Below are 226012 nucleotides of genomic sequence, written 5' to 3'. Positions count from 1 at the left end.
GGCCGCCAACGCCGCGGCCATGTCGGATGCGCGCATTGCCGCGCTGAAGGCCGGGCTGAAGCTCACCCCGGATCAGGAGAAGCTGTGGCCGGCGCTGGAGACCGCGCTGGGCGACTATTCCAAGGAGCGCATCGAGGTGCGGAAGGAATGGCGCGAAAAGCGTGAAGCGCAGCGCGACCAGCGCCGTGCCGGCCCGCCGCCCGGCGCCCCCGCGCCGCAGGCGGATGCCGGCTCCGCCGCCCCGCCGCCGCCTCCCGGCGGTCCCGCTCCACAAGCGGATGCCGGCCCGGCCGGGCCGGATCGCGACCTCGTCGCCCGGCTGGAGCAGCGGGCGGACCGCATGGTGGCGCGCGGCACCGCGCTCAAGCAGCTCGCCGAGGCGGCCGCCCCGCTCTACCAGAGCCTCGACGAGGCGCAGAAGCACCGCTTCAACGTGCTGTTCCGCGAGGCGCAGGGCGAGCGGCTGGCCGAATGGCGCCGCGACCGGCATCACGGGCCGCAGCGTGGTCATGGCTGGGAGCATGGCGACCGCCGCGAGTTCGGCCGTCCGCCGCATGGCGGTCCCGGCATGCCGCCTCCCGGCGGGCCGGATGCCGGCCCTCAGCGGCTGTAGCCCCGTCGCGTCCCGATCAGGCGCTGCCTGATCGGGTTGGGTTCCCCGACCGTCTCACTTGCCGCCGGCCGCGTGCCGGCGGCTTTTTATGGTTCCGAGTGCTTCGCCACGCCGGCGAGTTCCCGCAGCGCGGGGCCGGAGAGAGACTGGAGGGTCCATTCCGATTTCGGCCGGGCGCCGAGCGCGCGATAGACGCGGATCGCCGGCTCGTTCCAGTCGAGCACCGACCATTCGAAGCGGCCGAGCCCTTCCTCGACGCAGCGGCGGGCGAGACGGCGCATCAGCCCCTTGGCGACGCCACGGCCGCGAAAGGCCGGCCGCACGAACAGGTCTTCGAGATAGATGCCGTGCCGGCCGGCGAAGCTGGAGAAATTGTAGAACCACAGCGCGAGGCCGGCCGGTTTGCCGTTCCAGTCGGCGATGTCGCAGAACGCCCTGGGATGTTCGCCGAACAGCGCAGCCGCGATATCGGCCTCGCTCGCCTCGACTTCGTGCAGCAGCTGCTCATATTCGGCGAGTTCGCGGATGAGCGAGTAGATCAGCGCGGCGTCTTCCGGCCGCGCCGGGCGAAGGGTGAGGCTCATCTCCGGCGGCTCCCGCGGCGAAAACGTCAGATCGCCACCGGCGCCTTGATGGCCGGATGCGGATCATAGCCCTCTATGGCGATGTCCTCGAAGCGAAAGGCGAACAGATCGGTGATCGCCGGATTCAGCTTCAGCGTCGGCAGCGGGCGCGGCGCGCGCGACAGCTGCTCATGTGCCTGCTCGACATGGTTGGAATACAGGTGCAGGTCGCCGAAGGAATGCACGAAATCGCCCGGCTTCAGCCCGGTCACCTGCGCCACCATGTGGGTGAGCAGCGCATAGCTGGCGATGTTGAACGGCACACCGAGGAACGAGTCGGCCGAGCGTTGGTAGAGCTGGCAGGACAGCCTGCCGTCCAGCACATAGAACTGGAACAGGCAGTGGCAGGGCGGCAGCGCCATGTGCGGCACGTCGGCCGGATTCCAGGCCGAGACGATCAGCCGGCGCGAATCCGGATTGCGGCGGATGTCGGCGACCACCTGGGCGATCTGGTCGATCACCCCGCCATGGCCGTCCGGCCAGGAGCGCCACTGATGGCCATAGACCGGCCCGAGATCGCCGTTCGCGTCGGCCCATTCATCCCAGATCGAAACGCCGTTCGCCTTCAGATAGGCGATGTTGGTGTCGCCGGCGAGGAACCACAACAGCTCGTGGACGATCGATTTCAGGTGCAGCTTCTTGGTGGTGACGAGCGGAAAGCCTTCGGCCAGGTCGAAGCGCATCTGGTGGCCGAACACTGAGAGTGTGCCGGTGCCGGTGCGGTCGTCCTTGCGCGTTCCCTCGGCGAGGAGGCGTTCCAGAAGCTCGTGATATTGCCGCATGTCGCGCCACCATAGGCTATCGATATCGAGTGCCTACTAGATATAGCGCATGAAAGCGGGCGGCGCATGTGCCGCCCGCTGTTGTGGTGTGGAAAGCTGTGCGTGGCGCCGGCGCGTGCGGGCCTAGCGGCAATAGGTGTAGCTGCGCAGCAGGCCGACATTGTTGGTCTTTTCGACCGTGTAGCAGGGCTGGCCGTTGAAGCCGCCGCGCGTCAGGCTCGGCATCACCCGCATCGGCTTGTTGCCGTAGCCGTGCACGATCTCGGCCCCGTAGGGATCCACCGGCTCGACGACGAGATAGCGCTGGGCGGTGGTCACGTAGCGGGGATCGGTGCGGACGATCACGCGCTCCCCGGAGGTGACGTAGCCGGGCTCGTAATAGGTCGGGCCCGGCAGCGGGTCATAGGCCGAGCCATAATTGCGAAGATAGGTCTGGGCGGCGGCGGGGCTGGCCAGGGCCGCGATGCCGATCGAGGTGGCGAGCGCGCCGGCGGCGAGGTGGGTGAATTTCATCGTATCACTCCTTGTCTGTCCCCCAACGATGTCCCCGAGACTGCGAAACAAACGGGCGAGCGTGCCGGTCGTTCCCTCGGTCGGATGTTTTTGCCTCCGCCCGGCATCGGCGCCACCGCCGGGCGGGCGGGTGCGGCGGTATTCCGGGGAACCCCGAGCCCCCGCAGCGGTTGTTGTGGAAAGCGCGCGCCTGCGGTGCCGGTCCGGCGACCGGCCGCCACGACATGAGGGGAGAAGACCGATGACCATCCACAGCCCGGAAGACCTGAAGATCGCGCTTTATCGGGCGCGCGTGCATCTGAGCCTGCTCGAGACCGATCCGACGCATCCGCTCGATCTGTCGGTGGTCGGCGCCCGTTCCACCCCGATGCTGATCCTGCGCAGCGACGAGGAATTGCGCAGCGCCCATTCCGACGCCGCGCTCAGCTATGATCTGATGCGCGACCTGATGATGGCGGCTTTGCAGGCGCGTATCGACGAACTGGCGGAGAAGCTTGGTGTCGGCGTGGCCGATATCCCGCTCGACAAGCTGCAATATGGCGACCAGACCGAAGCATGATCCGGGGATGACAGCGTGTCAGCCGGGGCAATGCGCGCATGCCCCCTTCCAACCGGACGCGCGCCCGCCTATATTCAACCTGCCGGCGCAAGCCGGATATGGCGATAAACGGCCATCGGAATAAACCCTTCGGACCCGGGGGCAGTACCCGGCGCCTCCACCCGAGCCCAGATGCGCGCAGCGCTTGCGCGGTGCTGGGCTCGGGCGGGGGCGAAACAGGATCGACGAGGGCGTAAAGGGTGGGCTTTTGCTCGGCATGGTACCGCCGTCATCGGACCGAACATATAGTTGCCAACGACAACTATGCTCCGGTTGCTCAGGCCGCGTGAGCGGTTTGATCTCTGGGAAATAAGTCCTTGCGGGTAGCACTGTAAGGCGGGGTTCGGAGGCACCTGGCAACAGAAGCCTCCACTTAACCTCTCGCCCATCAAATTTATCGCCTCCGTGGCGGCACAGGCTGGCAACGACGGCCGGAATCGGGTTCATTGCCCTCATGAGTGTCGACCTTATCCGCTACGATCTCCTGGTTCAGGAAGCCCTGCGCGCCGTGGTCCGCCGCGTGCTGACCGATGTCGCGCGCGACGGGCTGCCGGGCGATCATCATCTTTACGTCTCCTTCGATACTTGCGCGCCCGGCGTGCGGCTGTCCCCGCGGCTCAAGGACAAGTATCCGGAGGAGATGACCATCGTCCTCCAGCACCAGTTCTGGGACCTTGTGGTCACCGAGCTCTTCTTCGAGGTCGGCCTGTCCTTCAACGGCATTCCCGAGCGGCTGCACGTCCCCTTCGACGCGCTCAAGGGCTTCTTCGATCCGTCGGTTAAGTTCGGGCTGCAATTCGAGCCGCCGCCGTCCGAAGAGGGCGATTCCGAGACCGGGACGCCCGGCGCCACCACAGGCGGCGCCGAGGTGGCGAGCCTGGCCGATGCGCGTCCGGCGGCGCGCGAGCCGGCAAAGGGACCGGTTCCGGTGGCGGCGCGGCCGCAGCCGCGTCCGGCACCCGCTGCGGCGAGCGATACGGCGAAGGACAAGCCGGCTGCTGCGGCGGCACCGAAAGCGGTGACCGGCTCCGGCGTGCCCAAATCCGGCGTTGCCAAATCCGATGCGGCCAAATCTGGCGACGGTAAGAGCAGCGAAGGCAAAGGCGGCGCCAAATCGGAGCCGGCCAAGGCGGGTGCGGGCAAGTCCGAGGCAGGCAAGTCCGAGGCAGGCAAGCCTGACGAGGCCAAGGAAGGCGGCGCGCAGGTGGTCCGGCTCGACGCTTTCCGCAAGAAGTGACGGGCGGCGGCCTGCCGGCGGAGCTTCCGCCGCATTTTACCCGGCCGGGAGCGGCGGTTTCATGAGTGAACAATACGACGTCGTGGTGGTCGGCGCCGGCGCCGCCGGCCTCGCGGCCGGTGCCCGGCTACACCGGGCCGGGATCAAGGTGCGGGTGATCGAGGCGGCGGCCCGCACCGGCGGACGCGCCTTCACCGATACCGCCAGCTTCGGCGTCGCCTGGGACCGTGGCTGCCACTGGCTGCATTCGGCCTCCGTAAATCCGCTGCGCGCCGCCGCCGACGAACTCGGGCTCGGCTATCTGGCGCGCGGTACGCGGCAGGCACGGGCGACCCATCTCGGCGACCGCTGGGCCGACGAGGCCGAGCGCCACGCCATCTGGGCCGCGATCGACGGCACTTTCGCCGCCGTACACGAGGCCGGCGAGGCGGGGCGCGACATTGCCGCCAGCGATTGCCTCGACCTGGCGAGCCCTTGGCTGCGGCTGTCCCGCCATTGGCTGACGCTGATGACCGCCGCCGAGGCCGAGCAGGTCTCCACGCTCGATTATGCCGCCTATTCCGATACGGCGGAGAATTATCCGGTCGAGCGCGGCTATGGCGCGCTGGTGCAGGCGGTGGCCGCGCAGGCGGCTCCCGCGCTCGATATCGTCACCTCCTGCCCGGTGGAGGCGGTGGACTGGTCCGGGGCCGGCGTGGCGCTGGCGACGCCGCGCGGCACGCTCAAGGCCCGCTACGCCATTCTCGCCGTGCCGACCAGCGTCGTGGCGAAGGGGGCGATCCGCTTCACTCCCGGCCTGCCGGTGGCGCTGGAGGAGGCGTTTGCGGCGTTGCCGCTGGGCGCGGCGGAGAAGGTGGCGCTGCTGTTCGACCGCGACGTGTTCGGCCAGCCGCCCACCACCTATGTCGACACGCTCGATCTGCGCGATCCGGCCCGCAAGCCGATCAACTTCACGCTGAACCCGTTCGGCGCGCCGATGGCGATCGGCCAGCTGGGTGGCGCCAACGCCGCCGGTCTCGTCGCCGCCGGTGCCGAGGCGATGGTGGATTTCGCCCTGGCGGCGCTGGTGGATGCCTTCGGCGCCGATATTCGCGCGCGGGTAAAGGCCACCGCCACCACCGACTGGGTTGCGGATCCGCTGATCGGCGGCGCCTATAGCTGCGCGCTGCCGGGGCTTGCGCCGCTGCGCGCGCGGCTGTCGCCGGGTTCTGTGGCGCAGGCCATGGGCGGGCGGGTGCTGTTCGCCGGCGAGGCGGTTTCCGCCCATGCCTATTCGACGGCGCATGGCGCGCATCTCACCGGACTTGCCGCCGCCGATGCGGTGCTGGCCGCGCTGCAGGGAGCGGCGGCGTGAGCGTCGCGCTGGTGCTGGTCGCCGCCGTGGCCGCCAATGGGGTGATCGGGCGCGGTCCGGCCTTGCCCTGGCGCATCTCCGGCGATCTGAAGCGCTTCCGCGCCATCACCTGGGGCAAGCCGATCCTGATGGGCCGGCGCACCTTCGATTCCATCGGCAAGCCGCTGCCCGGCCGCACCAGCATCGTCATCAGCCGCGACACCGCCTTTCTGCCGGCTTCGGAAACGGTGCGGGTGGTGCCGTCGCTGGAGGCGGCGCTCGACATGGGCGCGCGCGAAGCGGAACGGATGGATGTCGATGAGATGGCGGTGATCGGCGGTGCGCAGATCTATGCGCAGGCGCTGCCGCTCGCTGCAAAGCTGCGGCTCACCGAGGTGCATGGCGAACCGGAGGGCGACGTGCTCTTCCCGGATTTCGACCGCGCCGCCTGGCGGGAGACCGGCCGCGAGGGCCCGTTCCAGACCGAGAAGGACGAATACGCCTTCAGCTTCGTGGATTACGTGCGGGCCTGAGCCGTTGCCCCGGATCAGCCAAATCCGTTCCGCGAAAGACCAGATAGGCAAGAATCAGATGGGCCTGCCCTCGACCGAGAGGGAGAGCGTCTCCTCCATGTTCTCGGCCTGCTCGAACTGCGGATAGATGTCGCGCGCCTTGCGTATCGCTTCCAGCGCGCGCTTCTCGTCGCCGAGGTCCTTGGCGATCAGGGCGATGCCCATCCAGGCGGCATAATGGCGCGGCTCGCGGGCCACCACCTGCCGGAGGTCGGCGAGCGCATCGGCATAGTCCTGCTGCAGATAGAACACCGTCGCCCGCCGATTCCAGGCGTCGAGGTGGTTGGGATCGACCACGAGGATGCCGTCGAGCAGCTGGACGGCGAGGTCGTAATCCTTGGCCTGGGTGGCGATCGCCGCCCGGCTCATTAGCAGATCCACCGTCTCGCTGCCGGAAGGGGTCAGCGCGATGTCGATGCGGTCGGCAATGCTCTTCGCCGATTCCTGCGTCGGCGCCACCTTGAGGGCGGCGAACAGCGCGTCGAGGCGCTTGGCGCGATCGGGCTCGCCGGCGGTTGCCGCGGCGTCGGGAGATTTAGGCTGGGGAGACGTGGCCTGAGGAGAGGTGGCCTGCGGATCGGCCGGCTTCGCCTGCGGCACCGGTTCCGTCCTGGCGGCCGGCGGCGTCTCGGCCGGCGGCGCGGTCTGCGCCAGAGCGGCGAGCGGGGAGACGGTCAGAAGCAGGACAGCAAAAAAGGCGCGCATGCCCCGAGTTTCGGGAAACATGGCGCCTTCGTCAATTGCCGGAAGTGCCGCACCGCGAAAACGTGATCGCGGCGGTCGCGGGAGCGTCTGGCTGCGGCCGGGCGATCGCGCCGGCCGGAGGCGCTCGCGCGAAAAGCCTCAGCCCTGGCGGGCCTTGAAGCGCTTCTGGGTCTTGTTGATGATGTAGACGCGGCCCTTGCGGCGCACCAGACGGTTGTCGCGGTGACGGCCGAGCAGCGACTTGAGCGAGTTACGGATCTTCATAATACTTCACCTTCGGATCGAGTGCGCCTGCGCATGAGACGGCGCCTCCATGGCCGCGCCCCGTCCGCCAGCTTGAATTCGAGGCCCGGCTGATAGCGGAGCCATGGGGGCTTTGTCAATCGGGTGAACGCTTTTGATCCCCATCCCGCGGTGCTTTGCCGATCCGGCCGAGATGGGTCAGCCGGAAACCGCGCGGATATTTCAATCCGTAGCCCAGCGCGCGGTCGATGCCGATATGGGCGACCCAGATCAGCGCCACCGCCGCCGGCCAATGCCGGCCGAGTGCCAGGCCGATGCCGGCGAGCAGCGCCGGCAGAAGGTAGGAATGCGCGGCATTATACAGGGCGGCACCGACGCCCGGCCCGGCGAGATAGGACAGCAGGCTGAGGTCTGGCGCGAGGATGAGCAGGGCGAAGGTGCCCCAGCCGGCATCGAGGTGGCGATAGGCGAGGATCGCCGCCACGGCGACGGCAAGGCCTTCGAGCCGCAGCAGGGCGCAGGGCGTGCCGGTGACCGCTCCGGCAGGGTCGACATCATCGGGTGCCGGCACTGGCTCGATCCGCCGCTCAGCTGCGCCCGGTCTTATAGGGCGCCATGCCGGCACGGGCCAGTTCGTCGGCGCGCTCGTTCATCACGTCGCCGGCATGGCCCTTCACCCAGTGCCAACGGATCTCATGGGTGCCAAGCGCGGCCTCCAGCCGCTCCCACAGGTCGACATTCTTCACCGGCTTCTTGTCGGCGGTGCGCCAGCCATTGCGCTTCCAGCCGGCGATCCATTTGGTGATGCCGTTGCGCATATATTCGCTGTCGGTGTGCAGATCGACGATGCAGGGGCGCTTGAGCGCTTCCAGTGCCGAGATCGCCGCCATCAGCTCCATGCGGTTGTTGGTGGTCGGCGATTCACCTCCGGACAGCTCGCGCTCGTGATCGCCATAGCGCAGGATCGCGCCCCAGCCGCCGGGGCCGGGATTGCCGGAACAGGCGCCGTCGGTCCACACCGCGACACTGCCGGACGGCTTGGTGGCTTCCTTGGTCTCGTCATCCGCGAAGATGCGGGCGGTGCCGGGCGCGGTCTTCACGCGTCCACCCCATAGTCGCGCACGCTCTCCACCGAGCGATGGAAGCGCAGCTTGCGCAGATATTCCCTCGGGTCGTGCGGGCGCACCAGCGCGCCGGGCGGCACGTTCAGCCAGTCGACGAGGCGGGTGAGCAGGAAGCGCAGCGCCGCGCCGCGGCACAGCATCGGCAGCGCGGCGATCTCGGCCGGGGACAAGGGGCGTACCGCCTGATAGCCGGCGAGCAGCGCTCGGCCCTTGGTCTGGTTGTAGGCGCCGTCCGCCTCGAAGCACCAGGCATTGAGGCAGATGGCGACGTCATAGGCGAGGGTGTCGTTGCAGGCGAAGTAGAAGTCGATCAGGCCGGAAAGCCTGTCATCGGTGAAGAACACATTGTCGGGGAACAGGTCGGCATGGATCACCCCGGCCGGGAGGCCCACCGGCCAGCCCGGCTCCAGCACCGAAAGCTCATCGGCGATAAGCGCGGCCAGCCCCGGCGCCACCGTATCGGCGCGCGACTCTGCCTGCTCGTAGAGCGGGCGCCAGCCGACGACCGACAGCGCGTTGACGCGGGAGAAGGCGGTGAAGTCGGCTCCCGCCTGGTGCAGGCCGGCGAGCGCGGTGCCGAGCGCGGCGCAGTTGGCGACGCTGGGCCGCCGCACCGAGGTGCCGAGGAGGAAGGTGGCGATCAGCGCCGGCCGCCCGGCGAGGCGACCGAGCGCGACGCCGTCGCGGTTCCTCACCGGCTGCGGGCAATCGATGCCCCGGTTGGCGAGATGTTGCATCAGGCCAATGAAGAAGGGCAGGTCGTCCGGGTTCACCCGCTTCTCGTAGAGCGTGAGGATGAAGCTGCCGGCCTCGGTCTGCAGAAGGAAGTTGGAGTTTTCCACCCCTTCGGCGATGCCCTTGAAGGCCCGCAGCCGGCCGAGCTCATAGGTGGAGAGGAAGGCTTCGAGCTCTTCCGGCGGGACATCGGTATAGACGGCCATGAACGGGCGGACCTTGAGGACGGAAGGGGAGGAATGGCCGGCGGCTATTCGGCGGCGGCGTCCGGGATGTCGGGCCGCAACTGCCGGGGCAGCGGGAAGAACACGTCCTCCTCGACGGTGTGCACCGTCTCGACCTTGACGGCGAAACGCGCGGCGAAGGCGTCGATGATCTCCTCGACGAGGATTTCCGGCGCCGAGGCGCCCGCCGTCACCGCCAGCGAGGTGATGCCGTCGAACAGCTCCCAGTCGATCTCGCTCGCCCGCTGCACCAAGACCGCGACGCGGCAGCCGGCGCGTTCGCCGGCCTCGCGCAGGCGCTGCGAGTTGGAGGAATTCGGCGCCCCGACCACGATCATCGCGTCGACATGCGGCGCCACCTTCTTCACCGCTTCCTGGCGGTTGGTGGTGGCGTAGCAGATGTCTTCCTTGTGTGGGGCGGTCATCGCCGGGAAGCGGGCGCGCAATATGTCGACGATCGCGGCGGTATCGTCGATGGAGAGGGTGGTCTGCGTCGTATAGGCGAGATTGGCCGGATCGCGCGGGGTGAAGGTCCGCGCCTGCTCGGCGGTCTCGATCAGCGTCACCGCGCCCTCGGGCAACTGGCCCATGGTGCCGATCACCTCCGGATGGCCGGCATGGCCGATCAGCACCACCTCGCGGCCCTTCTTGTAGTGCACGGTGGCCTCGCGATGCACCTTGGTCACCAGCGGACAGGTGGCGTCGATGGCGTAGAAATTGCGCGCCGCCGCCTCCAGCGGCACCGATTTCGCGACGCCATGGGCGGAGAAGATCACCGGAGCGGTGGTGTCGGCGGGAATCTCGTCGAGTTCCTCGACGAAGATGGCGCCCTTCGCCTTCAGCCCCTCGACGACATATTTGTTATGGACGATCTCGTGGCGCACATAGACCGGCGGCCCATAGAGCGCCAGCGCGCGCTCCACCGCGTCGATGGCCCGCACCACCCCGGCGCAGAAGCCGCGCGGGGCGCAGAGCAGGACGCGGAGAGCCGGCTTCTCGGCAGCTGTGTCGATGGCGCTCATCGCGGGTTCCGTCGCGGAGCCACCGCACCGGGGCGCGGCGGCGGCGAATGTCTGAACGGATGCCGGAAAAATCCAGCTTCCGCTCCCTCATGGGTGGAGCGACCCGCAGTGTCAAGCGCGCCGCCCCGGGGCGTGCCGGCGCAGCCGCCGGCGAGGCGCGGCGAGAATGGGCGGGGACAGTGGCTCGCGATCACGGCCGGCTGCCCATTCTTCGCCGTCTTTGGATTTGCACGCGCGGGCCGGCGGGCTTATATTCGCGCCATCCCGGTCATCGCGAGACGGTCCGAGGCTCCGCCCCCGAGGGGGTGGCGGAGCGAACGGATCCGCGTATGCGACGTTTACTGGCCGCAGAGTTTACTGGCCGAAAGCCATTTACAGGAGACGCGCCCCATGGCGAACGCCCCTCTTATGCCGAAGGCCACCGCCGTGTGGCTGGTGGAAAACACCGCGCTGACGTTCGATCAGATCGCCGACTTCTGCAAGCTGCATGTCCTCGAAGTGAAGGGCATCGCCGACGGCGAAGTCGCGCAGGGCATCAAGGGCCTCGACCCGGTCTCTTCCGGCCAGCTGTCGCGCGAAGAGATCGAGCGCGCCGAGAAGAACCCGAACTACCGGCTGAAGCTGCTCGAATCCAAGGTGCGCCTGCCGGAGCCCAAGCGTCGCCGCGGCCCGCGCTACACCCCGGTGTCGAAGCGCCAGGACCGGCCGAACGCCATTCTCTGGCTGCTGCGCAATCACCCGGAGTTGAAGGACAGCCAGGTGATGCGGCTGGTCGGCACCACCAAGACCACCATCGAGTCGATCAAGGAGCGCACCCACTGGAACGCGCAGAACCTGACGCCGATGGACCCGGTGACGCTCGGCCTGTGCTCGCAGATCGACCTCGACATCGAAGTGCAGCGTTCGTCCAAGGACCGCCCGGCCACCCTCGCCGAGGGCGCCGGCGCCACGCTGCTGCCGGCCGAGGTCACCACCTCGCACACGCCGCATGACGAGGGCTTCACCGCCCCGCGCAAGCCGAAGGAAGATTCGCTCGACCTCGAAACCGTGTTCGCCAAGCTCGGCGGCTCGCGCAAGAGCGAGGCTGGCGAGGACGAATGATCCCCGCGCCGCGCTGACGGGAGCCGGCCGTTGACGCCCTTCGACGATCCGCACTCGGTGGCGCGTTACGCCGAAGGTCCGCCGCGGCTGGTGCCCGGCTTTGCCGATATGCAGCGCATGGCGCTGCTGCTGCTGGCCGAGCACGCGCCGGACGATGCGCGCATCCTCGTTCTCGGTGCCGGGGGCGGGCTGGAGTTGCGCACCTTCGCCGCGGCACGGCCGGGCTGGAGCTTTGACGGCGTCGATCCGTCGGAGGAGATGCTGAAGCTGGCGGCCGCTACCCTCGGCCCGCTGGCGCCGAGGGCACGGCTGTATCGCGGCCTCATCGACGTCGCGCCCGAAGGGCCGTTCGATGGCGCCACCTGCCTGCTCACCTTGCATTTCCTGCCGGAGGCCGAGCGCCTCGCCACGCTGGAGGCGGTGCGCTGCCGGCTGAAGCCGGGCGCGCCCTTCGTCGTCGTCCATCACAGCATCGCCGGGGATGAAGACGACCGCGCGCGCTGGCTGTCGCGCTATGCCGCCTTCGCCGTCGCCTCGGGCGTACCGCCCGAACAGGCTGAAAGCGCCCGCATCGCGATTCCTGCCCGCCTGCCCATCCTCGCGCCGGAAGAGGATGCGGCGCTGCTGCGGCGGGCCGGCTTCGCCGCGGTCGAGCTGTTCTACGCCGCCTTTACCTTTCGCGGCTGGGTCGCCCGCGCCTGAGCGCGGGAGACCCGTCGCGCCGCCTCATGCGGCGCTCGGCTTCGTAGCGGGCTTCACATTGCTCGGCTTCACATGGCCGCGCTGCTTGAGCACGGTGGCGATCTCGTCCAGCACCGCCGGATCGTCGATGGTGGCCGGCATGTTCCACGGCGCGGCATCGGCGATCTTCTTCATGGTGCCGCGCAGAATCTTGCCGGAGCGGGTCTTGGGCAGCCGCGCCACGGTGATGGCGATGCGGAACGCCGCCACCGGGCCGATGCGCTCGCGCACCAGTGCGACGATCTCGGCCTCGATCGCCGCCGGCGAGCGCTCGACGCCGGATTTCAGCACCACGAAGCCGCAGGGCACCTCGCCCTTCAGCTCGTCATGCATGCCGATCACCGCGCATTCGGCGACGTCGGGATGGCCGGCCAGCACCTCCTCCATGCCGCCGGTGGACAGGCGGTGGCCGGCGACATTGATGATGTCGTCGGTGCGGCCCATGATGAACAGGTAGCCGTCGGCGTCGCGGAAGCCGGCATCGGCGGTCTTGTAATAGCCGGGGAACTCCGTGAGGTAGCTTTCGACGAAGCGCTCCTCCTGCCGCCACAGCGTCGGCAGGCAGCCGGGCGGCAAGGGCAGCTTGATGGCGATCGAGCCCATCTTGCCGTCGGCGACCGGATGGCCACCCTCGTCGAGGATGTCGATCTGGTAGCCGGGCATCGGCACGCCGGTCGAGCCCGGCTTTACCGGCATCAGGCCGAGGCCGACCGGGTTGCCGGCGATCGCCCAGCCGGTCTCGGTCTGCCACCAATGGTCGATCACCGGCACGCCGAGCTTGTCGCCCGCCCACAGCACCGTGTCGGGGTCGGCGCGCTCGCCGGCGAGGAACAGGGTGCGCAGGCTGGAGAGGTCGTAGCCGCCGATCAGCCTGCCGTTGGGGTCTTCCTTCTTGATGGCGCGCAGCGCGGTCGGGGCAGTGAACAGCGCCGACACCTTGTAGTCCTCGATCACCCGCCAGAACGCGCCGGCATCCGGCGTGCCGACCGGCTTGCCCTCATAGAGCACGCTGGTGCAGCCGGTGATCAGCGGCGCATAGACGATGTAGGAATGGCCGACCACCCAGCCGATATCGGAGGCCGACCAGAACACCTCGCCCGGCTTCACCCCGTAGAGGCCTTCCATCGACCAGCGCAGCGCCACCATGTAGCCGCCGGTGTCGCGCACCACGCCCTTCGGCTTGCCGGTGGTGCCGGAGGTATAGAGGATGTAGAGCGGATCGGTGGCGCCCATCGGCGCGCAATCGACGCCGCGCCCGCCGGCCGCCGCCTTCTCGCGCAGCGTCGCCCAGTCATGGTCGCGCCCGGCGACCAGCTGCGCCTCCATTTGCGGGCGCTGCAGGATGACGCAGGCATCCGGCTTGTGGCGCGCCATGGCGAGCGCGCGGTCGAGCAGCGGCTTGTAGGGCACGAAGCGGCTCGGCTCGACGCCGCAGGAGGCGGCGAGCACCACCTTGGGCCGGGCGTCGTCGATGCGGCTGGCCAGCTCCGCCGCCGCAAAGCCGCCGAACACCACCGAATGCACGGCGCCGATGCGGGCGCAGGCCAGCATGGCGATCACCGCCTCCGGCACCATCGGCATATAGATGACGACGCGGTCGCCCTTCTCGACGCCGAGGTCGCGCAGCATGGCGCCGAGCGTGCGGGTCTCCGCCAGCATCTCGGCATAGGTGACGGTGCGCTGGCTGCCGGTGACCGGGCTGTCATAAAGGATCGCCGGCTGCGGCCCGCGCCCGGCATCGACATGCCGGTCCACCGCATTGTGGCAGACATTGGTGAGGCCGCCGACGAACCAGCGCCCATAGGCGCCGAGGCCGGGATCGAACACCTGACGCGGCGGGGCGATCCAGTCGATCGCCTTGGCCGCCTGGCTCCAGAACCGCTCGGGGTCGTCGATCGCGGCGGCCTGGACGGCACCGTAGCCGGAGGCCGGTGCCGCGGCGGTGGCGGAGGTGGTCATGGTCGGCGTCTCCCTGAAACCGATGGTATTATTTTCGAGGGTGTTTTTCTTCAAGGAAACCGATGGCGGGTTTCGCCTGCAAGAACGCTGAAATGCTTACGACCTTGGTCGACCCCGCGAGCTGCCGACGCGAAAACCGCGAAACGCGAACCGCCGGCCCTGGGGCCGGCGGCAAAAGACGCTGTACCTTCCACGCATTGATCCACAGCGCTTGGCCTGAGGTATGTGGGCTGGCGGTTCACGAACCCGCGATACGTCGGCCTGCCGTGCTCGAACCCGCTAATGCACCGTCTTCAACCGGGTGATTTCGTCCTTGAGGTGCAGCTTGCGCCGCTTAAGTTCCGCTATTCTCGATTCGCTGGATGCCGGATGGGCCATTTCGGCCTTCAGTTCCCTGTCGAGCGCTTGGTGGCGCCTTTCGAGTTCCGCAACATGCGCCTGCATGGACATGGACTGTGATCTCCCTGTCTGGATTAGGAACGTCATCAGTCTGTCACCGAAGAACGGCGCTGTCGACGAAACGATGCGCTGCGCCGCAGCATGTCCGTGCGGTGCAAAAAGCGCCACTTGTGCGGAGGACAGGCACCGGGCGGCGTATTGCGGCCAGCGGCAACCACGGTGATAATCGTGCCGCGCGCCATGGCGCGATGAAAAACGAATCGGGTTGCGGGTCGGCGTTTTGGCACAGATGACGGCGGATGAGGAACGCGAGCTGCAGGCGCTCCTCGAGCGCCTGCGACAGGAACATCGCGATCTCGACAGTGCGATCGAGGCGTTGCAGTCGATTCCCGGCTGTGACCAGCTGCAGCTCGCCCGGCTGAAGAAGCGCAAGCTGTCGCTCAAGGACCGCATCGGCTTCTTCGAGGACCAGATCCTGCCCGACATCATCGCCTGAGGCGGGTCCCCCGGCTGCATTGCCGCCGGGGGGAGGGCACGGGGCCGGATCAGAACTGCGTCAGCAGGACGTCGGCATTGGTGGTGTCGGCCTTGCTGGGCACCGGCTCGACATTGAGGATCAGCACCTCGCCGTCATCGACCAGCATCGAGTAGCGCTTGGAGCGCAGGCCGAGCCCGGCGGCGGAGGCGTCGAAATCGAGGCCCAGCGCCTTGGCGAATTCGCCATTGCCGTCGGAGAGGAACAGGATCTTGCCGCCGGCATTGGAGGCCTTTTCCCAGGCTTCCAGCACGAAGGGGTCGTTGACCGCGGTCACCGCGATGGTGCTGACGCCCTTGGCGAAGATCTCGTCGGCGCGGGCGATGAAGCTCGGCAGGTGGTTCTTGTGGCAGGTCGGGGTGAAGGCGCCCGGCACCGCGAACAGCACGACCTTCTTGTTCTTGAAGATTTCCTCGGTGGATTTCGGCACCGGGCCGTCCGCGGTGGCGACGCGGAAGGTGGCGCTCGGCAGGCTGTCGCCGACCTTGATCGTCATGGGGAATTCCTTTCAACGGACGTCATATGACATAGCTGCGCCGCCCGGAGCGGTTCTTGCGGAGCGGTTCTGGCGCCGCCCCGGCGCGGCGCCGGTAGCATAATCGGTTCCCGTCGCACGGAAAGCGTTTTCAGGGGGTGGAAAGTCGCGCCGTCGCCTCCACCGCCCGCACCGCGCCGGCGTCCTTGCCGTCGACGAGGGTGAAGCGCAGCGGGCTGTCGGCGAGGCTCGCCCCCTTCGGCACGCCCTCGACCGGCAGCACGAAGACGGTGCGGCCATCGGCGCCCGGTTGGCGCTCGGGCAGCGGCAGGGCCCAGTCCTCGTTCGGCCCCTCGACGAACAGGTCGCCGGCGGCAGAATCGGCGAGACGGGCGGTCACCCGGATGCGGGCCTTGTCGCCCGTGCCTTCCAGCCTGGCCTCTTCGATGGCGGGCGCGCCGGAAGCCCCCATTCCGACCGGCCGCGGCACCTGGGCGGTGGCGTTCTCCAGCGCCGGCGAGGTCGGGGCGGCGCCGGCGGCGGGAATGTCGAGCGCGACGCTGGCGCTGGCCGGCTGGCAGATGGTCGAGCACACCGCGAAATCGAGCGCGAGATCGAGCCGCACCGGCTGGCCGGGGTCCTTCGGCACAACCCGCAACGGCAGGATCACGTCGTGCTTGTAGCCGATCGAGGTGGCGCCGCCTTCGTCGAAGCGGATCGGTGCCGGCCAGTCGATCTCCACCCGTTCGACATTGTCGGAATCGCCCCAGTTGAACTGCGGCGGGATGCCGGCATCGCCGGGATAGCGCCAATAGGTCTTCCAGCCCGATGCCAGCCGGATCTCGACGCCGGCGTGATGAACCACCCCTTCGCGGGCGCCGGCGACCAGCCGCACCGCGGTGCCTTCCGGCGCCGACCATGGCGATTCGACCTCCGCCCGCGCCGGCGGCAAGGACAGCGCGACCACGAGGGGAGCGGCGAGAAGCGGGGCGGCGAGGCGGGAATGCGTGATCATATCCAGCCGATAGCCCGTCGCGCGACCGGCGGAAAGCCGGCACGCCCGCAATTTCATGTGAGGCCCGGCGGGCAGGTGCCGCCGGATGCCGCAGCGGACTTGAAAAACCGCGGGTCGGGACTAGGCTTCCTTGCATGTGGATCGGCCAGAAGGACAATGGCGGCGACGACCGTCCCCCGGACACCAGCTTCCTCGACGGACAGCTGCTGGTGGCCATGCCCGGCATGCGCGACGAGCGTTTCGCCCGCGCGGTGATCTATATGTGCGCCCATTCGCCCGAGGGGGCGATGGGCATCATCGTCAACCAGCCGGCCAGCCATATCAGTTTCCGCGACCTGCTGGTGCAGCTCGACGTGGTGCCGGAGGAGGAGCGTATACACTTGCCGCGCGCCGCCGGCGAGGTGACGGTGCTGAAGGGCGGGCCGGTGGAGACCGGGCGCGGCTTCGTGCTGCATTCCTCGGATTTCTTCATCCAGGATTCGACGCTGCCGATCGACAGCGGCATCTGCCTCACCGCCACCCTCGACATCCTGAAGGCGATCGCCGGCGGCGGCGGGCCGCACAGCGCGGTGCTGGCGCTCGGCTATGCCGGCTGGGCGCCGGGGCAGCTGGAAAACGAGATCCAGCAGAATGGCTGGCTCAACTGCCCGGCGGATGCGTCGCTGGTGTTCGGCACCGATGCGGCCGGCAAATATGAGCGGGCGCTGCGCAAGCTCGGCATCGATCCCGGCATGCTCTCCACCGAGGCCGGCCACGCCTGAGGCGGCGGGGCCGCCTTCTTCCCTGCGCGATCAGAGACGGCCATGGCGCCGGCCATCGTCCCGGTGGTCGCGCCGCTCTGTCTTGTGCCGGAAGGCGGCGATCAGGACGCCTTGGCGGGCGCCTCGCCGGAAGAATCGGCCGGGCGCGCCGGCGTGGCGGCGGGAGTTGCCGCCGGGCGGGCGGGTGTCGGGCGCGGCAACGGTCCGGCAGCCGGCCGGATGGCAGCGTCGCCGTTGCCGGTGGCTTGGCCCGTGTTTGGGGCAGTCGATTGGCCGGTCGTCGGGCCAGCCGGCTTGGCGTCCAGCTTGGCGTCCGGCTTGCCGCCGCGGCGCAGCAGCCGGCCGCGCTCGAGCAGCGAGGCCGGCGAGGCCTCGGGCTGCAGCAGCCGGCGCGCTTCCTCCGCCGACATGACCTCGCCGAACAGCGGTCCCTGGCCGTAGCGGCAGCCGAGCTTGGCCAGCGCGGTGGCCGAGGCCTCCGATTCCACCCCCTCGGCGACGATCTCCATGCCGAGATCATGCGCCATGGTGACGATGGTGCGCAGGATCACCGGCCGCTGCGCCTTGTTGCCGTTGCGCCCCAGCGCTTTGACGAAGGTGCGGTCGACCTTGATGGTGTCGAACGGAAAGCGCTGGAGATAGGCCAGCGAGGAATAGCCGGTGCCGAAATCGTCCAGCGTCAGCCCGGCGCCGAGCTCGCGCATGCGCAGCAGGATCTGTGCCGCATATTCCGGGTTCTCCATCGCCAGCGATTCGGAAAGCTCCAGCTTCAGCGTGCCGGGCGCCACCACATTGCGGGCGAGGATGGCCTTGAGGTCCTGCAGAAGATCGTGCCGCAGCATCTGCCGCGAGGAGATGTCGACGGTGATGAAGATCGGGTCGCCGCGCATCGACCGCTGCCAGGCGCCGAGCTGGCGGGCGCTGGCGTCGAGCACGAACAGGCCGATGTCGACGATCAGGCCGGAATCCTCGGCCAGCGTCATGAAGTCGTCCGGGGCGAGCGTGCCGAGCGTCGGGTGCTGCCAGCGCGTCGACACCTCGAAGCCGGCGATGGTGCGCGTCGTCAGGTCCATGATCGGCCGGTAGACCACGCCGATCTCGCCCTTCTCCAGCGCCGAGCGCAGGTCGCTCTCCAGCGTCATCCGGTCGAGCTTCTGGGTGCGCATCGAGGGGCGGAACACCTCGATGCGGTCGCCGCCGACCCGCTTGGCGAAATACATCGCCAGCTCGGCATCCTTCAGCATCTCCTGCGGCGTGCGCTTCTGGCCGTCGGCGAGCAGCAGGCCGATCGAGGCGGTGATGAAGATCTCGCGATCGCCGAAGGTGATCGGTGCCCGCAGCGTCCGGCGCAGCGTGTCGGCGAAGGCGGTGACCCGCTCGGGGTCGCGCTCGGACATCAGGATCAGCGCGAAATGGTCGCCGCCGAGGCGGGCGAGGGTATCCTGCTGCTTGGTGAGCCGCATCAGCCGGCGCGCCACGGTGAGCAGGATGGAATCGCCGGCGGGCATGCCGAGGCTGGCGTTCACCTGTTTGAAGCGGTCGAGGTCGACCAGCATGATGGTCGGCTTCAGCGTCTCGTCCGAGCGCGCAAAACCGCTCGCCGAGGCGAGCCGGTCGAGGAACAATTCGCGGTTCGGCAGCCCGGTGAGGTTGTCGTGCACCGCGTCGTGCAGCATGCGCTCTTCGGCGGTGCGGCTGTCGGTGACGTCGGAGAGCGTGCCGATGCAGCGCACCACCTCGCCGTCGGTGCCCACCACCGGCCGGGCGCGCAGGTTGAACCACAGATAGTGGCCGTCCTTGGAGCGCAGGCGGAAATCCTGGTCGATGCGTCCGCGCCGCTGGTCGAGCAGCCCGTCGAGGGTGGCACGGAAGCGGTCGCGGTCGCCGGGATGGATGGTCTCCAGCCAGCCGGTGGCCTCGGTGTCGAGCGCGCCGGCCTTCAGGCCGAGCAGCTGCTCGGCTTCCGGGCTGACATGGATGCGGTCGGCATCGACGTCCCAGTCCCAGACGATGTCGCCGGAGCCGGCCACCGCCAGCGCCCGGCGCTCCAGCTCCTGCGCGCTGCCGGCCACCGAGCCGATGCCGGCGAAGGCGTGCTGCATCACCGTGAAGCCGATGAGCATGACGATCAGCACCAGCCCGCCGAGCAGGGCGGGGGCGACGAGGTCGTTGCCGATGCGCCCGGACACGGCCATGCCGGCGGTGATCACCCACACCATCAACAGGAACAGCGTCGGGATGATCAGCACCGCTCGGTCGTAGCGGTGCAGCGACAGCCACATCACCACGGCGAAGCCCATCACCGAGACCACCAGCAGCGAGGGGCGGGCGATGCCGGCCGCCGCGGAAGGGTCGAGCAGCGCCAGGCCGACCAGGGCGACCAGGAACACCAGCCAGCCGGCGGTGATGTGCATGTAGCGCACATGCCAGCGGTTGAGGTTGAGATAGGCGAACAGGAACACCACCAGCGTGGCGGCGAGGATCGCCTCGCCGGCGGCGCGCCAGAATTGCTGGGCGAGCGGCGAGATGCCGAACACCTTGCTCCAGAAGCCGAAATCGAGGCCGATATAGCCGAGCACCGCCCAGGCCAGCAGCGCGGCGGCCGGGAACATCGCGCTGCCCTTCACCACGAACAGGATGGTGAGGAACAAAGCGAGCAGGCCGGCAATGCCGATCACGATGCCGTTATACAGGGTGAAGGAGTTCACCTTGTCCTTGAAGGTCTCCGGCTCCCAGAGGTGCAGCTGCGGCAGGTTGCCGTCGGCGAGCTCGGCGACCAGTGTCACCGTGGTGCCGGGGTCGAGGGTGACGAGATAGACGTCGGCGTCCGAGGCGCTCTGCAATTCCGGGCGGAAGCCCTGGCTGGGGGTCAGGTTGAGGATGCGGCGATTGCCGAGGTCGGGCCAGAACACGCCGGAGCCGACCATGCGGTAATGCGGAGCGACGATCAGCCGGTCGACCTGCTCGTCGGTGTTGTTGGCGAGCGCGAACACCGCCCATTTGCTGCCATTGGGCGTCGGGGCGACGGCGCGCACCTCGAAGCGGCGCACGATGCCGTCGGCGCCCGGCACGGTGGAGACCGGGATGCTGTTGCCCTCGGTGTCGTGCCGCTCGATCGCCGGCGCGAGGTCGATCACCGGCGCATCGAGCCGGATCGCCACCGCATCGAGCGCGCGCGCCGCGCCCGGCGCCAGCGTCATCGCCGGCACCAGCGCCAGCAGGAACGCGACGAGCGAGTGGATGAGGGCGCGGGGCACCAGTCGACGGGCAATGGCCAAAAACGGGGTCTCCTGAGGCTGCGCGGCGCGCCTTGCGAGCGCGATGCGCCACGATGAGTAGCGGCGTGTGACGGCCGGGGCAAGGCAGCCCGGTCCGGCACGCAGGGGAAGCCGGGCCGGCTCCGCGGGCGGATCAGCCCGAGGTGCCGCCCGCCCATTTGCGCAGGATCGCCTCCGCCTTGCCCCGCTCCTCGGGCGTCAGCGTGGTGATCATCTTGTCGAGCTCGGCATCCTTGGTCCCGCCCTGCGACTGCGCGACCTTGTACCAGGCGGCGGCGAGCGGCTTGTCCTGATTGGTGCCGCGCCCGGCGGCGAGCATGCGGGCATAGCGGTTCTGGGCGATGGCGTTGCCGGCCAGCGCCGCCTTGCGGAACAGCTCGGCGGCGCGCTCCTCGTCCTTGGGCATGCCGAAGCCGTTGAACACCGCAATGGCGTATTCGGTGGTGGCGACGACATGGCCGATCTCGTCGGCGCGCTGCAGCAGCCGCGCCGACTCGATGGCGTCGCGCGGCACGCCGCGGCCCTCGCGATAGAGAATGGCGAGGGCATAGAGCGCATCCGGCTCGTCCTGGTCGGCGGCCTTGCGGAACCAGTCGGCCGCCAGGCTCGGCTCCTTCGGCGCCGCCTCGCCCTCGAGATAGAGCAGGCCGAGATTGTAGCAGGCGAGCGAGTTGCCCTTCTCGGCGGCGGCGCGCAGCAGCGGCACCGCCTCGCTCTTGATCTGGGCGTTGTTGCCGGCTTCCTTGAGCTTCAGCGAGGCGAGGGCGAACAGGGCGTCGGCACTGCCCTTGGCGGCGGCGGCCTCGTACCACTGGCGGGCGGCGGCCCGGTCCTCGACCACCCCATAGCCCTGCGACAGGATCTCCGCCGCCAGTACCATGGCCACCGGGTCCTGGGCACCGTTCGCCCGCTCGACCGCCAGTTTCAGCGCCGCGGCATAGTCGCCGCGCTGGAAGGCGCCATAGGCGGCGTCGAGCGGCGGGCCATTCTGGTCCGGCGGGTTCCCGGCCTGCGGCGCGGCCTGCTGAGGCACGGTCCCGGGAGACAGGGACGCCGGAGGCGTGCCGCCCTGAGATGGAGCCCCCTGCGGCGCGGCCCCCTCAGGCGCGGCCTGCGGCGGTGCGGCCTCGTGAGACGTCTGGGCGCGCACGAAGCCGCCCGCGGCGGCGGCGAGAACCAGGACGGCCGCGGCGGCGCCGGCGACGTGCCGCGCCCGCATCAGCCGGCTCCCGCCGGCACGAGCCGGCCGGCGAGGGCGCGGGCGGCGTCCGCCGTATCGTCGAGAAGCAGGGTGTCCACGGCGATGAAGTCGGCACCGGCGGCGACCAGCGCGTCGACTTCCTCCAGGGTGCGGGCATAGGCGACGCAGGGGGTCTGGAAGATCTCCGCCCACCACTGCACGCGCTCGCACGTGGTGTCGAAGGGCGGGCGGCGTCCCTGGGCGTCGGCTTCGCCGAACATCACGTAGTCGGCGCCGCTCTCGCCGGCGCTCATGGCGTCGTGCTTGTTCTTCAGATCGCTGACGCCGGCAATGCCGTCCGGCCGCACGGCGGCGAGGGCGCCCTTCAGCGCCGTGAGGCCGGTGGCGTGCACGCCGTCGGCGCCGGTGGCGGCGGCGAGCGCGGCATTGCCGTCGATCAGGCAGGCGGCGCCGGCTTCCTGGGCGGCGGCGACGAGGCCGCGCAACTCGCCGGCGCCGGCCTCGCCGGGACGGATCAGCACGGCGGCGAGATCGGTCGCCGCCGCGACATCGCGCAGCAATGCGGCAAGGCGCTCCGCCTCGGCTTCGGCATGGCCGGCGAGGGGAGGCAGCAGGAGATAGAGGCGCGGGGCCAGCGGGGCGGTTTTGTTTTCGGATCGGGCCATGATCGAGCCATGTCGCAGGATGGCGGCGAAAGCACGGCCGAAACGCGCGCAATCGGCCGGCGCCGAGTCCTAGAACAACTTCCGGGGAAATTGAAACGATTTCGCCGGCGGCGTCGTCCCGGCGGCGGCCCGCCCGCCCTCGGCATCGCCGGCGGCGTGCCGGTGCGACGGGCAATTCACCAGCGCCTACACGGGTTTGTCATGTTTGCGCTTTTCCGTCGCGGGCGTGCGCGGGCGATGCTAAGCAAGGGCAGCCGCAGCTCGCCGCCCGGTGCAGGCCCGCTTTTGGGAGCGCCCGTGGTCACGGCCCAATGACGGTGGAGGAAACATGCCCGCCCGTTCGTCCCGTGCCTTTCGCGTCCGTCCGGCCGCGCTGCTGGCGCTTGCCGGCAGCCTGGCCACGCTTGCGCCCGCCGCCTGGGCGCAAACCGCCCCGTCGAGCGCCCAGGCGCCATCTGCCGCCACCGCCGCCGGGCTTTCCTGGCCGCGCAGCGTGACGATCGGCGACAAGGCGCTGGAGATCTACCAGCCGCTGGTCGAGAGCTGGAACGGCGACGCCATTTCCGGCCGCGCCGCGGTCGCCTTCGGCGCCGCCGCCGGCACGCCGACCTATGGCATCGCCCATTTCACCGCCCGCGTCGCCATCGACAAGCCGGCGCGGCTCGCCAAGCTCACCAGCATCGCCATCACCAAGGTGGACGTGCCGACCCAGCCGGGCCTCGACACCCAGGTGCTGAGCGCCCTGCAGGCGCATATCCCGGCCGAGGGGCTGACGGTGGCGCTCGACCATCTGCTCACCAGCTATGCCGCCAACAAGCAGCTGACCAAGGACATGGAGCAGCCGGTCGACAACACCCCGCCGAAGCTCCTGTTCGTCGATGCGCCGACCCTGCTGGTGCAGGTCGCCGGCCAACCGGTGCTGCGGGCGGTCGCGGGTGCGCAGGGCTTCCAGCGCGTCATCAACACCCACCCGCTGCTGCTCGCCGACGGTTCCGGCGATTTCTATGTCCAGGCGGCGAGCTACTGGTACCAGGCCAAGGCGATAGAGGGCCCGTGGACGGTGCTGGCGCAGCCTTCCGATGCGCTGCAGGCCGCCGGCTCGATGGCCAATTACGCGCAGCAGGCCGAGACGCTGCTGCCGGCCGACGGCAAGAAGCCGCCGCAGGCGCCGGCGCTCATCGTCTCCACCGTGCCGGCCGAGCTCGTGGTCACCGCCGGCGCCCCGACCATGGAGCCGGTCGGCGGCACCTCGCTGCTGCGCATGGGCAATGCCGACCATGCGGTGATCATGGACCCGGACAGCAATAATTATTACGTGCTGGTCTCCGGCCGCTGGTTCCGCGCCGCCGGCCTCAATGGCCCGTGGAGCTATGTGGCCGGCGACCGGCTGCCGGCGCAGTTCAAGAGCATCTCGACCACCGATCCGGTGGCCAACGCCCTGGTGGCGGTGCCCGGCACGCCGCAGGCCAAGGAAGCGGTGATCTCCACTTTGGTGCCGCAGACGGCGAGCGTGGCGCGTTCCACCCAGCTCACCATCCAGTATGATGGCGGCACCCCGAAATTCGTGCCGATCCGTGGCACCCAGCTGAGCTATGCCGAGAACACCCGCACGCCGGTGATCGAGCTCGACGCCACCCGCTACTACGCGCTGTTCCAGGGCGCCTGGTTCATGGCGGCGACGCCGTCCGGCCCGTGGGTGATCGCCGATGTGGTGCCGGCGGCGATCTACACCATCCCGGCCTCCTCGCCGCTGCACTACGTCACCTATGTCTATGTCTACGCCTCGACCGCCGATGCGGTGACGGTCGGCTACACGCCCGGCTATCTCGGCGTGGTGGTCGGCCCGGGCGGCACGGTGCTCTACGGCACCGGCTATAGCTGCGTCGGCTATGTCGGCAGTTACTGGTATGGCTGCCCGGACACCTATGGCTACAATGCCGCCTTCGGCTGGACCAGCGGCTTCGCCTTCGGCTTTGCCGCCGGCTATGCTTGGGGCGCGATGTCGCCCTGGTGGGGGCCGTATTGGGGCGTCGGCCCGTGGGGCGGGCCGTGGGCCGGCGTCAACGTCAACCAGACCAACATCTATGGCCGCTGGGGCGGCGCGGCGACCATCGACCATGCCTGGGGCTATAATCCCTGGACCGGCAATGAATGGCGCGCCAATTCTATCAATGGCGTCACCGCGCGCGGCACCGAATTCGCCGGCCGCTCCGGCGCCGCCTTCAATCCGTGGAACGGCAATTTCGCTGCCGGCCGCGAGGGCGGCTACTACAATCCGTCGACCGGCGCCTTTGGCGGTGCCCGCGCCGGCGCGGTGGGCAATGCCAATACCGGCAATTTCGCCGCCGGCCGCCAGTCGGCGGGCTACAACCCGTCGACCGGCTTCGGCCATGCCTCCGAGACCGGGGTCACCCGCGACGACGGCCATGTCGATGTCGACAGCCGCGGCATCGCCGGCAATGTCCATTCCGGCAACGCGGTCGGCTGGAACAATGGCAACATCTATACCGACCATGACGGCTCGATCCACCAGTACACGCCGGACGGAAACTGGCAGCACCAGGCGTCGGACGGCGGCTGGCAGCGCGACAGCGACGCCGGCCAGGTCGATCGCCTGAACACCCAGCGCCAGTTCCAGGGCTGGGGCGACCAGCGCGTCGACGACTTCGCCCGTTCCGGCGGCTGGGGCGGCGGTGGCGGCGGCTTCGATCGCGGCGGCTGGGGTGGCGGCGGTGGTGGTTTCGACCGTGGCGGTTTCGGTGGCGGCGGTTTCGGCGGCTTCCACGGCGGCGGCGGCTTCCGCCGCTGAAGCATCCGACAGATCAGGCAAGGGCGTCGCCGCAGGGCGGCGCCTTTTTACTGGCGGCCCTTACGCGGTTTGATCCGGCACCGGCCCGGTCAGGCCGGGAGCGGGGCGCGGTCGGTTCCGCCGCCTTGTCCGTTTGGTTTCGGCTAGGTTCCACAATGCCGGAAGCCGGGCATGTCATCCGCAATTGTACCGGACGCGGACGGCCGGCCGGTCGAGGAGACGGGAACGATGGATGCTTTTCACTGGATTGTCGTTCCGATATCGACGGTTCTCGGGCTTGCGATCGCCCGGATCCTGACGGCGTATGTCCACGCCTTCAAAGCTCGCGGCCGCCTGCGCTTCGACTGGCTTCCGCTCGCCGTCGCCGGCGCCGTTCTCGGCGAAGGACTTCAGTTCTGGTGGGCGCTGCTCGAACTCTCCGTCCTGAAGAGCTGGTCGCTGGCGGCGTTCACCCTGCTGATCGGTATGGTGATGACGCTGTTCACCGCGGCGGCTCTCATCGTGCCGGCGGAGAGCGATCACGACATGCGCGCGGCCTTCGAGCGGGATGGGCGCTGGGCGCTGCTGGCGCTGGCCGGTTTCCACCTCTCGGCGATACTGGCCAATGCCTGGCTCTGGCACGCACCGCTTCTGTCGACGACCCAAATGCTGATCGCGGTGCTGGTCGTGCTGTGCGTAGTCGGCAGCGTGACCCGGCGGCGTCGCTGGCAGGAGGGTGCGCTGGCGCTCTACCTGCTGCTGACCGTCATCGACACCTTCGTGGCGTCGCTCGCGGCCTATTAGGGCGCGCTGGTCAGGGGGGCGGCTCCTACACCCGTCAATACAAGAACGCCGCCCGAAAGGGCGGCGTTCTCATTCGATCAAGCCGGAAAGCAGCCGATCACGCCGCCTTCTTCTCTTCGTCGGCAGCCCACTTACCCAGCGCGGCGAGGTAGTTCATCTTGGCGCGGTGGGTGAAGGCGGCCTGGCCGGCGCCCCAGTTCTCCGGCTTGCCGGACCACGCCTTCTGCGGTGCCGCCTGCAGCGCGCGGCCATAGGAGAAGGTGAGGTTCCACGGCAGGTTGCCGATCTTGATCATCGCATCGAGATGGCCGGTCGCCGCCTCGTCCGACTGGCCGCCGGAGAGGAAGGCGATGCCCGGCACCGCCGACGGCACGCAGTTCTTCAGCACGCGCACGGTCTTCTCGGCGACCTGCTCATAGGAGACCTGCTTGGGCGACTTCATGCCCGGCACGATCATGTTCGGCTTCAGCACCATGCCCTCGAGGCGGATGCGGGCATAGAACAGCTGCTGGAAGACTTCCTTCAGCACCCATTCGGTGACGTCGTAGCAGCGGTCGATGTCGTGGTCGCCGTCCATCAGCACTTCCGGCTCGACGATCGGCACGATGTTGGCTTCCTGGCACAGCGCCGCATAGCGGGCCAGCGCCTGGGCATTGGCGATCAGCGAGGTGTAGCTGGGGATGCCGGCGCCGATATCGATCACCGCGCGCCACTTCGCGAAGCGGGCGCCGAGGTCGTAATATTCCTTCAGCCGGCCGCCGAGGCCGTCGAGGCCTTCGGTGATGGTCTCGCCCGGGGCGCCCGGCTGCGGCTTGGCGCCGGCGTCGACCTTGATGCCGGGAATGGAGTCGGCCTTCTGGATCAGCTCGACCAGCGGCGTGCCGTCTTTGGCCTTCTGCCGGATGGTCTCGTCGAACAGGATGACGCCGGAGATGTACTTGGTCATCGCCTCGTCGGAGCGGAACAGCATCTCGCGATAGTCGCGGCGGTTGTCGAAGGTGGATTCGACCCCGATGGCGTCGAAACGCTTCTTGATGGTGCTGGAGCTTTCGTCCGCGGCCAGGATGCCCTTGCCGCCCGCACACATTTTATACGCTACCTCGTCGAGGCTGGTCGTCATTCGTCTGTCTCCCGCAAAACGAACCGATGAAAATAATCGCCGACCGAAACCCGCGCGGCCGATCGGCGACGGTTATAGCATCGGCATCCGGCCTGTCCGCGCCATGTCGCGCGCGACCGACTGCCGATGCGGCAGTTGGAGCAGGTTCCGCAAGGTTGAATGCTCCTTGCGACGCGAACCCGCTCCAGCATTCTGAAACCAGGCCACCTTCTTGTCGATCAACGGCGTCGACGGGGCGGCTCTGGCCAAGCGTCGGGCCGGATGATGCCATCCGGCCTGAAAAATACGATCAAACAATGCGTTGGCACAGCCGGCGCCAACGAGATTCCGCATCAGCGGCGCAGGGCCTCGACGCCCGGCAGCGGCTTGCCTTCCAGCCATTCCAGAAAGGCGCCGCCAGCCGTCGAGACATAGGTGAAGCCGTCGGCGGCGCCGGCATGGTTGAGCGCCGCCACGGTGTCGCCGCCGCCGGCGACCGAGAGCAGCTTGCCCTCGCCGGTCAGCTCCGCCGCCGCCTTGGCCACCGCCACCGTCGCGGCGTCGAAGGGCGGCAGCTCGAAGGCGCCGAACGGGCCGTTCCACACCACCGTCTTCGCCGTCTTCAGCTTGGCGACGACATGGGCGATCGAGGCCGGGCCGGCATCGAGGATCATCTCGTCGGCGCCGACGCCGTCCACCGCGACGGTGCGGTTGTCGGCATGCGCCTTGAATTCCTTCGCCACCACCGCATCGACCGGCAGCACGATCTCGCAGCCGGCGGCGGCCGCCTTCTCGACGATCTCGCGGGCGGTGCCGGCCAGATCGTGCTCGCACAGTGATTTGCCGACATCCTTGCCCTGCGCCGCCAGGAAGGTGTTGGCCATGCCGCCGCCGATCACCAGAAGGTCGACCTTGGCGACGAGATTGCCCAGCAGCTCCAGCTTCGACGACACCTTGGCGCCGCCGACCACCGCCATCACCGGGCGCTCGGGGGCTTCCAGCGCCTTGGCCAGCGCCTCGATCTCCACCTGCATGCAGCGCCCGGCATAGGCGGGCAAATGATGGGCGAGGCCTTCGGTGGAGGCGTGGGCGCGGTGGGCGGTGGCGAAGGCGTCATTGACATAGAGATCGCCGAGCGCGGCCAGCGCCGCCACGAAATCCGGGTCGTTCTTTTCCTCGCGCGGGTCGAAGCGGGTGTTCTCCAAGAGCAGCACCTCGCCGGGCTGCAGCTTGGCGACCGCTTCCTCGGCCACCGCGCCGATGGTGGCGGGTGCGAAGGCCACCGGCTTGCCGAGGCGGGACGCCACCTCGCCGGCGATCGGCGCCAGCGACAGCTTGGGGTCGACGCCCTTCGGCCGGCCGAAATGGGCGAGCAGGATCACCTTGCCGCCCTTGTCGGCGATCTCGCTTATGGTCGGCAGCACCGCCTGGATGCGGGTGTCGTCGGTGACACGGCCGGCATCCATCGGCACGTTGAGGTCGACACGCACCAGCACGCGCTTGCCCGCCACATCGGCGTCGTCGAGGGTGCGGAAGGCGGAGGGAGTGGCGCTGGAAACAGCGGTCATTGGCGTTGCCTCTCGGCTCTGGCGCTTCGGCCGGTTATCGTTTCCCGGCATGGCCGGGGATGTGCTGCCGCGGGAACCTGTCGGGTCCAGGCAGCCGGCAGGCGCAATCCGCCCGCCAAAACGAAACGGCCGGGCGTCTCGCGAGGCCCGGCCGTTTGGGATCAGATCAGCTTGCCGAGGGCGACCGCCGTGTCGGACATGCGGTTCGAGAAGCCCCACTCATTGTCGTACCAGGACAGCACCCGCACGAAATTGCCTTCCAGCACCTTGGTCTGGTCGAGGTGGAAGATCGAGGAGTGTGGGTCGTGGTTGAAGTCGGAGGAGACGTTGGGCTGGTCGGTGTAGCCGAGGATGCCCTTGAGCGGACCGTCGGCGGCGGCCTTGATCGCCGCGTTGATCTCGTCCTTGGTCACGCTCTTCTTGGCGACGAACTTGAAGTCGACCACCGAGACGTTCGGCGTCGGCACGCGGATCGAGGTGCCGTCGAGCTTGCCGGCGAGGTCGGGCAGCACCAGGCCCACCGCCTTGGCGGCGCCGGTGGTGGTCGGGATCATCGACAGCGCCGCGGCGCGGGCGCGGTAGAGATCCTTGTGCATGGTGTCGAGCGTCGGCTGGTCGCCGGTATAGGAATGGATGGTGGTCATGAAGCCGTGGTCGATGCCCACCGCGTCGTTGAGCACCTTGGCGACCGGCGCCAGGCAGTTGGTGGTGCAGGAGGCGTTGGAGATGACCAGGTGGTCCTTGGTCAGCTTGTCGTGGTTGACGCCATAGACCACGGTGAGGTCGGCGCCATCGGCCGGGGCCGAGACCACCACGCGCTTGGCGCCGGCGGTCAGATGCGCGGCGGCCTTGTCGCGGGCGGTGAAGATGCCGGTGCATTCCAGCGCCACCTCGACGCCGAGCGCGGCGTGCGGCAGCTCGGCCGGGTTGCGCACGGCGGTGACCTTGATCGGCTTGCCGCCGCCCACCGTGATGGTGTCGCCGTCGACCTTCACCTCGGCGGGGAAGCGGCCATGGATGCTGTCGAAACGCAGAAGGTGGGCATTGGTCTCGACCGGGCCGAGATCGTTGATGGCGACCACTTCGATATCGGTGCGACCCGATTCGATGATGGCGCGCAGCACGTTGCGGCCGATCCGTCCGAAGCCGTTAATGGCAACCTTGAGCGTCATGCGTCTTCCCCCGAGTGATTACTTCCTGTCCGGTACAAGCACCAAGGCTCATAGCGCGCCCAACCTTACGACACCAGCCGCCTGTTCGGTCGATATGGCGTCAGCGCAGGGCTCGGAGCCACAGCATGCGTCAAAGTCATGACTTCACTCATGACTTTGACGTGCGGCGAATCGTCGATCCGAAAGTTCAGCTCTTCTTCAGTCGGCTTTTGGCGGTGGCGGCGACGTTCTCGGCGGTGATGCCGAAATGCGCGAACACCTTGCCGGCGGGGCCGGAGGCGCCGAAGCCGGTCATGCCGACAAAGGCGGCGTCGGAGCCGACCACCGCGTCCCAGCCCTGGCGGATCGCCGCCTCGACCGCCACCTTCACCGGCGCGGTGCCCACCACCTGGCGGCGGCTTTCTTCCGGCTGGTTGGCGAACAGTTCGAAGCTCGGCACCGAGACCACGCGGGTCGGGATGCCCTCGGCCTCGAGGATGTCGCGGGCGGCAGCGCAGAGCGAGACCTCGGAGCCGGAGGCGAACAGCGACACCTGTGCATTGTCGGACGCCGGCACGATCTCGTAGGCCCCCTTCGCGGTCAGGCAGCGCGTGTTGGGATCGGTGCGCATCAGCGGCAGGTTCTGGCGGGTGAGCGCCAGCACGGTCGGCCCGGTCTTGTGCTCGAGGGCGAGCTTCCAGGCTTCCGCCGTCTCCACCGTGTCGCAGGGGCGGAACACGGTGAGGTTGGGGATGGCGCGCAGCGCGGCGATCTGCTCGACCGGCTGGTGGGTCGGGCCGTCCTCGCCGACGCCGATCGAATCGTGGGTGAACACGTAGACGACGCGGATGCCCATCAGCGCCGCGAGGCGGATCGAGGGGCGGCAATAGTCGGAGAACACCAGGAAGGTGCCGGCATAGGGAATGAAGCCGCCATGCAGGGCGATGCCGTTCATCGCCGCCGCCATGCCGTGCTCGCGGATGCCGTAATTGATGTAGCGGCCGTCATATTTCGGCGGCTCGACATAGACCGAGGTGGCCTTGGTCTTGGTGTTGTTGGAGTGGGTGAGGTCGGCCGAGCCGCCCACCATTTCCGGCAGCGCCGCGGTCAGCGCCTCCAGCACGGTCTCGGAGGACTTGCGGGTGGCGACCGGGTTCTTGTCGGCATGCGCCCTGGTGACGATGGCCGCATTCACCTCGGCGAACTTGGACGGCAGCTCGCCGCGCACGCGGCGCTCGAACTCGCCGCGCAGCTCGTGGTCGGCGGCCTTCAGCCGCTCGCTCCAGCTCTTGTGCGCCTGGCGCGAGCGCAGGCCGGCAAGGCGCCAGGCGTCGAGCACGTCGGTCGGCACTTCGAAGGCCGGGTATTCCCAGCCCAGCGCCGTGCGGGCGGCGGCGAGTTCGTCGGCGCCCAGCGGCGCGCCATGCACGCCATTGGTGCCCTGCTTGGTGGGCGCGCCGAAGCCGATGGTGGTGCGACAGGCGATCAGGGTCGGCTTGTCGGAGGTCTTGGCGCGCTCCAGCGCGGCGAGGATGGCGTCCGGGTCATGGCCGTCGACGCGGGTGGCGTTCCAGCCGGAGGCCTCGAAGCGGGCGAGCTGGTCGGTGGCGACCGACAGCGCGGTCGAGCCGTCGATGGTGATGTGGTTGTCGTCCCACAGCACGATCAGCTTGTTGAGCTTCTGGCGGCCGGCGAGCTCAATGGCTTCTTCCGAGATGCCTTCCATCAGGCAGCCGTCGCCGGCGATGACATAGGTGTGGTGGTCGACGAGATCGCCGCCGAACTGCGCCGCCAGCATGCGCTCGGCGAGCGCGAAGCCGACCGAGTTGGCGAGGCCCTGGCCGAGCGGGCCGGTGGTGGTCTCGACGCCGACCGTGTGGCCGTATTCCGGGTGGCCGGGGGTCTTGGAGCCGAGCTGGCGGAAGTTCTTGATGTCGTCGAGGCTCATGCCCTCATAGCCGGTGAGGTAGAGCAGCGAATAGATGAGCATCGAGCCGTGGCCGGCCGAAAGGATGAAGCGGTCGCGGTCCGGCCAGTGCGGGTCGGTGGGATCGAACTTCAGCACCTTGCCGAACAGCACGGTCGCGACATCGGCCATGCCCATGGGCATGCCGGGATGGCCGGAATTGGCGGCCTGGACGGCGTCCGCGGCGAGGAACCGGATGGCATTGGCCATGCGGTCGTGCTTTTCACGGTTCGGCATGAGGTCTGGTGACTCCCAAAGGGGGCGCGCATGCGCGCGTGCGTATCGGGTGCAGGGCGGCTGTTATGGCATGCCGCGCGGGGGCGGTCGCCGGCTTTCCGCATGCGGCCGCCCCGGTGGCGCCGGGGCCTGCCGCAGTGCGGCATGGACGGGCGCGAGTGATAGCATTACGGGTCATCCTGTCAAAGGGCGGAGCGGGCAAAGGATCGGCTTTCCCCGCCGGTTGACGCCTGGCGCGGGGCGGGACCAATCTAATCGAATCAAACCCTTTCCTTCCATGGAGCGAGCCAGAATGACCGACCCGGCCCCGGTGGACGCTGCTGCGCGGCGCTTCAACGCCGCCATGGAGGCGCTGGAGGCGGCGGTGGAGCGGCGGCTCGAGGTCGAGCGCCAGGAGGCGGCGCTCGCCGAGCAGGTCCATGTGCTCGGCGCCGACCGCTCCCGCCTCGCCGCCCAGCTCGACGGCGCGCAGGCGCAGGCCGAGCGGCTGATGGGGGCGAGCGACGATGTCGCCCGCCGGCTCGGCAGCGCCATGGAAACCATCCGCGCGGTGCTTGCCGCGCATGAGCGCTGAGGGCGTCCGCCATGGCCCATGTCACCGTCACCATTGCCGGGCGCGCCTATCGCATGGCCTGCGACGATGGCCAGGAGGAACACCTCTCCCGCCTCGGCCAGGAGGTGGATGCCCGCATCGACGACCTGCGCAAGGCGTTCGGCGAGATCGGCGACCAGCGGCTCAGCGTGATGGCGGCGATCACGCTGGCTGACGAACTCAGCGAGATGCGCCGCCGCCACCGCGCGCTGGAGCAGGAGTTGCAGGCTGAGCGGGTGCGCCTCGCCGTGGCGACGGAGCGGTCCGAGCTCGCCGAGCGCACGGTGTCGGACGCCTTCACCAAGGCCTCCGAGCGCATGGAGCGCCTTGCCCGCGAGCTCGGCACCAGCCCGTCTTCGGATGTCGGCATGGGGTGAGGGCCGTCGGCTTGTCCGCGGTCCTTGCCGCCGGGCGCGGGGGCCCTGCCCGGACAATGGCGGCGCGGCGCGTGCGGCCCGCCGCACTTGACGTTGCCGCCCGCGACGGGCACAGGAACGGAATATTCGCGTCACGCCCGCCCAAATCTGCCGCGCGAAGGCGCCCGTCGCCCGCCGCGCGCCTCGTCTCCAGCCGGAACCGTCCGATGATCCGCTCCCCGCTCATGACCGTCATGGTCGCTGCCGTGCGCAAGGCCGGCCGCTCCCTCGTCCGCGATTTCGGCGAGGTCGAGAACCTGCAGGTCTCGCTGAAGGGGCCGGCCAATTTCGTCTCCAACGCCGACCGCAAGGCCGAGCGCATCCTGCACGAGGAGCTCTCCAAGGCCCGCCCGAGCTTCGGCTTCGTCATGGAGGAGAGCGGCGAGCGCGAGGGCACTGACGAATCGCACCGCTGGATCGTCGATCCGCTCGACGGCACCACCAATTTCCTGCACGGAATCCCGCTGTTCTGCGTGTCGCTGGCGCTGGTGCGCGACGGCGTGCCGGTGGCGGGCGTCATCTTCAACCCGATCACCGACGAGCTGTTCATCGCCGAGAAGGGCGCCGGCGCCTTCATGAACGACCGGCGTATCCGCATCGCCGCCCGCCGGGCGCTGGCCGACAGCGTCATCTGCTGCGGCATGCCGCATATGGGCCGCGGCGACCTCGCCGGCTTCGGGCGCGAATATGCCGCGCTGGCCCCGCGGGTCGCCGGCCTGCGCCGCACCGGCACCGCGGCGCTCGATCTCGCCTGGGTGGCGGCCGGGCGCTTCGACGGCTTCTGGGAGCGCAACCTCTCGGCCTGGGACATGGCGGCCGGCATCATCCTGGTGCGCGAGGCCGGCGGCTACGTCTCCGATCTCGATGACGGCGACAAGATGCTGACCAAGGGCGACATCATCGCCGGCAATGACGGCATCCGCCGCGATCTTCTCGCCGTGCTGCGCAAGGCCTGAGAAATCCGCGCATATTCCTCGGAATTCCTTTGGGGCGCGTTCCATTTCGAACGCGCTGTGGCATAGTCCGGCCTTGATTTCGGCGGCCGCCTTGCCCTGCGTGCCGCCGCGCGCAGGAGACGGCCACCGGCAATGGACGCGAACGACCCCTTTCTCAAGCTGTCTTCGCCCCGCATCTTCCTGGTGCGGATGTTCGTGTTCCTTCTGCTCTGCGCGGCGCTGGCCTCGGTGCTGCACGAGCCGATCTGGCGCGCCTTCCTGTACAATCCGGGGCTGAACGGCGTCATCTTCGGCGTGCTCGCCATCGGCATTCTCTTCGCCTTCCGCCAGGTGTTCCGGCTGCTGCCCGAAGTCGACTGGGTGAACTCGTTCCGGCTGGTCGATCCCGGGCTCGAGGTGCGGCGCAATCCGGTGCTGCTGGCGCCGATGGCGGCACTGCTGGGCGACCGCGTCGGCCGCATGGCGATCTCGCAGATGACCATGCGCAGCATCATGGAATCGATCGGCACCCGCCTCGACGAGGGCCGCGACCTGTTGCGCTACCTCACCGGGCTGCTGGTTTTCCTCGGCCTGCTCGGCACCTTCTGGGGCCTGATCGAGACGGTGAGCTCGATCGGCGGGGTGATCTCCTCGCTCGATGTCGGGCCGAATTCCGGCTCGGTGTTCGATGCGATGAAGACCGGGCTCGCCGCGCCGCTCTCCGGCATGGGCATTTCGTTCTCGTCCTCGCTGTTCGGCCTCGCCGGCTCGCTGGTGCTCGGCTTTCTCGATCTGCAGGCCGGGCAGGCGCAGAACCGCTTCTACACCGACCTCGAGGACTGGCTCGCCACCACGGTGGACGATCTCGGCATCGAGAAGGTGAAGCCGGTCCCGGCGCCGATCCCCGCCGTGGTGCCGCTGGCCGGCCCGGTCGGCTCCGTCGGCCCGGTGCCGCTGCCGCCGCCTTCGGCCTTCCTGCCGCAGGGCAATCTTACCCAGCTCGACCTCACCCAGCTGACCGATGCGATCGGCCGTCTCGACCGCACCATGACCGAGGCCGGCTCGCAGCGCGTCACCACCGCCATGGCGCATCTCGCCGAGAGCCTTCAGGGCCTGGTGCAGCATATGCGCTCGGAACAGCAGATGGTGCGCGACTGGGTGGAGGCGCAGGCCGAGCAACAGAAGGATATCAAGAAGCTGCTCGAACGTATCGCCCGCGAGAGCGACCGCGAGCGGGCTTAAGGGGAGCGGGCAGATGGCGCTGGGACGCTCCCGCGGTCGCGAACGGACGATCGATTACTGGCCCGGCTTCGTCGACGCGCTGTCGACGCTGCTCATGGTGTTCATCTTCCTGCTCTCGGTCTTCGTGCTGGCGCAGTTCTTCCTCACCCAGGAAATCTCCGGCCGCGACGACGCACTCTCGCGGCTGCAGGCGCAGATCCGCGCGCTCACCGACCAACTGGCGCTGGAGCGCGCCGGCCAGGATGAATCCTCCACCGAGATCGGCAATCTGCGCGCCAGCCTGTCGGCGCTCGAAAAGGAGCGCTCGGACCTGCTCGACGCCGTCGATGCGGCGGCCACCGCGCCCGCCGACCTCTCCGCCGCGCAGGGCCAGAATGCCGAGCTCAGTCGCCAGCTCTCCCAGCAGAAGGACGCGACCGCCGACGCCGCCCAGCAGATCGCGCTGCTCAACCAGCAGATCGCCGCGCTGCGCCGGCAGGTGGGCGCGATGGAGGAAGCGCTGAGCATCGCCGAGAAGAAGGACAGCGAGAGCCAGACGCGCCTCTCGGATCTCGGCCGCCGGCTGAACCTCGCCCTCGCCCAGCGGGTGCAGGAGCTCACCCGCTACCGCTCGGAATTCTTCGGTCGGCTGAACGCCATCCTCGGCAGCCGGCCGGGCATCCGCGTGGTCGGCGACCGCTTCGTGTTCCAGTCGGAAATCTTCTTCGACCGCGCCGCCTCGTCGCTGCGCCCGGAATCGATGCCGGCGCTGGACCAGATCGCCGCGGCGCTGATCCAGCTGGAGAAGGAGATTCCCTCCGATATCGCCTGGGTGCTGCGCGTCGACGGCCATACCGACGACCGGCCGATCCAGACGCCGCAATTTCCTTCCAACTGGGAATTGTCGGCGGCGCGCGCCATCGCGGTGGTGCAGTATCTGGCCGGCAAGGGCGTGGCGCCGGTGCATCTGGTCGCCGCCGGCTTCGGCGAATACCAGCCGATCGACACCGCCGACAGCGACGAGGCCCGCAACCGCAACCGCCGCATCGAGCTTAAGCTCACCGAGCGATGAGGAGCGGGCGCCGACATGTGGGCTCCGAGATGCCGGCAATGAAACCCGAGTGCTGAGATGATCCCTCCCGGCGCGCCGCTGTTGCGTTCTTTCGGCTGGGAGCAGATGCCGGCGATCGCCAATCTCTGGGTCGAGAGCTGGCAGGAGGCGATGCCGGAGATCGATTTCGAGGCGCGGCGCGGCTGGCTGTGCCACCGCATCGGCCAATTGGTGGAGGGCGGCGTGCGGGTGGAGACGGCGGTGGACGCCGCCGGCCGGGTGCTGGGCTTCGTCACCATCGATCCGTCGAGCGGCTATGTCGACCAGCTGGTGGTGCATCCCGATCATTGGGGGCGCGGCATTGCGCGGACGCTGATCGATGCCGCCGCGGCGGTCTCGCCGGCCAGCCTCACCCTGGACGTGAACGAGGAAAACGACCGGGCGGTACGTTTCTACACCGCCGCCGGTTTCACCGTGACCGCGCGCGGCACCAACCCGACCTCCGGCCGGCCGACGCTGCGGATGCAGCGCAGATGAGGCTGCGGTCGACGGTGGTGGGCGTCGTCGTCACTCCGCCCATTCGAGGTCGGCGGTGAAGATGATGGTGAGCCAGCGGTCGGGATTGTCGGGGCCGATGGCGTTGCCGATCTCGTCGCGCAGGGCGTCCCATTCGCCGATGCGGCGCGCCGGTCCGTCGGCCGGCACGATGAAATAGAGCTCGATCTGCTGCGCCCGCCCGACTTTCGCGACATAGGCGCGAAAGGAGAGGAAGCCGTGCGTGCGCACGGCGTCATGGGCCACCGCATCGACATGCGCCTTCAGCTCCGGCGGCGTGACCAGCAGGATGTCGGCGAGAGCCTGCTTTACGGTGCGCACCGGCAGCGGAATGATGATCAGGCACACCAGCGCCAGCACCGCCGGATCGACATAAGGCGCTACCCAGCCATAGGCGGTGCCTTCGATCGCGGCGCCGATGCAGAAGGCCAACAGCAGCGCCAGGGTGATGCTGGCCGACATGATCCAGGCGCGCGCGTCGAGGGCGATGAAGTCCGAGCGGATGCGGCGATTGGCACGCATCTCCAGAGCCGCCGCAATGGTGCAGGCGCTCAGGGTGATCACCGCATAGAGGATGGCGAGATCGAATGCGAGCGGGCGTCCGCCGTCCAGGATCAGGCTTACCGCGTTGAAGAACGCATAGGCCGATACGCCGATGAGCAGCACGCCGTTGAGCCCGAGCGCCATCGGTTCGAGATGCCAGAAGCCGAACGTGAACCGCTCGCGCAGCCGCCGCGTGGCGGAGGTGATGTGGGTGTAGCTGTGGATCAGCCGCACCACGGCCAGCGCCAGCAGGCTCATGCCGGCGTCGATCAGCGAATAGGCGCCGTCGAACAGGATGGAGAACGAGCCGGAGAGCAGCCCGAAGCCGATACCGAAGGCGGCGATCAGCATGGTGATGGCGATCGAGGTGCGCAGCACGCCGCTTTCGTCGCCGAGATGGAAGATCGTCCCCAGAGATCGCATGCTCGCTCCCGTCCGGTGGTATCCTCCTCAGATCGGCGAGGCCTCGGCCATTTGCGGGGCCGCCGGCCCGTTGTCGCCGAATTGCAGCGCCGCCAGCCGCGCATAGAGGCCGCCCTTGGCCACCAGTTCGGCGTGCCGGCCTTCCTCGACGATCCGGCCGTGCTCCATCACCAGGATGCGGTCGGCCGAGAGCACGGTCGCCAGCCGATGCGCGATCACCAGCGTGGTCCGCCCCTGCATCGAGCGGTCGAGCGCCTGCTGCACCAGGGTCTCGCTTTCGGCGTCCAGCGCCGAGGTGGCCTCGTCGAGCAGCAGGATCGGCGCCTTGCGCAGGATGGCGCGGGCGATGGCGATGCGCTGGCGTTGGCCGCCGGACAGCGTCACCCCGCGCTCGCCGACCATGGCCTCCCAGCGCTCCGGCAGCCGCTCGACGAATTCGTCGGCGGCGGCAAGCCGCCCGGCTTCCTCCACCTCGGCGTCGCTGGCCTCCGGCCGGCCGAGGCGGATATTGTCGCGGATCGAGGCGGCGAAGATGGCGACGTCCTGCGGCACCAGCGCGAGGCGGGCGCGCACCGCGCGCGGGTCGGCGGCGGCGATGTCGATGCCGTCCACCTCGATGCGGCCGATCGAGGGATCGTAGAAGCGCAGCAGCAGCTGGAACAGCGTGCTCTTGCCGCCGCCGGAGGGGCCGACGAACGCTATCCGCTCGCCCGGCTTCACCGTGAAGGAGACGCCGCACAGCGCCGGGATGTCCGGTCGCGTCGGATAGGCGAAGCCGACGCCGTCGAAGCGCACCGCGCCGGCCGGCGGCGACGGCAGGGCGAGCGGCGCGGCCGGCGTGGCGACCTTCGGTTCCTCGGCGATGAGCTCGGCGATGCGCTCGGTGGCGCCGGCGGCCTGCGAGACCTCGCCCCACACCTCGCCGAGCTGGCCGAGCCCGCTCGCCGCCAGCACCGCATAGAGCACGAACTGGCCGAGCGTGCCGGCGCTCATCGAGCCGGAGAGCACCGCATTGGCGCCGGCCCAGAGAATGCCGACGATGGAGGCGAAGATCAGGAAGATGGCGACGCCGGTGAGCAGAGCGCGGGCGCGGATGGCGTCGCGCGCGGCGCCGAAGGCGTGCTCGACGGCGCCGTCGAAGCGGCCCTTGGCGGCGTCCTCGGCGGTGTTGGCCTGCAAAGTGCGCATGGCGCCGACCGCCTCGGTGGCATAGGCGGAGGCGCCGGCGAGCGTGTCCTGTGCCTCGCGCGAACGCTTGCGCACCCCGCGCCCGGAGCCGATCAGCACCACCACGATCGCCGGGATCAAGACCAGCAGGATCACCGACAGCCACGGGCTGGTGATCACCATCATGATCGCCGCGCCGATGAACAGCACGATGTTGCGCAGCGCGACGGAGGCCGAGGCGCCGACGGCGGATTTGATCTGGGTGGTGTCGGCGGTCAGCCGCGAGACGATCTCGCCGGCGCGGGCGTGGTCGTAGAAGGCGCCGTCGAGCTTCAGCAGATGCGCGAACACCTCGGCGCGCAGGTCGGCGACGATGCGCTCGCCGAGCGTCATGACCAGGTAGTAGCGAAACGCCGAGGCTGCCGCGAGCACGCCGACGACGCCGATCATGACGAGGAAATACTGGCGGATATAGCCGGCATGGTCGGCGTCGAAGCCGAAGTCGATCATCCGCCGCACCGCGATCGGCACCACCAGCGTCGCCAGCGCGGCGACGACGAGGGCGACGAGGGCGGCGCCCGCCCGCCCCTTGTAGCGCCTCACATGCGGCCACAGCGCCCTGAGCGGGGAGAGGTCGGCGCGTCCGCGGCGGGAAGCGGGGGGGACGCTCGTGTGATCGACTTGTGTCACGCTCAGGTCTCGGTTATAGACCCGCACGGATTTCCGGCAGGATCGTTTTGAAGATCGCCGCGTGGCTCCCGAAAAGGGGCCGCCCCGCGGTGGCGAGGATGCAACCCATGAAGAGCAACATCCATCCCGACTACCACTTCGTCAAAGTGGTGATGACGGACGGCACCGAGTACACGACCCGGACGACCTGGGGCAAGGAGGGTGACACCCTCCAGCTCGACATCGACCCCAAGGTTCACCCGGCCTGGACCGGCGGTTCGCAGCAGCTGCTCGATCGCGGCGGCCGCGTGTCGAAGTTCCAGAAGAAGTTCGCCGGCTTCCTCAAGGCCTGATTTGGCCCCGGCAGCCGTCGCGCTTCGCGACTGTTGATAAGCAAAACCCCCGTGCCGCGCACGGGGGTTTTCTTTTGCCGTCATGGCTTTAGGCAATCGGGCGTCCGCCGGGCGGGCGGCATGTCCCGCGCGGCAAGGCTTTGCCGGGGCAGTGGCGAGGCGCGTCACGGGCGTTCGAAGGCGGAACGCAGCCGGCCGATCTGGCCGGCCACCGCATTGATCGGGCGTTCGGCCGGCCGGCGCGCCCGCAGCGCCGCGTCGAGCTGCCGCACCCGCCGCTCGAGGTCGAGGCTGCGGAGGATCAGCGCCGCCAGCGGCGCCGGTAGCCGGTCCTCCGTCTCGGGCGCCGGCGCGTCGGCGCCGAGCTCGACCTTGTCGGCCTCGCGGCGCGCCGTTTCGGCGCTCATGTCGCCCTCGGCCACCGCCTTTTGCAGCAGCAGCCAGGAGGTGAGGTTCATCAGCCGCGTCGTCAGCCTGCGGCTCGCCTCGGCATAGGCGGCGCGCGCGCGGCGCTCCAGCGCGGCGGCATCGGCGCGGCCGGGACCGTCGAGATAGTCGGCGCTCTCGTCGATCAGCGCGATGCCCTCGGCGAACAGCGCCGCGAAGGCGGGGGAGGCGACCCGCCGCTCGGCAAGGCTCACCAGCCGGTCATCGGCCAGGGCAGGGGGAGGGGAGGCGCTCGCCGGCAGCGCGGGCGCCGGGCCGTCCAGACGCGCCGGGCCACCGAGACGTGCCGGGCCGTCGAGACATGCCGGGCCGTCGAGGGGCATGTCGGTATCCGACCCGCCGAAACCCCGTCCGTTTGGCGTCCGCTTCGCCATGTGCACCACTCCGCGCGGTGCGACGGCTCCGCCGCACCCGATTCGCCCGCCCCGCCCGGCATCCCCGAGCATGATGTCGCGCGCGCCGGGCCGGCTGTCCAGTCGCGTGCGATGGACGGCGCCGATGTCCCCGCAACCCACCGCCGGCGGGAAGGGACAAAAAAGAGCCGCCCATGGGCGGCTCGATAGGTGAAGACAGGGAGGCGTCAAACAGAGTGACAGGTGCCACTCGCGTCCAGAAGCTGGACTATCCCCGATAATGCTTTGGAAAGCTTAACGCCTCGTTAACCGATGCACCCCGGGCAGGCCGCTGCCGCCCCGGGCGCTCAGCGCTCAGCGCTTGAAGAACGCATCCGCTGCCGCCCGCGACGAGCGCTTGCGCTCGAGCGCCTCGCGCAACCGGGCAATTTCCGCCTCCAGCAGCGCGATGCGCTCCTCGATCTCGACCTCCGACAGGGTGGAAAGGTCGCCGCCGATCTCGTGCGCGGTCGGCTTTATCGCCGGGCGGCTGCTGAAGGGATCGTCCTCGATCATGTCGGGTCTCCTCGCTGGCGATGGCCGGGCCATCTCTCATCAGGCTATCTATTGCGCGCCGGGGTCGGTTGCCAGTGCGGGCGGCATGACTTAACCAGACGGTTCAACAAGTTGCCTGCCCAACAAGAACGCCGCCCTTCCGGCGCTTGCAACCGCGAGGACATCTCCGTGACCGATCTGCCCGCCACCATGACCGCCATCGGCCTGCCGACGCCCGGCGGCCCTGAAGCCCTGGTGCCGGAGACGCGGCCGCTGCCGACGCCGCGCGCCGGCGAGATCCTGGTCAAGGTGGCCGCCGCCGGGGTGAACCGTCCCGATGTCATGCAGCGCAAGGGCCTGTATCCGCCGCCGCCCGGCGCCCCGGACATTCCGGGCCTGGAGATCGCCGGCGAGGTGGTGGCGCTCGGTGAGGGCGTCACCGGCTGGAAGCTGGGCGACAAGGTGTGCGCCCTGGTCTCCGGCGGCGGCTATGCGCAATATTGCCTCGCCGATGCCGGCTCGGCGCTGCCGGTTCCCGCCGGCCTGTCGATGATCGAGGCGGCGGCGCTGCCCGAGACCTTCTTCACCGTCTGGACCAACGTGTTCGATCTCGCCGGGCTGAAGGCGGGCGAGAACTTCCTGGTGCATGGCGGCACCTCGGGCATCGGCACCACGGCGATCCAGCTGGCCAAGGCCTATGGCGCCACCGTGTTCGCCACCGCCGGCAGCGCCGAGAAGTGCGAGGTCTGCCGCCAGCTCGGCGCCGATGTCGCCATCGACTACAAGACCGAGGACTTCGTCGCGGTGATCAAGGAAAAGACCGGCGGCAAGGGCGTCGACGTCATCCTCGACATGGTCGGCGGCTCCTACATCGCCCGCAATTACGAGGCGGCGGCGCCGCGCGCGCGCATCGTGCAGATCGCCTTCATGGAAGGCTCCAAGGTGCAGATCGACTTCATGCGGCTGATGCTGAAGCGGTTGTCGCATATGGGCTCGACGCTGCGCTCGCGCCCCAATGCCGAGAAGGCCGCCATCGCCGCCTCGCTGCGCGAGAAGGTGTGGCCGCTGATCGAGGCCGGCAAGGTGAAGCCGGTGCTCGACCAGGTCTTCCCGCTGGCGCAGGCCAGCGCCGCCCATGCCCGCATGGAGACCAGCCTGCACATCGGCAAGATCATGCTGGAAGTGTGAGGGCCTCGTTCCCGTCAGAGCGCCCGGCTCCCTCTCCCCGAGGGGGAGAGGGGTGGGGTGAGGGGGCTCCACGACTCCGCAATGTTGTCTCCCCTCACCGACCCGCCGCGCGGGCCATCTCTCCACCGGGGAGAGACGCGAGAGAGAAAGCGCGCCGCCGCACCTGCCGCTTTCTCCGCCTCGTTTCCCGGAGCAGGGGAGGTGAAGCCGGGCGCCGGTCCGGGATTCAGGGGGAGACTCTTGGGCAGAATCCCCTGTGTCTCGCACCCGCATCCCCACCCATCCCCGGATAACCTCGTCATCCCTCTTTAAATCCGGCTCCCGCCGTCCTAGATTTGTCATGCGGGGCTGCGAGGTGCGTCAGGAGAACATAATCCCCGGGGCCTTATCGATCTCAAAGGGAGCTGTCCCTGATCGGACCCCTGGGTCCGGACACACGGCGCCCACCTACGCTGTAGGTTCCCGGGATCGATTTCCAACGGCCATCGCGGCTCCGCGCTGATCATCATGACCGTACCCTCGCCATATCTCGACAAGCCGTCCCTGCGCGCAGCGGCGCTCGCCCGCCGTGCGGGGCTGGATCCGCTCGGCCGTGCCGCGGCGTCGGCCCGTGCGGCGTCGCATGCGCTTGCCTGGCTCGGCCCGGTCGAGGGCGAGGTGGTGGCGCTGTTCGCGTCCATCGGCACCGAAATCGATACCGCCCCGCTCGCTGCCGGCCTGCGCGCCGGCGGGGCGCGGCTGGCCCTGCCGGTGGTGGCCGATCCGAAGGCGCCGCTGGTGTTCCGGCTGTGGAGCGCCGAGGTGCCGCTCGTCGAGGTGCCCGGTCCCGGCCGGCTGGTCATCCCGGTGCCGCCGGAAGAGGCGCCGGTGGTGGTGCCGGACGTGCTGGTGGTGCCGCTCGCCGCCTATGACCCGAGCGGTCATCGGCTCGGCTATGGCGGCGGCTATTACGACCGCACGCTCGCGGCGCTGCGGCGGGCGAGGCGGGTCGAGGCGCTGGGCTATGCCTTCGCAGTGCAGGAGCTTCCCTGCCTTCCCGCCGAGCCGCATGATGAGCGACTCGACGCCGTCGTCACCGACGCCGGCATCATCACGGTGACGGCGGAGGACTAAGGCGTGCGCATTCTCTTTCTCGGCGACGTGGTCGGCCGGGTCGGGCGACAGGTCGTGCTCGACGAACTGCCCCGCCTGCGCGCGCAATGGGCGCTCGACTGCGTGGTGGTGAACGGCGAGAACGCCGCCGGCGGCTTCGGCATCACCGAGGCAATCTATGAGGAGTTCCTCGCCGCCGGGGCGGATGCCGTCACCCTCGGCAACCATGCCTTCGACCAGCGCGAGGCATTGGTGTTCATCGAGCGCGCCCCGCGCCTGGTGCGGCCGACCAACTATCCCGCTGGCACGCCGGGGCGCGGCGCGGCGCTGGTGGAGACCCAGTCGGGGGCCCGCGTGCTGGTGGTCAATGTCATGGGCCGCACCTTCATGGACCCGATGGACGATCCCTTCGCCGCCATCGACCGCGAGCTCGACGCCGCGCCGCTCGGCCTGGTCTGCGACGCCGCCATCGTCGACTTCCACGCCGAGACCACCAGCGAAAAGCAGGCCTTCGGCCACTGGTGCGACGGCCGCGCCAGCCTGGTCATCGGCACCCACACCCATGTGCCGACCGCCGATCACCGCGTCCTGCCCGGCGGCACCGCCTATATGACCGATGTCGGCATGTGCGGCGCCTATGACGGGGTGATCGGCATGGACAAGGAAGAGCCGCTGCGCCGCTTCACCCGCAAGATCGGCTCCTCGCGCTTCGAGCCGGCGACCGGGCCGGGCACGCTCTCCGGCCTCGCGGTGGAGACCGATGCCAATGGCCGGGCGCTGAAGGTGGCGCCGGTGCGCCTCGGCGGCCTGCTGGAGCCGGTGGCGCCGTCGTTCTGGTAGCGCCGACGTCGATATGGACCCGCTTTACGGGTGGCCATGCTCTCGCCTATAAGCCGGCCACACGATTTCTCTTGGAATTTCTGACGCAGGGCCGCTCCAACTGGCCCGCGAAGTGGAGGCGGCCATGGCCGGGCATTCGCAGTTCAAGAACATCATGCACCGCAAGGGCAAGCAGGACGCGGTGCGCTCCAAGCTGTTCTCCAAGCTGGCGCGCGAAATCACCGTCTCCGCCAAGCTCGGCCTGCCCGATCCGAACATGAACCCGCGCCTGCGCGCCGCCATCCTCGCGGCCCGCGCCGAGAACATGCCCAAGGACAATATCGACCGCGCCATCAAGAAGGCGGCGGGCGGCGATGCCGAGAATTATGACGAGATCCGCTATGAGGGCTACGGCCCCGGCGGCGTCGCCGTCATCGTCGAGGCGCTGACCGACAACCGCAACCGCACCGCCTCGGAAGTGCGCTCCTACTTCACCAAGTCCGGCGGCTCGCTGGCCGAGACCGGCGCGGTGTCGTTCATGTTCGACCGCGTCGGCGTGGTCGAGTTCGACGCCGCCAAGGCCTCCGAGGACGCGATGATGGAAGCCGCCATCGAGGCCGGCGCCGACGACGTGTCCTCGTCCGAGGATGGCCACGAGGTGGTGTGCTCGATCGAGAATCTGCACGAGGTCGCCCGCGTCCTGGAAGCCAAGTTCGGCGAGCCGCGCAAGTCGGGCCTGGTCTGGCGGCCGCAGAACACGGTGGCGGTGGACGACGAGGTGGCGGAGAAGCTGATCCGTCTGGTCGATAGCCTCAACGACAATGACGACGTGCAGAACGTCTACGCCAATTTCGAGGTCTCCGAGGCGATGATCGCCAAGATGAGCGCCTGAGCGCTCATCATTATGAAGGGTGCATGAGCGCCTGAGCGCTCTTCTTCAGGAAGGGCATATGAGCGCCTGAGCGCTCATCTTCAGGAAGGGCGCATGAGCGCCTGAGCGCTCATCCTCACTGGAGCCTTCCTGAGCGCGCAGGCGCTCATCTTGCCGCGAGATGGCCGGGCCTTGCTTTTCCTCTCCCCATTGGGGAGAGGTGGCCCGCGAAGCGGGTCGGTGAGGGGCTCTAGCGATTGGGAAGCGTTGAAGACCCCTCTCCCCCACGGGGCGAAGGAGCCGCCGGCTCTGCCTTCCCTATGGCCGCAGCAGCGGGTCGAGCAGCGGCACGCTGGCGATCGCCGCCAGCGCGATGATGGCATAGGCGATCAGCCGGAACTGGCGGTCGCTCGCCAGCCTGAAGCCGCGGGCGCCGGCGACCAGACCCAGCGCATAGGTCGGCCCGAGCACCAGCGACAGTTTCATCACCTCGGCGTCGACCAGCCCGCGGCCGAGATAGGCGGTGCCGGAGGCGAGCGTCACCAGCGCGAAGAAGGCGAACAGGTTCGCCCGCACCAGCGCGGCGTTCTGGCCGGTGCCGAGCCAGTAGACCACCACCGGCGGCCCCGAGAGCTGCGCCGCTCCGCCCAGCAGGCCGGACACGGCGCCGATGCCCAGTTTCGCCGCCAGCGACTGCGGCGCCTTGAGGCCCTGTCCGAAGATCAGCAGCATCAGCAGTACCACCGCCAGCGCGGCGATCGCCCAGCGCAGCGCCACCGGGTCGACCTGTTCCAGCACCAGCACGCCGAACGGCACCGCCAGCACCGCGCCGATGGCGAGCGGCGCCACCTGCCGCCAGATGCAGGCGCGCATCGCCCGCAGCACCATCGGCAGCGTGAGCAGGGTGTCGATGATCAGCAGGGTCGGCGCCGCCAGCTTGGGCCCGAACACCGCGCCGACCAGCGGCATGAAGATCAGCGCGCCGCCGAAGCCGGAAAAGCCGCGGGTGGCGCCGGCGAGGAGGGCGGTGGCGATGGCCCAGACGAGGGCCGCGTCGAAGGACATGAACGCACCTGCGCCGAGTGGCACCGCGGCGGGCGCCGCCGGCCGAAAGCGAAACGGCGCCCACGGCGCCATCATCGGCTTGCTAGCGCCGCGCTGCGGGTGGGTCAATCGCCGTTTTTTATAGTTTCGCACGTTCTATCACTTTTGGTGAATGAGCATATCGGCAAAACTCATTTGCCGCCCGGCCGTGCTGCCCCCAGATTGGCAACGAAACATGGCGCGCCGGGTGAGATGGACCGCGCGCCCAACCAGGACTTCTCATGAGCGTTTCCGAACCCTGCGTGCCGGCGGAGGCCGTAGCTGCCGCCCGTGCCGCTTCCGAGCGTAGCGACCGGCTGGTCGGCACCGCTCTCGCCTTGTTCGCGGTCGCCATCTGGGGCGGCTGGATCGTTTCCACCCGCCATGCGGTGGCCGGCCATCTCACGCCCTCGGCGGTCGGCTGGCTGCGTTTCGTGGTGCCGGCGCTGGTGCTGGCGCCATGGTGGCTGAAGATCGGCCTCTGGCCGCGCGGCCGGGTGGTGCCGTTCCTGTTCTGCTTCATGGGCTCGGGCGCGATCTTCTTCCTGGTGGTCGCCAATGCGATGCGCTTCGTGCCGGCCGCCGATGTCGGGCCGCTGCTGCCCGGCACCATGCCGCTGATCGTGGCGGTGATCTCGGTGCTGGCGCTGAAGGAGCGGCTGGGCTGGGTGCGCGCCGCGGGCTTCGTCTGCATCGCGCTCGGCGTCGTCACGCTGGGCGGGCGCGGGCTGCTCAATTCGGCGGATGGCGCCTGGCGCGGCCATCTGCTGTTGCTCACCGGTGCCAGCCTGTGGGCCGGCTACACGCTGGCCTTCCGCCGTACCGGCTTGGACGCCAAGGAACTGGTGGGGCTGATCGGCCTGTGGTCGGCGATCATTCTCACTCCGGTCGGCCTGCCGGGGGTGTTCACGGCGCTGCGCGAGGGCTATGGCGCCGAGGTGCTGCAACTCCTGCTGGTGCAGGGCATCGGTTCCGGCGTGGTGGCGCTGGTGGCCTTCGGCATGGCGATCGAGAAGCTCGGTTCCTCGCGGGCGGCAGCTTTCACCGGTCTGGTCCCGGCACTGGCGGCGGGGCTCGCCGTGCCGCTGCTCGACGAGCATCCGGATATGGCGGCGGTGATCGGCATCGTCGCCACCGGCTTCGGTGTGGTGCTGGCCAGCGGGGCGCTGGTGCCGGCGCGCCGCGGCTGAGAGGGACATACCCTTCCGCGCCATGGCCGGACGTGCCGCGGCCATGGCGTTGTTCACAACAAGGGGCCGGCCGCTCCGGGGACAGTCCAGCCGGCTACTGCTTGATCACGTGCCAGACGCCGTTGCGCCCGTCGCCGGTCGCGTCGCCGGCTTTCCTGTCGCCGGCGAAATAATAGAGCGGCTTGCCGTCATAGGCCCATTGCATGGCGCCGTCCTTGCGCGGCACCAGCGTCCAGCCGGTCTTCATCGCGTCGCCGGACTTGCCGACAAAGGGCGGCCAGTTGGCGGCGCAGGCGTCGTAGCAGCTCGGCATGCCGCCCGTGTCCTTGTCGAACACATACAGCGTCTTGCCGCCGGTGCCGGTGAGCATGCCGGCGGCAGGTGCGGCGCTGGCAAGCAGCGTGGCACCGAGCGCAAGGCCGGCGATGCGGGTGAATGCGGTGATCATGGCGTTTCTCCGGGTGTGGGGCTTGTGGCACTCCCCTTAATCCCGCGTTAACCATGCGCCTGGGCTGTGGCGAAATCGCGAGCTTTCCGGCGGGCCGGACTCTGGCCGTTCGTCGTTTGTTCGGCTACTCCCTAAGATATGGCTCCCACTCCGATTCGCATTCTCGGCCTCGATCCCGGCCTCCGTCGCACCGGTTGGGGGGTGATCGAGGCTGCCGGCACGCGGCTTTCCTTCATCGCCTGCGGCACGGTGCTGCCGCCGGAGGAGGGCACGCTGGCCGAGCGCCTCGCGGTTCTGCATCGCGAGCTCTGCAGCGTCCTCGCCGCCTTCTCGCCCGACGAGGCGGCGGTGGAGGAAACCTTCGTGAACGTGAACCCGGCCTCGACGCTGAAGCTCGGGCAGGCGCGCGGGGTGGTGCTGCTGACGCCGGCCCTGGCCGGAGTGCCGGTCGCCGAATATGCGGCGCTGCTGGTCAAGAAGACGGTGGTCGGCGCCGGGCGGGCAGAGAAGGCGCAGATCCGCATGATGATGAAGGTGCTGCTGCCGCAGGCGGATTTCGAGACCGACGACGCGGCGGATGCGCTTGCGGTCGCCGTCACCCACGCCCAGCATAGGGGCGCGGCGGCATTGCGCGCGCGGTTCGAGGCCAAGGTGGCGGCACGATGACGGGGACGCCATGATCGGCAAGCTCAAGGGTCTGGTCGACAGCACCGGCGAGGACCATGCCATCCTCGACGTGCAGGGCGTCGGCTATCTGGTCCACTGCTCCGGGCGCACGCTGCAGGCGCTGCCCTCGCCGGGCGAGGCGGCGACGCTGTTCATTGAGACCTTCGTGCGCGAGGACATGATCCGGCTCTACGGCTTCACCTCGCCGGCGGAGAAGGCGTGGTTCCTGCTGCTGCAGAACGTGCAGGGTGTGGGTGCCAAGGTGGCGCTCAACGTGCTTTCCGTGCTGTCGCCCTCCGAGCTCGCCAATGCGGTGGCGCTCGGCGACAAGGCGATGGTGGCGCGGGCGAACGGGGTGGGGCCGAAGGTCGCCGCCCGCATCGTCGCCGAGCTGAAGGACAAGGCGCCGGGTTTCGCCGATGTCGATCCGGCGGCCGTCAGCCTCGCCGGCCAGCTCGAGGCCCGCTCCGCCCCCGCCCCGATGGCGGACGCCGTCTCGGCACTGGTCAATCTCGGCTATGCGCAGGTGCAGGCCAGCGCCGCGGTGGCGGCGGCCGTCCGCGAGGCGGGGGAGGCGGCGGATACCGCAAAGCTCATCCGGCTCGGATTGAAGGAGCTGGCCCGATGAGGCGGCAATCCTGCACTCACTGCACAGCCGGGCCGGCGGATCGGCCGCATCGTACACCTCACTGCACTGAGGCGAGGCGGGCCGGCCGATGAGCACGAAGCGGCTGATCGCCCCCGACAAGCGCGAGGAAGACCTTGCGGAGGCCACCCTGCGCCCGCAAATGCTGGCGGAGTTCGTCGGTCAGGAGCAGGCCCGCGCCAATCTCGACATCTTCATCAAAGCGGCCAAGACCCGTGGTGAGGCGCTCGACCACGTCTTGTTCGTCGGCCCGCCCGGTTTGGGAAAAACCACGCTTGCTCAAATAGTTGCGCGCGAACTGGGTGTCGGCTTCCGCTCGACGTCGGGTCCGGTGATCGCGAAGGCCGGCGATCTCGCCGCTCTGCTGACCAATCTCGAGGAGCGGGATGTCCTGTTCATCGACGAAATTCATCGCCTCAACCCGGCGGTTGAGGAGATCCTCTACCCGGCGATGGAAGATTATGAGCTCGATCTGATCATCGGTGAAGGCCCCGCCGCGCGTTCAGTGAAGATATCGCTGTCGAAATTTACTCTGGTCGGTGCTACGACGCGCTCGGGTTTGCTGACTACGCCTTTGCGGGATCGCTTTGGAATACCTATCCGTCTCAATTTTTACACGATAGATGAACTCGAATTGGTGGTGTCGCGCGGCGCCCGCGTGCTGGGCATTCCGATTTCAAAGGATGGAGCGCGCGAGATCGCCCGCCGCGCCCGCGGCACGCCGCGCATTGCCGGGCGGCTGCTGCGCCGGGTGCGGGATTTCGCGCTGGTGGCCGGCAAGGAAATCATCGACCGTGCTGGAGCCGACCACGCGCTCGGTCATCTGGAGGTCGACGCGCTCGGCCTCGACCAGATGGACCGGCGTTATCTTACTGTAATCGCAATGAATTATGGCGGTGGTCCGGTTGGCGTCGAGACCATTGCCGCGGCGCTGTCGGAGCCGCGCGACGCCATCGAGGAGATCATCGAGCCCTATCTGGTGCAGCAGGGCTTCGTGCAGCGCACCCCGCGCGGCCGGGTGCTGACCGCCCATGCCTTCAAGCATATGGGCCTTGCGGTGCCGACGACGGTGAACCAGATGCCGCTGTTCGATGAGGGCGAGTAGGCGAATAAGATCGACGCCGCTGCCCCGCTAATGTAATTCACATTCACATGAACTGGTCCCGAAACGGCGAAACGCGCTCCTACCATCATGGCAACCTGCGGGAAGCCCTGATGCAGGGGACGCTCGACCTCATCGCCGAGAAGGGCATCGCCGGCGTCACCTTCGCCGAAGCGGCGCGGCGGGCAGGGGTGAGTGCGGCCGCGCCCTACCGGCATTTCCGCGACCGCGACGAGCTGATAGCCGCCGTCGCCACCACCGGCTTCGACCGCTTCGCCGAAGCGCTGAAAGCGGCGTGGCAGGAGGGTCGCCCATCACCGGCCGCCGCCTATGAGCGCATGGGGCGCGCCTATCTCGATTTCGCCCGCCACCAGCCGTCCTATTACATCGCCATGTTCGAATCCGGCGTGCCGCTGGAAGCGCATGAGGGATTGCAGGCGGCCGGCGCCGCCGCCTTTGCGGTGCTGCGCGAGGCGGCCGAAGTATTGGTCTCTCACATGCCGGGCCGGCCGCCGGCGTTGATGGTGGCGCTGCATACCTGGTCGCTGGCGCATGGCGTCGCCTCGCTGTTCGCCCGCGCCGACGGCGCCCGCCGCAAGCTGCCGATGACCCCGGACGAACTGCTGGAGGCCGGCTTTCTCGTCTATCTGAAAGGGCTGGGCGGGCCTTCCGACTGATCGGGCAACGCTACGGCATTGACAAAACCTACGGCCGCCTCCATATATGTAAATGTATTTAACATTAACCGGGACGGCAGCCATGGAGCTCGCTTACAAGCTCGACAGTTACGGCAAACCGGCCTGGATCGCGCTGACGGTGCTGGGCTTTATGGCCTGGTGGCCGCTCGGGCTGGCGATCCTGGCCTTTACCATCGGGAGTGGACGTATGGGTTGTGGTGGACGGCGCGGTTTCGCGCGTTGGCAGGAAGAGGGCGGCGAGGCGTTCCGCAACGCTTTCGGGCGCTGGGGACGCGGTATGCCATCGAGCGGCAACCGTGCCTTCGACGAGTACCGTGAAGAGACGCTGCGGCGCCTCGAAGACGAGCAGAAGGACTTCCGCGGCTTCCTCGATCGCCTGCGTCAGGCCAAGGACAAGGCGGAATTCGACCAGTTCATGGCCGACCGCCGTCGCCCGGCGCCGCAGAACCCCGAGCCGCCGGTGGACGGCGCTACGGGGAACTGACCCCGGTCGTCTTCGCATCTGCGTAAAATCTGGCCGCGCCCTTTGTTCACAAGGGGCGCGGTCTCGTTTATGAGGGCGGCATGAATGGACATGAACCTCGCGGGCAAGATCCTCGTGCGCCCAATCTGGATCCCCGCGAGCTCGCGGCGGATCCGTTTCTCCATCTTGCCGGGCGTCTGGTGCCGGGTGGCCATGTGCTGCCGGTGCGCGTCTATTACGAAGACACGGACTTCTCCGGCATCGTCTATCACGCCAACTACCTGAAATTCATGGAACGGGCGCGTTCCGACCATCTGCGCCTCATCGGCGTGGTGCAGGGCGATCTTTTCGGCGAGGCGCTGGCGGAAGCGCCCGGCTTCGCCTTCGTGGTGCGGGCGATGCAACTCGATTTCCTGCGCCCGGCCCGCATCGACGACGTGCTGGAGATCCATACCAGCCCGGTCGAGGTCGCCGGTGCGTCCATCACCCTGCTGCAAAAAGTGATGCGCCGCGGCGAATTGTTGATCGAGGGACGGGTGAAGGTGGCCTTCGTCTCGCAGGGGCGTGCCCGGCGCATCCCGGATTCCTTGCGCGCCGCCATGCGCGCGGCACAGGGCGAGGCGCCGTCGATCTGACCCGCCGGTGTTGCGGTGCCGCAACGCTAACGCGGCATTAACCCTAGCAAGTGCTTAATCAGCGTGGCGTGGGACGTTGGGCGCCCAAGTTTCGTCGGATTCACCGTCGAACAGGGGTAAGGCAAGTGGACGAAAGCCCTCGGCTCCCGTCGGGGCGTGTCCGTTCTTGTCGAATAAGCCGCCGTGGCGTCTGCGCGTGATGCGTGCCGTCCGTCCGAGTGGGCGGGCGGGCTCTGGTGCTTGAGGTTGAGATCATATGAACCCTGCCGATGTAGCGCAAACGGCCATGGCCGCCCCGAGCGCTGATCTTTCGCTGATCGGGCTGTTCCTTCAGGCGCATTTTATCGTCAAGCTGGTGATGGCCGGCCTCGTGCTCGCCTCGATCTGGGTTTGGGCGATCATTATCGACAAGACCATCCTGTTCGCCCGCATGAAGCGGCAGATGGATCGTTTCGAGCAGACCTTCTGGTCCGGCCAGAGCCTCGAGGAATTGTATCGCTCGCTGTCGTCGCGGCCGAACCACGCGATGGCGGCGATCTTCGTGGCGGCTATGCGGGAGTGGAAGCGCTCCTATGAGGGGGGCGCTCGTTCCTTCGCCGGCCTGACCCAGCGGCTCGACAAGGTGATGGACGTTACCGTCGCCCGTGAGGTCGAGCGGCTGGAGGCGCGGCTTCTAGTGCTGGCGACGGTCGGCTCGGCTGGCCCCTTCATCGGCCTGTTCGGTACGGTCTGGGGCATCATGACCGCCTTCCAGTCGATCGCCGCGTCGAAGAACACCAGCCTCGCTGTGGTGGCGCCCGGTATTGCCGAAGCCCTTTTCGCAACGGCAATCGGCCTTATCGCCGCCATCCCGGCGACGATTTTCTACAACAAGTTCGTGTCACAGGTGAACCGGCTGGCGCTGCGGCTGGAGGGCTTCGCTGACGAGTTCTCCGCCATCCTGTCGCGCCAAATCGACGAACGGGGCTGACGCGCATGGGTATGTCGGGAGGCGGAGGCGGGGGCTGGCAGTCGCGACGTTCGCGTCGTCGCGGCGGCGGCGGTGCCGTCATGTCCGAGATCAACGTTACGCCGATGGTCGACGTGATGCTGGTGCTGCTCATCATATTCATGGTAGCGGCGCCGATGCTCACCGTCGGCGTGCCGCTAGATTTGCCGCAGACGCAAGCGCAGGCGGTCTCGCAGGATCGCGAGCCGCTGGTCGTCTCCATAGATAATCAGGGCAAGGTCTTCCTGCAGGACAGCCAAATCTCGGTCGAGGAACTCGTGCCGAAGCTGCAGGCGATCGCCAAGGCCGGCTATGACGAACGTATCTTCGTGCGCGGCGACAAGACGGTCGACTATGGCGCGGTGATGAAGGTCATGGGCCGTCTGTCGGGTGCCGGCTTCAAGCGCGTCGCGCTGGTTTCCGAAGTCGAGCAGGGGAGCTGAGCGGCATGCGCGCGGGTCTCGTCTCTTCGGCCGCCCTTCACATCGGCATCATCGGCTTCATGGCCATCTCCTTCGCGTCTCCTAGCCCCTATGAGATCGTGCAGGAATCCATGCCGATCGACATCGTCTCCGATTCGGAGCTGTCGAAGATGATGGCCGGCAAGAAGGATGCTCCGAAGGCCGAGGCGCCCAAACCGGTGGTGGAGAAGATCGACGCCCCCAAGCAGGCGGAAAATCTCGACGCCAAGGTCTCGGAAAAGCCCGAGATCAAGGCGGCGAAGGAAGCCGCGGCACCTCCTCCTCCCCCGCCGCCACCGCCTGACGCGAAACCCGAGCCGACGCCGCCTCAGCAGCAAGCGGAGGCCAAGCCACCGGAGCCGAAGCCGGCGCCGCAGCAGCCGCAGGCGAAGCCCGAACCGGCGCCGCCTAAGGACGCCGAATCGATGGCAGCCAAACCGCCGGAGCCGAAGAAGGACGAGCCGAAGCCGGCGCAGACGGCCCAGGCCGCGCCGCCTCCGCCGCCGGCTCCACCGAAAAAGCCGAAGGACATTCCTCCCAAGGTGGTGCAGGCGCCGCCGAAGGAGCAGCGCGACTTCAATCCCAACCAGATCGCGGCGCTGCTGAACAAGCAGGATCCCCGGCGCCAGGCCGCGCTTGGCGACACGATGAACTCGATGGCGTCCTTGGGGGCGACCCGTGGTGATGCGAACTCGCTCTCGCAAACCGAGATCGACGCGCTCCGCGCCTATATCCGCCAGTTCTGGTCGCTGCCGGCAGGCGGCGTGGATGTCGAGCGGATCACGGTGTCGATCCGCTTCATTCTGGGCCCCGACCGTCGGCTCCAGGGCGCTCCGCAACTGGTGGAAGTCCAGAGCGCGGGGAACCCCTATGCCAAGGTCGTCCAGGAGACGGCGATGCGCGCCGTCAATCTGGCCGCCCATCAGGACAACCCGTTTCCGATGCTGCGGCCGGAAAAATATGAAACTTGGCGGGATCTGACGGTCGATTTCAATCCTTCCATGCTGAATTACTGATAGGACCGCTCGTCCGAGGTCGAGATCTAATGATGACGTACAAGAATCCGGAAGGTTGCGACCTCATCGGTCGGAGGTCGGTGGTGGCCGGGATGGCCGCTCTCGGAGGGGGCCTGCTCATCCCCAGTCGCAGCCAGGCGGCTCTGCGTCTCGACGTCACCTCCGGCTCGGTCCAGCCGCTCCCCATTGCCATCACGGAATTCGTCGGCGGTGGCAGTGCGCAGGATGCCGAGGCCGGCAAGGGCGTGACCCAGATCATCACCGCCGATCTGCGCCGTTCCGGTCTGTTCGCGCCGATCGACCCTGCGGCCTTCGTCGAGAAGATCACCAATCCGGACGCTTCGCCGCGGTTCCAGGACTGGCGGGTGATCAACTCGCAGGCGCTGGTGACCGGTCGCATGACCCGCCAGCCCGATGGGCGCGTCAAGGCGGAGTTCCGCCTGTGGGACGTGTTCGCCGGCCAGCAGCTGATCGGCCAGCAATACTTCACCCAGCCAGAGAACTGGCGCCGCGTCGCCCATATCATCGCCGACGCGATCTATGAACGCCTGACCGGCGAGAAGGGTTATTTCGACACTCGCATCGTCTTTGTCGACGAGAGCGGCGCGAAGGAAAAGCGGATCAAGCGGCTCGCCATCATGGACCAGGATGGCGCCAACGTGACTTACCTGACCCGCGGTGACGACCTCGTGCTGACGCCGCGCTTCTCGCCGACCAGCCAGGAAATCACCTATATGAGCTATGGCCGCGCCGAGCCGCGCGTCTATCTGCTCAATATCGAGAACGGCCAGCGCGAGGTGGTCGGAAACTTCCCGAATATGAGTTTCTCGCCGCGCTTCGCGCCGGACGGGCAGCGGGTGATCCTGTCGTTGCAGCAGGGCGGCAACTCCAACATCTTCGTCATGGACCTGCGTTCCAAGGCGACGACGCGGCTCACCGACACCTCGGCGATCGACACCGCACCCTGCTATTCGCCGGACGCCTCGCAGATCTGCTTCGAGAGCGATCGTGGCGGCACGTCGCAGATCTACATCATGAACCCGGACGGCTCGAACCAGCATCGCATCTCCTTCGGGGAGGGGCGCTATTCGACGCCAGTGTGGTCGCCGCGCGGCGACGTGATCGCCTTCACCAAGCAGGGAGGCGGTCATTTCGCCATCGGTGTCATGCGTCCCGATGGGTCGGGCGAGCGCATTCTGACCGAGGGGTATCACAATGAGGGGCCCACCTTCGCGCCCAATGGCCGGGTAATCATGTTCTTCCGCGACCCCTCCGGGGCGGCGGGGCCGCAACTCTATTCGGTCGACATCACCGGCTATAACGAGCAGCGCATCCCGACCCCGAGCTATGCGTCCGATCCGGCGTGGTCGCCGCTGCGCTCGTGACCGGCGCGCTACGCCGGGCCGCAGCGTTAGGACTTGATTAACCATAATGGGCGGTTTCGACGATCCGCCCGATTTTGGCGTTTCCAGCAAGGTTTCGTAAAGGTTGACGGAACCTTCGATTAACCAGATGAGTGCTAGATCGGGTTCGCCCCGGTCGTGGGGATTGAGGAGTTGAGCGGAATGATCCGTATGTTGCGCCATATCGGCGGGGCACGTGTCGCCCTTGTTGTCGGTCTTGCTATGCTTGCGGCCGCCTGCGCCAAAAATCCGATGGACGGGCAGGGTGCCGGCATGGGCCAGCTTGGCTCCGCGCCTGCGGGTAGTCCGCAGGAGTTCATCGTGTCGGTCGGCGACCGCGTGTTCTTCGAGAGCGACCAGTCCGATGTGTCGCCTCAGGGGCGGGCGACGCTGGACAAGCAGGCGCAGTGGCTCGCACAGTATAATCGCTATACCTTCACCATCGAAGGTCATGCCGACGAGCGCGGCACGCGCGAGTACAACATCGCGCTCGGCGCCCGCCGCGCCCAGAGCGTGCGTGATTACCTCGCCAGCCGCGGCATCGATGGCAACCGCATGCGTACCATCTCCTACGGCAAGGAGCGCCCGGTGGCGGTGTGCAACGACATTTCCTGCTGGTCGCAGAACCGTCGCGCGGTCACGGTGCTGAACGCCACGGGTTCTTGATCCGGGCGGCTCGCCGCCATTCCCAAGCCCGGTCGGCGCTCTGCTCCGGCCGGGTTTTCTTTTGTGCGCCAGGCTGACGGCAGGTCAAATTTTGGACGCGATCGAGCCGGTATGTTCAAATGGTTCGGCGCTGTGCTTCCGGCCGGCGCCGCTTGTCATCGAGGCCAGTACCCTTCGCCATGATTCCGTTCACCGCGCGTCTGTCCACCGTTTTCGCCTGTGTCGCCCTGATCATGGCGGCACCGGCCGTCGATACCGCCTTCGCCCAGGCGGATAATAATTTCTTCGGCAATATCTTCCGGCCGCCGGGCCAGGTGCGTCCCAACAACCAGCCGGCCCAGCCGGTGGAGATACCCGACGAGGGAATCTCGGTGCGCATCGACCGCATCGAGAACCAGCTGCGGCAGATGACCGGCATGATCGAGCAGCTGCAGTATCGGAACCAGCAGCTCGAGACGCAGGTCAAGCATCTGCAGGAGCAGCTCGACATGCGCATGAGCGGCGGTGCAGCTCCGCGGGCGCCGTTGACCGAACCGGGCGCGGCGCCGACCCAGCCGGGCCGCCGTTCCGATGCCTTCGATCCCTCGCAGCAGCCGGCGGCGCCGGGTGCGCCGCGTCCGCTCGGCACCACGCCGTCCTCGGCGCCGGGCGGCGGTAACGCGCCGATGGATCTCGGCAGCCTGTCGGGTGCAGTGGCGGGCGGCGGCCAAGTGGCGACGCTGCCGCCATCCGGCAGTTCCAAGGATCTGTATGATCTCGGCGTCGGCTATCTGCAGCGGCAGGATTACGCTCTGGCATCGCAGACCTTCAAGGGCTTCGTGCAGAAATATCCGAATGACCGGCTGCTGCCGGACGTTTATTACGGGCTCGGCGAGGCGGATTATTCGCGACAGTCCTACAAGGAAGCGGCGCAGAGCTTCCTGAAAGTGTCGGCCGACTATCCCAATGCGGTGAAGGCACCCGACGCGCTTCTGCGCCTCGGTCAGTCGCTGGCGGCGATCGGCGAGAAGGATGCCGCCTGCGCGACGCTCAATGCCGTCAACAACAAGTACCCGCGCGCCTCCGCCTCCATCAAGCAGGGAGTGGAGCGGGAGCAGAAGCGTGCCGGCTGCTGATAGCAGATCGGCCGGCGATTTCTCGCCCGGCGCGGAGTGGAGCGTCGAACGATTGGCGTCTTTATTCGCCTGCTTTCTCCCGCATAGTACGGTGCTGCTGGCCGTTTCGGGTGGCCCGGATTCCACTGCGCTGATGCTGCTGGCGGGGCAATGGCGTAGCGCCATTGCCCGTGGTCCAATTTTGCACGTGGCCAGCGTGGATCACGGCTTGCGCCCCGAAGCCGCGGATGAAGCAGTGGCTGTAGGCCGCCTGGCGGCCTGCGTCGGACTGCCGCATGATGTTTTACATCTGGATGCGCCGCTTGCCGGCGGCGGCTTGCAGGAAGCGGCACGCACCGGCCGTTATGCCGTGCTGGCCGCCCACGCGCGCGCCATCGGTGCGACGGCGATCGCCACCGCCCACACGCTCGACGATCAGGCGGAAACAGTGCTGTTCCGCTTGATGCGCGGTTCCGGTCTTTCCGGCCTTGCCGGCATGCCGGCCGAGCGTCCGATGCACGACGTTGCCCTGCTGCGCCCGCTGCTCGGGCTGCGCAAGGACGACCTGATCGCCGCTTGCCGTCGCGCCGGGGTCGACTTCGTCGAGGATCCTTCCAACCGGGACCCGCGCTTCGCCCGCGCCCGGCTGCGGCTACTGCTGCCGTTGCTGGAAAAGGAAGGACTTGGCGCCGACCGGCTGGCGCGTTTCGCCGCCCGGGTCGCCCGCGCCGATGCGGCACTGGAGGTTGCGGTGGACGAGGCCGCGGGACGGTTGCTGGCAACAACGTCGCCCGCCACGTTCCGCCTGTCGCGTCCCGCCTATCTGGATCTTCCCGACGAGATCGGCCTGCGCCTGCTGGGACGGGCAATCCGCGCCACCGGCACCGAAGGGGCGCCGGAGCTCGGCAAGCTAGAAGCGCTGCACGGATGGATTCGCGCCGGTGGCACCGGAGCGCGTACGCTGGCCGGCGTGCTGCTGCGCGTCACCTCCAAGGCGATAGTTGTCACCCTGGCGCCGGCCCGCCGGCCTGCCGGCAAGGCTTCTGACGTTAATTTGCATGGAGGGGCAAAGATGGTTTCGGTGGTGCATCTTGGCAAGGATCGAGGCCGGACCTAAATTACGATACGATAAAGGGAGGGCCGCCAGCGCCGGCGGCACCCAGCGCCGGGCGTAATCCGGCGCCGAAAGGACCATGATGAACGCCAATATTCGGAATTTCGCCCTCTGGGTGATCATCGTTCTCCTGCTGCTGGCGCTCTTCTCGCTGTTCCAGAATCCGGCGCAGCGTCAGGCCGCAAACGACATCAGCTTCTCCCAGCTCCTCAACGAGGTGGATCAGGGCCGTGTGCGCGACGTCGTCATCCAGGGGCCGGAGATTACCGGTGCCTTCACCGACGGACGCACCTTCCAGACCTATTCGCCCAACGATCCCTCGCTGGTGCAGCGCCTCTACGGCAAGGGCGTGTCGATCACCGCCAAGCCGCTGACCGACAATGTCCCGTGGTTCGTGAGCCTGCTGATCTCCTGGCTGCCGTTCATCGCGCTGATCGGCGTGTGGATCTTCCTGTCCCGGCAGATGCAGGGCGGCGCCGGCAAGGCGATGGGCTTCGGCAAGAGCCGCGCCAAGCTGCTGACCGAGGCGCATGGCCGTGTCACCTTCGAGGACGTCGCCGGCATCGACGAGGCCAAGAGCGACCTTACCGAGATCGTCGAGTTCCTGCGTGATCCGCAGAAATTCCAGCGGCTCGGCGGGCGCATCCCGCGCGGCGTGCTGCTGGTCGGCCCTCCCGGCACCGGTAAGACGCTGCTCGCCCGCGCCATCGCTGGCGAGGCCAATGTGCCGTTCTTCACTATTTCGGGCTCCGACTTCGTCGAGATGTTCGTCGGCGTCGGCGCCAGCCGCGTGCGCGACATGTTCGAGCAAGCGAAGAAGAACGCGCCGTGCATCATCTTCATCGACGAAATCGACGCGGTCGGCCGTCATCGCGGCGCCGGTCTCGGCGGTGGCAATGACGAGCGCGAGCAGACGCTGAACCAGTTGCTGGTCGAGATGGACGGCTTCGAGGCCAATGAGGGCATCATCCTGATTGCCGCGACCAACCGTCCCGACGTGCTCGACCCGGCGCTGCTGCGTCCCGGCCGCTTCGACCGTCAGGTCATCGTGCCGAACCCGGACGTGGTCGGCCGCGAGCAGATCCTGAAGGTGCATGCCCGCAAGATTCCGGTTGCCCCGGACGTGAACCTCAAGGTGATCGCCCGCGGCACCCCCGGCTTCTCCGGTGCCGATCTCGCCAACCTCTGCAACGAGGCCGCTCTTATGGCTGCCCGGCGCAACAAGCGCATGGTGACGATGAGCGACTTCGAGGACGCCAAGGACAAGGTGATGATGGGAGCGGAGCGTCGCTCGCTGGTCATGACCGAGGACGAGAAGATGCTGACCGCTTATCACGAAGGTGGTCATGCCATCGTCGCGCTGAAGGTGCCGGCGACCGATCCGGTGCACAAGGCGACCATCATCCCGCGCGGTCGCGCGCTCGGCATGGTCATGCAGCTGCCGGAGCGCGACAAGCTGTCGATGTCCTACGAGCAGATGACCTCGCGCCTCGCCATCATGATGGGCGGGCGCGTGGCGGAAGAGCTGATCTTCGGCCATGACAAGGTCACCTCCGGCGCCGCTTCCGACATCGAGCAGGCCACCCGCCTCGCCCGCATGATGGTCACGCGCTGGGGCTTCTCCGACAAGCTCGGCCAGGTTGCCTATGGCGAGAACAATGACGAGGTGTTCCTCGGCATGTCGATGCAGCGTCAGCAGAACGTTTCCGAAGCCACGGCGCAGACCATCGACAGCGAAGTGCGGCGCTTGGTCGATGAAGGCTATGTCGAGGCAACACGCATCCTGACCGAGAGCAAGGACCAACTCGAGGCGCTGGCGCGTGGGCTTCTCGAATACGAGACGCTGTCGGGTGACGAGATCATCAACCTGCTCGATGGCCATCCGCCGGTGCGTGATACCACGGTGGAGCCGGCCAATGTGCGCGGATCGGTGGTGCCGAGCGCCGGCAAGAACCGGCCACCCCGTCCCGATGCCGGCATGGAGCCGCAGCCGCAGGCGTGACAGGTATCGTTTGCATGCCACGAAACCCCGGCCTCGTGCCGGGGTTTTTGTTTGCGCCGCGGCGAGGGGCATCCTGGAAGGCGCCGCAACGCGGGTATTCGTTGGCGAAAGAAACGCTTACACTTTGTGAAGCCTCTTCGGCCATGTTGAATGCTACATGGGCACAATGGAGGAAGCGCGTGAGCGAATCCTTCTACGTTATTTAACGGATACGCGCTGGGCCAGCGTGCAGCCTGACAGGCCGGAGACCTTTGATGACGCGCAAATATTTTGGGACGGACGGCATTCGCGGCCGGGCGAACGGCGTCATTACTCCGGAACTTGCCCTGCATGTGGGTATGGCGGCGGGCCTGGTGTTCCAACGAGGCGAGCACCGCCATCGCGTCGTCATCGGCAAGGACACCCGCCTGTCCGGCTATATGATCGAAAACGCTCTGGTGGCCGGCTTCACCTCGGTAGGCATGGACGTGCTTCTGCTCGGCCCGATGCCGACACCGGCCGTCGCCATGCTGACCCATTCCATGCGCGCCGATCTCGGCGTCATGATCTCCGCGTCGCACAATCCGTTCGACGATAACGGCATCAAGCTTTTCGGCCCCGACGGCTACAAGCTGTCCGATGCCATCGAGGCGGAGATCGAGGAACTGCTCGGCGCCGACATGTCGGCCAAGCTCGCAGCACCGATCAAGATCGGCCGCGCCAAGCGGGTCGAGAGCGTGCATGCCCGCTATATCGAGTTCGCCAAGCGCACACTGCCGCGCAATCAGTCTTTCGACGGCATTCGCGTGGTGGTCGACTGTGCCAATGGCGCCGCCTATCGCGTGGCACCGGAGGCGCTGTGGGAACTGGGCTGCGACGTCGTGACCATCGGCGACAAGCCGGACGGATTCAATATCAACCGCGAGGTCGGCTCCACCTCGCCTGAGGCGCTGATGGCCAAGGTGCGCGAAGTGCGCGCCGATATCGGCATTGCGCTCGACGGCGATGCCGATCGGGTGCTGATCGTCGACGAGAAGGGCCATCTGGTCGATGGCGACCAGTTGATGGCGGTGGTCGCGGCGAGCTTCAAGGAAGACGGCCGTCTTTCGCGCAACGGTGTCGTTGCCACGGTGATGTCCAATCTCGGCCTAGAGCGGTATTTCCACTCCCTCGGCCTGTCGCTGGAGCGCACCGCGGTTGGCGACCGCTATGTGCTCGAGCACATGCGCGCGCATGGCTTCAATGTGGGTGGTGAACAGTCCGGTCATATCATCCTGTCCGACTATTCCACCACCGGCGACGGCCTGGTGGCGGCGCTGCAGGTGCTGGCGGTGGTGCAGCGTCTCGGCCGGCCCGTGTCCGAGGCGTGCCACCGTTTCGATCCCTTGCCGCAGATTCTCAAGAATGTCCGTTACAAGGCCGGCAAGCCGCTGGAGATCGACAGCGTGCAGAAGGCGATCGCCGCCGCCGAACTCAAGCTCAACAGCCATGGACGCCTGTTGATTCGTCCCTCGGGCACCGAGCCGGTCATCCGTGTCATGGCCGAGGGCGACGATCGCGACCTCGTCGAGTCCGTGGTGAACGATGTCGTCGACGCGGTGGCGGCGGCGGCCTGAGGACTGCTTTCGCTACGCTCGGCTCAGTTGTTGGTCCGGTGCAGCAGCCCGCGATAGATTTCGTCGTCGTCGCACAGGCCGGCCAGCCGGCCGAGATTGTCGACCAGCAGGATCGGCAAGGTCGTGTGCTGCTTCAGTTCGATGGCGGCTCTCAACTTCAGGTCGACCGGGGCGACGATGCCGTCGCACAGGCGCGCCGCTTCGTCGTCAATGCGGCCGGCCTCACCATCGGCGACGGCGAGCCGTCCCTCGCGCCCATCGAGATCGAGGCTGACCGGGCGGTTCTCCTCGTCGACCCGCAGGCGGATGCGCCCGGCGCCGTCCAGCATCACGTTCGCCCCCTCGCGCGGCAGGGAGGCCGCCGGGCGCATCACCGCCGTGCCGCGCAACACGTTGAGCGGGTTCATGTGCTTCACGAATTCGGCGACATAGGCATTGGCCGGGCGCAGCAGGATGTCCTCCGCGGTGCCGGCCTGCACGATGCGCCCGCCTTCCATGATGGCGATCTTGTTGCCGAGCTTGAGTGCCTCGTCGAGATCGTGGCTGACGAAGACGATAGTCTTGTGGATGCGCCGTTGCAGGTCGAGCAATTCGTCCTGCAACTTGTCGCGGATCAGCGGATCGAGTGCCGAGAACGGTTCGTCCATCAACAGGATGTCGGCGTCGGTGGCGAAGGCGCGGGCGAGGCCGACACGCTGCTGCATGCCACCGGAGAGTTCGTGGGTGAACTTGCCGGCCCAGTTGGTCAGCCCGACCATGGCAAGTTTCTCATCGACGATGCGCGTGCGCTCCGCGACGCCCATGCCGCGTAATTCCAGCCCGAAGCCGACATTGTCGCGTACCGTGCGCCAGGGCAGCAGGCCGAACTGCTGGAACACCATGGAGACGGTGTGCATGCGCAGGTCGCGTAGCGTCGCCTCGTCACAGCGGGCGACGTCTACCAGCTGCCCGCTGTGCTCGACGAATACCTCGCCGCGGGCGACCTCGTTCAGCCGGTTGACGGCGCGCAGGATGGTGGACTTGCCTGAACCGGACAGGCCCATCAACACGCAGATCTCACCGCGCTCGATGGCGAGATTGACGTCGGCAGCGCCGAGCACGGCGCCGGTCCTGCCAAGGATCTCCTCGCGGTTGCGGCCCTCGTCGATGAGCTTGAGCGCACCCTTCTGGTCGGCGCCGAACACGATGTCGACATGACGGAATTCCACGGCGGGCATGGCGCGATCTCCTAGCCTTTGCGCCGGGGTGCCGGCCGCTTGCAGACGCGGTCCAGCACGATGGCAAGCACGACGATGGCGAGCCCAGCCTCGAAGCCCATGGCGATGTTGACCGAGTTCAATGCCCGCACCACCGGCTTGCCGAGGCCGTCGGCACCGACCAGGGCGGCGATCACCACCATGGACAGGCTCAGCATGATGCATTGGGTTATGCCGGCCATGATGGTTGGCAGCGCATAGGGCAACTCGATCTTGAACAGCATCTGCATGCGGGTGGCGCCGAAGGCCTTGCCGGCCTCGGTGAGATTGGCGGGTACCGAGGAAATGCCGAGATGGGTGAGGCGGATCGGTGCGGGAATGGCGAAGATCACCGTCGAGATCAGTCCCGGCACCACGCCGAGGCCGAACAGCACCAGCGTCGGAATCAGGTAGACGAAGGTGGGGATGGTCTGCATCAGGTCGAGCACCGGATGGAGCGCCGCATAGAGCCAAGGCCGGTGGGCGGCGGCGATACCGATCGGCACTCCCGCTACCACGCAGACCAGCGTGGCGCACAGCACCAGCGACAGCGTCTCCATCGTCGCCTGCCAGTAGCCGAGATTGGCGACCAGCAGCAGCGCGCCGACGATGAACACCACAAGCCCGACCGAGCGGTGCACCAGCCAGGCGGCCAGCGCGAACAGGGCGATCAGCAGCAGCGGCGGCACGAAAAGCAGTGCGCTGGTAAGGGCAGCGATCAGCGCTCCCAGCACCAGGGAGATGAAGTCGAACACGCTCTGTCCATGCTCGGTGAGCAGGTCGACGGCGTTCTTCAGCCACAAGCCGAGCGGGATCTTGTGCGCGGTCAGCCAGTCATAGATGGGCCAGTCAAACATGGACGTTCTCCATGGACGCACCTCGAGCGCGCTCCGACGCTTGAGCGTCGTGGCCGGTCCGCGGGCAACAGGCCTCCTCCGGTGGATGCCGAGAAGGCCTGTCGTGCTGCGTCAGACGATCTCAGAGTCCGAGGCTCTTCTTCACCGCTGGCACGGCCGGCTGGCCGTCGATGGTGGTCACGCCGGCGAGCCACGGCTCCCAGATGGTGGGATTGTCCTTCAGCCACTTCTTGGCTGCGGCGCCGGGCTCGACGGCGTCGAACAGGATGTAACCCATCACCACATTCTCGTCGCCGAGCGAGAACTTCAGGTTCTTGATCAGCGCGCCGACATTCGGGCAGTCGGTGACATAGCCGGCGCGGGTGTTGGTGTAGACGGTGGCGCCGCCATAGTTCGGGCCGAAAACCTCGTCGCCGCCCTCAAGATATTTCAGTGGGAACTTCGAGTTCATCGGGTGCGGCTCCCAGCCGAGGAAGACCACCGCTTCCTTGCGCTTGCTGGCACGCTCCACCTGCGCCAGCATGCCCTGTTCGCTGGATTCGACGAGATCGAAGCCCTTCAGGCCGAACTTGTCGTCCTTGATCATGTCGAGGATCAGCCGGTTGCCGTCATTGCCCGGCTCGATGCCGTAGATCTTGCCGCCGAGCTTGTCCTTGAACTTGGCGATATCGGCGAAGGATTTCAGGCCTTCGTCATAGAGATAGGACGGGACGGCGAGCGTATATTTGGCGCCTTCGAGATTGACGCCGATGACCTCGACGGTCTTGTCGTCGCGATAGGGCTTGAGGTCGGCTTCCATGGTCGGCATCCAGTTGCCGAGGAAGACATCGATGTCCTTGGTCTGCATCGATTTGTAGGTGACCGGCACCGACAGCACCTGCGTCTTCGGCGTATAGCCGAGCGCTTCCAGCAGGGCGGAGGTGATGGCGGTGGTCGCGGTGATGTCGGTCCAGCCGACATCGGCGAATTTGACCGTCTTGCAGGCGGCCGGTTCGGCAGCCTGCGCGCCCTGCCAGGCGGTGGGAGTGGCAAGGACAGTCAGGCCGAGAAGCATGGTGGCAATGGTGGAGAGGCTGCGCATCGTTCGCTGTTCCCGTTATGTCAAGGAACTGGCCGGTAGCCCGCCGCTTAACGGGATCCGCGCGTGGAAGACGACGCGCGGGCGGCATGCTCGACGGTCCAGCGTCTTGCTTCCGGCAGTCTAGCCGGAAGGAGAGGTCTATGCATCCCGGCCGCTTGCGGCTCTTTTGAATGACAATTCAATAACGATTTCGCGCTTTTGTCATGCGTAATTTTTCGACGCTGAAAACCTGTCGATGATTGCTATTTCGGCAAGGGGTGTTCCAGCCTTCCCTTCCGTCGTCGAGCGGCCCTTCGGCGGAGCTCAAGAGGTTCGACATCGTCTGTCGGCTCAGTTATTGTATCATTGATCAATAGCATGTCGGATGGAGGCCGCCTCATGGACAATTCTGCCCGCCAGGATGAAGCCGCCGTCACCGGTGGGCGGCGGCGCGAAAGCGAGGAGGTCCGCCGCCAGCAGCTTATCGAGGCGACGATCGATTCGCTTGCCGAGATTGGCTTCAACGCATCGACGCTGGCGCAGATCGCCGGTCGCGCCGGCGTCTCCCCCGGACTGGTTGCGCATTATTTCGGCGACAAGGACGGGTTGCTGGAGGCGACGCTGCGCTTTCTCGCCGCGCGGGTGGCGCGTGGAACCGCCTGGCGCCTCGCCGCCGCCGCATCGCCGCGCGAGCGGGTCGAGGCGGTGATCGAGGCCAACCTGGCGCCGGAGGAATTCGGCAAGCCGAGCAGCAGCGTCTGGCTCGCCTTCTGGGGACAGGCCTTGCATTCCGAACGCCTGCGACGGGTGCAGAAGGTCTACCAGTCGCGCATGCGTTCCAATCTGCGCCACGCGCTGCGCCCGCTTGTACGCGAGGAGGAGGCTGACCGTGCCGCCATCGCGGTGGCGGCGATCATCGATGGCCTTTGGCTGCGCTCGACGCTGTCGGCCACGGGCGAGACCGATTCCACCTCGGCGCGCGCGATCGCCACCGCCTTCGTCGATGCGCAGATCGCCGCCGCACCGCGGAACTCCGTCGTCGGTGCGCCCGCCATTTTGCGCTCGAGGCATTTCGAGACCGTCAATCCGGCGACAGGCGAGGTGCTCGCGGAGATCGCGATCGACGGTGAAGCGGAGATCGAGGCGGCTGTCGCGGCCGCCCGCAAGGGTCAGAAGCTCTGGGCGGTGATGACCGGCGCCGAGCGCGGGCGCGTTCTCAAGCGGGTCGCCGACATTCTGCGCAGCCGCAACGACGAACTAGCCCGGCTGGAAACGCTCGATACCGGCAAGCCGATCCAGGAGACCAGCGTTGTCGACGTGCTCTCCGGCGCTGACTGCATCGACTATTATGCCGGCCTCGCCGCGACCCTCGCCGGGGAACATGTCGATCTCGGTCCCGGCGCCTTCGGCTATACCCGCCGGGAGCCGCTGGGCGTCGTTGCCGGCATCGGCGCCTGGAACTACCCGTTGCAGATCGCCTGCTGGAAGTCGGCGCCGGCGCTCGCCTGCGGCAATGCGATGATCTTCAAGCCGGCGGAACTGACCCCGCTCACCGCGGTGAAGCTCGCCGAGATCATGCGCGAGGCCGGCGTGCCGGACGGCGTGTTCCAGGTGGTGCAGGGCTTCGCCGATACCGGGCGACTGCTCACACGTCATCCGAATATCGCCAAGGTATCGCTCACTGGCGAGGTCGGCACGGGCAAGAAGGTGATGGCGGATGCCAGCGCCACGCTGAAGCAGGTGACGCTGGAACTCGGCGGCAAGTCACCGCTGATCGTGTTCGAGGATACCGATCTCGACGATGCGGTCTCCGGCGCGCTGCTCGCCAATTTCTATTCCGCCGGTGAGGTCTGTTCCAACGGTACCCGCGTCTTCGTGCATGAGAGCGTGCGGTCGGCGTTTCTTGAGAAGCTGGTCGCGCGTGTCGAGAAGATGGTGGTCGGCGACCCGCTCGACCCGGCGACGCAGGTCGGGGCGCTGATCTCGCAGCCGCATATGGAGAAGGTGCTCTCCTATATCGCCCGGGGGCGGGCGGGTGGAGCGAAGCTGCTCACGGGAGGCTACCGAGTAACGGAAGGTGGTCTCGACCGCGGCTGCTTCGTCGCGCCGACAGTGTTCGACGGCTGTCACGACGACATGGCCATTGTCCGCGAGGAGATCTTCGGCCCGGTGATGGCGGTGCTCTCCTTCGAAGACGAGGCGGAGGTGGTCTCGCGCGCCAACGACACAAGGTTCGGCCTCGCCGCAGGGGTGTTTACCCGCGATCTCGCCCGCGCCCACCGGGTGATCGCGCGGCTGGAGGCCGGCACCTGCTGGATCAACCATTACAACGTCACCCCGATCGAACTGCCCTTCGGCGGCGTCAAACAGTCCGGGCTGGGGCGCGAGAACGGCAAGGCGGCGATCGAGCACTACACGCAGCTGAAAAGTGTCTACGTCAATCTCGGTTCGGTCGAGGCGCCTTACTGATGACCGGCGCCGGCGCGAAGTTCGACCAGGAGTTCGATTACGTCATCGTCGGCGCCGGCTCGGCGGGTTGCGTGCTGGCCGAGCGACTGACCGCCAGCGGCGAGAACCGGGTGCTGGTGCTGGAGTTCGGTGGCTCCGACCGCTCGATCTTCATCCAGATGCCCAGCGCGCTGTCCATTCCGATGAATATGCCGCGCTATAGCTGGATGTATGAGAGCGAACCCGAGCCGGGTCTCGGCGGGCGGCGCCTGCATTGCCCGCGCGGCAAGGTGCTGGGCGGCTCTTCCTCGATCAACGGCCTCGTCTACGTCCGCGGCAATCCCGCCGATTTCGACGGTTGGCAGGAGCAGGGCGCGCAGGGCTGGTCCTATGCCGACGTGCTGCCCTATTTTCGCCGGGCCGAGAGCCGGCAGGAGGGCGGTGACGCATATCGCGGCGGCGATGGGCCGCTTTCCACCCGCTATGGCTCGCTTGCCAACCCGCTGCATCATGCCTTCCTCGAAGCGGCGCGGCAGGCGGGTTACCCGGCCAGCGACGACGTCAACGGATACGCCCAGGAAGGCTTCGGGCGCATGGACATGACGGTGAAGGACGGCGTGCGCTGGTCTGCCGCCAACGCCTATCTGCGTCCGGCGATGAAGCGGGACAATCTCAAGGTCGAGACGCATGCGCGGGTGACGCAGGTGGTATTCGAGGGGCGCCGGGCGGTCGGCGTCGCCTATGAGCGCGGCGGCGTGCGCCGGCAGGTGCGGGCGACGCGCGAGGTGATCCTCGCTGGTGGACCGATCAACTCGCCGCAGCTGCTCAAGCTGTCCGGCGTGGGGCCGGCGGCGGAACTGCGCGGCTTCGGCATCGATATGGTCGCAGACCGGCCGGGGGTGGGCGAAAATCTGCAGGACCATCTCGAATTCTATTTCCAGGTCGCCTGCAAACAGCCGATCACCCTTTATTCGTCCATGGGCTTGGTGGCCCGCGCGGGCATAGGCTTGCGCTGGCTGCTGCGGAGGGATGGACTCGGCGCCACCAACCATTTCGAGAGCTGTGGCTTCATCCGGTCGCGGCCGGGCGTGGCCTCTCCCGACATCCAGTATCACTTCCTGCCGCTGGCCGTGACCTATGACGGTCAGGGCCTCGCTTCCGAGCATGGTTTTCAGGCCCATGTCGGGCCGATGCGCTCAAAGAGCCGTGGCTGGGTGCGGCTGCGCTCGGCCGATCCCGCCGACAAGCCGCGGCTCTTCTTCAACTATATGAGCCATCCCGACGACTGGACGGAAATGCGGGCCTGCGTGCGGCTCACGCGCGAGATCTTTGCCCAGAAGGCGTTCGATCGCTATCGCGGTCGCGAGATCCAGCCGGGGGCCGATGTGGTGGACGATGAGGCCATCGACGGCTTCATCCGCGACAAGGTGGAGAGCGCCTATCACCCCTCCTGCACCTGCAAGATGGGCGCGCTCGCCGATCCGCTGGCGGTGGTCGATCCGCAGGCGCGGGTGATCGGTGTCGAGGGGCTGAGGGTGGTGGATTCGTCCATCATGCCCTCCGTGACCACCGGCAACCTCAACGCGCCGACCATCATGCTGGCGGAGAAGGCGGCCGACCATATTCTCGGCCGGCCGGCGCTGGCGCCGTCCAACGCGCCCTATTACCGTGCCGCGAACTGGCAGCATGCTCAGCGCTGAGGCTTAGCCGCGCTCTGCCGGTTTGAGCACCCCAATAGCACGCAGATGATCGAGGATCGCGCGGGCGGCCGCCTCGGGGGGGGGAGCGACCATCACCTGCCCGCCGGGTCCGGTCGCCTGGGTCGCCGCCTTCAGCCGCTCGGCGGCACCGGCACCTGCGGCAGCGGAGGCGATGAGGCGAGGACGGGGGCGGTAGGGGCGCTCCGCGACCGGTGGACCCTCGATCCGGGCCGGGAGGCCGGGCGTCTCGACCACCTGGCCTTTCCGCGCTACGCCAAGGGCGAAGCTTGCCGCCGCCGGTGCGGCTGGATGCACGGTGATCACCGCAGGCAGCCGCATCCGCCAGCGGCGGCGGGCGCCCTTGGGCAAGGCCTGGATCACCTCCAGCACGCCGTCCGCGACGGCGAGAGACACGGCGTCGGCGACGATGGGCCAGCCGAGCGCCTCGGCAAGGCAGTAGGGCAACAGGCCCGTCTGCGCGCCCGCACCGGCCCGAGGTCCGGCGAGGACAAGGTCGGGAGGGGCGGTGCCGATGGCGGCGACGAGGCTCGGCAGCGGATCGTCCCCGGCCGTGAGCTGCCGATGTTCCAGCCGGGTGAGGCCGTGGCCGAGGGCTCCGCGCGCGGCCTCGGCATCCGGCCCGGCATGCAGGCCGTTCACCTCGTCGGCGAGGGTGTGTGCGAGTGCCACGGCCTGAAGCTCGGTCGCCGCCGGCGCCGGGCGACCGGAGACCGGATGGCGGGCGTCGGAGAGCAGCACCAGCGCCTTCATTCCTGCGCCTCCGCTCGTAGGGCTACGAGCAGCGCCGACATCACCGGGTGGGCGTCGGCGATGATGGCCAGACCGGCGCGCTCGACCATGGCGGCATGCAGGTCGGTGTTGACAGCCACCACATGCTCGCAACGGGCGACGCCCTGCAGGTGCTGCGGTGCGCCGGATATGCCGAGGGCGAAATAGCAGGCCGCCTCCAGCACCGTGCCCGACGCCCCGACCTGCGCGGCGCGCGGCATCAGCCCGGCATCGCAGACCATGCGGCTGGCGCCCGGCGTGGCGCCAAGCGCACGCGCGAGTGCGCGGAACAGATCGAAATCGGCGATGCCGCTGCCGGCGGATATCACGAAGTCCGCTTCCGCCAGGGACAGGGCGTCGGCGGCGACCGGCAGGTCCTCGACCGAGAGGATGGCACCATGGCCGCCTGACGGGAAAACGTCCGGTGCCGGTATTTCGCGCGCTTCGTGTGCCGGTCCGGCATGAGGCGAATGCGCGTCCGGAGCGAGCGTCATCAGGCCCGGCGGTGCCATCCGCTGCTCGATCCGGCGATTGGCGGCCGCGCGGGTGACGAGTTTGCCGGTGAGGTTTTCGGCGCCGGTGAACAGTTCCTCGCCGGTCCTTGCCACCAGGCGCCGCGCGAGATCGCCCCCCTTCGCGCTTTCGGGAAACAGCACATGGCGGGGGTGGAGGGCCGAGAGCGCAGTGGCGAGGGCGATGGCGCGAGCCGAGGGATCCTCGCTCCCGCCTCCGGCCATGGTGATCACCCGATCGGCACCGGCGAGGCCGAGCCCGTCGACGGTGCCGAAAGCGAGTACCAGCGTGGCGCCGCCGGCCACATCGGCCAAATCACGGGCGGCGCCGAGAAGCTGACGGTCGAGCGGCGTGAGACGGCCGCCCGGTGCATCGGGCACCACGGCGACCAAGAAAGCGGGCTCCTCGACAATGCGGATCGTCGGAGCGGCCTTGGGGAGCGGTTCCACCGGCGAGGGGATGACGGGGATGATGGACCGGCTCGTGCGGTCGAGGCGCAGGCGTTGCAGTCCCGGTACGCGAGCCGCCTCGATCTCCCGGCGTGGGTCGCGCCGGAGACGCCCCGAGGCTGGCGGGGCCTCAAGACCCCAGCGCGGACGCCCGCCGTCGGTCAGGCGGTGGGTCGCGCGCTCCTCGCGCGGATCGCGGCGGAGCCGGCTCATCGTCCGGCCCCTTGCGAGGCAGGGGCCGCTTCGACGGCGGCGAGCACCAGTTCGGCGAGATCGCGCACCTGTGCGACATCGCCGGTGACGCCTTCCAGCATGGCGGCGCATTGCGGGCAGGCGACCGCCACCGTGGCGGCGCCCGTCGCCCGCGCCTGCGCCATGCGGATGTCGGGAATGCGGCGGTCGCCGGCAATGTCGCTCACCGGCGCGCCACCGCCGCCGCCGCAGCACATGGCGCGCTTGCCATGGCGTTCCATCTCCACCCGCTCCAGCCCCAGCCGGTCGAGCAGGCGGCGCGGGGCCTCGGTCTCGCCATTGTAGCGGCCGAGATAACAGGGGTCGTGATAGGTGAGCCGTCCATCCGGCATGGCGACGAGATTGAGCCGCCCCTCGGCCGTCAGTTCGTCGAGGAAGGCGCTGTGATGGATCAACTCATAGTGCCCGCCAAAGGCCGGGTACTCGTTGCGCAGCACATGCAGCGCATGCGGGTCGGCGGTGAGGATGCGGCGGAACGCATAGCGGGACAGTGTTGCGATATTGGCGCGGGCGAGGTCGGCGAAGGTCGCCTCGTCGCCGAGCCGGCGGGCGAGATCGCCGCAATCGCGCTCCTCCGCTCCCAGCACCGCATAGTCGATGCTGGCCCGACGCAGCAGCTCCACCAGCGCGCGCAGCGTGCGGCCGTGGCGCAGCTCATAGGCGCCGGCGCCGAGCCAGAGCAGCACGTCGCAGCTTCCCTTGTCGGCGATCAGCGGCAGCGGCAGGCCGGCGGCGAAGTCGGTGCGGGCGGAAAGCGGGCGCCCACCGGGCTCCTCGGCATAGCGCGACTCGCTGAGCGTGGGAATCGCGCCGGCCGGCACGGCGGCAAGCTCCATGGTCTGGAAGCGCCGGAGATCGACGATGGCATCGACATGCTCGATCATCATCGGGCATTCCTCGACGCAGGCGCGGCAGGTGGTGCAGGACCAGATCGTGTCCGGGTGAATCAGCGCGCCGGCACCGACGATGGGCAGGTCCGGCCCGCCTATGCCGGCAACCGGCCGGGCATTGGGATACGGGCTGCCGGCATAGGCGGGCGGGCCGGACTTGAAGGCGCCGGCAAGGTCCTGGATCAGCCTCTTCGGGTTCAGCGGCTGGCCGGCGGCGAAGGCCGGGCAGGCGACCTCGCAACGCCCGCACTGGATGCAGGCATCGAAGCCCAGCAACTGGTTCCATGCGAAATCGGCGGGCGTTGCCACGCCGAGGCGCGGCGCCTCGAGATCGGCGGGCATGAGCGCCGTCGCCCTCTCGCCTTCGAAACGACCAGGCCGGGGATGGGCGGCAAGATGCAGCGCGCCGGCAAAGGCGTGGCGCATCGGTCCGCCGGCCAGCTGGCGAACTAGGCCGAAGCCGCCGATCGCCGCCATGGCCAGTCCCAGCCAGCCGAGAGGAGCCAGCGGGTCGCCGAGCGTTGCAGCGAGGGCCACCAGCAGCGCGCCGCCGCCATAGGCCACCAGCAGAAGCGGCAGTCGCTGGAAGGTGCCGCCGGAGAGCCGGGCGGGGCGGCGCGGGTAGCGTCGCCGGGCCACCATTGCGCCGCCCACGAGGGCGAGGAGGAAGGCGAGCGCCGTCGTGATCCAGAACAGGCGGGAGGCACCGAGCGGAGGAACCAGCCCCAGCAATGCCAGCGTCGAGCCGGCCAGCAACCCGCCGGCGGCGAGCGCATGCATGCGTGCCGCATGAGGATCGCGTGCGACGACATGGTGGACATCGACCAGATAGCGCCGGGGAACGGCGAGGAGGCCTGCCATCCAGTCGACCCCTGTTCCCCGGTCGACCCTCGCCGCCCGGCCGATTCGCCAGCGCAACGCCGCCCGTGCCGCCACGACCGCCGCACAGGCGGCGAGCAGGGCGACCAGCAGGCCGAGGCCGAAGGCGGGGTCGGAGGCAGCGGTCATGGGCTTCCGTCACATGCCATGGATGACGCGGCCGGCGGCGGCGTCACGGGTCGGTCTTACAGATCCTTGCACAGGCGCAGCGCATCATAGATCGCGGCGTGGATGTTGCGGCCGGTCCAGGCATCGCCGATGCGATAGAGCGCGTAGCCGTCCTCGCCGGTCCAGCGCTGCGGCCGACCCGCCACCAATGCGTCGAGGTCGGTTTCTCCGTCATTCACCGAGCCGGCCCGCAGGCTAGCAAACAGCCCCTCGACCGGCAGCGTGCCGTAATCGACCACCACATGGTCGACGACACGCTCCTCTTCGGCAGCCGTCATGGTGTTGCGCAAAGCGGCGACGAGCCGGTTTCCCTCCGGATAGATCTCGATCAGCTCCATGTTCGGGGTGAGGATCACCCCGGCCTTGTAGAGCTCGCGCAGATGGATCGGCTTGTTGGTGGTGCCGACCTCCTGCCCGATCTGCAGATCATGCGTCGCCATCTCGACCAGGCAGCCCTTGCGGGCCAGCACCTCGGCGGTGGAGGCGGCGTTGTGGCCGCCGATCTCGTCATAGAGCAGCACGCTGCCGGAGGGCTCGATGCGGCCGGCCAGCACGTCCCAGGTGGTGACCGCCCGCTCGGCGCCCTTGGCGAAGCCGGTATGGGCGAGGCCGCCAGTGGCGAGGATGACCACTTCCGGCTGCTCGGCGAGGATCATCGCCTCGGTCGCCTCGGTGCCGAGCCGGATGTCGACGCCCTTCTTCGAGACCTGCGCGGCGAGCCAGCGCGGGATGCCGGACAGCGCCTCGCGCCAGGTGGCACGGGCGGCGAGGTTGATCTGGCCGCCTGGCCTGTCGTCCTTTTCGAACAGCACCACGCGGTGGCCGCGCTCGGCGCTTACCCGCGCCGCCTCCAGCCCGGCCGGGCCGGCGCCGACCACCACCACCTTGCGGCTTCTGTCCGCCTTGGCGATGACATGCGGCATCGTGGCTTCGCGGCCGGTGGCGGCGTTCTGGATGCACAGGGCGTCGCCGCCGACATAGATGCGGTCGATGCAATAGCCGGCACCCACACACTGACGGATATCGTCGTCGCGGCCCTCGATCAGCTTGCGCATCAGATGCGGGTCGGCGATGTGGGCGCGGGTCATCGCCACCATGTCGACATGGCCTTCCGCCACCGCGCGGGCGCCGGTGGCGAGATCGGTGACGCGCTGGGCATGGAACACCGGCACTTCGACCTCGCGCTTGATGGCGCTGGGCAGGAACAGGAACGGCGCCACCGGGAAGGACATGTTGGGCAGCGAGATGGCGTGGCTCATCTCGTCGCGGGCCTGACCGCCCATCACATTGATGAAATCGACGAGGCCATCCTTCGCATAGGTGGCGGCGATCTCCAGGCAGTCCTGCTGCGACAGCCCGTCCTCGAGCATCTCGTCGCCGGACATGCGGATGCCGATGACATAGTCGCCGCCGGTGGCCTCGCGCATCGCCTCCAGCACCTCGCGGCCGAAGCGCATGCGGTTCTCCAGGCTGCCGCCATATTCATCGGTGCGCTGGTTCACCGAGGGCGACCAGAACTGGTCGACGAGATGGCCGTGAGCGGCGGAGATTTCGCAGCCGTCGAGGCCGCCTTCCTTGCAGCGCCGCGCCGCCTCGGCAAAGGCTCGCACCACGCGGCGAATGTCGTTCTTGTCCATGGCGCGCGGAATGGTGCGCGAGGCCGGCTCGCGCCGCGCCGAGGCGGAGATGGTCGGCAGCCAGTGCTCGGTGTCCCACTTGGTGCGTCGGCCCATATGGGTGAGCTGGATCATCAGCTTGGCGCCATGGGCATGCACCCGCTCGGCGAATTGCTGGAAATAGGGAATGACACTGTCGTCGGCGACGGAGATCTGCGCCCAGGGAGTGGCCGGGCTGTCGAGCGCCACCGAAGAGGAGCCGCCGAACATGGTGAGCCCGATGCCGCCTTTGGCCTTCTCCGCGTGATAGAGCTGATAGCGCTCCTGCGGCTTGCCATCCTTGCCGTAGCCGGGGGCGTGCGAGGTCGACATCACCCGGTTGCGGATGGTCAACCCCTTGATCGTCAAGGGTTTCAGCAGAGCTTCGGCATGCGGGATCATGTGACGGCGCGCGCTCCTCAGCACCGGTCCATCGGCGTGGATCGTGCCACGATAGGTCGCGTTCGCCTATGCCGGACAGAAGATTTTCGCCATGCCGCCGGAAGCGTTGCGACGGCGGTATTACGGAGCCTCTCGCCGAGGCGTGCGGCGTGTCTCAGCGGATCAGCCGGCGGAAGGCCGAAGGGCCGACAAGGGCGAGGATCAGCAGCGCCAGCGGCACGCAGAAGACGAAGCCGATATATTTGAAGCCCAGCGCCCCGATGACGCCGCCGGCGAAGAACAGCAGCACGAACATCGCCAGCAGCCTCAGCTTCTCGCGGTCGGCATAGATCAGCGATGCGCCGGCGCGGCGGCGGCGATGATGGTTCATATAGAATAGTTTGCCGAGCTCGATGCCGAGATCGGTGACGACGCCTGTCATGTGAGTGGTACGGATCTTGGCGCCGGACAGCTTGGTCACGGTGGCGTTTTGCAGGCCCATGATGAAGCAGAGCACCGCCACATCCGCGATCAGCGCCACCGGCGAGACCTGGGCGAAGCTGCCGAGAATGCCGAAGGCAAGAAGAAGAAAAGCTTCCAATATCAAAGGGATGGCGTATTCGCGCCCGGCATGGTGCAACCGTGCCCAGTTCACCAGCACCGCCGAGGTGGCGGCGCCGAGGATGAAGGGCAACAGGGCGCCGATGCCGGCGACGACGAGACCGGAGGCGCCGATCACCGCGTTGTCGGCCATGGCGGAGATGATGCCGGACATGTGCGAGGTGTATTGCCCGACCGCGAGCAGGCCGCCGGCATTGGTGGCGCCGGCGACGAAGGTCATGGCGAGACCGAGCCGGGCATCGGCGAGCGGCGTGCGCTCGGCGGCCAGCATGCCGATGGCGAAATGCGAATAGCGTCGCGCCAGCCGGGGCTGGTCGGTGGAGGTATCAGGCGCGGTCATCAGCGATCAGCGCGGCGATGGCCGCGTCCAACAGAAACGGGAACGCCGGCGGAAAACCCACCTCATCTGCACTTAATCCCTTTGCCCGCCCCACGCCATAGGGAGTGCGCCGAGATCGGCGGCGGCCCGCTCCGCGCGCGGCGGCCGGCCGAAGCGCCGTGCATAGGCGGTGGAGAAATGCGCCGCCGAGCGAAAGCCGCAGGCGAGGCCGATATCGGTGACCGGCCGTGTCGATAAACGCAGCAATTCGCGAGCGCGATCAAGGCGCAAGCCGAGATGATAGGCGGTAGGCGTCACATCGAGATGCTGGCGGAACAGCCGTTCGAGCTGGCGCGGAGAAACCTCGATGCGGCGGGAAATGGCGGCGATACCCGGGGGATTCTCCAGTGTCGCCTGCATGAGGCGCACGGCGCGGGCGAGGGTGGGGTCGGGCAAAGCGGGGCGCGGGCGGGCAGAAGGGCGGCGGGCCGGTGTGCCGGGCTCGAGGATGAACTGTTCCGCCACCCGATCGGCGAGGTCGCGGCCGCAGCGGGCGGCGATCAGTGCCAGCATCATGCGCATCGGGGCGACGCCGCCGGTGCATGTGAGACGATCGCCATCAATGGAAAAAGGCGCCTCTATGAAGTCAACGTGCTGGAATTCCTCACGAATTGCCGCGAGATTCTCCCAGTGGATGGCGCAGCGCCGATGGTCGAGCAGGCCGGCTTCGGCGAGCACGAAGCTGCCGGTGCACAGGGCGCCGAGCGCGGTGCCGCGCCGGGCGTGACGCCGCAACGCATCGATGACGGCCGGCGAGGCGGCGTGACGGATGTCGATGCCGCCGCACACCAGCAGCAGATCGAGCGCCCTCGCTTCTGCCAGCGGGCGCGCCGGAGCGAGGGTCAGGCCGTTGCTGGCCTCCACCGCCACGGCCTCGGGCGTCAGGACCGACCAGGAATAAACATTTGATTCAGATACATAATTCGTCATGCGCAGCGCTTCGAGCGCATTGACGGTCGCCACCATGGAATGGTTCGGCAGGGTGAGAAACCCTACCGAGGCGATGCTGGCGAGATCGAAGACCGGGCGCATGCGGCCGCCTCCTGAACGATGCCCTTGAACGATGCCCTTGGGTGGGCTGCTGTCAAAATTCCCATTCCTCGACATGAGGAGGCAAGAAAGCCGCCGCAAAAAAGTCCCGACAGGTGCGATCAATAGGGGGGCGGGGTTTTATCGTCGCGTGGGATATTGCCATGTCATTGTCTTTCTTTGGTTTTAAGGGCTGGGTGCGTCGTGCGGCGCTGCCGTTCGGCTTCGCCCTGGCGGTGACGGCCGGCAGCACGGTACTGATGCGAACGGCGATTTCGACCGTCGATACCCCGGCTGCCCAGCCGGTGGCGCGGGTCATCCTGCCACCGCCGGCCGAGCCGGCGCCCGCCGCGCGTGGCGGCCATCCGGCACCGATTTATGTCCGCGCCATCGAACCCGGTACGGTCTACGCGCCGCCATCTGCGGAAAAAACAGCGTCAAATCATAAGGTTGACGATAATTCGCGGCAAACGGCAGCCGCTGCCCTGCCGCAGGGCGTGGAGCGCTTCGACCGCTGTGCCGAGGCCTGCGACAGCCGGGATCCGCTGATCGAGCGCACCAACTACACCGATGCCACGGCTCCGGCACCGGCTTACCAGGTGGTGGAGACGCCGGCCTCCCAGGAGAGCAACTCATTGTTTTCGCTTCCGAAATGGGAAGACGGCATGGAGATGATCGACCGGGCGCGCGCCGCGGCGGTGTCGGCGGGTTCCGAGGCTGTCGGGACCATGAAGAAGGCCGTCGAAGGTGCCTCCGATTTCGCCACCGGCCTGGTGCGGCCGGGATCGGCGTCGGTGCAGTGAGGTGTATGATCGGACCGATTTTAGCGGTCCGATCGGCCTTTTCGTGCAGTGACGCCGATCGGCGCGCCGGTCAGCGATCCACCACCAGGTCGGAGGTCGGCCTGGAGCAGCACAGCAGCGCCATGCCGGCATCGATTTCGCGCTGGCGGATGCCGCCGCCATGCTTCATGTCGACGGTGCCCGACACCAGCTTCGACTTGCAGGTGCCGCACAGCCCCTTCGAGCAGGAGGAGGGCAGGCGCACCCCGTTCCGGCGAGCGGCATCGAGCACGAACATGTCGGAGCGGCACTCGATGCTGCGATTCTGCTTGGCGAAGGTGACGGTGTAGGTCGCGACCTCCGGCTCCGCCGCCTTGGCGGCCGCCTCCGCCTCGATCACCTCGGCGGCCACGTCCGGCTCGGCCGCCGCCAGCTCGGCGAAATCGAAGCTCTCCTCGTGATGGCGGGCCATGTCGAAGCCGGCGGTCTTCAGCATCTCCCGCACGGCCGCCATGAAGGGCGAGGGGCCGCAAACGAAGATCTCGCGCTGCTTGTAGTCCGGGGCGATGTGGTTGAGCAGGCCGAGATTGAGCCGGCCGCGCAGGCCATGCCACGGCTCGAACGGGCTATCGGCCTCGCAGATGGGGGCGAAGCGGAAATGGCCGGGCTGGTTGCGGGCCATCAGCTCCAGCTCGGCGCGGAAGACGATGTCCACCGGCGAGCGGGCGGCATGGACGAAGACGAGGTAGCGCGGCTCGGCGAGATCGTGGAAGGTCCGCGCCATCGACATCAGCGGGGTGATGCCGGAGCCGCCGGACAGGAACAGATATTTGGGCGTCGCGCCCGGCGTGCCCTGCATCAGGCAGGAGAAATCCCCCATCGGCCCGACGGCGCGGATCACCGAGCCGACCTTGATATGGTCGTGCAGGAAGTTCGACACCGGCCCGCCCGGCACCCGCTTCACGGTGATGGACAGGGTGTGCGGCCGGGTGGGGGCGGAGGCGATGGTGTAGCAGCGGTTTATGGTCTCGCCGCCGATCTCCAGCTCCAGCGTCAGGAACTGGCCGGGGGCGTAGCGGAAGACGCAAGGGCTGCGCGGGGCGAGCACGAAGGTCTTCACATCCGGGGTCTCGTCGCGGATGGCGCGCACGATGAGGGCGTCGTCAGCCTCCGGGTTCCATTCGGGGAGCGAGGGGGCGAACCGCGCAGCGGCGGGGTCGGGCGAGGGGATGGATGTCGGGGCGTTCATCGGCTGCGGGATCCTCGCTCGGCGGATTTCAGATGTAGCCCCTCTCCCCACCGGGGGAGGGATGGGGTGAGGGGGCTTCGACGCTTCCCGATGGTGCCGCCCCTCACCGACCCGCTTCGCGGGCCACCTCTCCCCAACGGGGAGAGGGAAAGCAAGGTGCCGGCTCTGACATGAGGACGGCGGGTCCTCGCCGCAGCGGACGACCTCTCCCCGGTGGGAGAGCGGGAGTGAGAACCGTAGGGCTCAGCCGTCTCACCGCCCGATATGGTCGGCCATGCGGCCGATGTACCAGTTGCAGAACTTGTCCACGAGCATCTCGGTGTGCGGCGAATAGGGGCCGGGCTCATAGGCCGGCGAGCGCGCGCCCTCCTGGCAATAGCCGACCAGCGTCGAATCCTGGTCGTTGGTGGCGTCCCACACCGCGACGAGGTTCTCGACGTCGTAATCGACGCCTTCCACCGCGTCCTTGTGCACCAGCCATTTGGTGCGCAGGAGCGAGCGCTCGGCGTCGAGCGGCAGCACCGAGAACACCACCGCATGGTCGGACATGAAATGGTGCCACGAATTCGGCTGGGTCCAGAAATGCAGCGCGCCGTGCCGGGGATCGTTGATCTTGCCGAGCAGCTTCCTGCAGGCGGCCTTGGTGTCGCCGGTGTGGCTCTCGCCGTCGCCGGCCAGCGGCAGGCGCTCGGTGCGGAAGCCGGTGATCATGTCGTCGAGATGCTCCATCATCGTCGAGGGGAAGCCGCAGCTCTCCCATTCGCGATGCGAGGAGGTGATGAGCTGGGCGTAATCCTCGGCCTCCTTGAGACCGTGCTCGTCGAGCTCTTCCGGCGCGAAGCCGAAGCCATAGGCGAACAAGGGCACGGTGAGCTCGGGATGGTTGCCCGCGCAATGATAGCACTCGCGGTTGTTCTCCATGGTGAGCTTCCAGTTGCCGGGCTCGATGATGTCCTTCTCGAAGGCCACCTTGGCGTTCTTCAGGTCATGCGGGGCGAGATAGGGCGCCATCTTCGCCGCCATCACGTCGAAATCCGCCGGCGGGTCGTCGCTGAGGCAGATGAAGATCAGCCCTTCCAGCGAGCGCACATGCACGGGCTTCAGGCCGTGGCAGGACGGATCGAAATCGCCGCCCATATGCTCGGCGAACAGCAGCTTGCCGTCGAGGCCGTAGGTCCAGGAATGGTAGCGGCAGACGAGGTTGCCGACCGTGGTCTTGTAATCCAGCACCAGCCGGGCGCCACGATGGCGGCACACATTGTGGAAGGCGCAGACATTCATGTCGTCGTCGCGGGCGATGATCACCGAGGCGGTGCCGATCTCGATGGTCATGGCATCGCCGGGCTCGGGAATGTCCGGCTCGACGCCGACGAAGATCCAGTGATGGCCGAAAATCACATTGAGATCGGCCTTGAAGATCTCCGGGCTGGTGTAGAAGGGAGCCTCGAGGCTGTGGCCGGGCTTGCGCCGGCGCAGCAGGGCTTTCAGCGGCGTATCGGTGGAATCGAGCATCGCAACTCTCCCTCGTCCTCGGCAGAACGCGCATGGCTTCCCGTTTGCCCGGCGCCGGCACCCGACCGCGCAGCCTGGCGCGGCAGCTGCCGTCGGATTGGAATTGTTCGACGGAGCGCGGCTGCTGACTTTCACATTTGCGACGGCTATTTTCCTTTAAGCGACATTCGCGGGGATGATGATGAGCAAGGCGGTATTTTGGGCAGGCGCAGAGGATGCCGCAGGACGGATCGCCCTGGGATGGCGCGCCGCAGGGCGGGCCGGCGCATGAACACGCCGCTGGAATCCTGGCTGTTCTGGGCGGTGCTTTCGGCGGGCTTCGCCGCGCTCACCGCCATCTTCGGCAAGATCGGGGTGGAGAATGTCGGCGCCGACTTCGCCACCTTCATCCGCACGCTGGTGATCCTCGCCGCCATCAGCCTGATCCTCACCGCCTCGGGTGGCTGGCAGGCGATCACGTCGATCTCGCCGCGCTCGGGGCTGTTCCTGGTGCTGTCCGGGCTGGCGACCGGGCTGAGCTGGGTATGCTATTTCCGCGCGCTCAGGATCGGCGACGCCGCGCGGGTGGCGCCGGTGGACAAGCTCTCGGTGGTGCTGGTGGCGGTGTTCGGGGTGATCTTCCTCGGCGAGAAGCTCTCCGGGCCGAACTGGCTCGGCGTGGCGCTGATCGCCGGCGGGGCGGTGCTGGTCGCCTATAAGGGCTGAGCGCGACCGGCCTTCGGTTGGGCCCCCTATGAGGGCTCAGCCGCGCCGGTGCGACGGGCGGCGCGCCATTCCGACGGGCTCATGCCGGCGAGGCGGCGGAATTCGCGGTTGAAGTTCGACTTGGTGAGGAAGCCGGCCTCCAGCATCACCCGCGTCACCGGCAACTCGGTCCCGGCCAGTAGGCGCTGCGCCTCGGCGACCCGCAGACCGTTCACATAATGCGACACGCTCATGGCGTGGATGCGGTTGATCGCCTCCGACAGCCGCCGCGCCGGCAGCGACAGCCGGCGGGCGAGGCGGCCGAGATCGAGGTCGACATCGGTGTAGAGCCGGCGCTCGGCCATCAATGCGTCGAGGCGGGCGAGGACGGCCAGGTCCTCGTCGCGCAGGGCGGGCTCGCCGGGTGCGTCCGGCGCCGGGGGAGCGGCGAGCGGGGGCGGCGTGACCGGCGCCTCGTGGATGGCGTCCCCCTCGACGGGAGCGCGCGGGACGGGAGCCGGCGGCGCGGCGGGACTGGCGCCGGCATCGGCGGCGGCGGCGGCGGCGCCGAGCGCCAGCAGCGTCACCATGTTGAACAGCGCGATGATCAGCGGCGTGTGGCGCCCGCCGCTCCAGTCGAGATCGAAGGAGATCACCACGTCCACCATCGCCGACCCGACCAGCGCCGCGGCGGTGAAGACCAGCGCGCGATAGGAGCGCAGCGCGCCATCGAGCCGCGAGGAGACGAGCCCGTCCGGCCCGCGCCGGGCGAGCCAGAACAGCGCGGCGCCATAGGTAAGGAACAGCGCCACCACCACCGGCCCGACCGGCGAGGGCCGGAACAGCACCAGCCCGGCCACGGCGAGCGGCGGAACGAGGAGATGCGGCCACAGCAAGGCGGGCCGCGCGCCGGCCTCCGGCGCGGCGGTGGTGAGGCTGCGGAAGGCGAGGAAGGCCAGCGGGGCGATGAGGCTGGCCACCACCACCTGGAGCGGCAGCACGGCGCGGATGTCATAGCCCCAGCGCAGGCCGATCAGCACCGATTGCAGCGCATAGGCGGCGATGAGCGCCAGGAACAGGCGGTGATGCCGGCCGTCCTCCTCGCCGCGCCGCAGCAGGCGCATCGCCAGCAGAACCAGCAGAAGGGCGACGACGAAGGGCAGGGGAACGAAGATCATCGGAGATTTGGCACAGGCGGGCGGGGCGCGGTGACGCGGTTGTGGCCCGGATCGCGTCTCAGGTCGACCTGAAACGCGATCGAGGTCGCGGCCGCGAGGGGCGGACGCCAGGGTGCGGCATCGCAAAACCGCAAGGATGCTCCGCCATGACCTTCTCCTCCGCCGCCTGCCTCGCGCTGTTCCTGCTGCTCTTCGCCCGGCCGGCCGGTGCCGCGGCCGGCGAATTGCGGCCCGATCTTTCCGGGGTAACCGAGATCGACATTGCCGGCGATGCCGCGCTGGTGAAACTGACCGCCGCGGACGGACCGGCCGAGGTGCGGCTGGTCGCCCGTCGCTCCGGCTGGTTCTCCCGCTGGTATTCGAGCTGGTTCTATAATGACTGCCGCAGCGACAGCCGCATGTGGGTCGAGGGCACCGTGCTGCATGTGACGGTGGTGACGCCCTCGACCTTCGAGGCCTCGGACTGCACGGTGGAGCTGACCGCCCGCCTGCCCGAGGGCGCCTCGGTACGGATCGGGCTCGACGCGGTGGAGGCGCGGCTCGACGGGCGCTTCGGCGCGCTCGATCTCGGCACGCGGGCGGGGGACGTGACGCTGACCGGCACGGTGGAGGCAGCGGAGCTGAGCGGGATGGCGCTGCGGGCGCGGCTCGATCTCGCCGGCAGGCCGGTGGGGTGGCCGGCGCCGCGCGCGCTGCGCTTCTCCGCCGGCTCGCTCGATGCGGCGGTGGAACTCGGCGCCGGGGACGGGGCCGGCTGGCGGGTGGATGCCAAGGCGGCGCTGGTCGACACCGGGCTGGCGAACGACCCGGCGGCGCCGACGCAGCTCGCGGTCAGCGGCGACTATGTGCGGCTGCGGCTGCGCTGAGCCGCGCCGGCGCAGGCGGTCAGCGCAGGCGCTCGATGAGGGCCATGGCGGTGTGCGGGTTGCGCTGCTTGAAGCCGCTGATGACGAACAGGAAGGTTTCGCGCGGCGTCGGCTTCGCCGGCTCGGCGAGCAGCGTGTTGCCGAGATCCGGCGGGGTGCGCCCTTCCGCCCAATGGCGGGCGCGGGCGGCCCAATTGTCGAGTTCGGCGTCGGAATAGCCCTTGGGATGCGCCTCGTCGGTGCCCATGATGCGGGCATAGACGAAGGGGGCGGTGAGATCGGCGATCAGCGGGTGCTCGCTGTCGCCGGCAATGACGATGCCGACGCCGTGCTCGCGGGCCAGCGCGACGAAATCCTTGTCGGCGAAGCTCGGGTGCCGCACCTCGACGACATGGCGCAGCGCGCGGCCCTCCACCGAGGCCGGCAGCAGCCTGAGGAAGGCGGCGAAATCGTCCGGGTCGAACTTCTTGGTCGCCATGAACTGCCAGTTGATCGGGCCGAGCTTGTGCTTCAGCTCGGCGATGCCGCTGGTGACGAACTTCTCGATGGAGCCGCCGGCCTCGGCCAGCACCCGGCGATTGGTGGCGAAGCGCGGGCCCTTCAGCGCGAAGACGAAATCCTCCGGCGTCTCGTCATGCCATCGGGCGAAGCTCTCCGGCTTCTGCGAGCCGTAATAGGTGCCGTTGACCTCGATGGCGGTGAGCTTGCCGGCGGCGTATTCCAGCTCGCGCTTCTGGGCGAGGCCGTCGGGATAGAAGCTGCCGCGCCACGGTTCGAAGGTCCAGCCGCCAATGCCGATGCGAATGGGGGCGGATGTGCTCATCGGGGGCTCCTCGCGTCACGGGGCGCGATCCTAGGGCGGTTTGCCGGCCGTGAACATCCGAAATGGCGGCGAGCGGGCCATCGCCCGGTCAGCCGGCTTCCCGCAGGTCTGCGTTGGCGATGACGACATCGGCGGCGACGCTGCGCGTGGCGACGAGCCGCGCATTGGGCAGGTCGTTATCCTCCAGCTTGGCGCGGATCTGCCCGGCGTCGTAGCCGAAGCCGGCCCAGCGGGCGACGAGGCGCGCCTCCAGCACCGGCAAGGGCGCGTCGAGCATGACGGTGACGTCGAAGCGCTGGCGCAGCACCGCCCAGGCCGGATCGTCGAGCAGCAGGTAATTGCCCTCGACGATGACGATGCGGGCCTCGGGGCCGATCAGCCGCGCCCCGGCGCGGGCGATCTCCAGCGCGCGGTCGAACACCGGTACCGCCACCTCGCGGCCGTCGTCGCGCCGCAGGCGGTCAAGCACCGTCGCCAGCCCGTCGACATCGAAGGTGTGCGGCGCGCCCTTGCGCGCCCGGTGGCCGCGCTGATCGAGCAGCAGGTCGTCATAATGGAAGCCGTCCATCGGCAGCACCTGCGACAGGCCGGGGGCGGCGGCGTCGAGGCACGCCTTCAGCGTCTCGGCCAGGGTGCTCTTGCCCGAGCCGGGCGCGCCGGCGACCGCCATCACCGTGCGGCGCTGGCGCGGCCGGGCGAGCAGGTCGCCCGCCAGCTGGGCGAGGGCAGCCGGGGCTGGGACGGCCGCGTCGGCGGTTCCGCCGGCCGTCTCCGCACGCGGCTTGAGGCCGGTCCCGTCCGTCATTGTGGGTTCCTCGTGGTTTGCCATGCGGTTTGGCGGCGGTTCAATCGAACAGGCGTTGGCCGGCGAGGCTGGAGGCGGCGGCGGCCGGGACGCCCGGCAGCGGGCCGCCGGCGCGGGCATCGGTGGGGGTGAAGCCGTGCAGCGCCTTGAACTGGCGCGAGAAATGGGCGCAGTCGGAAAAGCCGGATTCGAGGGCGATATCGGTGATCGAGCGGCCGGTGGTGTCGAGCAGGAAGCGGGCATAGCGCAGCCGCATCAGCCGGTAGAACTCCGCCGGGCGGCGGCCCATCACCGTCTGGAACAGCCGCTCCAGCTGGCGGGTGGACAGCTGCAACCGCCGCGCGATGCTGGCGATGGGCAGCGGATCGGCCATGTTCTGCTCCATCAGCAGCAGGGCGCGGCGCACGCGATCATCGGCGACGAGATCGGCGATCGGCGGGTGCGGCTGCGCCTGGCTGCCGGGGCGGACGCGGTCCAGCAGCAGCACATGGCGGCTCTTCTGCGCCACCGAGCGGCCGAGATGCTTCTCCACCAGCGCGGTGGCGAGATCGGCGGTGCCGCCGCCGCCGGCGCAGGTGATGCGATCGCCATCGATCACATAGAGCCGGTCGGCGACCGGGTGGTGGTGCGGGAACTCGTCGAGGAAGTCCTGGTAATGGTACCAGGACACGCAGCAGCGCCGCCCGGTCATCAAGCCGGCGCGGGCGAGCACGAAGGAGCCGGTGCAGACGCCGACCAGCGGCACGCCGAGCCGGGCGGCGCGCTTGAGATAGGCGACCGCCTCGTCATCGAGCTGGGTGCCGGTGTGCAGCAGGCCGCCGACCACCACGATGTAGCTGAACTGCGCCGGATCGACGAACGGCCCGGCCGGGGCGATGGTGACGCCGCAGCTGGCCCGGATCGGCTCCGACTTCGCCGCCATGATGCGCCAGCGCGCCAGGATCGGGCGCGAGCGGTCGCCGTCATCGGCGGCGAGGCGCAGATGATCGACCAGCAGCGAGAAGGCCGACAAGGTGAAGTTGTCGGTCAGGATGAAGCCGACATTCAACACCGGCAGGCCGGCGGCTGGCTTTGGGGCGGCGGAGGCGAGAGTGTCCATCATGCCCGGCGCTATGCAGGTTTCGCGCCGGACGATAGCAGAGTTTCGATCGCGCGCGGAGGTGGGTGCGTCGGGATCGGCGAGGATGGCGAACCGGCCGCTGCCGGCAAATGCGGGCGGCCTCACGCGAATTCCCGCCGCGCCTCCTCCAGCAGGCCCCAGGCATAGGGGGCGAAGGAGCGCCAGACCTCGACGCGGAAGCGTTCCGGCGTCTCGCGCATCAGCACGATCTCGGCCTTGGCGAACACGGTGCGGGTCGCCATGCCGACCGGGAAGGCGGCTTCGTCGAGATCGAGCGGGCAGCCCTGGTTGAGCACATAGGCGGCGCGCGGGCCTTCCACCGCGATGCCGAGCGCGCGGGCGGAGACGTCGACCAGCGCATGCGGCAGGCCGGCGAGCGCGGCTTGGAGATCGGCCTGGAGTGCGGCGGGATCGGCGTCTTCGGCGATCAGCAGCCATTCGTCCGGGCCGAGCCAGGCGGCGAGGCGAGCGCCGGAGCGGGCGAACCGGCAGGCCTGGCGCGGCAGGTCGACGCCGAAGCCGGCGCCGGCCGGGCCGATCGCCGCCTCGCGGCCGCGGAAGGAGAGCTGCGTCGCCGGGGCGATCACCGACAGGCGTGCTGCGGCAATGTCCGCGGCGGTGGCGGCGAGGGTACCGAGGGGCGAGATGAGATCAGACATCGAGGCGGGCTCCTTCGGCGTCGTAGAAGACCGGATCGACCAGCTCGACGGCAATCGGGCCGCTCGGCATCGGCACATACAAGGTCTGGCCGATGCGCGCGCGCCCGCCCTTCACCATGGCGAGCGCGATGGAGCGGCCGAGGGTGGCGCTGGCATAGGAGGAGGTGACGTGCCCGAGCATCGGCACCGGCAGGGCGGCATTGGGCGCGGCGACCAGCTGGGCGCCTTCCTCCAGCACCACGGCCGGATCCCTGGTGAGCAGGCCGACCAGCTGCTTGCGGTCCGGCATGAAGAAGGCGGCGCGGCTGAGCGAACGCTTGCCGACGAAATCCTTCTTCGCCTTGCCGATGGCCCAGCCGAGGCCGACATCATCGGGCGCGGCGGTGCCATCGGTCTCCTGGCCGACGATGATGTAGCCCTTCTCGGCGCGCAGGACGTGCATGGTCTCGGTGCCGTAGGGGGCGATGCCGAACGGCTCTCCGGCCTTGAAGATCGCCTCCCATACCGCGCGGCCCTGCGCCGCCGGCACATTGACCTCGAAGCCGAGCTCGCCGGCGAAGGAGAGCCGGAACAGCCGCGTCGGCACCCCGGCGATGCGGCCCTCGCGCACGCTCATATTGGGCAGGGCGCCCTTCGACAGGTCGATGCCCTCGACCAGCGGCGCCAGCACCTCGCGGGACTTCGGTCCCTGCACGGCGATGACCGCCCATTGCTCGGTGGTGGAAGTGAGCCAGACATCGAGATCGGGCCATTCGGTCTGGAGATAGTCCTCCATATGCGCCAGCACACGGGCGGCGCCGCCGGTGGTGGTGGTGACGTGGAAGCGGTCGGGGGCGAGGCGGCCGACCACGCCGTCATCCATCACGAAGCCGTTCTCGCGCAGCATCACGCCGTAGCGCAGCCGGCCGGGCTCGAGCTTGCTCCACGGGTTGGTGTACATGCGGTTCATGAACTCGGCGGCGTCGGCACCGACCACCTCGATCTTGCCCAGCGTCGAGGCATCGAAGATGCCGACGCCCGAGCGCACTGCCCGGCACTCGCGGGCCACCGCCGCGTGCATGTCTTCGAGACGCCCACCGTCCCCCTTCTCGGGGAAGTAGTGCGCGCGCTTCCACAGCGAGACCGGCTCGAACGCCGCGCCGCGCGCCTCCGCCCAGCCATGGATCGGGGTGACGCGGACGGGATCGAACAGGTCGCCGCGGGCGGCACCGGCGAAGATGCCGAAGGTGGTGGGGGTATAGGGTGGACGGAAGGTGGTGAGGCCGATCTTCGGCACGCTCTCGCCGAGCTGCTCGGCGACGATGCCGAGCGCGTTCATGTTCGAGGTCTTGCCCTGGTCGGTGGCCATGCCGGTGGTGGTGTAGCGCTTGACGTGCTCGATGGAGCGGAAGCCCTCGCGCGTCGCCAGCGCGATGTCCTTGGCGGTGACGTCGTTCTGCCAGTCGACGAAGGCCTTGGCGAAGGCCGGGTTGCGGCCGTGCGGGACGGCGCCGATGAAGCCGTCGGTGCCGGTGTCGCGGGCGACGACGCCGAAGGCGCGGCTCGCGGTGGCGCGGCGGCCGGCGGGCCTGGCGGAATCTTTCAAGGCCTCGGCGGCGGCCTCTTCGCCGGCGTGGTAGCCATCGGCCAGCGCCGCGGTGAGGCCGTAGCGGCCGCGGCAGGCGCCGGCGGAACGCTCGCGCTCCACCGACCGGGCCGGCAGATAGGCGCCGAGGGTCTCGTCCCAGGCCAGCTTGCCGCGCGACTGCGAGAACAGATGCACCGAGGGGGTGAAGCCGCCGGACATCAGCACGGCGTCGCAGGCGACGACCTCGGCCGGGCCGACGGCGCCGTGCTTCACCTTGGCGAGGCGGGCGGCCTTCACCCGCAGCCGGCCGGCGGTGCCGGCGACCACGGTGGAGGGGCGCACATCGATGCCGGCGGCGAGCGCGCGGGCCGGCCACTCGCCCTCCGGCGCGGCACGCAGATCGGCGATGGCGGCGATGGCGACGCCGCCGGCGGCGAGATCGAGCGCGGCGCGGTAGCCGCTGTCGGCGGCGGTGAAGATCACCGCCCGCTCGCCGGGGCGCACGCCGTAGCGGGTGAGGTAAGTGCGGGCGGACTCCGCCAGCATGACGCCGGGGCGGTCATTCTCCGGAAACACCAGCGGACGCTCCAGCGCGCCGGCGGCGATCACCACCTGCTTCGCCCGAATTTGCCAGAGCCGCTCGCGCGGCAGGGCGCGGTCCGGCGCGGCGAGATGCTCGGTGACGCGCTCGCAGAGCGCGATCATGTTGTGCGGGAAATAGCCGAAGGCGGTGGTGCGCGGCATGATGACGACGCCCGCCGCCGTGAGTTCGGCGAGGGCGTCGGCAAGCCATTGCGTAGCCGGCTTGGTATCTATCGCGGCATCGGTGGCGGCGAGCAGGGAGCCGCCGGGCTCGGCCTGCTCGTCGACGAGGATGACGCGGGCACCGCCGGCGGAGGCGGCGAGCGCGCTGGCGATGCCGGCCGGGCCGGCGCCGATCACCAGCACGTCGCAATGGGCGTAATGCTGGGTGTAGCGGTCGGGATCCGGCAGGGTCGGGGCCTTGCCGAGGCCGGCCATGGCGCGGATCTTCGGCTCGTAGAAGCGCTTCCAGGCCCCCGCCGGCCACATGAAGGTCTTGTAGTAGAAGCCGGCCGGCAGGAAGGGCGCGAACAGGTCGTTCACCGCGCCGGCATCGCGGGCGAGCGAGGGCCAGCGGTTCTGGCTCGCCGCCTCCAGCCCCTCATAAAGCTCGACCTGGGTGGCGCGCAGGTTCGGGGTGATGCGGGCATCGTCGCGGCGGACCTCCACCAGCGCGTTCGGCTCGTCGGAACCTGCCGAGAGAATGCCGCGCGGGCGGTGGTATTTGAACGAACGGCCGACGAGGTGCACGCCATTGGCCAGCAGCGCCGAGGCGAGGGTGTCGCCGGCAAAGCCGTGATAGGTCGCCCCGTCGAAGCGGAAGGCGAGGGCGGCGGTGCGATCGATGCGCCCGCCGGAAGGGGTGCGGAAGGAGCCGGTCATGGCCACAACTCCGAGGGTAGGTTTACCTCTCCCCGGTGGGGAGAGGTCGACGCGCAGCGGCGGGTGAGGGGGAACGACATCGGGGAGCCAGGAAGACCCCTCACCCCAACCCTCTCCCCCACGGGGAGAGGGAGAAAGAGTCTGCTCATTTCGTTTCCCGCTCGGCATCGGGCCACGCCGGACTGGAGGGCGTGGATGGTCGGGCCGAGCCCGCCTATGACGGGGTTCGTCGGCGCAGGAGAAGCAGCAAGACGAATGGCGGCGTTCATTGTACGTCCCCCTCGACATCCGGCCTTGCGTCGCCGGGCTTGTAGGTGGCGACGAAGAAGTCGCTCACCGTGTCGCGCACGGCGTTGAAGAAGCGGCCGCAGCCATGGGTGTGGCGCCAGCGTTCGGCGTGGCGGCCTTTCGGGTTGGTGCGGTTGTAGAGGAAGTCCGCCCATTGCTGGTCGGTGAGCGCCGAGGGATCGGCGGGGCGGGCGATGTGCGCCTCGCCGCCATAGACGAACTCGATTTCGGGGCGCTCGCCGCACCAGGGGCAGGTGATGATCAGCATGGCTCAGAGCCTCGTCTTCACGGCGGCGGTGGCCGGATCGCCGGTGTTGGGGGTGCCGGCGGGCTCGATGATGAGGAGATGCGTCTCCTCCTCCGCCACCGGACAGTGCTCGACGCCCTTGGGGACGATGTAGAGCTGGCCGGGACCGAGGGTGACCGCGCTCTCGGTGCCGCTCGCGTCGCGCAGCTTGATGGTGAGCCGGCCCTTGAGCACCAGGAAGAAGTCGTCGGTGTCCGGGTGCGCGTGCCAGACGAACGCGCCGTTCACCTTGACGACCATGATGTCGTGGCCGTTGAAATCGGCGACCACCTTGGGCGTCCAGTGTTCGGAGAACTTGCCGAGCTTTTCCGCGAGATCGACGGGAGCGGCCATCGACTTTTTCCTCAATGCGCCACCGCCGCCGCCGCCGCCTCGTCGATGAGGAGGCCGTCGCGGAAGCGCTCGATGGTGAAGGGGGCGTTGATGGCGTGCGGCTCGTCGCGCGCGATGGTGTGGGCGAAGACATGGCCGGAGCCCGGCGTCGCCTTGAAGCCGCCGGTGCCCCAGCCGCAATTCACATAGAGGCCGGGCACCGGGGTCTTGGCGATGATCGGCGAGCGGTCGGGCGTCACGTCGACGATGCCGCCCCAGTTGCGCAGCATGCGCAGCCGGCGGAACTGCGGCACCAGTTCGCAGATGGCGTCCAGCGTGTGGGTGGTGACATGCAGGGCGCCGCGCTGGGAATAGGAGGTGTAGGCATCGGTGCCGGCGCCGATCACCATCTCGCCCTTGTCCGACTGCGAGATATAGGCGTGGATGGTGTTGCTCATCACCACGGTGGGGAAGGCCGGCTTGACCGGCTCCGACACCAGCGCCTGAAGCGGGAAGCTCTCTAGTGGCATGCGCACCCCGGCCATCGCCATCACCACCGAGCTATGGCCGGCGGCGGAGACGCCGATCTTCTTGGCCCGGATGAAGCCGCGCGAGGTCTCTACCCCTTCCACCGCGCCGGCGGGGCCGCGGCGGATGCCGGTCACCTCGCAGTTCTGGATGATGTCGACGCCGCGCGCATCGGCCGCGCGGGCGAAGCCCCACGCCACCGCGTCGTGCCGGGCGGTGCCGCCGCGCCGCTGCAAGGCGCCGCCGAGGATCGGGTAGCGCATCGAGGTGATGTTGAGCGGCGGGCAGAACGCCTTCACCTCCTCCGCGCTCAGCCATTCATTGTCGACGCCGTTGAGGCGGTTGGAATGGACGTGGCGCTTGAAGCTCTGCACGTCGTGATGGTTATGCGCCAGCATCAGCACGCCGCGCGCCGAATACATGACGTTGTAGTTGAGATCCTGCGACAGGCCTTCCCACAGCTTCACCGCGTGCTCGTAGAGCCCGGCGCTCTCGTCGAACAGGTAGTTCGAGCGCACGATGGTGGTGTTGCGCCCGGTATTGCCGCCGCCCAGCCAGCCGCGCTCGATCACCGCGACATTCGATATGCCGTGCTCTTTCGCCAGATAATAGGCGCAGGCGAGGCCGTGGCCGCCGGCGCCGACGATGATCACGTCATATTCCGCCTTCGGCTCGGGCGTGCGCCATTGCGGCTGCCAGCCCTTGTGCCCGCCGAACGCGCGGCGAAGCAGCTGGAAGCCGGAGAAGCGTTGGCCGGAGAAGGTCTGCATGTCGTGGTCCTGCCCCGAATGCCCGCCCGATTGAGCGCGATAATCGCCATGCTGGACCGGCGGCGGCGGGCAAGCGAGCATCTTTTGGGCGCTGCCGTTGAACGGATGCGACATGAGGAATGCGACGCCGGCTGCCGGGCGCGCGGGCGCCTGCCTTCATGCCGTCAATGTGATCTGCACTTGTCGTGCGCTGGTGAAGGCGCCCGGCACTCACCTTGCGGAAGCCATGTTCGGGCCCTACCTCGCTGCTGACCTTAGCTTAAGGAAACCGAGTATGTTCGACCCCCGCACCTTCGACGCCAAACGCCTCCTCGACCAGTTCCTCAGCCCGCAGCAACCGGCGGGCGGACAGGTGCCCGCGCGTCCGGCGCCGACGGGCGGCAGCCCGCTCGACGGTATACTCGGCCAACTCGGCTCGCTCGCCGGCAGCTTTGGCGGCGGGCAGGCCACCCGCAGCCCCAACGGCTTCGGCGGCACCCAGCCTCCCGGCGCCCGGCCCTCCAGGGCTCAGCCTTCCGGCGCCCAACCCGCCGGTGCCCAACCCTCTGGTTCCGGCGACCTGATGGGCCGGGCCAAGGACTATCTCGGCAATAATGGCGGCTCGCTCGCCTCCGGCGCGGCGGCCGGGGCGCTGGTCTCGCTGGTGCTCGGCTCCAAGGGCGGGCGCAAGATGGCCGGCAACGCCGTGGCGCTGGGCGGTCTCGCGCTGGTCGGCACGCTGGCCTACAAGGCCTATACCAATTACCGCAACGGCGAGGCGCCGCAGCAGACCACCGCCGACGTGGCGCGCAATCCGGTGCCGACCCCGGCGCAGCTGCCGCCGCCCAACTCGCCGTTCAACCCGTCGCAGACCTCGGATTCGCAGCTGCCGCTGACGCTGTTGCGCACGATGATCGCCGCCTCGCTGGCCGACGGGCATATTGACGATGCCGAGCGCATCGCCATTGCCGGCAAGCTGAACGAGAGCGGCATCGCCGATCTCGGCGAGGCCGAGCGCTTCCTTTCCGACGAACTCGCCAATCCCGCCACCGTCGAGACCATTGCCCGCGCGGTGGCGAGCGAGGAGGAGGCGGCGGAGGTCTATGTGGCGGCGCTGCTCGCCATCGACCCGGATTCCACCTCCGAGCGCGCCTTCCTCGCCCGGCTCGCCATGGCGCTGCGGCTGGACCCGGCGCTGACGCCGCATCTGGAATCCGCCGCCCGCGCTGCCCGGCAGGGTTGAAATTGACTGGGCGGGCTTCGGCCCGCCCGTCCATTCCGCGACAACGCTTCGTTAAGGTTAATCGACGCTTAAGCTATCGCAGCGAGACTGCGCTCCGCGTATCGATTCCGGCGGCCGCCGCCGGAGCAGTGCAGGAGCGGTTCGCATGGATGTGTGTCGGCGTTGGATGCGGGGTGTCGCGGCTCTCGGGCTGGTCGCCGGGCTTGGCCTGGCGCCGGGCGGGGCGGCGATGGCGGCCGATCCGGCGGCTACCCTTCCCGCCGATGACTTCTCTGCCGACGACCTGCTGGCCAAGGCGCCGCAGGTCGAGGAGAGCCGCTTCTGGTATCTGCGCCTCGATGCCGGCTATGTCTTCAACGAGACGCCGGATATCGGAGGCTCGCTCGACGATGCCGGGCTGATCGGCATCGGCATTGGCGGGCGGTTCTCCGACTGGCTCCGGCTCGACCTCACCGCCGATTACCGCACCCAGGCGGATTACGCGATCGACGGCGTCGCCGGCGAAACCAGCGTCGCCACCTTGCTGGCCAATGCCTATGTCGATCTTGGCACCTGGCACCAGATCACCCCCTATGTCGGCGCCGGCATCGGCCTCGGCTATGCCGATCTCGACGCGCCGGGCTTCGGCTCCGGCTGGGGGCTGGCCTGGGGAGCGATGGGCGGCGTCGCGGTGGAGCTTGCGCCGAACTGGCAGCTCGATCTCGGCTATCGCTATCTCAGCCTGGAGAATGTCGATCTCGGCGGCGGGCTCCCCGAGCTGGACCAGGCGGCGCACGAGATCCGCATCGGCCTGCGCATCCTCCTCGACTAGAGCAATTCCGGTGAAACCCGGTTCACCGCAATTGCTCTAGCTCGTTGTTTCTACGCAATTCTTTTCGCAAAACCGCTGCGCATTTCTGCGGGAATTGCTCCAGGGAAGCCGATCAGGGTTCCCGGTGGGCCGGCGCCGGATCGGCGGGGCCGGCAGTGCGGGTCATGCGGTAGAGGATGCGGTCGCCCAGGAACACCTGGTGCACCACCACCATGACGACATGGCCGGCGATGAAGGCCAGCAGCGTCCAGGCCAGCGGGCCGTGCAGCGCATTGGCCGGCGCCATCAGCCACTCGATCTTGGTTTCCGACGGTGCGAAGATCTCGATGCCGAACGGCGCATAGCCGCGGCCCGAACCATAGAGCCGGACCACCGCCAGCGTCGGCACCACCAGCATCAGCGCATAGAGCCCGGCATGGCCGAGGCGGGCGGCGCGGCCGAGCGGGCCGGCCTCGTAGGGCGGGCGATGCGCATGGTTGGCGAGCGCCCAGACGAGGCGCAGCAGCCCGAGCGCGAGCAGCAGCACTCCGACCGTGACATGGGTGCCGACGAAGAAGCCGACCACCGGCGTGCGGCCGAGCGTCGCCCGCAGGATCATGCCGAGGAACTGCCAGGCGAAGAGCAGTGCCATTCCCCAGTGCAGGGCGCGGCTGACGGCGCCGTAGCGAATGGCGGTATCGGACAGGGCGGGCATGGCGTCTCCGGCGACAGAATGCATGAGAGATCATGCGTTCTTAGAGCGGTTCGTGCCGGGAGGAAATCGGCTGGGTGCCGGGTATGTTTTTGCCGCCGCGGGTGTAATCTGCCGGTGGGGAACCGGGGACTCACCTTGCCGGTTCTCGTTCCGGCACCACGATGCCGACCTCAATGGGGACCTGCGGCGACCGCCCGGGGACGACCCGCGCCAGCGCCGCCGAAAAGGGAGCTGAGCCTTGCCATGGAAGACACACAGATCGGATGGATCGCCGCCATCATCATCGGCGGAGTAGCGGGCTGGATCGCCTCCAGCGTGATGAAAAGCGACACCGGAATCTTCTTGAACATCGTGCTCGGCATCATCGGCGCCGCGATAGCCAGCTTTCTGTTCAGCTTCCTGGGCGTGAGCTTCGGCGGCTGGCTCGGCTATCTGGTGGCCGGAATCGTCGGCGCCTGCATCCTCATCTGGGGCGTGAGGGCGGTGCGTAGCTAGCGCGCGGCGTGGTGCGCCGCAACATCACGATCCTGCGGGGTCGGCGGTGGGGTGCAGCAATCTAAGGTATTATGATGCTGTGGAGTGCCTCGACGCCTTGCCTGGCCTGAATTTCCCCGGCGCCGGAGCGGCGCCGGGTGATTCGTGCAGACGCATCGAAACTGGTTCGATTATTGAAGTTTATTTTGCGCAGTCGCCCAGGACCGCCCTTCGGCCGCCTCGACATGCAGCACCGGCGTGGCCTGATCGGCCGAGATCTCGGCAAGATAATTGATGGCGCAGCGCACCTGCGGGATCAGCATCGAGACGTCTTTGTTGGCGAGGCAAAGGTCGATCCCGACCTCCTCAAGTGCCAGAAGGTGCGATTTCTTCAGCGACCGCTGGCCCAATTCCATCTCGACGTAGGACTGCCGCGGCAGGCCCAGGCGATCGGCCAACGAATCCTGCGAAAGCCCCCAATTCAGGCGCATGGCAACGAGATCGTTTGCTTTCATCTGCTTTATTCCCGTGCGTCGAAAATGATCGGTCGGCAGGCTCCTGGAGTCGAATACAGGCAGGCATACCTCTTCGTTCTTCGGCTGAAGACTGTCGGTCTTCCTACCCGAAGAAATAACTCCGGCAGGAATCGCAACGATCCTGTCGAAGAAGAGGCGCAAACCCGATGTCGAAAACCAGGAAAGCTGCGTCATGTGCTGCCCTCACGTCATTCCGATGTCCCCAACAAGTGTGGGGGAGAGAATCTAACTATGAAATGAACGTCATATCCAGTTTTTTGTTCCAAATACGGCGTGAATACGTATTGCGCTGCGTCAAGCTCGCCTTCTTTTCAGTTTGCAGCGCGGAAATGATTTCCGCCCGGCGCGCCGGGCGCGCATGAAATCAGCATGCCTATCGGATAAGCAGTGGCCGGCCTGCCGAGGGTCAACGGGCGATCGGCGCGATGGGTTCCGAAATTCCAGGCGGCGGAACCCGCTTGCGCTCCTGCCCCGACCGGCGTATTTCCCCGCTCGGGCCACCCCTCCCCAACGAGGGGCTTCCATCTGAAAGGATGGCTATCATGACGACCAACGCTCTTCCGGTGGCCAAGCCGGTAAACCCCAATTTTTCTTCCGGTCCCTGTGCCAAGCGTCCCGGCTGGACGCTTGAGGCGCTCGGCGACGCGCCGCTCGGCCGCTCGCACCGCGCCAAGGTCGGCAAGGCGAAGCTGAAGCTCGCCATCGACCTCACCCGCGAGGTTCTCGACATTCCCGCCGACTACCGCATCGGCATCGTCCCGGCGTCCGACACCGGCGCGGTGGAGATGGCGCTGTGGTCGCTGCTCGGCGCCCGGCCGGTCGACCTGCTGGCCTGGGAGAGCTTCGGCGAGGGCTGGGTGACGGATGTCGTCAAGCAGCTGAAGCTGAAGGACGCCCGCACCCTCAAGGCCGGCTACGGCGAACTGCCGGACCTCGGCGCGGTGAATTTCGACCACGACGTGGTGTTCACCTGGAACGGCACCACCTCCGGGGTGCGGGTGCCGAACGCCGACTGGATCAAGGAAGACCGCACCGGCCTGACGATCTGCGATGCCACCTCGGCGGCCTTCGCGCAGGATCTCGACTGGTCGAAGCTCGATGTCGTCACCTTCTCCTGGCAGAAGGTGCTGGGCGGCGAGGGTGGCCACGGCATGCTGATCCTCTCGCCGCGCGCGGTCGAGCGGCTGGAGACCTATGTGCCGGCCTGGCCGCTGCCGAAGATCTTCCGCATGACCAAGGGCGGCAAGTTGATCGACGGCATCTTCGAAGGCGAAACCATCAACACGCCGTCCATGCTGTGTGTCGAAGACTATCTCGACGCGCTCGGCTGGGCGAAGGCGCTGGGCGGCGGCAAGGGCCTGCGCGCCCGCTCCGACGCCAATTTCAAGGTGCTGGCCGACTGGGTGGCGAAGACGCCGTGGGTCGACTTCCTCGCCAAGGACGCGGCGACGCGCTCCAACACCTCGGTGTGCCTGGTGGTCGCCGACCCGGACGTGACGGCGTTGGCGCCGGACGCGCAGGCGGCCTTCGCCAAGGCGATCGCCGGCGCGCTGGAAAAGGCCAAGGTCGCCTACGACATCGGCGCCTATCGCGACGCCCCCGCGGGACTGCGCATCTGGGCCGGCGCCACGGTGGAGGCGTCCGATCTCGACGCGCTCACCCCCTGGCTCGACTGGGCCTATGCCGAGGCCAAGGCCGGCCTGAAGCAGGCGGCCTGACGCCTCCTCGCCTCCCGTCGCTGACGCGAGGGGACGGCGAGGGACAGGCGGCCCGGCAGATCGACGGCGGGTGTGTTCTCCCGGCACAACCCGCCGCGCAGGCGCCAAAGGCCGCGTGCCCGACGAACGCTCGTCGTCCCCTCCCGCCAGCGGCGGGACGCGTTTCGCTCTCCCGCCGCCGGCGGGATCGATGTTCCCTTTTCGAACAGGATGAAGCCGATGGCTCCCCGCGTTCTGATTTCCGACGCCCTTTCCCCCGCCGCCGTGCAGATCTTCAAGGATCGCGGCATCGAGGTCGATTTCCAGCCGAACCTTGGCAAGGACAAGGACAAGCTCGCCGAGATCATCGGCGACTATGACGGCCTCGCCATCCGCTCGGCGTCCAAGGTGACGCCGAAGATCCTGGAGAAGGCGGCGCGGCTGAAAGTGGTCGGCCGTGCCGGCATCGGCGTCGACAATGTCGACATCCCGGCGGCGACCGCCAAGGGTGTGATCGTGATGAACACGCCGTTCGGCAATTCCATCACCACCGCCGAGCACGCCATCGCCATGATGTTCGCGCTGGCCCGCGAGATTCCCGCCGCCGATGCCTCCACCCAGGCCGGCAAGTGGGAGAAGAACCGCTTCATGGGCGTCGAGCTGACCGCCAAGACACTGGGCATCATCGGCTGCGGCAATATCGGCTCCATCGTCGCCGACCGCGCGCTCGGGCTGAAGATGAAGGTGGTGGCGTTCGACCCGTTCCTGTCGCCGGAGCGGGCACTCGATATCGGCGTGGAGAAGGTGGAACTCGATGACCTGCTGGCACGGGCCGATGTCATCACCCTGCACACGCCGCTGACCGAGAAGACCAAGAACGTGCTTTCGGCCGAGGCGCTGGCCAAGACCAGGAAGGGCGTGCGGATCGTCAATTGCGCCCGTGGCGGGCTGGTCGACGAGGCGGCGCTGGCGCAGGCGCTGAAATCCGGCCACGTGGCGGGGGCAGCCTTCGACGTGTTCGTCACTGAGCCGGCGACCGAGAACCCGCTGTTCGGCCTGCCCAACGTGATCTGCACCCCGCATCTGGGTGCTTCCACCTCGGAAGCGCAGGAGAATGTGGCGTTGCAGGTTGCCGAGCAGATGAGCGACTACCTGCTGCGCGGCGCCATCTCCAATGCGGTGAACTTCCCCTCGATCACCGCGGAAGAGGCGCCGAAGCTGAAGCCGTTCATCGAGCTGGCCGAGAAGCTCGGCTCCTTCGCCGGCCAGCTGACCGATACCGACATCAAGACGGTGCGCCTGACCTATGAGGGCGCGGTGGCCGATCTAAAGATCAAGGCGCTGACCTCGGCAGCGGTGGCCGGGCTGCTGCGCCCGGCGCTGGCCGACGTCAACGTGGTCTCGGCGCCGAGCGTCGCCAAGGAGCGCGGCATCGTGGTGGAGGAGACCACCCGCGCCGCTACCGGCGACTATGAGAGCCTGGTGACGCTGACCGTGGTCACCGACAAGATGGAGCGCTCGCTCTCCGGCACCGTCTTCGCCGACGGGCGCCCGCGCATTGTCGACATCAAGGGCATCAAGGTCGATGCCGAGTTCGCCCCCTCGATGATCTACGTGACCAATGAGGACAAGCCGGGCTTCGTCGGCCGCTTCGCCAGCCTGCTGGGCGATGCCGGCATCAACATCGCCACCTTCGCGCTCGGCCGCGACCACCAGGGCGGCGACGCCATCGCGCTGGTCGAGGTGGACGGCAAGGTGCCGGCCGAGGTGCTGGCCAAGGTGCAGGCGCTGCCGCATGTGAAGCAGGCCAAGCCGCTGACGTTCTGACGGCGCTCGGCTATCCGACGGCAGGCGCGCGGATCGCGAGGTCCGCGCGCTTTGCGTTTCAGCGCGGCGCGGCGATGAAGCCGGCGATCGCCTCCGTCACGCCGGGTGCCAGCGGCAGGGCGGCATCGGCATAGGTGGCGAGATTGGCGGCGCGGTCATCGCTCGCCACGCTCTTCAGCACATGGTTGACGGATGGCAGCCGCACCAGCCGTGCCTTTGGCTGGGCGGCGGCGAGGCGGCGGGCGTCCGCGTCGCTCACCTGCAGGTCGCGCCCTCCCTGCACGATCAGCACCGGCAGGCGGAGGCCGGCGAGCGCGGGCGCCGGATCGAAGGCGAAAGCGGAGATCAGGAAGCCCTGGATCTGCGGCGCGAACAGCGGCCGCAGCGGCGGGGCGAGCGTTGCCGGATCGACGTGGCGACCGGCCTCCAGCGCCGCGATGGCCCCGAAGGCGGCGGCGCGATAGGGCGCATTTGCGGGGGTGGCCTGGAACTGTTCGCGCAACATCTCGCCCATCGGGCGGCCGGGCGTGGCGAGGAGGACGACGCCGCAGATGCCGGCGGGATCGGCGGCGGCCTTCAGCGCCACCAGGCCGCCTTCGCTGTGACCGATCAGCCAGATGCAGGCGGCACCGGTGCGGGCCTTCAGCGCCGTCACCCAGGCATGGATGTCGGCGGCGTAGTCGTCGAGGGTGACGGCGTTCGGGTCGGGTATGGCGTCGGCGCTGCCGAACAGGCCGCGTTTGTCGATGCGCAGGCTGGCGATGCCATGCGCCGCCAGTGCCTCGGCGAGCCGACGATAGGGCGCGGCGTTGACGCCGAGCGGGTTGTCGCCGTCGCGGTCGGTGGGGCCGGAGCCGGGGATGATCAGCGCCACCGGTGGGTGCGCCGCCGCCGGCATCAGCGGCGCGGTCGTCGCTCGCCACGCTCTTCAGCACATGGTTGACGGATGGCAGCCGCACCAGGACCCTGCGGGCCGGGCGCTTCCAGCGGTGCGGCACCGGCGGGCGCGGCCAGGCTGGCGAGGGTCGCGGCGAGGAGGGGCGCGGCAACGAGGCTTGCCCGGCGCATGCGTCAGAACCGGCGGTGGTGCCAGAAGACGTTGGGGATGCGCTCCATGCCGGACTTCTCGTAGAAGCCGACCGCTTCCGGCACTGAGGCCAGGATGACGCCGACGCCGTCGCCGAGCTGGCGGTAGCTCTCATCCATCAGACCGCGCCCGACGCCGAGGCCCTGAACCGAGGGGCTGACGGCGAGATCGGCCAGATAGCAGACCCAGCTCGAATCGGTAACGCCGCGGGCGAAGCCGACGAGGATGCCGGCCCGCCGGGCGGTGACGATGAGGTTGGAGCCCTCGATGATCGCCGCGAGGCGCGCGTCGTCGTTTACCGGGCGGATGCGCGACAGGCCGGATTCGAGGAGCACCTGGCGATACTCCTCGACGCCGATCCGCGCCTCGCGGGCATAATCGATCTGCACCTCCGGTGCGGGGATCATGGTGGCGCCGGGCCTCGCCTCACGCCGGGAAGGCGGCGCGGTGCAGCTTGGCGGCTGCCTTGGAGAGCTCGACGATGCGGCCCCAATCGCCGGCGGCGATCGCATCGTTCGGGCACACCCAGGAGCCGCCCACGGCGAGGATGTTGGGCTGCGACAGGTATTTGCCGACATTGTCCGGGCCGATGCCGCCGGTGGGGCAGAAGCGCAGATCCGGCAGCGGCGCCGAGAGCGACTTGATCAGATTGGCGCCGCCGACCGCCTCGGCCGGGAACAGCTTCAGCACCGAGAAGCCCATGGCGGCCAGCGTCATCGCCTCCGAGGCGGTGGCGCAGCCGGGCAGCACCGGCACCGGCGCCTCGGCGAAGGCTTCCAGCAGCGCCGGGGTGACGCCGGGCGACACCAGGAAGCGGGCGCCGGCGGCGATCGACTTCTCGATCAGGTCCGGCCGGGTGACGGTGCCGGCGCCGACGACGGCGTCGGGCACTTCCGCCGCGATGGCGGCCATCGCCTCCAGCGCCGCCGGGGTGCGCAGCGTGACCTCGATGAGCGGCAGCCCACCCTCGACCAGCGCACGGGCAAGCTTCACGCCCGCCGCGACGCTGGACACGGTGACGACGGGAACGACCGGCGCGCGGGCGAGCAGGAAGCTGGGATCGGGAAGCGACATGGCGGGGACCTTTGGCGAATGACGTGTGGGCGGCAGGAATTGCGAGCGTCAGGAGTTACCGGCGGCACGAATTGCGGCAGCGCCGAAGCGCGCGGTCAATCAAAAGCGCCCGGCGCGGATTGTCGAGAGGCTTCCCGAGTTTTATGCCGGTAGGCGACGAGATAGTTTGGCGCCCATGCGGCGGCCGCATGCTTCCGGCATATGCCTTGCACGGCTGTCGTATCTGCGTCCCGTACCGCGAGTGCCCCGCATGCCGCCGATCTTCGACTACCACCAGCCCTATCCCCGCGACCTTATCGGCTATGGCCGCCACGCGCCGGATCCGCGCTGGCCGGGCCGGGCGCGGGTGGCGGTACAGTTCGTGGTGAACTACGAGGAGGGCGGCGAGAACTGCATCCTGCATGGCGATGCCGCCTCCGAGGCCTTCCTCTCCGAGATCGTCGGCGCCCAGCCCTGGCCGGGCGTGCGGCACATGAACATGGAGTCGATCTACGAATATGGCGCCCGCGCCGGCTTCTGGCGGCTGTGGCGGCTGTTTACCCGCCGCAACCTGCCGGTCACCGTGTTCGGGGTCGCCACCGCGCTGGCCCGCAACCCGGAGGCGGTGGCGGCGATGAAGGAGGCCGATTGGGAGATCGCCAGCCACGGGCTGAAATGGATCGACTATCGCGACCATAGCTACGCGGCGGAGAAGGCGGATTTCGACGCCGCCATCGCCCTGCACACCCAGGTGACGGGCGAGCGGCCGCTCGGCTGGTACACTGGCCGCACCTCGGTGAATTCGCGGCAGATCACCCTGGCGGAGGGCGGCTTCCTCTATGATTCCGACACCTATGCCGACGACCTGCCCTATTGGGTCGCGGGGCCGACGCAGCCGCACCTGACCATTCCCTACACGCTCGACGCCAACGACATGCGCTTCGCAGTGGCCGGCGGGTTCAACTCCGGCGACCAGTTCTTCGCCTATCTGCGCGACAGCTTCGACGCGCTCTATGCCGAGGGCTCGGAGGCGCCGAAGATGATGTCGGTGGGGCTGCATTGCCGGCTGGTCGGGCGGCCGGGGCGCATCGTGGCGCTGGAGCGCTTCCTCGACCATATCGCCGGCCATGACCGGGTGTGGGTGCCGCGGCGGATCGACATCGCCCGCCATTGGCATGCCGAACATCCGCCGGCATGAGGAGACCGACGTGACCAACCGACCTCTGTACGCCGCAGCCCTGCTCATGGCCGCCGCCGCCGCCGGCCCGGCGGGCGCCGACACGCTCGCCATTCCGCTGCCCAAGGGAGCGAAGGCGCAGACGATCCATGCCGCCTATCGCTGCGCCGACGGTTCCCGCCTCGCCGTGAGCTATTACAACGCGCCGCCGGTGGCGCTGGCGAGCCTGACGGTGGGCGGCGAGTTCGTGGTGCTGGCCAATGTGCTCTCCGGCTCCGGCGCCCGCTATGCCGGCGGCCGCTTCATCTGGTGGAGCAAGGGCAAGGACGGCGATCTCTACGACCTCACCAAGGGCGAGAGCGCGCCGCCCCTGACGTGCACGGGCGCGTAGCGGGCCGGCCGCTGGGCCCGCGCCTGCGGGAGGCTGCGCGCGGTTTTCCGATCAGTCCCGCCGGTCAGTCCCGCGTCGCCAGCTGGGCCGGCAGATGGCGCTGCACCACCAGAACCAGCAGCGCGGTCGACCAGCCGAACATCAATATGCCGTTGGCCGAGGCGAGCGGGCCGAGCAGGCGGGTCTCGGCGACCCGCTGCGACCCGCCATAGCCGAGCGTCGTGTAATTGACGAAGGCCGCGTAATAGGCGTCCTCGGTCCGCTCGGCGAGGCCGAGCGAATCGTAGAGCAGTCCCCACAAGCCAACCTCCAGCACATGCGCCGCCAGCATCACCAGATAGGTGGCGACCAGCGCGACGGTGAGGCGGAGATGGACGCGGTGGCGCATCACGTCATGGAACGGGTTCATCAGCACCACGAGGAGCAGGGTGCCGGCGAGGTGAATGAGCATGGCCACGAGACTGACCGAGAGGCCGAGGACGAGATCGTTTATCATGAAGGCGCCGCTTGAATGGTGCGGGAAGGGAGCGAGTCGGTGAAGGACGGCCTTACTATCCGCGCCATGCGGCTGGAGGAAATCCCCCTCGCCATCGACTGGGCGGCCAGGGAGGGGTGGAATCCGGGCCTCGCCGATGCGCATGGCTTCGCCGCCGTCGATCGCGAGGGTTTCCTGATCGCCGAGCTCGGCGGGACGCCGGCGGCGGTGATCTCGGTGGTGAATTACGACCAGGCCTTCAGCTTCCTCGGCTTCTACATCGTGCGGCCGGAACTGCGTGGGCGTGGGCTGGGCTTCGAGCTGTGGCAGGCGGGTCTCGCCCATGCCGGGGGGCGCAGCATCGGCCTCGACGGAGTGGTGGCGCAGCAGGCCAATTACGGCCGCCAGGGTTTCGCCTTCTCCCACCGCAATATCCGCTACCGCGCCATCGGTGCCGCTGGCACGGACGTCGGGGCGGAGGCGACGAGCGACCTGCGCGACGTGCCGTTCGCGCAGCTGGCGGCGGACGATGCGCGGGTGTTTCCGGCGGCGCGGCCGGCCTTCCTCCAAGCCTGGCTCGACACGCCCGGCCATGTCGGGCGGGCGGTGCTGCGCCAGGGCCGGCTGGCCGGCTGGGGGGTGATCCGGCCGGCGCGCGCCGGATTCAAGATCGGCCCGCTCAATGCCAAGGACCCGCAGGCCGCCGCGGCGGTGCTCGCCGCGCTGCTCGACGAGGCGGGTGGGGGCGAGGTGTTCCTCGACGTGCCCGAGCCGAACGCGGCGGCGGTGGCGCTGGCCGGGCGGCACGGCTTCGCGCCGGTGTTCGAGACCGCGCGCATGTATCGCGGGCCGGTGCGGCCGGTGGCGCTGGAGCGGGTCTACGGGGTGGCGAGCTTCGAGCTCGGCTGATCATTCCGGCGGCAGCGGAGCGGCCTTGCGCCGGCCCCACAGCGTGGCGATGACGATGCCGGACAGCACCAGCGCGTAGCCCACGGCGTGGTAGAGGCGAAACGCCTCGCCGAGAAAGGCGATGGCCAGCACCGAGCCGAACACCGGCATCAAATGGAAGAACGGCGCGGCGCGGTTCGGCCCGACAAGGTGGACGCCGCGGATGAAGCAGAGGTAGGCGAGCACCGAGGGGAACACCCCGACATAGACGACTATGGCCAGCGTCTTCAGATCGGCATGGAAGGGGACGCCCTCCATCCGCTCCCAGGCGAACAGCGGCGCCAGCATCAGGCTGCCGAGCACGGTGGAGACGGTGAGGAAGCCGAGCGCCGTCATTCCCGGCCGCCGCGCCAGCAGCGCCGAATAGGCGCCATAGACCACCATGGCGGCGATGGCCCAGAGGTCGCCGATGTTGAAGTCGATATGCAGCGCCACCGCCGGATCGCCGCGGCAGATGATGACGAGCACGCCGAGCAGCGACAGCAGGATGCCGGCGAACTGGCCGAGCGACAGGTGCTCGCGGTTGATCGCCAGCGACCAGAAGGCGATCATCAGCGGGCCGGTCGACTGGATCAGCAGCGCGTTGATCGCCGGGGTGTATTGCAGCCCCCAATACATCATGGTGTTGAAGGCGGCGATGCCGGTGAGCGACAGCACCAGCACCACCACGACATGGCCGCGCAGCATGGGGGCTTCGCGCCGGATATGCGGCCAGGCGAAGGGAATGAGGATCGCCGAGGCGATCACCCAGCGCAGGAAGGCGAGGCCGATCGGCGGCACGTGGCCGGCGGCGAGGCGGCCCAGCACGATATTGCCGGCCCAGAACAAGCTCGTCAGCGACAGGAGCAGATAGGGCGCGTCATAGAGCCGGCGGAACATGGCGGGACCGGAAAGCCTGCGGAACGGGCGTCCGATCTAGAGCCTTTTGCCGTGCTTTGGAATTGCCGGATCGATGAGAAGATGTTCTCGCGCTCATCGACGGGCGTGATGCGTGCGGCAAAGCCGGCCGCCGCAACGGCGTGGCAACCGAAGAAGCCGTTCCCGCGCCCGGCTGCCGCGCGGCGCCGGACGCCATCTGAGTGGTTTTGTCGCGCCGGTTCAGCCGGCGACGAAGACGGCGCGCGTCGACCACGGATCGGCGACGGTGAAGCCGCCGGCACTGTCGTGGACCGCCTCTCCGGCGGCGGCGAGGCGGGCGCGCAGGGCGGCGATCTCGGCTTCCGGCAGCACCACCTCGTAATGCACCAGGCCGACCGCGCCCACGGGCGGCGGGCCGCCGCGCCGGCTCGACCAGGTGTTGAGGCCGAGATGGTGATGATAGCCGCCGGCGCTGACGAACAGCGCGCCGGGATAGCTCTCGGTGGTGATGGCGAAGCCGAGGTGCCGGACATAGAAGCGGCGGGCGGCTTCGAGGTCGCCGACCTGAAGATGCACATGGCCCATGATGGTGGCATCCGGCATCGGCTGCGCGACCGGCACCGGCGTCGGCGCCTCGGCGACAAGGCGGTGCAAATCGAGGGATTCGGTCGCCATGGCGACGCTGCCGCCCTGCCAGCGCCATTCGCCGCGCGGGCGATCGCGATAGACCTCGATGCCGTTGCCGTCCGGGTCGTCGAAATACAGCGCCTCGCTGACGAGGTGGTCGGAGGCGCCGATCGGCACGCGAGAAGCGGCAAGGCGCCGCAGCACCACGGCGAGCGCGGCGCGGTCCGGCACCAGGATGGCCAGATGGAACAGCCCGGTGGTGCCGCGCGGGCGCGGGGTGGCGCCCGGCGCAACCTCCAGCTCGACCAGCGCGCGGCCGCCGGCGCCGAGGCGGATCGCGCCATCCGGACCGGTGCCGAGCGGCGTGAGGCCGACCACATCGCGATAGAAGGCGACGGAACGCGCGCCGTCGCGCACCCGCAGGCGCACCGCGCCCATGCGCAGCGACGCGGGAAGGGCGGAGGCGGTTTCGGCGGCGGGCGCAACGGTCGGGGCGTTCATGGACGGGTCTCGGAACACGGGAACATCATCACCCAGAGTCATGCCGTGGCGGCGCGGTTGCAAGCCGTGAATGCTTGCAAGATTGCAAGGTCGAGCTGTCATTGCGGCCGTTTCGGCTCGTCCGGCGGTGGCCGGGCCGGGTTTAGACACCGTCCAAAGCCCGACAAGTCCCCTGCCAAAGTCTGACATGTCCTTGCCTCCCTCCGGCCGATCCCTTAAGACGTGGGCACCCCGGTCGGATCGCTTCGCCGGGGTTTCCTTTCGTGCGCGCCCGGTGCTTCCCGTGCCTTTCCGCGCGCCCAATCAGGAGCTCGGCTCGTGGCGAATGTGGTCGTCGTCGGATCCCAGTGGGGCGACGAGGGAAAAGGCAAGATTGTCGACTGGCTCAGCGAGCAGGCGGATGTCGTCGTCCGTTTCCAGGGCGGCCACAATGCCGGCCATACGCTGGTGGTCGGCAACAAGACCTACAAGCTCTCGCTGCTGCCCTCGGGCCTGGTGCGCGGAGCGCGGCTGTCGGTGATCGGCAACGGCGTGGTGCTGGACCCGCAGGCCCTGATCGACGAGATCGGCCGCATTCGCGACCAGGGCGTCGAGGTGACGCCGGAGCGGCTGCGCATCGCCGAGAACGTCACCCTCATCCTGCCGCTGCACCGCGAGCTCGACGCCATCCGCGAGAACGCCGCGAGCGCCGGCACCAAGATCGGCACCACCAAGCGCGGCATCGGCCCGGCCTATGAGGACAAGGTCGGCCGGCGCGCCATTCGGCTGATGGACCTTGCCTATCCCGATACGCTCGCCGACAAGATCGAGCGGCTGCTCACCCATCACAACGCGCTGCGGCGCGGCCTTGGGCTGGAGGCGGTCGACGGCGCGGCGCTGAAGGTCGAGCTGCTGGCGCTGGCGCCGAAGGTGCTGCCCTATATGGACCGCACCTGGGCGCTGCTCGACGACGAGCGCCGCCACGGCTCCAAGATCCTGTTCGAGGGCGCGCAGGGCGCGCTGCTCGATGTCGACCACGGCACCTATCCCTTCGTCACCTCCTCCAACACGGTGGCGGCGCAGGCGGCGACAGGCTCCGGCCTCGGGCCGGGGGCGATCGGCTATGTGCTCGGCATCACCAAGGCCTACACCACCCGCGTCGGCGAAGGGCCGTTCCCGAGCGAACTGCATGACGAGATCGGCCGCAAGATCGGCGAGCGTGGCCATGAGTTCGGCACCGTGACCGGCCGGCCGCGCCGCTGCGGCTGGTTCGACGCGGTGCTGGTGCGCCAGACCGTGCGCACCTCCGGCATCAATGGCATCGCGCTGACCAAGCTCGATGTGCTCGACGGGTTCGAAGAGCTGAAAGTGTGCACGCGCTACACGCTCGATGGGCAGGAGATCGACTACCTCCCGGCCGGGCAGGACGCGCAGGCGCGGGTCGAGCCGGTCTATGAGACCATCGAGGGCTGGACGGAATCCACCGCCGGTGCCCGCTCCTGGGCCGATCTGCCGGCCGAGGCGGTGAAATATGTGCGCCGTATCGAAGAACTGATCGGCTGCCCGGTGGCGCTGCTTTCCACCAGCCCCGAGCGTGATGATACAATCCTCGTTCAGAATCCCTTCGAGGCCTGACACTCCGCACAGGTGATCGCTTAGCGTAATGGCTGATTATTATCCGCTTCTGGCCCGCGCCATCGAACAGCAGCCCAACAAGGGCCGCGAGGCGCGCGAGGTCATCTACGCTCGGGCGCGCAAGGCCTTGCTGGCGCAGCTGAGCGGCGTGAACCCGCCCATGGCGCAGGAGGATATCGCCCGGCAGCAGGATTTCCTGGAAGGGGCGATCCGTCGGCTGGAAGCCGATTATGGCGGCGGTGATGCCGAGACGGCGTCCCAGCCTGAAACCGCGCCGGTGGCTCCCCCGATTACCCCGCCGCCGACGGCAAAGCCGCCCGAGCCGGAGCCTGTCGCACAACCCGTCGCTGCCAAGCCTGTCTCTCCCAAGCCAGTGGCGCCCAAGCCGCCAGCGCCGAAGGTCGAGGAGCCTGTGGCGGTTGAACCGGAGCTTCCGGGCCGGGCGCCGCGTCCGCGGGCGCTGGAAGACGGCGACGCCGACGAGGCGGAGGCCGACGACCTCTGGTATCGCACCGAGCGACCGCTGCTCGACGAGGAGGCCGGCCTCGATGCCGACGCCGCAGAGCAGGCGAAAGAAACGCGCGGCCGGCGCCGGAACCTGATTCTCGGCGCCGTGGCGGCGGTGGTGCTGCTCGCCGGTGGGGCGGCGGCGGTGCTGTTCACCGGCATTCTCGGGCACAAGAGCGAGATCAGCCAGAGCCAGGGCGGCACCGTGCCCGCCGCGTCGACCCAATCGGCGCAGGCGCCGGCCGGCGCTGCGCCGGAGGCCGCCGGCAAATCGACCGACCGCGTGGCCCAGGCGCCGTCCGCGGCGACGGCCCAGCAGCCGGTGGCCCCGCCGCCCGCCGTGCAGGCGGCACCGCGCGCGATGCTGCTGGAGGAATCTGCCGGTGGCGGGCAGGGCCTGCAGCAATTCGTCGGCAACGTCACCTGGAGTACCGAGACCTTTCAGCCGGGCACCGGCCAGCCGCAGGATATCGGCATCCGCGCGCTGATCGACATTCCCGACCGGAACTTCAAGGCGACGATGACCATTCGCCGCAATCCGGACCCGAATATCCCGGCCTCGCACATCGTCGAGGTGCAGTTCCAGCTGCCGCCCGATTTCGACTACGGCAATGTGTCGAGCGTGCCGGGCATGCAGGCCATGGCCTCGGAAGGGGCGCAGGGAGCGCCGCTCCGCGGCCTCGCGGTGCGGGTGGCGCCGGGCTATTTCCTCATCGGCCTGCTCTCGGGCGAGCGCGAGCAGCAATATAATATGAGCCTGATGTTCAGCCGCGGCTTCCTCAACGTGCCGGTGGTGTTCGAGAATGGCCGCCGCGCCATTCTCGTGGTGGAGAAGGGCGCGGCCGGTGAGGAAGCCTTCCGCACCGCCTTCACCGCCTGGGGGCTGCTGCGGCCGTCGCAGCCGGCCCAACCCGCTCAGCCCAACGGCAACTGACGCGGCGCGGGCCCTGGCTCGTCGCCGCAATCACCAGCACATTTCCGGCCTGCCGCAGCGTCCTTATACCAAAGGATGATCAGCCATGCGTTCTGCGCATGGGTACGATGTGGCATGTGGTATACCAGATACAAAGTGCCTCCATTACGTTGCTCGACAAGAGACAGCGCTATGGAGGCACATATGTTCGCGTCGGTTTTCCCGGTTCTGCCGGCCCTGATCCTGGCTCACGCCTGGATGACGTTCATGGTGGCGCAGACGCTTTCGGCCGAGGCGGAACTCGCCACCCTGCCGCCGGAAGCTTACCCGATCTGAGGCCGCTGGCCGTACGGGCGCTCGCCGCAACAGAATCCATCGATCGGCACAGGAGGCGCCCTCAGCTGCGGCGCCCTCAGCTGCGGCGTCCTCAGCTATTGTCCTTCAGCGGCCAGATCTCGACTACCCCATGGGCCACCGCGCATGGTGTGAGCGACACCAGCCGGATAGCCTGCGCCATGTCGGCGGCCTCGATCACCGCAAAGCCGGCGACCGGCAGAGCGGACGACATGAAGGCGCCGTCGGTGGCCTCCAGCCGCGCCGCCTCCGGGTTGCGCAACTGGACGGGCGGACCGGCTATGCCCATCAGCGCGCCGTCGCGGCGGAGCTTTTCGTCATGTGCATGCGCGACGTCGCGCAGGGCAGGAGCGATGCGCTCGTAACCCTCACGGTCGCCATATCCGATCGTCACGAATTTCGGCATGGCCGGTTCTCCCATCGCGGCGCGTCCCGTACCCTGACGGGAGCGGACGGCTGTGAGGAAGAATGGTCCGGGGCCGGCATGGTTCCGAGCGGAAGCCCCGCTTGTGTCGGCGGGCCGTCATTCGCCCGGCCTGTATAACGCCCAAGGAGGCCGAAAACGAAGAAAGCCCCGCATCGGAGCGGGGCTTTCTCGTTTCAGGCGGGGCCGGCGACGGTGTCGCTGGCCGGAGCTTGCCGACTCAGGCGGCGGCGCGCTTGTTCAGCACCTCGACCAGGGTCTTGCCGAGACGGGCCGGGGAGGGGGAGACCACGATGCCGGCCTCTTCCATCGCCGCGATCTTGTCCTCGGCGCCGCCCTTGCCGCCGGAGATGATGGCGCCGGCATGGCCCATGCGGCGGCCGGGAGGGGCGGTGCGGCCGGCGATGAAGCCGACCATCGGCTTCTTGCGGCCGCGCTTGGCCTCGTCCTTGAGGAACTGCGCGGCTTCCTCTTCCGCCGAGCCGCCGATCTCGCCGATCATCACGATCGACTCGGTGGCGTCGTCGGCGAGGAACAGCTCGAGCACGTCGATGAACTCGGTGCCCTTCACCGGATCGCCGCCAATGCCGACCGCGGTGGTCTGGCCGAGGCCTTCCTGCGAGGTCTGGAACACCGCCTCATAGGTCAGCGTGCCAGAGCGCGAGACGATGCCGACATTGCCCTTCTTGAAGATGTTGGCCGGCATGATGCCGATCTTCGATTCGCCGGCGGTGACGATGCCCGGGCAGTTCGGGCCGACGAGGCGCGACTTGGAGCCGTCGAGGGCGCGGCGCACCTTCACCATGTCGAGCACCGGAATGCCCTCGGTGATGCAGACGATCAGCGGGATCTCGGCGGATATGGCCTCGCAGATGGCGTCGGCGGCGCCCGGAGGCGGCACATAGATGACCGAGGCGTCGGCGCCGGTCTTGTCACGCGCCTCGGCGACGGTGTCGAACACCGGCAGGCCGAGATGGGTGGAGCCGCCCTTGCCCGGCGAGGTGCCGCCGACCACCTTCGAGCCATAGGCGATCGCCTGCTCGGAGTGGAAGGTGCCGTTCTTGCCGGTGAAGCCCTGGGTGATGATCTTGGTGTCTTTGGTCAGCAGAACCGACATCACGCAGCCTCCTTCACGGCCTTGACGATCTTCTGGGCGGCGTCGTCGAGATCGTCCGCCGGGATGACGTTCAGCCCGCTCTCGCGGATGATCGCCTTGCCTTCCTCGACATTGGTGCCTTCCAGGCGCACCACCAATGGCACTTCGAGGCCGACCGCCTTCACCGCGGCGAGCACGCCGCGCGCGATGACGTCGCACTTCATGATGCCGCCGAAGATGTTGACGAGAATGCCCTTCACCTGCGGATCGGAGGTGATGATCTTGAACGCCGCCGTCACCTTCTCTTCGGTGGCGCCGCCGCCGACGTCGAGGAAGTTGGCGGGGGATTCGCCGTAGAGCTGGATGATGTCCAGCGTCGCCATGGCGAGGCCGGCGCCGTTGACCATGCAGCCGATGGTGCCGTCGAGGGCGATGTAGGCGAGGTCGTACTTCGACGCCTCGATCTCCTTGGCGTCCTCCTCGCTCTCGTCGCGCAGCGCCAGGATGTCGGCGTGGCGGTAGAGCGAGTTGGAATCGAAGGAGATCTTGGCGTCGAGGCACTTCAGCTCGCCGCCCTTGGTGATCACCAGCGGGTTGATCTCCAGCATCGCCATGTCCTTGGCGACGAAGGCCTTGTAAAGTTTGTCAACCAGCGCGCCGGCCTGCTTGGCGAGGTCGCCGGTCAGCCCCAGCGCCTGGGCGACGGTGCGGCCATGATGCGGCATGACGCCGGTCGCCGGGTCGACGGAGAAGGTGTGGATCTTCTCGGGAGTCGAGTGGGCGACTTCCTCGATGTCCATGCCGCCTTCGGTGGAGACCACGAAGGCGACGCGCGAGGTGGCGCGGTCGACGAGGGCGGAGAGGTAGAACTCCTTGTCGATGTCGGAGCCTTCCTCGATGTAGACGCGATTGACCTGCTTGCCGGTCGGGCCGGTCTGGATGGTCACCAGCGTCTTGCCGAGGATCTGCTTGGCATTGGCGGCAGCCTCAGTGGCGGACTTGACGACGCGCACGCCGCCCTTCTCACCCGCCTCGGCTTCCTTGAACTTGCCCTTGCCGCGGCCGCCCGCATGGATCTGGCTTTTGACGACCCACACCGGGCCGGCGATCTTCGCCGCCGCAGCATCGGCCTCGTCGGCGCTCAGGATGGCGACGCCGCTCGGCACCGGGACCCCGAATTCGCGGAGCACTCCCTTGGCCTGATATTCATGGATGTTCATTAATCCCGCTCCTCCACAACCGGACGGCCGGGAGCGCGGACAAGCGCTCCCGTCGATAGGCGTATCCGTTTTCCCTATTACGCGCTGCCGCGTCCAGACGCTACTGCACGAAAGTGTTGCTGAGGGTTCCGATGCCCTCAATCGTGATTTCCACCGTGTTGGTGGGGTTCTTCATGGTGCCGACGCCGAGCGAGGTGCCGCAGCAGATGACATCGCCGGGGTTGAGCGTCATGTCGTGCGAGATGCGGCTGACCAGCTGGCGGGCCGAGAACACCATGTCGCTGATCGGATAGCGCTGACGCTCGTCGCCATTGAGGATGGTACGCACCACCAGCGTGGCGGGGTCGACATCGGTGGCGACGACGGGGCCGAACGGGCCGAAGCCGTCGAAGCTCTTGGCGCGCACCCACTGGGCGAAGGTGGCGTCCTTGTTGATGATGTCGGCGGCGGTGATGTCGTTGACGCAGGTGTAGCCGAAGATGTGCGCGCCGGCTTCTTCCTCGGAGACGTTGGTCGCGGTCTTGCCGATGACGATGCCGAGCTCGCCCTCATAGACCACCTTGCCGTCATAGCTCGCCGGGCGACGCACTTCCGCGCCCGGCGTGGTGAGGCAGGAGCCGGCCTTGAGCAGATAGAGCGGATCGGCGGGGACGGGGGAATTCAGCTTCGCCGCCAAGGCATGGAAATTGTTCCACAGGGCGATGATCTTGGTCGGAACCGTCGGGGTGAGCAGCTTTACCGAGGACAGCGCGAGGCTCTCCCCGGCCGGCTGCGCGCCATTGAACATGTTGCCGGTGTGGACGGCGATGCTGTCGCCCTCGAGCGTACCGAAGCCGGCGCCGCCCGAGTGCTCGAAACGAACCCAATGTGCCATTTACGCGAAACTCAGCTGTAGCAGCCGGCGATCTGGGCGCGCTGACGCACCAGAGCCAGCACGATGTCGATGGTCGGGGTCGGGATGCCGGCAAGGCGTCCCATTTCCTGCACCACGGTGACGAGCGGGTCGATCTCCATGGCGCGGGACCGCTCCAGGTCCTGCAGCATCGAGGTCTTGTGGGCGCCGACGGCGCCGGCGCCGTCAATGCGGCGCTCGACGCCGACGCGGAAGTTAACCCCCGACTGCACGGCGATCTCCTGCGCTTCCAGCATCATCGACTTGGCGACCGCGCGGGTGCCGGGATCGGAGGCGATGGTGTCGAGGGTCGCGTGGGTGAGGGCGCTGATCGGGTTGAAGCAGAGATTGCCCCACAGCTTCAGCCACAGCTCGTCGCGGATGTTCGGCATCACCGGCGCGCGCAGGCCGCCGGCGGCGAAGGCCTCGGAGAGCTTGGTGACGCGCTCGGTGATCTCGCCCGAGGGCTCGCCGAGCGGGAACTTGTCGCCATAGACGTGCTGGATGACGCCCGGCGCCACCACTTCCGTCGCCGGATAGACGATGCAGCCGATGGCGCGCTCGGGGCGCAGGCCCTTCCACTGCTTGCCGCCGGGGTCGACGCTTTCCAGCGTGGTGCCTTCGAGCTGGTCGCCATGCTTGTAATAGTACCAGTAGGGCACGCCGTTGACGGCGGTGACCACCGCGGTGTCGTTGCCGAGCAGCGGCTGCATGGCATCGACCACGCCGGGGACCGAATGGCCCTTCAGCGCGACGATGACATAGTCCTGCGGGCCGAGATCAGCGGGGTTGTCCGAGCAGGCGATGTGCTCGACACGCTCCTCGCCATCGATGATCAGCTTCAGGCCATTGGCCTTCATGGCTTCGAGATGCGGGCCGCGCGCGACCAGGCTGACGTCGACGCCAGCGCGCTTCAGCTGCACGCCGACATAACCGCCGATGGCGCCGGCACCATAAATGCAGACCTTCATAGGGCTCCCTCCATTGTCCGCGTCGACCCCCGTACATCGCGGACGTCATTATCTGGTATTTTGTATGCCATGATTGGGCACACTACGACTTTCGTCAAGTCTCATTCGGTCACCCGTGCGCAAACGTCGCGCCTGCCGTTACGTCGGCTTATTCGAGGCGAGGGCAAATTTCCCAACAGTGAATCAAGTTAAGCGAGGCGGTGGTGTATTGTCCACCGTGTAAAGCGTTGTAAATCGCAGAACAATTGTCTCGGCATGCTATCAAAAGACTGCCCCGGCAGTGGGGTTCCACTACCGGGGCAGCAATGCTTACTCATCTGACGGTACGGATTCCGATTGGAAAACCGGACCGGGTGATGCGAATGATCAATCACGCATCCGGTGCGACGGTGTGGCCGGCGAGCAGTTCCAGCGCCTTGACCAGCGCCGAGTGATCGAGCGCCGCACCGCCCTGTGCCGCCACCGCGCTGAACAGCTGCTGCGCCACCGCCGTCGCCGGCAGCGCCATCTGCAGCTGGCGCGCACCGTTCAGCGCCAGGTTCAGGTCCTTCTGGTGCAGCTCGATGCGGAAGCCGGGCGCGAAGGTCCGCTTGACGATCCGCTCGCCATGCACTTCCAGGATGCGCGAATTGGCAAACCCGCCCATCAGCGCCTGCCGCACCTTGGCCGGATCCGCCCCTGCCTTGGAGGCGAACAGCAGCGCTTCCGACACCGCGAGAATGTTCAGCGCCACGATGATCTGGTTGGCCACCTTGGTGGTCTGGCCGTCGCCATTGCCGCCGACCAAGGTGATGTTCTTGCCCATCTTCTCGAACAGCGGCTTCACCGTCTCGAAGGCCGCCTCCGGGCCGCCGACCATGATGGTCAGCGACGCCGCCTTGGCGCCGACCTCGCCGCCCGACACCGGGGCGTCGAGATAGTCGCAGCCGAGTTCATTGATCTTCCTGGCGTATTCCTTGGTCTCCACCGGGGCGATCGACGACATGTCGACGACGATCTTGCCCGGGGTCAGCCCGGCGGCGATGCCGCCCTCGCCGAACAGCGCCGCGCCGACATGCGGGGTATCCGGCACCATGGTGATGATGATGTCGGCATTCTTCGCCACCTCGGTGGCGTTGGCGCAGGCGACGCCGCCCTTGCCGGTCAGTTCGGCCGGAACCGGCTTGATGTCGTAGAGATACAGCGTGTGGCCGGCGTCGATCAGGTGTCCGGCCATCGGGTGGCCCATGATCCCAAGACCGACAAATCCTACATTCGCCATGTTATTTTCCTCGCGTCCTAGACTTCGAATGAATGGTGATCAGGCGGCGCCGGTGAGCGCCGAGATCCAGCCGAGGCCGGCCGCCGTGTCGCCCTTCGGCTTGTATTCGCAGCCGACCCAGCCGGCATAGCCGATGGCGTCGAGATGTTTGAACAGGAAGCCGTAATTGATCTCGCCGGTGCCGGGCTCGTTGCGGCCGGGATTGTCGGCAAGCTGGACATGGGCGATCAGCGGCAGGTTAGCCTCGATGGTGCGGGCGAGATCGCCCTCCATGATCTGCATATGATAGATATCGTACTGGATGAAGAGGTTGTCGGAGCCGACCTCCTCGATGATCGCCTTGGCCTGCTTCGTATAGTTCAGGAAGAAGCCGGGGATGTCGCGGGTGTTGATCGGCTCGATCAGCAGCTTCAGCCCGGCTTCCTTGATGCGCGGCGCGGCGTATTTGAGATTGTTCACGAAGGTGTTGTGCAGTAGCTCGCGGTCGGCTCCGGCGGGGACGATGCCGGCGAGGATGTTCACCTGCGGGCAGCCGAGCGCGGTGGCGTAGCTGATCGCCTTGTCGACACCGGCGCGGAACTCGTCGACGCGCTCCGGGAAGATGGCGATGCCGCGCTCGCCGCCGCCCCAATTGCCGGCCGGCAGATTGTGCAGCACCTGGCTGAGATTGTTGGCCTTCAGCTTGGCGACCAGCTCTTCCACCGGGAAATCATAGGGGAAGAGGTATTCGACGCCGGTGAAGCCGGCCGCGGCGGCCTTCTCGAAGCGATCGAGAAACGGCACCTCGTTGAAGAGCATGGTGAGATTGGCGGCAAAACGGGGCATGGACCGCTCCTAGGCAGGGACAGGATTTTTGAGCTCTCCCGGATCGGCCGGGAGCGCCGGATCGATAAGAAAACGTTTTCGTTTCAATCGTTTGACGTGGGGCCGGCTCCGGATGGAAACCGCGCCGACGGCAGGCACTTTGCCGTCACGTCAGGGACGCGCGCAAGAGGTGGAGGCGCGCGGCCCCCACCATGGCGTTACCGGGCGATAAGCGTCCCCGCGCGGAACGCTCACGCGTTTTCCTTGGCGCTCTCCAGCGGCAGGTCGAGCACTTCCTCGAACTCGTTGACGGCGTCGATCTCCATGCCCATGGCGATGTTGGTGACGCGCTCGAGGATGAACTCCATCACCACCGGCACCTGGTGCTCCTTCATCAACGCCTTGGCGCGGGTGAAGGCATCCTTGAACTCGTTGGGCGAGGAGACGCGAACCGCCTTGCAGCCCAGACCTTCCGCCACCGCGACGTGGTCGACGCCGTAACCGGCATTCTCCTCGGCATTGATGTTGTCGAAGGCCAGCGAGACCTCGAAATCCATGTTGAAGCCGCGCTGCGCCTGACGGATCAGGCCCAGATAGGAGTTGTTCACCACCACATGGATGTAGGGCAGCTTGTGCTGGGCGCCGACCGCCAGTTCCTCGATGAGGAACTGGAAGTCGTAGTCGCCCGACAGCGCCACGATCTCGGCATCCGGATCAGCCGCGCGGACACCCAGTGCCGCCGGCAGCGTCCAGCCGAGCGGGCCGGCCTGGCCGCAATTGATCCAGTTGCGCGGCTTATAGACGTGCAGCATCTGCGCGCCGGCGATCTGCGACAGGCCGATGGTGGAGACGTAGCGGGTATCGCGGCCGAACGCCTCGTTCATCTCCTCATAGACGCGCTGCGGCTTGAGCGGCACGTTGTCGAAATGCGTCTTGCGCAGCAAGGTCTTCTTGCGGCCGAGGCACTCATTCGCCCAGGCCGAGCGGTTCTTCAGCTTGCCGGCGGCCTTGTATTCGCGGGCGACCTCGATGAAGAGCTCCAGCGCAGTGCCGGCGTCGGAGACGATGCCGAGATCCGGGCCGAAGACGCGGCCGATCTGGGTCGGCTCGATGTCGACATGGATGAACTTGCGGCCCTTGGTATAGACGTCCACAGAGCCGGTGTGGCGATTGGCCCAGCGGTTGCCGATGCCGAACACGAAGTCCGAGGCCAGCATGTTGGCGTTGCCGTAGCGGTGCGAGGTCTGAAGCCCGCACATGCCGGCCATCAGATCATGGTCGTCGGGAATGGTGCCCCAACCCATCAGGGTCGGGATGACCGGAACGCCGGTGAGCTCGGCGAACTCGACCAGCAGGTCGGAAGCATCCGCATTGATGATGCCGCCGCCGGAGACGATGAGCGGGCGCTCGGCCTCGTTCAGCATCGCAATGGCCTTCTCGGCCTGCTTGCGGGTGAGCTTGGGCTTGTAGACTTCCAGCGGGGCGTAGGTGTCCTCGTCGAATTCGATCTCGGCGAGCTGGACGTCGATCGGCAGATCGATGAGCACCGGGCCCGGACGGCCGGAACGCATGACGTGGAAGGCCTGCTGGAACACCATCGGCACCAGTGCCGGCTCACGCACCATCACCGCCCACTTCGCGACCGGCTTGGCGATGGATTCGATGTCGATCGCCTGGAAGTCTTCCTTGTAGAGCCGCGCGCGCGGCGCCTGGCCGGTGATGCACAGGATCGGGATCGAATCCGCCGCCGCCGAATAGAGGCCGGTGATCATGTCGGTGCCGGCCGGGCCGGAGGTGCCGATGCACACGCCGATATTGCCGGCCTTGGCGCGGGTGTAGCCCTCGGCCATGTGCGAGGCGGCCTCGACGTGGCGCGCCAGGATATGGCGCGTCTTCCCATGGGCGCGCATGGCGGAATAGAGCGGATTGATCGCGGCGCCCGGCACGCCGAAGGCGACGCTGACGCCTTCCTTTTCGAGAACCCGGATAGCAGCATCGACGGCACGCATCTTGGCCATGGCAATTCCTCCTCGCCACCTTCTGGCGACATGACAGACGATCCGCCCGGCGTGGGCATCGCCCCGCCGATGCGGGGCCGGCAGCGCCGCGCCGAGGTGTCGGTTCCTTGGTGTCGGTTCCCTTCCAATCCGCCGCGGGCAATGTTGCGGAGCAGCATTATTCCCGCACTGCGGAATGAATTTCCGAAATCGCGGAAAACATGCCACGGGTCTCCCATTTCCGCAATACGGGATGTATTTCTGATTTGCGAAAAAATCGGAGTTGCGCCTTTATGATAAAGGCGACCCTTTAGGAAGGCGGCTGCCGCCGCGCGGTTGCCTGCGGAGGATGGAAATGAGCGAGGCCGTAACCAGCATTCGACGCCGCGGGCGCCCCTCCTCCTCCGGCGCCACCGAGAGTGGCGGCGAGGTGCAGTCGCTCGATCGCGCGATCTCGTTGCTGGAAGTGCTGGCGCTGTCCGACGGCATGACGCTGAGCGAACTCGCCCGCCGCGCCGAACTGCCGACCTCCACCGTGCATCGCCTGCTCGCCACGCTCGATCGCCGCGGCCTGGTGGGCAACGACCCGGCAACCGGGCAGTGGATGGTCGGGCTCGGCCTGTTCCGCATCGGCTCGGCCTATCTGCGCATCCGCAAGCTGCCGGAAATCTCGCGCATGCTGCTGCGGGAACTGTCCGGCGCCGTCGGCGAAACCGTCAATCTCTCCATGATCGACGGGCCGCATCTGATCTGCGTCGCGCAGGTGGAGAGCCATGCGGCGGTGCGCGCCTTCTTCCGTATCGGTGGGGCGCTGCCGATCCATGCCTCGGGCGGCGGCAAGGCGATTCTCGCGGCGATGAACCCGGAGGCCCGGCGCGCCTGGCTCGGCGGCGACCAGTTGCAGCGCTTCACCGAGCACACCCATGTGAGCCGGCGCGCCTTGCAGGCCGACCTCGCCGATCTCGCCGGGCGCGGCTATTCGATCGACGACGAGGAGCACACGCCGGGCATGCGCTGCGTCGCCGCCGCGGTGCTCGACGAGTGGCGCGAGCCGGTGGGGGCGATCTCGATTTCGGCGCCGACGGTGCGCATGCCGCCCGAGCGCATCGCCGATCTCGGCGCCCGCGTCCGCGATGCCGCGCAGCGGCTGACCCATCGCTATTCTGGGTTGTAGGAATTCGGCGTTTCTTCCAATATTCCGCTTGTCTCGGCAGGCGGTCGGGTTATCGTGCGCTACAACCATTAGGTGGGGCGCGCGATATATATGCAACTTTTAAGGGTTCGTCGGCCTGCCGTGTTCGATGCGGTGCCGGAATGGCGGATGGGACTGCATCTGGCGGTCGGTGCCGATGAGCGGGCCTATCTGGTGATCGGCGGCGAGGTTGCGGTCGCCGTCGAGGAGATCGGCACCCCCATCGAGCCGGTCGAGCGGGTGGCGTATCTCACATCCTCCTGGCTGCGGCCGGACTGCCCGCGCCGCGAGGAGCTGTTCGAGGAGTGGCTCGACTATCTCTGGCCGACGCCGGAACTGAGGCCGGTCGGCGGCGCCGAGCCGGGCGTGCTGGGTAGCGAGGCCGGCCTGCGCGTGGCGACGCCCACCGAATCGGGCGCGACGAACCGCCTCGCCACCGCACCGGCCGATGGCGGACAATTGCCGTTCGCCACCCGCAGCCAGGCCGGCACCGTCGTCTATCGCTGGGAACCGTTCCCGGTCAGCCGGCGCTGCCGGGCCGGCGGCTCGGAGATCGCCGCCGCGAGCTTTGCCGCACCGGAGCAGGAGCGGCCGTTCATGCCCAGCGGCTTCGCTGCCGCCAGCCGGCTGGCACTGCCTTCGCTGCTGCCGGCCTGTTTCCTCTATGCGCTCGAACCGGCGGCGGGCACGGCGATCGAATGTGGAACGGCGGGGCCGATGTCGGATGGCGGGGTGAGAATGCGCTTCCCCCATGCCACACCGACTCGGGCGAGGATCGCCGCGCCAGCGGTGCTGCCGCCGCTGTAAGGGCAATCTGAGTGACCGCGATCAATGCGGCCGCGCCGGTGTCGAGGACCGTGCCAAGAGTGCGGCGGTTGCTTGCCTTGAGCGGGGCTCGACCGGATGCGGTGCCGTCGGCGCGTGCCGTGATCTGCGACCAGGAACCGCGAAAAAAATGGCCGGCGCACCCGCTCTCCGGATGCGCCGGCTCAGTCGCCTAGGAGGAACCGAACGTCGGGTGGCTGTGCGCACCGGACGGATTGTCCGGCTGGAACAGACGCCAGAGCGCTCCGCTCCGGGAGGCTCGCGGGCGGCGCAACGCCTCGAGGCGCGCGCCGCCGATCTTCAAATGGCCGTGGCGGCAACCGCCGCCGGCCGGTGTTCCGATCAGACCGCCTTGGCGTCGTGCAGGGCGGAAATCTCTTCCTGCGAGTAGCCGAGGTCGGCGAGCACTTCATTGGTGTGCTGGCCGAGCAGCGGCGAGGCGGTGATGCTGACCTCGACGTCCGAGAACTTGATCGGCGAGCCGACGGTCAGATACTTGCCGAGCTTCGGGTGATCGACCTCGACCACGGTGCCGCTCTTGCGCAGCGACGGGTCGTTGGCGATCTCCTTCATCGACAGCACCGGCGCGCAGGGAATGTCGAACTTGCGCAGGATGTCGATGGCTTCGAACTTGGTCTTGTCCGAGAGCCAGTTCTCGATGAAGGCGAAGATGTCGAAGATCTTGTCCTGGCGGGCTTCGGCGGTGTTGTAGGCCGGATCGTCGATCCACTCCGGCTTGTTCAACGCCTTGCAGATCGGCGCCCAGGCATGGCCCTGTACGGTGAAGTAGATGTAGGCGTTCGGGTCGGTCTCCCAACCCTTGCACTTCAGCACCCAGCCCGGCTGGCCGCCGCCGCCGGCATTGCCGCCGCGCGGAACCACGTCCGAGAACTCGCCGTGCGGGTACTGCGGATACTCTTCCAGATAGCCGAGGGCGTCGAGGCGCTGCTGGTCGCGCAGCTTCACGCGGCAGAGGTTGAGCACCGAATCCTGCATCGACACGGCGACCTTCTGGCCCTTGCCGGTCTTGATCTTCTGGTGCAGCGCCGTGAGGATGCCGATGGCGAGATGCATGCCGGTGTTCGAGTCACCGAGCGCGGCGGCCGACACGGTCGGGGGACCGTCCCAGAAGCCGGTGGTGGAGGCGGCGCCGCCAGCGCACTGCGCGACGTTCTCGTACACCTTCAGATCTTCATAGGCGTGGCCTTCCGAGAAGCCCTTCACCGAGGCGAGGATCATGCCCGGGTTGAGCTCCTGGATGTGCTGCCAGGTGAAGCCCATGCGATCGAGCGCGCCGGGGCCGAAATTCTCGACCATGACGTCCGACTCTTTGATGAGCTTGGTCAGCACTTCCTTGCCCTGCTGGGTCTTGGTGTCCAGGGTCAGGGAGCGCTTGTTGGAGTTCAGCATGGTGAAGTACAGCGCATCGGCGTCCTTCACATGGCGAAGCTGGCTGCGCGTGACGTCGCCCGCACCGGGGCGCTCAACCTTGATCACGTCGGCGCCGAACCAGGCGAGAAGCTGGGTGCAGGCGGGACCCGCCTGGACGTGGGTGAAATCGATGATCTTTATACCTTCAAGCGGCTTAGACATCGTTGTCGACTTCCCTTCATTCGGTTTCGTTCGGCACGACGGCTCTCCCGAGCGTGCCGTAGAACTAAGCTCCTACCCGCGCAGGTATCAGGAGCCTCCGTCTCCCCGTCTCCGCCGGCGAACCGGCGGAATACGTCCCAGGTGGTGTTCGACATCGGAAGTACGGACATCCGACCGTTCACGACTTCTTCTGCCACCTCAGGTCTAGCGGCGCGGAGCCGGGGAGCTCCGCGCAAATCCGTCTGCGCCTATTCGGCGGCCTGCCGCACCGGCTCGCCCACCGCGCCCGATGCCTTGACGGCGTCGATGCGGTCGATGCCGAAACCGAGCACCTGCGCCAGGATTTCTTCGGTGTGTTCGCCAAGCAGCGGCGAGCGCTCCACCGGCACGTCGTTGTCCGACAGCTTGATCGGGTTGCCGACGGTCAGATAGGCGCCACGCGTCGGGTGATCGACCTCCACCAGCGTACCGGTCTCGTAGAGCGACCGGTCCTCGGCGATCTCCTTCATGGAGAGCACCGGGCCGCAGGGAATGTCGTATTTATTGAGGATCTCCATCGCCTCGAACTTGGTGTGGGCCATGGTCCACGCTTCGACGCGGGTGAAGATCTCGTTGAGATGCGGCAGGCGGGCGGCCGGCGTCGCATAGTTGGGATCGGTCTTCCACTCGGGCTCGTGGATGACATCGCAGATCTTGGCCCAGACCGGCGCCTGGGTGATGAAATAGATATAGGCGTTGGGATCGGTCTCCCAACCCTTGCAGCGCAGGATGCGGCCCGGCTGGCCGCCGCCGGAATCATTGCCCGCGCGCGGCACCGCGTCGCCGAAGGGAATGCCCTCGCCGAACTGGCTGTATTCGCGCAGCGGGCCACGCTCGAGGCGCTGCTGGTCGCGCAGCTTGACGCGGCACAGGTTCAGCACCGAATCCTGCATGGCGCACAGCACCTTCTGGCCGCGGCCGGTCAGGGTGCGCTGGTAGAGCGCGGTGACGATGCCGAGGGCGAGATGCAGCCCGGTGCCGGAATCGCCGATCTGCGCTGCGGTGACCAGCGGCAGGCCGTCGCGGAAGCCGGTGGTGGAGGCGGAGCCGCCGGTGCACTGGGCGACGTTCTCATAGACCTTGCAGTCTTCGAACGGGCCGGGGCCGAAGCCCTTCACCGAGGCGAGGATGATGCGCGGGTTGAGCTCCTGGATGCGCTCCCAGGTGAAGCCCATGCGGTCGAGCGCGCCGGGGGCGAAATTCTCGACCATGACGTCGCAGATCTTCACCAGTTCCTCGAGGATCTTCTTGCCCTCGGGATTCTTGGTGTCGAGCGTGATCGACCGCTTGTTCGAGTTCAGCATGGTGAAATAGAGGCTGTCCGCGTTCGGGACATCGCGGAGCTGCGCCCGCGTGACATCGCCCTCGCCGGGGCGTTCCACCTTGATCACGTCGGCGCCGAACCAGGCCAGGAGCTGGGTGCAGGTCGGGCCGGACTGAACATGGGTGAAATCTAGGATACGGACTCCGTCCAGCGCCTTGCTCATGGGGTTTCCTCTCGAAAGTGTGGTGCCCGACGTTTGCGCCGGTGCGCTTCATTTCGTTAAAGGGCGGGCGGAGATGTCTCCGCCCGCCAATGTCGGATCAGCTCTTCTTCTTGACGACGCTCTGCGGATTGAGGCTGCCGATATTGCCGCTCTCGCTGCCGGCCGCCGGGTCGATGACCGCGTTGATGAGGGTCGGGCGACCGGAGTTCATCGCCTCGTCGACGAAGCGCTTCAACTCGTCCGGGGTGGTGGCGTTGTAGCCGACGCCCCCGAAGGCCTCCATCATCTTGTCGTAGCGCGAGCCCTTGACGAAGACGGTGGTGCCGGGATCGCGGCCGGTCGGGTCGGTGTCGAGGCCGCGATAGATGCCGTTATTGTTGAACACCACGATGCAGACCGGCAGCTCGTAGCGGCAGATGGTTTCGACTTCCATGCCGGAGAAGCCGAAGGCGCTGTCGCCCTCGACCGCCAGCACCGGCTTGCCGGTCTCCACCGCCGCGCCGACGGCGAAGCCCATGCCGATGCCCATCACGCCCCAGGTGCCGACGTCCAGGCGCTTGCGCGGCTGGTACATGTCGATGACGCCACGGGCGAGGTCGAGGGTGTTGGCGCCCTCATTGACCAGGATCGCGTCGGGACGCTCCTTGATCACCTGCTTCAGCGCGCCGAGCGCCGAGTGGAAGTCCATCGGGGTGGAGTTCTTGAGCAGGCGCTGCGACATCTTGGCGATGTTCACTTCCTTGCGCGCCTTGATCTCGCCGATCCACGCATCGGAAGGAGCCGTCCAGCCGGCCTTCACGCCGTCGAGCAGGGCGGAAACCACCGAGCCGATATCGCCGACCAGCGGGGCGACGATCTCGACGTTGGAGTCCATTTCCTTCGGCTCGATGTCGACCTGGATGAACTTCTTGGGCGCATCGCCCCAGGTCTTGCCCTTGCCGTGCGACAGCAGCCAGTTGAGGCGGGCGCCGACGAGCAGGACGACGTCCGAATCCTTCAGCACCGTCGAACGGGCGGCGCCGGCCGACAGCGGATGGGTATCGGGCAGCAGGCCCTTGGCCATCGACATCGGCAGGAAGGGAATGCCGGAGGTCTCGATGAACTCGCGGATGGTCTCGTCGGCCTGGGCATAGGCGGCGCCCTTGCCGAGGATGATCAGCGGCTTCTTCGCCGACTTCAGTACCTCGAGGGCGCGCTCGACCGCGGACGGGGCGGGCAGCTGGTCGGGAGCGGCGTCGATGACCTTCACCAGCGACTTGGCGCCCTTCTCGGCATCGACCACCTGCGAGAACAGCTTGGCCGGCAGATCGAGATAGACGCCGCCGGGACGGCCGGACACCGCCGCGCGGATGGCGCGGGCGACACCGATGCCGATATCCTCGGCGTGCAGCACGCGGAAGGCGGCCTTGCAGAGCGGCTTGGCGATGGCGAGCTGGTCCATCTCCTCATAGTCGCCCTGCTGCAGGTCGACGATCTCGCGCTCGGACGAGCCGGAGATGAGGATCATCGGGAAGCAGTTGGTCGTCGCGTTGGCGAGAGCGGTCAAGCCGTTCAGGAAGCCGGGCGCCGAGACGGTGAGGCAGATGCCGGGCTTCTTGGTGAGGAAGCCGGCGATGGCGGCGGCGTTACCGGCGTTCTGCTCGTGGCGGAACGAGATCACCCGGATGCCCTCGGCCTGCGCCATGCGGCCAAGGTCGGTAATCGGAATGCCCGGCACGCCATAAATGGTCTCGATGCCGTTCAGTTTGAGAGCATCGATAACGAGATGGAAGCCATCCGTCAGCTCCACCTCGGCCTCGATGGCCGAATTCGTGTCAATAACCTGTGCTACTGCGGACATCTTGCTTCCTCCCGGAATCTTGTCTGCGCCGTTTTTGAAGATCATCACCAGAACGTCGGACCCATCGGACCCGGAGCCAGGCAGGGGGCGAGGGAATATTGCCGACGGATCGCGCCACCCCGGCGGCGGTCTCTCGGCTGGCGATCGACGGCCGGCATAAAGGCCGACACGCCTGCCGCGCATATTCCATCTCTACCCATGCCTTCACGTCCCGAGTCGTCTGGCCCCGTCGGCAAACCGCGCCGTGCGGGTCCGCCGCTCTAGTCAAGGTTCACGTGGCTCTCGACATGCCTCGCCAGCCGGAGCGTGTGGTCACGGACCAAACGCTCGGCGCGGTCTGCGTCCCGCGCCTCGATTGCCTGGATGATCTCGAGATGGTCGGAGGCGGAACGCTGCGCCCGGTCCATCTCGAAGATCGTGCGGTGGCGGATGGCCCGAACATGGAAGAACAGGTTGTCCGTCATCGCTGCGAGAAGTGAGGAGCCGCTCAGCCGGATCAGCGCCTGGTGGAACGCGATATTCGCGGTCGAATATTCGTCACACCGCTCGCGCTCGATCCGGTTGAAATCGAACTCCTTGAAAAAGGCCCTCAATTCGGCGATCGCCTCGTCGCTTGCGCGAGAAGTCGCGAGGCGAGCCGCCATGCTTTCCAGTGCCGCCCAGGCCTCGATCATCTCGATCATCTCGGCCTTGGTGCGGCGAACAACCAAAATACCCCGTCTCGGCACGGCCTTGAGCAGGCCTTCCTGCTCAAGCATCGCCACGGCCTCGCGAATCGGCGTGCGGCTCGCGCCAAGGCGCTCTGAAATGTCTCGCTCATCGAGCAGCAGCGGCTCGTCCGAGCCGTAGATATTCATGTTGGTGATGGCTTCCTTCAGAGCGGCATAAGCCCTGCTCTTGAAGCTCTCCTTCGCCGGCAGGCGCTCAATGGCCAGGCCATTGTCACCGCTCTGCCACCTCTTGTTCAAAGCCGCTTTCGTACTCACGAGAAAATCCTCATCGGGCCGAGCCCGCCGGGGATTTCTTCGAAATTTGGCATACCAAATACCAGCATGTCAATCGGCGATCCCGTACCCGCGGAGACCGCGGCGCTTCTCGTCCCACATCGATTATCGTTGATGGATCAGCCTTCTATGAGGCCTTGGCATCCTGCGTTCCATCGTTGCGTATGCAATATACCACGGCGAAGGGCGTATGGCGAGAGCGCCTGAACACTTTGCCACGCACGGGGGCAAAATGTTCGCCGGCGGGCCAAGGGCTCATACGCCGCCGCGCCCGGCACGCAGGGGTCGAGACAGCATGGATTGCAGGAGAAAGACGGGCCGGGTGGCGCCGGCCGGGACTCTCAGGCCAGGAATTTGCCGTGCTTTTCCACATGGGCGGCGAGGCCGAGCGTGTGCTCGCGCACCAGCCGCTCGGCGAGGTCGGCGTCGCGGGCGACGAGCGCGGCGATGATCGCCCGGTGCTCCTGCAGCGAGCGTTCGGCGCGATTCTCCTGCCGCATCGACACCGCACGGATGCCGCGGATGTGAATGAACAGGTTCTCGGTCATCTCGCCGATCATCTCGCAGCCCGACAGCCGGATGATGGTCTGGTGGAAGCGGATATTGGCGTCGGAATATTCCGTGACGTGGTCGGCCGGCGCCTCGGCGTCGAAATCGTGGAACATCTCCCGCAGCTCGGCGAGGTCGCGGTCATTGGCGCGGGTGGCGGCGAGGCGGGCGGCCATGCTCTCCAGCGCCGCCCAGACGATGATCATGTCGATGATCTCGCGCTTCGACTTGCGCACCACGAAGATGCCGCGCCGCGGCACCGAGCGGACGAAGCCTTCCTGCTCCAATACGGTGAGCGCTTCGCGGATCGGCGTGCGGCTGACCCCGAGGTCCTGCGACAACTGCCGCTCGTCGAGCCGGATCTCGTTGTCCTGCCCGTACAGGTCCATCTCGGTGATCGCCTTCTTGATGGCGTCATAGGCAAGGGCGCGCAGGCTAGTATTGGCGGCGAGGGGCGCGATGTTGAGGCGAGCTTGAGTATCGGCGGCGTCCACGGCTGTTCCCTCGTCTACGATTATGCCGCCGTTCCTGGCGGAACGGAGCGCCGGCGGCGGCGAGGCCATCGGCACGCGCGCGAATCCTCCAGAAACACCGGTCACGCTGGATCATCGTATACCACAGACCACGGATGCAATCCTCACCTTCGCCGCCGGTGCGGCCGCTGCTGCCGGCGGTGTTCGCCAGCCGGGCGCGCATCGAGGCGTATTTCATTTCAAGTTGACGTTAAGTAATTACGCTGGGGAATGTTACGTTGCGTCATTACCCAGAGAAATTTTTACGCATTTCTGGTATGCAAAATTTTGCATATTAAAAAATCCGTAGTATACATGCTTCCGATCCGGAAGGTCAGGCGGCGCCTGGCACCCTGACGATACGGAAGCAATCAAAAGCAATACGACGTTCAGTCGAGTTATTACGTTTGGAAACGTTCGAGGAAGCCATGACAACTCCCGTTACGTCATCTGTGAATAAGACGCGCTGGCTGCAGCTGGTGTTCGGCGTGATCTGCATGTGCATGATCGCCAACATGCAGTACGGCTGGACGTTCTTCGTGAACCCGATCCAGGAGCGTCACGGCTGGGATCGCGCGGCGATTCAGGTCGCGTTCTCCATCTTCATCGTCACCGAGACCTGGCTGGTGCCGGTCGAGGGCTGGTTCGTCGACAAGTACGGCCCGCGCATCGTGGTGCTGTTCGGCGGCATCATGTGCGGCCTCGCCTGGATTCTGAACGCCTATGCGGACACGCTGACCATGCTCTACATCGGCGCGGCGGTTGGCGGCATTGGCGCCGGCGCGGTTTACGGCACCTGCGTCGGCAACTCGCTGAAGTGGTTCCCGGATCGCCGCGGCCTTGCAGCCGGCATCACCGCCGCCGGCTTCGGCGCCGGCTCGGCGCTGACCGTGATTCCGATCCAGAACATGATCAAGAATCAGGGCTACGAGGCGGCGTTCCTCTATTTCGGCATCGGCCAGGGCATCGTCATCACCGTGCTCGCCCTGTTCCTGATCGCGCCAAAGAAGGAGCAGATCGCTGCCTTCGCGGTGAACGTCGCCTCCAAGGTCGCCCAGAGCGCCCGCGACTTCTCTCCCAAGGAGATGCTCACCACCCCGCTGTTCTGGGTGATGTACGCGATGTTCGTCATGATGGCCGCCGGCGGCCTGATGGCCACCGCACAGCTCGGCCCGATCGCCAAGGATTTCGGCATCGCGGACATCCCGGTTAGCCTGATCGGAATCACCCTGCCTGCGCTCACCTTCGCCGCCGCCATCGACCGCGTGCTGAACGGCCTGACCCGTCCGTTCTTCGGCTGGGTGTCGGATCATATCGGCCGCGAGAACACCATGTTCCTCGCTTTTGCCATCGAGGGTGTCGGCATCTACGCGCTGAGCGTGTTCGGCTCCAATCCGGTGCTGTTCGTGATCCTGACCGGCCTCGTTTTCTTCGCCTGGGGTGAGATCTACTCGCTGTTCCCGGCGATGTGCGGCGATGCCTTCGGTACCAAGTTCGCCACCACCAATGCCGGCCTGCTCTACACTGCCAAGGGCACCGCGGCGCTGATCGTCCCGTTCACCAGCATCCTGACCACCATGACGGGCAGCTGGCACGCGGTGTTCGTTTCGGCCGCCGCGCTCAACATCATCGCCGCCATCATGGCGCTGCTGATCCTGAAGCCGCTGCGCCGCGCCCATGCCGAGCGCGCCAAGCACGCCAAGCTGAATGCCATCGCCGCCGAGTGACCGGCAGCCACCGATTTTTCGGTTCTTTCGAGGGCGCACCGCGAGGTGCGCCCTTTTTGTTTGTGCTGATGAATGCGCTTTTTGCGAATGATTCCAAGTTTACCTCAGGAGAGGTTCCGGTTGATTTGAGCCTTATATCGCCGGATTGTCGGGATGTGTGACGTTGCGTTTCAGTTTAGACTTTCGTGTAATTAAGTTAAAATGACCTAAAGTGTTTGATAATTATTTTATGTATACTTAAATATGATTAAGTTTAATTGTCAGTATATAAAATTAATTGTCTGTATCATTCTTTAAATTTATAAATATATCTCAGGTGTAGCGAAATTTAGACGTGCGACATAAGTGTGAAAAGGCGATTGGCATACATAATATTGTGGATTAGGATGCGTCCTTAACGGGTCGGATCCGATACCTTGCGTAAGACGCGGCGAGAGCCTCTCGCGGCCATTGCGTCAGGGCGAGGAGGCCGCCACCCGAAAAGGCCAATCCGCACATGAGGCGGTCGCCGTGGGAGATGGAAACGTCACCCGCGGCCAAGCAGAAAAGCTGGCGCCCGTTGTCAAACGGAGCGACCGCAAAGCCGGTCAACGGCGAGTTCATTCGGGAGAGGAGAACGTCAATGGGCATGTCCACAACAATGGCGCCCCATCGTCCGCTCGGTACCTCGCGTCGTCACTCGACGCTGGGGTGAGCCGGCGCCTATCCCGGCATCTCGCCACCTTTTGAAAATCAATCGACGCCCGGGCGGCTCCGTCCGGCGGGCGATTTGACTGAAGCCGTCGTCTCGGCCGTTGCGCGGCGAGGCGTCCAAAAACAGCAAGGCCGGCGCCTGCCGGACCCCGAGGCGGAAAAAATCGTTCAAGGAGAATTTCATGGCTACCCCAACCACTGCGGCCCTCGGGCCGGGTAAGGATTTTTCCGAAGGCAGGCGCTGGCTCCAGCTGATCGTCGGCATCGTCTGCATGGTGGCGACCGCCAACATCCAGTACGCGTGGACGCTGTTCGTTCCTGAAATCCAGGAGACCTTCGGCTGGGAGCGCGCCTCGATCCAGATCGCCTTCACCATCTTCGTGCTGGTGCAGACCTGGCTGGCGCCGATCGAAGGTTACTTCATCGACAAGTTCGGCCCGCGCGTGATGGTCGCGTTCGGCGCGATCATGATCGGCACCGCCTGGGTGCTCAATTCGCAGGCCGCCAGCCTGACGGGCTTCTATGTCGGCGCGGCCGTGGGCGGCATCGGCGTCGGCTGCATCTACGCCACCTGTATCAACAATGCCCTGAAGTGGTTCCCGGATCGCCGCGGCCTCGCCGTCGGCCTCACCGCGGGTGGCTTCGGTGCCGGTTCGGCCGCCACCATTCTGCCGATCGCTTCGATGATCGAGACCGCGGGCTTCCAGGAGACCTTCTTCTTCTTCGGCCTGCTGCAGGGTGGTCTCGCCTTCGTCGCCGCCTGGTTCCTCCAGTCGCCGAAGGCCGGCCAGGTCAAGGCATCCGACAAGCTCAACCAGAGCCGTCGCGACTACACCCTCAAGGAAGCGCTGAACACCAAGCTGTTCTGGCTGATGCTGCTGATGTTCACCTGCGTCGTCACCGGCGGCATGATGGCGGTCGCCCAGCTCGGCGTCATCGCGCAGGACCTCGGCGTGAAGGAGTTCAAGGTCAACCTGTACTTCTTCACCATGGCTGCCCTGCCGCTGGCGCTGATGCTTGACCGCATCATGAACGGCATCTCGCGTCCGATGTTCGGCTGGATCTCCGACCATATCGGCCGTGAGAAGACCATGGTGATCGCCTTCACCCTCGAGGGCTTCGGCATCATCGCGCTCGGCTATTTCGGCCACAATCCGTGGGCGTTCCTGATCCTGTCCGGCGTGGTGTTCCTGGCCTGGGGCGAAGTCTACTCGCTGTTCTCGGCGCTGGCCGGCGACGCCTTCGGCACCAAGCACATCGGCAAGATCTACGGCGTGCTCTACTGCGCCAAGGGTATCGGTGCGCTGTTCGTGCCGGTCGGCAACCTGCTGATGGAAGCCACCGGCACCTGGTCGAGCGTGCTCTACACCGTGGCCGCCATGGACCTGTTCGCCGCCTTCCTCGCGGTCACGCTGCTGCCGAAGACGCTGGCGAACCATGTCGCCAAGTCGACCATTCCCGGTTCGGCGGCGAGCGCGGGTACGGCCTCGGCGCACGCCTGATCCGTGCCGGAGGTTGGAGGCCGCCTGGCGGTCCTCCCTGCCTGCACCTGCAACAAGGAAAGGGCCTCCTTCGGGAGGCCCTTTTCATTTCATTCGCCTCCGGCCGTTTTGTTGGCCTCCGCTCGCTTCGCCGGCCTCCGATGCCGCGTCAGCCTGCCGGTGGCAGTCCGCGCGCCCGACGTGCGATGGCCTCGACCTTGTCGCTGGCGGCGCGACCCATGCCGATAACGTCGGCGAGGGTGAACCAGCCGGTTTCCAGCGCGTCGTCGGCGGCTTCGCCCTCACCGGACAACCAGCGGCAGGCCACGGCGATCATCGCGAAATGATGGGCGAGGGTGCCGGCCGGATCCGCCTCGATGAAGTCGAGCACGTCGATCAGCTCCGGCGAATCCGCCGCAATCCCGGTCTCCTCCGCCAGTTCGCGAAGCGCCGCCGCATGAACTGCCTCGCCCCATTCGATCCGCCCGCCCGGATAGCCCCAGCGGCCCTGGTCCGGCGGATTGGCGCGGCGCACCAGCAGGATGCGTTCGTCGCGGATGACGACGGCGAGCACGGCGGCGACGGGGCGTATGCCGGTGTTGGACAGGGACATGACGTATTGTGCCTCGCATGAGATCAACAGGGCGGCTTCGGCGGGCGCCATGGACATGATCGCTTCGAATCGGTCCGGCTGCCGGCGCTGGCGATGCGCCTGCAAAGGCTGCCAACGGCCGGCGGAGTTGCTAGCATTCCTTGTCGTGTCGTCGATGTCTCGCCTTTAATCCGGCGATTCGACGATCTGACCCACCGACCATCCCCGAGGGCACCCATGCGCAAGAAACTGATGAACCGTCTCCGAATCGCGGTCCTGGCCACGATGGCGGTGGCGCCGATCGCCCTTCCGCCCGCGGCTCTGGCGCAGGCGAGTTGCGGCAACAACGGCGCCGGCTTCGACGCGTGGCTCGCCAATTTCAAGCAGCAGGCGGTGGCCCAGGGAGTTTCCCCGCGTACCGTGGCGGCTGCCCTGAACGGGGTAACCTACGATCCCAATATCGTCGGCACCGACCGTGGGCAGAAGGTGTTTGGGCAAAGCTTCTTCCAGTTTTCCGACCGCATGGTGGCGAATTATCGCATCCAGCAGGGGCGGGCGCTGATCCAGAAGAATCAGGCGCTGTTCAACCGCATCGAGCAGCAGTTCGGGGTGCCGGGCGCGGTGCTGGTGGCGTTCTGGGGGCTGGAGACCGATTTCGGCGCCTTCATGGGCGACAAGCCGAGCCTGCGCTCGATCGCGACGCTGGCCTGGGACTGCCGGCGGGCGGAGATGTTCCGTACCCAGCTCATGGCGGCGCTGAAGATCATCGACCGAGGCGACCTCACGCCGCAGACCATGCGGGGGCCGTGGGCCGGCGAACTCGGGCAGTTCCAGTTCCTGCCCGACCACTATCTGAACTACGGCGTCGACGAGGATGGCGACGGGCGCATCGACCTCATCCGCTCGGCGCCGGACGCGCTGGCTTCGGCGGCCAATTACATCAAGGCACTCGGCTGGCAGCGAGGCCAACCCTGGCTGGAGGAGGTACGCTTGCCGCCCAATCTGCCCTGGGATCAGACCGACCTGTCGACCAAACTGCCGCGTGCGCAATGGGCGCGCTTCGGCGTGGTACGGGCGAATGGCTCGGCGCTGCCATCGGACAATTTGCCGGCCTCGGTGCTGCTGCCGATGGGTCGGCTGGGGCCGGCCTTCCTCGCCTATCCCAATTTCAACGTCTTCACCGAGTGGAACAATTCGCTGACCTACGCCACCTCGGCCGCCTATCTCGCCACCCGCGTCACCGGTGCGCCGGCGTTCAATCGCGGGCAAGGCAAAGCGATCCCGATACTGTCGCAAGCGCAAGTGGTGGAGCTGCAACGGCTGCTGAATGCGCGGGGCCATCATGTCGGGCGGGTCGATGGCATTACCGGGGCCGCGACCCGACAGGCAGTGAAGGTCGAGCAGATTCGGCTCGGCCTGCCGGCTGATTCCTACCCAACGCCGGAACTGCTCGCGGCGCTAAGGGCCGGGCGCTGATCCCGGCAGGCGAGCCCGTCCGCCGGGCGCGCCGGATCGCCACGTTCACAGCACCGGGATGCCGGCGTGCTTGGCCTTGGCCTCCGGTTCCACATGGATGTTGACGAAGAGGTCGTGCACCTCGCTGCGCAGCGCCTCCTCGATGCGGTCGCAAATGGCGTGCGCCTGGCTCACCGGCATCTCGCCGGGCACCACCAGATGGAAGTCGACGAAAGTGAGCCGGCCGGCCTGCCGGGTGCGCAGGTCGTGCGCCTCGATGGCGCCGACCGCCTCCTCGGCGATGCGGGAACGGATGCGCGCCAGCGTCTCGCCCGGCACCGCCTGGTCCATCAACCCGCCAATGCTCTCCTTCAGCACGCCATAGCCGGACCACAGAATGTTCACCGCTACCAGCGCGGCGAGGACGAGGTCGGCCTTCTCATAGCCGGTGGCCATGGCGAGGGCGATGCCGGCGAGCACGGCAGCGGAGGAGACGACGTCGGTCAGCAGATGCTTGCCGTCGGCGACCAGCGCTGGCGAGCGCAGGCTCCGGCCCTCCCGCAGCAGCACCCAGCACCACGCCGCGTTGATGACGCCCGCCAGCGCATTGGCGCCGAGGCCGTCGAGCGACAGATCGAGCACATGCGGCTCCTGCCAGGCGAAATACACCTCGCGGAAGATCGACAGCGCGGCCACGACGATGAGCACGCCCACGATGACGGCGGAGAAATACTCCGCCTTGGCATAGCCATAGGGATGGGCGGCATCGGCCGGGCGGGCGCTGACCTTGAGCGCAATCAGCGCCGCGGCGGCGGTGCTGACATTGACGAGGCTCTCCAGCGCATCGGAGTAGAGCGCGATGCTGCCGGTCAGCCGGTAGGCGATATATTTCAGCGCCAGCACCACGATGCTGACGGCCACACTACCGGTCGCCAGCCGCAAGGACCGTTCCATCCGCCCATTCCGCTCCGATGGCGCCGCGCGCCGGGGTCGTCCGATTAGACAGTCGGGATGCGAAAATCAAGCCACGTCAAGGGTTTGCAACTGGTTCGCAGGAGCGTTCGCAACCTGCGCCGCTGTCATGTGACGGGCTTGTGCCCGATGGCGCCTCGGCTTTCGCCGTCACAGGGGCGTGTCAGGCATGGGCGGTGCGCGGCAGGATGGCACCGCGATGCTGGATGACGCGGCCAGCCAGCGCATGTCCGGCCTCCGCCGCCAGGAGCGGCGGCTTGCCCTCCAGCCGTGCGGCGAGATAGGCGGCGTTGAAACTGTCGCCGGCGGCGGTGGTGTCGACCGGTGTCACCGGCTCGGGAATGGCGACCAGTTGCGAGGTGCCGTTCGAGACCACCAGCGCACCCTCGGCGCCGTTCTTCACCACGATCTCGCCGACGCCGAAGGTGGCGAGGCGTTCGGCGGTGGCGGCGGGCGAGCCGTCATTCCACAAAAGCGCCTCGTCCTCGAAGGTGGGCAGGGCGAGGGTGGAGCGCTTCAGTGCCTGGGCGTAGACGGTGCGCGCGCGGGCGACGTCGCCGCCCCAGTTACGCGGGCGGTAGTTGCCGTCGAACACCACCTTGGCGCCGCGTTCGCGGGCGAATTCGAGGGTCGCCAGCAGCCGGCCGAGGCCGGTGTTGGAATAGATCGAGAGGGTGATGCCGGAGAGATAGATCACCTGCGCCTCGATGATCGCCTCGGCGATGCGCTCCCAGCCCGGCAATTCGAACAGCTCGCGCGCCGGGGCATTATCGCGCCAATAGCTGAAGGTGCGCTCGCCGAAGGCGTCGGTGTCGATCACATACAGACCGGGCACGCGGCCGGGCGCACGCAAAATCTGGTCGGTGCCGATGTTCTCCGCCTCGGCGGCAGCGGCGATCTGGTCGGAATAGCGGTCGTCGCCCAGCGCGGTGGCATAGGCGACCTCGACGCCGGCGCGGGCGAGATAGACGGCGGTGTTGAACGTATCGCCGCCAATGCCCAGCCCATAGCGCCCGTCGGCGCCGCGGGAGAACTCGACCATGACCTCGCCGATCGAAACAACCTTCGCCATGGGCTTCTCCTGCTGCTACGGGCGCGATGCCGGCGCCCTCGAGATTCGCGCGCAGGTTCGCCTCATTCGGCGGCTGCGGCAACCCACGGGGCGGCGCGACGACCATTGTCGCCCCCCGCGTCCCTTTCGGTTCGCAGGCCTTGCCGGCGGCTCAGGCCGCCCGCGCCGACAGCAGGAAGTCGCCCATCCGCTCCAGCGCCCGCCTGATGTTCTCCGCCGAATTGGCATAGGAGAGACGGATATAGCCTTCGCCGTGCACGCCGAAATCCGGCCCGCCAATGGTAGCGACACCGGCGGTTTCCAGCAGCGCGTTGGCCAGCGCCTTCGCCGAGCTCCAACCGGTGCCCGATATGTTGGGGAAGGCATAGAAGGCGCCCTTCGGCGTGGCGCAGCGAACCCCCGGCAGGGCGTTGAGGCCGTCGACCACGAGCTTTCGACGGGTGTCGAACTCGGCCACCATGGCGGCAACGCAGTCCTGCGGGCCGGTGAGGGCGGCGAGCGCGCCGAACTGGGCGGGGGCGTTGACGCAGGACCAGGCATTGACGCTGAGCTTGCGCACCGCCTCGAACAGCGCCGGCGGCCACAAGGCCCACCCCATGCGCCAGCCGGTCATCGCATAGGTCTTGGACCAGCCATTGAGCAGGATCAGCCGGTTGCGGATCTCGGGATAGGCGAGCAGGGTGGTATGCGCTTCGCCGTCGAACAGGAACTGGTCGTAGATCTCGTCCGACAGGATGGCGACATGCGGGTGTCGCTCCAGCCCGGCGACCAAGGCGTCGATCTCCGCCTTCGGGGTGACGCCGCCGGTGGGATTGGCGGGCGAATTGAGGATGAGCAGCCGAGTCTTCGGCGTGATCAGCGCCAGCGTCTCTTCCGCCGAGAAGGCAAAGCCGTTCTCCTCGCGGATCGGCACCGGAACCGGGGTGGCGCCGGTGAATTCGATCATCGAGCGATAGATCGGGAAGCCGGGATCGGGATACAGGATCTCCACGCCCGGCTCGCCGAGCATCAGTATGGCGGCGAACATCGTCACCTTGCCACCGGGCACGATGACCACCCGGCCGGGATCGATCTGCGTGCCATGGCGGCGGTGGATGTCGGCGGCGACCGCCTCGCGCAGCGGCGCGATGCCGATGGACGGCGTGTAGCCGTGCTCGCCATCGCGCAATGCCTTGATCGCGGCTTCCACGATGTGTTCCGGCGTGCGGAAATCCGGCTGGCCGATGCCGAGATTGACGATGTCGCGTCCCTCACCGGCGAGCGCCGCCGCACGGGCGAGCACGGCGAATGCGTTCTCCTCGCCGATGCGTTCGAAAGCCGGCACGGGACGGATGGGGGAAGCGAGCAATGTCACGGGCTTCTTCTATGTTGGCGTTGATCTGAGGCAGGTCGACTGCAAATTGCTTGTAGTTTCGTCATTGGTGTCACATGAACGGGGCGGGCTTCAAGCCGTTCTGTCCGCTTTGCCATCCAATGCGCGTGACGCCGGGGTCTTTTAGATGAGCACTGATGCGCCTGAGCTGCCCCTGGGAGAGGTCGTCGATTCCCAGCCGGCGCCACGGCCGCAGCGTGTCGTACTCGCCGGTCGGCATGTCGACATCGTGCCGTTCGACGTCGGCAGGCACGGGCCGGCGCTCTATGCGAGCTCGCACGGCCCGGAAAAAGCGCGGCTGTGGGCCTATCTCGGCAGCGCGCCTTTCGAGAGCTACGCGGCGTTCGAGACGCATTATGCCGCGGCGGCGCAGAAGGAAGATCCGCTTCTTTACGCCATCCTCGACAAGGCCACGGGAGAGGCGGTGGGGCATGCCACCCTGATGCGCATCGACCCGGCCAACCGGGTGATCGAGGTCGGCAACATTCTCTACACGCCGGCGCTGATGCGCACGCCGGGGGGCACCGAGGCGATGGAACTGCTGGCTCGCTACGTCTTCGAGACGCTGGGCTATCGTCGCTACGAGTGGAAATGCAACGCGCTCAACGCGCCTTCGCGCCGCGCGGCGGTGCGTTATGGCTTCCGCTTCGAGGGCATCTTCCGCCAGCACATGATCGTTAAGGGTCGCAGCCGGGACACAGCCTGGTTCTCCATGCTGGATAGCGAATGGCCACAGCGCGCCCATGGCTTCGTGCATTGGCTGGCACCGGAGAATTTCGATGCCGAGGGGCGCCAGTTGACCCCGCTCGGCACTTTCAACGCCGATGTCATGGAGGTTGGTGAGGTGCGGCTAAGGCGCGCGAGCCTCGCCGACCGGCCGGTGGTCGAAGAGGTGCAGCGGCGCGCCTATGCCAAGAACCGCATCCTGCTCGGCGTCGAGCCGGTGCCGCTCCTTTGGGACTACGGCCAGGTGTTTCGCGAACGCGAGGTGTGGGTGGTCGACGGTGAGACGGCGCTGTCGGCGGTACTCATCCTCGAGCCGCGGGCGGAGGATCTGCTGCTCGACAGCCTCGCCATCGCCCCGATGGCGCAGGGGGGCGGGCTCGGCAACGTGCTGCTCGCCGCCGCCGATGCGAGGGCTCATGCGCTCGGGCGTTCGACGGTACGACTCTATACTGGCGAACCGCTGTCGGCCTATATCAACTGGTATCGCCGTAAGGGTTACTCGATCGAGCGGGTGGAACAGATGCCGGACCGGCGGCTGGTGCACATGGCGAAGGCGCTCGGCTGAGCCGAGGCTCGCCGGGTGCGGGCGTGCCTCGCGCCTTGTTTCCTTGCTTGCGGCGGCGGATCGCTTACATTCGGTCGTGACGGAAGGGCGGTATCAGACCGCGACGAAAGCTGGACTTGCCTATCATGACCTATGTGGAAGCGGCCTCGGCGCCGCTGCGAAAGACCGGTCAAATTCGCCTGCACGGGCCGGAAGGCTTCGAGGGCATGCGTCGCGCTGGCCGGTTGGCCGCCGAAGCGCTGGATCTCATACACGAGATGGTCGCGCCGGGTGTAAGCACCGAGGCGATCGACAATCTCGTCTTCGAATTCGCCATGGACAGCGGTGCCATACCGGCGACGCTGATGTATCGAGGCTATCGCAAGTCGACCTGCACCTCGATCAACCACGTCGTCTGCCACGGCATTCCCAATGAGAAGCCGCTGCGCGAGGGCGACATCGTCAATGTCGACGTGACGCTGATCTTTGATGGCTGGTATGGCGATTCGAGCCGCATGTATCCGGTCGGCGAGATCCCCCGCCGCGCCGAGCGGCTGCTCGACGTGACCTACGAATCGATGATGCGCGGCATCGCCGCGGTCAAGCCGGGCGGCCATGTCGGCGACATCGGTGCGGCGATCCAGGATTATGTCGAGCCCTTGCACATGAGCGTGGTGCGCGATTTCTGCGGTCACGGCGTCGGCCAGCTGTTCCACGACGAGCCGAACATCGTGCATGTCGGCCGTCTCGGTGAGGGCCCGGAACTGCTGCCGGGCATGATCTTCACCGTCGAGCCGATGATCAATCTCGGCCGGCCGCATGTGAAGGTGCTCTCGGACGGCTGGACGGCGGTGACGCGCGACCGCGCACTCTCCGCCCAGTTCGAGCATTCGGTCGGCGTTACCGAGACCGGGGTGGAGATATTCACCCTGTCGCCGAAGGGCTATCACAAGCCGATCTTCGGCGGCTGACCGGGCCGGGGCGGCGGATGAAGCCGAAACCGGGCTTTGACGAAACACCGACGACCGGCCCGCTGCCGTCGGAATCTCAGCCAACGGAGCCCGAGGCGTCGGATATCTCCGGGCTGGCGGAGTACTCGCCGCATTTCACCGGACATCGCGAGCGGCTGCGCGAGCGCTTCCGTACGGGCGGCGGCGAGGCGCTGCCGGATTACGAACTGCTGGAACTCGTGCTGTTCCGCGCCGTGCCGCGTGCGGACGTGAAGCCGTTGGCAAAGAAGCTGGTGGAGCGTTTCGGCTCCTTTGCCGAGGCGATCGCCGCTCCGCCGGCGCGGCTGCGTGAGATCAAGGGCGTCGGCGAGGCGATCACCACCGAGTTCAAGCTGATCGGTGCCGCGGTGGAGCGGGTGACGCGGGCGCAGATGCGCGCCCGGCCGGTGCTCTCCTCCTGGAGCGCGGTGATCGCCCATTGCCGCGCCTCGATGGCCTATGCAGATCGGGAGCAGTTCCGCGTGTTGTTCCTCGACAAGCGCAACCAGCTGATCCTCGACGAGGTGCAGCAGAGCGGCACGGTGGACCACACGCCGGTCTATCCGCGCGAGGTGGTGAAGCGGGCGCTGGAAGTGTCGGCGAGCGCCATCATCCTCGTGCACAACCATCCGAGCGGCGACCCGACCCCGTCCAAAGCCGACATCCAGATGACGAAGACCATCATCGACGTGGCCAAGCCGCTCGGCATCGAGGTGCACGACCACATCATCGTCGGCAAGGACGGTCATGCCAGCCTGAAGGGCCTGCGGCTGATCTGAGCCGTGCCGGGCCTACAGGCCGCCAGCCGGCAGCAGCGCGAAGGGCAGCAGCACCAAGCCGGCGCCGAGCAGCAGCACGTCGAGGGCGATGCAGGCGCCCACGAGCAGCGGCGCCACCCGTGGACGCTGCACCAGCACCGTGGCGCCGGTGAACAGCACGATCAGTCCCGCGAGGATGGGCGCGAGCGCGAGGGCGGGGTTCATGGACGCGCGCTCCCGGCCGGCTGAAGAGTCTCGCCGCCATAGCCGCCGTGATGCACCGTCTTGCCACGGAACACCCAATAGGCATGTGCTTGATAGGCAAGCACAATCGGCAGGATCACCACGAGCCCGACGGCGATGAAGGCCAGCGTCTGCGGGTCGGCGGCGCCGTCCCATACCGTGATGTGGCGCGGCACCACATAGGGCCACAGGCTGACCACGAGGCCGATCAGGCCCAGCGCGAAAACCGCCAGCGACAACAGGAAGGTGCGCGGCTCGGCGCCGTCCCAGACGCCTCTCCAGATCGCCACGAACACCGCCAGCGTGGCGAGAGGCACCGGCGCCAGCAGCAGGAGGTTCGGCAAGGCGAACCAGCGCGCGGCCACTTCCGGCACGGTCAGGGCGCTCCACAGGCTGACCAGCGCCATCATGGCGGCGGTGAGGAGCAGCGCGGCGTGGGCGATCTCGCGGGCGAAAACCTGCGTCGCGCCATTGGTCCTCCAGATCAGCCAGCCGGCGCCGATCAGCGCGTAGCCGCCGACCAAGCCGACGCCGCAGAGCAGGCCGAGGAAGGAGAAGAAGCTGAACGCGCCGCCGGAGAACATGCCGTCCTGCATCGGCACGCCGCCGATCAGCCCGCCGAGAATCAAGCCCTGGCAAAGGGTTGCCAGGATCGAGCCGGCGGAGAAGGCGATGTCCCACAGGAAGCGGAAGCGGGTCGCCTGCAGCCGGAACTCGAAGGCGATGCCGCGGAAGATCAGCGCGAACAGCATGAACATGATCGGCAGATAGAAGGCCGGCAGCAGCACGTAATAGCCGGCCGGGAAGGCGGCAATGAGCAGCGTGCCGCCCATGACCAGCCAGGTCTCGTTGGCGTCCCAGACCGGCTCGATCGAGGCCATCATCAGGTCGCGCTGGTCGTCGCGGGGGGCGGCGAGGAAGATGATGCCCACCCCGAGATCGAGGCCGTCGGCCAGCACATAGACGGTGACGCAGAAGGCGGCGAGCGCGCCGAAGGCGAGCGGAACGTAGGGCCCTTGCATGAATTCGATCATCGTCAGGCTCCTGCCTGTTCGAGGTCGCCGAGCGCCGTCGATGAGGACGAAGCGGAGGCCGGTGAGGTGTACGATGAGGCCGAGCCTCCGGCATTGGTGCGGTCGAGGCCGGGATGTTCGTGGGCCGGCAGCGTGTCGCCCGCCGGTCCCCTGAGCGCGATGCGCGCGGCGAACCAGATGAAGCTGGCGAGCAGCAGGTTGTAGACGAGGAAGAAGATCAGCAGCGAGGTGGTGACCGCCCCGACGGTGACCGGCGCCACCGCGTCGGCGGTGCGCAGGTGGCCGTAGACGATCCACGGCTGGCGCCCGGCCTCGGTCACCGTCCAGCCGGCCAGCACGGCGAGGAAGCCGAGCGGGGTGGTGGCCATGGCGAGGAGGTGGAACCAGCGCGCATAGAACAGCCGCCCCCGCAGCCGCAGGATGAAGCCGGTGACGGCGGTGGCCAGCAAAGCGAGGCCGATGCCGACCATGATGCGGAAGGCGAAGAACACCACCGGCACATTGGGCTGGTCGGCGGGCGCCACCGTCTTCAGCCCCTGCACCTCGCCGTCCCAGCTATGGGTGAGGTAGAGGCTGGCGAGATGCGGGATGTCGAGGGCGTAGAGGTTCTTCTGCTCGGCCATGTCCGGCCAGCCGATGACCGTCATCGCCGGCCCCTTGGTGGTGTCCCACAGCCCTTCCATGGCGGCGAGCTTCACCGGCTGGTGCTCCAGCGTGTTGCGGCCGTGCAGGTCGCCCAGCGCGATCTGGGTGGGGGCAAGCACCAGAGCCAGCCACATCGCCATGGAGAAGGCGGTGCGGGAGGCGGCGAGATGCTGCCGGCGCCACAGATGGAAGGCGGAGACGCCCGCCACCACGAAGGCGCCGGTGAGGAAGCTGGCGCACACCATGTGGGCGAGGCGGTAGGGGAAGGAGGCGGTGAAGATTGCCTGCCACCAACTGGTGACATGGAAGATGCCGTCGGCACCCGCCACCGCGCCGGCCGGGGTCTGCATCCAGCTATTGGCGGCGATGATCCAGGTGGCGCTGAACAGCGCGCCGGACGACACCATCAGGCAGGAGAACAGGTGCATGCCCTTCGACACCCGCCCCTCGCCGAACAGCATGATGCCGATGAAGCCGGCCTCCAGGAAGAAGGCGGTCAGCGTCTCGTACATGAACATCGGGCCGAGCACGTTCGAGACCGAGCGGGAATAGCCGGCCCAGTTGGTGCCGATCTCGTAGCTGAGCACGATGCCGGTGATGACGCCCATGCCGAAGCTGAGGGCGAACAGCCGCATCCAGAACCGCATCAGGTCGCGATAGACCGGCTTGCCGGTGCGCCACCACAGGGCGCTGAGCAGGGTGCAGAACCAGGCGAGGCCGATGGAAAGCGTCGGCCACAGGATGTGGAAGCCGATGGTGAAGGCGAACTGCGCCCGGGCAAGGTCGACCGCGTCCATGGTCAGAGCGCTCCCTGCGCGGCGGTCTTCACCAGCCGGACCGGCACGCCCTTATAGGCGGGGGTGAAGCTCATCGGGTCGTGGGCGTAGAGCGGCACCAGCGGGTTCATTTCCGGGTAGTAGGCGGCGCAGCCGCCATCCGGGAAGGCGTAGGGCACCACGCGGAAGCCGCGCACCGCACGCTCAATGCCATCGGTGGCCAGCGTGAAGATATCGACGCGGTCGTCGGCCTTCAGTCCGCGCTTCGCCATTTCCTGCTCGTTGAGGAAGATCACGTCGCGCTGGTTGTAGACGCCGCGATAGCGGTCGGAGTTGGAATAGAGCGTGGTGTTGTACTGGTCGTGGCTGCGCACCGAGGTGATCCACAGCGCCTCATCGGCTTGCACCGAGCTGTCCTCGCAAAGCCCTTCGACGACGAGGAAATTCGCCTTGCCGGACGGTGTCGCCCAGATGCGCTCGCGTGCCAGCGAGGTGAGGTGGAAGCCGCCGGGCTCCCTGATGCGGGCGTTGTAGGCCTGGAAGATCGGGAACACCGCCTCGATATCCTCGCGGATCAGCGCATAGTCGCCGGCGAGCTTCTCCCACGCCACTTTCGAGCCGGCGCCCAGCGTGGCGCGGGCCATGCCGGCGATGATGGCCGGCTCGCTCCTGAGATGTTCGGAAGCCGGCGGCCGGACCCCTGCCGAGGCGTGCACCATCGACATCGAATCCTCCACCGTGACCGATTGCGGGCCGGTGGCCTGAAGGTCGACCTCGGTGCGGCCGAGGCAGGGCAGGATCAGCGCCTCGCGACCATGCACCAGATGGCTGCGGTTGAGCTTGGTGGCGATGTGGACGGTGAGGTCGAGGCCGCGGATCGCCTTCTGGGTGGCTTCCCAATCCGGGATGGCGGAGGCGAAGTTGCCGCCAAGGCCGATGAACACCTTCGATTCCCCGCGCGCCATGGCTTCCAGCGCGGTGACGACGTTGTGGCCGAAGGCGCGCGGCGGCGCGAAGCCGAAACGGGCCTCCAGCCGGTCGAGGAATTCCTTGCCCGGCACCTCGGTGATGCCGACGGTGCGGTCGCCCTGCACGTTGGAATGGCCGCGCACCGGGCACATGCCGGTGCCCTCGCGGCCGATATTGCCCTTGAGCAAAGCGAGATTGGTCAGTTGCTGGACGTTCTGCGCGCCGTGGCGGTGCTGGGTGATGCCCATGCCGTAGACGAAGATGGTCCGCTCCGCCTTCCTATAGGCATTGGCGGCTTCGAGGAGGTCGGCGCGGGACAGGCCGGACTTGCGCTCGATGGCGCTCCACTGCGTCGCGGCGACATCGGCGACCAGCGCCTCGATCCCGACGGTGTGGCCGCGGATGAAATCCCAGTCGAGCACCGGCGCCGCTTCGGTGCGGCGGGCCTCTTCGTCGGCTTCGAAAAGGCATTTCATGATGCCCTTGATCACCGCCACGTCGCCGCCGACCTTGACCTGGAACAGGCGCGAGGAGATCGGCGTCGAGGTGAGGGTCGCCATCTCGATGGGATTCTGCGGCGCCTGGAAGCGCTCCAGCGCCCGCTCGCGGAACGGGTTGAACGACATGATGGTGGCGCCGCGCCGCGAGGCGTTGCGCAGGTCGGTCATCATGCGCGGCGAGTTGGTGCCGGGGTTCTGGCCGAAGATGAAGATGCAGTCGGCCTTCTCGAAATCCTCCAGCAGCACCGTGCCCTTGCCGACCCCGATCGACTGCGGCAGGCCGACGCTGGTGGCCTCGTGGCACATGTTCGAGCAATCGGGGAAGTTGTTGGTGCCGAACTCGCGGGCGAACAGCTGGTAGAGGAAGGCGGCCTCGTTGGAGGCGCGGCCGGAGGTGTAGAACTCCGCCATGTTCGGGTCGGGCAGCGCGTTGAGATGGCGGGCGACGAGGGCGAAGGCCTCTTCCCAGCTCACCGGCTCATATTTGTCGCCGATGGAATCGTAGCGCATCGGATGGGTGAGGCGGCCTTCCATCTCGAGTTCGAAATCGCTGAGCTGTTCGAGTTCGCGCACCGTGTGGGCGGCGAAGAAGTCAGGCGTGCAGCGCTTCGCCGTGGCCTCCCAGGCGACGGCCTTGCCGCCATTCTCGCAATATTCGAACGGCGAGGTGTGCTTCGGATCGGCCCAGCCGCAGCCCGGGCAATCGAAGCCGCCCGGCTGGTTCATGCGGGACAGCAGCTCCATGCCGGCGAAGGCGACGTGCTGCTCGACCAGGGCGGTGCCCATGGCCTTGAGGGCGCCCCAGCCGCCGGCAGGGCTGTGATAGGGGCGAATGGATTTCGCGATACCCATGTCAGGAATTCCTGTCGTACGGCGGAGAGGGGGGAGGTTCAGTTGCGGCCGCGCTGGGCGCTGCGCCACTGGTGCGGGGTGTCGCCGACGAAGCGGCGGAACACGGTGGTGAAGTGCGCCTGGGTCTGGAAGCCGACGTCGAGCGCGATGGCGACCAGCGAGTCGCGGGTCTCCAGCATCAGCGCCTGCGCCTTTTCGATGCGCCGGCGCAGCAGGAATTCGTGCGGACGCACGCCGGTGGACACGCGGAACTGGGCGGCGAAGTGCATGCGGCTCAGGCCGGCGGCATCGGCCATGCCGGCCAGGGTGACGCTCTCGCCGAGATTCTCGTCGACATAGGCGACCACCTTCTTCAGCCGCCACTTCGGCAGGCCGGTGCGGGGGCGGCGCGGAGCGATCTCCGGCTCGGTCTCGCGGGCCTCCAGCGCATCGCCCGCCGGGCGGCCACTGAGCGCACGGGTGACGATGGCGAGGCGCAGCGCATCGGCATAGACGCCGCCGAACTCGTCGGCGCCGTGCTCGGCGGCTTCCAGCGCCTGCGACAGGCGGAGGATCACCGGATCGTCGTTTCCGGCGATGACCGGATCGACGCCGAGGTTGAACGAGGTCGGCAGCTTGTTGCCGGCGAGGTGGAGATGCAGCACGCCGTCGCGGGCACGGCCGGATTCGGTGAAGGAGACGCCGGAGGCGGGGGCGGCGCTCGCCGCCGAGATGGCGAGGACGAGATCGATATGGCCGAGGCGGACGGAGAGGGTGTCGGGAGCCGTCGGCGCCGCGAGCGACGCGGCGGGGCGGACCTCGAAGGGCACGGGCAGGATGTCGGCGGCATGAGCAGGGGTGGCGGTGCCACCGATCGGCGGGGAAACATGGAACGACATGGCCGGAACTCCCTCTGTGTGTGGAGTAGGACGGAGCGTCTGCCCGTGGTCCCGGCGATGGCGATCTCGTGGAGGATGGCAGCTTGCGTTGCCCGACCGCACGAAGAGCTTCCATCGCCGTATCTGGACACATCCAGGCATCGGCTGGCGATGGAGAGAGAATAGGCGAGGGGCGGATTCCCTCCATTCTACGTGGGTTTGGCTGGCTATATGAAGAGTTTGCCGGCCCCATACCTTGGTATGGCCGCGCGCGGCGCGCGCAGGGAGGACCGGCAAGGGCGGCGGCATTCGAGAAAGAATTCGCCGCAGTGCGGGCGCAGTGAAGGAGGCTGGTTTCACTGCTGCAAGGAGGAGCGTGCCATGCCGGGCTCCCATATTCGCCGCGGACATGTGGTTTCAGTGGTCCTGGTGGCGGCGCTGGCCGCCTCGGGCTACGGCCTCTGGCGCGCCGAAAGCCGCCCGCCGGCGCCGCCGCCGGCGCCCGCACCGGTGCCGGTCGAGGTGGCGCAGGCCGCGCGGCGCGACGTGCCGGTATACCTCACCGGCATCGGCACGGTGCAGCCCTTCAACACCGTGACGGTGCGCTCGCGCGTCGACGGGCAATTGCAGCAGGTGCTGTTCAAGGAAGGCCAGGACATCAGGCAGGGCGACCTGCTGGCGGTGATCGACCCGCGCACCTTCGAGGCGGCGCTGCAACAGGCGCAGGCCAAGCTGGTGCAGGACGAGGCCTCGCGCGCCAATGCCCAGCTGATCCTCGACCGCGACACCCAGCTCGGCAAGGACGCCTTTGCCAGCGCCCAGGCGGTGGACAACCAGCGCAGCACGGTGCAGCAGCTCGACGCGCAGATCGCGCAGGACAAGGCGGCGATCTCCACCGCGCAGACGCAGCTCTCCTATACCCGCATCACCGCGCCGCTCGACGGCCGCGCCGGGCTGCGGCTGGTGGACGAGGGCAACATCGTCCACGCTACCGACACCAACGGGCTGGTGGTCATCAACCAGCTGCACCCGATCGCGGTGATCTCGACCCTGCCGCAGGCCGACGTGCCGGCGATCCGCACCGCGCTCGCCAAGGGAACCACGCAGGCGCAGGCGGTGTCGCGCGAGCAGGGACAGACGCTCGCCACCGGCACGGTCGAGCTGATCGACAACAAGATCGACCCGCAGAGCGGCACGCTGGAGCTCAAATCGGTCTACGCCAATGCCGACGACGCGCTGTGGCCGGGCCAGTTCGTCGAGGTGCGGGTGCGGGCGGCGACGCTGCCCGGCGTCACCACCGTGCCGGCCGACGCGGTGCAGCGCGGGCCGTCGGGCGAGTTCGTCTTCGTCGTCGGTGCCGACGGCCGGGTGGCGGTGGCGCCGGTGACGGTGGGCCCGATCGCCGACGGCATCGCGGTGATCGAGAAGGGCCTCGATGACGGCCGGACGGTGGTGGTGCGCGGCCAGTATCGCCTCGCTCCCGGCACGGCGGTGGCGCCGACGCCGTTCCAGGCCGGTAGCGGGAGCTGAATCGCATGTCGCTCTCCTCCTGGTTCATCCGCCACCCGATCGGCACCTCGCTCTTGATGGCGGGGCTGTTGATGATCGGCGCCGCCGCCTTCCCGCTGCTGCCGGTGGCGCCGCTGCCCGAGGTGGATTTCCCGACGCTGTCGGTCTCCACCCAGCTGCCGGGCGCCAGCCCGGAGATCATCGCCTCCTCGGTGACGCAGCCGCTGGAACGCCAGTTCGGCGAGATTCCCGGCCTGGCGCAGATGACCTCGATCTCGACGCTGGGCAATTCCTCGATCACCCTGCAGTTCAATCTCGACGTCGACATCAATGCGGCGGCGCAGGACGTGCAGACGGCGATCAATGCCGCCGGCGGGCAATTGCCGACCGACCTGCCGGCACCGCCGACCTATCGCAAGGTGAACCCGGCCGACCCGCCGATCCTGGTGCTGGCGCTGAGCTCGAAGACGCTGCCGATCACCGAGGTCGACGACTTCGCCGAGAACGTGCTGGAGCAGCATGTCAGCCAGATCGGCGGCGTCGGCCAGGTGACGATCTACGGCCAGCAGAAGCCCTCGGTACGCATCCAGGTCGATCCGGCCAAGGTGGCCAATCTCGGCCTGTCGCTGGAGGATCTGCGGCAGGCGATCGTCTCGCTGACGGTGAACGATCCCAAGGGCACGGTGCAGGGCCGCGAGCGCACCTTCACCCTGTTCGACAACGACCAGCTCACCTCGGCCGGGCCGTGGCAGGACGCCATCCTCGCCTATCGCGACGGCGCCCCGGTGCGGGTGCGCGACATCGGCACCGCCGTCGACGCGCCGGAGAACGAGCAACTGGCGGCGTGGGCGAATGGCGAGCGGGCGATCCTGATGCCGGTGTTCAAGCTGCCGGGCGCCAACGTCATCGACACGGTCGAGCAGATCAAGGCGCAACTGCCGGCGCTGCTCGCCAGTGCCCCCGCCGGGGTGCAGCTGAGCATAGTGAGCGACCGCACCGGCACCATCCGCGCCTCGGTGGAGGATGTGGAGAAGACGCTGATCATCACCGTGGTGCTGGTGGTGGCGGTGATCTTCGTGTTCCTGCGCAGCCTGTGGGCAACGGTGATCCCCTCGATCGCGGTGCCGCTGGCGATCATCGGCACCTTCGCGGCGATGTATGCGCTCGGCTACAGCCTCGACAACCTGTCGCTGATGGGGCTGTCGATCGCGGTGGGCTTCGTGGTCGACGACGCCATCGTCATGCTGGAGAACATCGAGCGGCATCTGGAGATGGGCAAGACGCCGTTGCAGGCGGCGCTCGACGGCTCGGCGGAGATCGGCTTCACCATCCTGTCGATCAGCCTGTCGCTGATCGCGGTGTTCATCCCGCTCTTGCTGATGGGCGGGCTGGTCGGCCGGCTGTTCCGCGAATTCGCGGTGACGGTGACGATCACCATCGCCCTTTCCGCCCTGGTGTCGCTGACGCTCACCCCGATGCTGTGCGCGCTGTTCCTCAAGCCCAAGGGCAACCGGGAGCATGAAAGCGAGCGGCATGGCCGGCTCTACCAATGGTCCGAGCGCGGCTTCGAGGCGCTGCTGGCCGGCTACCGCCGGACGCTGGACATCGCCCTCGATCATCACCGCGCCACCCTGGCGGTGTTCGCGGTGGCGGTGGCGGCGACCGGGGTGCTGTTCTACGAGATCCCGAAAGGCTTCTTCCCGCTGCAGGATACCGGGCTGATTATCGGCGTGTCGGAGGCAGCGCAGGACATCTCCTTCACGCAGATGGTGCAGCACCAGCTGGAACTGGGCCGGATCGTCGCCGCCGACCCGGATGTCGCCACCGTCGGCATGGGGGTCGGCGCCGGCGCCGGGCAGACGGTGAACAATGGCCGCATGTTCATCACCCTGAAGCCGCGCGACCAGCGCGCGGCCTCGGTGTTCCAGATCATCGACCGGCTCAACGCCAAGCTCGGCAAGGTCGAGGGGGCGGCGCTGTTCCTGCAGGCGGCGCAGGACCTCAATGTCGGCGGCCGCGTGTCGCGCACGCAGTTCCAGTACACGCTGCAGGACGCCAATATCGCCGAGCTCAACGAATGGGCGCCGAAAATGCTGGCCAAGCTGAAGACGCTGCCGCAGCTGAGCAGCCTCGCCAGCGACCAGCAGACCGGCGGCACGACGCTGACGCTGAGCATCGACCGCGACCAGGCGGCGCGGCTCGGCATCAGCCCGGCCGATATCGACAACACGCTCTACGACGCCTTCGGCCAGCGGCAGGTGACGCAGTACTTCACCCAGCTGAATTCCTATCACGTGATCCTGGAACTGCTGCCGCAATTGCAGAACTCGCCGCGGGCGCTGGACGAGATCTATCTCACCTCGCCGGTGACCGGCGCCAAGGTGCCGCTCTCGGTGCTCGCCAGATGGACCAGCGAGCCGACCAGCTTCCTGTCGATCAACCACCAGTCGCAGTTTCCCTCGGTGACGCTGTCGTTCAACCTCGCCCCCGGCGCGGCGCTGGGCGACGCGGTGGCGGCGATCCATGCGGCGGAAGCGCAGATCGGCAAGCCGGCGACGCTGACCGGCACCTTCCAGGGCAACGCGCAGGTCTTCCAGGCCTCGCTGGCGAGCGAGCCGGTGCTGGTGCTGGCGGCGCTGCTGGTGATCTACATCATCCTCGGCGTGCTCTATGAGAGCTATGTCCACCCGATCACCATCCTGTCGACGCTGCCCTCGGCCGGGCTCGGGGCGCTGATCATGCTGTGGCTGTTCGGCTTCGACTTCTCGATCATCGCGCTGATCGGCATCATCCTGCTGATCGGCATCGTGAAGAAGAACGGCATCATGATCGTCGACTTCGCCATCGCGCGCGAACGCGGCGAGGGCGAGGGTAGCGGGGGCATGTCGGCGCATGACGCCATCCGCGAGGCCTGCCTGCTGCGCTTCCGGCCGATCCTGATGACCACCTTCGCGGCGCTGCTGGCCGGCGTGCCGCTGATGATCGGCCACGGCACCGGCTCGGAGCTGCGCCAGCCGCTCGGCTACGCCATCGTCGGCGGCCTCGTCGTCAGCCAGATGCTGACGCTCTACACCACGCCGGTGATCTATCTCGCCCTTGACGGCCTGCGCGAGCGGTTTGCCCGCCGGGGCGGCGCTTCCGTCCATTCCTGAGGAGACCTTCATGCGCATCGTCATCGCCGGCGGCTCGGTCGGCGGGCTGTTCGCCGCCGAGCTGCTGCGCCGGGCCGGGCACGACGTCACCATTTATGAGCGCTCGTCGTCGGGGCTGGAGGGGCGCGGCGCCGGCCTCGTCGCCCAGCAAGAGGTGTTCGCCATGCTGCGCGAGGCCGGGGTCGAGCATGTGGCGCGGTTCGGCGTCGAGGCGCGGGAGCGCATCGTGCTCGACCGCGCCGGCGCCGTCGTGCACCGGCAGGCGACGCCGCAGACGCAGCTGTCCTGGGACCGGCTGTTCCGGGTGTTCCGCGAGCGGGTGCCGGAGGGCGGCTATGTCGGCGGCCGGGCGGTGACGGGCGTGACGCAGGAGGCGCGGCAGGCCGTGGTGCAGTTCGCAGATGGCGGCCGCGAGGCGGCGGAGCTGGTGATCGCCGCCGACGGGCTCGGCTCGACCTTGCGCGAAGTAGTGGCCGGGCCGGGGTCGCAGCCCGCCTATGCCGGCTATGTCGCCTGGCGCGGGCTGGTGCCGGAGACGGCGGTGCCGGCGGTGGCGGCGGTGGTGCTGTTCGAGCGCTTCGCCTTCTACGACATGCCGGGCGCGCAGGCGCTCGGCTATCTGGTGGCCGGGCCGGACGGGGCGGTCGAACCGGGCCGGCGGCGCTATAACTGGGTCTGGTACCGCCGCTACACGCCGGAGCAACTGGTGGAGGTGCTCACCGATGTCGACGGGCAGCCGCACGACTTTTCGCTGGCGCCGGGGCAGATGCGGCCCGAGGCGGCGGATGCGCTGCGCGCCGATGCGGCGCGGCTGCTGCCGCCGGCCTTCGCCGCGGCGGTGACGGCCGAGCCGCGCCCGTTCGTGCAGGCGATCTTCGACTATGCGGCGCCGCGCCTGGTGGCGGGGCGGCTGGTGCTGATCGGCGACGCTGCCTTCGTCGCCCGGCCGCATACCGCCATGGGCGTCGCCAAGGTGGCCGGCGACGCCTTCGCCCTGCGCGACGCGCTGGCCGGGGCAGGGGAACTGCCGGCGGCGCTGGCGGCATTCGAGCGGGAGCGCCTGGAGCATGGGCGCGCCGTGGTCGCCTATGGCCGGCGGCTGGGCGCCTCGCTCGGCTGAGACGGGGCGCCGGGCCGGTTCCGGCTCAGTAATAGCGCGGGCTCAGCGGCCCGCGCGGCGCCTGCCCCAGCAGGGCGACGACCACGATGCCGGCCAGCGCGCCCCAGTAGCAGAGCTGGAACCCATCGATATAGGACAGCACGTTGGCCTCGCGCGCCACCAGCCCGGCCAGGCTGGCGACGCCGCGGGCGCTGGCCTCCTGCGCCGAGGCGCCGGCGTCGGTGAACGGGGCGGTGAAGCCGTGCAGCGCGCCGGTCACCTTCTGGCTCGACGAGGACAGGTGCAGGCCGAGCAGATAGGAATGCAGCTGCTCGCGATGGCGCAGGAAGGTCGTCATCACGCTGATGCCGATCTCGGCGCCGCCGAGGCGCAGCACCTGGATATAGGCGCCGACGGCGGTGGCCTGCTTGGGATCGGAATTGGTGAGCAGGTACACCACCGCCGCCAGGAAGGTGAACCCCTGGCCGACGGACTGGATCAGCAGTATCGGCAGGAAGGTCCAGGGCGACCATTCATGGGTGATCCGCGTGCCCATATGCGCGGCGATGGCGAAGGCGAGGAAGCCGATCAGCAGGCTCAGCCGGGCGTCGAACAGGCGGATCATGATCACCGCGAGCGGCATGACCACCATCAGCGGCAGGGCGACGCCGACGACGATCGGCCCGCCGATCTCCTCCGGGCGCAGCCCGACGACGTTGGAGAGGAAGTTCGGCACCAGCAGGCTGTTCGACATGCTGGCGAGGTTGAAGCAGAGGATGACCAGGAAGCCGAGGATGATGTTGCGCTTGGCGATGACGCGGTGGCTGGCCCATGGCGCCTTCACCAGCATCTCGTTCAGCGAGAAGCCGAACAGCAGCACCGCGCCCGCCACCAGCAGGGTAACGATCAGCCCCGATTGCAGCCAGTCCAGCCGGTTGCCCTGGTCCAGCGCGACATAGACCAGCGCCCAGCTGGTGCCGAGCAGCGCCATGCCGCCCCAATCCGCCCGTTGCAGCAGGGCGAAGTCGATCTTTTCCATCGGCGAACCGAGGCGCACCAGAATGCCGATGATCGGGGCGAGGAAGACGCCCTGCCAATAGACCCACTGCCAGGACAGGTGGGTCTCGTAGAAGCCGACGATGGCCACCCCGGTGCTCTGCGAGAAGGCGAGGCGGAAGGCGTAGACCGCGAGCGCCGGCACCCACCATTTCAGCGGCAGGTTGCGGAAGATGATCATGATCGTCGCCGGGATGAAGATGCCGAGCATGAAGCCGCGCAGCCCGTGCAGGATCGCCAGCGTCTCCCAGTTGCGCACCTCGGGGATGATCAGCGACACCACCGCATAGGCAAGGCTGGGCCAGAACAGCACCCGGCCGACGCCGAAGGTGGCGGCCAGCCAGGCGACCGCCGGGGCGATGAAGATCTGCGGCGCGGTGGCGATGGTGGAGAGCCAGGCGCCCTGATCGAAGCTGAGATGGAAGGCGCCGCGCAGGTCCGGCAGGCCGATGGAGAACAGCCGCGTGTCGAAGCCGACGAGGAAGGAGCCGAGCAGCACCGCGGCGGCGGCGAGGGCCGGCCGGCCATAGGGCCGGCTCTGCGCCGGGGCGGGAGGGGCGGCGGCGAGGCGAGCGGCGGGGGCGGCCATGGCCGTCACTCCGCCCGGTCGATGTGGATGTTCGCCTCGACCGACATGCCGGCGCGCAGCCGGCCGGTCAGCGCCTGCCCCGGCTCGATGGCGATGCGCACCGGGATGCGCTGCACCACCTTGGTGAAGTTGCCGGTGGCGTTGTCCGGCGGCAGCAGCGCGAACACCGAGCCGCTCGCCGGCGAGATGCGCTCCACCCGGCCGCGCAGGCTCTGGCCGGGGAAGGTATCGACGGTGATGTCGACCTTTTGGCCGGGCGCCACGTGGGTGAGCTGCGTCTCCTTGAAATTGGCGATGACATAGACATTGGGGATCGGCACCGCGGCGATGAGGTTGGTGCCGACGTTCACATAGTCGCCGACCTGCATCAGGCGGGTGCCGACAATGCCGTCGAAGGGAGCGACGACCCGGGTGTAGCCGAGCTTGAGATCGGCGGTCTTCAGATTGGCGTTGGCGGCGTCGAGATTGGCCCGCAGCGTGCCCTCCTGCCCGGTGAGCACGTCGAGCTGGCGCTTCTGCGCCTCGATCGCCGCCTCGGCGGAGCGGACATCCGCCTGCGCCTTGGCGAGATTGGCGGTGGCCTGCTGGAGCTTCTGCTCGGTGCCGGCGATGCCGCCCTTCACCAGCGTCTGCTGCCGGTCGAACTCCTCCTGCATCTCGACCTCGGCGGCCTTGGCGGAGGCGAGCTGCGCCTCGGCCTGGTTGATGACCGCCTGTTGCAGATCTTCCTGGTTCTTGAGGTTGGTGAGCGCCGCCTGCGCCCCTTCCACCGCCGCCTGGGCGCCGTCGCGGGCGGCCTGATAGTCGGCCGGATCGATCTCGACCAGAGGCTGGCCGGCCTTCACCGCCTGATAATCGTCGACGAGCACCTGCAGCACGTTGCCGCTGATGCGGGCGCTGAGCGTCGAGACATCGGCGCGCACATAGGCGTCGTCGGTATATTGCAGCGGCCGGTCGCTGGCCCATTGGCCCCAATGATCGTTGGTGTAGACCAGCAATCCGCCCACGGCGAGGATCGCCACCAGCGGGATCAGCAGCCGGCGCAGGCTGGCGCCAAGCGAGCGCGGCGTCTCCTCGCCGGGCGAGGCGGGGCCTGACGGGGCCGGACCTGATGAAGCCGGGCCGGGCGAGGCGGCTCCCGACGGGGCTGGGCCGGTCGCGGTGTCATTGGGGGGCGTCTGGGCGGCCATGGTCACGGGAGCCTTGCATCATCGGAGCCTTGCATCGGGCGGACACCGGCACCGCCGGCCCGGTGACCATGACGATCATCGGGCCGGCAGGCTTTTCAAAATCCATTCCAAGCCGTCGGCGGCGTGTGGGTCCGCAACGGCGCGTCGCCGAGAATGTCACCCGGCGCGGCGGCGGGCCAGAGCCGCGAGCTGCAGCACGGTCGCCACCGCCGAGAGGCCGACGCCGAGGGCGCAGACGGTGGCCCAGCCGCCGGCGTTCCAGGCGAGGCTCGCGGTGCCGGAGCCGAAGGCGCCGCCGAGGAACATCGCTCCCATCAGCACGGTGTTCAGCCGGGCGCGGGCGGCCGGGCGCAGCGAGAACACGATGTGCTGATTGGAGACCAGCGCGCTCTGGATGCCGAAATCGAGCAGGATCACCCCGACCACCAGGCCGGCCAGCGAGCCCCAGACGCCGAACACCAGCCAGGACAGCAGCGTGACCGCCGCGCCCAGCATCACCGCCTGCGAGGCGCCGCGCCTGTCGGCGAAGCGGCCGGCGAGCGGGGCGGCGAGAATGCCCACCGCGCCGACCAGGCCGAACAGGCCGGCAATATCGGCGCCGAAGCCGAAGCGCGGCTCTTCCAACCGGAAGGCGAGGATGGTCCAGAACGCGGTGAAGGCGGCGAACAGCGCCGCCTGGGTCAGCGCCGCCAGCCGCAGCGCCGGGAACTCGTTCCACAGATGCACGATGGAGTGCAGCAGCCGGCCATAGGGCAGGGTGGAATCCGGCCGGCTGTGCGGCAGGGTGAGCGCCATCAGCCCGGCGGCGGCGAGCGCCATCGGCACCGCCAGCCAGAACATCTCCCGCCAGCCGCCATGGGTGGCGACGAAGCCGGCGAGGGTGCGGCTGAGCAGGATGCCGGTCAGCACCCCCGCCATCACCGTGCCGACGGTGGCGCCGCGCCGCTCCGGCGCCGCGAGATGGGCGGCGAGCGGCACGATCTGCTGCGCCACGGTGGCGGCGAGGCCGACCGCCAGCGAGGCGAGCACGACCATCAGGCCGGTGGGGGCGATGGCGGCCAGCACCAGCGCTGCCGCCAGCACGATGAATTGCGCGACGATCAGCCGGCGCCGCTCGACGAGATCGCCGAGCGGGACCAGCAGGAACAGCCCGATGGCATAGCCGAGCTGGGTCGCGGTCGGGATCGCCGCGGTGGCGGCACCGGGCAGGTCCTGCTCGATGATGGCGAGCATGGGCTGGTTGTAATAGATGTTGGCCACCGCGACGCCGGCGGCGGTGGCCATGGCGAAGGTGGTGCCGAGACCGAGGGCGCCCGGCGCCGGCACGGTGTCGGCGTGCACGCTTTCGAGCACGCTTTCCTGCGTGGTCATGATGGTATCTCCTGCGCGCCCGGCATCGGATGCCCCCTGCCGGCGCGGTTGACGCGGGCGGGTCTTCCGATGCCGGGTGCGACGGTTCGTTATCGGTTGTGCTGAAGATAGTGTTTGGCGGGATTTGATATAGTGTCTTGTCGTGATGCACGATTATATCGGATTTTGATGTAATGGATTTCGCCGCCCTGGCCGTTCTGGTGGAGACCGCCTCCGCGGGGAGCCTGGCGGGGGCGGCGCGGCGGCTGCGGCTGTCGCCGATGAACGCGACGCGGCTGCTGGCCGGGCTGGAGAAGGAACTCGGGGTGCGGCTGGTGCACCGCACTACCCGCGCCCTGTCGCTGACCGATGACGGCCTGTCGTTTCTGCCGCACGCCGAGGCGCTGCTGGAGGAGCGCGCGGCGGCGCTGGCCAGCGTGCGCGGCCGGCAGGACGGCGCCAGCGGGCTGTTGCGGCTGAGCGCCTCGCTGGCCTTCGGCCGGCAGGTGGTGGCGCCGCTGGTGGCGGCGTTCATGGCGGCGCATCCGCGGGTGACGATCGACCTGCAGCTCTCCGACAGCCTGGTCGACATCGTCGCCGAGGGGCTGGACCTCGCGATCCGCATCGCGCCTTTGGACGACAGCAGCCTGATCGCCCAGCGGCTGGCCGACAATCCGCGCCGGCTGGTGGCGGCGCCGGCCTATCTCGACCGGCACGGCATGCCGGCGACCCTCGCCGAACTGGCGCGGCACGAATGCCTGACGGTGAGCGCGGCGCCGCATTGGAGCTTCCGGGTCGGCGGCGCGATCCGGCGGGTGAAGGTGGCGGGGCGGTTCTCCGCCAATTCGATCGACGCCATCCACGAGGCCTGCCGGGGCGGGCTCGGCATCGCCAATCTGTCGGACTGGAATCTCCATGACGACGTCGCGCGCGGCCTGCTGCGCCCGATCCCTCTCGCCGATGCCGAGCCAGAGCCGCTCGCCATCTGGGCGGTCTACCCGACGCGGCGGCTGGTGCCCGCCAAGGTGCGGCTGTTCATCGAGGCGCTGGCGCGCCGGTTGAAGGCCGAGGCGGCGGAGAGGCCGGGGCACGCCCGGCTCCCTGACGGCTGATCCCCGGCGGCTACAGGCGGGCTTCAGCCCTGCAGCAGGGTGCGGCCGGCGCCGGGAAGGGTGATCGAGATCTGGCCGCCCCAGGTGCCGTCCGGCGGGTCGATGCGGATCTCGCCGTCATGCGCGTTGACGATGGTGCGGCACATGGCGAGGCCGAGGCCCATGCCGCCCGCCTTGGTGGTGAAGAACGGCTCGAAGGCCTTCTGCGCCGCTTCAGCGGCGAAGCCCGGCCCGGAATCGCGCACCTCGATGCCGACCTTGCCGCCGATGCGCCAGGTGCGCACCGCGATGCGCCGCTCGCCGGCCGGCTGCGCGTGCATCGCCTGGATGGCGTTGGTGATCAGATTGATCAGCACCTGCTGCAGCATGATGCGATCGCCCTCGACCGCGAGGCCGTCGGCTTCCAGCGCCGGGGTCAGCGCCACGCCGTTGGCGGCGATCTCGTGCTGCACCAGCCGCATCGCCTCCTCGACCAGCGCATCGACATCGAGGCGGGTGCGTTCCGGCTCCAGCTTGGTCATGAAGGAGCGCACCCGGCGCACCACCTGCGAGGCGTGCCGGGCGGCCTCGCCGGCGGCGTCGAGCGAGGCGCGGACCTCGGCGAGATTGGGCGGATCGCGGTCCATCCAGCGGCCCGCCGCCGCGGCATAGGCGGAGATGGCGGCGAGCGGCTGGTTGATCTCATGGGCGATGGAGGCGGAGACCTCGCCGATGGTGGCGGCGCGCAGGGCATGGTCGAGCTGGCTGCGGGTACGCTGCAGCGCCTCCTGGACGCGAATACGCTCGGTGATGTTGAGCACGCTGGCCTGAACGCGGTCCAAAAGCTCGGGCGGCGGGAAGTTGAACGCGACCAGCACGCGCAGCGGCTCGCCCTGGTGGGTGCGGATGCCGGCTTCGCCCTGGTAATGCGGCGCGCCGGAATCGAGCGCCAGGAGGAAGCTGACGAAATCCTCGTCGGGATCGGTGAGGAAGCCGTCGAGATGGGTGAAGAATTCCTCCTTCGAGGTGACCCCCATCAGCCGCAGCCCGGTGCTGTTCACATCGGTGACGCGGACGCTGGCGCGGATGCGGCGCAGGATGTCCGGGTGCTGGGCGAAATGAAGCGCGAGGTCGTCGACACCCTGCGCCCGCAGCGCGTCGAGCTCCGCCTTCACCGGCCGCAGATCATGTTCCCAGATCGCCACCGCCAGCGTTTCGAAGATGGTGCGGAAGCGCTGCTCGCTCTGGCTCAGGGCCTCGATGTCGGCCTTGCGCTGGGTGATGTCGGTATTGGTCTCCAGCGTGGTGCCCTGATAGCGGCCGGGCTCGCTGCGCCGGCGCAGCCGGCTGAAGACATGGATGGTGCGCCCGTCGCGGGTGATCTGGGTGATCTCGCCTTCCCACGAACCCTCCCGCGCCAAAGCGGCGCGGACGGCGCCGCGCGACTGCGGATAATGCGAGGCGAGCAGGGCATGCGATTCCTGCCCATAGGCCTCGGCGAAGCTCCAGCCATAGAGGATTTCGGCGCCGTGGTTCCAGTAGATCACCCGGTCGGCGGTGTCGGTGAGGAAGATGGCGTCGCTGGTGACGTCGAGCAGTTCCGCCTGCGAGGCGACCGTCTGCTGGTCGGCATAGCGCTTGAGGACGATGAAGGCGGTGGCGCTGATCGCCGCCAGGCTGAACAGCAGGCGCAGCCCGGCATCCAGCGAGATATACTCGCCATGCCCGTAGAAGAAGCTGACGAAGTCGAGAACGATGCAGCCGACCGCCGTGGCGCGGATGGCGCGCTCCGACGCGGTGTCGCCGATGAGGATCAGCACCAGCACATACAGGACAGCGACGGCGCTGCTCAGCATGGTGAAGGTGTCGATGGCAAAGATCGCCGCGGCCAGAGCGACGGCTCCGGCATAGCGGCATCTCAATGCCAGAATGCTCGGCGCAGCTTGTCTTCGCATCCGGAATTATGGGGTCGCATTACGTGAGGTCAGGTGATCTCCATTATAAAGGTGGCGCACGGCGTGTCATCGGCAAATGCGATGAACTCCCCCTATGCGAAGGTATGATCGGAATACCGCGGAAGCTCCGGTGGAGGTCTGGGTCACACCGGCTCCGCCGCTACCGCCCGCAACACGGCCACCAGGCTGTCGACGTCGCGCGGGCCGTCATAACGCACGCCATTGACGAACAGCGTCGGGGTGCCGTTGACGCCGCTGCGCAGGCCGCTGGAGAAATCCTGGCGGATCTTGTCGTCGTAGCGCCCCTCGAAGGCGGCGACGAGATGCGCCCCGTCGAGGCCGATCGCCCGCGCATAGGCGTGGAGGCTGGCGTCGTCGAGCGCGTCCTGACGTTCATAGAGAAGATCATGGGCTTCCCAGAAGCGGCCGGCGGCGGCCGCCGCCTCGGCGAACTGGGCGGCGCGGCCGGCATGGGGATGCTGCTCGGTGAGCGGGAAATTGCGGAACACGAAGCGCAGCTGGTTGCCCATGGCCTGCTGTACCGCCTTGAGCACCGGATAGGCCTCGCCGCAATAGGGGCATTCGTAATCGCCATATTCGACCAGCGTGACCGGCGCGGCGGCCGGGCCCTGGCTGTGGTCGCCGGGGCCAACCGGAGGCTTGAGAGTGCTCATGACGCGGCTCCCGCGGAAGTGTTCTGCTCGACGAGCAAATCCAGCGCGTCGAGGATGCCGTCGGCGCCGGGATTGAGACCGAGCGGCGAGACGTAGCTCCAGCGGATCACGCCGTCGCCATCGATGACGAACAGCGCCCGCTCCGAGGTGCCGTCATGGTCGCGATAGACCCCGTAGCGGCGCGCCACCCCGCCCTTGGGCTCGAAATCGGCCAGCAGGGGGAAATGCAGCTTGCGCTCGGCGGCGAAGGCGGCGTGGCACCACACCCCGTCGGTGGAGATGCCGACCAGCTGGGCGCCATAGCGGTGAAACTCGGGGAGGACTTCATTGTAGAGCGCCATCTGGTCGCCGCAGACCGGGCTCCAGTCGGCGGGATAGAAGGCGAGGATGACCGGATGGCCCTTCAGATCGGCGAGGGAAAGCCGCTGGTCGGGCGTCGCCGGCAGGGTGAAGGCGGGAGCCGGCACGCCGGGTTGCAGCACCGCGACGGGGGTGGACGCTTCAGGCATCGGGTTGTCTCCGCTGGACCGCTGCCGGTGCCCTGCGGCACCGGCGTGAAGGGGCCTGCACTCAATGGTTCGAGCGGCTGCTCTCGTAGAGGAACCAGGTGCGGCGCTCGGTCTGGTCGATCCAGTTCTCCAGCACGCTGGCGGTGGCCACGTCGTTATACTCGTCGCAGACGGCATGGGTGGAACGCAGAGCGGCGGTGAGCTGCTGGTTGTCCTGCGCCAGCTCGGCGAGCATGTCCTGCGCGGTCACATACTCGGCGTCGTTGTCGGCGATCCGCTGCAGCCGGGCGATATGGCCGATGGAGCGCAGCGTGGTGCCGCCGACCTTGCGGGCGCGCTCGGCGATATCGTCGGTCATGGCGAAGATCTGCTCGCCCTGCTCGTCCAGCATCAGGTGGTAGTCGCGGAAATGCGGGCCGGACAGATGCCAGTGGAAGTTCTTGGTCTTGAGGTAGAGCGCGAACACATCGGCAAGCAGGGTGGTGAGCGCGGCGGCGATGTCGCGCGTGGCGTCGGCCCCGAGATCGGTGGGGGTGCGGAGCGGCGCGATCTGGCGCGTCTTCGCCGGGATGTCGGTCATGGCAGCTTCTCCAATCAGGCGGTTGAACATAGTGAGGCGTCGTCGCCGCGCCCCGGATCCCGCTGCATCGGCCGATGGCCGCCGCTGGTAGCGGGATATCCGATGCACGCGACGCTAGACCCGCCCTCCGGACCGGGAAATCGGCCGTTCGGTTGGCGGCATCATACATGAGTTTGAAAGCCCCCCGCCGGGCACGCCGATGCGGCGGGGCGAACCGTGCGGCCCGCCGATGCGTCGCCGTCGCGGCAGGGAGAGGTCAGGCCGTCCGGCTGAGGGCCTCGTCGAGGCAGGCGATCATCTCGCCGCCGTCGAACGGCTTGCTGAGGAAGCCGACGGCACCGGAAGCGGTGACCTGGCGGCGCAGCCGCTCCTCGGGAAAGGCGGTGATGAAGATGAGCGGCATGCGGTGGCCGCCCTGACGCAGGCGCGCCTGCAGCTCGACGCCGCTCATGCCGGGCATCTGCACATCGGTGATCACGCAGTCGCTGTCGAGCAGCCGCGGCGAATGGAGAAAATCCTCGGCCGACGCGAAGGTACTGGTATCGAAACCCAACGACCGCACCAGGCTGGCGGTCGCGGTCCGCACCGACTCGTCATCATCGATGATCGAGATCATTGCGGTCTGGCTCACGATGGCTGATTCCTTCTTGCTGATCGGGACGCGTACCGATCGCGCGCCTCTTGTCTTCTTCTATAGCGTCAGCACCGGGTGCTTCGAAATTATATGAAGGTTTGCGTCGTCTATCTCTTCGGTGCCGCGAGGCCGAGGGTCTCGGCCATGCGCACCAGATCGGCGAGCGAGCGGGCGCCCATCTTCTTCATCACGTGACCGCGGTGGATCTTGACGGTGATCTCGCTGAGGCCGATCTCCGCCGCCACCTGCTTGTTCATCAGGCCGGAGGTGACGAGCACCATCACCTCCTTCTCGCGCGCGGTCAGCGTCTCGTAGAGTTCCTGCACGCCGGCGACCGCCCGGTCGGCGTGGCGGCGGGCGCGGTCCTGCTCGATCGCCGCCGAGACGGCATCGAGAATGTCCTGATCGCGGAACGGCTTGGTGAGGAAGTCGACCGCTCCCGCCTTCATCGCCCGCACCGTCATCGGTATATCGCCATAGCCGGTCATGAAGATCACCGGCATGTTGCGCTCGCTGCGCGCCAGCTGCGCCTGGAAATCGAGGCCGCTGACGCCGGGCAGCCGGATGTCGAGCACCAGACAGCGCGGGACGTCCGGCAGCTTCGCGGCCAGGAATTCCGCCGCCGAGCCGAACAGTTCGACACCGAGGCCGATGGAGCGGAACAGGCTGGACAGCGCCTCGCGCAGGGGCTGATCGTCATCGACCACGATGACCAGCGGTTCGGTCGGCTCGGATGCGGCGCGGCGCGGCGGGGAGGTCGCAATCACAGGGTCGGCTCCTTGAGCGCAGGCAGGAGGACGCGGAAGGTCATTCCGCGATCGGCGTTGGGGACGGCTTCGATGCGGCCCATATGGGTCTCGATGATCGAACGGCAGATCGACAGCCCAAGGCCCATGCCCTGGGATTTGGAACTGTAGAACGGCTCGAACAGTCGTGGCAGTGCCTCGGCGGCGACGCCGATGCCGCGATCAGCGAACGCGACCTCGACCACCGGCTCGCCCGCCTCGTCGCGTCCCGGCCGCGACAGCACGGCCAGCGGCCGGCCGCCGGCCAGCCCGTCCATCGCCTGCGCGGCGTTGATCGCCAGATTGGTCAGCACCTGCTGCAACTGCACCCGGTCGCCCTTCACCAGCGGCAGTCCCGGCGCCAGCTCCAGCCTCAGCTGGACGCGATGGCGGTGCAGCTCCCGCTCTATGATGCCGAGCGTCTCCTCGATCAGCTCGTTGAGGGCGATGGGCTCGTGGCGGAGCTCGTCGCGGCGCGACAGGGCGCGCAGCCGCGCCACCACGTCGCTGGCCCGGCGGCCATTGGCGATCATCCGCTCGACCGAGGCGCCGGCCTCGGCGACATCGGGAACCGGCCGGCGCAGCCAGCGCAGCCCGGCCTCGCCATTGGTGACCACCGCCGCCAGCGGCTGGTTCACCTCATGGGCGATCGAGGCCATCAGCTGGCCGAGCGTCGCCACCCGCGTCACCTGGGCGAGCTCCGCCTGAGCCTGGAGCAGCCGTTCCTCGGCCCGCTTGCTGCCGGTGATGTCGTTATTGGTCTCCATGGTGGCCATCGGCCGTCCCTGCGGGTCGCGGTGCAGCGACCAGCGGCTGGTGACGACGACATGGGTGCCGTCCTTGCAGGTGTGGCGCAGCTCGCCCTCCCAGCGGGCGTCGCGATGCAGCTGCTCGGTTGCCGCCTCGCGGCTGGAGGGGAACACCGTGCGCAGCAGCTCGGTGGTCTTCTGCCCCGCCGCCTCGCCGGCGGACCAGCCATAGAGCTGCTCGGCGCCGCGATTCCAATAGAGGATGGTGTCGTCGTCGTCGCGCACCAATATTGCGTCGTGCGTCAGGTCGAGCAGCGCCGCCTGGCCGTGCAGCGTCTCGCTGGAACGGCTGTGGCGGAGCGACAGCAGGGTGACGATGACGATGGCGACGATGGCGACCACCGCCCGCATCACCGCCTGCAGATCGTAGCCTTCGCCGTGAACGGCGAGGAAGCTCGCCGCGGTCAGCCCGATGCAGACGGTGCCGGCCAGCAGGATGCCGCGCGGGGTCAGGCGATCGGCCGCCAGCATCACCACCGCGACATAGAGCACGGCGATGGCGGTATCGAGCGGGGTCAGCGTGTCGATGGCGAAGATGATCGCCGCCAGCAGTGCCGCCAGCACCGGCAGCAGCGTCCGGCCCGGCCGGAACAGGGTGGCGAGCCGAGCCGTCACGGCAAGGCTCCACCGCCCGGCCGGCAGACCGGGCGCGCGGAGATAGAACTCGGGCGCGCGTGGCGCAACCAGGCATGACGCGGCGAGACGGAACGCGGTGTCCACCCGGCGGGGGCAAGGGCACAAATCATGCCGCATGCTAGCAAATTCCCGCTCCCGCAAGCCTATACAAACGTATGTTTTTCATCGACTGATCGTATGCCGAAGGAAGCAGACGTAGAATTGAGCCCAAGGTTAGATCGTCGATAGTCACGGGAAAAGGCCGTACCTCGCGCCGAGGGATGCCGCCCGATTCCACATCCATCGATGCATGAGGGACTGCCATGAGCCGGAACATCGCCGATCTGACGATCACCACCCTGGCCCAGATCGGGGTCAAGCGGATCTACGGCGTCGTGGGCGACAGCCTGAACGGCCTGACCGAGGCGATCCGCCGGACCGACGCCATCGACTGGGTGCATGTGCGCCACGAGGAGGTCGCGGCCTTCGCGGCGGCGGGCGAGGCGCAGATCACCGGCGAACTGGCGGTGTGCGCCGGCTCCTGCGGGCCGGGCAACCTGCACCTCATCAACGGCCTGTTCGACGCCCAGCGCTCGCGGGTACCGGTGCTGGCGATCGCGGCGCAGATCCCCTCCTCGGAGATCGGCGGCGGTTATTTCCAGGAGACGCATCCGCAGAACCTGTTCCGCGAATGCAGCGTCTATTGCGAACTGGTGTCCGATCCGGCGCAGATGCCCTTCGTGCTGGAGAACGCCATCCGCGCCGCCATCGGCCAGCGCGGCGTCGCCGTGGTGGTGATACCGGGCGATATCGCGCTGAAGCCGGCTCCCGACCGGCCGGTTTCCGCCACTGCCGGCCTCAAGCCGCCGGTGCCGGTGGTGAGGCCAGCGGATGAGGAGATCGACCGGCTCGCGGCGCTGCTCAACGATGCCGACCGCGTCACCCTGTTCTGCGGGCGCGGCTGCGCCGGCGCGCATGCGCCGCTGATGGCGCTGGCCGAGAAGCTGAAGAGCCCGATCGTGCACGCGATGGGCGGCAAGGAGCATGTCGAATACGACAATCCCTACGATGTCGGCATGACCGGCTTCATCGGTTTCGCCTCCGGCTATGAGGCGATGCACGACTGCGACACGCTGCTGCTGCTCGGCACCGACTTTCCCTACAAGCAGTTCCTGCCGACCGGCATCAAGATCGCGCAGGTCGATATCCGCCCGGAGCAGCTGGGCCGGCGCTGCGCGCTCGAGCTCGGCCTCGTCGGCGATGTCGGGGCGACGCTGGAGGCCTTGATCCCCAAGCTTGCGACCAAGGACGACCGGCTGCATCTCGACGTCGCGGTGGCGCGCTATCGCAAGTCCCGCAAGGGGCTGGACGATCTCGCCATCGGCACGCCGGGCCGTAAGCCGATCCATCCGCAATATCTCGCGCGGCTGGTCAGCGAGGCGGCGGCGGAGGATGCGGCGTTCACCTTCGATGTCGGCACCCCGACCATCTGGGCGGCGCGCTATCTCGCCATGAACGGCAAGCGACGGATGGTCGGCTCGCTGGTGCACGGCTCGATGGCCAACGCCATGCCGCAGGCGATCGGCATCCAGGCGTCGCAGCCGGGCCGGCAGGTGATCTCGCTCTCCGGCGATGGCGGCTTCACCATGCTGATGGGCGACCTCATCACGCTCAAGCAGGAAAAGCTGCCGGTGAAGGTGGTGATCTTCAACAACGGCACGCTCGGCTTCGTGGCGCTGGAGATGAAGGCGAACGGCTTCGTCGAGATCGGCACCAATCTCGACAACCCCGATTTCGCCGCGATGGCGCGTGCGATGGGCATTCACGGCGTGCGGGTGGAGGATCCCGGCGACCTGCCGGCGGCGGTGGCCGAGGTGCTCGCCCATGACGGGCCGGCGGTGCTCGATGTCGTCACCGCGACGCAGGAGCTCTCCATGCCGCCGACCATCGAGCTTGCTCAGGCCAAGGGCTTCGGCCTGTGGATGATCCGGGCGGTGATGAGCGGGCGCGGCGACGAGGTGCTCGATCTCGCCAAGACCAACCTGCTGTCGCGCTGAAGCGGGACGATCCGCACGACGTACATGACATGAAGGCCAGGGGGCGTCTTCCGGTTGGAAGGCGCCCCGTTGCTTTTGGAGCAGGCTTTTGAGGGCCTGGTTTTTTGATGGCTTGGCCTTGGGGAGGGGGGGCTTCCGGCGACAGCGCGGTCGGCGGCGGTACGGCGCATTGTTCGCCGATGATCCGACGCTCTGGAGCACCTGACAAAACAAAACGGCGCGGCACGCCGGAATGGGCGTGCCGCGCCGCAGGTTCGTCCGGCCGTGGCCGGCTACGCGATCGCCGGTTCAGCTCTCGATGAAGGCGAGCAGATCCGGGTTGAGCACCTCGGGATGGGTGGTGAGCATGCCGTGCGGGAAACCCGGATAGACCTTCAGCGTGCCGTTCTGCACCAGCTTGACCGAGAGCCGGCCGGCATTGTCGATCGGCACGATCTGGTCGTCGTCGCCGTGCAGCACCAGCACCGGCACCGAGATCGCCTTGAGGTCCTCGGTCTGGTCGGTCTCGGAGAACGCCTTGATGCCCTCGTAATGCGCCTTGTTGCTGCCCATCATGCCCTGGCGCCACCAGTTGCGGATGGTGCCCTCGGAGATCTTGGCGCCCGGACGGTTGAAGCCGTAGAAGGGGCCGGTCGGCAGATCGAGGAAGAACTGCGCGCGATTGGCCGCCTGCGCGGCGCGCAGGCCGTCGAACACCTCGATCGGCAGGCCGCCGGGGTTGCTCTCGGTCTTCACCATCAGCGGCGGCACGGCGGAGACCAGCACCGCCTTGGCGACGCGGCCGGCCGGCTCGCCGTATTTCGCCACATAGCGGGCGACCTCGCCGCCGCCGGTGGAATGCCCGATATGCACCACGTTCTTCAGATCGAGATGCTCGACCACCGCGAAGGCATCGGCGGCGTAGTGGTCCATGTCGTGGCCGTCGGAGACCTGCGTCGAGCGGCCATGGCCGCGGCGGTCATGGGCGACGACGCGGTAGCCCTTCTGCACGAAGAAGAGCATCTGGTTGTCCCAGTCATCGGCCGACAGCGGCCAGCCGTGGTGGAACATGATCGGCTGGGCGTCCTTCGGACCCCAGTCCTTGAAGAAGATCTCGACGCCGTCCTTGGTGGTGACGAAAGGCATGATTGCGATCCTTCGATCTGGCGGTGAAACGGTGGCAGCAGGCCCGACTCAGGCAGGAAAGCTGTCGCGGGCTGACAAATACGGCGTCCGCGGCGACCGGTAAGTGACGAAAGCATGCATGTTATCGCGAACGCCCGCCCGCGTGCCACGGGCGCGCAAGTTCGCGGTTCTTATCGCGGTTGCTGGTTCTAGGACACCTCTCCTTCGAGCCATCCGCACCGGTGCCGCCGGCCTCGCGGCGAGAGCCCATTCTGCCGCAGCTTACGGGCTGCGCGAGAGCATGAGCGGGTTGCGGTCCTCCGGCACTTTCAGCCAGCTGCCATCCTCCTGCGCGGCGAAGCGCAGCGGCTCGCCCTTGTCGCGGAGCAGCAGCAGGTCGCCGGCTTCCAGCCGCCAGCGCTCCGGCGAAAGCGGGCCGAGCAGCGGCCCGCAGCCATCGTCGGGGGCGAGCGGATAGTCGCCGTCGCCGAAGGGCTGCTCGTCGAGCATCACGGTGCAGAACGGCGTGTCCGGCCCGCGCGACAGCTGCCACAGGCCGAACAGATCGGCCGGCTGCGCCACCGGCGCCGCCTGCGCCAGCCGCGGATTGACCAGGAAATACACGCCGTCGCGCTCGCGCAGCGCTTCCCAGGTGCCGCCGGCGCCCTCGGTGAACTCCGCCACCAGCCGGCCGGAGGCGGCGTGCAGGCGGATCGAATCTCCCGGTCCCGGCGACCAGGAGGCGATGTCGGTGGCGAAGGTGATCTGCTCGGCGCAGGCGGCGCGGTCGAGACTGAGGCTGAACAGCGGGTGATCGACCCCCGTCGGTGTTCGGACGGCCTTCGTCGCCAAGGCGAGGGGACAGATGCGGTCGCCATCGGCATTGGTGAGCTGATAGCCGTCCGCCAGCCGCTGGGCGACCTGCGCCGGCGTCTCCTGGACCGGGGCCGCGGGCGCCGCCGCGTCTTGGGTCGTGGTTTCCTGCGTCGTGGTTTCCTGTGCGGCGGCGGGCAGCGCCGTGGCGCCTGCCAGCCCGGCGAGCAGCAGCGCGGCGGAGACGGCGGTGTGCCGGCGGCTCCTCACGGGCGCCTCAGGCCTTCTTGGCCGGCGGCCAGGGCGTCTCCGCCACCGGGGTGAGCGGCGGCCGGCCCGAAGCCCAGGCGAGCAGATTGTCGACCACCAGCTGGCCCATGGCGTCGCGGGTGAGCTGCGTCGCCGAGGCGACATGCGGCAGCAGCACGACATTGTCGAGCGCGATCAGCGCCTCCGGCACGTTGGGTTCATGGGCGAAGACGTCGAGGCCGGCGCTCATGATGGTGCCGTCCTGCAGCGCGGCGATCAGCGCCGGCTCGTCCACCACCGAGCCGCGCGCGACATTGATCAGCACGCCGCGCGGGCCGAGGGCCTCGAGCACCTCGGCATTGATCATGTGATGCGTCTGCGCGCCGCCGGGCACGATGACGATCAGCGTGTCGACAGCGCCGGCGAGGGCGAGCAGCTCGGGATAGTGGGGATAATCGACATCGGCGGCGGGACGGCGGCTGTGATAGGCGATGGGGCGGCCGAACCCCTCCAGCCGCCGGGCGATCGCCTGGCCGATGCGCCCCATGCCGACGATGCCGATGGAGCGGTCGCGCAGCGTCGCGGTGAGCGGGAAGGCGCCGCCGGGCCATTTTCCCGCACGCAGATAGCGCTCGGCCTGCGGCAGGCGGCGAATGGCGGCGAGCAGCAGCGCGAGGGTGAGGTCGGCGACTTCGTCGTCGAGAACGCCGGGGGTGTTGGTGACGACGACACCGCGGGTGCCGGCGGCGGCGGCATCGACGGAATCGTAGCCGACGCCGAAATTCGACACGATCTCGAGATTTGGCAGGGCGTCCATCAAGTCGGCGGTGACGCGGCGTCGCGCGGTGGCGCCGACCCCGGTGGCGATGGCGCGGATGCGCGGGCCGACGCTGGCAAGCACCGCATCGCCGCCCTCGCCATCGAGCCGATGCACCAGGAAATGCTCGGTGAGCTGGGTCTCGATCATCGGCATCAGCGGGCCGGTCTGCAGCAGCTCGATGCGGCCGGCGGGAGGTGCGGTCTCGGATTCGGGCATGTCAGGCTCCTTGGCGTCGGCGGCTATTCGTCACCAAAGCACCGGCGCTGGCAATCCGTCTTAGTCATCGCCTGTCATGCGCCTGCCTGAGGGAGGTCGCCGATCGGCAGGCGCGGCTGTGGACAAGCCTGTGGATCGCGGGTGGACGGTTTCCGCCGGTGTTCGCGGGCGCCTTGGGTAGGGCGGGCATGCTCCGGCCGTCGCCGCCGGGGAACGGCGGTCGATCCGGAGGTTCCATGCAAACCGAAAGCCGCTACGCCGGCTCCTCGACCTCGTCCGGCTGCTCGTCGAGATCGGGATCCTCGGCGCCGAGCTTGGCGGAGAGGTTCTTCTCGATCCGCCGCAGCAGCTTGCGCAGGCGCTTGCGGTCCTTGCCGTCGATGCCGCCGGTCATGGTGTCTTCGAGCGAGTCCCAGATCTCGTCGATGGCGCCGGCCCGGGTGCGTCCCTCATCCGTTAGGTGGACGCGCACCAGCCGAGCATCGGCGTCGGAGGCCTTTCGGACCAGCAGGCCCTGCGCCGCCAGCCGTCCCACCGTCTTGGAGGCGGTGGGCGGGCGCACGCGCAGCGCCCCCGCGAGCTCCGACATGGTGCGGCCGTCCATGTCAAACAGCAGTTTCAGGACGGTTTCCTGACCCGGGAACAGGCCAAGTTCCTGAAGCCGCCGTGCCGCAAGGGCGCGCTGCAGGCGAGCGGCGTGTTGCAGGCGAAGACCGATGCTCTTGTCGAACCCGTCCTTCATGGAGCGTCCCGTCGACCGCATGGCGGCAACAACCATTGTTGCAGCAAAAACAGCGTGTCATGACAGTAGGATGGCGGTAAACGCCTATTTCGTCAAAATCTTACTCCGGACGCGAAATTCTGAGCCGGGCGAAGCGTTCCTCTACCCGGCTAAGGAAGGCGGCGCGCTTGGCGAGGCTCACCGAATCCATGCCGTGCAGCGCCAGCCACAGCTTCGGCGCGCGTGGATGGACGATGCCGCCAATGCCGTCGAGCAGGATGCGGCGACCCGGCTGGCCGATCCAGCGCCACCAGAACCACGGCGAGCCCAGGGTCGAGACGGCGGCGATCAACCGGATGTTGGTGAGGTGGCGCTCCAGCGAGCGATAGGGCCTGGGCATGCCGAAGGTCTCGAACGGCACCAGCACCCGGTCGAGCCAGCCCTTCAGCATCGCCGGCGGGCCATACCACCAGGTGGGCGCGACGAAGACGAGCGCGTCGGCGGCCTTCACCCGATCGAGATGATCGGCCACCGGCAGGCGGTTGAGGCCGGGCGTGTGATAGTTGCGCCGCTCCTCCTCGGTGAGCGCCGGCTGGAAGCCGTCGGCATAGAGATCGATCAGGTCGGCCTCGATGCCGGCCCTGGCGAGGCCGCGCAGCACCGCGTCGCGGAGCGCGGCGCCGTAGCTGTCCGGCACCGGGTGGCAGAAGACGACGAGCGCGCGCATGGTTTTCTCAGGCAAATGACTTCCTCAGGCAGATGGCTTGCTCGGGCCGGTGACTTCCTCGGCAGGCGGCTTGTTCAACCGAGGCCCTGGAACAGATAGGTGCGGCCGGAGGCAAGGTCGAATTCCGGGTTCTCCCAGCCGATCATCTTGCCGGGGTTGAGCAGGCCGGCCGGATCCGCCTCGCGCTTGAAGGCGAGCTGTACCGCATCGGTCTGCTTCATGCCGCCTTCCTCCAGCGTGTAGCGGTGCGGATTGAACACCACCGCGCCCATCTCCTCATGGATGGCGATGATCTCGTCCAGCCGCTCCTCGCCGGTGAAATGCACCAGCGGCAGGCCGAAACAGGTGATCTTGCCGTCGAAGCGGACGAATTCGAGATGCGCCGGCACCTCGGTGCCGAGCCGGGCATGGATGCGGGCGACGAGATCGAGCTGGTGCGGGAAGGGGTAGAGCGTTTGCAGATAGGTGACCGCCGGATCGACGCGCAGCGCCCTGAGCGTGGTGTGGTTCCAGGCAAGCTCGTAAAGCGGCGGCAGCCCGGCCTGCCTCGCCGCCGGCACCAGATCGGAGCGGAACAGCGCTTCGCCGCCATGCCGGGCGGTGAAGGCGGCAAAGGCATCGATGGCGAGCGCGTCGACCATGACCAGCACGACATGCTTGCCCTCGGGGAGGAACGGCTTGTGGCGCAGGAAATAGCGCTGCGGTACCGGCGCGGCGACGACGCTGACCAGCTTCTTGACCAGCGCGTCCTGCTCGCCCAGCGCGTTTGCATAGGCGCAGGCCTCGGCGAAATCGTCGAAGCCGATGATCGCCTCCACCCAGTCATGGGCCGGGGCGAGCGGCATGGTCACCTCGGTGATGATGCCGTTGGTGCCATAGGCGTGGGCGACCTTGCCGACCTCTTCGCCGGTGAGGCGGAGCACGCGCGGCGCGGCCTCCATCGTCACCACGGTGAGGCCGAGGATGTTGCCGAGGTCGCGCAGCCCGCCCCACATGATCGAGCCGACGCCGCCGGAGCCGCCGGCGATGAAGCCGCCGATGGAGGCGGTGCGGTAGGTCGACGGGTGCAGGCGCAGCTCGCGGCCGACCGCCTTGCGGGTGGCGGCGTCGATCTCGGCGAGAATGGCGCCGGCCTGCGCCACCACATGGCCGGGGCCGATGTCGAGGACGTGGTTCATTCCCGAAAGATCCAGCACCACGCCGCCGGCGAGCGGCATGGCCTGGCCGTAATTGCCGGTGCCGGCGCCGCGCGGCGTCACCGGGATCGCCAGGGCGGCGCAGGCCGACAGGATGCGGATCACCTCGTCCTGCGAGGTGGGATGAGCGACGATGTCGGCCACCGCCGGGTCGAGCTGGCGCTTCAAGATGGGCGAGTACCAATAGAAATCGCGGCTCTTCTGGCGGACGAGGGCGGGATTGTCCTCGAGGCGGATGCCGTCGAGGCGGGCCCTCAGGGCGGCAAGGTCGTAGCGTTGGCGGTCGCTCATCAAGGCTCATCCATCAGGTCGTCGAGTTCGGCAGGGTCCGGCGGCGTGGTGTCGATGATCTGGCCGCCGCGCAGCACCAGCCGATCGGCCTGCGGGCGCGACAGCAGCTCGTTGAGGCTGCGGGCCCGGAACAGCGACAGGTCGGCCGGGGCGCCGGGGATGAACAGGCCGGCACCGGCGAGGCCCATGGCGGCGGCGGGACGGGCGGTGACGATGTCCGGCCAGTCGCCGAGCGGGTGGTCGAGATGGGCAATGCGGACCGCCTCGCGGAACACCTCGACGAGATCGAGGTCGCCATAGGCGTAGAAGGGGTCGCGCACATTGTCGCTGGCCACCATCACCGGAATGCCGCGGGCGCGCATCTCGTGCAGCAGGGTGACGCCGCGGGCGCGGGGCGTGCGGCCCGGCGCGCGGTCCTGGAGGTAGAGGTTGCACATGGGCAGCGAGACCACGGCGATGCCGGCGCGGGCGACCAGATCGAGCGTGCGGTCGACCGCGGCCGGTTCCTGCCGCGACAGCGAGCAGCAATGGCCGACCAGGATGCGGCCCTCGAAGCGGCGCTTGAGCGCCGTCTGCGCGATCAGCGCGAGGGAATGGGCGGCGGGGTCGAGGGTCTCGTCGACATGGAAGTCGAGATCGAGGCCATGGCGCTCGGCTGCCTCGAACAGCCGGTCGAGGCCCGGCTGTATATCAGGCGAGACATAGGTGAAGGTGCCGAGCACGCCGTCGAATCGGGTGACCGCCTCGACCAGCGGGCCGAATTCGGCATCGTCCAGCACCCGTTCCACCGGCGCCAGCGCCACGCCCTGCAAGACGATGCGCTCCGCCCATTGCGCGCGTTTTTCCGCGAAGACCGGCCAGGAAATCGCGGTCTGCGGCCCGATGGAATCGAGATGGGTGCGGATGGCCACCGTGCCGTGCGCATAGGCGCAGCGCAGGGCGAAATCCATGCGGCGTCCGACGTCGTCGGCGCTCCAGCGCTGCTCCCGGTCGGCGGTGTTGGCGGCGAGCGCGCCGGCGAAGCTGCCGTCCGGGTTCGGCCGGCGCGGCCAGATGAACGCCTTATCGAGATGGGTGTGGGCATCGACGAGGCCGGGCAGCACGAGCGCGCCGTCGAGTTCCAGCCGCGGCAGCGGGTGGTTCTCCGCGCCATGCGGGGCGAGGCCGGCAATCGTGCCCTCGGCGATGAAGAGATCGAACTGCACCAGCCCTTCCGCATCGGGCCGGGCGGCGAAATCGCGCATGAACTCCGGCACCAGCACCGCCGGCGCGTGCACGCCGACCAGCACATAGGCATCGGGCGGATGGCCCAGGAAGGCGGCGCGCAGGGCGGCTTTCATGGTTCAGCTCCAGTTCCCTCAGGGCTCAGTTGCCTTTGCCGAGGGCGCTCTCATGCCAGCGACGCAACAGCAGCCACGAGAGCAGACTCAGCCCGGCATAGATGAGGATGCCGGCCAGAGAAATCAGCAGCAGAGCGGCGAACATGCGCGGAATGTTCAGCCGATAGGCGGATTCGACGATGCGGAAGGCGAGGCCGGAGCCTTGTCCCGCCGACCCGGCGGCGATCTCGCCCACCACCGCGCCGACAAGGGCGAGGCCGCCGGCGATGCGCAGCCCGCCGAGAAAATAGGGCAGGGCGGTCGGCATTTGCAGCAGCCGCAGGGTCTTTACCCGCCCGGCGCCGGAGAGGCGGAACAGGTCGCGCAGGTTCGGGTCCACCGAATTCAAGCCCAGCGTGGTGTTGGACAGGATCGGGAAGAAGGCGACGATCCAGGCGCAGGTGAGCACCGCCGTATCGGTGGAGAGGTAGATCAGCATCAACGGCGCGATGGCGATGAGCGGCGTCACCTGAAGGATGATGGCGATGGGGAACAGCGAGAATTCGACGATGCGGGCGGAGGCGAACAGCAGCGCCAGCGCCGCGCCGCCGACCGCCGCCAGCACCAGCGCTACGAGAGTGGTGCGCAGCGTCACCATCAGGGAGCCGAGGAGCACGTCGCGGTCGGCGATCAGGGTGTCGAGCACGCGCAAGGGGCCGGGCAGGATGTAGGGCGGCAGATCGTTGAGCCGCACCACGAGATCCCAGCCGAGGATGACGAGGCCGAGCACCGCCACCGGGAGCAGCCAGCGGAAGGGCGAGGTCTCCAGGCGATGCGCCATCCTGCGCCGCTCCGTCAGCCGGCGTTCATCGCGGCGGCGAGCGCCGTCGAGGTCTGCCGGCACAGGGCGGCATATTCCGGCGAGGTGCGGAAGGCCTCGTCGCGCTCCAGCGCCGGATCGATGGCGAGCTCGGCGGCGATCCGGCCCGGCCGGGCGCGGAACACCAGGATGCGGGTGGAGAGATAGACCGATTCGAATACCGAATGGGTGACGAACACGATGGTACAGTTGAGCTGGCGCCAGACCTGCAACAGATCGTTGTTCAGCTTGAAGCGGGTGATCTCGTCGAGCGCGGCGAAGGGCTCATCCATCAGCAGCAGCCGCGGCTTGGTGACCAGCGCGCGGGCGATGGAGACGCGCATCTTCATGCCGCCGGAGAGCTCGCGCGGATAGGCATCACGGAACCCGTCCAGGCCGACCAGCTCCAGTGCCTCCATGATCGCCGGCTCGGCCTCGCGGCGTCCGGTGCCGGCGAGCTTGAGCGGCAGGTGGACATTGCCGAACACGCTCGCCCACGGCATCAGCGTCGGCTCCTGGAAGACGAAACCGATCGCCGGATGGCCGGCCGAGGCGGGGCCGATCAACCGGCGACGCTTGCCGGCGGCAAGCCCGTCATTGCCGTTGAAGGCGATGCGGCCCGAGGTCGGCTCGGCGAGGCCGGCGATCAGGCGCAGCGCCGTCGACTTGCCGCAGCCGGAGGGGCCGAGCAGCGAGAGGAACTCGCCGCGGCGCACCTCCATGTCGAGCCCGTCGAGGGCGGTCACCTGATTGCCGAAGCGCTTGCCGACGCCGGCAAGGCTTAGCAGCGGCGCGCCGGCCGCGGGCGCGGCCGGACGCGGCTGTTGCAGGATCGCGGTCACGCGCGCGGGCTCATTTCGGGGCGAGGTCCTTGCCGACGCCCTTGTTCACGAACTGGGTGGTGTAGGACTTCTTGTAGTCGATGTCGGCCTTGACGACCTTGGCGCGCACCATCTTGTCGTAGAAGCTCTTGATCTTCTCATCCGTCATCGCGCCGACGCCGAGGCTCTTGGTGTCACCGGAATCGACGATGCCGTACTCCTTCATCTTATCGATGGAGAAGGCGATCATCGCATCCGTCATTTCCGGATTATCCTTCTTGATCAGCGCATTGGCCTTGGCGTTGTCGCCATAGAGGTAGTTGTACCAGCCGATGATCGAGGCATCGACGAAGCGCTGCACCAGATCCGGGTTCGACTTTACCAGCTCGGTGCGGGTCACGATGGTGGTGGAATAGGTATCGAAGCCCTGGTCGGCGAGCAGGAACAGCGTCGGCTTGAAGCCGCCCTGCTGCTCCACCGCATAGGGCTCGGAGGTGATGTAGCCCTGCATGGCGCTGTTCTTGTCGGCAAGGAAGGGCGCGGCGTTGAAGGTGTAGGGCTTCACCTGGTTTTCGCTGAAGCCGAAATCGGCGACCAGCCACTGGTAGTAGCTGGCGAGGCCCTCCTTGGAGATGAACAGGGTCCGGGTCTTCAACTCCTCGAACTTCGTCACGTCCGGGTGGGCGATGAGGACCTGCGGGTCCTTCTGGAACAGCGCCGCGACGCTCACCACCGGAATGCCTTCCGCCACCGAGGAAAACGCCTGCAGCATGTTGGCGCCCATGTAGAAATCGATCTTGCCGACCGGCAGCAGCAGCTGGTTGTTGGCCTGCGGACCGCCAGGCAGGATCGTCACGTCGAGCCCGTATTTCGCGTAGGTGCCGTCGACCACCGCCTGATAGAAGCCGCCATGCTCGGCCTGCGCCACCCAATTGGTGCCGAAGGTCACCTTGTCGGCGGCGAAGGCGAGCGGGGTGGCGGCGAGAGTCGCCAGGGTGGCGGCAAAGGCGAAGGCGAGCGAGCGCAGGAATTGGCGGCGCGGAAAATTGCGGCGCATGGACGGGGTCTCCCAACAGGCGGTGCCGGCGACAATGCCGCCATACTAGGCGAGCTTAAAGCCGATGCACATATCTCCCGCGCGGCCTTGTCCGCACAAATTTGCGGGCTTAAGAGTCGGGCGGCCTTGCCGGAGAGCTTTGCTCTTCCCGAGGGGAGAGGGGTCTTCAACGCTTCCCAATCGCTAGAGCCCTCACCGACCCGCTTTGCGGGCCACCTCTCCCCGATGGGGAGAGGGTAAGAAAGACGGGCTCCGGGCTGGGCCGGAAACAAGCTTGAAGGACAAGACGCCGCATGCTGCGCCATCTTCTTCCCGCCGCGATCCGCCGTCCCTTCGCCCGCTACAGTCACGCGGTGGAGGTGCAGGCCGGCGCGCGACTGCTGCTTACCTCCGGCCAGCTCGGCATTTCGCCGGACGACGCCATCCCCGACAGCGCCGAGGAGCAGGCGGCATTGTGCTTCCGCGCCATCGCCGCCTGCCTCGAAGAGGCGGGGATGGGGCCGGGCGATATCGTGCGGCTCAACGCCTATGTCACCGACCGGGCGCATATGGCCGGCTATATGGCGGCGCGCGACCGCTTCGTCGCCGATCCGCCGCCAGCCTCGACGCTGATGATCGTCTCCGGCTTCACGAGGGCCGAGTTCAAGGTCGAGATCGAGGCGCTGGCGGCGCGGGCGGATCGGGACTAGAACGCCGCCTTCGAACGTCGCGGAGCCCGATCATGCCGCCCAAACGCCTGTGGACCGAAATGAGCTGGACCGACTTCGCGCAAGGCGAGGTCGGAAACTGGATCGCCGTGCTTCCGGTGGCGGCGGTGGAGCAGCACGGGCCGCATCTGCCGGTCGGCGTCGACCAGATGATCGGGCAGGGCTATCTCGACGAGGTGATCAAGCTGCTGCCGGACGACCTGCCGGCGGTGTTCCTGCCGATGCAGTCGATCGGCAAGTCGAACGAACACATCTTCTTTCCGGGCACGCTGACGCTGTCGGCCGAGACGCTGGCCCGCGCGTGGATCGAGATCGGCGAGAGCGTTTTTCGCGCCGGTGTGCGCAAGATCGTGCTGGTCAACTCGCATGGCGGCAATGTCTCCACCCTCGACACTGTGGCGCGCGAGCTTCGTGCCCGGCTCGGCATGCTGGCGGTGACGGTGTCGTGGCATCGCTTCGGCTATCCCGAGGGGCTGTTCTCGGCCACCGAGCGCCAGCACGGCATCCATGCCGGCGGCATCGAGACCTCGCTGATGCTGCAGTTCCGCCCCGACATGGTGCGGGAGGACAAGATCGACAATTTCGTCCCGGCGACGCTCGGCATGGAACAGGAGTTCCAGTATCTGCGCGCCGGCACGCCGGCCGGCTTCGGCTGGATGTCGCAGGACATCAACCCCACCGGCGCCATGGGCGACGCCACCGAGGCCGATACCGAGAAGGGACGCGCCTGCGCCGTCTATGGTGCGCGCGCCTTGGTGGCGCTGCTCGCCGATGTGCAGCGTTTCGACCTCGCCCGCCTTGCGGCCGGGCCGCTCGGGGGAAGCGCGACGTGAATGCCCCGGTGAACGCGATGGATATGACCGCCATGCCGATGCGGCTGACGCTCGACGAAGCCCGCGCCTATGCGAGCCGGGTGCTGGAGACTTTCGGCGCTTCGCCGGCCAATGCCGCGACGACCGCGCAGGCGCTGGTGGCGGCGGAGGCCGACGGGCTCGGCAGCCACGGCCTCGCCCGCCTGCCGAGCTATTCGGCGATGGTGGCGGCCGGCAAGATCGACGGCCATGCGACCCCCGTCAGCCGGCGGGTGGCGCCGAGCGTGCTCAGCGTCGATGCCGGCAACGGCTTCGCCTATCCGGCCATCGAGCAGGCGCTGCCGCTGGCGGAGGAGATCGCCCGCGAGACCGGCATCGCGCTGGTGTCGTTGCGGCGCTCCAGCCATTTCGGCGTCGCCGGCCAGCCGGTGGAAAAGCTCGCCGAGCGCGGGCTGGTGGCGCTGGCCTTCTCCAACGCCTCGGCCTCGATCGCCCCCTGGGGCGGCAAGAAGGCGGTGTTCGGCACCAATCCGCTGGCTTTCGCCACGCCGCTGCGCGACCGGCCGCCGGCGGTGGTCGATCTCTCGGTCGCCAAGGTGGCGCGGGGCAACGTGCTGGCGGCGGCGCAGCGCGGCGAGCCGATCCCGGAAGGCTGGGCGCTGGACACCGAGGGACGGCCCACCACCGATTCGAAGGCCGGGCTCGCCGGGACCATGGTGCCGATGGGCGAGGCCAAGGGCACGGCGCTCGCCTTCCTGATCGAGGTGATGGCGGCGGGGCTGACCGCCTCCACCTTCGCCTTCGACGCGCCGAGCTTCTTCGAAGGCGAGGGGCCGCCGGCGGCGGTCGGCCATGTGATCATCGCCATCGATCCCAGCCGGACGGCGGGGGCGGCCTATCTCGACCATATGGAACGGCTGGTCGCGACGATCGAGGGCGAGCCCGGCGCGCGCCTGCCGGGCCAACGGCGCCTCGCCAATCGCGAGAAGGCCGCGCGGGACGGTGTGAGCGTGCCGCCGGCGCTGCGGGCCGCGCTGGCCGGGATGGGGTTCGCCGGCTGAGCTGCGCCGGCGCCGATGCCAAAAGGGCCGCCCACTGGCAGCGGACGGCCCCTTGATCCTGCTGTCGCCGGCGCCGCTTCTGCGGCGGGCGCCTCACTTCTTGGCGGCTTCGATCGCCTTGACGATGAGCTCGCGGGCGCGCTCGGGGCCTTCCCAATCGGCGACCGTGACCTTCTTGCCCTTCTCCAGATCCTTGTAGTGGGTGAAGAAGTGGGTGATCTGATCGATGATCAGCGGCGGCAGGTCCTGATAGGACGTCACCTTCGAGTGGTACGGGTAGACGCTGTTGGCCGGCACGGCGAGGACCTTCTCGTCGCCGCCCTTCTCGTCGGTCATCATCAGCACGCCGACCGGGCGGCAGGGAATGACGCAGCCGGCCATCAGCGCCACCGGGGAGAGCACGATCACGTCGAGCGGATCGCCGTCATCACCGAGCGACTGCGGGATGAAGCCGTAATTGCCCGGATAGAACATCGGCGTGTGCAGGAAGCGGTCGACGAAAATCGCGCCGGATTCCTTGTCGAGCTCGTACTTCACCGGCGCGCCGCCGGCCGGGATCTCGATGAAGGCGTGGATTTCCTCCGGCGGATTCGGTCCGGCCGAGATGCGTGAAATGTCCATGAACGGGCTCCAGATCGAAAATGCCGGGCTTTCCGGCCGACAAAGCGCTTCCTAATAGGTCGGAGGAAGCCCGCCGTCGAGAGACTGCGAGCGGGCAATTCGGCGCATATGCCGCAATGCGGCGGTAAATCTCGCAGATGCGATGTGATAATGTATCAAATCGCTGGACGCGGTTCGGTGATATGTTGTATCAATCGCGTCGTCTTCGAGGTCCCGCATGCCCGCATCGCATCACCATCACGATCATTTGGATCACGCGCATCCGCATCATGCGCATCCGCCCGGTACCCGCCACCCGGCGGCCACGGCGGCGCCGTCGCTGTTGCGGATGTCCGCCTTCACGCGGCTGGCGCTGGTGCTGCCGGTCGCCGTGCTGCTGTGGGCAGCGGCGCTCGCGGTGCTGTGGGGAGGCGCGTGATGGCGGAGGAGGTCCTCGCCTTTCGCAACGTGACGCTGGGCTATGACCGGCATCCGGCGGTGCATCATTTGAGCGGCGTGGTGGCCCGCGGCGAACTGATCGCCGTTTGCGGGCCGAACGGGGCCGGCAAGTCGACGCTGCTGAAGGGCGTTATGGGGCTGTTGTCGCCGCTGTCGGGCAGTATCGCCCGGCCGGATGACGGGCGGCGCATCGCCTATCTGCCGCAGGCGGCCGAGGTGGATCGCTCGTTCCCGATCAATGTCTACGACATCGTGGCGCTCGGCCTGTGGCGGCGCACCGGGCTGTTAGGCGGCGTCTCGCGCGCCGACCGCGAGCGCATCGCCGCGGCGATCTCGGCGGTGGGCCTCGACGGCTTCGAGCGCCGGACCATCGGCACGCTGTCCGGCGGGCAGATGCAGCGGGCACTGTTCGCGCGGCTGCTGATGCAGGACGCCGAGATCATCCTGCTCGACGAACCCTTTACCGCCCTCGACGCCGCCACCGTGCGCGACCTGATCGCGCTGGTGGAGCGCTGGCACGGCGAGGGACGCACGGTGCTGGCGGTGCTGCACGACCTCGAACTGGTGCGCGCGCATTTCCCGCGCACGCTGCTGCTCGCCCGTTCGCCGGTGGAGTGGGGCGAGACGCGGGCGGTGCTGACGCCCTCCAACCTGATCAAGGCACGGCACATGTGCGAGGCCTGGGACGAGAGCGCCCATGCCTGTGAAGCGGAGCGCGCGGCATGAGCCCGTATGATCTCTTCATCGCGCCCTTCGCCGAGTTCGACTTCATGCGCCGGGCGCTGGTCGGCGTGATCGCGCTCGGCCTCGGCGCCGGGCCGATCGGCGTCCTGATGATGCTGCGGCGGATGAGTCTGGCCGGCGATGCCATGGCGCACGCCATCCTGCCCGGCGCGGCGGTGGGCTTCCTCGCCGCCGGGCTGAACCTGTTCGCCATGACCATTGGCGGGTTGGTCGCGGGTTTCGCGGTGGCGATCGGCGCCGGCGCGGTGGCGCGGGCGACGCAGATGAAGGAGGACGCGGCACTCGCCGCCTTCTACCTGGTCTCGCTGGCGCTCGGGGTGATGCTGGTGTCGCTGCGCGGCTCGAATGTCGATCTCCTGCACGTGCTGTTCGGCACCGTGCTGGCGCTCGACGACCCGACGCTGCTGCTGATCGTCGGCGTCTCCACCGTCTCCATGCTGACGCTAGCGGTGCTGTGGCGGCCGATGGTGGTGGAGTGCGTCGATCCCGGCTTCCTGCGCTCGGTGAGCCGGGCGGGAACACCGACGCATCTCGTCTTTCTCGCGCTTGTGGTGCTCAACCTCGTCGGCGGCTTCCATGCGCTCGGCACGCTGCTGGCGGTCGGGCTGATGATGCTGCCGGCCGCCACCGCCCGCTTCTGGGCGAGCGACCTGACCGCGCTGGTGCTGACCGCCGTGCTGGTCGCCTGCGGCTCGGGGGTGATCGGCCTGCTGGTTTCCTATCATCTCGGCGTGCCCTCCGGGCCTGCCATTATCCTCGTCGCCGGCGGCGCCTATGTGCTGTCGGTGCTCGTCGGGCCCATCGGCGGCATCCTGCTCCGCCTGATGCCGCGCCGACATCTCGAAGCCTGAAGGAGTTGTCGCATGAAGCTCTCCCGCATTGCCGCAGCCGGCGCGCTGCTCATGGCGTTGGCCGCCGTTCCCATCGCTGCTCCTGCGGCGGCGCAGTCCACCCCAGGGGGCGCCGAGACCCGGTTGCCGGTGGTGGCATCGTTCTCGATCCTCGGCGACCTGGTGAAGAATGTCGGCGGCGACCGCGTCGCGGTATCGACGCTGGTGGGTGCCGACGGCGACGCGCATGTGTTCCAGCCGGCGCCGGCCGACGCCAAGAAGGTGGCCGCTGCCAAGGTGGTGTTCGTCAACGGCCTCGGTTTCGAGGGCTGGATGGATCGTCTGGTGAAGTCCTCCGGCACCAAGGCGACCATGATGGTGGTCTCCAAGGGCGTCGAGGCGCGCGAGATGGAGGAAGAGGGGCACGCGCATGAGGCCGGCAAGGAGGCGCATGCCGGCCACGATCATGAAGAGACCGATCCGCATGCCTGGCAATCGGTCGGCAATGCCGAGATCTACGTCGCCAACATCCGCGACGGGCTGATCGCCGCCGATCCGGACGGCAAGGCGACCTATGAGGCAAATGCGAGCGCTTACCTCGAAAAGCTCAAGGCGCTCGACACCGAAATCAAGGCGGCGGTGGCCCGCATTCCCGCCGACAAGCGGCGGGTGATCACCTCGCACGACGCCTTCGGCTATTACGGTGCCGCTTATGGCCTGGAGTTCATCGCGCCGCAGGGTGTTTCCACCGAGGCGGAGGCTTCGGCCAAGGATGTCGCCCGCATCATCCGGCAGATCAAGGCCGAGAAGATTCCGGCGGTGTTCCTGGAGAACATCTCCGATCCGCGCCTGATCAAGCGCATCGCCGACGAGACCGGCGCCAAGATCGGCGGCACGGTATTTTCCGACGCGCTGTCCGATGACAAGGGTCCGGCCGCCACCTATATCGACATGATGCAGAACAACATCCGCGAATTCTCGGCGGCGCTGTCGAGCTGACGGGGTTCCCTCTCTCCGCACCGATTTCGGCCATCGCCGGGTTCGGTGTCCGGCAAGGTCGACATCGGAAGCCTCCGATGTCGACGGAGAGGGCGGGTGAGGGGGCTTCCGCGCCACCCACTGGCATCGCCCCTCACCGACCCGCTTCGCGGGCCACCTCTCCCCGACGGGGAGAGGAAACGTAAAGTTTGGAGCGACTTTTATGGCTGAGACCCAGGCCGAAAAAATCCCCGTCACCGTGCTGACCGGCTATCTCGGCGCCGGCAAGACGACGCTGCTCAACCGCATCCTCTCCGAGCCGCACGGCAAGAAATTTGCCGTCGTCGTCAACGAGTTCGGCGAGATCGGCATCGACAACGACCTGGTGGTCGGCGCCGACGAGGAAGTGTTCGAGATGAACAACGGCTGCATCTGCTGCACCGTGCGCGGCGACCTGATCCGCATCATCGACGGGCTGCTCAAGCGCAAGGACGGCTTCGACGGCATCATCGTCGAGACCACCGGCCTCGCCGACCCGGCGCCGGTGGCGCAGACCTTCTTCGTCGACGAGACGGTGGGCGCCAAGACCAAGCTCGACGCGGTAGTGACGGTGGCCGACGCCAAATGGCTGAAGGACCGGCTGAAGGACGCCCCCGAGGCGAAGAACCAGATCGCCTTTGCCGACGTCATCCTGCTCAACAAGACCGACCTGGTGTCGGAGGCGGAGCTGAAGGATGTCGAACTGCGCATCCGCGCCATCAACCCGTTCGCGCGCATCCACCGCACCCAGCGCTCCGACATCGCCATCGACAAGGTGCTGGGGCAGGGGGCGTTCGACCTCGACCGCATCCAGGCCATCGATCCGGATTTCCTCGAGGCCGGCCACAAGCATTTCCACGACGAGGATATGCGCTCGGTGTCGTTCACCAGCGAGCTGCCGCTGGACCCGGACAAGTTCTTCCCGTGGATCCAGGAGCTGACCCAGCGCGAGGGGCCGAACATCCTGCGCTCCAAGGGCATCCTCGCCTTCAAGAACGACCCGGACCGCTTCGTCTTCCAGGGCGTGCACATGATCCTCGACGGCGACCATCAGCGTCCGTGGAAGCCGGATGAGCCGAAGCTGAGCCGCATCGTGTTCATCGGCCGCAAGCTGGACGTGCCGGCGCTGGAAAAGGGTTTTCGCGCCTGCGTGGCGTGAGCATTCGCACAGGCGGGCTGCGTGACGGCGGGCGCAATATGCGCTAGTCCGGCGCAGCCCTTCGCGTTTCCGGATCCGAGCCCGACCTGTTCATGGCCGTCAACAGCACTCCTTCCTCCCTGACCTCGAAGCTGCGCGCGCATGCGCTCGACGGCGCCGTCGTCGGCGCGGCCTATCTCGGCGCCACCCCGGTCTTCGCGCTGGCCGAGGGCGTGCTCGCCTTCGCCGGCGAGGAGCCGCTGCGGGTCGAGGCGCATAAGGGCGTGCTTTTGTCGCTCGCCGCGGATGCGCGTTCGATTCTCAGCGGCGGCGATGACGGGCGGGTGGTGCGCACGCGCGGCGACGGCTCCACCGAAGTGGTGTTCGAGCAGAAGGGGCGCTGGATCGACCAGGTGGCGATCGGGGCCGACGCGATCGCCTTCTCTGCCGGCAAAACCGCGCATTTCCAGCCGGCCAAGGGCGAGATGAAGACGCTGACCGTGGCTTCCACCGTCGGCGGGCTGGCCTTCGCCCCCAAGGGCACGCGGCTTGCCGTGGCGCATTATGGCGGGGTGACGCTGTGGTTCCCCAACGCACAGGCCAAGCCGGAATTTCTGGAGTGGAAGGGCTCGCATCGCGGCGTCGCCTTCAGCCCCGACATGCGTTTCGTGGTGACCACCATGCAGGAGTCGGCGCTGCATGGCTGGCGGCTCAGCGATGGCGGCCACATGCGCATGAGCGGCTATCCGGCGCGGGTGAAGTCGATGGCCTTCACCGCCGGCGGCAAGTTCCTCGCCACCTCCGGCTCCAACGAGGCGATCCTCTGGCCGTTCGCCAGCAAGGAGGGGCCGATGGGCAAGCAGCCCTCCATGCTGGCGCCGCGCGACGTGCGGGTCTCCTGCGTCGCCGCGCATCCGAAGGACGAGGTGATCGCCATCGGCTTCGAGGACGGCATGGCGATGCTGGTGCGCATTTCCGACGGCGCCGAGATCCTGGCGCGGGCCCCGGATGCCAGCCCGGTTTCCGCCATGGCGTGGCGCGCCGATGGCGGGGCGCTGTGCATCGGCACCGAAAGCGGCAGCGCCGGCGTGCTGGTGCTGTGAACGCGGCGGCGGCGGAAAGACTGCCGGCTTCAAAGGTTTAGGTCTCTTCGCTGTTGCTCTGAGGGCACAGTCATTCCCGCGATCGCCGGTATCCCTAGACGATCGCCGTTGGCTTCCGCGTGCGTCACCTCCCTGTCATCGAGGCTGGGTAGCGCAGATCGCTAGCACTATGGGCCTGGGGATGTCCGCATGAACCGCTTCTTCTTGTCGGCGAGCTGCCGTGCGCTCATTGCCGCCAGTTCGCTCCTGTTCGCGCCGCTCGCGGCCCGCGCCGACAGCTTCACGGTGCCGGCCGGCACCACCCAGACCAAGCAGCAGACGGTGTCCGGCACCGACAGCGGCACGGTCGAGGCGGGCGGTACGCTCGACGTGGCCAAGAGTGCGGTGATCTGGGACGGTCCGGCGACCGGTGCCGGGGTCGTGGTCGTGAATGATGGCGAGATCCTCAGCGAGAAGCGCGCCTTCGACACCGATGGTGCCGTGAGCGGCAGCTATTCCCTCACCAATAATGGCAGCATCGCCTCGACCGATGACGGCTTCCGCATCGACGACGCGTTTGCCGGCGGCACGCTCACGGTGGTCAATACCGGCTCTATCACCTCGGAAGAGGGGCAGGCCTTCGACCTCAACTCGGCCAATGACGTCACCGCCAAGGTGCGGATCGAGAATGCCGGCACCATCACCGCCGAGCAGAACGACGCGGTGCGGCTCGGCGGCGGCACCATCGTGCTGGTCAATTCCGGCACCATCCAGACGCTGAGCGACGAAGACCGGGCGATCAAGTTCGACGACGAGGCGAATATCGAGACGCTGAAATCTTTCACGCTGATCAACGAGGCCTCTGGCCGGCTGATCGGCGGCGACGACGCCATCAAGATCGCCGCCGATTCGGACACGACTGCCGCGGTGATCACCATCGAGAATCACGGGCTGATCGACGGCGGCGCCGGCCAGGCACTCGACTTCGCCGACCTGACCTCGCCCGACAACGTCATCACCATCACCAATTACGGCACCCTGCAGTCGAGCGAGGCGGATGGCATCCGCCCCGGCGCCGGCGCCAGCGTGATCAATCACGGGCTCATCCAGTCGACCGACCTCTCCAGCGATGGCGACGGCGTCGACTTCCAGGAGGCCGGCGGCAGCGTCGTCAACAAGGTCAACGCCAGCATCTACGGCGCCAAGCACGGCATCACCGGCGATGGCGAGATCTCTGTGTTCAACGATCAAGGCGGCCTGATCATCGGCCGCAACGGCTCCGGCGTGAATGTCGACAGCACCGGCGACACCGTCACTACCGTGATCAATTACGGCATCATCCGCGGCGAAGTCACCGGCCTCATCGACGATGACGGCGAGGCCGATGGGGTGGCCGATGGGGACGGTGACGGCGTCGATGTCGACGGCAAGGTCGAGCTGCACAATTACGGGCTGATCCAGGGCACCGGCGCCACCGGCACCAAGGACGGCCTGCCCAACACAGCCGATGGCCTCGCGATCGGCGGCGGGCTGATCCACAATTATGCCACCGGGGTGATCGAGGCGTTCGACAACTATCCCAACGAGGGACAGGACAATGTCGGCCGGGCCATTCTGGTCGACGACAGCAACCAGGGCCCGGCGCCCTTCGCCACCACGCTGCTCAATGAGGGCATCATCCGCTCGGACGGCGTGGCGGTGACCTTCATCGGCGATCATGCCGACATCATCGACAATGCCGGCATCATCCAGAGCGACAATGCCAAGGCCGTCGACATGGGCGGTGGCGACGACCTGTTCATCTACCGTTCCGGCAGCACGGTGGCCGGCTATGTCACCGCCGGCGCCGGCAGCGACACCTTCCGCCTCGCCGGCAGCGGCAACTTCAATGTCGGCCTCCTCGGCAACGGCGCGCAGTATCGCGACTTCGAGACGCTGTTTCTCGGCTCCGACGCCAATTATGCGGCGACGGGATCGAGCAGCTTTGCCGGCAATGTAATTCTGGACGGCCAATTGAACCTCAACGGCTCGCTGTCTTCCGCCAGCGTGGCCATGGGCAATGGGTCGAGCCTCTCCGGCAATGCCAGCCTCGGCGCGCTGACGGTGAATTCCGGCGCCACCGTGTCGCCGGGCAACTCCATCGGCATGCTCAATGTCGCCGGCACCGTCACCTTCAATGCCGGCTCGACCTATGTGGTCGAGGCGAACGCTACCAGCTCCGACCAGATCGTCGCCGGCACCGCGGCGATCAATGGCGGCACCGTGGTGATGTCGATCGCCGACGGCCCCGTCAATGCCGGGCAGGTCTACACCATCGTCTCGGCCCAGCAGACCACGACGCCGAACGGCCAGTTCACCACGCTGGTGGCGCCGGACTATCTGTTCATCGACCCGACGCTTGGTCGCAACGGCGCCTCGGTGACGGTGACGCTGGCGCGCAACGGCACCGCTTTCGCCAGCTTCGCGCAGACCGCCAACCAGGCGGCAGTGGCGGGCGCGCTCGACGCGGCGGGCACCGGCACGCTCTATTCGCAGATCGTTTCCCTGCATCCGGGCGAGCAGGGCGCGCTGTCGCCGGGGTTCGACCTGCTCTCGGGCGAGGCGCATGCCTCGCTCGGCACCACGCTCTACAGCCAGAACACGCTGGTCGCCGACACGCTGGTCTCCCGCCTGCGGCAGGCGGCGGCGACGAACTCCCAGACCGCGGCGCTCGGCTTCGGCGGTCCGGCGACTGCCTATGCCGCCAAGGCACCGGCTCCCGCCAGCCCGATCCCGGTAAAGGCGCCGCCAGTTGCCGCGCCCGGCCCGGTCTATGCCGGCTGGGTGCAGGGTTACGGCCAATGGAGCACGGCGGACGGCAACGGCAATTCGGCGCAAGTCGAATCCTCGCTGGGCGGCTTCCTTGCCGGCGGCGACGTCACGGTGGGGGCGACCACTTTCGGCCTGGCGGCCGGCTATGTGTCGGCATCGAGCGATGTCGACAACCGGCTGAGCAGCGTCGACGCCGACACCGCCTTGATCGCCGCCTATGCCGGCACCAGCCTGGAGGCATGGCGGCTGCGCGCCGGCGCTTCCTATGGCTGGAGCAGCATGGACAGCCGCCGCACCGCCAGCCTGCTCGACGTGACCGAAAATCCGCGCGGCTCCTATGACGGCTCGACCGCCAACCTGTTCATTGAGGCCGGCTATGCGGTGGAGATGGGCAATCTCGCGCTGGAGCCCTTCGCCCAGATCGCCTGGAGCTGGGTCGAGACCGACAGCTTCACCGAAACCAATGCGCCGGTGACCGGGCTGAGCTCGTCGGGACTGTCGTTCGACACGCCCTATTCAACGCTCGGCCTGAGGCTGGCGACCAGCCTCGACGCGGGCGGCGGCACGCTGACCCCGCATGCCTCGCTGGCCTGGCGCCATGCCTATGGCGACATTACCCCGGAGATGGCGATGTCGTTCATCCAGACCGGCAGCGGCTTCAGCGTGGCCGGCGCGCCGATCGCCGAGGACAGCTTCGTGCTCGGCGCCGGGCTGGGCTTCGATGTCGGCGCCAACCTGTCGCTGAACATCGGCTATGAGGGCCAGTTCGGCGACGAGGTCGAGACCAATGCGGTCAAGGGTGGGCTGACTTACCGGTTCTGAGGCGGGGATCGACAGGCGGGGCGGCCGGGTGCCGCCGCTTCGTCCGGCGATCCGGCAAGGAACCTCTACCGCGTCGCGGCAAATGGGCTAGGCTTGATGCATCTCAGCAAGGACCGCATGCCATGAAGATCGAGGACGTCCGCAAGACCGCCTATTCGATGCCGCTGACCAGCCCCTCTTATCCCAAGGGGCCGTATCGCTTCTTCAACCGCGAATATTTCATCATCACCTACCGCACCGACCCGGCGGCGCTGGAAAAGGTAGTGCCCGAGCCGCTGAAGGTGGTCGAGCCGATCGTCAAATACGAGTTCATCCGCATGCCGGATTCCACCGGCTTCGGCGACTACACCGAGACCGGGCAGGTGATCCCGGTGGAGTTCGAGGGCAAGAAGGGCGGCTTCGTCCACTCGATGTATCTCGACGACGAGGCGCCGATCGCCGGCGGCCGCGAGCTGTGGGGTTTCCCCAAGAAGCTCGCCAAGCCCAGCTTCGCGGTCGAGAGCGACGTGCTGGTGGCCAAGCTGAACTATGGCAGCGTGCTCTGCGCCTGCGGCACCATGGGCTACAAATACGAGGCGCTCGACAAGGACGCGGTGCTCAAATCGATGCTGGCGCCGAACTGGATGATCAAGATCATCCCGCATGTCGACGGCTCGGCGCGGATCTGCGAGCTGGTCGAGTATTATCTCGAGGACGTCACCATCAAGGAGGCATGGACGGGACCGGCGGCGCTCGGCCTGTTCCCGCACGCCATCTGCGACGTCGCCAAGCTGCCGGTGCTGGAGGTGCTCTCAGCCGTGCACATCAAGTCCGACCTGACGCTCGGGCTTGGCAAGGTTGCGTATGACTATCTGAAGGACTGAGCGCCACGCCGCGCAGCGATGCCGCGAAGCGATCGGAAAGCCCGCGCCGTCACGCGCGGGCTTTTTCATGGCCCGCCTCAGCCGAGGCCCAGCCGCTCGCTCGCCATGAAGCCGAACAGCAAGGCGAGGCCGAAGGCGACCAGCGCGAGGGCGGCGGCGAGTTCCACCGCCCGCAACGCCACCGCGATGCCGTTGCCCTCTCGCTTCGCCGCCAGCCGCACCGCCAGATGCTTGGCGAACACCGCGATGGCGGCGACGGCGCTGACCGTGATCGCGGTGCCGACCCCCATCAGCGCGGTGGAGGCGGCGCCGACCCAGAAGATGCCCTGGGTGAGCGAGAACACCAGCACCAGGATCGCGCCGCTGCATGGGCGCAGGCCGACCGACAGCACCGCCGCCCACCATTCCCGCAAGCCGCCGCGCGGCAGCGCCGCCGGGCCGGGCAGATGCGCGTGGCCGTCCTCGCAGGCCTCGCCGGCGGCATGGACGTGATCCGGCTCGCCGCGCCAGGCCCGGACGAGTGCGCGCGCCTTAACATAGGCGAGCCGGGTGCCGAGCAGCACGATCAGGCCATAGGCGGCGATCTCGATGAGGAACACCGCGCGCTGCATGGTGGCGGCGGTGGCGCCGAGGACGACGGCGAAGATGCCGGCGACCAGTATGGCGGTGAGCGACTGGGCGAGGGCGCTGGCAAAGGCGAGGCCGATGCCGCGCTTGAGGCTCGCCTCATTGGCCAGCAGATAGGAGGAGATCACCGCCTTGCCGTGTCCCGGCCCGGCGGCGTGGAAGATGCCATAGGCGAAAGAGATGCCGCCGAGCAGATAAAGCGCCGAGCCGTCCTGCTTGGCGGCCCGCACCGCGCCGGTGAGCAGGCGGTAGAACTCCGCCTGCTTGGCGAGGATGAAGCCGGCAAGGCCGTCCGGCGCGGGCGGCGGCGCCGCGACGCCGAACGGCGATTGGGCGAGGGCGGGCAGCGCGAGAACGATACCGGCGACGAGACCGCCCACCAGCAGCCAGGCCGTGCGCCTCACGGGCAACTCACCGTGGCGCGGTTGGCGAATTGCGAGCCGAAATTGCTCGCCGAGGTCAGCGCGTTGAAGAAGCCTTCCGACAGGCTGGTGGAGCCGGCCGCCGGATCGGGCCGATGCACATCCACCGTACAGCCGGCCGGACTGCCGGCGAGCTTCACCGGATCATTGTCGGCGAGCTGAAAGGCGACGAAATAGGTCGGGTCGTAGACGTCGACCGCCGTGCTGCCCTTGGCCGGCAGCGGCTTTTGCAGCGGCAGGGTGAAATGCAGCGTCAACGCCGTGCCGTCATAGGTGAGGCTGTAGTCGCGCGGCGGGGCGAAGGGGAACTGCTCCTTCCCACGCTTGGCATAGGTGAAATAGTCGAATTCCTTGAGCGAATCGATGTTGACCTGCGCGAGCTCGGAGAGCGTCTTCGGCGTCGGCTTGCCGTCGGGGGTCTGCTCCAGGCCTTGCAGGGCGAAGCTGGAAAACCCTTCGTCGAAGGTCCAGTCGTGGCGCACGCCGGTGAGGGCGCCGTCAGGTCCGTAGAGCAGCTGGGAATTGATCACCACCCACACATGCGGATGCGCCGCGGCGGGCGAGGCGAGGGCGGCCAGCGCAAGAGCGAGAGCGGCGAAACGGGCGAGGAGGCGAGCCAAAGGCCGAATCCGATGATCAACGGCGGGAGCACCATTGATCCATGAGGAGTTCGACCGAAACGTGACACCGGATCGCGGAAATGAAAACGGCCGCCCGAAGGCGGCCGTCTCGAATTTTCAGGCTGCAAACCGGAAGCCGGCTCACGCCGCCTTAGGTCTCTGCGACAGAAGCCGGCTCACGCCGCCTTAGGTCTCTGCGACAGAAGCCGGCTCACGCCGCCTTAGGTCTCTGCGACAGAAGCCGGCTCACGCCGCCTTAGGTCTCTGCCACAGAAGCCGGCTCACGCCGCCTCAGGTCTCTATGACAGAAGTCGGCTCACGCCGCCTCAGGTCTCTATGACAGAAGTCGGCTCACGCCGCCTTCTGGGACTTCGGCTGCAGCAGCTTGCGGTTCACCAGCACTTCGGCGATCTGCACCGCGTTCAGTGCCGCGCCCTTGCGCAGATTGTCCGACACGCACCAGAAGGAGAGGCCGTTCTCCACCGTCGCGTCCTCGCGGATGCGCGACACATAGGTGGCATCCTCGCCGGCCGCCTCGTAAGGCGTGATGTAGCCGCCGGCCTCGCGCTTATCGACCACCAGCACGCCCGGCGCGTTGCGCAGGGCCTGCGTGGCCTCCTCGACGGTGATCGGGCGCTCGAACTCGACGTTCACCGCTTCCGAATGCGAGACGAACACCGGCACGCGCACGGCGGTGCAGGTGAGCTTGATCTTCGGATCGAGGATCTTCTTCGTCTCCGCCATCACCTTCCATTCCTCTTTCGTGTAACCGTCTTCCATGAAGACGTCGATGTGAGGAATGACGTTGAAGGCGATGCGCTTGGGGAACTTCTTGGCCTCGATCGGGTCGGAGACGAACACGGCGCGGGTCTGCGAGAACAATTCGTCCATCGCCTCCTTGCCGGCGCCCGACACCGACTGATAGGTCGCCACCACCACGCGCTTGATGGTCGCCAGATCGTGCAGCGGCTTCAGCGCCACCACGAGCTGCGCGGTCGAGCAGTTCGGATTGGCGATGATGTTCTTCTTGGTGAAGCCCTTCACCGCATCGGCGTTGACTTCCGGCACGATCAGCGGAACGTCGCTGTCGTAGCGGAAGGCCGAGGAATTATCGATGACGACGCAGCCCTGGGCGCCGATCTTCGGCGACCACTGCTTCGATACCTCGCCGCCGGCCGACATCAGGCAGATGTCGGTGTCGGAGAAGTCATAGTTCTCGAGGGCTTTAATTTTCAGGGTCTTGTCGCCGAAAGAGACCTCCGTCCCGACCGAACGGCGGGAGGCGAGCGCAACCACCTCGTCGGCGGGGAAACCGCGTTCGGCGAGGATGTCGAGCATTTCGCGGCCCACATTGCCCGTGGCGCCGACGATAGCGACCTTGTAACCCATCTCGAATATCTCCTGACGGCCCTGCCATTCACAAGCTCGGGCGAGCGCGGGCTTTTACGCCGAAAGTCGAGGCGAGGCAACGCCCGTGCCGTGCGGCGGACGCAACGGTGGCACGCGTTGGGTGGTGCGCATCCCGCAGGGGGATCAGGCCGGCCGCCAGGTCTCGCGCAGCAGCAGGAAGGCGAGGAGCGCCAGCGCCGCCAGCGCCCCGCTCGCCAGGAAGGTCGCGGACGAGCCGTGCGCTTGCCACAGCCAGCCGGCGGCGATGTTGCCCATGAGCACCGTCAGCCCGGTCATCAGGTTGAAGACGCCGAAGGCGGTCGCCTTCAACTGCGCCGGCGCGGCATCGGCGATCAGCGTGGCGAGGATGCCCTGCGAGAAGCCCATATGCAGCCCCCACAGCACGATGCCGGCGAAGAACGGCAGCAACGTGCCGGCCTGCGCCAGCACCAGATCGGCGGCGAGCAGCAGGACGAGGCTGATGGCGAGCGGCCCCATGCGGCCGGTGCGGTCGGACAGGCGGCCGACCGGATAGGCGGCCAGCCCGTAGACCGCGTGCATCACCACCATGGTGATCGGCACCCAGGCGGTGGCGAGGCCGACTTCCTGCGATTTCAGCAGCAGGAAGGCCTCGCTGAACCGCGCCATGGTGAAGAGGCAGGCGACGGCGATCATCGCCCATGTCGTGCGGTTCAGCCGGCCGGCCGCGGCAAGGCGCGGCCGCTCCTTGGCCGGCGCCGCCGGTTGTGCCGGCTCGCTTATGCCGACGACCAGCAGCGCGACGGCGAGGAAGGCGGGGATCGTCGCGATCCAGAATACGGTGAGGATGTCGCCGCCGGTCGCGAGCATCAGGCCGATGGCGACCAGCGGGCCGACGAAGCCGCCGACGGTATCGAGCGACTTGCGCAGCCCGAAGGCGGCGCCGCGAATCTCCGGCGGGGTGGTATCGGCGATCAGCGCGTCGCGCGGGGCGCCGCGAATGCCCTTGCCGATGCGGTCGAGCGCCTTGGCGGCGACGATCCAGCCGAGCGAGCCGGCGAGCGGGATCATCGGCTTCGACACCGCGCCGAGGCCATAGCCGAGCACGGCCAGCGGCTTGCGCTTGCTGGTCCAGTCGGAAACGACGCCGGAGAACAGCCGCGTCACCATGGCGACGGCCACCGCCAGCCCTTCGATGAAGCCGATGGCGAGCGCCGAGGCGGCGAGCTCGGTGACGAGATAGATCGGCAGCAGCGTCTGGACCATCTCCGAGGAGATATCCATCGCCAGGCTGACCAGGCCGAGCACCCATACGGTGGCCGGGATCGGCGGCCTTGTCCCTGCCGCCATCGGCGCCTGCGAAGCCGGCATTATTCCGCCGCGCCGGCGCGGGCGACGCCGAAGCGCCGCGCCACATACTCCTCGACGATCTTCTTGAAATCCTCGCGCAGGCTGGGGCCGCGCAGGGTCATCGCCTTCTTGCCGTCGATATAGACCGGGGCGGTGGGGAATTCGCCGGTACCGGGCAGCGAGATGCCGATATCGGCATGCTTGCTCTCGCCCGGCCCGTTGACGATGCAGCCCATCACCGCGACGTTCAGCGTCTCGACGCCGGGATAGTGCTTCTTCCACTCCGGCATCGAGGTGCGGATGTAGTCCTGCACCTCGAAAGCCAGCTCCTGGAAGGTGGTGGAGGTGGTGCGTCCGCAGCCGGGGCAGGCGGCGACCAGCGGCACGAAGGTGCGCAGGCCCATGGTTTGCAGCATTTCCTGCGCCACCGTCACCTCGCGGGTGCGGTCGCCGCCCGGCTCGGGGGTGAGCGAGACGCGGATGGTGTCGCCGATGCCTTGCTGCAAGAGGACACCCATCGCGGCAGTCGAGGCGACGATCCCCTTCGAGCCCATTCCTGCCTCGGTCAAACCGAGATGCAGCGCGTAATCGGCGCGACGGGCAAGCTCGGCATAGACGGTGATCAGGTCCTGCACCGCCGAGACCTTGGCGGAGAGGATGATCTTCTCGCGCTTCATGCCGATCTCCTCGGCCAGCGCCGCGGAGAGCAGCGCCGAGCGCACCAGCGCCTCGCGGGTCACCGCGCGGGCGTCGGCGGGGCGCGGCAGCTTGGCGTTGTCGTCCATCAGTCGGGTGAGCAGATCGTCGTCGAGCGAGCCCCAATTGGCGCCGATGCGCACCGGCTTGTCGTGCTTGATGGCGATCTCGACGATGGTGGCGAAGTGGCGGTCGCGCTTGTTGCCGAAGCCGACATTGCCGGGATTGATGCGGTACTTCGCCAGCGCTTCGGCGCATTCGGGGAAGTTCGCCAGCAGCAGGTGGCCATTATAGTGGAAATCGCCGACCAGCGGGGTGTCGAGCCCCATGCGGGCGAGGCGCTCGCGGATCTCCGGCACGGCGCGGGCGGATTCCTCGCGATCGACGGTGATGCGCACGATTTCCGAGCCGGCGCGGGCCAGCGCCGCCACCTGGCGCGCGGTCGCCTCGGCATCGGCGGTGTCGGTGTTGGTCATCGACTGCACCACCACCGGCGCGCCGCCGCCCACCGTGACCGCGCCGACCTTGACCGGCACGGTGAGGCGCCGCTCATGCGGGCCGGCGGCTTCCAGCTCGGGCGCGACGATCGGGGCGGTTTCAGCAGTCATGACACGGGTTCCGGCGGCGTGACGGCCAGTAGGAAGAACAGCCCGGAGGGGTAGGCCGGGCGCAAGCTTGCGTCAACCGCCGGCGTCAACTGGCGGCGGCCTTGCCGGCCTCCGTCCGGCAGCGGGCGCAGGTGCCGGCGATCTCCAGCACCGGGGTGCGCGGCGTGAAGCCGGCGGCGCGGGTCGCCCAGGCGATGTCACGGCCGATGGCGTGGGAGGCGACCTCGTCGGTGAGGCCGCAGCGTTCGCAGATCAGGAACACGATCACGTCATCGGCTTCATGCGCCCGGCCGCAGGCGAGGAAGGCGTTGCGGCTCTCGATGCGGTGGGCCAGGCCCCCGGCGACCAGGAAGTCGAGGGCACGATAGACCGACATCGGCGGCGGGCGCTCGCCGACGGCGCCGAGCTTTTCCACCAGGTCATAGGCACCGAGCGGTATGTGGCTCTGTGCCAGCGTCTCCAGCACCCGCCGGCGCAGCGGCGTCAGCCGGGCGCCGCTCGCATCGCAGCATGCCTCGGCGCGCGCGAGCACGTCGGCTACGCAGGCGGTATGGTCATGGTCATGATGTGCGGCGGCCGGAACTGTCATGCAAGGATCGTAGCTGACGGATAGGAAACGGGAAACCGTCTTCGCGGCCAGCCGTTTGCGACCGTGCGACGGGACTAGCAATGACCGGCGGCCATGCTAGCGTGACTCATATGGGGACGAGGCCGCGCGGCGGCGAGCCGTCCCGCGATTGGTTGCGATGCCGCAGAACTCAGGCAGGAGAATTTTCGATGCTCAAGGGTAAGAACGCCGTCGTCACCGGCTCGACCAGCGGGATCGGCCTCGCCATCGCCCGTGCGCTGGCGGCCGAGGGCGTGAACATCACGCTCAACGGCTTTGGCGATGCGGCGGCGATCGAGAAGGAGCGCTCCGGCATCGAGAGCGAGTTCGGCGTGAAGGCGGTGTATTCCGCCGCCGACCTCACCAAGGGCTCGGAATGCGCGGCGCTGATAAAGTTCGGCGAGGAGCAGCTCGGCTCGGTCGACATTCTCGTCAACAATGCCGGCGTGCAGCATGTCTCGCCGATCGAGGATTTTCCGGACGACAAGTGGGACCTCATCATCGCGCTGAACCTCTCGGCCGCCTTCCACGCCACCAAGGCGGCGGTGCCGGGCATGAAGGCGCGCAAATGGGGCCGCATCATCAACACCGCCTCGGCGCATGCGCTGGTCGCCTCGCCGTTCAAATCGGCCTATGTCTCGGCCAAGCACGGCATTGCCGGCCTGACCAAGACGGTGGCGCTGGAGACCGCGACCTTCGGCATCACGGTGAATGCCATCTGCCCCGGCTATGTATGGACGCCTCTCGTCGAGAAGCAGATCCCCGACACCGCCAAGGCGCGCGGCATCACCGAGGAGCAGGTGAAGGAATTCCTGCTGGCCGAACAGCCGACCAAGGAATTCGTCAAGGTCGAGGAAGTGGCGGCGCTGGCCGTGTTCCTTTGCAGCGACGGCGCGAAGTCGATCACCGGCTCGCTGCAGCAGATCGACGGCGGCTGGGTGGCCGAGTAAGCCAAGGGTGAACCCCAGGGGAGGCGCAGGTGACTGACAAGGTGGCCGACATTTCGACGTCGCGGCGTTCCGCCGCCAGAAAGGGCGCCGCCGGGCGTGCTGCCGTCCAGAAGGATGGCGGCGAGGCCGTCACCCTCACCGGCGCCTCCGCCAATCCGCCGCTGCCGGCGGCTTCGGAACCGGCGGTCAAGCCGCCGGAAGCCGCATTGCCGGCAGCTGGAGCGGCGGCGGCGTCCGGTCGCGCCGCCGCGAAGCGCGTCACATCCGGCAAAGTGACGACCAGCAAGGCAGCCTCGGGAAGGGCCGCCACGGCGAAGGCCTCACCCACAAAGGCTGGTGCCGGCAAGACTGCCGCCGCGCCATCCGTGAGCGCCACCGCATCGGTCGCCGCTTCCGAAAAGCCGGAGGCGGCGCCGGCCAAGCCTGAGAGGCCCCCGGCGGTGAGCAAGGAGACCGAGACCGTCGCCACCGCGATTTCGGTGCACGGCCCGGTCGGCAAGGAAGCGGTGCGGCGCAATACCAATTCCACCGCGCCGGCCAAGGCGGAAGCGCTCAAGAACCACCTCAAGCCGATCAACCTCGCCTTGCAGGGCGGCGGCGCCCATGGCGCCTTCACCTGGGGGGTGCTCGACCGGCTGCTGGAGGACGGGCGGATCGTCGTCGAGGGCATTTCCGGCACCAGTGCCGGCGCCATGAATGCGGCGGTGCTGGCCTCAGGCCTCGCGCGCGGCGGCAATGAGGGCGGGCGCGAGGCGCTGGCGAAATACTGGCGCGCGGTTTCCAAGGATGGGCGCACCAGCCCGCTGCAGCGCACCCTGCTCGACCGGCTGATGGGCAACTGGTCGCTGAACATGAACCCGGCCTACATCACCATGGATGTCATGAGCCGGTTCTTCTCGCCCTACGACCTCAATCCGCTCAACATCAACCCGCTGATGGACCTGATTGCCGAGCATGTCGATTTCGACTCGGTGCAGGCGTGCAGCCATGTGCATGTGTTCGTCAGCGCCACCAACGTGCATACCGGCAAGGTCAAGGTGTTCTCCAAGCACGAGCTGACACCGGCCTCGATCATGGCGTCGGCCTGCCTGCCCAACATGTTCCAGGCGGTGGAAATCGACGGCGTGCCGTATTGGGATGGCGGCTTCATGGGCAACCCGGCCATGTTCCCCTTCTACGACGCGGTGAAGACCGACGACATCCTGCTCATCCAGATCAACCCGATCATCCGCCGCGAGACGCCGAAGACCGCCCGCGACATCCAGAACCGGATGAACGAGATCACCTTCAACGCCTCGCTGCTTGCCCAGCTGCGCGCCGCCGAATTCGTCACCCGGCTGCTCAGCGAGGGGCGGCTGAGCCACAAGGGCGACGGGATCGACGGCTATCGCAACCTGCGCATGCACCGGATCGACGGCGCCGAGAAGCTGGTGGCGCTCGACGCCTCGACCAAGATGAACGCGGAATGGGAGTTCCTGCTGTTCCTGCGCGACATCGGCCGCGAGGCGGCGGAGGGGTTCCTCGAGCGTCATTACGACGATATCGGCGTGCGCTCGACGCTCGACGTGCATCACGAACTGAAAAACGGCTAGCCCGCGGCCGTCAGCGTGACGGCTGCGCGGGGGGCTCGACGACGGGACGGGCTTGTGCTGAGAGAGAGCATGAGCCCCGATCACCCGCCTGTTCCCGACATTGCCGCGCGCGTGCTTCATCGCGACGCGATGATGCTGATCATCGACAAGCCCGCCGGCCTGCCGGTCCACAAGGGGCCCAAGGGCGGGGAGACGCTGGCGGATCATCTCGACGCGCTGCGCTTCGGCCTGCCCAGCGCGCCGGAACTGGCGCATCGGCTCGACAAGGACACTTCCGGCTGCCTGGTGCTCGGCCGCCACCGCAAGGCGCTGGCCGATCTCGGCAGGGCGTTCGCGAGCGGGGCGGTGGGCAAGACCTATGTCGCGGTGGCCAAGGGCGTGCCGGCCGAGACGCGCGGGCGGGTCGAGCTGAAGCTGGCCAAGCGTTCGCCGCATCGCGGCTGGTGGATGGCGGTCGATCCGGCCGGGCAGGAGGCGATCTCCGAATGGGAGCTGATCGCCGCCGGCGAAGGGCTGTCGGTACTGGCGCTGTCTCCGCTCACCGGCCGCACCCACCAGTTGCGGGTGCATCTCGACGCCATCGGCCACCCGATCCTCGGCGACAGCATCTATGGCGGCGCCTCGCGATTGCCGGGCGGGCCGGTACTGCACCTCCACGCGCGCCGGGTGGTGGTGCCGCAGCCCAAGGGCAAGCCGGCGATCGATGCCCGCGCGCCGTTGCCGCCGCATATGATGGCGACGCTCGCCGGCATGGGCCTCGATCCGGCCGAGGTGGCGCAGGCGGCAGATGCGGTGGCCTTCTCGAAGCTCTAGAATCTAGAGCTTCAGTGGTGGCGCGGCGCCCGTGCATTCCCCGCGCAGGCCGCAATCCGCCTCGTCACGCCGGCTTTATCTGCCTCGTACGACAAGGCTTCAGACGAGTTCGCGGGCCAGGCGGCCGGCCAGCTGGCCGCAGCCGAGCAGGCCCGGCGTCGGGTGGGTGATGATGTGCACCGGCGTCGCGATGAGCCGCGGATCCAGCGGCGGGTGCTCCTCGAAGGCATCGCGAAAGGGCGAGCTTTCATAAAAAGGCAGCAGTCCGGCGGAGACGCCGCCGGCGAGATAGACGCCGCCGCGGGCGTCGAAGGTCAGCGCGAGATCGCCGGCGATGCGGCCGAACAGCCGCAGGAACATGTTGCAGGTCTCGCGCGCCTCGCCGTCGCCGCCGAAGGCGGCGGCGATCACCTGCTCGGGCGACAGCCGGTCGCCGGTGAGCACGCGATGGATGCGGGCGAGGCCGGAACCGGAAAGCGCGTGCTCCACCACCACCGGGCCGAGCTCGCGCACCATATGGGCGATCAGCCGGGCTTCCTCGGTATTGGTGGCGCCGAGGCGGGCATGGCCGCCCTCGCCGGTGACGGCGCGGAACGTGTCGCCGATCTTGAGCAGGCCGGCGACGCCGAAGCCGGTGCCGGGTCCGCAGACCAGCATGGGGGCGCCCTCGGCCGCCTCGCCGCCGCCGACCGCCACCAGATCGTCCGGGCCGAGCGCCGGCACGCCATAGGCCAGAGCCTCGAAATCATTGACGCCGAGCAGCTTCTGCCAGCCGAAGCGGCGGCGCAGCTCGTCCTTGGCGAAGGACCAGTCGCGATTGGTGAGCCGCACATGCTCGCCATCCGCCGGTCCGGCGATGGCGAGCACCGCGCCGCCGACATCGTCGGCCGCCACGCCGCGCGCCGCAAGATCGGTCTCGATCAACGCCTCGAAGCCGGAAAAGGCGTCGTTGCGGTGGATGCGTACATCCTGCGGGCGTCCATCGGTGCCTGCGAGGGCGAGGCGGGAGGAGGTTCCGCCAATGTCGGCGATCAGGATGAGATGGGGCATTGGGCCTGGATGTTCGGGTCGCGGTGGGATGGTGGCGCATAGGAGCCAATCTCGCGCGCTTCGACAAGCCCCGGCTGCGTATCTTGACGACAAGCGGCATGGCGGTGGTTGCGTTCCGCCTCATACCGGCCTAGTCCGAAAAAATGAGCGAATCCCCCCGCCGTCCGCGCCGTCCCACTGGCCGTCAGGCCGCCCCGGTCCTGCCGGGCCTTGCCGCCCGCCGTGCTGCGGCGGATGCCTTTGACGCCGTCTTCGTCAATGGTCGTCCGCTGGAGGAGGCGCTCGACCGGTTGTCGCGCGATCTCGACGAGCGCGACCGGGGGCTCGCCCGCATGATCGCCGCCACCACGCTGCGCCGTCTCGGCTCGCTTCGGGCGCTGCTGGCGGCTTTCCTCGAGAAGCCGTTGCCGGAGAAGGCCCGGCGCGGCGAGACGCTGCTGCTGATCGGCGCCGCCCAGGTGCTGTTCATGGACGTGCCGGACCATGCGGCGGTGGCGACCAGCGTCGAGCTGGCGGGGGAGCAGCCCTCCACCGCCGGATTCAAGGGGCTGATCAACGCCGTGCTGCGCCGGATCGCCCGCGAGGGGCGGGCAAAACTGGAGGCCGATGCGGTGTACGATCAGCCCGAATGGCTGATCCGCGGCTGGACCTCGGCCTATGGCGCCGAGGCCGCCAAGGCGATCGCCCGCACCCTCGCCCGCGAAGCGCCGCTCGACCTTACGATCAAGGACGATCCGCAGCCATGGCTGGAGCGGCTCGGCGGCGAATTGCTGCCGACCGGCTCGGTGCGGCTCATCGAGGCCGGCAACGTCACCGCCCTGCCGGGGTTCGACGAGGGAGCCTGGTGGGTGCAGGATGCGGCGGCGGCGATCCCGGCCCGGCTGATCCATGCCGGCCCCGGCATGCGCGTCGCCGACCTGTGCGCGGCGCCGGGCGGCAAGACCGCGCAACTGGCCGCCTCGGGGGCGCAGGTGACGGCGCTCGACCGCTCCGCCGTGCGGCTCCGGCGGCTGAAGCAGAATCTCGAGCGGCTCAGGCTCGAAGCCGAGATAGTGGAGGCGGATGCGGCGAGCTGGCAAGTCGGCATCGAGAATGGCGGGCCTTTCGACGCGGTGCTGATCGACGCGCCGTGCTCGGCGACCGGCACCATCCGCCGCCATCCCGATGTCGCCTGGTCGAAGGCGCCGGCCGACATTGCCAGCCTGGGCGCGCTGCAGGCGCGGATCCTGCGCAATGCCGCCGACCTCGTGCGGCCGGGCGGGGTGCTGGTCTATTCCACCTGCTCGCTGGAGCCGGAGGAGGGCGAGCGGCAGATCGAGGCGCTGCTCGCCGCGCGCGACGACTATGAGCGCGTGCCGGTGCTGCCCGGCGAGAACGGCGTCGCCGCCGACTGGATCAATGCCGCCGGCGAGATCCGCACCCTGCCGACGCATCTGCCGCATGAAGACCCGCGCCGTGGTGGGCTCGATGGCTTCTTCGCCGCGCGGTTGCGGCGTCGCGGAGCCCCGGATGCTTCGTAAGGGGCATAGGATGGTGGACGCGACTCAGGGCTCGGTTAAGCTGGCAACGACTCATCCGGGGGATTCTGGGAGGGAACCGGTTGCCCGGGCGACACCAGACGAAGCGATGCCCAAGAACACGGCTTCCGGGGATTCGTCGGCGATGAGCGGCGAGGGAATGGCCGACCGCGTCCGCCGCCTGACCTGCATCGCCGAGCTCGGCTGGCGCACGCTGGTGGTGCGGGCGCTGGCGCACCCGCCTTTCGCCTGGTGGACGGCGTCGCTGCCGGTGTCGGGGCGCCTGCTGTTCGCGCCGCAGGACCTGCGCGCCGGCGACCCGGCCCGGGCGGCGGAAATCTATGCCGGGTGCTTCGCCTTCGCCGGCAAGGCGGTGGAAACCGGCGGCGCCTCGCCCTTCGAGATCGTCCCGCCGTCGCGCGAATGGGCGCAGGCGCTGATGTCGTTCTCGTGGCTGCGGCATCTTCACGCCTCCGACACCGCCATTGCGCGGGCCAACGCACGGGCGCTGGTCGGCGACTTCATCAATCTCGGCGGGCCGCGCCTGCCGGCGGCGGCCGAGCCCGAGGTGGCGGCGCGGCGGATGATCAACTGGCTGTCGCAGACGCCGCTGATCCTCAAGGATGCCGATTCCGGCTTCCATCGCCGCTTCCTGCGCTGCCTGAGCCAGCAGGCGCGCTATCTCAAGAGCATCCAGCGCTTTGCCCGCGACGGCCGCGCCCGGCTCGCCTGCGCGGTGGCGCTGAGCTTTGCCGGCCTGTGCATGGCCGACCAGCCGCGGCTGCTGCGCTCCGCCCAGAAGCGGCTGACCGAGGAGCTGGAGCGGCAGGTGCTGGCCGATGGCGGCCCGGCGAGCCGCAATCCGGCCATGCTGATCGAGCTGCTGCTCGACCTCTTGCCGCTGCGCCAGTGCTTCGAGGCGCGGCATGTGGCGCCGCCCGCGGTACTGGTGAACGCCATTGACCGCATGATGCCGATGCTGCGCTTCTTCCGTCATGTCGACGGCTCCTTCGCGCATTTCAACGGCATGGGGCCGACGCCGGCCGACAGCCTCGCCGTGGTGCTGGCCTATGACGATGCGCGCGGCCGGCCGGTGTCCAACGCTCCCTATTCCGGCTATCAGCGGCTGGAGGCCGGCGGCTCGGTGGTGATCGTCGACACCGGCTGCCCGCCGCCGCCGCTGTTCAGCCACGAGGCGCATGCCGGCTGCCTGTCCTTCGAGCTTTCCAGCGGTCGCAACCGGGTGGTGGTGAACTGCGGCGCGCCGACCCCGGCACATGAGAGCTGGCGCGCGGTGGCCCGGCAGACCGCGGCGCATTCCACTGCCACGCTGGCGGAAATCTCCTCCTGCCGCTTCATCGCCGGCGGGCTCGCCATGAAGCTGTGCGGCACGCCGGTGCTGGACGGCCCCGCCGACATCCATGTCGACCGCTCCGAACGCGGCGGCGCCGACGTGCTGCGCGCCAGCCATGACGGCTATGCGCGCCGGCTCGGCCTGGTGCATCAGCGCTCGTGGCGGCTGTCGGGCGACGGCACCTGCCTCGATGGCGAGGACCTGTTCCGCGCCGCCCAGGGCGAGGAGATCGCCAGCGACGCCCGCGACTTCTATGCGATCCGCTTCCACCTGCACCCGGCGGTGAAGGCGGCGCGGGCGCCGGACGGGCAGACGATCTATCTCACCCTGCCGGATGGCGACGACTGGGTGTTCGAGGCGCCGGACTGCCCGGCGACCATCGAGGAGAGCGTCTATCTCGCCGCCCATGGCGGGCCGCGCCGTGCCGAGCAGATCGTGATCTCCGGCAAGGCGCGCCAGAGGCCGCGCGTGGCCTGGACCTTCGTGCGGGTGCAGGGGGCGCTTCCGGGCTAGCGCGGCGCGGGCGAAGAGCGAGCGAAGAGCGGGCGGCGGCTCGAAGTCCGCCCGGCCATTCCCGCTTCCCGACGAGGGCGGGGGCGGCCGAGTTCCGCTTCGCTAGGTTGGAGCTGGAAAATCCGGCTTCAGCGGGAGGCGGCGACGTGCTCCGGCGAGGGCTCGTTGGGGGGCAGAAGGCTCCTCACCCCAGCCCTCTCCCCCACGGGGAGAGGGGGAAGGAGGTGCACGGCGCCTCTCTGTCGGCCTGCAAATAGGGGCCGGGTTCCCGGGGCCGAGTCGGAGGAGGGAACGCGGCGGACGTTCCGCGACAGGGGCTCGCCGATCTTCAGGAACGTCCGGCCCCCTATCATGTCGGTCGCCATCCGTCCGGTCACCATCGGGGCCGCGTGAAAGCCCCTGCCCCAGCCCTCTCCCCCACGGGGAGAGGGAGAAGGAGGTGCGCGGCGCCGCTGCCCATGCCTGCAAACAGGGGTTGGGTTTCCAGGGCTGCGTCGGGCGAGGGTTAACGCCGGGGGCGTTCCGTGATAGGCCCCCGCCGATCCTTCAACAACCTCCGGCCCCATCATGTCGCTCGACATCCGCCCCATCACCCGCGCGCTGCTCTCGGTCTCCGACAAGACCGGCCTCGTCGATTTCGCCCGCAAGCTCGCCGGACACGGCGTCGAGCTGGTCTCGACCGGCGGCACCAGCAAGGCGCTGAAGGAGGCCGGGCTTCAGGTGCGCGACGTTTCCGAGGTTACCGGCTTTCCCGAGATGATGGACGGAAGGGTGAAGACGCTGCATCCCAAGGTGCATGGCGGCATCCTCGCGGTGCGCGCCGACGCCGCCCACAGGGCGGCGATGGAAGAGCACGGCATCGGCCCGATCGACCTGGTGGTGGTCAATCTCTATCCCTTCGAGGCGACGGTCGCGCGGGGGGCTTCCTTCGACGACTGCGTCGAGAACATCGATGTCGGCGGGCCGGCGATGATCCGCGCCGCCGCCAAGAACCATGGCGACGTCACCGTGGTGGTCGATCCTTCCGCCTATGCGACGGTGCTGGCCGAGATCGCCGCCGCGGGCGGCACCACCGGCGCCACCCGCCGCCACCTCGCCCGCGCCGCCTTCGCCCGCACCGCCGCCTATGACGGCGCCATCGCCGAATGGTTCTCCTCGGTCGAGGCGGATACCGCGCCGCCGGCACGGCTGTTCGCCGGCACCCTTGCCGAGGAGCTGCGCTATGGCGAGAACCCGCACCAGCAGGCGTCGTTCTATCTCTCGGGCGGCGCGCGGCCGGGGGTGGCGACCGCCCGCCAGCTGCAGGGCAAGTCGCTCTCCTACAACAACCTCAACGACACCGACGCCGCCTTCGAGGCGGTGGCCGAGTTCGATCCCGCCCGCGCGCCGGCGGTGGTGATCGTCAAGCACGCCAATCCCTGCGGCGTCGCGGAAGGCGCCAGCCTGGTCGAGGCCTATCGCAAGGCGCTGGCCTGCGACCCGACCTCGGCCTTTGGCGGCATCGTGGCGCTGAACCGAACCCTCGACGCCGAGGCGGCCAAGGCCATCGTCGAGATCTTCACCGAGGTGATCGTGGCGCCCGACGTCACCGATGAGGCCGCCGCCATCCTCGCCACCAAGAAGAATCTGCGCCTGCTGGTGACCGGCGGTCTGCCCGATCCGCGCGGCAAGGGCACGTTCGTGAAGTCGCTGGCCGGCGGGCTGCTGGTGCAGTCGCGCGACAATGCGGTGGTCGACGACATGGAGCTGAAGGTGGTGACCAAGCGGGCGCCGACCGATGCCGAGCTCGCCGATCTCGCCTTCGCCTTCCGCGTCGCCAAGCATGTGAAATCGAACGCCATCGTCTATGCCAAGGACCTCGCCACGGTGGGCATCGGCGCCGGGCAGATGAGCCGGGTCGATTCGGCGCGCATCGCCGCCCGCAAGGCGATCGACGCCGCTGAAGTGGCGGGCCTTGCCGAGCCGCTGACGCGCGGCAGCGTGGTGGCGTCCGACGCCTTCTTCCCCTTCGCCGACGGGCTTTTGACCGCCATCGAGGCCGGGGCGACGGCGGTGATCCAGCCGGGCGGCTCGATCCGCGACGCCGACGTGATCGCGGCGGCCGACGCGGCCAATGTCGCGATGGTGTTCACCGGCGTGCGGCACTTCCGTCACTGAGGCGGGCTCGCCGGGACATGAAAAAGGGCCGGCTCGTGCCGGCCCTTTGCTTTTGCGGGATGACGTCGCTCAGAAGCGGTAGGTGACGCCGACGCCGACGATCCACGGGTCGAGATCGGCGGTGCCGGTGAGCGGCGTGCCGGCGACGGTGACGTCGAAATCCGGCTTGAGGAACAGCTTCTTGACGTCGACGTTGAAGCCCCAATGCGCGTCGATCATGTAGTCGAAGCCGGCCTGCAGCGCCCAGCCCCATGTGTCGTGCACATCCAGCGAATCGGCGGCGTCGGCCTTCTGGTTGAAGAAGATGGTGTAGTTCACGCCGGCGCCGACATAGGGCTTGAAGGCGCCGAATTCGGTGAAGTGGTATTGCAGGGTGAGGGTCGGCGGCAGCAGCCAAGCCTCGCCGATCTTGCCCAGCCCGGCCAGCGAGCCGGCGCCGTCAATATCGTGCGGGGTGACGCCGAGGATCAGCTCGGCCGCCCAGTTGTCGGTAAAATAATAGGTGATGTCGAGTTCCGGCACGATCGAATCGGAATAATCGAGGTCGGATCCCGGCACGCCGTTCACCTTGCCGCCATCCTCCGGCAGCACGCCGAGCAGGCGCAGGCGGATCTGCCACGGGCTCTTCTCGACCACCGGCGCTGGCGCCTTGTAGGCCGGCGGCGCGCTGGCGACGTCGGCGGCAAAGGCCGGCGCCGCAATGAGAAAGGCCGCCGGAATGGCGACGGTGATGGCCTGAAGCGCTTTGGACATGTGCTTTCCCCTGTGCCCGCCCGATGCTGCGGCGCGACATGCCGCACCGACGTTCTGGAACGGTCGGGGTCGCCGAAATTTGATACATCTCAACCGGCCGGGATCGCGTCGCGCAGTGTGACGGTCCGGCAACAGGACTAAGGTCGTCATCCGGCCGTCAGAAGCCGGTACCAACGATAGGACGGCCGCCGCGACGGCGCGCGGACCGAGGCAGGAGACGGACATGGGTGTCGAAGGCTTTCTCGCCAGCGAAGACGAGCGCGCGGCGCGCCAGCTGGTGGAACAGGCGGATCTCATCACGCAGGCGACCGAGGGCGACATGCCGCCGCGCTTCGCCAGCCGCCTGTTCGGGCGGGCCGTGGCCGAGGATGTACGGCTCTATACCGCGCAGGAACTCGCCGAGCTGGCCCGGCGCGCCCATGAGCATCTCGCCCGGCGCACCGCCGGCGCCGCGGATGTCCGCGTCGAGCTGCCGGAAGTGGTGCCGGGCGGCGAGCGCCTCGGCGAGGTGACGGTGATCGAGATCGTCAACGACGACATGCCGTTCCTGCTCGATTCGGCGATGGCGGCGTTGAACGAGCGCAACCTCACCGCCTCGCTGGTGGTGCATCCGATCTTCAAGGTCGAGCGCGACCGGCAGGGAGGGCTGGTCGGCATCGCCGCCCAGGGCGCGCCGAAGGACCCGCACCAGAAGCGCGAGAGCCTGATTCACATCCACGTGCCGCGCCTTGCCGATGCCGGCGAGCGCGAGGCGCTGGCGGCCGAGTTGGTCGCGGTGATGGCGCAGGTGCGCGCCGCGGTGACCGACTGGAAGCCGATGCTCGGCGAGGTCGAGGCGGCGCTGGCCGATCTGCGCGGCGCGCCGGCCAGCGTGCCGGTGGACGAGGCGGCCGAGGCGGTCGCCTTCCTCGAATGGCTGCTGGCCGACAATTTCACCTTCCTCGGTACCCGCCACTACGATCTCGAAGCCGGCGGCCTGTTCGTCCGGCGCACGGCAGGTGCGTTCGGCCTGCTCGCCGACCTGGAGATGCGGCTGTTCCGCCGCCAGCTCGATCCCACGGCGGTGAGCGCCGACCTGTCGCTGGTGCTGGCGGATGCCAGCCCGCTGGTGGTCACCCGCTCGCGCACGCTGGCCCAGGTGCATCGCCGCACCTGGATGGATGTGGTGGTGGTCAAGCGCTACGACGCGCAGGGACGGGTGATCGGCGGCCTCGCCATTGCCGGCCTGTTCACCTCCACCGCCTATACGCGCTCGCTGTCGGTGATCCCGCTGCTGCGCCGCAAGGCGCTGAAGGTGATCGAGCGCGCCGGCTTCGATCCGTCGAGCCATTCCGGCAAGGCGCTGGCCAGCGTGTTGGAGAACTTCCCGCGCGACGAGCTGTTCCAGATCGACGAGGCCACGCTGTTCCACTTCGCGCTGGCCATCCTCCAGCTCGACGAGCATCCGCGGGTGCGGGTGCTGGCGTGGCGCGAACGCTTCGATCGCTTCGTCTCGGTGCTGGTCTACGTGCCGCGCGACCGCTACGGCTCGGAGGTGCGCCAGCGCATCGGCGACCTGCTGGCGGCGAGCTTCGGCGGCAAGGTGGTGACCTTCAAGCCGCTGTTCCTCGACGGGCCGCTGACGCGGGTGCACTTCACCATCGAGCGCGACGAGGGAACCGCGCAGGCGGATCCCGGCCGCGCCGAGCTGGAGGCGGCGGTCGGCGAGATCATCCGCACCTGGGAGGACGTGTTCGCCGGCGCCATCGGCCTCGTCTATCCGCAGGAGACGACGGCGCGGCTGCGCGCGCGCTATGGCCATGCCTTCCCCGCCGGCTATCAGGACAGCAACACGCCGCAGACCGCGCTGGCCGACCTTCGGCTGATCGAACGGCTCGGCGAAGCGGCTCCGGTCGCCATCGACTTCCACAAGCCGGAGCAGGGCGCGGGAGGCGAGCGGGCCGGGCTCAAGGTGCTGAGCTACAAGGTGCCGCGGCTGCTCTCCGAGCGGGTGCCGCTGCTGGAGGCGATGGGTTTCCTTGTGGTCGACGAGCGCACCTTCACCGTCGAACCGGAGGGGCTGGCGCCGATCTATGTCCACGACATGGTGCTCGCCCGGCGCGGCGGCGGCGAGATCGACCTCGACATATTGGAGCAGCGCCTGCATGCCTGCCTGATGGCGGTGCTGCACGGCCAGGCGGAAAGCGACGGTTTCAACGCGCTGGTGCTGAACGCCCGCCTGGACTGGCGCGACATCGCGCTCATCCGCACGCTGGCGCGCTATCTGCGGCAGATCGGCTCGCCCTACAGCCAGGACTATCTGTGGACGGCGCTGAACGCCCATCCGGCCATCGTCGACCGGCTGGTGGCATTGTTCCACGCGCGCTTCGACCCGTCCGTCGCCGGCGACCGCGACGCGCGGGGGGCGACGATCCGTGCCGAGATCGAGGCGGCGCTCGCCGAGGTGCAGAGCCTCGACGACGACCGTATCCTGCGGGCCTTCGCCGATCTGGTCGGGGCGGCGATGCGGACCAATTTCTTCCAGACCACGGCGAATGGCGAACCCAAGCCGGCGATCGCGGTGAAGTTCCTCAGCCACAAGGTCGAGGGCCTGCCGCTGCCCAAGCCGCTGTTCGAGATCTTCGTGCATTCGCCGCGGGTGGAGGGCATCCATCTGCGCTTCGGCCGGGTGGCGCGCGGAGGCCTGCGCTGGTCCGACCGGCCGCAGGACTTCCGCACCGAGGTGCTCGGCCTCGTCAAGGCGCAGCAGGTGAAGAACGCGGTGATCGTGCCGGTGGGCGCCAAGGGCGGGTTCGTGCCCAAGCACCTGCCGACCGGCCCGCGCGAGGCGGTGCAGGCGGAGGGCACGGAAGCCTACAAGCTGTTCGTCTCCTCGCTGCTCGACCTCACCGACAACATTGACGGCGCCGAGATCGACCACCCGCCGCGCGTGGTGCGCCACGACGAGGACGACCCCTATCTGGTGGTCGCCGCCGACAAGGGCACCGCGACCTTCTCCGACACCGCCAACGGGCTTTCCGAGGCGCGCGGCTTCTGGCTCGGCGATGCCTTCGCCTCCGGCGGCTCGGTCGGCTACGACCACAAGGGCATGGGCATCACCGCGCGCGGCGCCTGGGAGGCGGTGCGCCGCCACTTCCGCGAGATGGACACCGACATCCGGGTGACGCCGTTCACCGTGGCCGGCGTCGGCGACATGTCGGGCGACGTGTTCGGCAACGGCATGCTGTTGGAGAACACCATCAAGCTGGTGGCCGCCTTCGACCATCGCGACATCTTCCTCGACCCGACCCCGGATCCGCTGTCCTCGCTCGCCGAGCGCAAGCGGCTGTTCGCGCTGCCGCGCTCCTCCTGGCAGGACTACGACAAATCGCTGATCTCGCCGGGCGGCGGCATTTACTCCCGCGCCGCCAAGAGCATCCCGCTCGCCCCGGCGGTGCGCGAGGCGCTCGGCTTCGACCGCTCCTCCGCCTCGCCGGCCGAGGTGATCAGCGCCATATTGCGCGCGCCGGTCGACCTTTTGTGGTTCGGCGGGATCGGCACCTATATCCGCGCCGCGGGCGAGACCGATGCCCATGCCGGCGACCGCGCCAATGACGCGGTGCGCATCGCCGCCACCGAGCTTCGGGCCAAGGTGATCGGCGAGGGCGCCAATCTCGGCGTTACCCAGCGCGCCCGCATCGAGGCGGCCAAGCGCGGCGTGCGGCTCAACACCGACGCCATCGACAATTCCGCCGGGGTGAACACCTCCGACGTCGAGGTGAACATCAAGATCGCCCTCGGCGCGGCCAGTCGCGACGGCCGGCTCGACGCCCGGGCGCGCGCGGAACTGCTCGCCAGCATGACCGACGAGGTGGCGGCGCTGGTGCTGCGCAACAACTACCTGCAGACGCTGGCGCTCTCGCTGGCCGAGCGGCGGGCGGCAAGCGAGCTCACCTTCCACCAGCGGCTGATGCAGCGGCTCGAGGAACGCGGCCTGCTCGACCGCGCCGTCGAGTATCTGCCCGGCGATGGCGAGATCAACGAGCGGCGCGGACGCGGCGAAGGCCTCACGCGGCCGGAACTCGCGGTGCTGCTGGCCTATGCCAAACTCACCGCGCATGCCGACCTGCTCGATACCGACGTGCCGGACGACCCGTATCTCGCCCGCGAGCTCACCGCCTATTTCCCGCCGGAGCTGAATGCCCGCTTCCCCGACGGGGTCGAGGGGCACCGGCTGCGGCGCGACATCATCGCCACACGGCTCTCCAACGCCGTGATCAACCATGGCGGCCCGGCCTTCCTCGCCCGGCTCATCGATGCCACCGGCGCCGATATCGGCTCGATCGCCAAGGCCTTCGCGGTGGTGCGCGACGGCTTCGACCTCGACGGCCTCAACCGGGCGATCGACGCGCTGGACGGGCGCACCGCCGGCGCCGTGCAGCTCGACCTCTACGCGGCGGTGCAGGACCTGCTGCTCGACCGCACCGTGTGGTTCCTGCGCAATGTCGACCTGCGCCACAGCCTCGACGAGCTGGTGTCGCATTACGCCGCCGGCGTGCCGCCGGTGGTGGAGGCGCTGAAGGGCACGGTGCGCGAGCTGATCCCGGAGGAGACGCGGGCGCTCCACGATGCCCGCATCGCCCAGTGGACGCAGGCGGGGGTGCCGGAGGAACTGGCGCGCCGGGTCGGCCGGCTGCCGGCGGTGGAGAACGCCACCGACATCGTGCTGATCGCCGACCGCACCAAGGCGCCGATCGCCGAGGTGGCGACCACCTTCTTCGCCGTCGGGCTGCATTTCCGCCTCGACCGCATCATGTCGGCGGCGCGGGGACTGGCGGTCACCGATTATTACGACCGGTTGGCGCTGGAGCGGGCGCTGGTGGCCTTCGAGATCGCGGTGCGGCGGCTCACCGCCGAGGTGATCGAGAGCCAGGGGCCGGGCGCCGGCGGCGTCGCCGCCTGGGCGGCGGCACGGTCGGTGGAGGTCGAGCGCACACGCGCCGCCGTGCACGAGATCGCCGGCTCGGGCCTCAGCGTCTCCAAGCTGTCGGTGGCGGCGAGCCTGCTCGGCGACCTGGTGCGAGGGTAGGTGCGAACAGAGGTCTGACTGGCGCGCCTTTTGCTTGTGCGACGTATGCGGGCCTTGTCTTAGCCTTGGGCGTGGACCGATATCCGGGCGGCGGGCGAGTTCCTGCCGGCCGGGTGTCGCCTCCGGCGTTCATCAGACGTTCCGCCTCCGATCATCAGGCTGGGCAGGGATCCCCGCCATGTGGCTCTTTTCCCCGCCGGTCGAGCCGCTTCTCGTGGTCGACCGGATCGTCAGTCTTGGCGCCTTGTGCGAGGTCGCCTATCAGACGCGCCGCCTGTCGCGCACCGGCCGCGCCTACCCTTTCGACTGGTGGGACACGCCGTTTCACGGTGTGCTTACCGTGCTGGAGACGGGGGCGGCCGAGGTGTTCGCGGCGGCCAACATCGTCAAGGTGCCGACCGGGCGCGGCAACCTTTCGGCCTTCTGCTCGCGTCTCTCCGAGACCATCCATCAGCACGAATTTTCCGCGCGCGAGGATGTGCTCGCCATGGATGCGGCGGAGATCGAGCGTCGTCTCGTCCCGAAATACCGCGCGCTCCATCATCGCCTGATCGCCGACTGCGCCTTGGGCACGACGCTGTTCGTGCGCCAGCGCAGTCCGCGCTACGATGTGGAGGGCGCGGCGCTGGAGGCGACGCTCGACCGCCTTCATGCCGCGCTGTCGCGCTTTGCGGCCGATCCGAGGCTGCTGCTGCTCGACTATCCGCCGGTGGCGCCGCGCCCCTGGCTGATCGCGGCGCAGGTGCCATGCTATCGCGATCGCAGGGATCTCGGCTCACGGCGGGGCTGGAACGAGGTGTTCCGGACACACGGCATCGTCTGCCGGGCGTCCGGCGAAGATTTCGGTATCGAGGATCTGCGGGCGAGCTTCGCCGGAGCGTCCTCGCTCGCCACCGCGATCCGCCGTGCCATGCGGAAGCGCCGGGCCTTGCGGCGCGGCGCCGACTGAGACGCTACGCCGCCGCGGGCTTCTTGTTCTGGCGCTGGGAGATGAGGTCGTTCACCACGCCGGGATCGGCCAGCGTCGAGGTGTCGCCGAGATTGCCGAACTCGTCCTCGGCGATCTTGCGCAGGATGCGGCGCATGATCTTGCCGGAGCGGGTCTTGGGCAGGCCGGGGGCGAACTGCACGAGGTCCGGCGAGGCGATGGGACCGATCTCGCGGCGCACCCAGGCGACGAGTTCCTTGCGCAGCTCCTCGCTGGGCTCGACCCCGGACATCAGCGTCACATAGGCATAGATGCCCTGGCCCTTGATGTCGTGCGGATAGCCGACCACCGCGGCTTCCGACACCTTGGGATGGGCGACCAGGGCGCTCTCCACCTCGGCCGTGCCCATGCGGTGGCCGGAGACGTTGATGACGTCGTCGACGCGGCCGGTGATCCAGTAATAGCCGTCGTCGTCGCGGCGGCAGCCGTCGCCGGTGAAGTACTTGTTGGGATAGGCGGAGAAATAGGTCTGCATGAAGCGCTCATGGTCGCCATAGACCGTGCGCATCTGGCCGGGCCATGAATCGGCGATGACGAGATTGCCCTCGCTGGCGCCTTCCAGCACCTTGCCCTCGGCATCCACTACCTGCGGCACGATGCCGAAGAACGGCTGCGTCGCCGAGCCGGGCTTCAGCCGGGTGGCGCCGGGCAGCGGGGTGATGAGGATGCCGCCGGTCTCGGTCTGCCACCAGGTGTCGACGATCGGGCAGCGGTCGTCGCCGACCACGCGGTGATACCACTCCCAGGCTTCCGGGTTGATCGGCTCGCCGACCGAGCCGAGCAGGCGCAGCGATGCGCGGGAGGTCTTGCGCACGGGTTCATCGCCAGCCTGCATCAGCGCGCGGATGGCGGTAGGGGCGGTGTAGAAGATGTTGACCTGGTGCTTGTCGATGACCTCCCAGAAGCGGGAGTTGGTCGGGTAGTTCGGCACGCCCTCGAACATCAGCGTGGTGGCGCCGTTGGCGAGCGGGCCATAGACGATGTAGCTGTGGCCGGTGACCCAACCGACATCCGCAGTGCACCAGTAGATGTCGCCGTCGTGATAGTCGAAGACGTATTGATGCGTCATCGCGGCGTAGACGAGATAGCCGCCGGTGGTGTGCAGCACCCCCTTGGGGGTGCCGGTCGATCCCGAGGTGTAAAGGATGAACAGCGGATCCTCGGCGTTCATCGGCGTCGCCGGGCATTCGCTGGTCACCAGGTCGGCGGCGGCGTGGTACCAGACGTCGCGGCCGGGCTCCATCTCGACCGCGCCGCCGGTGCGCTTGACCACGATGACATGGTCGACGCCGCCTTCCACCTTGGCGATGGCGGCGTCGACATTGGCCTTCAGCGGCACCTTGCGGCCGCCGCGCAGGCCTTCGTCGGCGGTGATGATCACCTTGGAATCGCAGTCGCGGATGCGGCTGGCCAGGCTGTCCGGCGAGAAGCCGGCGAAGACGATGGAATGCACCGCGCCGAGCCGGGCGCAGGCCAGCATGGCAAAGGCGGCCTCGGGGATCATCGGCAGGTAGATGGTGACGCGGTCGCCCTTCTCGACATTGCGGTTGCGCAGCACGTTGGCGAAGCGGCAGACCTCGTCATGCAGCTCCTGATAGGTGATCTTGCGCGACTGGGACGGGTCGTCGCCCTCCCAGATGATGGCAACCTGATCGCCGCGGGTCTCCAGATGCCGGTCGATGCAGTTCCAGGCGACATTGGTGACGCCGTCCTCGAACCATTTGATCGACACCGCGCCGGGCGCGAAGGAGGTGTTCTTCACCACCGTATAGGGCTCGAACCAGTCGATCCGCTTGCCTTCCTCGCCCCAGAACGCCTCCGGGTCGTGCACCGAGGCCTCGTACTTGGCCCGATAGCCATGATCGTCGAGAAACGCCCGCTGCGCCCACGCGGTCGGAACGTCGTAAATCTTTTCGGACATTGGCGTTTTCCTTCACCCCTGCGCTGGCGCGCCTTATCTTGCTTCTAAGGAATTATGGGCAGACGGCTCGCTCGCGACAAGCGTGGGAGGCGCGAGACTTTGGTCGGTATGTAGTCGCCCGGATGTTTCTAGCCGGCTATGCCCGGCCGCCAGACCGAGGTGCGCTTGATCTCGCTGTCTTCCAGCTCGCGCGACACCGGCACGCCATATTCGGCGATCCGCGTCAGCCGCTCGCGCGGCAGGTAGCTGCGGCCGGGATCGCCGATCCACACCGCCGCGCCGCGGGCGGCGAGCGCTTCCAGCCAGGCAAACACCTCGGCGGCAAGATCGCGCTCATAGGCGATGTCGCCGGCCAGCACCACCTCCCAGCCCTCGTCGCGGCCGAGCACGTTGTACTGGCAGGGCGTGATCGCATCGAGGCCGTTCAGCTCGGCATTGAGCGCGATGGCGGCGCGGGCGAAAGGGTCGATGTCGGCGGCCTCGACCACGAGAGCGCCGGCACGGCGGGCCGCGAGCGCGACCAGGCCGGAGCCTGCGGCGAAATCGAGCACCCGCTTGCCGCGCACGATGTCCGGGTTATCCAACACATGGCGGGCGAGCGCCTGGCCACCGGCCCAGGCGAAGGCCCAGAACGGCGGCGGCAGGCCGATCTCGCCGAGCTGCTCCTCGGTACGCTGCCAGATCGGCACCGCCTCGTCGGCGACATAGAGCCGGATCTCGGGCACCAGCGGCACCGGGCGCGGAAGGGTCTCTGCACGGATGAAGGCTTCGGGGTCGCGGATGCTTTCCGTCACTTGCCTTTCCGTCACTTGGCCCCGGCCATGGACAGGACGATGTCCCATTCCTCATCGGTGACCGGCTGCACGGAGAGGCGGGAGAAGCGCATCAGCGCCATTTCGGAGAGGCGCGGTTCGGCCTTGATGGCGGCGAGCGTCACCGGATGGGGCAGGCCCTCCACCGCCTTGATGTCGACCATGACGAACTTGCCCGTCGGGTCGGAAGGATCGGGATAGGCCTCCTTGATCACCTCGACGATGCCGACGATCTCCTTGCCCTCGTTGGAGTGGTAGAAGAAGCCGCGATCGCCGCGCTTCATCGCCAGAAGCTGCTGCTTGGCCAGATGGTTGCGCACGCCGTCCCAATGGGTGCCCTTGGCGCCGGCCTCGAGCTGGTTCTGCCAGGACCATTTGAAGGGTTCGGATTTGTACAGCCAGTGCGCCATGCTTAGCCTTCCGCTTTCTGAGGCCGCGCCAGCAGCGAGCCTATCGCCTGTTCGATGTCGTCGCGCCCGGACAGCACCGCCTCGACGGCGCTGGCGATCGGCATGTCGATGCCGGCCCGCTCCGCCATCGCCACCAGCACCGAGGCGGTGAACGCGCCTTCGGCAAGCTTGCCGTTGGGAGGGAATTGGTTGGTCCTGCCGAGGCTGAGCCCGAGCGCGTAGTTCCGCGACTGCGGCGAGGAACAGGTGAGGATCAGGTCGCCCAGTCCCGACAGCCCGGTGAGGGTTTCCGGGCGGGCGCCATAGGCGCGGCCGAAGCGCGACAGCTCGGCGAAGCCGCGGGCGATCAGCGCCGCCGCGGCGCTGGCGCCAAGCTCGCGCCCGCCGACGATGCCAGCGGCGATGGCGAGCACGTTCTTAGCGGCGCCGCCGATCTCCACGCCGCGCACATCGTCGCTGTGATAGAGCCGGAACGACGGCGATCCCAGCGCGGTGCACAGCGCCTCGGCGAGGCCGAAATCCTGTACCGCCAGGGTGACGGCGGTCGGCAGGCCGGCGGCGACGTCGGCGGCGAAGCTGGGGCCGGAGAGGATGCCCGGCACCGCGCGCGGGCAGGCCTCGGCGAGCACCTGGGTCATGAACAGCGAGGTGCCGCGCTCGATCCCCTTGGCGCAGGTGACCACCGGGGTGCCGTCCTTCAGTTGCGGGGCGATGGCGGCCGCCGCCTCGCGGCTGGCCTGCGCCGGGACCACCAGCAGCACCGCGTCGCAATCCGACAGCACGTGCAGCGAGGGGGAGGGCGAGACCGAGGCGGCGATCTCGACGCCGGGCAGGTGGGTCTCGTTGCGCCGGGTGCGGGCCATGGCCTCCATCGCCGCCCGGTCGCGGCCCCACAGCACCACCTCCCGGCCGGCGCGGGCGGCGGCATTGGCCAGCGCCGTGCCCCAGGCGCCGGCGCCGACCACGCCGATGCGGCGGAAGCGCGCACTCATGCGGCGGGCAAGGTTGCGGCGGGGACGGGTTGGGCGGCGTCGACCTCCGCCAGCGGCCAGCGGGCGCGGGGGGAGAATTCGAGGCCGTCGCGGCGGCCCAGAGCGAGGCGTTCCGCCCCGGCCCAGGCGATCATGGCGCCGTTATCGGTGCACAGTTCCGGCGGCGGCACCGCGAGACGGGTGCCGCCATCGGCCGCGACCTTGTGCAGGGCGCGCCGCACCGCCTGATTGGCGCCGACGCCGCCCGCCAGCACCAGCGCGCTCGGGGCATGGCCGCGCTCGCGCATGGCGCGCAGCCCGTAGCGCACCCGATCGGTGACGACATCGACGATGGCGGCCTGGAAGCCGGCGCAGAGATCCTCCACGTCGTGATCGGACAGCGGGGCTATCCTCAGCGCCTCCAGCCTTACCGCGGTCTTGAGGCCGGACAGAGAGAAGTTCGGCTCCGGCCGGCCGAGCAGCGGGCGCGGCAGGGCGAAGCGGTTCGGGTCGCCGCCGAGCGCGGCGCGCTCCACCGCTGGGCCGCCGGGATAGGGCAGGCCGAGCATCTTGCCCGTTTTGTCGAAGGCCTCGCCGATGGCGTCGTCAATGGTGCCGCCGAGCTTCTCGTAGCGGCCGACGCCGGTGACGCAGACCAGCTGGGTGTGCCCGCCGGAGACCAGCAGCAGCAGATAGGGGAACGGCACCGAATCGGTGAGCCGCGCGGTGAGCGCATGCGCCTCGAGGTGGTTGACCGCCACCAGCGGCTTGCGGGCGGCGAGCGCCAGCGCCTTGGCGGTGGTGAGCCCGACGATGACGCCGCCGATCAGCCCCGGCCCGGCGGCGGCGGCGATGCCGTTGAGATCGGCTAGGGTGACGCCGGCGGCGCGCAGGGCGCGGGCGATGACGTCGTCCAGCACCTCGACATGGGCGCGGGCGGCGATCTCCGGCACCACGCCGCCATAGGCCGCATGTTCGTCGAATTGCGACAGCACGATATTGGAGAGGATCGAGCCGCTGCCGTCCTCGCGCCGGCGCACCACGGCCGCCGCCGTCTCGTCGCAGGTGGTCTCGATGCCGAGCAGCAGAAGATCGCTCATTGACTTTCCATGGGTGGGCGGTGTTCTGAACCGCTGACGAACCGCTAGCATCGCAGGACCTCATGACGCAATCGCTTCCACATGAGCCCCCCCGGCCGGTCGCCCCCAGGCTCCGGCTCGGCACGCGCGGCAGCCCGCTGGCGCTGTGGCAGGCGCATGCGGTGCAGGGCGCCCTGCTCAAGGCGCATGGCTGGCATGAGGGCGCGGTCGCGATCGAGGTGATCCGCACCACCGGCGACGCCATCACCGACCGGGCGCTGGCGCAGGCCGGCGGCAAGGGGCTGTTCACCAAGGAGCTGGAGGAAGCGCTGCTCGACCGGCGCATCGACCTCGCGGTGCATTCGGCCAAGGACATGGCGACCAAGCTGCCGGAGGGGCTGATCCTCGGCGGCTATCTGCCGCGCGCCGATGTGCGCGACGCGCTGGTGCTGCCGGCCGGGCAGGCGCCGCATGAGGGCCACCCGCTGGCCAGCCTGAAGCGCGGGGCGCGGGTCGGCACCGCGTCACTTCGCCGTGAAGCGCAGCTCCGGCGGCTGCGGCCGGATATCGAAGTGGCGCTGCTGCGCGGCAATGTGCAGACGCGGCTCAGCAAGGTCGACAGCGGCGAGTTCGACGCCACCCTGCTCGCACTGGCCGGGCTGACCCGGCTCGGGCTGCAGGACCGCGCCAGCGCGCTGCTCGGCACCGCGGATTTCCTGCCGGCGGTGGGGCAGGGGGCGGTCGCCATCGAGACACGCGACGGCGATGACGAGGTCGCGGCGCTGCTGGCCCCGGTGGCCTGCGGCCGGACCGGGCTCGCCGTCAGCGTCGAGCGCGCCTATCTCGCCGAGCTCGACGGCTCCTGCCGCACCCCGATCGGCGGGCTTGCCGAGGTGGACGGGGTGGAGCTGCGTTTCCGCGGCATGGTGCTCAAGCCGGACGGCAGCGCCTATTACGAGATCGTCCGCCATGGGCCGGCTTCCGAGGCGATAGAGCTCGGCCGCCGCTGGGGCCGCGAGATGAAGCGCATGCTGCCCGCCGGGCTGTTCGGAGGGTGATGTGACCTGGTCGCGTTTTCTGCGCGCGAACCGCCCGCTGCGCGCGGCCTCGCCGGAGTGAGCCGATGCGGGTGCTGGTGACGCGGCCGCAGCCCGATGCCGACGCCACGGCGGCGCGGCTGGTGGCGGCCGGGCATGAGGCGCTGGTCGAGCCGATGCTCGCCATCGAGCCGATTCGCGAGGCGCGGTTGCCGGAAGGACGGCCCGACGCGCTGGCGCTGACCAGCGTCAACGGTGCGCGGGCGCTGGGTGCGCGGGCGGAATGGGCGGGACTGAAGCACCTGCCGCTCTTTACCGTCGGCTGGCGCACGGCGCAGGCGGCCCCCGAGGGTGCCGAGCCGCAGGCGGCAGGCGGCGACGGGGCGGCGCTGGTCGCGTTGCTGCGCGCGCGCCTGCCGCGCGGGGCGCGGCTGCTGCATGTCTGCGGCGAGGACCGGGCGGTCGATCTCGGCCCGGCGCTGGCCGGTGACGGCATCGCGGTCGAGCTGTTCACCCTCTATCGCGCGGTGCCGGCGTCGGCGTTGTCGGGCGCGGCGATCGCGGCGGCGCGGAGAGGGCAGATCGACGCAGCCTTCCACTTCTCGCCGCGCACAGCAGCGACGCTGGTGACGCGGGCGGCGGAGGCCGGCATTTCCCGCGAATTGGGGGGCGTCACGCATCTGTGCTTCTCGCCCAAGGTGGCCGCGCCCCTGGCGGCGGCGGGCTGGCCGGTGCGGATTGCCGCAGCACCAAACGAAAACGCGCTTTTCGCGTTATTGTCACCATAAACCATCCGTCCGGCCGGGAGGTTGCGGTGGGCGGACGGGCGGTCTATCCCGGATGGACCGGTGGTAACGAGCGGAAGAGGGACGCACGGTGGCCAAGCGATATGCGCCAAAGCAAGACCCCGCCAAGAAAGAGGCGTCGCAGGAAGCGGCCAATGCTGCGGCTTCGACGCCCGGCGTGTTGAACCCCGATCTCGCCTCTCCTGTCAGCGAACCGGCCGCCGGGCCGTTGCCGGGGGAACCGGCACCGGCCGAGGCGGCCGCCATCGGCCCGGGCGCAACCGCCGCGACGTCCAAGCCGCGCACGCCGCCGGTGGAGACTTCCGCAGAGGCGCCGGCCGAGCCGGTGGATGCGGCCAATGAGGCCTCGCCCGCCTCGCCGCGCCGGCGGCCGATCACCCTCGATCTGCCGGCAAAGGACCTGACCCCGCCGCCACCTCCGCCGCCGCGGCCGGAACCGCCGGCGGCTGCCGGGGGCGACGCCGGTGCCGGCGTGGCGGCGGCCGAGAAGGGCCGCAAGCGGCAGTCGCTCGGGCTCGTCGGCGCGTCGATCCTGGCACTGGCCGCCGGGCTGATGGGCGGCGCGGTGGCTTTCGCGCTGGTGTCGACCTTCTACAGCGCCGAGCAGAACATCGATTCGATCACCGATCTGGAGGCGCGCGCGCTCGACCTGCGCCAGCGCGTCGAGCAGCTGGAGACGCAGCCGGGCCAGCCGGCGCCGGCCGCGCCGACGGTGGTCGCCAGCGTGCCGGCGGAGCTGACCGCTCGCATCGAGGCGCTGGAGGGCGGGCTGACCGCCGCCGACGCCAAGCTCACCGAGGCCGACAATCGGATTGCGGCGCTGGCCGAGGCGCCGGCGCCTGCCGCCGCTCCCGCGGCCTCGCCGGAAGCGTTGCAGCAGGCGGAGGCGCGTATCGCGGCGCTGGAGGGCCGGCTCAATGAGGTGGCGGCGCAGCGCCAGGCGGGGACGCAGGCGGCCCGCGCCGCGGCGGCGCTGGCGACGCTCGGGGCGCTGGAGGCGGCCATCGCCGCCGGCGTGCCCTATGAGACCGAATTGCAGGCGAGCCGGACGCTGCTCGGCGAAAAGGCGGCCGGGCTCTCGGCGCTGGAAGCCGCGGCGCCGACCGGGCTGCCGGCCGGGCCGGCCCTGGCCGGCCGGCTGAAGGCGGCGCTGGCCGAGGCTCCGGCCCCGGCAGACGGCGCGGGCGCCGCGGCGACCGCCGATGCCGGCATCGTCGACAAGCTGTGGAACAGCGCCTCGTCGCTGGTGACCGTGCGCCGCAACAGCGGGGCGGCGGAAGCCTCCAGCGAGCCGGCGATCGCGGCGGCGCAGGACGCGCTCGGGCGCGGCGACGTCGCCGAGGCGCTGACGATCCTGGGCGGTCTGCCCGAGGCATCGAAGCAGAAGCTCGCCGCGGTGATCGGCGCCATGGAGGCGCGGCAGGCCGCGCTGGCCGCCGTCGCCGGGGTGAAACGCCAGCTGATCGCCGACATCGCCGGGAGAACGCCGTGATCCGCCTTGTCATCTATCTCTTCGTCCTCGGCGTCGTCGCCTTCGGCATTGCCTGGCTGGCCGATCGGCCGGGCGCGGTCGCCATCGACTGGCAGGGCTGGCACATCGAAACCAGCGTGCTGGTGGCGGCGAGTGGGCTGCTGGTGCTGCTCGCCGCGGCGATCCTGCTGTGGACGCTGATCCGGGTGATCCTGCGCTCGCCGGAAATGCTGGCGTTCTCCTGGCGCAGCCGGCGGCGCAACCGCGGCTTCGCGGCGGTGACGCGCGGGCTCATCGCGGTGGGCTCCGGCGACGCCATCGGCGCGCGGCGCGCGGCCAACGATGCCGAGCGCTTCCTCGGCCGCGAGCCGCTGGCGCAGCTGCTCGCCGCGCAGGCGGCGCAGCTCTCGGGCGATTCGGCCTCTGCCGAGGCGACCTTCCGCGCCATGACCGAGGCGCCGGCGACCCGGCTGCTCGGCCTGCGTGGCCTGCACATGGAAGCGCGCCGGCGTGGCGACGCTTCCTCGGCGCTGGTCACCGCCGAAGAGGCGGCACGGCACGAGCCCGGCCTTGCCTGGGCGGCGGATGCGGTGATCGAGGCGCGCTGCGTGAAGGGCGATTTCGCCGGCGCGCTCGCCATGCTGGAGCGCGAAGCCTCGCATGGCGGGCTCGACCGCGCCGCGCATCGGCGACGCCGGGCGGTGCTGCTGGCCGCGCAGGCGCAGGGGCTGGAACTCTCCGAGCCGACGGTGGCGCGCGAGAAGGCGGTGGAGGCGACCCGGCTTGCCCCGACGCTGGTGCCGGCCGCCGAGGTGGCGGGACGGCTGCTCGGGCTGGCCGGCGATACCCGCAAGGCGGCGAAGATCCTCGAGACCGCCTATGCGACGACGCCGCATCCCGGCCTCGCCGACGCCTATCTGCATCTGCGCCCCGGCGATGCCGCGCGCGAGCGGCTGAAGCGGGTGCGCACGCTGACCTCGCGGGTGCCCGAGCATACCGAGAGCGCGCTGACCCTCGCCCGCGCCGCCATCGACGCGCAGGAATTCCCGGTGGCGCGCACGGCGCTCGCCCCGCTCACCGCGGCGCCGACGCAGCGGGCCTGCCTGCTGATGGCGGAGCTGGAGGCGGCGGAGGCCGGAGATGTCGGCAAGGCGCGCGAATGGACCGCGCGTGCGGTGCGGGCGCTGCGCGATCCCGCCTGGGTGGCGGATGGCGTGGTCTCCGAGCATTGGGCGCCGATCTCGCCGGTGACCGGCAAGCTCGACGCCTTCCAATGGCAGCTGCCGCCGGGAGTGGCGGCGACGCCGCTGCTGGAGAACGAGGCCGAGCGCGCCAAGGCGGCCATCGCCGCGGTGCTGGAGAGCCGGGCACAGGAAGCTGCCGCAACGGCCGCCTCGGCGCCGGTAATCGACGCCGCGCCGGCGCCGAAGCCGGAAGCCGCGGCGAAGCCCGAGCCGAAACCGGTGCCTACGCCCGAATCGGCATCGCCGCCGGCGAAGCCGCAGCTGGTGCGCGCCGCACCGGCGAGCGTGATCGCCGAACCGCATTTGCCGGACGATCCCGGGCCGGAGCCCTATCCGGAAGACGGCACCAGCGCCAAGCGGCCGACCTTCGGGGTGTGAACCTTCGGTGTCCTGCCGGGCGGAGGTCGATATCCGTGATGGGATGAAGAAGTTCCCGCCAGAAAGCCGGCCGCTCGTCATGCGGCCGGCGGGCACGATGCGGGCCGGAGTACATCCGTCCTGACCTGCATCCATCCGGCGCGGCGCCGACGCAGCGCCTTGAGCCCGGAAGTCGCGTTCTGGTGGGAGGGCCCGACAGGGCGAGGCCGACGACGATCGAGGCCGGCACGCACATGGCGCGACGCCTCTCTCCGACGAGAACCCGTATGAAACGGAGACCGCCGCGACCTTCACCCTGTCGGGAAACGCCCCCGCCAGAAGGCCGGCCGCTCGTCATGCGGCCGGCGGGCACGATGCGGGCCGGAGTACATCCGTCCTGACCTGCATCCATCCGGTGCGGCGCCGACGCAGCGCCCGCGCGAAACGTATTCTTGCCGGAAGTCCCGTTCTGGCTGGGATGAAGCCTATATGGGAGGCGATTTGCGTTGTGCAAGGGCGGTGCCGACGGCTGGCGCCGCATGCGGGGCGGCTGATAGCTTCGCCGCCATGTCTTCCTTCCCCAGCTTCCTGCGGTGGATCGGCTGCGCATGCGCGGCGCGGCCGTTGCACGCCCCCTCCTTGTGGCGGCATGCGAGCTTGGCGCCCACATCGGACGGTGCGGCATGAAAGCCGGACCGAGCCGGACCGCCTGGGGTGTCGCACGGCTGCGCGCGCTGCATCAGCTGCGCGATGGCGGCGTGATCTTCCCCGACCCTTTCGCCATCGCCCTGCTGGGCGAGGATGTCGCGGCGCTGCAGGCCCGGCCGGAAACGCCGGATTCGCGCCGGGTGCGTCGCTTCATCGCCGCGCGCAGCCGCATCGGCGAGGCCTTCCTGGCGCGCGCGGTCGAGCGCGGGGTGCGCCAGGTGGCGATGCTGGGGGCGGGGTTCGATACTTTCGCGCTGCGCAATCCCTATCCCGATCTGCGGGTCTTCGAGATCGATCATCCGGCAACCCAGGAGCACAAGCGGGCCCGCCTGTCGGCCGCAGGGCTGGCAATTCCCGCCGGCCTCCGCCTGGTGCCGGTCGATTTCGAGCGGGATTCCCTGATGGAGGCGCTGAGCGCGGCGGGATTCGAGGCGTCTGCGCCGTGCTTCTTCCTGTGGCTGGGCGTCATCGTCTATCTCACGCCGGATGCGATCGACACGACGTTGCGGCTCATCGCCAGGCTCGGCGATGCCGAGCTGGTGTTCGACTATACCGAGCCGCCGGAGAGCTTTCCCGCGGCCGCGCGGGCGTTCGTCGCCGAGCGGCGGCGCCGGGTCGCCGCGATCGGCGAGCCGTGGGTCAGCCATTTTCGGCGGGAGGAGATGGCCGCGCGGCTGCAGGCGCACGGCTTCGCGCATAGTGAGGATCTCGACGGCGCGGCGATCGAGGACTGGATCACCGCGCACACGCCGGGAATGGCCGGTCGGCGCATTGCCGGCTCGCATCTGGTGCGGGCACGGGTGCTGCGCTGACCCCTTCTCGCCGCCTCAGTGCACCGACTGTCCGGCGCGACGCACCGGGCGACCGGAGGGAGCGGCCGGCGCCCCATGCCGGCCGCCGCCACGGGCGGCCTTGCGCTGAACGCGCTCGTCGAACAGTTCGGCCAGCTTCTCGGTCATGGCGCCGCCCAGCTCCTCGGCATCGACAATTGTGACCGCGCGCTTGTAGTAGCGGGTCACGTCATGGCCGATGCCGATGGCGATCAGTTCGACCGGCGACTTGTCCTCGATCTGCTGGATCACCCAGCGGAGGTGCCGCTCAAGGTAGTTGCCGGGATTCACCGACAGGGTGGAATCGTCGACCGGCGCGCCATCGGAGATCATCATCAGGATGCGGCGCGATTCATTGCGCGCCAGCAGGCGGTTATGCGCCCAGTCGAGCGCCTCGCCGTCGATGTTCTCCTTGAGCAGCCCCTCGCGCATCATCAGGCCGAGATTGCGCCGGGCGCGGCGCCACGGGGCGTCGGCCGACTTGTAGATGATGTGGCGCAGATCGTTCAGTCGGCCGGGCGCCGCCGGCTTGCCGGCGGTGAGCCAGTTCTCGCGCGCCTGCCCGCCCTTCCACGCCTTGGTGGTGAAGCCGAGGATTTCCACCTTCACGCCGCAGCGCTCAAGGGTTCTCGCGAGAATATCCGCGCAGGCGGCGGCCACCGTGATGGGGCGGCCGCGCATGGAGCCGGAATTGTCGAGCAGCAGCGTCACCACGGTGTCGCGGAAGTCGGTGTCGCGCTCGCGCTTGAAGGACAGCGGCTGCATCGGGTCGATGATGACGCGCTGGAGGCGTGCCGGATCGAGCATGCCCTCTTCCAGATCGAACTCCCAGCCACGGTTCTGCTGCGCCATCAGCTTGCGCTGCAGACGATTGGCGAGGCGAGCGACCACGCCCTGCAGATGCGACAGCTGCTTGTCGAGATAGGCGCGCAGCCGGGCGAGCTCCTCGGGGTCGCACAGCTCGTCGGCGCTCACCGTCTCGTCGAAGCGCGGGGTGAAGGCGTGATATTCCGGCGGCTTCGGCTCGGAGGGTACCGCGTTCTGCGGGCGCCAGGGCTCGGAGGATTCGTCCGCTTCCCCGAGCTCGGCGTCGTCGGAGAGCTCGGATTGCGGCTGCTCCTGCTGGTCCTCGCTGTCCTCCGGCGTCTGGTCGGAGGAGAGGTCGGTGTCGACCTCGGTGGTGCCTTCGCTGTTCTCGTCCTGCTCGGCATCGCTGCCCTTGCCGGAATCGTCCTCGCGCTGGTCGTCGGCATCGGTGGAGGGGTCGTTGTTCTCGTCGAAGGGGGCGACGTCCTCGCCCATGCCGAGCGAGGAGAGCAGGTCGCGCATCGCCTCGGCGAAACGCGCCTGATCGCCGGCCTGGCTGACCATCTCGTCGAGCGCGAGGCCGGCGCGCTCCTCGATGAAGCCGCGCCACAGATTGACCATCTCGCGCGCCGCGGCCGGCGGCGCCATGCCGGTCATGCGCTCGCGCAGCATCAGCGCCACCGCGTCTTCCAGCGGGGCGTCGGCGCGGTCGGCGAGCTGGGCGAAATTCGCCTTCTGGTAGCGATCCTCCAGCATGGCGGAGAGGTTGAGCGCCACCCCGTCCATGCGAATGGCGCCCAGCGATTCGCAGCGCGCCTGCTCGGCGGCGTCGAAGGCGGCGCGGGCCTGCTGGCCGATGGGGGTATGCCGCTTGTGCACCTTCGGGTCGTGGCAGGCGAGGCGCAGCGCCATGGAATCGGCGTGGCCGCGCATGATCGCGGCGTCCTGCTTGGTCATGCGTCGCGCCGGCTCCTGCAGCCGGATCCGTCCCTCGGCGAAGCCCGGCTTCTCGGTGCCGAAGCTCACTTCCAGATCCCGGTCGCCGGCGATCGCGCGCAGGCAGCCGGTCACCGCGCGCTTGAGCGGTTCGGTCGGGGCTTCCTTGGGCGGGGTGCGGGTGGGACGGTTGGACGGGTTCGAGCTGCTCATGGCCGGTGCCTTATCGAGAGGGAGCCACGGAAGATCCAAGGCTTTTCCCT

202 protein-coding genes, 2 other RNA genes and 1 pseudogene (1 of these 205 running past the window's edge) are annotated in these 226012 nt (G+C 68.3%); 94 read left to right on the top strand and 111 right to left on the bottom strand.

All coding sequences use genetic code 11. The features are described 5' to 3' along the window. Window positions 1–613 carry the 3' portion of a Spy/CpxP family protein refolding chaperone gene (locus tag KHC24_RS09360; protein ID WP_246546433.1) on the top strand. The gene continues 116 nt to the left of window position 1, outside the view, so 613 of the gene's 729 nt are visible here — the last part of the coding sequence; its start codon lies beyond the left edge, outside the window; its stop codon occupies window positions 611–613. A gap of 86 nt (window positions 614–699) precedes the next feature. Here the strand turns inward: KHC24_RS09360 and KHC24_RS09355 are convergent, their stop codons facing one another. From KHC24_RS09355 to KHC24_RS09345, 3 genes are all read right to left on the bottom strand, one after another. Further along, window positions 700–1197 (bottom strand): GNAT family N-acetyltransferase, encoded by a 498-nt coding sequence (locus KHC24_RS09355; protein ID WP_213362937.1) that lies wholly within the window; start codon window positions 1195–1197, stop codon window positions 700–702. A 26-nt stretch (window positions 1198–1223) separates the two neighbouring features. Continuing rightward, entirely contained in the window at window positions 1224–2018 is a 795-nt protein-coding gene (locus KHC24_RS09350) for a thymidylate synthase (protein WP_213362936.1), read from the bottom strand. A 123-nt stretch (window positions 2019–2141) separates the two neighbouring features. Beyond that, entirely contained in the window at window positions 2142–2531 is a 390-nt protein-coding gene (locus KHC24_RS09345; RefSeq protein ID WP_213362935.1) for a hypothetical protein, read from the bottom strand. A gap of 241 nt (window positions 2532–2772) precedes the next feature. Here KHC24_RS09345 and KHC24_RS09340 point away from each other — a divergent pair, with 241 nt between their 5' ends. The 5 genes from KHC24_RS09340 to KHC24_RS09320 all read left to right on the top strand — a co-directional run bounded on the left by KHC24_RS09340 (window position 2773) and on the right by KHC24_RS09320 (window position 6232). Beyond that, complete coding sequence (locus KHC24_RS09340; RefSeq protein ID WP_213362934.1) at window positions 2773–3090, top strand: hypothetical protein; 318 nt, start codon at window positions 2773–2775, stop codon at window positions 3088–3090. A 42-nt stretch (window positions 3091–3132) separates the two neighbouring features. Further along, window positions 3133–3503: a transfer-messenger RNA gene (gene ssrA, locus KHC24_RS09335) on the top strand. Between the two features lie 80 nt (window positions 3504–3583). Continuing rightward, window positions 3584–4366, top strand: a complete 783-nt coding sequence (locus tag KHC24_RS09330; protein ID WP_213362933.1) for an SspB family protein — start codon at window positions 3584–3586, stop codon at window positions 4364–4366. Window positions 4367–4427: 61 nt separating this feature from the next. Next, a complete protein-coding gene (locus tag KHC24_RS09325) occupies window positions 4428–5720 on the top strand; it encodes a flavin monoamine oxidase family protein (protein WP_213362932.1) in 1293 nt (430 codons plus the stop codon). Then, complete coding sequence (locus KHC24_RS09320; protein ID WP_213362931.1) at window positions 5717–6232, top strand: dihydrofolate reductase; 516 nt, start codon at window positions 5717–5719, stop codon at window positions 6230–6232. The genes KHC24_RS09325 and KHC24_RS09320 overlap by 4 nt, the downstream gene beginning before the upstream one ends. A gap of 54 nt (window positions 6233–6286) precedes the next feature. On the opposite strand, the gene KHC24_RS09315 is transcribed toward KHC24_RS09320, so the two are convergent. The 6 genes from KHC24_RS09315 to ispH all read right to left on the bottom strand — a co-directional run bounded on the left by KHC24_RS09315 (window position 6287) and on the right by ispH (window position 10324). After that, a complete protein-coding gene (locus KHC24_RS09315; protein ID WP_213362930.1) occupies window positions 6287–6976 on the bottom strand; it encodes a tetratricopeptide repeat protein in 690 nt (229 codons plus the stop codon). A gap of 138 nt (window positions 6977–7114) precedes the next feature. Continuing rightward, entirely contained in the window at window positions 7115–7240 is a 126-nt protein-coding gene (ykgO, locus tag KHC24_RS09310; protein WP_013167868.1) for a type B 50S ribosomal protein L36, read from the bottom strand. 115 nt (window positions 7241–7355) lie between these two features. Continuing rightward, window positions 7356–7790 (bottom strand): DUF4260 domain-containing protein, encoded by a 435-nt coding sequence (locus KHC24_RS09305; protein ID WP_213362929.1) that lies wholly within the window; start codon window positions 7788–7790, stop codon window positions 7356–7358. A 16-nt stretch (window positions 7791–7806) separates the two neighbouring features. Next, entirely contained in the window at window positions 7807–8319 is a 513-nt protein-coding gene (gene rnhA / locus KHC24_RS09300; RefSeq protein ID WP_213362928.1) for a ribonuclease HI, read from the bottom strand. Next, window positions 8316–9284, bottom strand: a complete 969-nt coding sequence (locus KHC24_RS09295; protein WP_213362927.1) for a homoserine kinase — start codon at window positions 9282–9284, stop codon at window positions 8316–8318. The genes rnhA and KHC24_RS09295 overlap by 4 nt, the downstream gene beginning before the upstream one ends. 44 nt (window positions 9285–9328) lie before the next feature. Then, window positions 9329–10324 (bottom strand): 4-hydroxy-3-methylbut-2-enyl diphosphate reductase, encoded by a 996-nt coding sequence (gene ispH, locus KHC24_RS09290; protein ID WP_213362926.1) that lies wholly within the window; start codon window positions 10322–10324, stop codon window positions 9329–9331. Between the two features lie 390 nt (window positions 10325–10714). Between ispH and KHC24_RS09285 the strand changes: the two genes are divergently transcribed. Both KHC24_RS09285 and KHC24_RS09280 read left to right on the top strand, forming a co-directional pair. Further along, window positions 10715–11425, top strand: coding sequence for a DUF1013 domain-containing protein (locus tag KHC24_RS09285; RefSeq protein ID WP_213362925.1), 711 nt, complete (start codon window positions 10715–10717; stop codon window positions 11423–11425). A 30-nt stretch (window positions 11426–11455) separates the two neighbouring features. Then, complete coding sequence (locus KHC24_RS09280; RefSeq protein ID WP_213362924.1) at window positions 11456–12127, top strand: class I SAM-dependent methyltransferase; 672 nt, start codon at window positions 11456–11458, stop codon at window positions 12125–12127. A gap of 24 nt (window positions 12128–12151) precedes the next feature. Here KHC24_RS09280 and KHC24_RS09275 read toward each other — a convergent pair whose 3' ends face one another. Together KHC24_RS09275 and KHC24_RS09270 are read right to left on the bottom strand one after the other, a co-directional pair. Beyond that, complete coding sequence (locus tag KHC24_RS09275) at window positions 12152–14125, bottom strand: propionyl-CoA synthetase (protein WP_213362923.1); 1974 nt, start codon at window positions 14123–14125, stop codon at window positions 12152–12154. Window positions 14126–14404: 279 nt separating this feature from the next. Beyond that, window positions 14405–14575, bottom strand: a complete 171-nt coding sequence (locus KHC24_RS09270; RefSeq protein WP_213362922.1) for a YdcH family protein — start codon at window positions 14573–14575, stop codon at window positions 14405–14407. A 238-nt stretch (window positions 14576–14813) separates the two neighbouring features. On the opposite strand from KHC24_RS09270, the gene KHC24_RS09265 reads away from it, so the two are divergent. Beyond that, window positions 14814–15020, top strand: a complete 207-nt coding sequence (locus KHC24_RS09265) for a YdcH family protein (RefSeq protein ID WP_213362921.1) — start codon at window positions 14814–14816, stop codon at window positions 15018–15020. Between the two features lie 49 nt (window positions 15021–15069). On the opposite strand, the gene KHC24_RS09260 is transcribed toward KHC24_RS09265, so the two are convergent. Together KHC24_RS09260 and KHC24_RS09255 are read right to left on the bottom strand one after the other, a co-directional pair. Further along, entirely contained in the window at window positions 15070–15555 is a 486-nt protein-coding gene (locus KHC24_RS09260; protein ID WP_213362920.1) for a peroxiredoxin, read from the bottom strand. 130 nt (window positions 15556–15685) lie between these two features. Next, on the bottom strand, window positions 15686–16549 hold the full coding sequence (locus KHC24_RS09255) for a protein-disulfide reductase DsbD domain-containing protein (protein WP_213362919.1): 864 nt from the start codon (window positions 16547–16549) through the stop codon (window positions 15686–15688). Window positions 16550–16683: 134 nt separating this feature from the next. Between KHC24_RS09255 and KHC24_RS09250 the strand changes: the two genes are divergently transcribed. Then, entirely contained in the window at window positions 16684–17310 is a 627-nt protein-coding gene (locus KHC24_RS09250) for a YqgE/AlgH family protein (protein ID WP_213362918.1), read from the top strand. Between the two features lie 101 nt (window positions 17311–17411). Here the strand turns inward: KHC24_RS09250 and KHC24_RS09245 are convergent, their stop codons facing one another. The 3 genes from KHC24_RS09245 to KHC24_RS09235 all read right to left on the bottom strand — a co-directional run bounded on the left by KHC24_RS09245 (window position 17412) and on the right by KHC24_RS09235 (window position 22454). Next, window positions 17412–20510, bottom strand: coding sequence for an EAL domain-containing protein (locus tag KHC24_RS09245; RefSeq protein ID WP_213363020.1), 3099 nt, complete (start codon window positions 20508–20510; stop codon window positions 17412–17414). A gap of 211 nt (window positions 20511–20721) precedes the next feature. Continuing rightward, window positions 20722–21807 (bottom strand): tetratricopeptide repeat protein, encoded by a 1086-nt coding sequence (locus KHC24_RS09240; protein WP_213362917.1) that lies wholly within the window; start codon window positions 21805–21807, stop codon window positions 20722–20724. Next, window positions 21807–22454: a thiamine phosphate synthase gene (locus KHC24_RS09235; protein WP_213362916.1), complete on the bottom strand. Its 648-nt coding sequence runs from the start codon at window positions 22452–22454 to the stop codon at window positions 21807–21809. The genes KHC24_RS09240 and KHC24_RS09235 overlap by 1 nt, the downstream gene beginning before the upstream one ends. A gap of 328 nt (window positions 22455–22782) precedes the next feature. On the opposite strand from KHC24_RS09235, the gene KHC24_RS09230 reads away from it, so the two are divergent. Together KHC24_RS09230 and KHC24_RS09225 are read left to right on the top strand one after the other, a co-directional pair. Beyond that, window positions 22783–25263, top strand: coding sequence for a carbohydrate-binding family V/XII (locus tag KHC24_RS09230; protein WP_213362915.1), 2481 nt, complete (start codon window positions 22783–22785; stop codon window positions 25261–25263). A gap of 228 nt (window positions 25264–25491) precedes the next feature. Beyond that, window positions 25492–26046, top strand: coding sequence for a hypothetical protein (locus KHC24_RS09225; RefSeq protein ID WP_213362914.1), 555 nt, complete (start codon window positions 25492–25494; stop codon window positions 26044–26046). Between the two features lie 97 nt (window positions 26047–26143). Here KHC24_RS09225 and KHC24_RS09220 read toward each other — a convergent pair whose 3' ends face one another. From KHC24_RS09220 to tkt, 4 genes are all read right to left on the bottom strand, one after another. Next, on the bottom strand, window positions 26144–27166 hold the full coding sequence (locus tag KHC24_RS09220; protein WP_213362913.1) for a class I fructose-bisphosphate aldolase: 1023 nt from the start codon (window positions 27164–27166) through the stop codon (window positions 26144–26146). Between the two features lie 332 nt (window positions 27167–27498). Continuing rightward, window positions 27499–28713 (bottom strand): phosphoglycerate kinase, encoded by a 1215-nt coding sequence (locus KHC24_RS09215; RefSeq protein WP_213362912.1) that lies wholly within the window; start codon window positions 28711–28713, stop codon window positions 27499–27501. 161 nt (window positions 28714–28874) lie between these two features. Further along, window positions 28875–29885, bottom strand: coding sequence for a type I glyceraldehyde-3-phosphate dehydrogenase (gene gap / locus KHC24_RS09210; RefSeq protein WP_213362911.1), 1011 nt, complete (start codon window positions 29883–29885; stop codon window positions 28875–28877). Between the two features lie 187 nt (window positions 29886–30072). Continuing rightward, window positions 30073–32067 carry a transketolase gene (tkt, locus tag KHC24_RS09205; RefSeq protein WP_213362910.1) on the bottom strand — a complete coding sequence of 665 codons (1995 nt, stop codon included), beginning with the start codon at window positions 32065–32067 and terminating at the stop codon, window positions 30073–30075. A gap of 292 nt (window positions 32068–32359) precedes the next feature. Here tkt and KHC24_RS09200 point away from each other — a divergent pair, with 292 nt between their 5' ends. The 6 genes from KHC24_RS09200 to KHC24_RS09175 all read left to right on the top strand — a co-directional run bounded on the left by KHC24_RS09200 (window position 32360) and on the right by KHC24_RS09175 (window position 36819). Continuing rightward, complete coding sequence (locus KHC24_RS09200) at window positions 32360–32641, top strand: DUF4164 domain-containing protein (protein WP_246546431.1); 282 nt, start codon at window positions 32360–32362, stop codon at window positions 32639–32641. An 11-nt stretch (window positions 32642–32652) separates the two neighbouring features. After that, a complete protein-coding gene (locus KHC24_RS09195; protein ID WP_213362908.1) occupies window positions 32653–33036 on the top strand; it encodes a cell division protein ZapA in 384 nt (127 codons plus the stop codon). A gap of 206 nt (window positions 33037–33242) precedes the next feature. After that, window positions 33243–34031, top strand: coding sequence for an inositol monophosphatase family protein (locus KHC24_RS09190; RefSeq protein ID WP_213362907.1), 789 nt, complete (start codon window positions 33243–33245; stop codon window positions 34029–34031). A 132-nt stretch (window positions 34032–34163) separates the two neighbouring features. Then, window positions 34164–35252 (top strand): MotA/TolQ/ExbB proton channel family protein, encoded by a 1089-nt coding sequence (locus tag KHC24_RS09185; RefSeq protein ID WP_213362906.1) that lies wholly within the window; start codon window positions 34164–34166, stop codon window positions 35250–35252. 13 nt (window positions 35253–35265) lie between these two features. Next, window positions 35266–36303: a peptidoglycan -binding protein gene (locus KHC24_RS09180; RefSeq protein ID WP_213362905.1), complete on the top strand. Its 1038-nt coding sequence runs from the start codon at window positions 35266–35268 to the stop codon at window positions 36301–36303. Between the two features lie 57 nt (window positions 36304–36360). After that, window positions 36361–36819, top strand: coding sequence for a GNAT family N-acetyltransferase (locus KHC24_RS09175; protein WP_213362904.1), 459 nt, complete (start codon window positions 36361–36363; stop codon window positions 36817–36819). A 30-nt stretch (window positions 36820–36849) separates the two neighbouring features. Here the strand turns inward: KHC24_RS09175 and KHC24_RS09170 are convergent, their stop codons facing one another. Next, complete coding sequence (locus KHC24_RS09170) at window positions 36850–37803, bottom strand: cation diffusion facilitator family transporter (protein ID WP_213362903.1); 954 nt, start codon at window positions 37801–37803, stop codon at window positions 36850–36852. A 27-nt stretch (window positions 37804–37830) separates the two neighbouring features. Continuing rightward, window positions 37831–39660, bottom strand: a complete 1830-nt coding sequence (locus KHC24_RS09165) for an ABC transporter transmembrane domain-containing protein (protein WP_271180490.1) — start codon at window positions 39658–39660, stop codon at window positions 37831–37833. Between the two features lie 107 nt (window positions 39661–39767). Between KHC24_RS09165 and rpmE the strand changes: the two genes are divergently transcribed. After that, on the top strand, window positions 39768–39992 hold the full coding sequence (rpmE, locus tag KHC24_RS09160; protein ID WP_213362901.1) for a 50S ribosomal protein L31: 225 nt from the start codon (window positions 39768–39770) through the stop codon (window positions 39990–39992). 164 nt (window positions 39993–40156) lie between these two features. Here the strand turns inward: rpmE and KHC24_RS09155 are convergent, their stop codons facing one another. Together KHC24_RS09155 and KHC24_RS09150 are read right to left on the bottom strand one after the other, a co-directional pair. Beyond that, complete coding sequence (locus KHC24_RS09155; RefSeq protein ID WP_213362900.1) at window positions 40157–40762, bottom strand: DUF1465 family protein; 606 nt, start codon at window positions 40760–40762, stop codon at window positions 40157–40159. Window positions 40763–41146: 384 nt separating this feature from the next. Then, on the bottom strand, window positions 41147–41347 hold the full coding sequence (locus tag KHC24_RS09150) for a DUF1192 domain-containing protein (RefSeq protein ID WP_213362899.1): 201 nt from the start codon (window positions 41345–41347) through the stop codon (window positions 41147–41149). A 168-nt stretch (window positions 41348–41515) separates the two neighbouring features. Between KHC24_RS09150 and KHC24_RS09145 the strand changes: the two genes are divergently transcribed. The 5 genes from KHC24_RS09145 (at window position 41516) to KHC24_RS09125 (ending at window position 45317) form a co-directional block, all read left to right on the top strand. After that, window positions 41516–42514, top strand: a complete 999-nt coding sequence (locus KHC24_RS09145) for an NAD(P)H-quinone oxidoreductase (protein ID WP_213362898.1) — start codon at window positions 41516–41518, stop codon at window positions 42512–42514. Window positions 42515–42856: 342 nt separating this feature from the next. Continuing rightward, a non-coding RNA gene (gene ssrS / locus KHC24_RS09140) (6S RNA) lies at window positions 42857–43012 on the top strand. 9 nt (window positions 43013–43021) lie between these two features. Further along, the gene (locus KHC24_RS09135; RefSeq protein WP_213362897.1) at window positions 43022–43627 is read left to right on the top strand and encodes a 5-formyltetrahydrofolate cyclo-ligase; all 606 of its coding nucleotides are present in this window, start codon (window positions 43022–43024) and stop codon (window positions 43625–43627) included. A 3-nt stretch (window positions 43628–43630) separates the two neighbouring features. Further along, window positions 43631–44446: a TIGR00282 family metallophosphoesterase gene (locus KHC24_RS09130; RefSeq protein WP_213362896.1), complete on the top strand. Its 816-nt coding sequence runs from the start codon at window positions 43631–43633 to the stop codon at window positions 44444–44446. A 124-nt stretch (window positions 44447–44570) separates the two neighbouring features. Beyond that, the gene (locus KHC24_RS09125; RefSeq protein WP_213362895.1) at window positions 44571–45317 is read left to right on the top strand and encodes a YebC/PmpR family DNA-binding transcriptional regulator; all 747 of its coding nucleotides are present in this window, start codon (window positions 44571–44573) and stop codon (window positions 45315–45317) included. Window positions 45318–45614: 297 nt separating this feature from the next. Here the strand turns inward: KHC24_RS09125 and KHC24_RS09120 are convergent, their stop codons facing one another. Further along, complete coding sequence (locus tag KHC24_RS09120; protein WP_213362894.1) at window positions 45615–46361, bottom strand: sulfite exporter TauE/SafE family protein; 747 nt, start codon at window positions 46359–46361, stop codon at window positions 45615–45617. 260 nt (window positions 46362–46621) lie between these two features. On the opposite strand from KHC24_RS09120, the gene KHC24_RS09115 reads away from it, so the two are divergent. After that, entirely contained in the window at window positions 46622–47569 is a 948-nt protein-coding gene (locus KHC24_RS09115) for a DMT family transporter (RefSeq protein ID WP_213362893.1), read from the top strand. A 94-nt stretch (window positions 47570–47663) separates the two neighbouring features. Here KHC24_RS09115 and KHC24_RS09110 read toward each other — a convergent pair whose 3' ends face one another. Next, window positions 47664–48017: a COG4315 family predicted lipoprotein gene (locus KHC24_RS09110; RefSeq protein ID WP_213362892.1), complete on the bottom strand. Its 354-nt coding sequence runs from the start codon at window positions 48015–48017 to the stop codon at window positions 47664–47666. 138 nt (window positions 48018–48155) lie between these two features. Between KHC24_RS09110 and ruvC the strand changes: the two genes are divergently transcribed. From ruvC to glmM, 15 genes are all read left to right on the top strand, one after another. Further along, complete coding sequence (ruvC, locus tag KHC24_RS09105; protein ID WP_213362891.1) at window positions 48156–48683, top strand: crossover junction endodeoxyribonuclease RuvC; 528 nt, start codon at window positions 48156–48158, stop codon at window positions 48681–48683. Between the two features lie 10 nt (window positions 48684–48693). After that, the gene (gene ruvA, locus KHC24_RS09100) at window positions 48694–49311 is read left to right on the top strand and encodes a Holliday junction branch migration protein RuvA (RefSeq protein WP_213362890.1); all 618 of its coding nucleotides are present in this window, start codon (window positions 48694–48696) and stop codon (window positions 49309–49311) included. A gap of 88 nt (window positions 49312–49399) precedes the next feature. After that, on the top strand, window positions 49400–50434 hold the full coding sequence (gene ruvB, locus KHC24_RS09095) for a Holliday junction branch migration DNA helicase RuvB (RefSeq protein ID WP_213362889.1): 1035 nt from the start codon (window positions 49400–49402) through the stop codon (window positions 50432–50434). A 47-nt stretch (window positions 50435–50481) separates the two neighbouring features. Beyond that, window positions 50482–51108 carry a TetR/AcrR family transcriptional regulator gene (locus KHC24_RS09090; RefSeq protein WP_213362888.1) on the top strand — a complete coding sequence of 209 codons (627 nt, stop codon included), beginning with the start codon at window positions 50482–50484 and terminating at the stop codon, window positions 51106–51108. A gap of 82 nt (window positions 51109–51190) precedes the next feature. Further along, on the top strand, window positions 51191–51613 hold the full coding sequence (locus KHC24_RS09085; RefSeq protein ID WP_213362887.1) for a DUF2852 domain-containing protein: 423 nt from the start codon (window positions 51191–51193) through the stop codon (window positions 51611–51613). Between the two features lie 80 nt (window positions 51614–51693). Further along, the gene (gene ybgC / locus KHC24_RS09080; RefSeq protein WP_213362886.1) at window positions 51694–52227 is read left to right on the top strand and encodes a tol-pal system-associated acyl-CoA thioesterase; all 534 of its coding nucleotides are present in this window, start codon (window positions 51694–51696) and stop codon (window positions 52225–52227) included. Window positions 52228–52483: 256 nt separating this feature from the next. After that, on the top strand, window positions 52484–53197 hold the full coding sequence (tolQ, locus tag KHC24_RS09075) for a protein TolQ (RefSeq protein WP_213362885.1): 714 nt from the start codon (window positions 52484–52486) through the stop codon (window positions 53195–53197). Between the two features lie 5 nt (window positions 53198–53202). Next, window positions 53203–53658: a protein TolR gene (gene tolR, locus KHC24_RS09070; protein ID WP_213362884.1), complete on the top strand. Its 456-nt coding sequence runs from the start codon at window positions 53203–53205 to the stop codon at window positions 53656–53658. 110 nt (window positions 53659–53768) lie between these two features. Next, on the top strand, window positions 53769–54692 hold the full coding sequence (locus KHC24_RS09065; protein ID WP_246546428.1) for a cell envelope biogenesis protein TolA: 924 nt from the start codon (window positions 53769–53771) through the stop codon (window positions 54690–54692). A gap of 32 nt (window positions 54693–54724) precedes the next feature. Beyond that, window positions 54725–56077: a Tol-Pal system beta propeller repeat protein TolB gene (gene tolB, locus KHC24_RS09060; RefSeq protein WP_213363018.1), complete on the top strand. Its 1353-nt coding sequence runs from the start codon at window positions 54725–54727 to the stop codon at window positions 56075–56077. Between the two features lie 180 nt (window positions 56078–56257). Beyond that, complete coding sequence (gene pal / locus KHC24_RS09055; protein WP_213362882.1) at window positions 56258–56761, top strand: peptidoglycan-associated lipoprotein Pal; 504 nt, start codon at window positions 56258–56260, stop codon at window positions 56759–56761. Between the two features lie 179 nt (window positions 56762–56940). Beyond that, complete coding sequence (gene ybgF, locus KHC24_RS09050; RefSeq protein ID WP_213362881.1) at window positions 56941–57876, top strand: tol-pal system protein YbgF; 936 nt, start codon at window positions 56941–56943, stop codon at window positions 57874–57876. Continuing rightward, window positions 57863–58972, top strand: coding sequence for a tRNA lysidine(34) synthetase TilS (gene tilS, locus KHC24_RS09045; RefSeq protein WP_271180489.1), 1110 nt, complete (start codon window positions 57863–57865; stop codon window positions 58970–58972). The genes ybgF and tilS overlap by 14 nt, the downstream gene beginning before the upstream one ends. 79 nt (window positions 58973–59051) lie before the next feature. Then, complete coding sequence (gene ftsH / locus KHC24_RS09040; protein ID WP_213363017.1) at window positions 59052–60971, top strand: ATP-dependent zinc metalloprotease FtsH; 1920 nt, start codon at window positions 59052–59054, stop codon at window positions 60969–60971. A 254-nt stretch (window positions 60972–61225) separates the two neighbouring features. Continuing rightward, window positions 61226–62566, top strand: a complete 1341-nt coding sequence (glmM, locus tag KHC24_RS09035) for a phosphoglucosamine mutase (protein ID WP_213362879.1) — start codon at window positions 61226–61228, stop codon at window positions 62564–62566. A 23-nt stretch (window positions 62567–62589) separates the two neighbouring features. On the opposite strand, the gene choV is transcribed toward glmM, so the two are convergent. From choV to KHC24_RS09020, 3 genes are all read right to left on the bottom strand, one after another. After that, window positions 62590–63783, bottom strand: a complete 1194-nt coding sequence (choV, locus tag KHC24_RS09030; RefSeq protein WP_213362878.1) for a choline ABC transporter ATP-binding protein — start codon at window positions 63781–63783, stop codon at window positions 62590–62592. An 11-nt stretch (window positions 63784–63794) separates the two neighbouring features. Continuing rightward, window positions 63795–64658 (bottom strand): choline ABC transporter permease subunit, encoded by an 864-nt coding sequence (gene choW, locus KHC24_RS09025; protein WP_213362877.1) that lies wholly within the window; start codon window positions 64656–64658, stop codon window positions 63795–63797. A 121-nt stretch (window positions 64659–64779) separates the two neighbouring features. After that, entirely contained in the window at window positions 64780–65739 is a 960-nt protein-coding gene (locus KHC24_RS09020; RefSeq protein ID WP_213362876.1) for a choline ABC transporter substrate-binding protein, read from the bottom strand. A gap of 378 nt (window positions 65740–66117) precedes the next feature. Between KHC24_RS09020 and betB the strand changes: the two genes are divergently transcribed. Further along, window positions 66118–68187: a betaine-aldehyde dehydrogenase gene (gene betB, locus KHC24_RS09015; protein WP_213362875.1), complete on the top strand. Its 2070-nt coding sequence runs from the start codon at window positions 66118–66120 to the stop codon at window positions 68185–68187. Continuing rightward, on the top strand, window positions 68187–69866 hold the full coding sequence (gene betA, locus KHC24_RS09010) for a choline dehydrogenase (RefSeq protein WP_213362874.1): 1680 nt from the start codon (window positions 68187–68189) through the stop codon (window positions 69864–69866). Before betB ends, betA begins: the two co-directional genes overlap by 1 nt. Window positions 69867–69869: 3 nt before the next feature. Here betA and KHC24_RS09005 read toward each other — a convergent pair whose 3' ends face one another. The 6 genes from KHC24_RS09005 to KHC24_RS08980 all read right to left on the bottom strand — a co-directional run bounded on the left by KHC24_RS09005 (window position 69870) and on the right by KHC24_RS08980 (window position 77874). Continuing rightward, window positions 69870–70637 carry an electron transfer flavoprotein subunit beta gene (locus KHC24_RS09005; protein ID WP_213362863.1) on the bottom strand — a complete coding sequence of 256 codons (768 nt, stop codon included), beginning with the start codon at window positions 70635–70637 and terminating at the stop codon, window positions 69870–69872. Beyond that, window positions 70634–71830: an electron transfer flavoprotein subunit alpha/FixB family protein gene (locus KHC24_RS09000; RefSeq protein WP_213362861.1), complete on the bottom strand. Its 1197-nt coding sequence runs from the start codon at window positions 71828–71830 to the stop codon at window positions 70634–70636. The genes KHC24_RS09005 and KHC24_RS09000 overlap by 4 nt, the downstream gene beginning before the upstream one ends. After that, the gene (locus KHC24_RS08995; RefSeq protein ID WP_213362859.1) at window positions 71827–73767 is read right to left on the bottom strand and encodes a DUF3483 domain-containing protein; all 1941 of its coding nucleotides are present in this window, start codon (window positions 73765–73767) and stop codon (window positions 71827–71829) included. The genes KHC24_RS09000 and KHC24_RS08995 overlap by 4 nt, the downstream gene beginning before the upstream one ends. Before the next feature lie 56 nt (window positions 73768–73823). Next, window positions 73824–75863, bottom strand: coding sequence for an NADH:flavin oxidoreductase (locus tag KHC24_RS08990; protein WP_213362858.1), 2040 nt, complete (start codon window positions 75861–75863; stop codon window positions 73824–73826). A 154-nt stretch (window positions 75864–76017) separates the two neighbouring features. Further along, window positions 76018–76803 carry a YoaK family protein gene (locus KHC24_RS08985; protein ID WP_213362850.1) on the bottom strand — a complete coding sequence of 262 codons (786 nt, stop codon included), beginning with the start codon at window positions 76801–76803 and terminating at the stop codon, window positions 76018–76020. Window positions 76804–76875: 72 nt separating this feature from the next. Beyond that, window positions 76876–77874, bottom strand: coding sequence for a GlxA family transcriptional regulator (locus tag KHC24_RS08980; RefSeq protein ID WP_213362838.1), 999 nt, complete (start codon window positions 77872–77874; stop codon window positions 76876–76878). Window positions 77875–77987: 113 nt separating this feature from the next. Between KHC24_RS08980 and KHC24_RS08975 the strand changes: the two genes are divergently transcribed. After that, window positions 77988–78674, top strand: coding sequence for a hypothetical protein (locus KHC24_RS08975; protein WP_213362837.1), 687 nt, complete (start codon window positions 77988–77990; stop codon window positions 78672–78674). Window positions 78675–78744: 70 nt separating this feature from the next. Here the strand turns inward: KHC24_RS08975 and KHC24_RS08970 are convergent, their stop codons facing one another. Both KHC24_RS08970 and KHC24_RS08965 read right to left on the bottom strand, forming a co-directional pair. Then, window positions 78745–79902, bottom strand: a complete 1158-nt coding sequence (locus tag KHC24_RS08970) for an FAD-binding oxidoreductase (RefSeq protein ID WP_213362836.1) — start codon at window positions 79900–79902, stop codon at window positions 78745–78747. Window positions 79903–80154: 252 nt separating this feature from the next. Next, window positions 80155–81414, bottom strand: a complete 1260-nt coding sequence (locus tag KHC24_RS08965) for an aromatic ring-hydroxylating oxygenase subunit alpha (RefSeq protein ID WP_213362835.1) — start codon at window positions 81412–81414, stop codon at window positions 80155–80157. A gap of 267 nt (window positions 81415–81681) precedes the next feature. Between KHC24_RS08965 and KHC24_RS08960 the strand changes: the two genes are divergently transcribed. Beyond that, window positions 81682–82119, top strand: a complete 438-nt coding sequence (locus tag KHC24_RS08960; RefSeq protein ID WP_213362834.1) for an EamA family transporter — start codon at window positions 81682–81684, stop codon at window positions 82117–82119. Between the two features lie 26 nt (window positions 82120–82145). Here the strand turns inward: KHC24_RS08960 and KHC24_RS08955 are convergent, their stop codons facing one another. Then, window positions 82146–83276, bottom strand: a complete 1131-nt coding sequence (locus KHC24_RS08955) for an AraC family transcriptional regulator (RefSeq protein WP_213362833.1) — start codon at window positions 83274–83276, stop codon at window positions 82146–82148. Between the two features lie 146 nt (window positions 83277–83422). On the opposite strand from KHC24_RS08955, the gene KHC24_RS08950 reads away from it, so the two are divergent. Further along, on the top strand, window positions 83423–84142 hold the full coding sequence (locus KHC24_RS08950; protein WP_213362818.1) for a hypothetical protein: 720 nt from the start codon (window positions 83423–83425) through the stop codon (window positions 84140–84142). A gap of 19 nt (window positions 84143–84161) precedes the next feature. Here KHC24_RS08950 and KHC24_RS08945 read toward each other — a convergent pair whose 3' ends face one another. The 8 genes from KHC24_RS08945 to KHC24_RS08910 form a co-directional block, all read right to left on the bottom strand. After that, window positions 84162–84965: a DUF72 domain-containing protein gene (locus tag KHC24_RS08945; protein WP_213362816.1), complete on the bottom strand. Its 804-nt coding sequence runs from the start codon at window positions 84963–84965 to the stop codon at window positions 84162–84164. An 88-nt stretch (window positions 84966–85053) separates the two neighbouring features. Continuing rightward, complete coding sequence (locus tag KHC24_RS08940) at window positions 85054–85770, bottom strand: nucleoside triphosphate hydrolase (RefSeq protein WP_213362814.1); 717 nt, start codon at window positions 85768–85770, stop codon at window positions 85054–85056. Between the two features lie 40 nt (window positions 85771–85810). After that, a complete protein-coding gene (locus tag KHC24_RS08935; RefSeq protein ID WP_213362812.1) occupies window positions 85811–86872 on the bottom strand; it encodes a GlxA family transcriptional regulator in 1062 nt (353 codons plus the stop codon). Between the two features lie 119 nt (window positions 86873–86991). Continuing rightward, window positions 86992–87549: a sarcosine oxidase subunit gamma gene (locus tag KHC24_RS08930; protein ID WP_213362810.1), complete on the bottom strand. Its 558-nt coding sequence runs from the start codon at window positions 87547–87549 to the stop codon at window positions 86992–86994. Then, entirely contained in the window at window positions 87542–90580 is a 3039-nt protein-coding gene (locus KHC24_RS08925) for a sarcosine oxidase subunit alpha family protein (RefSeq protein WP_213362808.1), read from the bottom strand. Before KHC24_RS08925 ends, KHC24_RS08930 begins: the two co-directional genes overlap by 8 nt. A 265-nt stretch (window positions 90581–90845) precedes the next feature. Next, entirely contained in the window at window positions 90846–91136 is a 291-nt protein-coding gene (locus KHC24_RS08920) for a sarcosine oxidase subunit delta (protein WP_213362806.1), read from the bottom strand. A gap of 3 nt (window positions 91137–91139) precedes the next feature. Further along, window positions 91140–91508, bottom strand: a complete 369-nt coding sequence (locus KHC24_RS08915; RefSeq protein ID WP_213362798.1) for a cupin domain-containing protein — start codon at window positions 91506–91508, stop codon at window positions 91140–91142. An 11-nt stretch (window positions 91509–91519) separates the two neighbouring features. After that, window positions 91520–92785 (bottom strand): sarcosine oxidase subunit beta family protein, encoded by a 1266-nt coding sequence (locus KHC24_RS08910; protein WP_213362796.1) that lies wholly within the window; start codon window positions 92783–92785, stop codon window positions 91520–91522. A 274-nt stretch (window positions 92786–93059) separates the two neighbouring features. Between KHC24_RS08910 and KHC24_RS08905 the strand changes: the two genes are divergently transcribed. Next, window positions 93060–94007 carry a tellurite resistance TerB family protein gene (locus KHC24_RS08905; RefSeq protein WP_213362795.1) on the top strand — a complete coding sequence of 316 codons (948 nt, stop codon included), beginning with the start codon at window positions 93060–93062 and terminating at the stop codon, window positions 94005–94007. A 145-nt stretch (window positions 94008–94152) separates the two neighbouring features. Next, window positions 94153–94818, top strand: coding sequence for an outer membrane protein (locus KHC24_RS08900; RefSeq protein WP_213362793.1), 666 nt, complete (start codon window positions 94153–94155; stop codon window positions 94816–94818). Between the two features lie 112 nt (window positions 94819–94930). Here KHC24_RS08900 and KHC24_RS08895 read toward each other — a convergent pair whose 3' ends face one another. Next, window positions 94931–95512: a cytochrome b gene (locus KHC24_RS08895; RefSeq protein ID WP_213362791.1), complete on the bottom strand. Its 582-nt coding sequence runs from the start codon at window positions 95510–95512 to the stop codon at window positions 94931–94933. A gap of 243 nt (window positions 95513–95755) precedes the next feature. On the opposite strand from KHC24_RS08895, the gene KHC24_RS08890 reads away from it, so the two are divergent. Beyond that, entirely contained in the window at window positions 95756–96007 is a 252-nt protein-coding gene (locus tag KHC24_RS08890; protein ID WP_213362789.1) for a GlsB/YeaQ/YmgE family stress response membrane protein, read from the top strand. A gap of 170 nt (window positions 96008–96177) precedes the next feature. On the opposite strand, the gene KHC24_RS08885 is transcribed toward KHC24_RS08890, so the two are convergent. Beyond that, on the bottom strand, window positions 96178–96696 hold the full coding sequence (locus KHC24_RS08885; RefSeq protein ID WP_213362787.1) for a helix-turn-helix domain-containing protein: 519 nt from the start codon (window positions 96694–96696) through the stop codon (window positions 96178–96180). A 368-nt stretch (window positions 96697–97064) separates the two neighbouring features. Here KHC24_RS08885 and KHC24_RS08880 point away from each other — a divergent pair, with 368 nt between their 5' ends. Both KHC24_RS08880 and serA read left to right on the top strand, forming a co-directional pair. Further along, entirely contained in the window at window positions 97065–98240 is a 1176-nt protein-coding gene (locus KHC24_RS08880; protein ID WP_213362785.1) for a phosphoserine transaminase, read from the top strand. 219 nt (window positions 98241–98459) lie between these two features. Continuing rightward, the gene (gene serA, locus KHC24_RS08875; protein WP_213362783.1) at window positions 98460–100046 is read left to right on the top strand and encodes a phosphoglycerate dehydrogenase; all 1587 of its coding nucleotides are present in this window, start codon (window positions 98460–98462) and stop codon (window positions 100044–100046) included. A gap of 58 nt (window positions 100047–100104) precedes the next feature. Here serA and KHC24_RS08870 read toward each other — a convergent pair whose 3' ends face one another. The 3 genes from KHC24_RS08870 to eda all read right to left on the bottom strand — a co-directional run bounded on the left by KHC24_RS08870 (window position 100105) and on the right by eda (window position 102207). Continuing rightward, window positions 100105–100944 carry an alpha/beta hydrolase gene (locus KHC24_RS08870; protein ID WP_213362781.1) on the bottom strand — a complete coding sequence of 280 codons (840 nt, stop codon included), beginning with the start codon at window positions 100942–100944 and terminating at the stop codon, window positions 100105–100107. A gap of 173 nt (window positions 100945–101117) precedes the next feature. Further along, a complete protein-coding gene (locus tag KHC24_RS08865; RefSeq protein ID WP_213362773.1) occupies window positions 101118–101540 on the bottom strand; it encodes a GNAT family N-acetyltransferase in 423 nt (140 codons plus the stop codon). A 19-nt stretch (window positions 101541–101559) separates the two neighbouring features. Next, a complete protein-coding gene (gene eda, locus KHC24_RS08860; RefSeq protein WP_213362766.1) occupies window positions 101560–102207 on the bottom strand; it encodes a bifunctional 4-hydroxy-2-oxoglutarate aldolase/2-dehydro-3-deoxy-phosphogluconate aldolase in 648 nt (215 codons plus the stop codon). Window positions 102208–102457: 250 nt separating this feature from the next. Here eda and puuE point away from each other — a divergent pair. Both puuE and KHC24_RS08850 read left to right on the top strand, forming a co-directional pair. Next, window positions 102458–103375: pseudogene (puuE, locus tag KHC24_RS08855) on the top strand (allantoinase PuuE); the annotation flags it as partial. A 19-nt stretch (window positions 103376–103394) separates the two neighbouring features. Then, complete coding sequence (locus tag KHC24_RS08850) at window positions 103395–103754, top strand: MliC family protein (RefSeq protein ID WP_271180488.1); 360 nt, start codon at window positions 103395–103397, stop codon at window positions 103752–103754. Between the two features lie 64 nt (window positions 103755–103818). Here the strand turns inward: KHC24_RS08850 and KHC24_RS08845 are convergent, their stop codons facing one another. Then, window positions 103819–104250 (bottom strand): two pore domain potassium channel family protein, encoded by a 432-nt coding sequence (locus KHC24_RS08845; protein WP_213362755.1) that lies wholly within the window; start codon window positions 104248–104250, stop codon window positions 103819–103821. A gap of 66 nt (window positions 104251–104316) precedes the next feature. Here KHC24_RS08845 and KHC24_RS08840 point away from each other — a divergent pair, with 66 nt between their 5' ends. Further along, complete coding sequence (locus tag KHC24_RS08840) at window positions 104317–105138, top strand: GNAT family N-acetyltransferase (RefSeq protein WP_213363006.1); 822 nt, start codon at window positions 104317–104319, stop codon at window positions 105136–105138. Here KHC24_RS08840 and KHC24_RS08835 read toward each other — a convergent pair whose 3' ends face one another. Together KHC24_RS08835 and KHC24_RS08830 are read right to left on the bottom strand one after the other, a co-directional pair. Next, window positions 105139–106056, bottom strand: a complete 918-nt coding sequence (locus tag KHC24_RS08835) for a DMT family transporter (RefSeq protein ID WP_213362748.1) — start codon at window positions 106054–106056, stop codon at window positions 105139–105141. A gap of 219 nt (window positions 106057–106275) precedes the next feature. Next, entirely contained in the window at window positions 106276–107163 is an 888-nt protein-coding gene (locus KHC24_RS08830) for a VOC family protein (RefSeq protein ID WP_213362746.1), read from the bottom strand. 318 nt (window positions 107164–107481) lie between these two features. Here KHC24_RS08830 and KHC24_RS08825 point away from each other — a divergent pair, with 318 nt between their 5' ends. From KHC24_RS08825 to KHC24_RS25410, 3 genes are all read left to right on the top strand, one after another. Next, window positions 107482–108777, top strand: a complete 1296-nt coding sequence (locus tag KHC24_RS08825) for an adenylosuccinate synthase (RefSeq protein ID WP_213362745.1) — start codon at window positions 107482–107484, stop codon at window positions 108775–108777. Window positions 108778–108805: 28 nt separating this feature from the next. Then, complete coding sequence (locus KHC24_RS08820) at window positions 108806–110218, top strand: hypothetical protein (protein WP_213362743.1); 1413 nt, start codon at window positions 108806–108808, stop codon at window positions 110216–110218. Between the two features lie 183 nt (window positions 110219–110401). Beyond that, a complete protein-coding gene (locus KHC24_RS25410) occupies window positions 110402–110533 on the top strand; it encodes a hypothetical protein (RefSeq protein WP_271180486.1) in 132 nt (43 codons plus the stop codon). Window positions 110534–110624: 91 nt separating this feature from the next. On the opposite strand, the gene KHC24_RS08815 is transcribed toward KHC24_RS25410, so the two are convergent. The 8 genes from KHC24_RS08815 to gcl form a co-directional block, all read right to left on the bottom strand. Further along, window positions 110625–110957 (bottom strand): YciI family protein, encoded by a 333-nt coding sequence (locus tag KHC24_RS08815; RefSeq protein WP_213362740.1) that lies wholly within the window; start codon window positions 110955–110957, stop codon window positions 110625–110627. Between the two features lie 238 nt (window positions 110958–111195). Then, window positions 111196–112092 carry a succinate--CoA ligase subunit alpha gene (gene sucD, locus KHC24_RS08810; RefSeq protein ID WP_213362738.1) on the bottom strand — a complete coding sequence of 299 codons (897 nt, stop codon included), beginning with the start codon at window positions 112090–112092 and terminating at the stop codon, window positions 111196–111198. Beyond that, window positions 112092–113291 carry an ADP-forming succinate--CoA ligase subunit beta gene (sucC, locus tag KHC24_RS08805; RefSeq protein ID WP_213362736.1) on the bottom strand — a complete coding sequence of 400 codons (1200 nt, stop codon included), beginning with the start codon at window positions 113289–113291 and terminating at the stop codon, window positions 112092–112094. Before sucC ends, sucD begins: the two co-directional genes overlap by 1 nt. A gap of 100 nt (window positions 113292–113391) precedes the next feature. Then, window positions 113392–114165, bottom strand: coding sequence for a fumarylacetoacetate hydrolase family protein (locus tag KHC24_RS08800; RefSeq protein WP_213362734.1), 774 nt, complete (start codon window positions 114163–114165; stop codon window positions 113392–113394). Window positions 114166–114176: 11 nt separating this feature from the next. Continuing rightward, entirely contained in the window at window positions 114177–115154 is a 978-nt protein-coding gene (locus KHC24_RS08795) for a 2-dehydropantoate 2-reductase (RefSeq protein WP_213362732.1), read from the bottom strand. A 370-nt stretch (window positions 115155–115524) separates the two neighbouring features. Continuing rightward, window positions 115525–116415, bottom strand: a complete 891-nt coding sequence (locus KHC24_RS08790; RefSeq protein ID WP_213362723.1) for a 2-hydroxy-3-oxopropionate reductase — start codon at window positions 116413–116415, stop codon at window positions 115525–115527. A 39-nt stretch (window positions 116416–116454) separates the two neighbouring features. Then, the gene (hyi, locus tag KHC24_RS08785) at window positions 116455–117240 is read right to left on the bottom strand and encodes a hydroxypyruvate isomerase (RefSeq protein ID WP_213362710.1); all 786 of its coding nucleotides are present in this window, start codon (window positions 117238–117240) and stop codon (window positions 116455–116457) included. Between the two features lie 230 nt (window positions 117241–117470). Next, window positions 117471–119237: a glyoxylate carboligase gene (gcl, locus tag KHC24_RS08780; protein WP_213362702.1), complete on the bottom strand. Its 1767-nt coding sequence runs from the start codon at window positions 119235–119237 to the stop codon at window positions 117471–117473. A 334-nt stretch (window positions 119238–119571) separates the two neighbouring features. Between gcl and KHC24_RS08775 the strand changes: the two genes are divergently transcribed. Next, window positions 119572–120390 carry an IclR family transcriptional regulator gene (locus tag KHC24_RS08775; protein WP_213362687.1) on the top strand — a complete coding sequence of 273 codons (819 nt, stop codon included), beginning with the start codon at window positions 119572–119574 and terminating at the stop codon, window positions 120388–120390. Window positions 120391–120537: 147 nt separating this feature from the next. After that, window positions 120538–121215 (top strand): hypothetical protein, encoded by a 678-nt coding sequence (locus tag KHC24_RS08770; RefSeq protein ID WP_213362673.1) that lies wholly within the window; start codon window positions 120538–120540, stop codon window positions 121213–121215. 360 nt (window positions 121216–121575) lie between these two features. Here KHC24_RS08770 and frc (KHC24_RS08765) read toward each other — a convergent pair whose 3' ends face one another. From frc (KHC24_RS08765) to KHC24_RS08745, 5 genes are all read right to left on the bottom strand, one after another. Beyond that, entirely contained in the window at window positions 121576–122826 is a 1251-nt protein-coding gene (frc, locus tag KHC24_RS08765) for a formyl-CoA transferase (protein ID WP_213362666.1), read from the bottom strand. Window positions 122827–123074: 248 nt separating this feature from the next. Continuing rightward, complete coding sequence (gene frc, locus KHC24_RS08760) at window positions 123075–124352, bottom strand: formyl-CoA transferase (protein WP_213362658.1); 1278 nt, start codon at window positions 124350–124352, stop codon at window positions 123075–123077. 97 nt (window positions 124353–124449) lie between these two features. After that, on the bottom strand, window positions 124450–126192 hold the full coding sequence (gene oxc / locus KHC24_RS08755) for an oxalyl-CoA decarboxylase (protein ID WP_213362646.1): 1743 nt from the start codon (window positions 126190–126192) through the stop codon (window positions 124450–124452). Between the two features lie 260 nt (window positions 126193–126452). Further along, complete coding sequence (locus KHC24_RS08750; RefSeq protein WP_213362632.1) at window positions 126453–127178, bottom strand: GntR family transcriptional regulator; 726 nt, start codon at window positions 127176–127178, stop codon at window positions 126453–126455. A gap of 359 nt (window positions 127179–127537) precedes the next feature. Then, window positions 127538–128239, bottom strand: a complete 702-nt coding sequence (locus tag KHC24_RS08745; RefSeq protein WP_213362625.1) for a GntR family transcriptional regulator — start codon at window positions 128237–128239, stop codon at window positions 127538–127540. A 22-nt stretch (window positions 128240–128261) separates the two neighbouring features. Between KHC24_RS08745 and KHC24_RS08740 the strand changes: the two genes are divergently transcribed. From KHC24_RS08740 to oxlT (KHC24_RS08730), 3 genes are all read left to right on the top strand, one after another. Beyond that, a complete protein-coding gene (locus KHC24_RS08740) occupies window positions 128262–128567 on the top strand; it encodes a hypothetical protein (RefSeq protein WP_213362623.1) in 306 nt (101 codons plus the stop codon). A 118-nt stretch (window positions 128568–128685) separates the two neighbouring features. Continuing rightward, window positions 128686–129984 (top strand): oxalate/formate MFS antiporter, encoded by a 1299-nt coding sequence (gene oxlT, locus KHC24_RS08735; RefSeq protein WP_213362621.1) that lies wholly within the window; start codon window positions 128686–128688, stop codon window positions 129982–129984. A gap of 875 nt (window positions 129985–130859) precedes the next feature. Next, complete coding sequence (gene oxlT, locus KHC24_RS08730) at window positions 130860–132179, top strand: oxalate/formate MFS antiporter (RefSeq protein WP_213362614.1); 1320 nt, start codon at window positions 130860–130862, stop codon at window positions 132177–132179. 148 nt (window positions 132180–132327) lie between these two features. Here the strand turns inward: oxlT (KHC24_RS08730) and KHC24_RS08725 are convergent, their stop codons facing one another. Then, window positions 132328–132771 carry an NUDIX hydrolase gene (locus KHC24_RS08725; protein ID WP_213362612.1) on the bottom strand — a complete coding sequence of 148 codons (444 nt, stop codon included), beginning with the start codon at window positions 132769–132771 and terminating at the stop codon, window positions 132328–132330. 231 nt (window positions 132772–133002) lie between these two features. Here KHC24_RS08725 and KHC24_RS08720 point away from each other — a divergent pair, with 231 nt between their 5' ends. Next, the gene (locus tag KHC24_RS08720) at window positions 133003–134226 is read left to right on the top strand and encodes a lytic murein transglycosylase (protein WP_246546417.1); all 1224 of its coding nucleotides are present in this window, start codon (window positions 133003–133005) and stop codon (window positions 134224–134226) included. A 45-nt stretch (window positions 134227–134271) separates the two neighbouring features. Here the strand turns inward: KHC24_RS08720 and KHC24_RS08715 are convergent, their stop codons facing one another. The 3 genes from KHC24_RS08715 to KHC24_RS08705 form a co-directional block, all read right to left on the bottom strand. Next, window positions 134272–135159 carry a cation diffusion facilitator family transporter gene (locus KHC24_RS08715; protein WP_213362608.1) on the bottom strand — a complete coding sequence of 296 codons (888 nt, stop codon included), beginning with the start codon at window positions 135157–135159 and terminating at the stop codon, window positions 134272–134274. 181 nt (window positions 135160–135340) lie between these two features. Beyond that, a complete protein-coding gene (locus KHC24_RS08710; RefSeq protein WP_213362606.1) occupies window positions 135341–136249 on the bottom strand; it encodes a sugar kinase in 909 nt (302 codons plus the stop codon). A 151-nt stretch (window positions 136250–136400) separates the two neighbouring features. Next, window positions 136401–137603, bottom strand: coding sequence for a pyridoxal phosphate-dependent aminotransferase (locus KHC24_RS08705; protein WP_271180485.1), 1203 nt, complete (start codon window positions 137601–137603; stop codon window positions 136401–136403). A 145-nt stretch (window positions 137604–137748) separates the two neighbouring features. Between KHC24_RS08705 and KHC24_RS08700 the strand changes: the two genes are divergently transcribed. The 3 genes from KHC24_RS08700 to radC all read left to right on the top strand — a co-directional run bounded on the left by KHC24_RS08700 (window position 137749) and on the right by radC (window position 140659). After that, on the top strand, window positions 137749–138912 hold the full coding sequence (locus KHC24_RS08700) for a GNAT family N-acetyltransferase (RefSeq protein ID WP_213362604.1): 1164 nt from the start codon (window positions 137749–137751) through the stop codon (window positions 138910–138912). A gap of 125 nt (window positions 138913–139037) precedes the next feature. Then, window positions 139038–139862, top strand: coding sequence for a type I methionyl aminopeptidase (map, locus tag KHC24_RS08695; protein ID WP_213362602.1), 825 nt, complete (start codon window positions 139038–139040; stop codon window positions 139860–139862). A 17-nt stretch (window positions 139863–139879) separates the two neighbouring features. Continuing rightward, window positions 139880–140659 carry a RadC family protein gene (radC, locus tag KHC24_RS08690; RefSeq protein ID WP_213362594.1) on the top strand — a complete coding sequence of 260 codons (780 nt, stop codon included), beginning with the start codon at window positions 139880–139882 and terminating at the stop codon, window positions 140657–140659. Between the two features lie 12 nt (window positions 140660–140671). On the opposite strand, the gene KHC24_RS08685 is transcribed toward radC, so the two are convergent. The 5 genes from KHC24_RS08685 to KHC24_RS08665 are packed head-to-tail and all read right to left on the bottom strand — an operon-like array spanning window position 140672 to window position 146535. Continuing rightward, on the bottom strand, window positions 140672–140863 hold the full coding sequence (locus KHC24_RS08685; protein ID WP_213362592.1) for a hypothetical protein: 192 nt from the start codon (window positions 140861–140863) through the stop codon (window positions 140672–140674). Then, window positions 140860–141915, bottom strand: a complete 1056-nt coding sequence (gene cydB, locus KHC24_RS08680) for a cytochrome d ubiquinol oxidase subunit II (protein WP_213362584.1) — start codon at window positions 141913–141915, stop codon at window positions 140860–140862. The genes KHC24_RS08685 and cydB overlap by 4 nt, the downstream gene beginning before the upstream one ends. 2 nt (window positions 141916–141917) lie before the next feature. Then, window positions 141918–143357 (bottom strand): cytochrome ubiquinol oxidase subunit I, encoded by a 1440-nt coding sequence (locus KHC24_RS08675; protein WP_213362582.1) that lies wholly within the window; start codon window positions 143355–143357, stop codon window positions 141918–141920. Between the two features lie 2 nt (window positions 143358–143359). After that, window positions 143360–145657, bottom strand: a complete 2298-nt coding sequence (locus KHC24_RS08670; RefSeq protein WP_213362574.1) for an FdhF/YdeP family oxidoreductase — start codon at window positions 145655–145657, stop codon at window positions 143360–143362. A 38-nt stretch (window positions 145658–145695) separates the two neighbouring features. Beyond that, the gene (locus KHC24_RS08665) at window positions 145696–146535 is read right to left on the bottom strand and encodes an AraC family transcriptional regulator (RefSeq protein WP_213362567.1); all 840 of its coding nucleotides are present in this window, start codon (window positions 146533–146535) and stop codon (window positions 145696–145698) included. Window positions 146536–146895: 360 nt separating this feature from the next. Here KHC24_RS08665 and KHC24_RS08660 point away from each other — a divergent pair, with 360 nt between their 5' ends. The 3 genes from KHC24_RS08660 to KHC24_RS08650 are packed head-to-tail and all read left to right on the top strand — an operon-like array spanning window position 146896 to window position 152295. Beyond that, window positions 146896–148044: an efflux RND transporter periplasmic adaptor subunit gene (locus tag KHC24_RS08660; protein ID WP_213362565.1), complete on the top strand. Its 1149-nt coding sequence runs from the start codon at window positions 146896–146898 to the stop codon at window positions 148042–148044. Between the two features lie 5 nt (window positions 148045–148049). After that, window positions 148050–151175, top strand: coding sequence for an efflux RND transporter permease subunit (locus KHC24_RS08655; protein WP_213362558.1), 3126 nt, complete (start codon window positions 148050–148052; stop codon window positions 151173–151175). Between the two features lie 10 nt (window positions 151176–151185). Continuing rightward, entirely contained in the window at window positions 151186–152295 is a 1110-nt protein-coding gene (locus KHC24_RS08650) for an FAD binding domain-containing protein (protein WP_213362551.1), read from the top strand. Between the two features lie 25 nt (window positions 152296–152320). Here the strand turns inward: KHC24_RS08650 and KHC24_RS08645 are convergent, their stop codons facing one another. The 3 genes from KHC24_RS08645 to KHC24_RS08635 form a co-directional block, all read right to left on the bottom strand. Next, window positions 152321–153919 (bottom strand): MFS transporter, encoded by a 1599-nt coding sequence (locus KHC24_RS08645; protein ID WP_213362543.1) that lies wholly within the window; start codon window positions 153917–153919, stop codon window positions 152321–152323. Between the two features lie 5 nt (window positions 153920–153924). Then, window positions 153925–155109 carry an HlyD family secretion protein gene (locus KHC24_RS08640; RefSeq protein WP_213362541.1) on the bottom strand — a complete coding sequence of 395 codons (1185 nt, stop codon included), beginning with the start codon at window positions 155107–155109 and terminating at the stop codon, window positions 153925–153927. A gap of 156 nt (window positions 155110–155265) precedes the next feature. After that, the gene (locus tag KHC24_RS08635) at window positions 155266–156480 is read right to left on the bottom strand and encodes an MFS transporter (RefSeq protein WP_213362539.1); all 1215 of its coding nucleotides are present in this window, start codon (window positions 156478–156480) and stop codon (window positions 155266–155268) included. 173 nt (window positions 156481–156653) lie between these two features. Here KHC24_RS08635 and KHC24_RS08630 point away from each other — a divergent pair, with 173 nt between their 5' ends. Next, entirely contained in the window at window positions 156654–157571 is a 918-nt protein-coding gene (locus tag KHC24_RS08630) for a LysR family transcriptional regulator (protein WP_213362532.1), read from the top strand. Between the two features lie 23 nt (window positions 157572–157594). Here the strand turns inward: KHC24_RS08630 and KHC24_RS08625 are convergent, their stop codons facing one another. The 7 genes from KHC24_RS08625 to KHC24_RS08595 all read right to left on the bottom strand — a co-directional run bounded on the left by KHC24_RS08625 (window position 157595) and on the right by KHC24_RS08595 (window position 164111). Beyond that, window positions 157595–159505 carry a PAS domain-containing sensor histidine kinase gene (locus KHC24_RS08625; RefSeq protein WP_213362519.1) on the bottom strand — a complete coding sequence of 637 codons (1911 nt, stop codon included), beginning with the start codon at window positions 159503–159505 and terminating at the stop codon, window positions 157595–157597. A gap of 143 nt (window positions 159506–159648) precedes the next feature. Then, window positions 159649–160179: a DsbA family protein gene (locus KHC24_RS08620; RefSeq protein ID WP_213362516.1), complete on the bottom strand. Its 531-nt coding sequence runs from the start codon at window positions 160177–160179 to the stop codon at window positions 159649–159651. Further along, window positions 160176–160688, bottom strand: coding sequence for a redoxin domain-containing protein (locus KHC24_RS08615; protein WP_213362514.1), 513 nt, complete (start codon window positions 160686–160688; stop codon window positions 160176–160178). Before KHC24_RS08615 ends, KHC24_RS08620 begins: the two co-directional genes overlap by 4 nt. A gap of 61 nt (window positions 160689–160749) precedes the next feature. Next, window positions 160750–161268 carry a Dps family protein gene (locus KHC24_RS08610; RefSeq protein ID WP_213362506.1) on the bottom strand — a complete coding sequence of 173 codons (519 nt, stop codon included), beginning with the start codon at window positions 161266–161268 and terminating at the stop codon, window positions 160750–160752. Between the two features lie 256 nt (window positions 161269–161524). Next, window positions 161525–161884, bottom strand: a complete 360-nt coding sequence (locus tag KHC24_RS08605; RefSeq protein ID WP_213363002.1) for a response regulator transcription factor — start codon at window positions 161882–161884, stop codon at window positions 161525–161527. A gap of 125 nt (window positions 161885–162009) precedes the next feature. Then, complete coding sequence (locus KHC24_RS08600; protein WP_271180484.1) at window positions 162010–162669, bottom strand: response regulator transcription factor; 660 nt, start codon at window positions 162667–162669, stop codon at window positions 162010–162012. Further along, window positions 162666–164111, bottom strand: coding sequence for a PAS domain-containing sensor histidine kinase (locus tag KHC24_RS08595; RefSeq protein ID WP_271180483.1), 1446 nt, complete (start codon window positions 164109–164111; stop codon window positions 162666–162668). Before KHC24_RS08595 ends, KHC24_RS08600 begins: the two co-directional genes overlap by 4 nt. 323 nt (window positions 164112–164434) lie before the next feature. On the opposite strand from KHC24_RS08595, the gene poxB reads away from it, so the two are divergent. Beyond that, entirely contained in the window at window positions 164435–166168 is a 1734-nt protein-coding gene (poxB, locus tag KHC24_RS08590; protein ID WP_213362489.1) for a ubiquinone-dependent pyruvate dehydrogenase, read from the top strand. Between the two features lie 288 nt (window positions 166169–166456). Here poxB and KHC24_RS08585 read toward each other — a convergent pair whose 3' ends face one another. From KHC24_RS08585 to KHC24_RS08540, 10 genes are all read right to left on the bottom strand, one after another. Continuing rightward, window positions 166457–167293 carry an alpha/beta fold hydrolase gene (locus tag KHC24_RS08585; RefSeq protein ID WP_213362487.1) on the bottom strand — a complete coding sequence of 279 codons (837 nt, stop codon included), beginning with the start codon at window positions 167291–167293 and terminating at the stop codon, window positions 166457–166459. Between the two features lie 261 nt (window positions 167294–167554). Beyond that, window positions 167555–168355 carry an AprI/Inh family metalloprotease inhibitor gene (locus KHC24_RS08580; RefSeq protein WP_213362485.1) on the bottom strand — a complete coding sequence of 267 codons (801 nt, stop codon included), beginning with the start codon at window positions 168353–168355 and terminating at the stop codon, window positions 167555–167557. Window positions 168356–168362: 7 nt separating this feature from the next. Further along, window positions 168363–169370: a 2-hydroxyacid dehydrogenase gene (locus KHC24_RS08575; protein ID WP_213362477.1), complete on the bottom strand. Its 1008-nt coding sequence runs from the start codon at window positions 169368–169370 to the stop codon at window positions 168363–168365. Window positions 169371–169623: 253 nt separating this feature from the next. Continuing rightward, window positions 169624–170112: a MarR family winged helix-turn-helix transcriptional regulator gene (locus KHC24_RS08570; protein ID WP_213362475.1), complete on the bottom strand. Its 489-nt coding sequence runs from the start codon at window positions 170110–170112 to the stop codon at window positions 169624–169626. 100 nt (window positions 170113–170212) lie between these two features. After that, on the bottom strand, window positions 170213–170818 hold the full coding sequence (locus KHC24_RS08565) for an NAD(P)H-dependent oxidoreductase (protein ID WP_213362473.1): 606 nt from the start codon (window positions 170816–170818) through the stop codon (window positions 170213–170215). Between the two features lie 74 nt (window positions 170819–170892). Then, complete coding sequence (locus tag KHC24_RS08560) at window positions 170893–172305, bottom strand: FAD-binding oxidoreductase (RefSeq protein WP_213362465.1); 1413 nt, start codon at window positions 172303–172305, stop codon at window positions 170893–170895. Beyond that, on the bottom strand, window positions 172305–173645 hold the full coding sequence (locus KHC24_RS08555; RefSeq protein ID WP_213362463.1) for a cytosine deaminase: 1341 nt from the start codon (window positions 173643–173645) through the stop codon (window positions 172305–172307). Before KHC24_RS08555 ends, KHC24_RS08560 begins: the two co-directional genes overlap by 1 nt. Window positions 173646–173670: 25 nt before the next feature. Then, window positions 173671–174465 carry an ABC transporter permease gene (locus KHC24_RS08550; protein WP_213362461.1) on the bottom strand — a complete coding sequence of 265 codons (795 nt, stop codon included), beginning with the start codon at window positions 174463–174465 and terminating at the stop codon, window positions 173671–173673. Between the two features lie 14 nt (window positions 174466–174479). Then, a complete protein-coding gene (locus KHC24_RS08545) occupies window positions 174480–175316 on the bottom strand; it encodes an ABC transporter ATP-binding protein (protein ID WP_213362998.1) in 837 nt (278 codons plus the stop codon). Window positions 175317–175335: 19 nt separating this feature from the next. Beyond that, the gene (locus tag KHC24_RS08540) at window positions 175336–176361 is read right to left on the bottom strand and encodes an ABC transporter substrate-binding protein (protein ID WP_213362459.1); all 1026 of its coding nucleotides are present in this window, start codon (window positions 176359–176361) and stop codon (window positions 175336–175338) included. A 293-nt stretch (window positions 176362–176654) separates the two neighbouring features. Here KHC24_RS08540 and KHC24_RS08535 point away from each other — a divergent pair, with 293 nt between their 5' ends. From KHC24_RS08535 to KHC24_RS08525, 3 genes are read left to right on the top strand one after another with little or no spacing between them, the layout of a single operon-like run. Continuing rightward, entirely contained in the window at window positions 176655–177050 is a 396-nt protein-coding gene (locus KHC24_RS08535) for a RidA family protein (RefSeq protein ID WP_213362457.1), read from the top strand. A gap of 32 nt (window positions 177051–177082) precedes the next feature. Next, window positions 177083–177901 (top strand): creatininase family protein, encoded by an 819-nt coding sequence (locus tag KHC24_RS08530; RefSeq protein WP_213362455.1) that lies wholly within the window; start codon window positions 177083–177085, stop codon window positions 177899–177901. Between the two features lie 32 nt (window positions 177902–177933). Then, window positions 177934–178941: an Ldh family oxidoreductase gene (locus KHC24_RS08525; RefSeq protein WP_213362997.1), complete on the top strand. Its 1008-nt coding sequence runs from the start codon at window positions 177934–177936 to the stop codon at window positions 178939–178941. 93 nt (window positions 178942–179034) lie between these two features. Here the strand turns inward: KHC24_RS08525 and ppa are convergent, their stop codons facing one another. Next, window positions 179035–179562 (bottom strand): inorganic diphosphatase, encoded by a 528-nt coding sequence (gene ppa, locus KHC24_RS08520; protein ID WP_213362453.1) that lies wholly within the window; start codon window positions 179560–179562, stop codon window positions 179035–179037. 217 nt (window positions 179563–179779) lie between these two features. On the opposite strand from ppa, the gene KHC24_RS08515 reads away from it, so the two are divergent. From KHC24_RS08515 to KHC24_RS08480, 8 genes are all read left to right on the top strand, one after another. Further along, window positions 179780–179980 carry a hypothetical protein gene (locus KHC24_RS08515; protein ID WP_213362444.1) on the top strand — a complete coding sequence of 67 codons (201 nt, stop codon included), beginning with the start codon at window positions 179780–179782 and terminating at the stop codon, window positions 179978–179980. Beyond that, complete coding sequence (gene aztA / locus KHC24_RS08510) at window positions 179980–180726, top strand: zinc ABC transporter ATP-binding protein AztA (protein WP_213362441.1); 747 nt, start codon at window positions 179980–179982, stop codon at window positions 180724–180726. Before KHC24_RS08515 ends, aztA begins: the two co-directional genes overlap by 1 nt. Further along, on the top strand, window positions 180723–181595 hold the full coding sequence (locus KHC24_RS08505; RefSeq protein ID WP_213362432.1) for a metal ABC transporter permease: 873 nt from the start codon (window positions 180723–180725) through the stop codon (window positions 181593–181595). Before aztA ends, KHC24_RS08505 begins: the two co-directional genes overlap by 4 nt. Window positions 181596–181607: 12 nt before the next feature. Next, window positions 181608–182573 carry a metal ABC transporter substrate-binding protein gene (locus tag KHC24_RS08500; protein ID WP_213362430.1) on the top strand — a complete coding sequence of 322 codons (966 nt, stop codon included), beginning with the start codon at window positions 181608–181610 and terminating at the stop codon, window positions 182571–182573. 202 nt (window positions 182574–182775) lie between these two features. Next, the gene (locus KHC24_RS08495) at window positions 182776–183750 is read left to right on the top strand and encodes a CobW family GTP-binding protein (protein WP_213362428.1); all 975 of its coding nucleotides are present in this window, start codon (window positions 182776–182778) and stop codon (window positions 183748–183750) included. Between the two features lie 92 nt (window positions 183751–183842). Continuing rightward, complete coding sequence (locus KHC24_RS08490; protein WP_213362426.1) at window positions 183843–184832, top strand: WD40 repeat domain-containing protein; 990 nt, start codon at window positions 183843–183845, stop codon at window positions 184830–184832. Between the two features lie 189 nt (window positions 184833–185021). Beyond that, complete coding sequence (locus KHC24_RS08485; RefSeq protein ID WP_213362412.1) at window positions 185022–188444, top strand: autotransporter family protein; 3423 nt, start codon at window positions 185022–185024, stop codon at window positions 188442–188444. A gap of 122 nt (window positions 188445–188566) precedes the next feature. Next, window positions 188567–189307, top strand: coding sequence for an acetoacetate decarboxylase (locus tag KHC24_RS08480; protein WP_213362400.1), 741 nt, complete (start codon window positions 188567–188569; stop codon window positions 189305–189307). Window positions 189308–189384: 77 nt separating this feature from the next. On the opposite strand, the gene KHC24_RS08475 is transcribed toward KHC24_RS08480, so the two are convergent. The 6 genes from KHC24_RS08475 to KHC24_RS08450 form a co-directional block, all read right to left on the bottom strand. Beyond that, on the bottom strand, window positions 189385–190338 hold the full coding sequence (locus KHC24_RS08475) for a nickel/cobalt transporter (protein WP_213362398.1): 954 nt from the start codon (window positions 190336–190338) through the stop codon (window positions 189385–189387). After that, window positions 190335–190976 (bottom strand): DUF1007 family protein, encoded by a 642-nt coding sequence (locus KHC24_RS08470; RefSeq protein ID WP_213362396.1) that lies wholly within the window; start codon window positions 190974–190976, stop codon window positions 190335–190337. The genes KHC24_RS08475 and KHC24_RS08470 overlap by 4 nt, the downstream gene beginning before the upstream one ends. Before the next feature lie 351 nt (window positions 190977–191327). Further along, window positions 191328–192365, bottom strand: a complete 1038-nt coding sequence (locus KHC24_RS08465) for an aspartate-semialdehyde dehydrogenase (RefSeq protein WP_213362388.1) — start codon at window positions 192363–192365, stop codon at window positions 191328–191330. 144 nt (window positions 192366–192509) lie between these two features. Then, entirely contained in the window at window positions 192510–193715 is a 1206-nt protein-coding gene (locus KHC24_RS08460) for an MFS transporter (RefSeq protein WP_213362380.1), read from the bottom strand. Then, on the bottom strand, window positions 193715–194998 hold the full coding sequence (ispG, locus tag KHC24_RS08455) for a flavodoxin-dependent (E)-4-hydroxy-3-methylbut-2-enyl-diphosphate synthase (RefSeq protein ID WP_213362361.1): 1284 nt from the start codon (window positions 194996–194998) through the stop codon (window positions 193715–193717). Before ispG ends, KHC24_RS08460 begins: the two co-directional genes overlap by 1 nt. 85 nt (window positions 194999–195083) lie before the next feature. Continuing rightward, on the bottom strand, window positions 195084–195587 hold the full coding sequence (locus tag KHC24_RS08450) for a Fur family transcriptional regulator (protein ID WP_213362353.1): 504 nt from the start codon (window positions 195585–195587) through the stop codon (window positions 195084–195086). Window positions 195588–195775: 188 nt separating this feature from the next. On the opposite strand from KHC24_RS08450, the gene KHC24_RS08445 reads away from it, so the two are divergent. The 3 genes from KHC24_RS08445 (at window position 195776) to KHC24_RS08435 (ending at window position 198960) form a co-directional block, all read left to right on the top strand. Continuing rightward, window positions 195776–196555, top strand: coding sequence for a 3-hydroxybutyrate dehydrogenase (locus KHC24_RS08445; RefSeq protein ID WP_213362345.1), 780 nt, complete (start codon window positions 195776–195778; stop codon window positions 196553–196555). Between the two features lie 29 nt (window positions 196556–196584). After that, complete coding sequence (locus KHC24_RS25545) at window positions 196585–198147, top strand: patatin-like phospholipase family protein (protein ID WP_271180482.1); 1563 nt, start codon at window positions 196585–196587, stop codon at window positions 198145–198147. Between the two features lie 69 nt (window positions 198148–198216). Then, entirely contained in the window at window positions 198217–198960 is a 744-nt protein-coding gene (locus tag KHC24_RS08435) for an RluA family pseudouridine synthase (protein WP_213362343.1), read from the top strand. A 99-nt stretch (window positions 198961–199059) separates the two neighbouring features. Here the strand turns inward: KHC24_RS08435 and KHC24_RS08430 are convergent, their stop codons facing one another. Continuing rightward, on the bottom strand, window positions 199060–200010 hold the full coding sequence (locus KHC24_RS08430; RefSeq protein ID WP_213362336.1) for a glucokinase: 951 nt from the start codon (window positions 200008–200010) through the stop codon (window positions 199060–199062). A gap of 143 nt (window positions 200011–200153) precedes the next feature. Here KHC24_RS08430 and rsmB point away from each other — a divergent pair, with 143 nt between their 5' ends. From rsmB to purH, 3 genes are all read left to right on the top strand, one after another. Continuing rightward, on the top strand, window positions 200154–201530 hold the full coding sequence (gene rsmB / locus KHC24_RS08425) for a 16S rRNA (cytosine(967)-C(5))-methyltransferase RsmB (protein WP_213362328.1): 1377 nt from the start codon (window positions 200154–200156) through the stop codon (window positions 201528–201530). 157 nt (window positions 201531–201687) lie between these two features. Next, window positions 201688–203394, top strand: coding sequence for a heparinase II/III family protein (locus KHC24_RS08420; protein WP_246546407.1), 1707 nt, complete (start codon window positions 201688–201690; stop codon window positions 203392–203394). Window positions 203395–203961: 567 nt separating this feature from the next. Beyond that, window positions 203962–205551: a bifunctional phosphoribosylaminoimidazolecarboxamide formyltransferase/IMP cyclohydrolase gene (gene purH, locus KHC24_RS08415; protein ID WP_213362312.1), complete on the top strand. Its 1590-nt coding sequence runs from the start codon at window positions 203962–203964 to the stop codon at window positions 205549–205551. Between the two features lie 69 nt (window positions 205552–205620). Here purH and KHC24_RS08410 read toward each other — a convergent pair whose 3' ends face one another. Further along, the gene (locus KHC24_RS08410; protein ID WP_213362310.1) at window positions 205621–206304 is read right to left on the bottom strand and encodes an OmpW/AlkL family protein; all 684 of its coding nucleotides are present in this window, start codon (window positions 206302–206304) and stop codon (window positions 205621–205623) included. 223 nt (window positions 206305–206527) lie between these two features. Here KHC24_RS08410 and KHC24_RS08405 point away from each other — a divergent pair, with 223 nt between their 5' ends. Together KHC24_RS08405 and KHC24_RS08400 are read left to right on the top strand one after the other, a co-directional pair. Next, window positions 206528–211372: an NAD-glutamate dehydrogenase gene (locus KHC24_RS08405; protein WP_213362309.1), complete on the top strand. Its 4845-nt coding sequence runs from the start codon at window positions 206528–206530 to the stop codon at window positions 211370–211372. A gap of 178 nt (window positions 211373–211550) precedes the next feature. Beyond that, window positions 211551–212321 carry a DUF1796 family putative cysteine peptidase gene (locus tag KHC24_RS08400; RefSeq protein ID WP_213362307.1) on the top strand — a complete coding sequence of 257 codons (771 nt, stop codon included), beginning with the start codon at window positions 211551–211553 and terminating at the stop codon, window positions 212319–212321. Window positions 212322–212325: 4 nt separating this feature from the next. Here the strand turns inward: KHC24_RS08400 and acs are convergent, their stop codons facing one another. The 5 genes from acs to tsaD form a co-directional block, all read right to left on the bottom strand. Then, on the bottom strand, window positions 212326–214281 hold the full coding sequence (gene acs, locus KHC24_RS08395; RefSeq protein ID WP_213362305.1) for an acetate--CoA ligase: 1956 nt from the start codon (window positions 214279–214281) through the stop codon (window positions 212326–212328). A gap of 128 nt (window positions 214282–214409) precedes the next feature. Continuing rightward, window positions 214410–215123, bottom strand: coding sequence for a class I SAM-dependent methyltransferase (locus KHC24_RS08390; protein WP_213362298.1), 714 nt, complete (start codon window positions 215121–215123; stop codon window positions 214410–214412). Next, entirely contained in the window at window positions 215087–215503 is a 417-nt protein-coding gene (locus KHC24_RS08385; RefSeq protein ID WP_213362296.1) for an EVE domain-containing protein, read from the bottom strand. Before KHC24_RS08385 ends, KHC24_RS08390 begins: the two co-directional genes overlap by 37 nt. 2 nt (window positions 215504–215505) lie before the next feature. Beyond that, a complete protein-coding gene (locus KHC24_RS08380; protein WP_213362288.1) occupies window positions 215506–216495 on the bottom strand; it encodes an NAD(P)H-dependent glycerol-3-phosphate dehydrogenase in 990 nt (329 codons plus the stop codon). Beyond that, window positions 216492–217574 carry a tRNA (adenosine(37)-N6)-threonylcarbamoyltransferase complex transferase subunit TsaD gene (gene tsaD, locus KHC24_RS08375; protein ID WP_213362286.1) on the bottom strand — a complete coding sequence of 361 codons (1083 nt, stop codon included), beginning with the start codon at window positions 217572–217574 and terminating at the stop codon, window positions 216492–216494. Before tsaD ends, KHC24_RS08380 begins: the two co-directional genes overlap by 4 nt. A 62-nt stretch (window positions 217575–217636) precedes the next feature. Between tsaD and hemC the strand changes: the two genes are divergently transcribed. The 5 genes from hemC to KHC24_RS08350 all read left to right on the top strand — a co-directional run bounded on the left by hemC (window position 217637) and on the right by KHC24_RS08350 (window position 223988). Continuing rightward, window positions 217637–218611, top strand: coding sequence for a hydroxymethylbilane synthase (gene hemC, locus KHC24_RS08370; RefSeq protein WP_213362277.1), 975 nt, complete (start codon window positions 217637–217639; stop codon window positions 218609–218611). A 65-nt stretch (window positions 218612–218676) separates the two neighbouring features. Next, the gene (locus tag KHC24_RS08365; RefSeq protein WP_213362269.1) at window positions 218677–219378 is read left to right on the top strand and encodes a uroporphyrinogen-III synthase; all 702 of its coding nucleotides are present in this window, start codon (window positions 218677–218679) and stop codon (window positions 219376–219378) included. A gap of 88 nt (window positions 219379–219466) precedes the next feature. Further along, window positions 219467–220888 (top strand): hypothetical protein, encoded by a 1422-nt coding sequence (locus KHC24_RS08360; protein ID WP_213362267.1) that lies wholly within the window; start codon window positions 219467–219469, stop codon window positions 220886–220888. Further along, a complete protein-coding gene (locus KHC24_RS08355; protein ID WP_213362265.1) occupies window positions 220885–222489 on the top strand; it encodes a heme biosynthesis protein HemY in 1605 nt (534 codons plus the stop codon). Before KHC24_RS08360 ends, KHC24_RS08355 begins: the two co-directional genes overlap by 4 nt. Window positions 222490–223151: 662 nt before the next feature. After that, the gene (locus KHC24_RS08350; RefSeq protein ID WP_213362258.1) at window positions 223152–223988 is read left to right on the top strand and encodes a class I SAM-dependent methyltransferase; all 837 of its coding nucleotides are present in this window, start codon (window positions 223152–223154) and stop codon (window positions 223986–223988) included. 15 nt (window positions 223989–224003) lie between these two features. On the opposite strand, the gene cobT is transcribed toward KHC24_RS08350, so the two are convergent. Continuing rightward, on the bottom strand, window positions 224004–225962 hold the full coding sequence (cobT, locus tag KHC24_RS08345) for a cobaltochelatase subunit CobT (RefSeq protein WP_213362256.1): 1959 nt from the start codon (window positions 225960–225962) through the stop codon (window positions 224004–224006). Between the last annotated feature and the right edge of the window lie 50 nt (window positions 225963–226012).

It is taken from the genome of Ancylobacter defluvii, assembly GCF_018390605.1.
GTDB lineage: Bacteria > Pseudomonadota > Alphaproteobacteria > Rhizobiales > Xanthobacteraceae > Ancylobacter > Ancylobacter defluvii.
The sequence above is the reverse complement of the archived record's forward strand: the minus strand, read 5'-3'. Positions and strand labels throughout refer to the sequence as shown.

Excerpts from the sequence above, each read along its gene's own strand:
- tolR (WP_213362884.1), top strand. The coding sequence starts at position 53,203 with ATGGGTATGTCGGGAGGCGGAGGCGGGGGCTGGCAGTCGCGACGTTCG.
- gcl (WP_213362702.1), bottom strand. The coding sequence starts at position 119,237 with ATGGCCAAGATGCGTGCCGTCGATGCTGCTATCCGGGTTCTCGAAAAG.
- KHC24_RS08570 (WP_213362475.1), bottom strand. The coding sequence starts at position 170,112 with ATGAAGGACGGGTTCGACAAGAGCATCGGTCTTCGCCTGCAACACGCC.
- KHC24_RS09355 (WP_213362937.1), bottom strand. The coding sequence starts at position 1,197 with ATGAGCCTCACCCTTCGCCCGGCGCGGCCGGAAGACGCCGCGCTGATC.
- KHC24_RS08830 (WP_213362746.1), bottom strand. The coding sequence starts at position 107,163 with ATGAACGCCCCGACCGTTGCGCCCGCCGCCGAAACCGCCTCCGCCCTT.
- KHC24_RS08465 (WP_213362388.1), bottom strand. The coding sequence starts at position 192,365 with ATGGGTTACAAGGTCGCTATCGTCGGCGCCACGGGCAATGTGGGCCGC.
- KHC24_RS09155 (WP_213362900.1), bottom strand. The coding sequence starts at position 40,762 with ATGCCCCTCGACGGCCCGGCATGTCTCGACGGCCCGGCACGTCTCGGT.
- KHC24_RS08615 (WP_213362514.1), bottom strand. The coding sequence starts at position 160,688 with ATGCCTGAAGCGTCCACCCCCGTCGCGGTGCTGCAACCCGGCGTGCCG.
- KHC24_RS09135 (WP_213362897.1), top strand. The coding sequence starts at position 43,022 with ATGACCGTACCCTCGCCATATCTCGACAAGCCGTCCCTGCGCGCAGCG.
- ruvC (WP_213362891.1), top strand. The coding sequence starts at position 48,156 with ATGGCTCCCACTCCGATTCGCATTCTCGGCCTCGATCCCGGCCTCCGT.
- KHC24_RS09285 (WP_213362925.1), top strand. The coding sequence starts at position 10,715 with ATGGCGAACGCCCCTCTTATGCCGAAGGCCACCGCCGTGTGGCTGGTG.
- KHC24_RS09245 (WP_213363020.1), bottom strand. The coding sequence starts at position 20,510 with ATGACGCTGGCGCCGGGCGCGGCGCGCGCGCTCGATGCGGTGGCGATC.
- KHC24_RS09180 (WP_213362905.1), top strand. The coding sequence starts at position 35,266 with ATGGCGCTGGGACGCTCCCGCGGTCGCGAACGGACGATCGATTACTGG.
- KHC24_RS08635 (WP_213362539.1), bottom strand. The coding sequence starts at position 156,480 with ATGACCACGCAGGAAAGCGTGCTCGAAAGCGTGCACGCCGACACCGTG.
- KHC24_RS08660 (WP_213362565.1), top strand. The coding sequence starts at position 146,896 with ATGCCGGGCTCCCATATTCGCCGCGGACATGTGGTTTCAGTGGTCCTG.
- ykgO (WP_013167868.1), bottom strand. The coding sequence starts at position 7,240 with ATGAAGATCCGTAACTCGCTCAAGTCGCTGCTCGGCCGTCACCGCGAC.
- KHC24_RS08480 (WP_213362400.1), top strand. The coding sequence starts at position 188,567 with ATGAAGATCGAGGACGTCCGCAAGACCGCCTATTCGATGCCGCTGACC.
- KHC24_RS09000 (WP_213362861.1), bottom strand. The coding sequence starts at position 71,830 with ATGAGCCGGCTCCGCCGCGATCCGCGCGAGGAGCGCGCGACCCACCGC.
- KHC24_RS08530 (WP_213362455.1), top strand. The coding sequence starts at position 177,083 with ATGCCGCCCAAACGCCTGTGGACCGAAATGAGCTGGACCGACTTCGCG.
- betB (WP_213362875.1), top strand. The coding sequence starts at position 66,118 with ATGGACAATTCTGCCCGCCAGGATGAAGCCGCCGTCACCGGTGGGCGG.
- ybgF (WP_213362881.1), top strand. The coding sequence starts at position 56,941 with ATGATTCCGTTCACCGCGCGTCTGTCCACCGTTTTCGCCTGTGTCGCC.
- radC (WP_213362594.1), top strand. The coding sequence starts at position 139,880 with ATGAAGCCGAAACCGGGCTTTGACGAAACACCGACGACCGGCCCGCTG.
- cobT (WP_213362256.1), bottom strand. The coding sequence starts at position 225,962 with ATGAGCAGCTCGAACCCGTCCAACCGTCCCACCCGCACCCCGCCCAAG.
- hyi (WP_213362710.1), bottom strand. The coding sequence starts at position 117,240 with ATGCCCCGTTTTGCCGCCAATCTCACCATGCTCTTCAACGAGGTGCCG.
- KHC24_RS08420 (WP_246546407.1), top strand. The coding sequence starts at position 201,688 with ATGGCCGACCGCGTCCGCCGCCTGACCTGCATCGCCGAGCTCGGCTGG.
- KHC24_RS08880 (WP_213362785.1), top strand. The coding sequence starts at position 97,065 with ATGACGACCAACGCTCTTCCGGTGGCCAAGCCGGTAAACCCCAATTTT.
- sucD (WP_213362738.1), bottom strand. The coding sequence starts at position 112,092 with ATGTCGGTTCTGCTGACCAAAGACACCAAGATCATCACCCAGGGCTTC.
- KHC24_RS08985 (WP_213362850.1), bottom strand. The coding sequence starts at position 76,803 with ATGACCGCGCCTGATACCTCCACCGACCAGCCCCGGCTGGCGCGACGC.
- ybgC (WP_213362886.1), top strand. The coding sequence starts at position 51,694 with ATGAATGGACATGAACCTCGCGGGCAAGATCCTCGTGCGCCCAATCTG.
- KHC24_RS09350 (WP_213362936.1), bottom strand. The coding sequence starts at position 2,018 with ATGCGGCAATATCACGAGCTTCTGGAACGCCTCCTCGCCGAGGGAACG.
- KHC24_RS08500 (WP_213362430.1), top strand. The coding sequence starts at position 181,608 with ATGAAGCTCTCCCGCATTGCCGCAGCCGGCGCGCTGCTCATGGCGTTG.
- KHC24_RS08970 (WP_213362836.1), bottom strand. The coding sequence starts at position 79,902 with ATGAACGCCCCGACATCCATCCCCTCGCCCGACCCCGCCGCTGCGCGG.
- KHC24_RS08640 (WP_213362541.1), bottom strand. The coding sequence starts at position 155,109 with ATGGCCGCCCAGACGCCCCCCAATGACACCGCGACCGGCCCAGCCCCG.
- frc (WP_213362666.1), bottom strand. The coding sequence starts at position 122,826 with ATGTCTAAGCCGCTTGAAGGTATAAAGATCATCGATTTCACCCACGTC.
- KHC24_RS08895 (WP_213362791.1), bottom strand. The coding sequence starts at position 95,512 with ATGCCCGCCCTGTCCGATACCGCCATTCGCTACGGCGCCGTCAGCCGC.
- KHC24_RS09250 (WP_213362918.1), top strand. The coding sequence starts at position 16,684 with ATGTGGATCGGCCAGAAGGACAATGGCGGCGACGACCGTCCCCCGGAC.
- KHC24_RS08710 (WP_213362606.1), bottom strand. The coding sequence starts at position 136,249 with ATGGCGAAGGTTGTTTCGATCGGCGAGGTCATGGTCGAGTTCTCCCGC.
- KHC24_RS09090 (WP_213362888.1), top strand. The coding sequence starts at position 50,482 with ATGAACTGGTCCCGAAACGGCGAAACGCGCTCCTACCATCATGGCAAC.
- KHC24_RS08665 (WP_213362567.1), bottom strand. The coding sequence starts at position 146,535 with ATGTCGTTCCATGTTTCCCCGCCGATCGGTGGCACCGCCACCCCTGCT.
- KHC24_RS09110 (WP_213362892.1), bottom strand. The coding sequence starts at position 48,017 with ATGATCACCGCATTCACCCGCATCGCCGGCCTTGCGCTCGGTGCCACG.
- ftsH (WP_213363017.1), top strand. The coding sequence starts at position 59,052 with ATGAACGCCAATATTCGGAATTTCGCCCTCTGGGTGATCATCGTTCTC.
- KHC24_RS08815 (WP_213362740.1), bottom strand. The coding sequence starts at position 110,957 with ATGCCGAAATTCGTGACGATCGGATATGGCGACCGTGAGGGTTACGAG.
- hemC (WP_213362277.1), top strand. The coding sequence starts at position 217,637 with ATGACGCAATCGCTTCCACATGAGCCCCCCCGGCCGGTCGCCCCCAGG.
- ispG (WP_213362361.1), bottom strand. The coding sequence starts at position 194,998 with ATGACTGCTGAAACCGCCCCGATCGTCGCGCCCGAGCTGGAAGCCGCC.
- KHC24_RS08995 (WP_213362859.1), bottom strand. The coding sequence starts at position 73,767 with ATGACCGCTGCCTCCGACCCCGCCTTCGGCCTCGGCCTGCTGGTCGCC.
- KHC24_RS08820 (WP_213362743.1), top strand. The coding sequence starts at position 108,806 with ATGGCTGATTATTATCCGCTTCTGGCCCGCGCCATCGAACAGCAGCCC.
- KHC24_RS08685 (WP_213362592.1), bottom strand. The coding sequence starts at position 140,863 with ATGAACCCCGCCCTCGCGCTCGCGCCCATCCTCGCGGGACTGATCGTG.
- rsmB (WP_213362328.1), top strand. The coding sequence starts at position 200,154 with ATGAGCGAATCCCCCCGCCGTCCGCGCCGTCCCACTGGCCGTCAGGCC.
- KHC24_RS08900 (WP_213362793.1), top strand. The coding sequence starts at position 94,153 with ATGGATGTGTGTCGGCGTTGGATGCGGGGTGTCGCGGCTCTCGGGCTG.
- KHC24_RS08920 (WP_213362806.1), bottom strand. The coding sequence starts at position 91,136 with ATGCTGATCATCACCTGCCCCTGGTGCGGCGAGCGCCCCGAAATCGAG.
- KHC24_RS08435 (WP_213362343.1), top strand. The coding sequence starts at position 198,217 with ATGAGCCCCGATCACCCGCCTGTTCCCGACATTGCCGCGCGCGTGCTT.
- KHC24_RS08865 (WP_213362773.1), bottom strand. The coding sequence starts at position 101,540 with ATGATCCCCGCACCGGAGGTGCAGATCGATTATGCCCGCGAGGCGCGG.
- KHC24_RS08960 (WP_213362834.1), top strand. The coding sequence starts at position 81,682 with ATGAACACGCCGCTGGAATCCTGGCTGTTCTGGGCGGTGCTTTCGGCG.
- KHC24_RS08450 (WP_213362353.1), bottom strand. The coding sequence starts at position 195,587 with ATGACAGTTCCGGCCGCCGCACATCATGACCATGACCATACCGCCTGC.
- KHC24_RS08575 (WP_213362477.1), bottom strand. The coding sequence starts at position 169,370 with ATGCCCGAATCCGAGACCGCACCTCCCGCCGGCCGCATCGAGCTGCTG.
- KHC24_RS09240 (WP_213362917.1), bottom strand. The coding sequence starts at position 21,807 with ATGCGGGCGCGGCACGTCGCCGGCGCCGCCGCGGCCGTCCTGGTTCTC.
- KHC24_RS09260 (WP_213362920.1), bottom strand. The coding sequence starts at position 15,555 with ATGACGATCAAGGTCGGCGACAGCCTGCCGAGCGCCACCTTCCGCGTC.
- KHC24_RS08460 (WP_213362380.1), bottom strand. The coding sequence starts at position 193,715 with ATGCCGGCTTCGCAGGCGCCGATGGCGGCAGGGACAAGGCCGCCGATC.
- KHC24_RS08770 (WP_213362673.1), top strand. The coding sequence starts at position 120,538 with ATGGGACTGCATCTGGCGGTCGGTGCCGATGAGCGGGCCTATCTGGTG.
- KHC24_RS08605 (WP_213363002.1), bottom strand. The coding sequence starts at position 161,884 with ATGATCTCGATCATCGATGATGACGAGTCGGTGCGGACCGCGACCGCC.
- KHC24_RS09345 (WP_213362935.1), bottom strand. The coding sequence starts at position 2,531 with ATGAAATTCACCCACCTCGCCGCCGGCGCGCTCGCCACCTCGATCGGC.
- KHC24_RS09315 (WP_213362930.1), bottom strand. The coding sequence starts at position 6,976 with ATGCGCGCCTTTTTTGCTGTCCTGCTTCTGACCGTCTCCCCGCTCGCC.
- oxc (WP_213362646.1), bottom strand. The coding sequence starts at position 126,192 with ATGTCCGCAGTAGCACAGGTTATTGACACGAATTCGGCCATCGAGGCC.
- KHC24_RS08990 (WP_213362858.1), bottom strand. The coding sequence starts at position 75,863 with ATGATCCCGCATGCCGAAGCTCTGCTGAAACCCTTGACGATCAAGGGG.
- KHC24_RS08740 (WP_213362623.1), top strand. The coding sequence starts at position 128,262 with ATGCCGCCGTTCCTGGCGGAACGGAGCGCCGGCGGCGGCGAGGCCATC.
- KHC24_RS08790 (WP_213362723.1), bottom strand. The coding sequence starts at position 116,415 with ATGGCGAATGTAGGATTTGTCGGTCTTGGGATCATGGGCCACCCGATG.
- KHC24_RS08835 (WP_213362748.1), bottom strand. The coding sequence starts at position 106,056 with ATGTTCCGCCGGCTCTATGACGCGCCCTATCTGCTCCTGTCGCTGACG.
- KHC24_RS09340 (WP_213362934.1), top strand. The coding sequence starts at position 2,773 with ATGACCATCCACAGCCCGGAAGACCTGAAGATCGCGCTTTATCGGGCG.
- tolB (WP_213363018.1), top strand. The coding sequence starts at position 54,725 with ATGACGTACAAGAATCCGGAAGGTTGCGACCTCATCGGTCGGAGGTCG.
- KHC24_RS08910 (WP_213362796.1), bottom strand. The coding sequence starts at position 92,785 with ATGCAGACCTTCTCCGGCCAACGCTTCTCCGGCTTCCAGCTGCTTCGC.
- choV (WP_213362878.1), bottom strand. The coding sequence starts at position 63,783 with ATGCCCGCCGTGGAATTCCGTCATGTCGACATCGTGTTCGGCGCCGAC.
- KHC24_RS09005 (WP_213362863.1), bottom strand. The coding sequence starts at position 70,637 with ATGAAGGCGCTGGTGCTGCTCTCCGACGCCCGCCATCCGGTCTCCGGT.
- KHC24_RS09270 (WP_213362922.1), bottom strand. The coding sequence starts at position 14,575 with ATGTCCATGCAGGCGCATGTTGCGGAACTCGAAAGGCGCCACCAAGCG.
- KHC24_RS09120 (WP_213362894.1), bottom strand. The coding sequence starts at position 46,361 with ATGTCCTTCGACGCGGCCCTCGTCTGGGCCATCGCCACCGCCCTCCTC.
- oxlT (WP_213362621.1), top strand. The coding sequence starts at position 128,686 with ATGACAACTCCCGTTACGTCATCTGTGAATAAGACGCGCTGGCTGCAG.
- KHC24_RS25410 (WP_271180486.1), top strand. The coding sequence starts at position 110,402 with ATGTTCGCGTCGGTTTTCCCGGTTCTGCCGGCCCTGATCCTGGCTCAC.
- ruvA (WP_213362890.1), top strand. The coding sequence starts at position 48,694 with ATGATCGGCAAGCTCAAGGGTCTGGTCGACAGCACCGGCGAGGACCAT.
- KHC24_RS08720 (WP_246546417.1), top strand. The coding sequence starts at position 133,003 with ATGAACCGTCTCCGAATCGCGGTCCTGGCCACGATGGCGGTGGCGCCG.
- tsaD (WP_213362286.1), bottom strand. The coding sequence starts at position 217,574 with ATGAGCGATCTTCTGCTGCTCGGCATCGAGACCACCTGCGACGAGACG.
- KHC24_RS09325 (WP_213362932.1), top strand. The coding sequence starts at position 4,428 with ATGAGTGAACAATACGACGTCGTGGTGGTCGGCGCCGGCGCCGCCGGC.
- KHC24_RS08950 (WP_213362818.1), top strand. The coding sequence starts at position 83,423 with ATGACCTTCTCCTCCGCCGCCTGCCTCGCGCTGTTCCTGCTGCTCTTC.
- KHC24_RS08565 (WP_213362473.1), bottom strand. The coding sequence starts at position 170,818 with ATGCGCGCGCTCGTCGTCTTCTGCCACCCGGTGCCGGACAGCTACGGC.
- KHC24_RS09190 (WP_213362907.1), top strand. The coding sequence starts at position 33,243 with ATGATCCGCTCCCCGCTCATGACCGTCATGGTCGCTGCCGTGCGCAAG.
- KHC24_RS09065 (WP_246546428.1), top strand. The coding sequence starts at position 53,769 with ATGCCGATCGACATCGTCTCCGATTCGGAGCTGTCGAAGATGATGGCC.
- KHC24_RS09295 (WP_213362927.1), bottom strand. The coding sequence starts at position 9,284 with ATGGCCGTCTATACCGATGTCCCGCCGGAAGAGCTCGAAGCCTTCCTC.
- KHC24_RS08645 (WP_213362543.1), bottom strand. The coding sequence starts at position 153,919 with ATGGCCGCCCCCGCCGCTCGCCTCGCCGCCGCCCCTCCCGCCCCGGCG.
- KHC24_RS09220 (WP_213362913.1), bottom strand. The coding sequence starts at position 27,166 with ATGACGACCAGCCTCGACGAGGTAGCGTATAAAATGTGTGCGGGCGGC.
- ispH (WP_213362926.1), bottom strand. The coding sequence starts at position 10,324 with ATGAGCGCCATCGACACAGCTGCCGAGAAGCCGGCTCTCCGCGTCCTG.
- KHC24_RS09230 (WP_213362915.1), top strand. The coding sequence starts at position 22,783 with ATGCCCGCCCGTTCGTCCCGTGCCTTTCGCGTCCGTCCGGCCGCGCTG.
- oxlT (WP_213362614.1), top strand. The coding sequence starts at position 130,860 with ATGGCTACCCCAACCACTGCGGCCCTCGGGCCGGGTAAGGATTTTTCC.
- betA (WP_213362874.1), top strand. The coding sequence starts at position 68,187 with ATGACCGGCGCCGGCGCGAAGTTCGACCAGGAGTTCGATTACGTCATC.
- serA (WP_213362783.1), top strand. The coding sequence starts at position 98,460 with ATGGCTCCCCGCGTTCTGATTTCCGACGCCCTTTCCCCCGCCGCCGTG.
- pal (WP_213362882.1), top strand. The coding sequence starts at position 56,258 with ATGATCCGTATGTTGCGCCATATCGGCGGGGCACGTGTCGCCCTTGTT.
- KHC24_RS09115 (WP_213362893.1), top strand. The coding sequence starts at position 46,622 with ATGAGCGTTTCCGAACCCTGCGTGCCGGCGGAGGCCGTAGCTGCCGCC.
- KHC24_RS08915 (WP_213362798.1), bottom strand. The coding sequence starts at position 91,508 with ATGGCCGCTCCCGTCGATCTCGCGGAAAAGCTCGGCAAGTTCTCCGAA.
- KHC24_RS08365 (WP_213362269.1), top strand. The coding sequence starts at position 218,677 with ATGCGGGTGCTGGTGACGCGGCCGCAGCCCGATGCCGACGCCACGGCG.
- KHC24_RS08670 (WP_213362574.1), bottom strand. The coding sequence starts at position 145,657 with ATGGGTATCGCGAAATCCATTCGCCCCTATCACAGCCCTGCCGGCGGC.
- KHC24_RS08525 (WP_213362997.1), top strand. The coding sequence starts at position 177,934 with ATGCCGATGCGGCTGACGCTCGACGAAGCCCGCGCCTATGCGAGCCGG.
- KHC24_RS08405 (WP_213362309.1), top strand. The coding sequence starts at position 206,528 with ATGGGTGTCGAAGGCTTTCTCGCCAGCGAAGACGAGCGCGCGGCGCGC.
- KHC24_RS08380 (WP_213362288.1), bottom strand. The coding sequence starts at position 216,495 with ATGAGTGCGCGCTTCCGCCGCATCGGCGTGGTCGGCGCCGGCGCCTGG.
- KHC24_RS08945 (WP_213362816.1), bottom strand. The coding sequence starts at position 84,965 with ATGAGCACATCCGCCCCCATTCGCATCGGCATTGGCGGCTGGACCTTC.
- acs (WP_213362305.1), bottom strand. The coding sequence starts at position 214,281 with ATGTCCGAAAAGATTTACGACGTTCCGACCGCGTGGGCGCAGCGGGCG.
- rpmE (WP_213362901.1), top strand. The coding sequence starts at position 39,768 with ATGAAGAGCAACATCCATCCCGACTACCACTTCGTCAAAGTGGTGATG.
- KHC24_RS08625 (WP_213362519.1), bottom strand. The coding sequence starts at position 159,505 with ATGCGAAGACAAGCTGCGCCGAGCATTCTGGCATTGAGATGCCGCTAT.
- cydB (WP_213362584.1), bottom strand. The coding sequence starts at position 141,915 with ATGATCGAATTCATGCAAGGGCCCTACGTTCCGCTCGCCTTCGGCGCG.
- choW (WP_213362877.1), bottom strand. The coding sequence starts at position 64,658 with ATGTTTGACTGGCCCATCTATGACTGGCTGACCGCGCACAAGATCCCG.
- KHC24_RS08725 (WP_213362612.1), bottom strand. The coding sequence starts at position 132,771 with ATGTCCCTGTCCAACACCGGCATACGCCCCGTCGCCGCCGTGCTCGCC.
- glmM (WP_213362879.1), top strand. The coding sequence starts at position 61,226 with ATGACGCGCAAATATTTTGGGACGGACGGCATTCGCGGCCGGGCGAAC.
- KHC24_RS08845 (WP_213362755.1), bottom strand. The coding sequence starts at position 104,250 with ATGATAAACGATCTCGTCCTCGGCCTCTCGGTCAGTCTCGTGGCCATG.
- KHC24_RS08390 (WP_213362298.1), bottom strand. The coding sequence starts at position 215,123 with ATGGGACATCGTCCTGTCCATGGCCGGGGCCAAGTGACGGAAAGGCAA.
- KHC24_RS08560 (WP_213362465.1), bottom strand. The coding sequence starts at position 172,305 with ATGAGCGACCGCCAACGCTACGACCTTGCCGCCCTGAGGGCCCGCCTC.
- KHC24_RS08935 (WP_213362812.1), bottom strand. The coding sequence starts at position 86,872 with ATGATGGACACTCTCGCCTCCGCCGCCCCAAAGCCAGCCGCCGGCCTG.
- KHC24_RS08505 (WP_213362432.1), top strand. The coding sequence starts at position 180,723 with ATGAGCCCGTATGATCTCTTCATCGCGCCCTTCGCCGAGTTCGACTTC.
- KHC24_RS08400 (WP_213362307.1), top strand. The coding sequence starts at position 211,551 with ATGTGGCTCTTTTCCCCGCCGGTCGAGCCGCTTCTCGTGGTCGACCGG.
- KHC24_RS08965 (WP_213362835.1), bottom strand. The coding sequence starts at position 81,414 with ATGCTCGATTCCACCGATACGCCGCTGAAAGCCCTGCTGCGCCGGCGC.
- KHC24_RS08485 (WP_213362412.1), top strand. The coding sequence starts at position 185,022 with ATGAACCGCTTCTTCTTGTCGGCGAGCTGCCGTGCGCTCATTGCCGCC.
- KHC24_RS09085 (WP_213362887.1), top strand. The coding sequence starts at position 51,191 with ATGGAGCTCGCTTACAAGCTCGACAGTTACGGCAAACCGGCCTGGATC.
- KHC24_RS08890 (WP_213362789.1), top strand. The coding sequence starts at position 95,756 with ATGGAAGACACACAGATCGGATGGATCGCCGCCATCATCATCGGCGGA.
- KHC24_RS09170 (WP_213362903.1), bottom strand. The coding sequence starts at position 37,803 with ATGCGATCTCTGGGGACGATCTTCCATCTCGGCGACGAAAGCGGCGTG.
- KHC24_RS08385 (WP_213362296.1), bottom strand. The coding sequence starts at position 215,503 with ATGGCGCACTGGCTGTACAAATCCGAACCCTTCAAATGGTCCTGGCAG.
- eda (WP_213362766.1), bottom strand. The coding sequence starts at position 102,207 with ATGTCGCTTCCCGATCCCAGCTTCCTGCTCGCCCGCGCGCCGGTCGTT.
- KHC24_RS09225 (WP_213362914.1), top strand. The coding sequence starts at position 25,492 with ATGGATGCTTTTCACTGGATTGTCGTTCCGATATCGACGGTTCTCGGG.
- KHC24_RS09200 (WP_246546431.1), top strand. The coding sequence starts at position 32,360 with ATGACCGACCCGGCCCCGGTGGACGCTGCTGCGCGGCGCTTCAACGCC.
- KHC24_RS08555 (WP_213362463.1), bottom strand. The coding sequence starts at position 173,645 with ATGAAAGCCGCCCTGCGCGCCGCCTTCCTGGGCCATCCGCCCGATGCC.
- KHC24_RS08795 (WP_213362732.1), bottom strand. The coding sequence starts at position 115,154 with ATGAAGGTCTGCATTTATGGTGCCGGCGCCATCGGCGGTTATGTCGGC.
- KHC24_RS08940 (WP_213362814.1), bottom strand. The coding sequence starts at position 85,770 with ATGACGGACGGGACCGGCCTCAAGCCGCGTGCGGAGACGGCCGGCGGA.
- poxB (WP_213362489.1), top strand. The coding sequence starts at position 164,435 with ATGAGCCGGAACATCGCCGATCTGACGATCACCACCCTGGCCCAGATC.
- KHC24_RS08490 (WP_213362426.1), top strand. The coding sequence starts at position 183,843 with ATGGCCGTCAACAGCACTCCTTCCTCCCTGACCTCGAAGCTGCGCGCG.
- KHC24_RS09265 (WP_213362921.1), top strand. The coding sequence starts at position 14,814 with ATGACGGCGGATGAGGAACGCGAGCTGCAGGCGCTCCTCGAGCGCCTG.
- KHC24_RS08650 (WP_213362551.1), top strand. The coding sequence starts at position 151,186 with ATGCGCATCGTCATCGCCGGCGGCTCGGTCGGCGGGCTGTTCGCCGCC.
- KHC24_RS08905 (WP_213362795.1), top strand. The coding sequence starts at position 93,060 with ATGTTCGACCCCCGCACCTTCGACGCCAAACGCCTCCTCGACCAGTTC.
- KHC24_RS08925 (WP_213362808.1), bottom strand. The coding sequence starts at position 90,580 with ATGACCGGCTCCTTCCGCACCCCTTCCGGCGGGCGCATCGATCGCACC.
- tolQ (WP_213362885.1), top strand. The coding sequence starts at position 52,484 with ATGAACCCTGCCGATGTAGCGCAAACGGCCATGGCCGCCCCGAGCGCT.
- KHC24_RS08675 (WP_213362582.1), bottom strand. The coding sequence starts at position 143,357 with ATGGACGCGGTCGACCTTGCCCGGGCGCAGTTCGCCTTCACCATCGGC.
- KHC24_RS08495 (WP_213362428.1), top strand. The coding sequence starts at position 182,776 with ATGGCTGAGACCCAGGCCGAAAAAATCCCCGTCACCGTGCTGACCGGC.
- KHC24_RS08350 (WP_213362258.1), top strand. The coding sequence starts at position 223,152 with ATGAAAGCCGGACCGAGCCGGACCGCCTGGGGTGTCGCACGGCTGCGC.
- purH (WP_213362312.1), top strand. The coding sequence starts at position 203,962 with ATGTCGCTCGACATCCGCCCCATCACCCGCGCGCTGCTCTCGGTCTCC.
- KHC24_RS08410 (WP_213362310.1), bottom strand. The coding sequence starts at position 206,304 with ATGTCCAAAGCGCTTCAGGCCATCACCGTCGCCATTCCGGCGGCCTTT.
- tkt (WP_213362910.1), bottom strand. The coding sequence starts at position 32,067 with ATGCCGAACCGTGAAAAGCACGACCGCATGGCCAATGCCATCCGGTTC.
- sucC (WP_213362736.1), bottom strand. The coding sequence starts at position 113,291 with ATGAACATCCATGAATATCAGGCCAAGGGAGTGCTCCGCGAATTCGGG.
- KHC24_RS09020 (WP_213362876.1), bottom strand. The coding sequence starts at position 65,739 with ATGCGCAGCCTCTCCACCATTGCCACCATGCTTCTCGGCCTGACTGTC.
- gap (WP_213362911.1), bottom strand. The coding sequence starts at position 29,885 with ATGACGCTCAAGGTTGCCATTAACGGCTTCGGACGGATCGGCCGCAAC.
- KHC24_RS08445 (WP_213362345.1), top strand. The coding sequence starts at position 195,776 with ATGCTCAAGGGTAAGAACGCCGTCGTCACCGGCTCGACCAGCGGGATC.
- KHC24_RS09175 (WP_213362904.1), top strand. The coding sequence starts at position 36,361 with ATGATCCCTCCCGGCGCGCCGCTGTTGCGTTCTTTCGGCTGGGAGCAG.
- KHC24_RS09185 (WP_213362906.1), top strand. The coding sequence starts at position 34,164 with ATGGACGCGAACGACCCCTTTCTCAAGCTGTCTTCGCCCCGCATCTTC.
- KHC24_RS08430 (WP_213362336.1), bottom strand. The coding sequence starts at position 200,010 with ATGCCCCATCTCATCCTGATCGCCGACATTGGCGGAACCTCCTCCCGC.
- KHC24_RS09195 (WP_213362908.1), top strand. The coding sequence starts at position 32,653 with ATGGCCCATGTCACCGTCACCATTGCCGGGCGCGCCTATCGCATGGCC.
- KHC24_RS08885 (WP_213362787.1), bottom strand. The coding sequence starts at position 96,696 with ATGACGCAGCTTTCCTGGTTTTCGACATCGGGTTTGCGCCTCTTCTTC.
- KHC24_RS09275 (WP_213362923.1), bottom strand. The coding sequence starts at position 14,125 with ATGACCACCTCCGCCACCGCCGCGGCACCGGCCTCCGGCTACGGTGCC.
- KHC24_RS08540 (WP_213362459.1), bottom strand. The coding sequence starts at position 176,361 with ATGCGCCGCAATTTTCCGCGCCGCCAATTCCTGCGCTCGCTCGCCTTC.
- KHC24_RS08870 (WP_213362781.1), bottom strand. The coding sequence starts at position 100,944 with ATGCCGGCGGCGGCGCACCCACCGGTGGCGCTGATCATCCCCGGCTCC.
- frc (WP_213362658.1), bottom strand. The coding sequence starts at position 124,352 with ATGAGCAAGGCGCTGGACGGAGTCCGTATCCTAGATTTCACCCATGTT.
- KHC24_RS08610 (WP_213362506.1), bottom strand. The coding sequence starts at position 161,268 with ATGACCGACATCCCGGCGAAGACGCGCCAGATCGCGCCGCTCCGCACC.
- KHC24_RS08800 (WP_213362734.1), bottom strand. The coding sequence starts at position 114,165 with ATGGCACATTGGGTTCGTTTCGAGCACTCGGGCGGCGCCGGCTTCGGT.
- KHC24_RS08980 (WP_213362838.1), bottom strand. The coding sequence starts at position 77,874 with ATGCGCCCGGTCTTCGATCTCGCCAGCATCGCCTCGGTAGGGTTTCTC.
- KHC24_RS09125 (WP_213362895.1), top strand. The coding sequence starts at position 44,571 with ATGGCCGGGCATTCGCAGTTCAAGAACATCATGCACCGCAAGGGCAAG.
- KHC24_RS08655 (WP_213362558.1), top strand. The coding sequence starts at position 148,050 with ATGTCGCTCTCCTCCTGGTTCATCCGCCACCCGATCGGCACCTCGCTC.
- KHC24_RS09215 (WP_213362912.1), bottom strand. The coding sequence starts at position 28,713 with ATGACCGCTGTTTCCAGCGCCACTCCCTCCGCCTTCCGCACCCTCGAC.
- map (WP_213362602.1), top strand. The coding sequence starts at position 139,038 with ATGACCTATGTGGAAGCGGCCTCGGCGCCGCTGCGAAAGACCGGTCAA.
- KHC24_RS08620 (WP_213362516.1), bottom strand. The coding sequence starts at position 160,179 with ATGAGCACTCTCAAGCCTCCGGTTGGCCCCGGCGACCACAGCCAGGGC.
- KHC24_RS08930 (WP_213362810.1), bottom strand. The coding sequence starts at position 87,549 with ATGTCTGATCTCATCTCGCCCCTCGGTACCCTCGCCGCCACCGCCGCG.
- KHC24_RS08700 (WP_213362604.1), top strand. The coding sequence starts at position 137,749 with ATGAGCACTGATGCGCCTGAGCTGCCCCTGGGAGAGGTCGTCGATTCC.
- aztA (WP_213362441.1), top strand. The coding sequence starts at position 179,980 with ATGGCGGAGGAGGTCCTCGCCTTTCGCAACGTGACGCTGGGCTATGAC.
- KHC24_RS08630 (WP_213362532.1), top strand. The coding sequence starts at position 156,654 with ATGGATTTCGCCGCCCTGGCCGTTCTGGTGGAGACCGCCTCCGCGGGG.
- KHC24_RS08515 (WP_213362444.1), top strand. The coding sequence starts at position 179,780 with ATGCCCGCATCGCATCACCATCACGATCATTTGGATCACGCGCATCCG.
- KHC24_RS08535 (WP_213362457.1), top strand. The coding sequence starts at position 176,655 with ATGCTGCGCCATCTTCTTCCCGCCGCGATCCGCCGTCCCTTCGCCCGC.
- KHC24_RS09150 (WP_213362899.1), bottom strand. The coding sequence starts at position 41,347 with ATGATCGAGGACGATCCCTTCAGCAGCCGCCCGGCGATAAAGCCGACC.
- KHC24_RS09330 (WP_213362933.1), top strand. The coding sequence starts at position 3,584 with ATGAGTGTCGACCTTATCCGCTACGATCTCCTGGTTCAGGAAGCCCTG.
- KHC24_RS08775 (WP_213362687.1), top strand. The coding sequence starts at position 119,572 with ATGAGCGAGGCCGTAACCAGCATTCGACGCCGCGGGCGCCCCTCCTCC.
- ruvB (WP_213362889.1), top strand. The coding sequence starts at position 49,400 with ATGAGCACGAAGCGGCTGATCGCCCCCGACAAGCGCGAGGAAGACCTT.
- KHC24_RS08840 (WP_213363006.1), top strand. The coding sequence starts at position 104,317 with ATGCGGCTGGAGGAAATCCCCCTCGCCATCGACTGGGCGGCCAGGGAG.
- KHC24_RS09255 (WP_213362919.1), bottom strand. The coding sequence starts at position 16,549 with ATGATCACGCATTCCCGCCTCGCCGCCCCGCTTCTCGCCGCTCCCCTC.
- KHC24_RS08585 (WP_213362487.1), bottom strand. The coding sequence starts at position 167,293 with ATGCCTTTCGTCACCACCAAGGACGGCGTCGAGATCTTCTTCAAGGAC.
- KHC24_RS08550 (WP_213362461.1), bottom strand. The coding sequence starts at position 174,465 with ATGGCGCATCGCCTGGAGACCTCGCCCTTCCGCTGGCTGCTCCCGGTG.
- ppa (WP_213362453.1), bottom strand. The coding sequence starts at position 179,562 with ATGGACATTTCACGCATCTCGGCCGGACCGAATCCGCCGGAGGAAATC.
- KHC24_RS08715 (WP_213362608.1), bottom strand. The coding sequence starts at position 135,159 with ATGGAACGGTCCTTGCGGCTGGCGACCGGTAGTGTGGCCGTCAGCATC.
- KHC24_RS09235 (WP_213362916.1), bottom strand. The coding sequence starts at position 22,454 with ATGGCCCGATCCGAAAACAAAACCGCCCCGCTGGCCCCGCGCCTCTAT.
- KHC24_RS08955 (WP_213362833.1), bottom strand. The coding sequence starts at position 83,276 with ATGATCTTCGTTCCCCTGCCCTTCGTCGTCGCCCTTCTGCTGGTTCTG.